This is a genomic window from Streptococcus nakanonensis, assembly GCF_059738785.1.
The window spans coordinates 1-177500 of sequence record NZ_AP027139.1; the positions used below are offsets into that span (position 1 = coordinate 1).

At 40.1% G+C, this 177500-nt stretch carries 161 protein-coding genes, 5 tRNA genes, 5 rRNA genes, 1 other RNA gene and 9 pseudogenes (1 of these 181 running past the window's edge); 153 read left to right on the plus strand and 28 right to left on the minus strand.

Annotation, left to right across the window (positions count from 1 at the left end; translation table 11 throughout):
• The first annotated feature begins 100 nt into the window (after nt 1-100).
• The 20 genes from dnaA to AC6I9F_RS00100 all read left to right on the plus strand — a co-directional run bounded on the left by dnaA (nt 101) and on the right by AC6I9F_RS00100 (nt 20208).
• Entirely contained in the window at nt 101-1462 is a 1362-nt protein-coding gene (gene dnaA / locus AC6I9F_RS00005; RefSeq protein WP_196311826.1) for a chromosomal replication initiator protein DnaA, read from the plus strand.
• Nucleotides 1463-1620: 158 nt separating this feature from the next.
• Nucleotides 1621-2757, plus strand: a complete 1137-nt coding sequence (gene dnaN / locus AC6I9F_RS00010; RefSeq protein ID WP_498022037.1) for a DNA polymerase III subunit beta — start codon at nt 1621-1623, stop codon at nt 2755-2757.
• 64 nt (nt 2758-2821) lie between these two features.
• A complete protein-coding gene (locus tag AC6I9F_RS00015; protein WP_000285186.1) occupies nt 2822-3016 on the plus strand; it encodes a DUF951 domain-containing protein in 195 nt (64 codons plus the stop codon).
• 84 nt (nt 3017-3100) lie between these two features.
• The gene (gene ychF, locus AC6I9F_RS00020) at nt 3101-4216 is read left to right on the plus strand and encodes a redox-regulated ATPase YchF (protein WP_001218712.1); all 1116 of its coding nucleotides are present in this window, start codon (nt 3101-3103) and stop codon (nt 4214-4216) included.
• Nucleotides 4217-4287: 71 nt separating this feature from the next.
• Nucleotides 4288-4857 carry an aminoacyl-tRNA hydrolase gene (gene pth / locus AC6I9F_RS00025; protein WP_498022040.1) on the plus strand — a complete coding sequence of 190 codons (570 nt, stop codon included), beginning with the start codon at nt 4288-4290 and terminating at the stop codon, nt 4855-4857.
• Nucleotides 4858-8367 carry a transcription-repair coupling factor gene (gene mfd, locus AC6I9F_RS00030; RefSeq protein WP_498022042.1) on the plus strand — a complete coding sequence of 1170 codons (3510 nt, stop codon included), beginning with the start codon at nt 4858-4860 and terminating at the stop codon, nt 8365-8367.
• A 57-nt stretch (nt 8368-8424) separates the two neighbouring features.
• On the plus strand, nt 8425-8691 hold the full coding sequence (locus AC6I9F_RS00035) for an RNA-binding S4 domain-containing protein (RefSeq protein ID WP_001234978.1): 267 nt from the start codon (nt 8425-8427) through the stop codon (nt 8689-8691).
• Nucleotides 8684-9052, plus strand: a complete 369-nt coding sequence (locus AC6I9F_RS00040; protein WP_000041903.1) for a septum formation initiator family protein — start codon at nt 8684-8686, stop codon at nt 9050-9052. The genes AC6I9F_RS00035 and AC6I9F_RS00040 overlap by 8 nt, the downstream gene beginning before the upstream one ends.
• A gap of 4 nt (nt 9053-9056) precedes the next feature.
• The gene (locus tag AC6I9F_RS00045; protein ID WP_000429334.1) at nt 9057-9179 is read left to right on the plus strand and encodes an SP_0009 family protein; all 123 of its coding nucleotides are present in this window, start codon (nt 9057-9059) and stop codon (nt 9177-9179) included.
• Complete coding sequence (locus AC6I9F_RS00050) at nt 9172-10440, plus strand: serine hydrolase (RefSeq protein WP_498022066.1); 1269 nt, start codon at nt 9172-9174, stop codon at nt 10438-10440. The genes AC6I9F_RS00045 and AC6I9F_RS00050 overlap by 8 nt, the downstream gene beginning before the upstream one ends.
• Nucleotides 10437-11714, plus strand: coding sequence for a tRNA lysidine(34) synthetase TilS (gene tilS, locus AC6I9F_RS00055; protein ID WP_498022067.1), 1278 nt, complete (start codon nt 10437-10439; stop codon nt 11712-11714). The genes AC6I9F_RS00050 and tilS overlap by 4 nt, the downstream gene beginning before the upstream one ends.
• A 4-nt stretch (nt 11715-11718) precedes the next feature.
• Nucleotides 11719-12261, plus strand: a complete 543-nt coding sequence (hpt, locus tag AC6I9F_RS00060; protein ID WP_000892176.1) for a hypoxanthine phosphoribosyltransferase — start codon at nt 11719-11721, stop codon at nt 12259-12261.
• A gap of 15 nt (nt 12262-12276) precedes the next feature.
• Nucleotides 12277-14235 carry an ATP-dependent zinc metalloprotease FtsH gene (ftsH, locus tag AC6I9F_RS00065; protein ID WP_498022070.1) on the plus strand — a complete coding sequence of 653 codons (1959 nt, stop codon included), beginning with the start codon at nt 12277-12279 and terminating at the stop codon, nt 14233-14235.
• A gap of 120 nt (nt 14236-14355) precedes the next feature.
• Nucleotides 14356-14835 carry a sigma-70 RNA polymerase sigma factor region 4 domain-containing protein gene (locus AC6I9F_RS00070; protein WP_173262303.1) on the plus strand — a complete coding sequence of 160 codons (480 nt, stop codon included), beginning with the start codon at nt 14356-14358 and terminating at the stop codon, nt 14833-14835.
• Nucleotides 14836-14927: 92 nt separating this feature from the next.
• Nucleotides 14928-14999 (plus strand) — tRNA-Glu (locus AC6I9F_RS00075).
• A gap of 242 nt (nt 15000-15241) precedes the next feature.
• A 16S ribosomal RNA gene (locus tag AC6I9F_RS00080) occupies nt 15242-16787 on the plus strand.
• A gap of 51 nt (nt 16788-16838) precedes the next feature.
• A tRNA-Ala gene (locus AC6I9F_RS00085) sits at nt 16839-16911 on the plus strand.
• Nucleotides 16912-17035: 124 nt separating this feature from the next.
• A 23S ribosomal RNA gene (locus tag AC6I9F_RS00090) occupies nt 17036-19937 on the plus strand.
• Between the two features lie 76 nt (nt 19938-20013).
• Nucleotides 20014-20129 (plus strand): 5S ribosomal RNA (gene rrf / locus AC6I9F_RS00095).
• The 16S, 23S and 5S rRNA genes sit together here with 3 tRNA genes alongside, the layout of an rRNA operon.
• 5 nt (nt 20130-20134) lie before the next feature.
• A tRNA-Asn gene (locus AC6I9F_RS00100) sits at nt 20135-20208 on the plus strand.
• Nucleotides 20209-20572: 364 nt separating this feature from the next.
• Here the strand turns inward: AC6I9F_RS00100 and AC6I9F_RS00105 are convergent.
• A pseudogene (locus AC6I9F_RS00105) lies at nt 20573-20805 on the minus strand (transposase); the annotation flags it as partial.
• Between the two features lie 231 nt (nt 20806-21036).
• On the opposite strand from AC6I9F_RS00105, the gene comW reads away from it, so the two are divergent.
• From comW to AC6I9F_RS00175, 14 genes and pseudogenes are all read left to right on the plus strand, one after another.
• The gene (gene comW / locus AC6I9F_RS00110; RefSeq protein WP_498022073.1) at nt 21037-21273 is read left to right on the plus strand and encodes a sigma(X)-activator ComW; all 237 of its coding nucleotides are present in this window, start codon (nt 21037-21039) and stop codon (nt 21271-21273) included.
• 230 nt (nt 21274-21503) lie between these two features.
• Nucleotides 21504-22790 (plus strand): adenylosuccinate synthase, encoded by a 1287-nt coding sequence (locus AC6I9F_RS00115; protein ID WP_001832534.1) that lies wholly within the window; start codon nt 21504-21506, stop codon nt 22788-22790.
• Nucleotides 22791-22989: 199 nt separating this feature from the next.
• Nucleotides 22990-23457: a tRNA adenosine(34) deaminase TadA gene (gene tadA, locus AC6I9F_RS00120; protein WP_498022075.1), complete on the plus strand. Its 468-nt coding sequence runs from the start codon at nt 22990-22992 to the stop codon at nt 23455-23457.
• A 32-nt stretch (nt 23458-23489) separates the two neighbouring features.
• An RNA gene (ffs, locus tag AC6I9F_RS00125) (signal recognition particle sRNA small type) lies at nt 23490-23587 on the plus strand.
• A 56-nt stretch (nt 23588-23643) separates the two neighbouring features.
• Nucleotides 23644-24087 carry a dUTP diphosphatase gene (locus tag AC6I9F_RS00130; protein ID WP_261020497.1) on the plus strand — a complete coding sequence of 148 codons (444 nt, stop codon included), beginning with the start codon at nt 23644-23646 and terminating at the stop codon, nt 24085-24087.
• Complete coding sequence (locus AC6I9F_RS00135) at nt 24038-24604, plus strand: histidine phosphatase family protein (RefSeq protein WP_498022076.1); 567 nt, start codon at nt 24038-24040, stop codon at nt 24602-24604. The genes AC6I9F_RS00130 and AC6I9F_RS00135 overlap by 50 nt, the downstream gene beginning before the upstream one ends.
• 13 nt (nt 24605-24617) lie before the next feature.
• Nucleotides 24618-25979 carry a DNA repair protein RadA gene (radA, locus tag AC6I9F_RS00140; RefSeq protein ID WP_498023154.1) on the plus strand — a complete coding sequence of 454 codons (1362 nt, stop codon included), beginning with the start codon at nt 24618-24620 and terminating at the stop codon, nt 25977-25979.
• A gap of 72 nt (nt 25980-26051) precedes the next feature.
• Nucleotides 26052-26549: a beta-class carbonic anhydrase gene (locus AC6I9F_RS00145; protein ID WP_498022078.1), complete on the plus strand. Its 498-nt coding sequence runs from the start codon at nt 26052-26054 to the stop codon at nt 26547-26549.
• A 24-nt stretch (nt 26550-26573) separates the two neighbouring features.
• Nucleotides 26574-27389, plus strand: coding sequence for a PrsW family intramembrane metalloprotease (locus AC6I9F_RS00150; RefSeq protein ID WP_498022080.1), 816 nt, complete (start codon nt 26574-26576; stop codon nt 27387-27389).
• Nucleotides 27390-27534: 145 nt separating this feature from the next.
• A complete protein-coding gene (locus AC6I9F_RS00155; RefSeq protein ID WP_498022082.1) occupies nt 27535-28503 on the plus strand; it encodes a ribose-phosphate diphosphokinase in 969 nt (322 codons plus the stop codon).
• 117 nt (nt 28504-28620) lie between these two features.
• The gene (locus AC6I9F_RS00160; RefSeq protein ID WP_498022084.1) at nt 28621-29532 is read left to right on the plus strand and encodes an Rpn family recombination-promoting nuclease/putative transposase; all 912 of its coding nucleotides are present in this window, start codon (nt 28621-28623) and stop codon (nt 29530-29532) included.
• Between the two features lie 12 nt (nt 29533-29544).
• Nucleotides 29545-29904, plus strand: a pseudogene (locus AC6I9F_RS00165) (Rpn family recombination-promoting nuclease/putative transposase); the annotation flags it as partial.
• Nucleotides 29905-30270: 366 nt separating this feature from the next.
• The gene (locus AC6I9F_RS00170; RefSeq protein WP_498022086.1) at nt 30271-31659 is read left to right on the plus strand and encodes an N-acetylmuramoyl-L-alanine amidase family protein; all 1389 of its coding nucleotides are present in this window, start codon (nt 30271-30273) and stop codon (nt 31657-31659) included.
• Between the two features lie 59 nt (nt 31660-31718).
• Nucleotides 31719-32450 (plus strand): annotated as a pseudogene (locus AC6I9F_RS00175) (PspC family transcriptional regulator); the annotation flags it as partial.
• Nucleotides 32451-32765: 315 nt separating this feature from the next.
• Here AC6I9F_RS00175 and AC6I9F_RS00180 read toward each other — a convergent pair.
• Nucleotides 32766-33932 carry an IS30 family transposase gene (locus AC6I9F_RS00180; RefSeq protein ID WP_000160552.1) on the minus strand — a complete coding sequence of 389 codons (1167 nt, stop codon included), beginning with the start codon at nt 33930-33932 and terminating at the stop codon, nt 32766-32768.
• Nucleotides 33933-34169: 237 nt separating this feature from the next.
• On the opposite strand from AC6I9F_RS00180, the gene AC6I9F_RS00185 reads away from it, so the two are divergent.
• From AC6I9F_RS00185 to AC6I9F_RS00205, 5 genes and pseudogenes are all read left to right on the plus strand, one after another.
• Nucleotides 34170-34409 (plus strand): hypothetical protein, encoded by a 240-nt coding sequence (locus tag AC6I9F_RS00185; RefSeq protein WP_050253546.1) that lies wholly within the window; start codon nt 34170-34172, stop codon nt 34407-34409.
• Between the two features lie 6 nt (nt 34410-34415).
• Nucleotides 34416-34886, plus strand: a complete 471-nt coding sequence (locus AC6I9F_RS00190) for a hypothetical protein (protein ID WP_164227039.1) — start codon at nt 34416-34418, stop codon at nt 34884-34886.
• Nucleotides 34887-35074: 188 nt separating this feature from the next.
• Nucleotides 35075-35329 carry a hypothetical protein gene (locus tag AC6I9F_RS00195; protein WP_164227038.1) on the plus strand — a complete coding sequence of 85 codons (255 nt, stop codon included), beginning with the start codon at nt 35075-35077 and terminating at the stop codon, nt 35327-35329.
• Nucleotides 35330-35773: 444 nt separating this feature from the next.
• Nucleotides 35774-36397: a hypothetical protein gene (locus AC6I9F_RS00200; RefSeq protein WP_498022088.1), complete on the plus strand. Its 624-nt coding sequence runs from the start codon at nt 35774-35776 to the stop codon at nt 36395-36397.
• A pseudogene (locus tag AC6I9F_RS00205) lies at nt 36316-36773 on the plus strand (hypothetical protein); the annotation flags it as partial. The gene AC6I9F_RS00200 and the pseudogene AC6I9F_RS00205, both read left to right, overlap by 82 nt.
• Before the next feature lie 257 nt (nt 36774-37030).
• On the opposite strand, the gene AC6I9F_RS00210 reads toward AC6I9F_RS00205, so the two are convergent.
• Nucleotides 37031-37930 (minus strand): Rpn family recombination-promoting nuclease/putative transposase, encoded by a 900-nt coding sequence (locus tag AC6I9F_RS00210; RefSeq protein ID WP_498022090.1) that lies wholly within the window; start codon nt 37928-37930, stop codon nt 37031-37033.
• A 147-nt stretch (nt 37931-38077) separates the two neighbouring features.
• On the opposite strand from AC6I9F_RS00210, the gene polA reads away from it, so the two are divergent.
• Together polA and AC6I9F_RS00220 are read left to right on the plus strand one after the other, a co-directional pair.
• The gene (gene polA, locus AC6I9F_RS00215; RefSeq protein WP_164227045.1) at nt 38078-40711 is read left to right on the plus strand and encodes a DNA polymerase I; all 2634 of its coding nucleotides are present in this window, start codon (nt 38078-38080) and stop codon (nt 40709-40711) included.
• Between the two features lie 84 nt (nt 40712-40795).
• Nucleotides 40796-41233, plus strand: coding sequence for a CoA-binding protein (locus AC6I9F_RS00220; protein ID WP_164227044.1), 438 nt, complete (start codon nt 40796-40798; stop codon nt 41231-41233).
• Nucleotides 41234-41452: 219 nt separating this feature from the next.
• Here AC6I9F_RS00220 and AC6I9F_RS00225 read toward each other — a convergent pair whose 3' ends face one another.
• Nucleotides 41453-42463, minus strand: a complete 1011-nt coding sequence (locus AC6I9F_RS00225) for a YeiH family protein (RefSeq protein ID WP_498022093.1) — start codon at nt 42461-42463, stop codon at nt 41453-41455.
• A gap of 380 nt (nt 42464-42843) precedes the next feature.
• Between AC6I9F_RS00225 and AC6I9F_RS00230 the strand changes: the two genes are divergently transcribed.
• The 41 genes and pseudogenes from AC6I9F_RS00230 to purB all read left to right on the plus strand — a co-directional run bounded on the left by AC6I9F_RS00230 (nt 42844) and on the right by purB (nt 78151).
• Nucleotides 42844-44013, plus strand: coding sequence for a pyridoxal phosphate-dependent aminotransferase (locus AC6I9F_RS00230; RefSeq protein ID WP_498022094.1), 1170 nt, complete (start codon nt 42844-42846; stop codon nt 44011-44013).
• The gene (recO, locus tag AC6I9F_RS00235) at nt 44010-44780 is read left to right on the plus strand and encodes a DNA repair protein RecO (RefSeq protein WP_498022096.1); all 771 of its coding nucleotides are present in this window, start codon (nt 44010-44012) and stop codon (nt 44778-44780) included. The genes AC6I9F_RS00230 and recO overlap by 4 nt, the downstream gene beginning before the upstream one ends.
• The gene (plsX, locus tag AC6I9F_RS00240; protein ID WP_020900475.1) at nt 44777-45769 is read left to right on the plus strand and encodes a phosphate acyltransferase PlsX; all 993 of its coding nucleotides are present in this window, start codon (nt 44777-44779) and stop codon (nt 45767-45769) included. The genes recO and plsX overlap by 4 nt, the downstream gene beginning before the upstream one ends.
• Before the next feature lie 5 nt (nt 45770-45774).
• A complete protein-coding gene (locus AC6I9F_RS00245) occupies nt 45775-46008 on the plus strand; it encodes an acyl carrier protein (protein ID WP_000136445.1) in 234 nt (77 codons plus the stop codon).
• Nucleotides 46009-46179: 171 nt separating this feature from the next.
• Nucleotides 46180-47079, plus strand: coding sequence for a C40 family peptidase (locus tag AC6I9F_RS00250; RefSeq protein ID WP_164226458.1), 900 nt, complete (start codon nt 46180-46182; stop codon nt 47077-47079).
• A 112-nt stretch (nt 47080-47191) separates the two neighbouring features.
• A complete protein-coding gene (locus tag AC6I9F_RS00255; RefSeq protein WP_164226453.1) occupies nt 47192-48385 on the plus strand; it encodes an N-acetylmuramoyl-L-alanine amidase family protein in 1194 nt (397 codons plus the stop codon).
• Nucleotides 48386-48537: 152 nt separating this feature from the next.
• Complete coding sequence (locus AC6I9F_RS00260) at nt 48538-48684, plus strand: smi_0057.1 family bacteriocin-like peptide (RefSeq protein ID WP_000425304.1); 147 nt, start codon at nt 48538-48540, stop codon at nt 48682-48684.
• A gap of 564 nt (nt 48685-49248) precedes the next feature.
• The gene (locus AC6I9F_RS00265) at nt 49249-50064 is read left to right on the plus strand and encodes a GHKL domain-containing protein (RefSeq protein ID WP_262082017.1); all 816 of its coding nucleotides are present in this window, start codon (nt 49249-49251) and stop codon (nt 50062-50064) included.
• Nucleotides 50061-50792 carry a response regulator transcription factor gene (locus AC6I9F_RS00270; RefSeq protein ID WP_049512835.1) on the plus strand — a complete coding sequence of 244 codons (732 nt, stop codon included), beginning with the start codon at nt 50061-50063 and terminating at the stop codon, nt 50790-50792. The genes AC6I9F_RS00265 and AC6I9F_RS00270 overlap by 4 nt, the downstream gene beginning before the upstream one ends.
• A 370-nt stretch (nt 50793-51162) precedes the next feature.
• Complete coding sequence (locus AC6I9F_RS00275) at nt 51163-51291, plus strand: smi_0059.1 family bacteriocin-like peptide (RefSeq protein WP_050266023.1); 129 nt, start codon at nt 51163-51165, stop codon at nt 51289-51291.
• An 11-nt stretch (nt 51292-51302) separates the two neighbouring features.
• A complete protein-coding gene (locus AC6I9F_RS00280; RefSeq protein ID WP_001004581.1) occupies nt 51303-51443 on the plus strand; it encodes a hypothetical protein in 141 nt (46 codons plus the stop codon).
• 110 nt (nt 51444-51553) lie between these two features.
• Nucleotides 51554-51736 (plus strand): class IIb bacteriocin, lactobin A/cerein 7B family, encoded by a 183-nt coding sequence (locus AC6I9F_RS00285; protein ID WP_000435077.1) that lies wholly within the window; start codon nt 51554-51556, stop codon nt 51734-51736.
• A gap of 240 nt (nt 51737-51976) precedes the next feature.
• Nucleotides 51977-52177 (plus strand): SPPN_00645 family bacteriocin-like peptide, encoded by a 201-nt coding sequence (locus AC6I9F_RS00290; RefSeq protein WP_049512841.1) that lies wholly within the window; start codon nt 51977-51979, stop codon nt 52175-52177.
• Between the two features lie 193 nt (nt 52178-52370).
• Nucleotides 52371-52601: a bacteriocin-like peptide BlpU gene (gene blpU, locus AC6I9F_RS00295; protein WP_049512844.1), complete on the plus strand. Its 231-nt coding sequence runs from the start codon at nt 52371-52373 to the stop codon at nt 52599-52601.
• A gap of 2 nt (nt 52602-52603) precedes the next feature.
• A complete protein-coding gene (locus AC6I9F_RS00300) occupies nt 52604-52729 on the plus strand; it encodes a PncF family bacteriocin immunity protein (RefSeq protein WP_007284823.1) in 126 nt (41 codons plus the stop codon).
• A 618-nt stretch (nt 52730-53347) separates the two neighbouring features.
• Nucleotides 53348-53935 carry a recombinase family protein gene (locus AC6I9F_RS00305; protein WP_498022103.1) on the plus strand — a complete coding sequence of 196 codons (588 nt, stop codon included), beginning with the start codon at nt 53348-53350 and terminating at the stop codon, nt 53933-53935.
• 198 nt (nt 53936-54133) lie between these two features.
• Nucleotides 54134-55363, plus strand: coding sequence for a CAP domain-containing protein (locus AC6I9F_RS00310; protein WP_498022105.1), 1230 nt, complete (start codon nt 54134-54136; stop codon nt 55361-55363).
• 29 nt (nt 55364-55392) lie between these two features.
• Entirely contained in the window at nt 55393-56439 is a 1047-nt protein-coding gene (locus tag AC6I9F_RS00315; RefSeq protein ID WP_050261356.1) for a DUF6287 domain-containing protein, read from the plus strand.
• Between the two features lie 491 nt (nt 56440-56930).
• On the plus strand, nt 56931-57059 hold the full coding sequence (locus AC6I9F_RS00320; protein ID WP_000658223.1) for a smi_0059.1 family bacteriocin-like peptide: 129 nt from the start codon (nt 56931-56933) through the stop codon (nt 57057-57059).
• Between the two features lie 11 nt (nt 57060-57070).
• Entirely contained in the window at nt 57071-57226 is a 156-nt protein-coding gene (locus tag AC6I9F_RS00325) for a hypothetical protein (protein WP_001004584.1), read from the plus strand.
• A 34-nt stretch (nt 57227-57260) separates the two neighbouring features.
• Complete coding sequence (locus tag AC6I9F_RS00330) at nt 57261-57455, plus strand: class IIb bacteriocin, lactobin A/cerein 7B family (protein ID WP_000180815.1); 195 nt, start codon at nt 57261-57263, stop codon at nt 57453-57455.
• 236 nt (nt 57456-57691) lie between these two features.
• On the plus strand, nt 57692-57859 hold the full coding sequence (locus AC6I9F_RS00335) for a class IIb bacteriocin, lactobin A/cerein 7B family (RefSeq protein WP_173251716.1): 168 nt from the start codon (nt 57692-57694) through the stop codon (nt 57857-57859).
• Between the two features lie 3 nt (nt 57860-57862).
• Nucleotides 57863-58077: pseudogene (locus tag AC6I9F_RS00340) on the plus strand (bacteriocin immunity protein).
• A gap of 80 nt (nt 58078-58157) precedes the next feature.
• The gene (locus tag AC6I9F_RS00345; RefSeq protein WP_240148113.1) at nt 58158-58337 is read left to right on the plus strand and encodes a hypothetical protein; all 180 of its coding nucleotides are present in this window, start codon (nt 58158-58160) and stop codon (nt 58335-58337) included.
• Nucleotides 58338-58414: 77 nt separating this feature from the next.
• Nucleotides 58415-58645, plus strand: a complete 231-nt coding sequence (locus tag AC6I9F_RS00350) for a bacteriocin immunity protein (protein WP_173251719.1) — start codon at nt 58415-58417, stop codon at nt 58643-58645.
• Between the two features lie 471 nt (nt 58646-59116).
• Nucleotides 59117-59305 carry a hypothetical protein gene (locus tag AC6I9F_RS00355; RefSeq protein ID WP_119942193.1) on the plus strand — a complete coding sequence of 63 codons (189 nt, stop codon included), beginning with the start codon at nt 59117-59119 and terminating at the stop codon, nt 59303-59305.
• 309 nt (nt 59306-59614) lie between these two features.
• Nucleotides 59615-61768, plus strand: a complete 2154-nt coding sequence (comA, locus tag AC6I9F_RS00360) for a peptide cleavage/export ABC transporter ComA (RefSeq protein ID WP_498022110.1) — start codon at nt 59615-59617, stop codon at nt 61766-61768.
• Nucleotides 61769-61780: 12 nt separating this feature from the next.
• Complete coding sequence (gene comB / locus AC6I9F_RS00365; RefSeq protein WP_498022112.1) at nt 61781-63130, plus strand: competence pheromone export protein ComB; 1350 nt, start codon at nt 61781-61783, stop codon at nt 63128-63130.
• 170 nt (nt 63131-63300) lie between these two features.
• A complete protein-coding gene (purC, locus tag AC6I9F_RS00370) occupies nt 63301-64008 on the plus strand; it encodes a phosphoribosylaminoimidazolesuccinocarboxamide synthase (RefSeq protein WP_338619440.1) in 708 nt (235 codons plus the stop codon).
• Between the two features lies 1 nt (nt 64009).
• Nucleotides 64010-64153: a phosphoribosylaminoimidazolesuccinocarboxamide synthase gene (locus AC6I9F_RS00375; protein WP_338620379.1), complete on the plus strand. Its 144-nt coding sequence runs from the start codon at nt 64010-64012 to the stop codon at nt 64151-64153.
• A gap of 56 nt (nt 64154-64209) precedes the next feature.
• Nucleotides 64210-67935, plus strand: a complete 3726-nt coding sequence (locus AC6I9F_RS00380; protein ID WP_262082025.1) for a phosphoribosylformylglycinamidine synthase — start codon at nt 64210-64212, stop codon at nt 67933-67935.
• 93 nt (nt 67936-68028) lie between these two features.
• Nucleotides 68029-69471, plus strand: a complete 1443-nt coding sequence (purF, locus tag AC6I9F_RS00385; RefSeq protein WP_498022115.1) for an amidophosphoribosyltransferase — start codon at nt 68029-68031, stop codon at nt 69469-69471.
• Between the two features lie 212 nt (nt 69472-69683).
• On the plus strand, nt 69684-70706 hold the full coding sequence (gene purM / locus AC6I9F_RS00390; RefSeq protein ID WP_498022117.1) for a phosphoribosylformylglycinamidine cyclo-ligase: 1023 nt from the start codon (nt 69684-69686) through the stop codon (nt 70704-70706).
• Nucleotides 70703-71248 (plus strand): phosphoribosylglycinamide formyltransferase, encoded by a 546-nt coding sequence (gene purN, locus AC6I9F_RS00395; RefSeq protein WP_498022119.1) that lies wholly within the window; start codon nt 70703-70705, stop codon nt 71246-71248. Before purM ends, purN begins: the two co-directional genes overlap by 4 nt.
• An 83-nt stretch (nt 71249-71331) precedes the next feature.
• The gene (locus AC6I9F_RS00400) at nt 71332-71841 is read left to right on the plus strand and encodes a VanZ family protein (RefSeq protein ID WP_261063869.1); all 510 of its coding nucleotides are present in this window, start codon (nt 71332-71334) and stop codon (nt 71839-71841) included.
• Between the two features lie 24 nt (nt 71842-71865).
• A complete protein-coding gene (gene purH / locus AC6I9F_RS00405; RefSeq protein WP_498022121.1) occupies nt 71866-73413 on the plus strand; it encodes a bifunctional phosphoribosylaminoimidazolecarboxamide formyltransferase/IMP cyclohydrolase in 1548 nt (515 codons plus the stop codon).
• 121 nt (nt 73414-73534) lie between these two features.
• Nucleotides 73535-74797, plus strand: a complete 1263-nt coding sequence (gene purD / locus AC6I9F_RS00410) for a phosphoribosylamine--glycine ligase (RefSeq protein WP_498022123.1) — start codon at nt 73535-73537, stop codon at nt 74795-74797.
• A 187-nt stretch (nt 74798-74984) separates the two neighbouring features.
• Nucleotides 74985-75476 (plus strand): 5-(carboxyamino)imidazole ribonucleotide mutase, encoded by a 492-nt coding sequence (purE, locus tag AC6I9F_RS00415; RefSeq protein ID WP_498022124.1) that lies wholly within the window; start codon nt 74985-74987, stop codon nt 75474-75476.
• On the plus strand, nt 75463-76554 hold the full coding sequence (purK, locus tag AC6I9F_RS00420) for a 5-(carboxyamino)imidazole ribonucleotide synthase (protein WP_498022126.1): 1092 nt from the start codon (nt 75463-75465) through the stop codon (nt 76552-76554). The genes purE and purK overlap by 14 nt, the downstream gene beginning before the upstream one ends.
• Before the next feature lie 9 nt (nt 76555-76563).
• Nucleotides 76564-76791: a hypothetical protein gene (locus AC6I9F_RS00425; protein ID WP_049512618.1), complete on the plus strand. Its 228-nt coding sequence runs from the start codon at nt 76564-76566 to the stop codon at nt 76789-76791.
• A 64-nt stretch (nt 76792-76855) separates the two neighbouring features.
• Complete coding sequence (purB, locus tag AC6I9F_RS00430; RefSeq protein WP_498022128.1) at nt 76856-78151, plus strand: adenylosuccinate lyase; 1296 nt, start codon at nt 76856-76858, stop codon at nt 78149-78151.
• A 206-nt stretch (nt 78152-78357) separates the two neighbouring features.
• Here purB and AC6I9F_RS00435 read toward each other — a convergent pair whose 3' ends face one another.
• Nucleotides 78358-79074, minus strand: a complete 717-nt coding sequence (locus tag AC6I9F_RS00435) for a GntR family transcriptional regulator (protein WP_173277324.1) — start codon at nt 79072-79074, stop codon at nt 78358-78360.
• Between the two features lie 347 nt (nt 79075-79421).
• On the opposite strand from AC6I9F_RS00435, the gene AC6I9F_RS00440 reads away from it, so the two are divergent.
• The 9 genes from AC6I9F_RS00440 (at nt 79422) to AC6I9F_RS00480 (ending at nt 90102) form a co-directional block, all read left to right on the plus strand.
• Nucleotides 79422-81209, plus strand: coding sequence for a glycoside hydrolase family 35 protein (locus AC6I9F_RS00440; protein ID WP_498022130.1), 1788 nt, complete (start codon nt 79422-79424; stop codon nt 81207-81209).
• On the plus strand, nt 81206-81682 hold the full coding sequence (locus AC6I9F_RS00445) for a PTS sugar transporter subunit IIB (protein WP_049496992.1): 477 nt from the start codon (nt 81206-81208) through the stop codon (nt 81680-81682). The genes AC6I9F_RS00440 and AC6I9F_RS00445 overlap by 4 nt, the downstream gene beginning before the upstream one ends.
• A 27-nt stretch (nt 81683-81709) precedes the next feature.
• A complete protein-coding gene (locus AC6I9F_RS00450; protein ID WP_000616999.1) occupies nt 81710-82615 on the plus strand; it encodes a PTS mannose/fructose/sorbose/N-acetylgalactosamine transporter subunit IIC in 906 nt (301 codons plus the stop codon).
• The gene (locus AC6I9F_RS00455; RefSeq protein WP_016398555.1) at nt 82602-83423 is read left to right on the plus strand and encodes a PTS system mannose/fructose/sorbose family transporter subunit IID; all 822 of its coding nucleotides are present in this window, start codon (nt 82602-82604) and stop codon (nt 83421-83423) included. Before AC6I9F_RS00450 ends, AC6I9F_RS00455 begins: the two co-directional genes overlap by 14 nt.
• A 3-nt stretch (nt 83424-83426) precedes the next feature.
• On the plus strand, nt 83427-83831 hold the full coding sequence (locus AC6I9F_RS00460; protein WP_498022137.1) for a PTS sugar transporter subunit IIA: 405 nt from the start codon (nt 83427-83429) through the stop codon (nt 83829-83831).
• An 86-nt stretch (nt 83832-83917) separates the two neighbouring features.
• Nucleotides 83918-85084 (plus strand): SIS domain-containing protein, encoded by a 1167-nt coding sequence (locus tag AC6I9F_RS00465; RefSeq protein ID WP_498022139.1) that lies wholly within the window; start codon nt 83918-83920, stop codon nt 85082-85084.
• Between the two features lie 116 nt (nt 85085-85200).
• A complete protein-coding gene (locus tag AC6I9F_RS00470; RefSeq protein WP_498022141.1) occupies nt 85201-86238 on the plus strand; it encodes an aldose epimerase family protein in 1038 nt (345 codons plus the stop codon).
• A gap of 128 nt (nt 86239-86366) precedes the next feature.
• Nucleotides 86367-87554 (plus strand): CAP domain-containing protein, encoded by a 1188-nt coding sequence (locus AC6I9F_RS00475; RefSeq protein WP_173213927.1) that lies wholly within the window; start codon nt 86367-86369, stop codon nt 87552-87554.
• A gap of 472 nt (nt 87555-88026) precedes the next feature.
• The gene (locus tag AC6I9F_RS00480; protein WP_498022143.1) at nt 88027-90102 is read left to right on the plus strand and encodes a cell wall-binding repeat-containing protein; all 2076 of its coding nucleotides are present in this window, start codon (nt 88027-88029) and stop codon (nt 90100-90102) included.
• Between the two features lie 226 nt (nt 90103-90328).
• Here AC6I9F_RS00480 and AC6I9F_RS00485 read toward each other — a convergent pair whose 3' ends face one another.
• Both AC6I9F_RS00485 and AC6I9F_RS00490 read right to left on the minus strand, forming a co-directional pair.
• On the minus strand, nt 90329-91012 hold the full coding sequence (locus AC6I9F_RS00485) for a DUF4956 domain-containing protein (RefSeq protein ID WP_498022145.1): 684 nt from the start codon (nt 91010-91012) through the stop codon (nt 90329-90331).
• On the minus strand, nt 91005-91781 hold the full coding sequence (locus AC6I9F_RS00490; protein WP_498022147.1) for a polyphosphate polymerase domain-containing protein: 777 nt from the start codon (nt 91779-91781) through the stop codon (nt 91005-91007). Before AC6I9F_RS00490 ends, AC6I9F_RS00485 begins: the two co-directional genes overlap by 8 nt.
• 229 nt (nt 91782-92010) lie before the next feature.
• Between AC6I9F_RS00490 and AC6I9F_RS00495 the strand changes: the two genes are divergently transcribed.
• The 3 genes from AC6I9F_RS00495 to AC6I9F_RS00505 all read left to right on the plus strand — a co-directional run bounded on the left by AC6I9F_RS00495 (nt 92011) and on the right by AC6I9F_RS00505 (nt 94998).
• Nucleotides 92011-93243, plus strand: coding sequence for a carbohydrate-binding domain-containing protein (locus AC6I9F_RS00495; protein WP_173213921.1), 1233 nt, complete (start codon nt 92011-92013; stop codon nt 93241-93243).
• 240 nt (nt 93244-93483) lie between these two features.
• Nucleotides 93484-94338 carry a VOC family protein gene (locus AC6I9F_RS00500; protein WP_173213919.1) on the plus strand — a complete coding sequence of 285 codons (855 nt, stop codon included), beginning with the start codon at nt 93484-93486 and terminating at the stop codon, nt 94336-94338.
• Between the two features lie 102 nt (nt 94339-94440).
• Nucleotides 94441-94998, plus strand: coding sequence for a sugar O-acetyltransferase (locus AC6I9F_RS00505; protein ID WP_173213917.1), 558 nt, complete (start codon nt 94441-94443; stop codon nt 94996-94998).
• Here the strand turns inward: AC6I9F_RS00505 and AC6I9F_RS00510 are convergent.
• Nucleotides 94976-95191: a hypothetical protein gene (locus AC6I9F_RS00510; protein WP_173229381.1), complete on the minus strand. Its 216-nt coding sequence runs from the start codon at nt 95189-95191 to the stop codon at nt 94976-94978. The genes AC6I9F_RS00505 and AC6I9F_RS00510 overlap by 23 nt on opposite strands.
• A gap of 464 nt (nt 95192-95655) precedes the next feature.
• On the opposite strand from AC6I9F_RS00510, the gene AC6I9F_RS00515 reads away from it, so the two are divergent.
• The 8 genes from AC6I9F_RS00515 (at nt 95656) to rpsD (ending at nt 105324) form a co-directional block, all read left to right on the plus strand.
• Nucleotides 95656-96420 (plus strand): nucleoside phosphorylase, encoded by a 765-nt coding sequence (locus tag AC6I9F_RS00515; RefSeq protein ID WP_173213914.1) that lies wholly within the window; start codon nt 95656-95658, stop codon nt 96418-96420.
• Between the two features lie 33 nt (nt 96421-96453).
• Nucleotides 96454-97833 (plus strand): TrkH family potassium uptake protein, encoded by a 1380-nt coding sequence (locus AC6I9F_RS00520; protein WP_173213912.1) that lies wholly within the window; start codon nt 96454-96456, stop codon nt 97831-97833.
• Nucleotides 97834-97846: 13 nt separating this feature from the next.
• Nucleotides 97847-98512: a potassium channel family protein gene (locus AC6I9F_RS00525; RefSeq protein WP_050082205.1), complete on the plus strand. Its 666-nt coding sequence runs from the start codon at nt 97847-97849 to the stop codon at nt 98510-98512.
• Between the two features lie 271 nt (nt 98513-98783).
• On the plus strand, nt 98784-99800 hold the full coding sequence (locus AC6I9F_RS00530) for a glycosyltransferase family 2 protein (RefSeq protein ID WP_498022149.1): 1017 nt from the start codon (nt 98784-98786) through the stop codon (nt 99798-99800).
• A gap of 115 nt (nt 99801-99915) precedes the next feature.
• Nucleotides 99916-102615 carry a PavB family fibronectin-binding SSURE repeat adhesin gene (locus AC6I9F_RS00535; protein ID WP_498022150.1) on the plus strand — a complete coding sequence of 900 codons (2700 nt, stop codon included), beginning with the start codon at nt 99916-99918 and terminating at the stop codon, nt 102613-102615.
• 166 nt (nt 102616-102781) lie between these two features.
• The gene (locus AC6I9F_RS00540; RefSeq protein WP_000520643.1) at nt 102782-103480 is read left to right on the plus strand and encodes a response regulator transcription factor; all 699 of its coding nucleotides are present in this window, start codon (nt 102782-102784) and stop codon (nt 103478-103480) included.
• Complete coding sequence (locus tag AC6I9F_RS00545; RefSeq protein ID WP_498022152.1) at nt 103477-104511, plus strand: HAMP domain-containing sensor histidine kinase; 1035 nt, start codon at nt 103477-103479, stop codon at nt 104509-104511. Before AC6I9F_RS00540 ends, AC6I9F_RS00545 begins: the two co-directional genes overlap by 4 nt.
• 201 nt (nt 104512-104712) lie before the next feature.
• Nucleotides 104713-105324 (plus strand): 30S ribosomal protein S4, encoded by a 612-nt coding sequence (gene rpsD / locus AC6I9F_RS00550; protein ID WP_000092756.1) that lies wholly within the window; start codon nt 104713-104715, stop codon nt 105322-105324.
• 95 nt (nt 105325-105419) lie between these two features.
• Here rpsD and AC6I9F_RS00555 read toward each other — a convergent pair.
• Nucleotides 105420-105677 (minus strand): annotated as a pseudogene (locus AC6I9F_RS00555) (tyrosine-type recombinase/integrase); the annotation flags it as partial.
• Between the two features lie 388 nt (nt 105678-106065).
• On the opposite strand from AC6I9F_RS00555, the pseudogene AC6I9F_RS00560 reads away from it, so the two are divergent.
• Nucleotides 106066-106938: pseudogene (locus AC6I9F_RS00560) on the plus strand (type I restriction-modification system subunit M); the annotation flags it as partial.
• A 114-nt stretch (nt 106939-107052) separates the two neighbouring features.
• Here the strand turns inward: AC6I9F_RS00560 and AC6I9F_RS00565 are convergent.
• From AC6I9F_RS00565 to AC6I9F_RS00585, 5 genes are all read right to left on the minus strand, one after another.
• Nucleotides 107053-108537: a DUF8451 domain-containing protein gene (locus AC6I9F_RS00565; protein WP_498022160.1), complete on the minus strand. Its 1485-nt coding sequence runs from the start codon at nt 108535-108537 to the stop codon at nt 107053-107055.
• A 441-nt stretch (nt 108538-108978) separates the two neighbouring features.
• Nucleotides 108979-109128 (minus strand): 50S ribosomal protein L33, encoded by a 150-nt coding sequence (rpmG, locus tag AC6I9F_RS00570; RefSeq protein WP_001265622.1) that lies wholly within the window; start codon nt 109126-109128, stop codon nt 108979-108981.
• A gap of 15 nt (nt 109129-109143) precedes the next feature.
• Nucleotides 109144-109326, minus strand: a complete 183-nt coding sequence (gene rpmF / locus AC6I9F_RS00575; protein WP_000290417.1) for a 50S ribosomal protein L32 — start codon at nt 109324-109326, stop codon at nt 109144-109146.
• A 147-nt stretch (nt 109327-109473) separates the two neighbouring features.
• Entirely contained in the window at nt 109474-109650 is a 177-nt protein-coding gene (locus AC6I9F_RS00580; RefSeq protein ID WP_033607100.1) for a type II toxin-antitoxin system antitoxin, read from the minus strand.
• Nucleotides 109651-109675: 25 nt separating this feature from the next.
• The gene (locus tag AC6I9F_RS00585; protein ID WP_001162849.1) at nt 109676-109816 is read right to left on the minus strand and encodes a hypothetical protein; all 141 of its coding nucleotides are present in this window, start codon (nt 109814-109816) and stop codon (nt 109676-109678) included.
• A gap of 190 nt (nt 109817-110006) precedes the next feature.
• Here AC6I9F_RS00585 and AC6I9F_RS00590 point away from each other — a divergent pair.
• The 6 genes and pseudogenes from AC6I9F_RS00590 (at nt 110007) to ilvD (ending at nt 117406) form a co-directional block, all read left to right on the plus strand.
• Nucleotides 110007-112036, plus strand: a pseudogene (locus AC6I9F_RS00590) (BglG family transcription antiterminator).
• Between the two features lie 3 nt (nt 112037-112039).
• Complete coding sequence (locus AC6I9F_RS00595) at nt 112040-112324, plus strand: PTS sugar transporter subunit IIB (protein WP_000912476.1); 285 nt, start codon at nt 112040-112042, stop codon at nt 112322-112324.
• Nucleotides 112325-112336: 12 nt separating this feature from the next.
• Nucleotides 112337-113683, plus strand: coding sequence for a PTS ascorbate transporter subunit IIC (gene ulaA, locus AC6I9F_RS00600; RefSeq protein ID WP_000975300.1), 1347 nt, complete (start codon nt 112337-112339; stop codon nt 113681-113683).
• Between the two features lie 3 nt (nt 113684-113686).
• Complete coding sequence (locus AC6I9F_RS00605) at nt 113687-114544, plus strand: transketolase (protein WP_166732271.1); 858 nt, start codon at nt 113687-113689, stop codon at nt 114542-114544.
• Nucleotides 114541-115472: pseudogene (locus AC6I9F_RS00610) on the plus strand (transketolase family protein). The gene AC6I9F_RS00605 and the pseudogene AC6I9F_RS00610 overlap by 4 nt, the downstream one beginning before the upstream one ends.
• Before the next feature lie 230 nt (nt 115473-115702).
• On the plus strand, nt 115703-117406 hold the full coding sequence (ilvD, locus tag AC6I9F_RS00615) for a dihydroxy-acid dehydratase (RefSeq protein WP_498022173.1): 1704 nt from the start codon (nt 115703-115705) through the stop codon (nt 117404-117406).
• A gap of 258 nt (nt 117407-117664) precedes the next feature.
• On the opposite strand, the gene AC6I9F_RS00620 is transcribed toward ilvD, so the two are convergent.
• A complete protein-coding gene (locus tag AC6I9F_RS00620) occupies nt 117665-118006 on the minus strand; it encodes a metal-sulfur cluster assembly factor (protein ID WP_498022175.1) in 342 nt (113 codons plus the stop codon).
• Between the two features lie 123 nt (nt 118007-118129).
• Here AC6I9F_RS00620 and AC6I9F_RS00625 point away from each other — a divergent pair, with 123 nt between their 5' ends.
• The 14 genes from AC6I9F_RS00625 to AC6I9F_RS00690 all read left to right on the plus strand — a co-directional run bounded on the left by AC6I9F_RS00625 (nt 118130) and on the right by AC6I9F_RS00690 (nt 128947).
• A complete protein-coding gene (locus AC6I9F_RS00625) occupies nt 118130-118981 on the plus strand; it encodes an Rgg/GadR/MutR family transcriptional regulator (RefSeq protein ID WP_498022176.1) in 852 nt (283 codons plus the stop codon).
• 201 nt (nt 118982-119182) lie between these two features.
• Nucleotides 119183-120430, plus strand: a complete 1248-nt coding sequence (locus AC6I9F_RS00630; protein WP_173276590.1) for an MFS transporter — start codon at nt 119183-119185, stop codon at nt 120428-120430.
• Between the two features lie 78 nt (nt 120431-120508).
• Entirely contained in the window at nt 120509-121789 is a 1281-nt protein-coding gene (hisS, locus tag AC6I9F_RS00635) for a histidine--tRNA ligase (RefSeq protein ID WP_173276591.1), read from the plus strand.
• Nucleotides 121790-121933: 144 nt separating this feature from the next.
• Nucleotides 121934-122248: a hypothetical protein gene (locus AC6I9F_RS00640; RefSeq protein ID WP_173253475.1), complete on the plus strand. Its 315-nt coding sequence runs from the start codon at nt 121934-121936 to the stop codon at nt 122246-122248.
• A gap of 9 nt (nt 122249-122257) precedes the next feature.
• Nucleotides 122258-122464 (plus strand): helix-turn-helix transcriptional regulator, encoded by a 207-nt coding sequence (locus AC6I9F_RS00645; protein WP_020900531.1) that lies wholly within the window; start codon nt 122258-122260, stop codon nt 122462-122464.
• Nucleotides 122464-122652 carry a hypothetical protein gene (locus AC6I9F_RS00650; RefSeq protein ID WP_173276592.1) on the plus strand — a complete coding sequence of 63 codons (189 nt, stop codon included), beginning with the start codon at nt 122464-122466 and terminating at the stop codon, nt 122650-122652. Before AC6I9F_RS00645 ends, AC6I9F_RS00650 begins: the two co-directional genes overlap by 1 nt.
• Nucleotides 122639-122836 (plus strand): hypothetical protein, encoded by a 198-nt coding sequence (locus tag AC6I9F_RS00655; RefSeq protein ID WP_050253606.1) that lies wholly within the window; start codon nt 122639-122641, stop codon nt 122834-122836. The genes AC6I9F_RS00650 and AC6I9F_RS00655 overlap by 14 nt, the downstream gene beginning before the upstream one ends.
• Before the next feature lie 2 nt (nt 122837-122838).
• On the plus strand, nt 122839-123579 hold the full coding sequence (locus AC6I9F_RS00660; RefSeq protein ID WP_498022181.1) for a DUF3169 family protein: 741 nt from the start codon (nt 122839-122841) through the stop codon (nt 123577-123579).
• A 10-nt stretch (nt 123580-123589) separates the two neighbouring features.
• Nucleotides 123590-124414, plus strand: coding sequence for an ABC transporter ATP-binding protein (locus AC6I9F_RS00665; protein WP_485707664.1), 825 nt, complete (start codon nt 123590-123592; stop codon nt 124412-124414).
• Nucleotides 124407-125105, plus strand: a complete 699-nt coding sequence (locus AC6I9F_RS00670; protein ID WP_485707665.1) for an ABC transporter permease — start codon at nt 124407-124409, stop codon at nt 125103-125105. Before AC6I9F_RS00665 ends, AC6I9F_RS00670 begins: the two co-directional genes overlap by 8 nt.
• Before the next feature lie 9 nt (nt 125106-125114).
• A complete protein-coding gene (locus AC6I9F_RS00675; protein ID WP_485707666.1) occupies nt 125115-125756 on the plus strand; it encodes a CPBP family intramembrane glutamic endopeptidase in 642 nt (213 codons plus the stop codon).
• 17 nt (nt 125757-125773) lie between these two features.
• The gene (locus AC6I9F_RS00680) at nt 125774-126004 is read left to right on the plus strand and encodes a hypothetical protein (protein ID WP_498022183.1); all 231 of its coding nucleotides are present in this window, start codon (nt 125774-125776) and stop codon (nt 126002-126004) included.
• Between the two features lie 260 nt (nt 126005-126264).
• Nucleotides 126265-128028 carry an aspartate--tRNA ligase gene (gene aspS, locus AC6I9F_RS00685; protein ID WP_498022185.1) on the plus strand — a complete coding sequence of 588 codons (1764 nt, stop codon included), beginning with the start codon at nt 126265-126267 and terminating at the stop codon, nt 128026-128028.
• Nucleotides 128006-128947, plus strand: a complete 942-nt coding sequence (locus AC6I9F_RS00690) for a YitT family protein (protein ID WP_164226272.1) — start codon at nt 128006-128008, stop codon at nt 128945-128947. Before aspS ends, AC6I9F_RS00690 begins: the two co-directional genes overlap by 23 nt.
• Nucleotides 128948-128976: 29 nt before the next feature.
• Here the strand turns inward: AC6I9F_RS00690 and AC6I9F_RS00695 are convergent, their stop codons facing one another.
• The 5 genes from AC6I9F_RS00695 to AC6I9F_RS00715 all read right to left on the minus strand — a co-directional run bounded on the left by AC6I9F_RS00695 (nt 128977) and on the right by AC6I9F_RS00715 (nt 134551).
• The gene (locus tag AC6I9F_RS00695; protein WP_164226273.1) at nt 128977-129963 is read right to left on the minus strand and encodes a LacI family DNA-binding transcriptional regulator; all 987 of its coding nucleotides are present in this window, start codon (nt 129961-129963) and stop codon (nt 128977-128979) included.
• 9 nt (nt 129964-129972) lie between these two features.
• Nucleotides 129973-130773, minus strand: a complete 801-nt coding sequence (locus AC6I9F_RS00700) for a DUF1189 domain-containing protein (RefSeq protein ID WP_498022187.1) — start codon at nt 130771-130773, stop codon at nt 129973-129975.
• A gap of 260 nt (nt 130774-131033) precedes the next feature.
• Entirely contained in the window at nt 131034-131876 is an 843-nt protein-coding gene (locus tag AC6I9F_RS00705; protein ID WP_004236955.1) for a sugar ABC transporter permease, read from the minus strand.
• 1 nt (nt 131877) lies between these two features.
• On the minus strand, nt 131878-133170 hold the full coding sequence (locus AC6I9F_RS00710) for a sugar ABC transporter permease (RefSeq protein WP_000414955.1): 1293 nt from the start codon (nt 133168-133170) through the stop codon (nt 131878-131880).
• Between the two features lie 109 nt (nt 133171-133279).
• Nucleotides 133280-134551, minus strand: a complete 1272-nt coding sequence (locus AC6I9F_RS00715; protein WP_000095466.1) for an extracellular solute-binding protein — start codon at nt 134549-134551, stop codon at nt 133280-133282.
• Nucleotides 134552-135105: 554 nt separating this feature from the next.
• Between AC6I9F_RS00715 and malQ the strand changes: the two genes are divergently transcribed.
• The 3 genes from malQ (at nt 135106) to AC6I9F_RS00730 (ending at nt 139345) form a co-directional block, all read left to right on the plus strand.
• A complete protein-coding gene (gene malQ / locus AC6I9F_RS00720; protein ID WP_173253540.1) occupies nt 135106-136623 on the plus strand; it encodes a 4-alpha-glucanotransferase in 1518 nt (505 codons plus the stop codon).
• A 25-nt stretch (nt 136624-136648) separates the two neighbouring features.
• Nucleotides 136649-138907 carry a glycogen/starch/alpha-glucan family phosphorylase gene (gene glgP / locus AC6I9F_RS00725; protein ID WP_498022190.1) on the plus strand — a complete coding sequence of 753 codons (2259 nt, stop codon included), beginning with the start codon at nt 136649-136651 and terminating at the stop codon, nt 138905-138907.
• 231 nt (nt 138908-139138) lie between these two features.
• On the plus strand, nt 139139-139345 hold the full coding sequence (locus tag AC6I9F_RS00730) for a hypothetical protein (RefSeq protein ID WP_498022192.1): 207 nt from the start codon (nt 139139-139141) through the stop codon (nt 139343-139345).
• Between the two features lie 313 nt (nt 139346-139658).
• Here AC6I9F_RS00730 and AC6I9F_RS00735 read toward each other — a convergent pair.
• Both AC6I9F_RS00735 and AC6I9F_RS00740 read right to left on the minus strand, forming a co-directional pair.
• Nucleotides 139659-141007, minus strand: a protein-coding gene (locus tag AC6I9F_RS00735) for an IS3 family transposase (protein ID WP_498022194.1) whose coding sequence is annotated in 2 segments (ribosomal slippage) — nt 139659-140557 and nt 140557-141007 — 1350 coding nt in all. Because the reading frame shifts where the segments join, the coding sequence is not laid out codon by codon here.
• A gap of 296 nt (nt 141008-141303) precedes the next feature.
• Nucleotides 141304-141945 (minus strand): hypothetical protein, encoded by a 642-nt coding sequence (locus AC6I9F_RS00740; RefSeq protein ID WP_173226915.1) that lies wholly within the window; start codon nt 141943-141945, stop codon nt 141304-141306.
• Between the two features lie 174 nt (nt 141946-142119).
• Here AC6I9F_RS00740 and AC6I9F_RS00745 point away from each other — a divergent pair, with 174 nt between their 5' ends.
• Nucleotides 142120-142335: a hypothetical protein gene (locus tag AC6I9F_RS00745; RefSeq protein WP_049534906.1), complete on the plus strand. Its 216-nt coding sequence runs from the start codon at nt 142120-142122 to the stop codon at nt 142333-142335.
• A 341-nt stretch (nt 142336-142676) separates the two neighbouring features.
• On the opposite strand, the gene AC6I9F_RS00750 is transcribed toward AC6I9F_RS00745, so the two are convergent.
• Nucleotides 142677-143525 (minus strand): methyltransferase domain-containing protein, encoded by an 849-nt coding sequence (locus tag AC6I9F_RS00750; RefSeq protein WP_498022196.1) that lies wholly within the window; start codon nt 143523-143525, stop codon nt 142677-142679.
• Between the two features lie 151 nt (nt 143526-143676).
• On the opposite strand from AC6I9F_RS00750, the gene AC6I9F_RS00755 reads away from it, so the two are divergent.
• The gene (locus AC6I9F_RS00755; RefSeq protein ID WP_000910910.1) at nt 143677-143955 is read left to right on the plus strand and encodes a DUF6110 family protein; all 279 of its coding nucleotides are present in this window, start codon (nt 143677-143679) and stop codon (nt 143953-143955) included.
• 1 nt (nt 143956) lies between these two features.
• A complete protein-coding gene (locus AC6I9F_RS00760) occupies nt 143957-146020 on the plus strand; it encodes a heavy metal translocating P-type ATPase (protein ID WP_498022198.1) in 2064 nt (687 codons plus the stop codon).
• Between the two features lie 77 nt (nt 146021-146097).
• Here the strand turns inward: AC6I9F_RS00760 and tyrS are convergent, their stop codons facing one another.
• A complete protein-coding gene (gene tyrS / locus AC6I9F_RS00765) occupies nt 146098-147354 on the minus strand; it encodes a tyrosine--tRNA ligase (RefSeq protein WP_498022200.1) in 1257 nt (418 codons plus the stop codon).
• 141 nt (nt 147355-147495) lie between these two features.
• Between tyrS and pbp1b the strand changes: the two genes are divergently transcribed.
• The 6 genes from pbp1b to AC6I9F_RS00795 all read left to right on the plus strand — a co-directional run bounded on the left by pbp1b (nt 147496) and on the right by AC6I9F_RS00795 (nt 154298).
• Entirely contained in the window at nt 147496-149970 is a 2475-nt protein-coding gene (pbp1b, locus tag AC6I9F_RS00770; RefSeq protein WP_498022202.1) for a penicillin-binding protein PBP1B, read from the plus strand.
• Between the two features lie 82 nt (nt 149971-150052).
• The gene (locus tag AC6I9F_RS00775) at nt 150053-150964 is read left to right on the plus strand and encodes a DMT family transporter (RefSeq protein WP_498022204.1); all 912 of its coding nucleotides are present in this window, start codon (nt 150053-150055) and stop codon (nt 150962-150964) included.
• A gap of 228 nt (nt 150965-151192) precedes the next feature.
• A complete protein-coding gene (gene dapD / locus AC6I9F_RS00780) occupies nt 151193-151891 on the plus strand; it encodes a 2,3,4,5-tetrahydropyridine-2,6-dicarboxylate N-acetyltransferase (RefSeq protein WP_218764653.1) in 699 nt (232 codons plus the stop codon).
• Nucleotides 151892-151958: 67 nt separating this feature from the next.
• Entirely contained in the window at nt 151959-153089 is a 1131-nt protein-coding gene (locus AC6I9F_RS00785; protein ID WP_498022206.1) for an N-acetyldiaminopimelate deacetylase, read from the plus strand.
• Between the two features lie 11 nt (nt 153090-153100).
• Nucleotides 153101-153640, plus strand: a complete 540-nt coding sequence (locus AC6I9F_RS00790; protein ID WP_498022208.1) for a 5-formyltetrahydrofolate cyclo-ligase — start codon at nt 153101-153103, stop codon at nt 153638-153640.
• Nucleotides 153624-154298 (plus strand): rhomboid family intramembrane serine protease, encoded by a 675-nt coding sequence (locus tag AC6I9F_RS00795; RefSeq protein WP_498022210.1) that lies wholly within the window; start codon nt 153624-153626, stop codon nt 154296-154298. The genes AC6I9F_RS00790 and AC6I9F_RS00795 overlap by 17 nt, the downstream gene beginning before the upstream one ends.
• A gap of 53 nt (nt 154299-154351) precedes the next feature.
• Here AC6I9F_RS00795 and galU read toward each other — a convergent pair whose 3' ends face one another.
• Both galU and AC6I9F_RS00805 read right to left on the minus strand, forming a co-directional pair.
• Nucleotides 154352-155251: a UTP--glucose-1-phosphate uridylyltransferase GalU gene (gene galU / locus AC6I9F_RS00800; RefSeq protein ID WP_498022212.1), complete on the minus strand. Its 900-nt coding sequence runs from the start codon at nt 155249-155251 to the stop codon at nt 154352-154354.
• Nucleotides 155252-155272: 21 nt separating this feature from the next.
• Nucleotides 155273-156289, minus strand: a complete 1017-nt coding sequence (locus AC6I9F_RS00805; protein ID WP_498022214.1) for an NAD(P)H-dependent glycerol-3-phosphate dehydrogenase — start codon at nt 156287-156289, stop codon at nt 155273-155275.
• A 230-nt stretch (nt 156290-156519) separates the two neighbouring features.
• On the opposite strand from AC6I9F_RS00805, the gene AC6I9F_RS00810 reads away from it, so the two are divergent.
• The 6 genes from AC6I9F_RS00810 (at nt 156520) to AC6I9F_RS00835 (ending at nt 161041) form a co-directional block, all read left to right on the plus strand.
• The gene (locus tag AC6I9F_RS00810; RefSeq protein WP_049524741.1) at nt 156520-157440 is read left to right on the plus strand and encodes a helix-turn-helix domain-containing protein; all 921 of its coding nucleotides are present in this window, start codon (nt 156520-156522) and stop codon (nt 157438-157440) included.
• Nucleotides 157441-157790: 350 nt separating this feature from the next.
• Nucleotides 157791-158471 (plus strand): ABC transporter ATP-binding protein, encoded by a 681-nt coding sequence (locus AC6I9F_RS00815; protein WP_498022216.1) that lies wholly within the window; start codon nt 157791-157793, stop codon nt 158469-158471.
• Nucleotides 158461-159615, plus strand: coding sequence for an ABC transporter permease (locus tag AC6I9F_RS00820; protein WP_173275283.1), 1155 nt, complete (start codon nt 158461-158463; stop codon nt 159613-159615). Before AC6I9F_RS00815 ends, AC6I9F_RS00820 begins: the two co-directional genes overlap by 11 nt.
• A gap of 2 nt (nt 159616-159617) precedes the next feature.
• Nucleotides 159618-160232, plus strand: a complete 615-nt coding sequence (locus AC6I9F_RS00825; RefSeq protein ID WP_231075183.1) for a CPBP family intramembrane glutamic endopeptidase — start codon at nt 159618-159620, stop codon at nt 160230-160232.
• A gap of 10 nt (nt 160233-160242) precedes the next feature.
• Nucleotides 160243-160659, plus strand: coding sequence for a hypothetical protein (locus tag AC6I9F_RS00830; protein ID WP_498022218.1), 417 nt, complete (start codon nt 160243-160245; stop codon nt 160657-160659).
• Between the two features lie 73 nt (nt 160660-160732).
• Entirely contained in the window at nt 160733-161041 is a 309-nt protein-coding gene (locus AC6I9F_RS00835) for a hypothetical protein (RefSeq protein ID WP_498022219.1), read from the plus strand.
• Between the two features lie 141 nt (nt 161042-161182).
• Here AC6I9F_RS00835 and AC6I9F_RS00840 read toward each other — a convergent pair whose 3' ends face one another.
• Nucleotides 161183-161428, minus strand: a complete 246-nt coding sequence (locus AC6I9F_RS00840; RefSeq protein WP_000084861.1) for a hypothetical protein — start codon at nt 161426-161428, stop codon at nt 161183-161185.
• Nucleotides 161429-161815: 387 nt separating this feature from the next.
• Nucleotides 161816-163507 (minus strand): arginine--tRNA ligase, encoded by a 1692-nt coding sequence (gene argS, locus AC6I9F_RS00845; RefSeq protein ID WP_498022221.1) that lies wholly within the window; start codon nt 163505-163507, stop codon nt 161816-161818.
• Nucleotides 163508-163641: 134 nt separating this feature from the next.
• Between argS and argR the strand changes: the two genes are divergently transcribed.
• The 12 genes from argR to AC6I9F_RS00905 all read left to right on the plus strand — a co-directional run.
• Entirely contained in the window at nt 163642-164088 is a 447-nt protein-coding gene (argR, locus tag AC6I9F_RS00850; RefSeq protein WP_001231476.1) for an arginine repressor, read from the plus strand.
• A gap of 50 nt (nt 164089-164138) precedes the next feature.
• Complete coding sequence (gene mutS / locus AC6I9F_RS00855; RefSeq protein ID WP_498022224.1) at nt 164139-166673, plus strand: DNA mismatch repair protein MutS; 2535 nt, start codon at nt 164139-164141, stop codon at nt 166671-166673.
• 145 nt (nt 166674-166818) lie between these two features.
• The gene (gene patA / locus AC6I9F_RS00860) at nt 166819-168525 is read left to right on the plus strand and encodes a multidrug efflux ABC transporter subunit PatA (RefSeq protein ID WP_498022226.1); all 1707 of its coding nucleotides are present in this window, start codon (nt 166819-166821) and stop codon (nt 168523-168525) included.
• Nucleotide 168526: 1 nt separating this feature from the next.
• Entirely contained in the window at nt 168527-170293 is a 1767-nt protein-coding gene (gene patB / locus AC6I9F_RS00865; protein ID WP_498022228.1) for a multidrug efflux ABC transporter subunit PatB, read from the plus strand.
• Nucleotides 170294-170430: 137 nt separating this feature from the next.
• On the plus strand, nt 170431-171120 hold the full coding sequence (locus AC6I9F_RS00870) for a gamma-glutamyl-gamma-aminobutyrate hydrolase family protein (RefSeq protein WP_173283543.1): 690 nt from the start codon (nt 170431-170433) through the stop codon (nt 171118-171120).
• A gap of 170 nt (nt 171121-171290) precedes the next feature.
• The gene (locus AC6I9F_RS00875; RefSeq protein WP_000018268.1) at nt 171291-172640 is read left to right on the plus strand and encodes a glucose-6-phosphate isomerase; all 1350 of its coding nucleotides are present in this window, start codon (nt 171291-171293) and stop codon (nt 172638-172640) included.
• Between the two features lie 127 nt (nt 172641-172767).
• Nucleotides 172768-174228 carry a glutamate--tRNA ligase gene (gltX, locus tag AC6I9F_RS00880; RefSeq protein ID WP_498022231.1) on the plus strand — a complete coding sequence of 487 codons (1461 nt, stop codon included), beginning with the start codon at nt 172768-172770 and terminating at the stop codon, nt 174226-174228.
• Between the two features lie 13 nt (nt 174229-174241).
• Nucleotides 174242-174676: a cytidine deaminase family protein gene (locus AC6I9F_RS00885; RefSeq protein ID WP_498022232.1), complete on the plus strand. Its 435-nt coding sequence runs from the start codon at nt 174242-174244 to the stop codon at nt 174674-174676.
• 391 nt (nt 174677-175067) lie between these two features.
• A tRNA-Glu gene (locus AC6I9F_RS00890) sits at nt 175068-175139 on the plus strand.
• A 251-nt stretch (nt 175140-175390) separates the two neighbouring features.
• Nucleotides 175391-176936 (plus strand): 16S ribosomal RNA (locus AC6I9F_RS00895).
• Between the two features lie 51 nt (nt 176937-176987).
• Nucleotides 176988-177060: transfer RNA gene (locus tag AC6I9F_RS00900), tRNA-Ala, on the plus strand.
• Between the two features lie 124 nt (nt 177061-177184).
• Nucleotides 177185-177500, plus strand: a 23S ribosomal RNA gene (locus tag AC6I9F_RS00905); it runs 2586 nt beyond the window's last position.

The window sequence follows — 177500 nt, forward strand, 5'->3', positions numbered from 1 at the left end:
AACATTGTGGATTATTTTTCACAGCTTGTGGAAAATTCTTGTTTTCTATGGTAAAATAGGTCTAGTATTAAACTTTTAAATAGTAAAGGAGGAGAAAGGATTGAAAGAAAAACAATTTTGGAATCGTATCTTAGAATTTGCTCAAGAAAGACTGACTCGATCCATGTATGATTTCTATGCTATTCAAGCTGAACTCATCAAGGTAGAGGAAAATGTTGCCACTATATTTTTACCACGATCTGAAATGGAAATGGTCTGGGAAAAACAACTAAAAGATATTATTGTAGTTGCCGGATTTGAAATTTATGATGCTGAGATAACTCCCCACTATATTTTCACTAAACCTCAAGATACGGCTATCTCACAAGTTGAAGAAGCTACAAATTCAACTCTTTATGACTATAGTCCAAAGTTAGCATCTATTCCTTATTCGGATACTGGGTTAAAAGAAAAGTATACCTTTGATAATTTTATTCAAGGGGATGGAAATGTTTGGGCAGTATCAGCCGCTTTGGCTGTCTCTGAAGATTTGGCTTTGACCTATAACCCTCTTTTTATCTATGGAGGACCTGGGCTTGGTAAGACTCACCTGTTGAACGCTATTGGAAATGAAATTCTAAAAAATATTCCAAATGCGCGTGTTAAATACATTCCTGCTGAAAGCTTTATTAATGACTTTCTTGATCACCTAAGACTTGGGGAAATGGAAAAGTTTAAAAAAAACTATCGTAGTCTTGATCTTTTGTTAATCGATGATATCCAGTCACTCAGCGGAAAAAAAGTCGCAACTCAGGAAGAATTTTTCAATACCTTTAACGCCCTTCATGACAAGCAAAAACAGATTGTCCTAACGAGTGATCGTAGTCCAAAACATCTAGAAGGGCTCGAGGAGAGGCTTGTCACGCGCTTTAGTTGGGGATTGACACAAACTATCACACCCCCTGACTTTGAAACACGTATTGCCATTTTACAAAGTAAAACGGAACATTTAGGCTACAATTTCCAAAGTGATACTCTAGAATACCTAGCTGGGCAATTTGATTCAAATGTTAGAGATCTTGAGGGAGCCATCAACGACATCACTTTAATTGCCAGAGTAAAAAACATCAAGGATATCACTATTGATATTGCTGCAGAAGCTATTAGAGCTCGCAAACAAGATGTTAGCCAAATGCTCGTCATCCCAATTGATAAAATCCAAAATGAAGTTGGTAATTTTTATGGTGTCAGTGTCAAAGAAATGAAGGGAAGCAGACGCCTTCAAAATATTGTTTTAGCCCGTCAAGTAGCCATGTATTTATCTAGAGAACTGACAGATAATAGTCTGCCAAAAATTGGGAAGGAATTTGGAGGAAAAGATCATACAACAGTCATTCATGCCCATGCAAAAATTAAATCTTTGATTGATGAAGACGATAATTTACGTTTAGAAATTGAATCAATCAAAAAGAAAATAAAATAACTTGTGGATAACTTTCGCTTTTTTATCTTTTTTATCCACATTTTTTAAACAAGCTAAAAAACTTGATATAACTTGTTTAAAGTCTGTTTTCCACAGATTTCACAGACTCTATTATTACTATTATCCTTCTAATACTAAAAATAAATAAAGGAGAATCCATGATTCATTTTTCAATTAATAAAAATTTATTTCTACAAGCCTTAAATATTACTAAGAGAGCTATTAGTTCTAAAAATGCCATTCCTATTTTATCAACTGTCAAAATTGACGTGACCAATGAAGGTGTTACTTTAATTGGTTCAAATGGTCAGATTTCAATTGAAAATTTTATTTCTCAAAAAAATGAAGATGCTGGTTTGTTAATTACTTCTTTAGGTTCAATTCTTCTTGAAGCTTCTTTCTTCATCAACGTGGTATCTAGTCTACCTGATGTGACTCTTGATTTTAAAGAAATTGAACAAAATCAAATTGTTTTAACCAGTGGAAAATCAGAAATTACCCTAAAAGGAAAAGATAGCGAACAGTACCCACGAATCCAAGAAATTTCAGCAAGCACTCCTTTGGTTCTTGAAACAAAATTACTCAAGAAAATTATCAATGAAACAGCTTTTGCTGCAAGTACACAAGAGAGTCGTCCAATTTTGACAGGTGTTCATTTTGTATTGAGTCAACACAAGGAGCTCAAAACAGTGGCAACAGACTCTCATCGTCTAAGCCAGAAAAAATTAACGCTTGAGAAAAATAGTGATGATTTTGATGTTGTCATTCCTAGCCGTTCTCTACGTGAATTTTCATCGGTATTTACAGATGATATCGAAACTGTAGAGATTTTCTTTGCCAATAACCAAATCCTCTTTAGAAGCGAAAATATTAGCTTCTATACTCGTCTCCTAGAAGGAAACTATCCTGATACAGATCGCTTGATTCCAACAGACTTTAACACTACTATTACTTTTGATGTTGTAAACTTACGACAGTCAATGGAGCGTGCTCGTCTTTTATCAAGTGCGACTCAAAATGGTACTGTGAAACTTGAAATTAAAGATGGGGTTGTTAGCGCCCATGTTCACTCTCCAGAAGTTGGTAAAGTAAACGAAGAAATAGATACTGATCAGGTTACTGGTGAAGATTTGACCATTAGTTTCAACCCAACTTATTTGATTGATTCTCTTAAAGCTTTAAATAGCGAAAAGGTGACCATTAGCTTTATCTCAGCTGTTCGTCCATTTACTCTTGTGCCAGCAGATACTGACGAAGACTTCATGCAGCTCATTACACCAGTTCGTACAAATTAAGTGAAAGAGGTTGAGCCTAGCTCGCCTCTTTTATGATATAATCGAAAAAGAAAAGGAGAATAGTATGTATCAAGTTGGAAATTTTGTTGAGATGAAAAAACCACACGCTTGCACCATCAAGTCAACAGGAAAAAAAGCTAATCGTTGGGAAATTACACGTGTCGGGGCAGATATCAAAATAAAATGCAGTAATTGTGACCATGTTGTCATGATGGGGCGCTATGATTTTGATAGAAAAATGAATAAAATTATTGACTGAGAACCCTTAGTTAGAGAGTTAGCAAGTTTTCCCTTTTTGTGTTATAATATTAGGGATTGAAATGAAAACGGAGAATGAGAAAATATGGCTTTGACAGCAGGTATCGTTGGTTTGCCAAACGTCGGTAAATCAACACTATTTAATGCAATTACAAAAGCAGGAGCAGAGGCAGCAAACTACCCATTTGCGACGATTGATCCAAACGTTGGAATGGTAGAAGTTCCAGATGAACGTCTACAAAAACTAACTGAAATGATTACTCCTAAAAAGACAGTTCCAACAACTTTTGAATTTACAGATATCGCAGGGATTGTAAAAGGAGCTTCAAAAGGAGAAGGGCTAGGGAATAAATTCTTGGCCAATATTCGTGAAGTAGATGCGATTGTTCACGTAGTTCGTGCTTTTGATGATGAAAATGTCATGCGTGAGCAAGGACGTGAAGACGCCTTTGTAGATCCACTTGCAGATATTGATACAATTAATCTGGAATTGATTCTTGCAGACTTAGAATCAGTCAATAAGCGTTATGCGCGTGTAGAAAAGATGGCACGCACGCAAAAAGATAAAGAATCAGTAGCAGAGTTTAATGTTCTTCAAAAGATTAAACCAGTCCTTGAAGATGGAAAATCAGCTCGAACTATTGAATTTACAGATGAGGAACAAAAGGTTGTCAAAGGTCTCTTCCTGTTAACGACTAAACCAGTGCTCTATGTTGCTAATGTGGACGAGGATGTGGTTTCAGAACCTGACTCTATCGACTATGTTAAACAAATTCGTGAATTTGCAGCGACAGAAAATGCTGAAGTAGTCGTTATTTCTGCGCGTGCTGAGGAAGAAATTTCTGAATTGGACGATGAAGACAAGCAAGAGTTTCTTGAGGCACTTGGGTTGACAGAATCAGGCGTTGATAAGTTGACTCGTGCAGCTTACCATTTGCTTGGACTGGGAACTTACTTCACAGCTGGTGAAAAAGAAGTTCGTGCTTGGACTTTCAAACGTGGTATGAAGGCTCCTCAAGCAGCTGGTATTATCCACTCAGACTTTGAAAAAGGCTTTATTCGTGCAGTAACTATGTCATACGATGATTTGGTGAAATATGGATCTGAGAAGGCCGTAAAAGAAGCTGGACGTTTGCGTGAAGAAGGTAAAGAATATATCGTCCAAGATGGCGATATTATGGAATTCCGCTTTAATGTCTAAAAATTTAATAAATAGTGTCAATTAGGTTGGAAAAAAATTCCAACCCTTTTGGCTTTTGAAAGGAAAAATAAATGACTAAATTACTCGTAGGCTTGGGAAATCCAGGGGATAAATATTTTGAAACAAAACACAATGTTGGATTTATGTTGATTGACCAACTAGCGAAGAAACAGAATGTCACTTTTACATATGATAAGATATTTCAAGCTGACCTAGCATCCTTTTTCCTAAATGGAGAAAAAATTTATCTTGTCAAACCAACGACATTTATGAATGAAAGTGGAAAAGCGGTTCATGCTTTATTGACTTACTATGGTTTGAATATTGAAGATTTACTCATCATTTACGATGATCTTGACATGGAAGTTGGAAAGATTCGTTTAAGAGCAAAGGGCTCTGCAGGTGGTCACAATGGTATTAAGTCTATTATTCAACATATTGCAACTCAGGTCTTTAACCGTGTTAAGATTGGAATCGGACGACCTAAAAATGGTATGTCCGTTGTTCACCATGTTTTGAGTAAGTTTGACAAGGATGATTATATTGATATTTTACAGTCTATTGACAAAGTTGACGATTCTGTAAACTACTATTTACAAGAGAAAAATTTTGAGAAAACAATGCAGAGGTATAACGGATAAATGGTGACCTTATTAGATTTATTCTCAGAAAATGATCAGATACAAAAATGGCATCAAAGTTTAACAGATAAGAAAAGACAACTAATACTTGGTTTATCAACGTCTACTAAGGCTCTTGCAATTGCAAGTAGTCTAGAAAAAGAAGATAAGATTGTGTTACTGACGTCAACTTATGGAGAAGCAGAAGGACTGGTTAGTGATCTTCTATCTATCTTGGGTGAGGAACTTGTTTATCCATTTTTGGTAGATGACTCCCCTATGGTCGAGTTTTTGATGTCTTCACAAGAAAAAATCATTTCACGGGTTGAAGCCTTGCGTTTTTTGACTGATTCATCTAAGAGAGGGATTTTAGTTTGTAATATCGCAGCAAGTCGATTGATTTTACCGTCTCCAGATGTATTCAAAGATAGTATTGTAAAAATCTCAGTTGGTGAAGAATATGATCAACACGCGCTTATCCATCAGTTAAAGGAAATTGGCTATCGAAAAGTTACACAAGTACAAACTCAGGGCGAATTTAGTCTGCGAGGAGATATTTTAGATATTTTTGAAATATCCCAGTTAGAACCTTGCCGAATTGAGTTTTTTGGTGATGAAATTGATGGTATCAGGTCATTTGAAGTAGAAACACAATTATCGAAAGAAAATCAGACAGAACTCACAATCTTTCCAGCTAGCGATATGCTTTTGAGAGAAAAGGATTATCAAAGAGGTCAGTCAGCTTTAGAAAAACAAATTTCAAAGACTTTATCACCTATTTTGAAATCCTACCTAGAAGAAATTCTTTCAAGTTTTCACCAAAAACAAAGCCATGCAGATTCTCGGAAGTTTTTATCTTTGTGCTATGATAAGACATGGACTGTTTTTGATTATATTGAAAAAGATACTCCAATATTCTTTGATGATTATCAAAAATTGATGAATCAGTATGAAGTCTTTGAAAGAGAATTAGCGCAGTACTTTACAGAAGAATTACAGAATAGTAAATCATTTTCTGATATGCAGTATTTTGCTGATATTGAACAAATCTATAAAAAACAAAGTCCGGTGACCTTTTTCTCTAATCTTCAAAAGGGACTAGGAAATCTCAAGTTTGACCAAATTTATCAATTTAATCAATATCCTATGCAGGAGTTTTTCAATCAATTTTCTTTTCTAAAAGAAGAAATTGAGCGATACAAAAAAATGGACTACACTATTATCCTGCAGTCTAGCAATTCAATGGGAAGTAAAACATTGGAGGATGTTTTAGAGGAATACCAGATTAAATTGGATTCTAGAGATAAGTCAAGAATCTGTCAAGAATCTGTAAACTTAATCGAGTGCAATCTCAGACATGGTTTTCATTTTGTAGATGAAAAGGTTTTATTGATAACTGAACATGAGATTTTTCAAAAGAAATTGAAACGTCGTTTTCGAAGACAACATGTTTCAAACGCAGAGAGATTAAAAGATTACAATGAACTTGAAAAAGGAGATTACGTTGTTCACCATATCCATGGAATTGGTCAATATCTAGGGATTGAAACAATTGAAATCAAAGGGATTCACCGTGATTATGTTAGTGTTCAATACCAAAACGGGGATCAAATCTCTATCCCAGTAGAACAGATTCATCTACTGTCTAAATATGTTTCAAGTGATGGGAAAGCTCCAAAACTCAATAAATTAAATGACGGTCATTTTAAAAAAGCCAAGCAAAAAGTTAAGAACCAGGTAGAGGATATAGCAGACGATTTAATCAAACTCTATTCTGAGCGTAGTCAGTTGAAGGGTTTTGCTTTCTCAGCTGATGATGAGGATCAACATGCTTTTGATGATGCCTTCCCTTATGTTGAAACGGATGATCAACTTCGTAGTGTTGAGGAAATCAAGAGGGATATGCAAGATTCTCAGCCAATGGATCGACTTTTAGTTGGGGATGTTGGTTTTGGAAAGACTGAAGTTGCAATGCGTGCAGCCTTTAAGGCTGTCAATGATCACAAACAGGTTGTCGTTCTAGTTCCGACGACGGTTTTAGCGCAACAGCACTATACCAATTTTAAGGAACGATTCCAAAATTTTGCAGTTAATATTGATGTATTGAGTCGTTTTAGAAGTAAAAAAGAGCAGACCGAAACACTTGAAAAATTGAAAAACGATCAAGTTGATATTTTGATTGGAACCCATCGTGTTTTGTCAAAAGATGTTGTGTTTGCTGATTTGGGCTTGATGATTATTGATGAGGAACAGCGATTTGGTGTCAAGCATAAGGAAACCTTGAAAGAACTGAAAAAACAAGTAGATGTCCTGACCTTGACCGCTACGCCAATTCCTCGTACCCTTCACATGTCTATGCTGGGAATCAGAGATTTGTCTGTTATTGAAACTCCGCCGACTAATCGTTATCCAGTGCAAACCTATGTTTTAGAAAAGAATGATAGTGTCATTCGTGATGCTGTCTTACGTGAAATGGAGCGTGGAGGTCAAGTTTACTACCTTTACAACAAAGTTGACACGATTGACCAGAAGGTTTCAGAATTACAGGAGTTGATTCCAGAGGCTTCGATTGGTTATGTTCATGGGCAAATGAGTGAAATTAAGTTAGAAAATACTCTAATGGATTTCATTGAAGGTCAGTATGATATTTTGGTGACAACTACCATTATTGAGACAGGGGTGGACATTCCAAATGCTAATACTTTATTTATTGAAAATGCGGATCATATGGGCTTGTCAACCTTGTATCAGCTAAGAGGAAGAGTTGGTCGTAGTAATCGTATTGCTTATGCCTATCTCATGTATCGTCCAGAAAAATCAATCAGTGAAGTCTCTGAAAAGAGATTAGAAGCGATTAAAGGATTTACAGAATTGGGATCCGGATTTAAGATTGCTATGCGAGATCTTTCGATTCGTGGAGCAGGGAATCTCCTAGGAAAATCCCAGTCTGGTTTCATTGATTCTGTTGGTTTTGAATTGTATTCGCAGTTACTAGAGGAAGCTATTGCTAAACGAAACGGTAATGCTAACGCTAACACAAGAACTAAAGGGAATGCTGAGTTGATTTTGCAAATTGATGCCTATCTTCCTGATACTTATATTTCTGATCAACGACATAAGATTGAAATTTACAAGAAAATTCGTCAAATTGACAATCGTGTCAATTATGAAGAGTTACAAGAGGAGTTGATAGACCGTTTTGGAGAATACCCGGATGTAGTAGCCTATCTTTTAGAGATTGGTTTAGTCAAGTCATATTTGGACAAGATCTTTGTTCAACGTGTGGAAAGAAAAGATAATAAAATTACAGTTCAATTTGAAAAAGTCACTCAACGACTGTTTTTAGCTCAAGATTATTTTAAAGCTTTATCCGCAACGAACTTAAAAGCAGGCATCGCTGAGAATAAGGGATTAATGGAGCTTGTATTTGATGTCCAAAATAAGAAAGATTATGAAATTTTAGAAGGTCTGCTGATTTTTGGAGAAAGTTTATTAGAGATAAAAGAGTCTAAGAAAGAAAATTCCATTTGATATTTTTCTTCTATAAAATAGATAAAAATGGTACAATAATAAGTTGAGGTAATAAGGATGAGATTAGACAAATATTTAAAAGTATCGCGAATTATCAAGCGTCGTACAGTCGCAAAAGAAGTAGCAGATAAAGGCAGAATCAAGGTGAATGGAATCTTGGCCAAAAGTTCAACGGATTTGAAAGTTAATGACCAAGTTGAAATTCGCTTTGGCAATAAGTTGCTACTTGTCAAAGTACTAGAGATGAAAGATAGTACAAAAAAAGAAGATGCAGCAGGCATGTATGAAATTATCAGTGAAACACGGGTAGAAGAAAATGTCTAAAAATATCGTACAATTGAATAATTCTTTTATTCAAAATGAACACCAACGCCGTCGCTACCTGATGAAAGAACGGCAAAAACGGAATCGTTTTATGGGGTGGGTATTGATTTTGATTATGCTATTATTTATCTTGCCAACTTTTAATTTAGCGCAGAGCTATCAACAATTACTCCAAAGACGTCAGCAACTAGCAGACTTGCAAACTCAGTATCAGACTTTGAGTGATGAAAAGGATAAGGAGACAGCATTTGCTACCAAGTTAAAAGACGAGGATTATGCTGCCAAATATACACGAGCGAAGTACTATTATTCTAAGTCGAGGGAAATAGTTTATACGATTCCTGACTTGCTTCAAAGGTGATAAAATGGAAAATTTACTAGACGTAATTGAGCAATTTTTGAGTCTATCGGATGAAAAGCTGGAAGAGTTGGCTGATAAAAATCAATTATTGCGTTTACAAGAAGAAAAGGAAAGGAAGAATGCGTAAATTCTTAATTATTTTGTTGCTACCAAGTTTTTTGACCATTTCAAAAGTTGTTAGTACAGAAAAAGAAGTAGTCTATACTTCAAAAGAAATTTATTACCTTTCACAATCTGACTTTGGTATTTATTTTAGAGAAAAATTAAGTTCTCCCACGGTTTATGGAGAGGTTCCTGTTTATGCAAATGAAGATTTAGTAGTGGAATCTGGAAAATTGACTCCCAAAACAAGTTTTCAAATAACTGAGTGGCGCTTAAATAAACAAGGAATTCCGGTATTTAAGCTATCAAATCATCAATTCATAGCTGCGGACAAACGATTTTTATATGATCAGTCAGAGGTAACTCCAATAATAAAAAAAGTATGGTTAGAATCTGATTTTAAACTGTACAATAGTCCTTATGATTTAAAAGAAGTGAAATCATCCTTATCAGCTTATTCACAAGTATCAATCGACAAGACCATATTTGTAGAAGGAAGAGAATTTCTACATATTGATCAGGTTGGATGGGTAGCTAAAGAATCAACTTCTGAAGAAGATAATCGGATGAGTAAGGTCCAAGAAATGTTATCGGAAAAATATCAGAAGGATTCATTCTCTATTTATGTTAAGCAACTGACTACTGGAAAAGAAGCTGGTATCAATCAAGATGAAAAGATGTATGCAGCTAGTGTTTTGAAACTCCCTTATCTCTATTATGCGCAAGAAAAAATAAATGAGGGTCTTTATCAGTTAGATACGACTGTAAAATACGTATCTGAAGTCAATGATTTTCCAGGTTCTTATAAACCAGAGGGAAGTGGTAGTCTTCCTAAAAAAGAGGATAATAAAGAGTATTCTCTCAAGGACTTAATCACAAAAGTATCAAAAGAATCTGATAATGTAGCTCATAACATATTGGGATATTACATTTCAAACCAATCTGATGCCACATTCAAATCCAAGATGTCTGCCATTATGGGAGATGATTGGGATCCAAAAGAAAAATTGATTTCTTCCAAGATGGCTGGGAAGGTCATGGAAGCTATTTATAATCAAAATGGATTTGTGCTAGAGTCTTTGACTAAAACAGATTTTGATAATCAGCGAATTGCCAAAGGTGTTTCTGTGAAGGTAGCTCATAAAATTGGGGATGCGGACGAATTTGAGCATGATACGGGTGTTGTCTATGCAGATTCTCCATTTATTCTTTCTATTTTCACTAAGAATTCTGATTATGATACAATTTCTCAGATAGCTAAGGATGTTTATGAGGTTCTAAAATGAGGGAACAAGATTTTTTAAATCATTTTCTCAAGAAGGGATATTTCAAAAAGCATACTAAGGTGGTGCTAGCTCTTTCTGGTGGGTTAGATTCTATGTTTCTATTTAAGGTATTATCTACTTATCAAAAAGAGTTAGAAATTGAACTGATTTTAGCTCATGTGAATCATAAGCAGAGAGTAGAATCAGATTGGGAAGAACAGGAATTAAGGAAGTTGGCTGTTGAAGCTGGACTTCCTATTTATGTCAGCAATTTTTTAGGAGAATTTTCAGAAGCGCGTGCTCGACATTTTCGTTATGATTTTTTTCAAGAGGTCATGAAAAAGACAGGTGCGACAGCTTTAGTCACTGCCCACCATGCTGATGACCAGGTGGAAACGATTTTGATGCGTTTGATTCGAGGTACTCGTTTGCGCTATCTATCAGGAATTAAGGAGAAGCAAGTAGTAGGAGAGATAGAAATCATTCGGCCCTTCTTGCATTTTCAGAAAAAAGACTTTCCACCAATTTTTCACTTTGAAGATACATCAAATAAGGAAAATCATTATTTTCGAAATCGTATTCGAAACTCTTATTTACCAGAATTAGAGAAAGAAAATCCTCGATTTAGGGATGCAATCTTAAGTATTGGAAATGAAATTTTAGATTATGACTTAGCTATAGCTGAATTATCTAATAATATTGATGTAGAAAATTTAGATCAGCTATTGTCTTACTCTGAGTCGACACAAAGAGTTTTACTTCAAACTTATCTGAATCGTTTTCCAGATTTGAATCTTACAAAAGCTCAGTTTGATGAAGTTCGGCAGATTTTAAAATCTAAAAGCCAGTATTGTCATCCGCTTAAAAATGGCTATGAATTGATAAAAGAGTATCAACAGTTTCAGATTTGTAAAATCAGTCCGCAGGCTGATGAAAAGGAAGATGAATTTGTGTTACACTATCAAAATCAGGTCTCTTATCAAGGATACACATTTTCCTTTGGACTTCCTTTAGAAGGTGAATCAATTCAACAAATATCTGTTTCACGCGAAACATCCATACACATTCGTCATCGAAAAACAGGAGATGTTTTGATTCAAAATGGGCATAGAAAAAAACTTAGACGTCTATTTATTGATTTGAAAATTCCTATGGAAAACCGAAAATCTGCTCTGATTATTGAGCAATTTGGTGAAATTGTCTCAATTTTGGGAATTGCGACTAGTGATTTGAGTAAAAACACGAAAAATGATATAATGAACACTGTACTTTATATAGAAAAAATAGATAGGTAAAAAAATGTTAGAAAACGATATTAAAAAAATCCTCGTTTCACACGATGAAATTACAGAAGCTGCTAAAAAATTAGGTGCTCAATTAACTAAGGACTATGCAGGAAAAAATCCAATCTTGGTTGGGATTTTAAAAGGATCTATTCCTTTTATGGCTGAATTGGTCAAACATATTGATACACATATTGAAATGGACTTCATGATGGTTTCTAGCTACCATGGTGGAACAGCAAGTAGTGGTGTCATCAATATCAAGCAAGATGTAACTCAAGATATTAAAGGAAGACATGTTCTATTTGTAGAGGATATCATTGATACAGGTCAAACTTTGAAGAATTTGCGAGATATGTTTATTGCAAGAGAAGCAGCTTCTGTTAACATTGCAACCTTGTTGGATAAACCAGAAGGACGTGTTGTAGAAATTGAGGCAGACTATACCTGCTTTACTATCCCAAATGAGTTTGTAGTAGGTTATGGTTTAGACTACAAAGAAAATTATCGTAATCTTCCTTATGTTGGAGTATTGAAAGAAGAAGTGTATTCAAATTAGAAAGAATAATTTTTAATGAAAAAACAAAATAATGGTTTAATTAAAAATCCATTTCTATGGTTATTACTTATTTTTTTCCTAGTTACAGCTTACCAGTATTTTAGTACAGGTAGTGTTGCAGGGAAAAGTGAGCAAATTAATTATACAGAATTGGTAAAAGAAATTACCGATGACAATGTAAAAGAATTAACTTATCAACCAAATGGTAGTGTTATCGAAGTTTCTGGTGTCTATAAAAATCCTAAAACAAGTAAAGAAGAAACAGGCATTCAGTTCTTTTCTCCATCTGTTACAACAGTAGAGAAATTTTCAAGTATTATTCTTCCCTCTGATACCACAGTATCAGAATTGCAAAAGCTTGCTTCTGATCATAAAGCGGAAGTAACTGTTAAGCATGAAAGTTCAAGTGGTATGTGGATTAATCTACTCGTATCCATTGTGCCATTTGGGATTCTTTTCTTCTTCCTATTCTCTATGATGGGAAATATGGGGGGAGGCAATGGTCGTAACCCAATGAGTTTTGGACGTAGTAAGGCTAAAGCTGCAAATAAAGAAGATATTAAAGTAAGATTTTCAGATGTTGCTGGAGCTGAGGAAGAAAAACAAGAACTAGTTGAAGTTGTTGAATTCTTAAAAGATCCAAAACGATTTACAAAACTTGGAGCCCGTATTCCAGCAGGTGTTCTTTTGGAGGGACCTCCGGGAACAGGTAAGACTTTGCTTGCTAAGGCAGTTGCTGGAGAAGCAGGCGTTCCATTCTTTAGTATCTCAGGTTCTGACTTTGTAGAAATGTTTGTCGGAGTTGGAGCGAGTCGTGTTCGTTCTCTTTTTGAAGATGCCAAAAAAGCAGCACCAGCTATCATCTTTATCGATGAAATTGATGCTGTTGGTCGCCAACGTGGTGTCGGCCTCGGTGGAGGAAATGATGAACGTGAGCAAACCTTGAACCAACTCTTGATTGAGATGGATGGTTTTGAGGGAAATGAAGGGATTATCGTCATTGCTGCTACAAACCGTTCAGATGTACTAGACCCTGCCCTTTTACGTCCAGGACGTTTTGATAGGAAAGTATTGGTTGGTCCCCCTGATGTTAAAGGTCGTGAAGCAATCTTGAAAGTTCATGCTAAGAACAAGCCTTTAGCAGAAGATGTTGATTTGAAATTAGTGGCTCAACAAACTCCAGGTTTTGTTGGTGCTGATTTAGAGAATGTCTTGAATGAAGCGGCTTTAGTTGCTGCTCGTCGCAATAAATCGATAATTGATGCCTCAGATATTGATGAAGCAGAAGATAGAGTTATTGCTGGACCTTCTAAGAAAGATAAGACAGTTTCACAAAAAGAACGAGAATTGGTTGCTTACCATGAGGCAGGACATACCATTGTTGGTTTAGTCTTGTCGAATGCCCGCGTTGTCCATAAGGTTACAATTGTACCACGTGGCCGTGCAGGTGGATACATGATTGCACTTCCTAAAGAGGATCAAATGCTTCTATCTAAAGAAGATATGAAAGAGCAATTGGCTGGCTTAATGGGTGGACGTGTAGCTGAAGAAATTATCTTTAATGTCCAAACGACAGGAGCTTCAAATGACTTTGAACAAGCTACACAAATGGCGCGTGCAATGGTTACAGAGTACGGTATGAGTGAAAAACTTGGTCCAGTACAATATGAGGGTAATCATGCTATGTTTGGTGCACAGAGTCCTCAAAAATCAATTTCAGAACAAACAGCTTATGAAATTGACGAAGAGGTTCGTTCATTATTAAATGAAGCACGAAATAAAGCTGCTGAAATTATTCAGTCAAATCGTGAAACTCACAAGTTGATTGCAGAAGCATTATTGAAATACGAAACATTGGATAGTACACAAATTAAATCTCTCTATGAAACAGGAAAGATGCCTGAAGCAGTAGAAGAGGAATCTCATGCATTATCTTATGATGAAGTGAAGTCAAAAATGAATGATGAAAAATAACCCTGAGAGAGGCTTGTCCTCTCTTTTTTGTGCAGTTGAGGAGTTAAAGGGTGCAGAATGGAGGAAATGTGCCAAAAGTGTTTCTGAATCTGTTAGACTGTATCTAGAAAGGGGAAAATTATGCTTAAAAAAATGTATGAAGAAGTCCAAGGAATTGTATACAAGTGTAGAAATGAATATTACCTTCATTTGTGGGAGTTATCGGACTGGGACCAAGAGGGAATGATTTGCTTACATGAATTGATCAGTAGAGAAGAAAGGCTTGTAGAAGATATCCCTCGTTTAAGGAAATATTTCAAAACCAGGTTTCGAAATCGAATTTTAGACTATATCCGTAAACAAGAGAGCCACAAACGAAGATATAATAAAGAACCTTATGAAGAAGTAGGCGAGATCAGTCATCGTATAAGTGAGGGAGGTCTGTGGCTAGATGACTATTATCTCTTTCATGAAACACTAAGAGATTATAGAAACAAACAAAGTAAAGAGAAACGAGAAGAGTTAGAACGCGTCTTAAGAAATGAACGTTTCCGAGGGCGTCAAAGAGTGTTAAGAGACTTACGTATTGTGTTTAAAGAGTTTGACATCCGTGCTCATTAGGAATTCATGCAAAAAAGTAAAAAAATTTTAAAAAAGGTGTTGACAAAGTTTGAAAAGTGGGTATAATAGTAAGAGTTGAAAATAACAACTCTGGTCCGTTGGTCAAGGGGTTAAGACACCGCCTTTTCACGGCGGTAACACGGGTTCGAATCCCGTACGGACTATGGTATATTGCGGATGGAACACTTGATGAAAAAAGTTTAAAAAAGTTTCAAAAAAGTGTTGACAAGCGAAAGCGACTGTGATATACTAATATAGTTGTCGCTTGAGGGAAGCGAGTGACAAAGACCTTTGAAAACTGAACAAGACGAACCAATGTGCAGGGCACTACAACTAAGGTTGTAGTACTGAACAATGAAAAAAACAATAAATCTGTCAGTGGCAGAAATGAGTGAGAACTCAAACTTTTAATGAGAGTTTGATCCTGGCTCAGGACGAACGCTGGCGGCGTGCCTAATACATGCAAGTAGAACGCTGAAGGAGGAGCTTGCTTCTCTGGATGAGTTGCGAACGGGTGAGTAACGCGTAGGTAACCTGCCTGGTAGCGGGGGATAACTATTGGAAACGATAGCTAATACCGCATAAGAGTAGATGTTGCATGACATATGCTTAAAAGGTGCAATTGCATCACTACCAGATGGACCTGCGTTGTATTAGCTAGTTGGTGGGGTAACGGCTCACCAAGGCGACGATACATAGCCGACCTGAGAGGGTGATCGGCCACACTGGGACTGAGACACGGCCCAGACTCCTACGGGAGGCAGCAGTAGGGAATCTTCGGCAATGGACGGAAGTCTGACCGAGCAACGCCGCGTGAGTGAAGAAGGTTTTCGGATCGTAAAGCTCTGTTGTAAGAGAAGAACGAGTGTGAGAGTGGAAAGTTCACACTGTGACGGTATCTTACCAGAAAGGGACGGCTAACTACGTGCCAGCAGCCGCGGTAATACGTAGGTCCCGAGCGTTGTCCGGATTTATTGGGCGTAAAGCGAGCGCAGGCGGTTAGATAAGTCTGAAGTTAAAGGCTGTGGCTTAACCATAGTACGCTTTGGAAACTGTTTAACTTGAGTGCAAGAGGGGAGAGTGGAATTCCATGTGTAGCGGTGAAATGCGTAGATATATGGAGGAACACCGGTGGCGAAAGCGGCTCTCTGGCTTGTAACTGACGCTGAGGCTCGAAAGCGTGGGGAGCAAACAGGATTAGATACCCTGGTAGTCCACGCCGTAAACGATGAGTGCTAGGTGTTAGACCCTTTCCGGGGTTTAGTGCCGTAGCTAACGCATTAAGCACTCCGCCTGGGGAGTACGACCGCAAGGTTGAAACTCAAAGGAATTGACGGGGGCCCGCACAAGCGGTGGAGCATGTGGTTTAATTCGAAGCAACGCGAAGAACCTTACCAGGTCTTGACATCCCTCTGACCGCTCTAGAGATAGAGTTTTCCTTCGGGACAGAGGTGACAGGTGGTGCATGGTTGTCGTCAGCTCGTGTCGTGAGATGTTGGGTTAAGTCCCGCAACGAGCGCAACCCCTATTGTTAGTTGCCATCATTCAGTTGGGCACTCTAGCGAGACTGCCGGTAATAAACCGGAGGAAGGTGGGGATGACGTCAAATCATCATGCCCCTTATGACCTGGGCTACACACGTGCTACAATGGCTGGTACAACGAGTCGCAAGCCGGTGACGGCAAGCTAATCTCTTAAAGCCAGTCTCAGTTCGGATTGTAGGCTGCAACTCGCCTACATGAAGTCGGAATCGCTAGTAATCGCGGATCAGCACGCCGCGGTGAATACGTTCCCGGGCCTTGTACACACCGCCCGTCACACCACGAGAGTTTGTAACACCCGAAGTCGGTGAGGTAACCGTAAGGAGCCAGCCGCCTAAGGTGGGATAGATGATTGGGGTGAAGTCGTAACAAGGTAGCCGTATCGGAAGGTGCGGCTGGATCACCTCCTTTCTAAGGATAAGGAACTGCGCATTGGTCTTGTTTAGTCTTGAGAGGTCTTGTGGGGCCTTAGCTCAGCTGGGAGAGCGCCTGCTTTGCACGCAGGAGGTCAGCGGTTCGATCCCGCTAGGCTCCATTGGTGAGAGATCACCAAGTAATGCACATTGAAAATTGAATATCTATATCAAATAGTAACAAGAAAATAAACCGAAAACGCTGTAGTATTAATAAGAGTTTATGACTGAAAGGTCAAAAAATAAGGTTAAGTTAATAAGGGCGCACGGTGGATGCCTTGGCACTAGGAGCCGAAGAAGGACGTGACAAACGACGATATGCCTTGGGTAGCTGTAAGTAAGCGATGATCCAGGGATTTCCGAATGGGGGAACCCAACAGGTACTACCTGTTACCCGCATCTGTTAAGGATGTGAGGAGGAAGACGCAGTGAACTGAAACATCTAAGTAGCTGCAGGAAGAGAAAGCAAAAGCGATTGCCTTAGTAGCGGCGAGCGAAACGGCAGGAGGGCAAACCGAAGAGTTTACTCTTCGGGGTTGTAGGACTGCAATGTGGACTCAAAGATTATAGAAGAATGATTTGGGAAGATCAGCCAAAGAGAGTAATAGCCTCGTATTTAAAATAGTCTTTGTACCTAGCAGTATCCTGAGTACGGCGGGACACGTGAAATCCCGTCGGAATCTGGGAGGACCATCTCCCAACCCTAAATACTCCCTAGTGACCGATAGTGAACCAGTACCGTGAGGGAAAGGTGAAAAGCACCCCGGGAGGGGAGTGAAATAGAACCTGAAACCGTGTGCCTACAACAAGTTCGAGCCCGTTAATGGGTGAGAGCGTGCCTTTTGTAGAATGAACCGGCGAGTTACGTTATGATGCGAGGTTAAGTTGAAGAGACGGAGCCGTAGGGAAACCGAGTCTGAATAGGGCGCCTTAGTATCGTGACGTAGACCCGAAACCATGTGACCTACCCATGAGCAGGTTGAAGGTGCGGTAAGACGCACTGGAGGACCGAACCAGGGCACGTTGAAAAGTGCTTGGATGACTTGTGGGTAGCGGAGAAATTCCAAACGAACTTGGAGATAGCTGGTTCTCTCCGAAATAGCTTTAGGGCTAGCGTCGACATTAGAGATTCTTGGAGGTAGAGCACTGTTTGGGTGAGGGGTCCATCCCGGATTACCAATCTCAGATAAACTCCGAATGCCAATGAATTATGGTCGGCAGTCAGACTGCGAGTGCTAAGATCCGTAGTCGAAAGGGAAACAGCCCAGACCACCAGCTAAGGTCCCAAAATAATTGTTAAGTGGAAAAGGATGTGGGGTTGCACAGACAACTAGGATGTTAGCTTAGAAGCAGCTATTCATTCAAAGAGTGCGTAATAGCTCACTAGTCGAGTGACCCTGCGCCGAAAATGTACCGGGGCTAAAACAATTTACCGAAGCTGTGGATACCTTTATAGGTATGGTAGGAGAGCGTTCTATGTGTGATGAAGGTATACCGTGAGGAGTGCTGGAACGCATAGAAGTGAGAATGCCGGTATGAGTAGCGAAAGACAGGTGAGAATCCTGTCCACCGTAAGACTAAGGTTTCCAGGGGAAGGCTCGTCCGCCCTGGGTTAGTCGGGACCTAAGGAGAGACCGAAAGGTGTATCCGATGGACAACAGGTTGATATTCCTGTACTAGAGTATGTAGTGATGGAGGGACGCAGTAGGCTAACTAAAGCAGACGATTGGAAGTGTCTGTCTAAGCAGTGAGGTGTGAATTGAGTTAAATGCTTAGTTCTATAACATTGAGCTGTGATGGGGAGCGAAGTTTAGTAGCGAAGTTAGTGACGTCACACTGCCAAGAAAAGCTTCTAGCGTTTAAACATACTCTACCCGTACCGCAAACCGACACAGGTAGTCGAGGCGAGTAGCCTCAGGTGAGCGAGAGAACTCTCGTTAAGGAACTCGGCAAAATGACCCCGTAACTTCGGGAGAAGGGGTGCTGACTTTACGTCAGCCGCAGTGAATAGGCCCAAGCAACTGTTTATCAAAAACACAGCTCTCTGCTAAATCGTAAGATGATGTATAGGGGGTGACGCCTGCCCGGTGCTGGAAGGTTAAGAGGAGTGCTTAGCGCAAGCGAAGGTATGAATTGAAGCCCCAGTAAACGGCGGCCGTAACTATAACGGTCCTAAGGTAGCGAAATTCCTTGTCGGGTAAGTTCCGACCCGCACGAAAGGCGTAATGATTTGGGCACTGTCTCAACGAGAGACTCGGTGAAATTTTAGTACCTGTGAAGATGCAGGTTACCCGCGACAGGACGGAAAGACCCCATGGAGCTTTACTGCAGTTTGATATTGAGTGTCTGTACCACATGTACAGGATAGGTAGGAGTCTACGAGATCGGGACGCCAGTTTCGAAGGAGACGTTGTTGGGATACTACCCTTGTGTTATGGCCACTCTAACCCAGATAGGTGATCCCTATCGGAGACAGTGTCTGACGGGCAGTTTGACTGGGGCGGTCGCCTCCTAAAAGGTAACGGAGGCGCCCAAAGGTTCCCTCAGAATGGTTGGAAATCATTCGCAGAGTGTAAAGGTATAAGGGAGCTTGACTGCGAGAGCTACAACTCGAGCAGGGACGAAAGTCGGGCTTAGTGATCCGGTGGTTCCGTATGGAAGGGCCATCGCTCAACGGATAAAAGCTACCCTGGGGATAACAGGCTTATCTCCCCCAAGAGTTCACATCGACGGGGAGGTTTGGCACCTCGATGTCGGCTCGTCGCATCCTGGGGCTGTAGTCGGTCCCAAGGGTTGGGCTGTTCGCCCATTAAAGCGGCACGCGAGCTGGGTTCAGAACGTCGTGAGACAGTTCGGTCCCTATCCGTCGCGGGCGTAGGAAATTTGAGAGGATCTGCTCCTAGTACGAGAGGACCAGAGTGGACTTACCGCTGGTGTACCAGTTGTCTTGCCAAAGGCATCGCTGGGTAGCTATGTAGGGAAGGGATAAACGCTGAAAGCATCTAAGTGTGAAACCCACCTCAAGATGAGATTTCCCATGATTTTATATCAGTAAGAGCCCTGAGAGATGATCAGGTAGATAGGTTAGAAGTGGAAGTGTGGCGACACATGTAGCGGACTAATACTAATAGCTCGAGGACTTATCCAAAGTAACTGAGAATATGAAAGCGAGAGGTTTTCTTGGTTTGAATAGATATTCAATTTTGAGTAGGTATTACTCAGAGTTAAGTGACGATAGCCTAGGAGATACACCTGTACCCATGCCGAACACAGAAGTTAAGCCCTAGAACGCCGGAAGTAGTTGGGGGTTGCCCCCTGTGAGATATGGAAGTCGCTTAGCTTTATTCCGCCATAGCTCAGTTGGTAGTAGCGCATGACTGTTAATCATGATGTCGTAGGTTCGAGTCCTACTGGCGGAGTAGTTAATTAAAGGAGGTTTCGACCTCTTTTTTTGTTATGTAATTAATAATCTGTCTTGCCTCTAATGACAAGTGATATTTTTCTTGACGATAGAAGTCTCAGCTACCATTATTTTCGAACACTGATAGCACTTAAAAGGAATCTTAGTGTGTACCCCTATTGATAATATCCATAATTTAGAAATTAGGGTCTTTAATGTCTAGTAGTTTTGTGATAAAATGTAATTGTTCCATATGAATCTTTCTAATGATGGTTTGGTCGCTTTTCATTATAGATGATATGGGACTTTTTTTCTACAATAAAATAGGCTCCATAATATCCATAGGGGATTTACCCACTACAAATATTATAGAGCCAGAAAAGCTAATCTCGAGAAAGGGCAAATTTCGTTCTTTCTTTTTTTGATGTTTAGAGCGATGAAAATCCGTTTTTTTGAAGTTTTCAAAGTTCCGAAAACCAGAGGCGTTGCGCTTGATAAGTTTGATGGGATTATTAGTGACTTCTAGTTTGGCGTTAGAATAGGCTAGTTTAAGGACATTGACAATTTTCTCGTTATCTTTGAGAAATGTTTTAAAGATAGTTTGAAAAATTTGATACTATGCGTTTTTCTTATTTTAAGATTTTTACCTCAGTCTCTTTTAGTATTTAACGCAGTTAATAAGGTCTTTACAATAGTTTAATTCAGGTAGTAAATTTGTTTCTATTCTGTCAACTTTTCCTATTTTTTCTCTTGTTGAGGTTGGTATTTTAACAATTCAGGAATTATTAATGATTAATTAAAATTTTTTGTTAGAATAAGATCATAAAAAGTAAAGGAGTGTATGCTTATGCTACAAAATATTTATGATCAGATGACTGATTTCTATGACAGTATCGAAGAAGAGTATGCTACTTTCTTTGATAATAGTTGGGACTGGGAACATTTTCATTTTAAATTTTTGATTTATTATTTAGTTAGATATGGCATTGGGTGTCGTAGGGATTTTATTGTTTACCATTATCGTGTTGCTTATCGTTTGTATCTTGAAAAATTGATTATGAATCAGGGATCTATTTTTTGTTGAGATAGTCTGAGTTAATTTCCGAACAAACTTACTTTTTTATGGCAATATAACAATAAATAGCTGGTAATTTGTCTAAAACATTTTTTAATAGTTGGAAATAGCAAATCTTTCTATTGTTTCTTCTTGATAAAAAGGCGATTTTTTCTTATAATAAATTGTAAGATATAATTGCAGGTGAGATTCCTGCCATGTATGTGAGAAAGGAAGAGCCTGAGGGCTCAGACAAGATTATGACTTCAGTTGTTGTTGTAGGTACCCAGTGGGGTGATGAAGGTAAAGGGAAGATTACAGACTTCCTTTCAGCGAATGCAGAAGTGATTGCACGTTACCAAGGTGGTGATAATGCAGGTCACACGATTGTGATTGATGGTAAGAAGTTTAAATTGCACTTGATTCCATCTGGGATTTTCTTCCCTGAAAAAATCTCTGTTATTGGGAATGGTATGGTTGTAAATCCTAAATCTCTTGTAAAAGAGTTGAGCTATCTTCATGAGGAGGGTGTGACAACTGATAACTTGCGTATTTCTGATCGCGCGCATGTTATTTTACCTTATCATATCGAGTTAGACCGTTTGCAAGAAGAAGCTAAGGGCGACAATAAGATTGGGACTACAATCAAGGGAATTGGTCCAGCTTATATGGACAAGGCTGCTCGTGTTGGGATTCGTATCGCAGATCTTTTGGATAAAGACATTTTCCGTGAGCGTTTAGAACGTAACCTTGCTGAAAAGAATCGTCTTTTTGAAAAATTGTATGACAGTAAAGCTATTGCTTTTGATGATATTTTTGAGGAATATTATGAATATGGTCAACAAATCAAGAAATATGTGACAGACACATCTGTCATTTTGAATGATGCGCTTGATAATGGTAAACGTGTACTTTTTGAAGGTGCACAAGGTGTCATGCTCGATATTGACCAAGGGACCTATCCATTTGTTACGTCATCAAACCCTGTGGCTGGTGGAGTGACAATTGGTTCTGGTGTTGGTCCAAGTAAGATTGATAAGGTTGTAGGTGTATGCAAAGCCTATACGAGTCGTGTAGGAGACGGTCCTTTCCCAACTGAGTTGTTTGATGAAGTGGGAGAACGTATCCGTGAAGTTGGTCATGAATATGGTACAACAACTGGTCGTCCACGTCGTGTGGGTTGGTTTGATTCAGTTGTCATGCGTCATAGCCGTCGCGTTTCTGGTATTACTAACCTTTCTTTGAACTCTATTGATGTTTTGAGCGGTTTGGATACTGTGAAAATCTGTGTGGCCTATGATCTTGATGGTCAACGTATTGACTACTATCCAGCTAGTCTTGAGCAATTGAAACGTTGCAAGCCTATCTATGAAGAGTTGCCAGGTTGGTCAGAAGATATTACTGGAGTTCGTAATTTGGAAGATCTTCCTGAGAATGCGCGTAACTACGTTCGTCGTGTTAGTGAATTGGTTGGCGTTCGTATTTCTACTTTCTCAGTGGGTCCTGGTCGTGAACAAACAAATATTTTAGAAAGTGTTTGGTCCTAAGAGATTTTTAAGATTTGTTTAAGATAGGTCGGGTATACTATAGACAGTTACAAGAAGACCTCCTAACTTGTTGTAACAAATATCCTAAACTTTTCTTTTTCATAATAATCTCCCTATAAAGTCACCGCATTCGGTGGCTTTTTTTGTCTTGGGATTCATGATATAATAATAAAATCGATAAGTAGGAAAAGAGAAACGGATGAATTATACAGTTGAAGAAAAAGAAGTCTTCATGAGAGAGGCCTTGAGAGAGGCTGAGATTGCTCTTGAACACGATGAAATTCCAATTGGTTGTGTGATTGTCAAAGACGGAGAAATCATTGGTCGTGGGCATAATGCGCGTGAGGAACTGCAGCGAGCGGTTATGCATGCGGAAATTATGGCCATAGAGAATGCGAATCTGAGTGAGGAGAGCTGGCGCTTGCTGGATTGCACGCTTTTTGTGACCATTGAGCCTTGTGTCATGTGTAGTGGGGCGATTGGACTCGCCCGTATTCCAAACGTGGTCTATGGGGCTAAAAACCAGAAATTTGGCGCTGCTGGGAGTTTGTACGATATCTTGACAGATGAGCGTCTCAATCATCGTGTGGAGGTTGAAACGGGAATTTTGGAAGATGAATGCGCAACTATTATGCAGGACTTTTTTAGAAATAGACGGAAAAAATAATTTTGCTTTTAAAATGAATAGGAATGTGATATAATAAATAGTGGAGCAACAGTTCTGCGTGAAGCGGGTCAGGGGAGGAATCCAGCAGCCCTAAGCGATTTGAATTGTGTGCTCTTTTTTTCGTGCTTTTTCCGAATAAATAAGATAGAATAATCTAGAATAAATGATAATAGAAAAGAGAAGATGATGAAAATTCGTGGTTTTGAATTGGTTTCGAGTTTTACAGATGAAAATTTATTGCCCAAGCGTGAGACAGCGCATGCGGCTGGTTACGACTTAAAGGTTGCTGTGCGTACGGTTATTGCGCCAGGAGAGATTGTATTGGTTCCGACAGGGGTTAAGGCTTATATGCAACCGACTGAGGTTCTATACCTCTATGATCGTTCTTCAAACCCTCGTAAGAAGGGTTTGGTTTTAATTAATTCAGTTGGGGTCATTGATGGGGATTATTATGGAAATCCTGGGAATGAAGGTCATATTTTTGCTCAGATGAAGAATATCACAGACCAAGAGGTTGTTCTTGAAGTTGGAGAACGTGTTGTCCAGGCTGTCTTTGCTCCTTTCTTAATTGTAGATGGAGATGCGGCAGACGGCGTGCGGACTGGTGGTTTTGGGTCAACTGGACACTAAGATGAAGATTATCTTTGTACGTCACGGGGAGCCAGATTACCGTGAGTTAGAGGAGCGTTCTTATACGGGATTTGGGATAGATTTGGCACCCTTGTCTGAGAAGGGACGGCAACAAGCCCAGAAACTGAGCACCAATCCTTTATTCCCTTCAGCTGAAATAATCATATCTTCTGCAGTCACAAGAGCTTTAGAAACGGCTTCTTATGTGGCTTGTGTTACTGGACTTCCTTTGAGAGTGGAGCCATTATTACATGAATGGCAGGTCTATGAAAGTGGCACAGATAATTTTGAAAAAGCTCGTACTATGTTTCTAGAAAATAAGAGGGAATTACTTCCTAATAGTCCTATTCAATATGAGACAGCTACGGAGATGAAGTCTCGTTTTCTAGAATGCATGGCTAAGTATCGAGATTACCAGACTGTGATAGTGGTAACTCACAACATGCTCATGCGCCAGTTTGTGCCAAATGAGAAGATTGATTTTTGCCAAGTAATTGAGTGTGAATTAGAGATATAGAAAGAGGTTTATCATCGCAAAGAAAAAAGCGACATTTGTATGTCAAAATTGTGGCTATAATTCCCCTAAATATCTGGGACGTTGTCCTAACTGTGGGTCTTGGTCTTCTTTTGTAGAAGAGGTTGAGGTTGCCGAGGTCAAGAATGCGCGTGTGTCCTTGACAGGTGAGAAAACCAAGCCCATGAAACTGGCTGAGGTTACTTCCATCAATGTCAATCGAACCAAGACGGAGATGGAGGAATTCAACCGTGTACTTGGAGGCGGAGTGGTACCGGGAAGTCTTGTCCTCATTGGTGGGGATCCTGGAATCGGGAAATCAACCCTTCTCCTACAAGTCTCAACCCAGTTGTCCCAAGTGGGAACGGTTCTCTACGTCAGTGGGGAGGAGTCTGCCCAGCAGATTAAGCTACGAGCAGAGCGCTTGGGGGATATTGATAGTGAGTTTTATCTCTATGCAGAGACCAATATGCAGAGTGTTCGAGCTGAGGTGGAGCGCATACAACCAGATTTTCTCATTGTCGACTCCATTCAGACCATTATGTCTCCTGAGATTTCAGGAGTGCAGGGGTCTGTTTCTCAAGTGCGTGAGGTGACGGCTGAACTTATGCAACTGGCCAAGACCAATAACATTGCCATCTTTATCGTAGGTCATGTGACCAAGGAAGGAACCTTGGCTGGTCCTCGTATGCTAGAGCATATGGTGGATACGGTGCTTTATTTTGAAGGAGAGCGCCACCATACCTTCCGTATTTTAAGAGCGGTCAAAAACCGTTTTGGCTCCACTAATGAGATTGGGATTTTTGAGATGCAGTCGGGCGGTTTGGTTGAGGTCCTCAATCCGAGTCAAGTTTTCCTAGAAGAGCGTTTGGATGGAGCGACTGGCTCATCAATCGTTGTGACCATGGAAGGGACGCGTCCGATTTTGGCGGAGGTTCAGGCCTTGGTAACACCGACCATGTTTGGAAATGCCAAGCGTACTACGACAGGTCTTGACTTCAATCGCGCTAGCTTGATTATGGCTGTTTTGGAAAAACGGGCAGGTCTTCTCTTACAAAATCAGGATGCCTATCTCAAATCTGCTGGCGGTGTCAAATTGGATGAACCTGCCATTGACTTGGCCGTTGCAGTTGCCATTGCTTCGAGTTATAAAGACAAGCCAACTAATCCTCAGGAATGTTTTGTGGGAGAATTGGGCTTGACTGGAGAAATTCGGCGTGTAAACCGTATCGAGCAACGTATCAATGAAGCTGCTAAACTGGGCTTTACTAAGATTTATGTACCAAAGAATTCCTTGACAGGAATCACCCCGCCCAAGGAAATTCAGGTCATTGGGGTGACAACGATTCAGGAAGTTTTGAAAAAGGTATTTGCATAATCCGTGACAAATCCTCTTAAAAATGATAAGATAGGAGAAATATTTGACTATCAAATTTTCGAGGAGGGAATCGTGTCGTATTTTGAACAGTTTATGCAAGCCAATCAGGCTTATGTTGCCCTACATGGGCAGTTAAATCTGCCACTTAAACCCAAAACTAGAGTAGCCATTGTGACTTGTATGGACTCTCGTTTGCACGTTGCACAAGCTTTAGGTTTGGCACTTGGGGATGCTCATATCTTGCGGAATGCAGGTGGTCGAGTGACAGAAGACATGATTCGTTCGCTGGTTATTTCCCAGCAACAAATGGGGACAAGAGAGATTGTGGTGTTGCACCATACAGACTGTGGTGTTCAGACTTTTGAAAATGGCTCTTTTCAGGAGTATTTGAAGGAAGAATTGGGTGTCGATGTGTCAGACCAGGACTTCTTGCCCTTCCAAAATATAGAGGAGAGTGTGCGCGAGGATATGCAACTCCTTATCGAGTCTCCCCTAATACCAGATGATGTCATTATCTCTGGTGCTATTTACGATGTGGATACAGGAAGTATGACAGTCGTAGAATTATAAATACTTCATTTAGAAAGAAAGTGTATGAAGAAAAACAGCATTTTATTTATTTTTATCTTATTGCTATGTATTGGTTTACAATATGAAACCATCTACTATACGGACGGTTCGATGTCAGGTGCGGAATATGGACTAATGGGAGTTTCTATCTTTCTAGCTCTCTTTTACATGATTCCGGCTCTTTATTTCCTTTTCCGTATTGGGAAAAAATGGGAACTGCCAAAGAAGGCCTTGATCTTGTCTTTATTGGGTGGGATGTTCCTTGCAGGCTGGTTGTCTAGCTTTGCGAATACCTATATCCATGATTTGCTGGGTATTCTTTTCCCAGATAGTGCATTTTTAAATGCCTTTGAAAGTGCTATTGTGGCTCCTTTGGTAGAAGAGCCGTTGAAATTGTTGCCACTTGTCTTTGTTTTAGCTTTGATTCCTGTACGAAAATTAAAATCTTTGTTTTTACTAGGCATTGCTTCTGGTTTGGGATTCCAAATGATTGAGGATATTGGCTATATTCGTACGGATTTGCCAGAGGGATTTGACTTTACCATTTCAAGGATTTTGGAGCGTATCATCTCAGGAATTGCCTCTCACTGGACTCTTTCAGGTCTAGCTGTAGTAGGTGTTTACTTGCTTTACAGAGCCTATAAAGGACAGAAGGTTGGCAAGAAAGAGGGGATTATTTTCCTAGGTTTAGCCTTGGGAACTCACTTCTTGTTTAACTCTCCTTTTGTAGAATTGGAGACAGAGTTGCCTTTAGCGATTCCAGTGGTTACGGCTATTACTCTCTATGGTTTTTATCAGGCTTATCGTTTTGTTGAGAAGCACAATGAGTTGATGAACTAGAATATTTTTTAAAAGAATGATGCAAGGGTACAAATATGGTGCCCTTCTTTTATTTTTGATTGAAAAATAGTGCAAAAAGCGCTACAATGGTAAATGGAAAAATCTTGTGAAAAGCACAAGCGATACATATATACCGGAGGAAATCATGTCTTTTTCTGATTTAAAGCTGTTTGCCCTTTCTTCTAATCAAGAATTGGCAAAACGTGTGGCGCAGGAGATTGGGATAGAGTTGGGGAAATCAAGTGTTCGCCAATTTTCAGATGGAGAGATTCAGGTCAACATCGAAGAATCAATCCGTGGGAAACACGTCTTTATCCTACAATCAACTAGCTCGCCTGTAAATGACAATCTACTTGAAATTTTGATTATGGTAGATGCTTTGAAGCGTGCGAGTGCAGAATCTATCAATGTTGTCATGCCTTACTATGGGTATGCACGTCAGGATAGAAAGGCGAGAGCGCGTGAGCCAATCACTTCAAAACTTGTCGCAAATATGCTTGAAGTAGCTGGGGTAGATCGTTTATTGACAATCGACTTGCATGCTGCGCAGATTCAAGGATTCTTTGATATTCCTGTGGATCATTTGATGGGTGCTCCTCTGATTGCGGATTATTTTGAGCGTCGTGGCATGGTTGGTTCTGACTATGTGGTTGTCAGCCCAGACCATGGAGGGGTGACTCGTGCTCGTAAGTTGGCAGAATTTTTGAAAACATCTATCGCTATTATTGATAAACGTCGTAGCGTTGATAAGATGAATACTAGTGAAGTCATGAACATCATTGGTAAGGTCGAAGGCAAGACTTGTATCTTGATTGATGATATGATTGATACGGCAGGAACCATTTGTCATGCGGCAGATGCCCTTGCAGAGGCTGGTGCTGTTGAAGTCTATGCAAGCTGTACGCACCCAGTTCTTTCTGGTCCTGCTATGGACAATATCCAAAAATCAGCTATTAAGAAATTGGTTGTTTTGGATACCATCTATCTGCCAGAAGAGCGTTTGATTGATAAGATTGAGCAGATTTCGATTGCTCATCTACTAGGAGATGCTATTGTACGTATCCATGAAAAACGCCCACTTTCTCCACTTTTCGGTATTGAGAAAAAAATTTAATGACCAAGCCTGAGATAATTCTCAGGTTTTTTCGTCTCTTTTGCGAATAAATAGATAGAAGCAGTGAATCTAGTAAACCTAGATTTAAAACTGTGGTATAATAAAAGGAGGAAAAGGATGATTCTAAGACATCCGGGCATTAGCCCAACCAATGACTTGGTTGCTAAGAAGATTTTTAGTAATCCAGAGATCACTTGTCAATTTATTCGCGATATGCTGGACTTGCCAGCAAAAAATGTGACGATTTTGGAGGGAAGTAATATTCATGTCTTGCCCTCCCTGCCTTACTCAGCGCAGGATTTTTATACCAGTATAGACGTCTTGGCGGAGTTGGATAATGGAACCCAAGTAATCATTGAAATTCAGGTACATCATCAGAATTTTTTCATCAATCGCCTGTGGGCTTACCTTTGCAGTCAGGTCAATCAAAACCTAGAAAAAATTCGTCAACGTGAAGGTGATACACACCAGAGCTATAAACACATCGCACCTGTTTACGCAATCGCAATTGTAGATAGCAACTACTTCTCGGACGATTTAGCTTTTCACAGCTTTAGTATGCGAGAAGATACGACAGGTGAGGTTTTAACTATCACCAATAACGGACAAGAAAACCATCTGGTCAAGATGGCGTTCTTGGAATTAAAAAAATACAGAGAAACCAGCAAAGACGAGGTTCGCAAACCGTGGTTGGAGTTTTTTGGGAATAAACCCTTTACCCAACAACCCGAGCGAGCCATCAGCCAAGCAGACCAACTGCTGGACTACAAGAGCTGGTCCGAGGAGGACAGGAAAATGTTTAGTCAACTACGTATGCGTGAAGAACAAGCATTATTGGCTCATGATTATGCCTTGGAACAAGCTGAAGAAAAAGGCTTAGAGCGTGGTCGTGCAGAAGGTATTGAACAAGGTTTAGAGCGTGGGAAAATATTTACCTTTCTAGATTTAGTACGCCAACATGTTTTAACTTCCGAATTCGCGAGTGAACAATTGGGTATGTCAGTAGCGGAGTTTGAAGCACTTTTGTAATACCATCACAGTAATAGCGTTCGCAAGCCATGGATGGAGTTTTTCGGTAACAAGCCCTTTACCCAACAACCTGAGCGAGCTATCAGTCAGGCGGACCAACTGCTAGACTATAAGAGCTGGTCCGAGGAGGACAGGAAAATGTTTAGTGAACAACGCAGACGCGAAGAACAAGCCTTGTTAGCACAGGACTATGCCTTGGAAACTGCTAGGGCTGAAGGTCTTGAACAAGGACGAGCAGAAGGCGTTGAACAGGGACTGGAGCGTGGGAAAATATTTACCTTTCTTGATTTAGTACGCCAACATGTTTTAACTTCCGAATTTGCGAGTGAGCAGTTGGGCATGTCAGTAGCTGAATTTGAGTCCTTGCTATGAGGTCATATTTTAAATAGTAGAAAGTTAATGAAATGGCGAGTTATTTCTAAAATACTTGTCATTTTTGCTTGACATTTGGAAGGGGTTATAGGATAATATCATGGAAGTGAGTTCTATCCAACTATCGATATGGATTAGATATGTGAGGTTTGACTCAGGGTTTAAGAAATTTGTGAGATTTTCACTTGGGAGATACTGTATTTGAAGAGTATTTCATCTCACAAAGGTGTTTTTTCACCTTTTTTGAAAAAAATAGGTAAAAAGTTGATGAAAACCCTTGACAAATCCTGCAAATATTTATATACTGTATGGTAGTAAGATAGTCTTACGAAAAAATATTTTAAAGAAAACAAAGGAGATAAAACGATGAAAAAAGTTTTATTGACAAGCGCAGTAGTTCTTGCTACATTTGGTGCTACACAAGCTGTTTCAGCAGATATTGTAGATTTTAATAGCATTTTAAGTGGAATCACTGATACTAATGCTAAAGCTAAAGTTAAAGCAAAAGCTGAAGAACTTAGAGATTTCCAATACAATCTATTGAATAAACAACAATTTGGTGGAAAAACTTTAAGAGAACTTTATATTAATTATGTTGCTAAAGAAGCAGCATATAAAGCACTTCCTGAAACAGTTAAAGCGGCATATGCTAATCTTGAGGCTCTTAGACAAGAACAAATCAAGATTAAAGATATGCAAGGTGATGCTAATGCATTAGCTAGCAAGGTAGCTGAGCTTAATGTAGCGATTACTAATGCTACAAATAAGGTTGGTATTATCGCAGACGAGATTAAAGACATCAAAGCATCATTAGGTGTTGCTAATGATAAAGTCGCTGAATTGCGTGCTAAGAAATTAGATTTAGAACTTCAATATTCTTCAGCAGTTAAAGCAGCTGAAAGTGCAGGAGCAAAAGTTGATGCAGAAATCAACAATGAATTACAAAAAGTAAATAATGACTATGCAGCTGCTGTTAAGAAAGCTAATGAGCTTAATGAGCAACTTTCAGAAAAAGTAGCAGAAGAAAAAGAAAATGCTTTCAATATTGGTCGTTATAATGCCGCTAAAGCAGCAGTTGTTGCTTATATGGCAGGAGATCAATCTAAGATTCTTGAAGCTTCATTTGACTTAGGTAAGAAAGTTAAAGCAGCTGAAGATGCGGTTAGAGCAGCTGAAGCATCTATTGCGACTGCTCGCGCTGAACGTGATGCGGCTAAGAATGCACTTGAAACTGCTGAAACTATGGTTTCAGAAAAATTTGCTGATAAAGGCTTGACTTACAACCGTTCTGTATTTGAAGCTGCTGATACAAACGTAAACAATACTAAAGTTGGTTGGTACAAAAACCATGCAGGTATGTGGGCATACTACTCAACTGCTGGTGATAAAGCTACTGGTTGGAAACAAGTAGATGGTACTTGGTACTACTTTAACGCAGCAGGCGAAATGCAAAAATTCTGGGTTAAAGATGGCAACACTTGGTACTACCTAAACGGTTCAGGTGAACTCGTTACAGGTTGGTTGCAAGACGGTGGTAAATGGTACTTCCTAGATGCTTCAGGTGCTATGAAAGCTAGCCAATGGCTTCAAAACAACGGTAGCTGGTACTACCTTGACGCTACAGGTGCCATGAAAGCTAACGGCTGGTTCCAAGTAGGAGACAAATGGTACTACGCAACTGCTTCAGGTGCTATCGCAGTTAACACTACTGTAGGTGGTTACACTGTAAACGGAAACGGTGAATGGGTTAAATAATCCAGTAAAATAATAAAAAGCAGGAGTATTCTTCTGCTTTTTATTATCCCTTAAAACTTGAAAAAGATGGTGTTAAAAAGCTAGCTTTTGTAAAAGTTGCTGATAAGGTTTACTATTTTGTTGAAAATGGTGAAAAGAAAACTGGGTTTATCAAAATTGATGATAAAACTTACTATCTAAAAGAAGGTATTCGTCTAACAGGGGATATTACAGTAGATGGGAAACATTATTTCTTAGATGAGGAAGGTGTCCTTAAAACAGGTATTGTTTTAATTGATGGTAAAAAATTCTTCATTGATGATGAGGGAAATCGTCATGTTGGATGGAAGAAAATTGGACTGGATTGGTATTATTTCTCTAAAGAAGATGGAATGAAGACTGGTTGGGTCAAAGATGGGTCATGGTATTACTTGGATGAAACTGGTGTGATGAAAACTGGTTGGAAACAAGTTGATGGTAATTGGTACTATCTTAATGGCTCAGGTGCTATGAAAGCTAGCCAATGGTTTGAAGTTGGTGGTAAATGGTACTATGTTGACGGTTCAGGTGCTATGCAGACTGGTTGGAAGCTTTTAGATGGTAACTGGTATTACCTCAATGATTCAGGTGCTATGCAAACAGGTTGGCTCAAGCAAGGTGGTACTTGGTATTATCTTGCTGGCTCAGGTGCTATGAAGACAGGTTGGTACCAAGTTAGCGGTAAATGGTATTACTCATATTCATCAGGTGCATTGGCTGTGAACACAACTATCGATGGTTACACAGTAAATGCCAATGGTGAGTGGGTGTAATGGATATAATAAAGAAATAAGGGGAAATTCCTCTTATTTTTTATCAATAAGGAGGTTATTTTTGGTAAATTCCCAAACTAAGTTCCACCGCTAGTAGAAGTGGAAGTTAATCTGATAAAAATTGTAAAAACCAGTGGAAATCCATGTCAGGGTAAGTTCCACTGGTTTTACTAATGCTTGATTTTATTGCTTTTGTAGCCAAAATGAATCGAAAAAAAGAGCGCACAAAATCCTCTTATCTGAAAGCGTTTCAGATTAAGTTCCGCTATGGTGGAAGTTAGTGTGAGACGTTTGAATAGGGTTTTAGGTTAGTTTTTAGAACTTATGTTGGAGTAATTTAGAAGACTGACAGACGTCTTCTGCAGGTATTTTAGAAATACCGAGAAGCTTAGGAATTTCTTCTCCATAAGTAAAGGCAAAGAGTTCATAAGCTGACTTTCCATTCAAAGCAGCACGTTTGACGCTGTTGACATGAGAGCAGACGAGATTGATGTCCTCTTGAGTTAAATTGTCAAAAGAAGTTCCTTTAGGTAGAATGTCGCGAATCAGCGTGTGATTTTTCTCAATTCTCCCTTTCTGGTCAGAGCGATTAGGGTCACAAAAGAAGAGTTTACTCTCTCCTCGCACATCCATTTCGATGTCATCAACCCTGGCAAACTCTCCACCATTATCGGTAAGAATGACAGGGAAGAGTTGGAAGAAATCTTTGTCCGCTTGGTGAAGAGTGTTCTTGATGTCATAGAGATGTTTGGTAACCTCAAGGGCAGTTTTATTATCCAGAAGTCTAGCGAAGATAAAGTTACAGAAAGATAGATTGAAGGTGAGTAGGACTTTACCTCCCATTCTCCCCATAACTGTGTCCATTTCCAGCCAAGAGTCTAGTTGATTCAGTGCTAAATAGTTTTGGAAATCCTCATAGGAACGGCCTTTTTTAGCTTCTTTAGGGATGGAAGGTAGCTTACTTTTTCGTCTTTCTTTGAATTTAACGGCTCTGGCAAGATCAATCGGAGCGATAGATAGGTACCCTTTTCGGATGTGTCGATAGACAGTTGAGGAGCTGACATCAAGGTTATGAGTTTTGAGAATATGATAGATGTGTTGTCCTTTTTTAACCCCATCAGAAATGACTTTGTCCATGTCCCAGAAGGTCTTGGAATTGAGGGGAGTTCCTTCACGAGCTTCGCCAAGAGTTTGTTCGTATTGTTTTTGAGCTTGCTTAGCGAGGTAGAAGATCTTCTTATAGCCACAATTCTGTCTTCTTTTAGGGCAGCCGTTACAGACAAAGGGAGCTTTGTCGAGTAGAGGGCAAGGAAGGTTATGGCATGTAGACTCTCGGACTTGTCTGTTTCGTTTGACTTCTTTAGAAACAGTAGTCGGGTCTTTTAGAATGGATTGTCCAATAGCTTTGAAGGTTTCACTGCGCTCTAAACCTAATTGGATATCATTACGGTCTGAAAGGGTAAGGTGTTTATGTTTTGTCATAGTAGACCTCGTTTCTAACTCAAACGTCTCACACTTAATTCCACCATAAAAATCCGTTTTAGACTAATTTCCACTTTGGTCAGGCAAGTGGAAGTTACTTTGAGAAGTTACAGGAGGTTATTTTTTGTAAAAAAATTGAAAAAGTGTTGACAAAGGTGTTGACAAAATATCAAAAGATTACTATACTAGTGATGGGGATTATATTTAATCTCATATTTTTTGAATAGGATTAAATAAATGAATATAATTGAGCCATTAAAAGAATTTTTTGGGTATGATGTTCCATTGGGAGTCTGTATCATAGTAGCGTTAGGTGCTTATTATTTTGTTTTTAAATTACAAGAAGAAAGACGGAAAGATTATGAGACGACCTTTAACAGTCAAGCCAAGGTGATTGAAGAGCTCAATAAAATAATTGTTAATAGAGATAAGAGAATTAACGATTTAGAAAAAATGTTTCATAATAAAAGGAGGTAGAATAATATGAGTACAATTTTATTTTTAATTATTGTTGTATTACTTGGTTTCTTTTTCTATCTACAAGATACAAAAAAACATAAGAAAATGTTTGTATATAATCTTCTATACACACTTTTCCAAGAAAAATATATAATAAAAGACATGATTTGTGAATACGAAGACAAATATCCAGCTTTAGCTAAAGTTGTATTGTCTTTTGTAGAGACACAGTCAGATGTTTCAACGATAGTGAAAAATTCGAAAAAAGTTGAGGGTTCTCTGAAGCAACAGTTAGATAAAGAAATAGATGAAATAATTGAATCCCAAAATAATCTTGAATTATTGCGAGTAATTCATTGGTATTTCTTAGCTTGTATGACAATCTCAACTCTTCAAACTCACGATAATATAGACATAATTAAGAAAGATTCTATCGATTTCGAAGAAGGGGCAATATCTAAATCCGACTTAAAAGGTAATTATTGTTTTGCTTAATTACATAGAGGCTGGTCAAAAATTCACTTCTAAATATCAAAAAATAAAGATTGATATAGTAGATTCATCAAATAAAAATAAGGGGAAATTCCTCTTATTTTTTATCATTTTGGAGTGTGATTTCTTGAATTTTTAGGAAAAAAATGGTAAAATAGCACCAAAAAAGTACCAAAGGTGGTCGATATTTTATGGATAAGAAAAAATTTCTAACTGCTAGCTTGGCTAGTGTTGCTGTTTTAGGATCAGCATTTGTTGTATCTCAACCGTCGGTTGTAAAAGCGGAAGGTCAATTTGTAGCTAGTAGTCAACCAGCTGAAAATAAAGAATCAGCACAAAAAGAATTTTTAGCTAATTTTGATAAAGCTGTAGAAGCTACAGTTAAAGAATTAAAAGAATATTTAGACAATGCAAAAGAAGATCCAGAATTACAAAAACAAATTTAAGGGTTTATTGATGAATTTGAAAAACGAACTAAAGACCAGAAGGCTGACTATGAAAAACGCTTCAAAGCAGGTTTAACTGTAGAAGAAGTTGAAAAAGAAGTAGAAGGAATTGCTAAAGAAGAGGAAATTGCAGAGGAAAAAGAAGCTAAGGAAGAGGAAGACGCACAAGCAGCATTTTTAGCTAATTTTGACAAGGCATTAAAGGATACGATTGCAAAATTAGAAGAAGATGCAAAAAATAATCCTGAAATAGAAGAACAAATTCAAGATACGATTGCAAAATTAAAAGCAGAAGCAGATAAAACAAAAGCTAAAATCGTAGAAGGTTTCAAACAAGGCTTAACTGCAGAAGACGCTGAAAAAGCAATCGATGATGCAAATAAAAAGTCAGCAGAAAAAGAGAAAGCAGCTCAGGAAGAATTTTTAGCAAACTATGATGCAGCATTGAAAGCAGCAATCGCAGAATTAGAAAAAGCTGAAACTAATAGTCCAGAAGAAGCAAAAGCAAAAGCTGATACAATTGCAGCATTAAAAGCAGCATCAGATGAAACAAGAAAACAAATTGTAGAAGGCTTCAAAAAAGGCTTAACTGCAAAACAAGCTGAAGGTTTAATTGATGAAGCTAATAAAAAAGCTGCAGAAGAAGATAAAGAGGCTGCAGTAAAAGAGAAAGAAGCTCAGGAAGAATTTTTAGCGAACTATGACGCAGCATTGAAAGCAGCAATCGCAGAATTAGAAAAAGCTGAAACTAATAGTCCAGAAGAAGCAAAAGCAAAAGCTGATACAATTGCAGCATTAAAAGCAGCATCAGATGAAACAAGAAAACAAATTGTAGAAGGCTTCAAAAAAGGCTTAACTGCAAAACAAGCTGAAAAATTTATCGATGAATTAAATAAGAAAGCAGCAGAAGAAGATAAAGCTAAAGAAAAACCGGCAGAGAAACCAGCTGAAGAGCCATCTCAACCAGCGCCGGCTCCAGCTCCAAAACCAGAGCAACCAGCAAACCTTCTGTTCCTGCAAGACCAGCTAATCCTACATATGTTCCATCATACAGCTCATATTCTGTAGTAGAACCAGCTAAACCAGCTTCTCCAAAAACAGGCTGGAAACAAGAAAACGGTATGTGGTATTTCTACAATACTGATGGTTCAATGGCAACAGGTTGGGTTAAAGATAATGGTACATGGTACTATCTAAATGCAAACGGTACGATGGCAACAGGTTGGGTTAAAGATAATGGTACATGGTACTATCTAAATGCAAACGGTGCGATGGCAACAGGTTGGGTTAAAGATAATGGTACATGGTACTATCTAAATGCAAACGGTGCAATGGCAACAGGTTGGGTTAAAGATAATGGTACTATGTTGACGGTTCAGGTACCCTTGCAGTAAATACTACTGTAAATGGTTACACTGTAAACGGAAACGGTGAATGGGTTTAATTTTAGATAGTTGAATCATGACAGGAGAGAAATCTCCTGTTTTTTTGTGGTATATAATCGAGTGAGGGCTTTGTTGGATAGTATATTGGATTGAACTTAGAATAGTACGCTACGGATTCTAAAACATTTCTAGAAATTAATTTGACTTTCCTAATCACTTTATTCATATCTTATTTCAATCTACTATAGAAAATAAAAAGTAAATAGGACCATATTTCATTCCCATTTACTTTTATGTTATTAGTGATTGTATAATCTTATAACAGTGCCTCAAACTTAGCGACGGTCATGCCCAACTGCTGGCTGGCAACCTCGGAAGTCAGGAGACCTTGGCGAACTAGATTTACTAAACCTACTTTTAATCCCTGTTCAAGCCCCTCCGCACGCCCACGCTCTAAGCCTTTTTCCTCCGCTTGTTCCAAGGCATAGTCGTGTGCTAATAATGCCTGTTCTTCACGCATACGTAGTTGACTAAACATCTTCCTGTCCTCCTCGGCCCAGCTCTTGTAGTCCAGCAGTTGGTCTGCTTGGCTGATAGCTCGCTCAGGTTCTTGGGTAAAGGGTTTATTCCCGAAAAACTCCAACCACGGCTTGCGAACCTCGTCTTTGCTGGTTTCTCTATATTTTTTTAATTCCAAGAATGCCATCTTAACCAGATGGTTTTCCTGTCCATTGTTTGTAATTGTTAAAACCTCACCTGTCGTATCCTCGCGCATGCTGAAACTGTGAAAAGCTAAGTCATCTGAAAAGTAATTACTATCGACAATTGCGATAGCGTATACTGGTGCGATGTGTTTGTAACTCTGGTGTGTATCACCTTCTCGTTGGCGAATTTTTTCAAGATTTTGATTAACCTGACTGCACAGATAAGCCCACAAACGATTAATGAAAAAATTCTGATGATGAACTTGGATTTCGATAATAACCTGCGTTCCATTATCCAACTCCGCCAAGACATCAATACTGGTATAGAAGTCTTGGGCCGAGTAAGGCAGGGAAGGTAAGACGTGAATGTTACTTCCCTCTAAAATGGTCACATTTTTGGCTGGTAAATCCAGCATATCGCGAATAAATTGACAAGTGATTTCTGGATTGCTAAAAATCTTCTTAGCAACCAAGTCATTGGTTGGGCTAATGCCCGGATGTCTGAGAATCATCTATTTCCTCCTTTTATTATACCATAGTTTTAAATCTAGGCTCACTAGATTCACTGCTTCTATCTATTTATTCGTAAAAAGTATGAAAAATATTGGGTATGGCTCTTTCCAATGGTATTTTTTGGTGCTTTCCTTTATAATGGGTGTATGGATAAGAAAAAATTATTATTGATTGATGGGTCTTCTGTTGCTTTTCGGGCGTTTTTTGCGCTCTATCAGCAGTTGGACCGTTTTAAGAATGCGGCTGGTTTGCATACCAATGCGATTTATGGCTTTCAGTTGATGTTGAGTCATTTATTGGAGCGGGTTGAGCCAAGTCATATTTTGGTGGCTTTTGATGCGGGAAAGACGACCTTCCGTACAGAGATGTATGCGGACTATAAGGGTGGCCGGGCTAAGACTCCTGATGAGTTTCGTGAGCAATTTCCTTTCATTCGTGAGTTGCTGGATCATATGGGGATTCGTCACTATGAGTTGGCTCAATATGAGGCAGATGACATCATTGGGACGCTGGATAAGCTAGCAGAGCAGGATGGTTTTGATATTACCATTGTCAGTGGGGACAAGGATTTGATTCAGCTGACGGATGAGCATACGGTGGTTGAGATTTCCAAGAAAGGTGTGGCTGAGTTTGAGGCCTTTACGCCAGAATATCTTATGGAAAAGATGGGCATTACACCGACGCAGTTTATCGATCTCAAGGCGCTCATGGGTGATAAGTCGGATAATATCCCTGGGGTGACCAAAATCGGTGAAAAAACGGGTATCAAGCTCTTACTGGAGCATGGTTCGCTTGAGGGAATTTATGAAAATATTGATGGAATGAAGACTTCTAAGATGAAGGAAAATCTTATCAATGATAAGGAACAGGCTTTTTTGTCTAAAACACTGGCGACCATTGATACCAAGGCACCGATTGAGATTGGTTTGAATGATTTGGTCTATAGTGGTCCAGATGTGGAAAATCTTGGGAAATTCTACGATGAGATGGGCTTCAAACAGCTCAAACAGGCTTTAAATGTGTCGTCAGCTGATGTCGCTGAGAGTTTGGACTTTACTATCGTTGACCAAATTAGCCAAGATATGCTGAGTGAAGAGTCTATCTTCCACTTTGAACTCTTTGGTGAGAATTACCATACGGACGATTTGGTTGGATTTGCCTGGTCTTGTGGTGAAAAGCTATATGCTACAGACAAGCTTGAGCTGTTGCAAGAGCCGATTTTCAAGGATTTCTTAGAAAAAACACCTCTGAGAGTTTATGACTTTAAGAAGGCTAAAGTTCTCTTGCATCGTTTGGGTGTGGATTTGCAGGAACCTGCTTTTGATAGCCGATTGGCTAAATACCTCCTTTCGACTGTGGAGGACAATGAAATTGCGACTATTGCTAGTCTTTATGGTCAGACTTATTTGGTTGATGATGAGACTTTCTATGGTAAGGGTGTTAAAAAGGCCATTCCTGAACGCGAGAAATTCTTGGAGCATTTGGCTCGTAAGCTTGCTGTTTTGGTTGAAACAGAGCCTATTTTGCTGGAAAAACTCAGCGAAAATGGGCAATTAGAGCTTCTTTATGAGATGGAGCAACCTCTGGCTTTTGTCCTTGCTAAGATGGAAATTGCTGGGATTACGGTCAAGAAAGAGACCTTGCTTGAGATGCAGGCTGAAAATGAGCTTGTCATTGAAAAATTGACTCAGGAGATTTACGAACTGGCTGGTGAGGAGTTTAATATCAACTCGCCTAAGCAGTTGGGAGTGCTTCTCTTTGAAAAATTGGGTCTTCCTCTGGAATACACTAAGAAAACCAAGACAGGTTATTCGACAGCCGTGGATGTCTTGGAACGCTTGGCTCCTATTGCTCCGATTGTTAAGAAAATTCTCGATTACCGTCAGATTACCAAGATTCAATCCACTTATGTAATTGGCTTGCAGGACTGGATTTTAGCTGATGGCAAGATTCATACGCGCTATGTTCAGGATTTGACCCAGACTGGGCGTCTGTCTAGTGTGGATCCAAACTTGCAAAACATTCCTGTGCGTTTGGAGCAGGGCCGTCTCATTCGTAAGGCTTTTGTGCCTGAGTGGGAGGATAGTGTGCTGCTTAGTTCGGACTACTCACAGATTGAATTGCGCGTTTTGGCGCATATTTCTAAGGATGAGCACTTGATTAGGGCCTTCCAAGAGGGTGCTGACATTCATACTTCGACAGCCATGCGGGTCTTTGGCATTGAACGTCCTGAGGATGTGACTGCAAACGACCGTCGAAATGCCAAGGCGGTCAACTTTGGAGTGGTTTACGGGATTTCAGACTTTGGTTTGTCTAATAATCTGGGCATCAGCCGTAAGGAGGCTAAAGCCTACATTGATACCTACTTTGAACGCTTCCCGGGTATTAAAAACTACATGGATGAAGTGGTGCGTGAGGCGCGTGATAAGGGCTATGTGGAGACACTCTTCAAGCGTCGTCGTGAGTTGCCAGATATCAATTCGCGCAACTTCAATATTCGTGGTTTTGCAGAGCGGACAGCTATCAACTCACCTATCCAGGGTTCGGCAGCAGATATTCTCAAGATTGCCATGATTCAGCTGGATAAAGCCTTGGTTGCAGGTGGTTATCAGACTAAGATGCTTCTGCAAGTGCACGATGAAATCGTCCTTGAAGTTCCTAAATCTGAATTGACAGAGATGAAAAAATTGGTCAAACAAACCATGGAAGAAGCCATTCAACTCAGTGTTCCCCTCATCGCAGATGAGAATGAAGGGGCAACCTGGTACGAGGCTAAATAAAAAGGGGGCTAGTCCTCCTTTTTTGTAGTAGAATTCTGCAAGCCTTTTCAAATTGTGCTATACTGATGAAAAAGGAGGATTTCTATGAGTCAAGAATTTATCAATCCAAGTGATGGCGTGCTTCGTCAGTATCTCGCAACGAGTAAAACCCTTGCTGTAGTGGGGTTATCAGATCGTGAGGAAACAACCAGCAATCGAGTGACCAAGGAAATGCAGGCTCGGGGTTATAAAATCATCCCAGTCAATCCCAAGGCGGCAGGTGGCGAAATCTTGGGTGAAAAGGCTTATGCTAGCCTAGCAGAGATTCCTTTTCCTGTAGATATTGTCAATGTTTACCGGCGCAGTGAGTTTTTGCCAGATGTAGCGCGTGATTTTCTCAAAGCTGATGCCAAGATTTTTTGGGCGCAGCTAGGACTTGAAAGTCTAGAAGCGGAAGAAATCTTGCGTGCTGGTGGATGTGATGACATCGTAATGAATCGTTGCATCAAGAGAGAACATACACGCTTGATTGAGGAAGCATAAGAAAAAGGTAGCTGGTGGGCTACCTTTTGTGTTATACTCAATGAAAATCAAAGAGGAAACTAGCCGCAGGTTACTCAAAACACAGTTTTGAGGTTGCAGATAGAACTGAAGAAGTCAGCTCAAAACACAGTTTTGAGGTTGTAGATAAGACTGACGAAGTCAGTCACATATATACGGCAAGGCGACGTTGACGTGGTTTGAAGAGATTTTCGAAGAGTATTAGAAAATGCCGATAAGGGTCTGCATACCAAGACTAGTGAGGATGATGGCAATCCAGCAGATGGCTCCGAGAACAATGGATTTTCCGCTGGATTTGACCATAGCTACCAGATTGGTTTTGAGCCCGATAGCACTCATGGCCATGACAATAAGGAATTTAGAGAGTTCTTTGAGAGGGGTAAAGAAACTACTGGATACACCTAGAGAGGTGAGTAGTGTAGTGAGGAGAGAGGCAAGGATAAAGTAAAGGATAAAAAGTGGGAAGACTTTTTTCAGTTGTAGGCTTTGCTTGTTTTCTTGTTGGCGACTTTGCCAGTAGGATAGAAAGAGCGTGATAGGGATAATGGCCAAAGTACGTGTGAGTTTAACAATGGTTGCAGACTCGAGGGTATTGCTTTGGTAAAGACTGTCCCAAGCGCTGGCGGCAGCCGTTACAGAGGAAGTGTCGTTGACCGCAGTCCCTGCAAAGAGGGCGAAGCCTTCATTGGATAGATGAAGCCAGGTGCCGAGGGTTGGAAAGATGAGCGCAGCCAAGACATTGAAGAAAAAGATAACGGAAATGGATTGGGCTACTTCCTTTTCCTTAGCATCAATAACGGGCGCTGTCGCAGCAATGGCAGAACCACCACAGATTGAAGAACCTACTCCAACCAAGGTAGCCAGTTTTGTATCCAGTGCAAAGAAGCGCTGGAAGAGGAAGGCAACAATCAAGGCTATTGAAATGGTGGACAGGATGACAGGGAGTGAAGATTGTCCGACTGCGAAGACTTGCGAGATATTGAGACCAAAACCAAGCAAGATAACGGCATACTGGAGCAATTTTTTAGAACTAAAGGTCAATCCCGCATCCAGTTGTTTGTAGGGCGAGAGAAAGGGATGTAGGAGCATGCCTATGAAAATGGCAAAAACGGGCGCGCCAATCACAGGGAAGAATCCGCCCAAGTACCAAGATACGATTGAAATGAGAAGGCAGGCCAAGATGCCTGCTCCATTTTTTGATAGAAATGACATAAAAACCTCCAAATAGAATCTGTTATCATTATAGACCTAAAAATAGGAAAAGTAAAATAGAAAGTGGAGCTAACAATTATTTGACAAGTAGCGCTAATCATGTGATAATAATCTTACAAGAACTGTAACGAAGTCTTGGCAAAAACAAAAATACCAGAGCTCCACCTCTGGTATTTCTTTTTGTCCAGTTACATTAAAACTAAACTCAGGTTATATTTTTGTCGCGCTTATTTAATCCAAACTAAGTCCGTTAGTGGAGTTGCAATAAATTCATTTTAAATACTTCAATTTGTTATGCTAGCGTTATTCTATAATGTATTTTTGCGGTCGGGGGTCTTTTGTAGTATAATAGAGATACGTTTTTACAGTAGGAGGTATCTATGGACTTAACTAAGCGCTTTAATAAACAGTTAGATAAGATTCAAGTTTCGTTGATTCGTCAGTTTGATCAGGCTATTTCGGAGATTCCTGGGGTCTTGCGTTTGACCTTGGGGGAACCTGATTTTACAACGCCAGACCATGTCAAGGAGGCGGCCAAGCGAGCGATTGATCAGAACCAATCCTACTATACAGGGATGAGTGGTCTGCTGACTCTACGTCAGGCGGCCAGTGATTTTGTTAAGGAAAAGTACCAACTGGACTATGCTCCTGAAAATGAAATCTTAGTTACAATTGGGGCGACAGAGGCTTTATCTGCGACTTTGACAGCTATTTTGGAAGAGGGAGACAAGGTGCTCTTGCCAGCTCCTGCCTATCCAGGCTATGAACCGATTGTCAATCTAGTTGGGGCAGAGGTTGTCGAGATTGACACAACTGAAAATGGTTTTGTCTTGACTCCTGAGATGTTGGAAAAGGCTATTTTGGAGCAGGGTGACAAGCTCAAAGCGGTTATTCTCAACTATCCAGCCAATCCTACAGGAATTACCTATAGTCGGGAGCAGTTGGAAGCCTTGGCAGGCGTTTTACGCAAGTACGAAATTTTCGTTGTCTGTGATGAGGTTTACTCAGAATTGACCTACACAGGCGAAGCCCATGTGTCTCTGGGAACCATGTTGAGAGATCAGGCTATTATTATTAATGGCTTGTCTAAATCACATGCTATGACAGGTTGGCGTTTGGGTCTGATTTTCGCTTCTGCGGCCTTTACAGCTCAGTTGATCAAGAGTCACCAGTACTTGGTGACTGCTGCAAATACCATGGCTCAACATGCTGCAGTAGAAGCCTTGACGGCTGGTAAAAACGATGCGGAGCCTATGAAGAAGGAATACATCCAGCGTCGTGATTATATTATTGAGAAAATGACTGCTCTTGGATTTGAGATTATCAAACCAGACGGAGCCTTCTATATCTTTGCTAAGATTCCAGCGGGCTACAATCAAGATTCCTTTGCCTTTTTGAAGGATTTTGCTCAGAAGAAGGCCGTTGCCTTTATCCCTGGAGCTGCCTTTGGGCGTTACGGAGAAGGCTATGTGCGTCTGTCTTATGCAGCCAGCATGGATACGATCAAAGAAGCCATGAAACGACTGGAGGAGTACATAAGAGAAGCATGATTCAGTCTATCACGAGTCAGGGCTTGGTGCTCTACAATCGTAACTTTCGTGAGGATGACAAGCTGGTCAAAATTTTTACCGAGCAGGCGGGCAAGCGCATGTTTTTCGTCAAACACGCTGGCCAGTCCAAACTAGCTCCGGTTATTCAGCCCTTGGTGTTGGCACGATTTCTCTTGCGAATCAATGATGATGGCCTCAGCTACATCGAGGACTATCATGAGGTCATGACTTTTCCCAAGATTAATAGTGACCTCTTTGTCATGGCTTATGCGATCTATGTGGCAGCTCTTGCAGATGCTAGTTTGCAGGACAATCAGCAGGATGCTTTCTTGTTTGCTTTTTTGCAAAAGACTTTGGAATTGATGGAAGCTGGCTTGGATTATCAAGTTTTGACTAATATTTTTGAAATTCAAATCTTGACCCGATTTGGTATTAGCCTCAATTTTAATGAGTGTGTCTTTTGCCATCGGGTAGGTCAGGCTTTTGACTTTTCTTTCAAATATGGAGCCTGCCTCTGTCCAGAGCATTATCATGAGGATGAGAGACGTTGCCATCTCAATCCCAATATCCCTTATCTGCTCAATCAATTTCAAGCCATTGATTTTGAGACCTTGGAGACCATTTCGCTCAAGCCTGAAATCAAGCAAGAGTTACGCCAATTTATGGATCAACTCTACGAAGAGTACGTTGGGATTCACCTAAAATCAAAGAAATTTATTGATTCCCTAGCAGACTGGGGTCAATTACTAAAAGAGGAAAACAAATGAAAAAAATCGCAGTAGATGCTATGGGGGGCGATTATGCACCTCAGGCCATCGTTGAGGGTGTCAATCAAGCCCTGGCTGACTTTTCAGATATTGAGGTTCAACTCTACGGAGATGAAAGCAAAATCAAGCAATATCTGACAGCGACAGAGCGCGTCAGCATTATCCATACGGATGAAAAGATTGATTCAGACGATGAACCTACGAGAGCTATTCGGAAGAAGAAAAATGCCAGTATGGTCTTGGCGGCCAAGGCTGTCAAAGAGGGTGAAGCAGACGCTGTCCTCTCGGCTGGGAATACAGGTGCTTTGTTGGCTGCTGGATTCTTCATCGTGGGTCGTATCAAGAATATCGACCGTCCTGGGCTTATGTCAACCTTGCCGACTGTAGATGGGAAGGGGTTTGATATGCTGGACCTCGGTGCCAATGCGGAAAATACAGCCCAGCACCTCCATCAATACGCGGTTCTAGGTTCCTTTTATGCTAAAAATGTCCGCGGTATTGCGCAACCACGTGTTGGCTTGCTTAACAATGGAACAGAAAGTAGTAAGGGTGACCCACTTCGTAAGGAGACTTATGAATTACTAGCAGCTGATGAAAGTTTAAACTTTATCGGAAATGTGGAAGCGCGTGATTTGATGAATGGCGTTGCGGATGTTGTTGTGGCAGATGGTTTCACGGGAAACGCTGTGCTCAAATCCATTGAAGGGACAGCCATGGGAATTATGGGTTTGCTCAAGACAGCTATTACAGGTGGTGGTCTTCGAGCGAAATTAGGCGCCCTCCTTCTCAAGGATAGCCTCAGAGGTTTGAAAAAACAGCTCAACTATTCAGATGTTGGTGGAGCGGTCTTGTTTGGTGTCAAGGCACCGGTTGTCAAGACTCATGGTTCAAGCGATGCCAAGGCTGTTTATAGTACAATCCGCCAGATTCGTACCATGCTAGAAACAGACGTAGTTGCCCAGACTGCGCGTGAATTTTCAGGAGAATAAAAGAGATGACAGAAAAAGAAATTTTTGACCGTATTGTGACTATTATCCAAGAGCGACAGGGAGAAGACTTTGTTGTGACAGAATCCTTGAGTCTGAAAGACGATTTGGATGCTGACTCAGTCGACTTGATGGAGTTTATCTTGACACTGGAAGATGAATTTAATATCGAAATCAGTGACGAGGAAATTGATCAACTCCAAAGTGTAGGAGATGTGGTTAAGATTATTCAAGCAAAATAGCAATAGGAGTTCCAAGGCATTTGCTTTGGAATTTTTTATTTGCTTTAAATGACCGTTTAGGAACAGATTTAGTCTTTCTAGGGACAGTAGAAATCTGAGGAGAAATAAGGGATATAATAGAGTCAGAAAAAATCAATCTCCAAAAAGGAGAAAAAAGAAAGGATTTTTGTCATGAAAAAATATATTACTTATGCAGCTTTATTACTTACTTCAGGAGCTTTGTTATCAACTACTTATGTAGTTAATGCAGAAACTACAACGTCTACCACTAAAGTGACTACATCACAAACAATTTCACAGTATACAAGCGAGAAAGAAGCAATTGATCAACTTGTTAAAGAAGGTAAAATTAAGGTGGAAGATGCAGAACAAGTTAAGTTGGTAGGATTTTCTCCTAGAGAATTAACTCAAGAAGAAAGTAATCAAGAAAAAATAGCATTTAATCAAAATAGAGATCCGAAAGGAACTTGGATGCAAACAGATGGTCGCTGGTGGTTTAAATATACTTCAGGTGGGTATGCTAAACATTGGGAATTGTTAGATAAGAAATGGTATTATTTTGATGATCAAGGTTGGATGAAATCAAATGAGTGGATTAACCCAGATGGTAATTGGTACTATCTTTCAAATGATGGTTCCATACTAACTGATTACAATAGAGTTAATGGGAAACCTTATTTCTTCAGACCTAACGGTGTTTGCGTAGAAAATCAGGGGCAGGCAATCGCTGAGTGTGCAGAAACCTTTGTAGGTAAAATCCCATATGTTTGGGGTGGGGCAGACTTGGATAAGGGTGTAGATTGCTCAGGATTTACGATGGCTATTCATGCTAAGTTCGATATTTATATTGGTAGAACAACTGGAGAACAAGCTGAAGGAGGGAAATTTATATATAGTGGCTCACAACTTCCTGGAGATTTAATATTGTACAATGGCGACCAAGGTTCAAATCAACATGTGGGTATTTATGTTGGTGGTGGAAATGTAGTTCATGCTCCACGTCCAGGTCAATATGTTTCTTATATGAATCAATATGGAATGGATCAAAATACAATTCGTAGATATTGGTAATATTGTCTAATCTTTCACAATATTATTGACTTTGATTATGAAAAGTATTAGAATATAGCTAAATAAAGAGGGGAAACCCTCCTATAGCTATTCAATAAAGGAGGAAATGGCTATGAAAAAATCTAAACTACTCACTCTTGGTCTGCTTGTAGGTGCTGGTCTGCTTTTGTCTATCAACCAAGCACAGGCTGCAGATACTTGGGTTAAAAATGGTGCTGACTGGAATCTTTCACAAGATGGCAGTCTAGCTAAGGATAAATGGGTACAAAATGCTGGCTCATGGTATCACTTCGACAGCACTGGTAAAATGCAGACAGGCTGGCTCAAAGACGGCAATACTTGGTATTCTCTAGCAGATAGTGGTGCTATGCGTACTGGCTGGTACAAGGAAGGCAATACCTGGTATTCACTAGCAGATAGTGGCGCCATGCGTACAGGTTGGTACAAAGAAGGGTCTACATGGTATTACCTCAAAGATAGTGGCGCTATGGCAACAGGATGGGCAACTGCAAATGGTCAATGGTCTTACTTTGAAAAATCAGGTGCTATGGTCGCAGATAGAGCTGTCCCAGCCAGTGATGGGGAAAGTTATGTTATTGGTAAGGATGGTTATATGTTGACCAAACTCCCTAGTCAGGTTGAACAATCTCAAGCGGATGATACAATTATCACAAATATTGTTACTTTGTCTGATGGGTATGATTATCATCTTATTTATAGAAAAAATGGGGTCGTTGTTGAAAAGAATGCCTGGTATATAAAACCTGAGTTTAAGAAGTTTTCTAATAAATATGGGGATGTGGTTTCAAATACAACCTTAGCTCTAGTGGATAATAAAGAAGAAGGACAAGAAATTGATCCTAAAGCTGTTATTCATAATTTCCAAAATCTACCAGGTCGATATTACTTTGGAGCAGATGGTCGTAGAGTATTACCACTTCCAGAGATGACAACTAGATCAGAAATCAAAAAAGTTGGTAATGATCTTTATCTAGAAGACCCAGGTGCACGACTTCGTCTTGGGGCTACCCACTTTACAATCAATAACAATAAACTATACTATTTAGAAAATGAGCAAGGTAAGCTCAAAACAGGTTACTTTGTATTGATTGATGATGGAGCAACCACTACTCACCATCACATTCTAGCCTATGCGGATCAATCTGGTGAAATTCTTAAGATGAAACGCTTGCCATCAGGAGTTTCAGATTATCTGGATAAAGAAATCGATGGTTTATACGGTGAAAAAATTAAGATTGAATCTCCACACTCAAACGAATATTATAAAGTGGTTGTGGTTAAATAAAAATAACATCTTCACAACTAATCGTTAACGCTCTAACCAATATACCATTTTCAGGAGGCTTTAGATTTCTTGTATTTTAAAAGGAAACTAAAGCCTTTTGTAGATGGAGCAGGGGATAGAGTTATCTATAAAATAATGAAAAGGAGTCTGTCATGGAAATGAAAAACACATTTGTAGAATTGGAACAATTTGAAGAGTTAACCCCAGAGGTTTTGGAGGAAGTGAATGGTGGAGGGATTTTTGAAGATACTGTAAAATGGTGCAATAAATTATTTGGTACGGGTAGACACGTTGCTTAAATTCACAGTATTAGTTAGAGATTAGATTTATTTATGCTTATTTTAGAATTCTTATTTTCTGTGATATATCTACTGTTGGTAGTCGTTTCAACCATAGTTCCTACTATTTATTTGGGCGCTCAAATTTCCCCAGAATTTTATAAAAAACGTTATTGGATACTTATATTTTTAATTAGTTTATCTGCTCGTCAAACATTTGGAGAATTATTTCATATAGGAGTTCTTATCTACTTTTACTGTATTTTTTTATTAGTATTGCACAAGGGAAAAGGGGAATCTCTTTTTCTTTCTCTGTATCTTTTTCTCTTCTTTCAAAGTATTCGTTATTTATTTTTGACAATTTGGATTCGTGTATTATCTGGTGAGCATTGTTGTTTCGTAGATTCGTTTTCTACTTTATATATATCTATATTTGATTTATTATCAATCTTTCTATGTTGTAAAATTATGAAGCGTTGGTCTTTGGATTTGGATTTATTTTTTTCAGATGCTTTCAAAACCGACTATCATAAGAGTTTTTTCATTATCCTACCTCTGACTGTATTTAGAATATTCTCTTCGTTTATGACCAATATAAATAGTTCTTTTTACGTTCGTTTTGACACAACCATTTCTCTCCTGATTTTCATTCTCTTTTTCTCCTGGCTCTTTTATATCAGACACTTAGAGCAGGTTTATCGTGATGAGCAGACCATTCAGAGACAGGAAGAAGAAAATCGTTCCTTGCAAGGGATGGTGGATAAGTTGGGTCATCTCTATGATGAGGTTCGAGGTTTCCGTCATGATTTTGCAGGGATTGTCGCTAGCATGGAGCCTGCCATAGCGAATCAAGATATGGCTGAGGTGTCTACCATTTATCAAGATGTCTTTCTGAAGACCAATGAAAAGCTGAAAAAGGCAGATTACACGGCCTTTAATCTTCATAATATCCATGATATAGCCATTCGTAATACTTTGGCAAAAGCTATGATTGTGGCAGATAATCAGGGAATTCATTTTAGTTTGGAGACGGTGGGGGTTGTCGAAGAGCTGGCATTGCCGATGTTGGAGGCTATCCGTATCCTCTCTATCCTCACGACAAATGCCTTGGAGGCAGCCAGTGAGGCGGAAAATCCGCAGATTGGGGTTGCTTTGTTGGCAGGTGATAGGAGTGTTCGTTTTATCATTGAAAACACTCGTAAGAAAGAAGAACTGAATCCCAGCATTCTCAGTCAAAAGGGTTATTCGACCAAGGGTAACCACAGTGGACTGGGCTTAGCGACCTTGGAGGATATGGTTTTTCATTATGATTTAAACTTAGATACCCAGCTAGGAGAGACGACTTTTAGACAAGATTTAGAATTGCCGTTTAAGGATGAGAAACGAGGGGGAGAGGAATGAGAATTTTAGTTTTGGAAGACGATAGAGTCCAGCAAGGACGGATAGAGCAGACTTTACTAGATATCGGTCGCTCTCGCAATTTGAGATTGGAAATTGATATTGCCAAAAACTATGGAGATGTTGAAAAGTATTCTCAGTATTTTGACCATTACCAGCTCTATTTATTGGATTTAGAGATTGATGGAGAGCGTGAACGGGGCTTTCAGGTTGCTCAACAGGTTCGGGAGCGGGATCCCTTTACAAGTATTGTCTTTGTGTCCACACACTCGGAGGCCTTGCCTCTAGCTTTTCGCTACCACTTGTCTGCCTTGGATTTTATTTCTAAGGATCAGCCAGAGGAAGATTACCGTCATCAGATGGAGCGCTGTCTGGACTATGTACTGGCAGTGGACAAGAGAGAAAATATGCGTCTCTTCACCTATAGTTTTGAGGGAAGACGGGGCTTTACTCTGCCCTACCATGAAATTTTAGCCTTTGAAACCTCAGTGGAATCCCATCGTATCAAGGTCTATTATGCTAATCATTCTATCAAGACCATTTATGGCAGTCTCAAGGATATCGCTGCCAAGGCTGAAAAAGATTACTTTGTCTATGCCAATCGCAATACTTTAGTCAGTTTACAGGCCATTGAAGAGATGACTGCGACAGAAGTGACCTTGTTAGAAGGCTTGCACTTCCCCGTATCACGAACAGCCAGAAGAACCCTTAAAAAACATCTTAATGTCTAATATCTGTTAGATTTGAATGAGTTTATCAATAAGAATATCGGAAAATTTTCTGATATTCTTATTTTTTTGACTTTTTTTCGAATAGATAAGTAAGAGGGAAAAGAAAGGAGACTACGCGATGTATTTACCAATTTTCTATCCATGGTTTACTAAATTATTTTTCAAATAAAATTTGATTTAGTTATACATTTTCGAATTCTTTTTCGAATAGATAAGTAAGAGGAAAACGAAAGGAGTCTGGTTTATGTATCTACCAATCTTGTATCCGTGGTTCATTAAATTATTTTTCAAATAAAATTTAATTTAGTTGTTCATTTTCGAAATTTTTTTCGAATAGATAAGTAAGAGGAAAAAAGAAAGGAATAAAATAATGAAAGAACATTATTATGGATTTGTTGAGCTAACGTCGGAAGAATTGATCGATATTCAAGGTGGAGAAAATTGGACGAAGACCCTTGTAGATTGGTACATTGGATTTCGTAGAGGTTTTGGTTTTTAGGAGGATAAGCGATGAATGAAATGAATGATAAGTATACTATTGAAGTATTAAAGGAAAGCGACTTAGCCTTGCTGGTGGGTGGTAGTGAGGCAAGTTACCAACATGGTTTAATGGTGGGGTTCATTTTACGTCGTGCATTATTTGGATTCTAAGATAATATTTAGAGAGTGAAGCTTACCTACAACAATGAACAGAATATATGAAAAAGGAAATACAAATAACTACCTTTTTCAATTGTTAAGAATCAAAAAAGGAGAATAAGATGGAACAAATTAAAAATATGGAAAATAATTTTCATGTAATGAGTCATGAGGAATTGGCCGATGTAGAAGGAGGCTTGCTATTTGGTCTGGTAGTAGTTGGAGGAGTCGCAATTGCAGGAACATTTTTATTGGGTGCGGTAGATGGTGCTTCAGGAGCACATGCTAAGCGTCGTGGACGTTAACAGGGAAGGATGAGCGCTAATGGAACGCATAATAGAAAGTTGGATTACTAGGGTAGAGAATTTTTACAGTTTGCAGTCAATTCCTGTAAAAGTATTCATTTTCATAGTTGGAGTAGTTGGGGTTTATGCTTTAGGGACCTTACTTTTAGGACCGGTTTATTGGGCGGGACAGAAGTTTGGCGAAATGGTTTATAATTATTTATTTTAATAAAAAATTATAGATAAAGAGGAACAGACATAATGAATATGATAAAAATTGAAGAAAAATTTACAAGTCTTACAGAAAAAGATTTAGCAACAGTAGAGGGCGGTCGAGTGTCATGGAGAGGTAATATTAACATCGATGTCCATAAAGTGATTGATAGTACGGGAAGATTTTTCGGTGGTATCTATAATGCTGGTAGAGCATTTGGGCGAAATGTTTACAATGCATTTTATTAATATAGTTTATTAAAATTGACATCATATATTATATTTTTGAATTCATTTTCGAATAGAGAAATAAGAGGAAAACAGGGAATGATTATTTCAGTAATTCAAGATTTGGATGAAAAAATTTAATAAGCACTGCTATACCAAACTTGTCAAGTTTGCAACAAGACAAGCATTAAAAATAAAAAAGGAGGCATTCGTTATGAATACAAAAACGATGTCACAATTTGAAATTATGGATACTGAGATGCTTGCTTGCCTTGAAGGTGGCGGATGCAATTGGGGAGATTTTGCCAAAGCAGGTGTTGGAGGAGGAGCAGCACGAGGTCTTCAGCTAGGAATTAAAACAGGAACATGGCAAGGTGCAGCAACTGGTGCTGCGGGAGGAGCTATACTTGGAGGTGTGGCATATGCAGCGACATGTTGGTGGTAATTATGGATTTTAAAAGTTTTATTATTGGTTTAGTAGTTGGTATATTTGGTCCCTATATGGATGATTTAATTAGAAAAAAATTTTTAAAGTCTTCGGAGAAGAAAACAGAAAAATTTGTCAAAAAATAATCAAAACGATAAATGATGAATCTGATTCAAAATTATCTTGCACATGTAAAGAGGACCATCTCTCCTCTTATCAGGTAAATAGGAATCTTGCAGTAGCGAATCAAAAAAAGGAGTAACTATGAATCGTAATTTAGAACGGTGTTATCTATTCTGACTAGGAATAGATCATACCAGAGGTGGCTTAGAAATAGCAGGGACATTAAAAATTGAAGTAACTTTAAATAGGATGTCGTAAATGTTACTATCAATGATTTATTTGTTCCAAGCTTGCCTAGGGTATCAGTAAAAAATCATTTTCCTTTCAATAGCATATTTTTAGTAGGTAGGACGTTTGTTCTGCCTATTTTTTATCCAAAAAGTGCAGTTGAGGTGTTTATTTATATCGTTTGGAGTTTATTTGGAGTTTTACATGTATTTTTGAAAAAAAATAGGTATAGAAATTAGGAAAGTTGAAGAAAAGGAATGAAGAAGGTCTTAGTTTGTGATTTTTTACATACTTTTAAGTCTTGATGAAGTAGCTTGAACTAATATATAATTGCTAGAAATTGAATACACTACTCCTTGAGGGCATTTTGCCCTCTTTTATATTTTACAATAAGTGTAAAAAGGATAGTTTTTATGCGTTACGGTTATGTTCGAGTATCTACAAAAGAACAAAATATTGATAGGCAATTTTCAGCCTTAGTAGAAAACAAATTATCAAAAGAGAATATTTTTATTGATTACGTTTCAGGAAAAGATTTTGACAGAATGGAATATCAAAAATTATTAACTACCTTGAAAGAAAATGATGAATTGGTTATTAAATCAATTGATAGGTTGGGAAGAAACTATGATGAAATTTTAGAACAATGGCAAGCAATTACTAAGAAAAAGAAAGTAAATATAACTGTTTTAGATTTCCCTTTATTAAATACAAAGAATAGCAATGATAATATCACAGGAAAACTAATCTCCGATATCGTTTTACAAGTCCTATCTTATGTGGCACAGTTTGAAAGAGAACAAATCAAACAAAGACAAATGGAAGGAATACGGGAAGCACAGAAAAAAGGGAAGAAATTCGGTAGACCAAAATTGGTTGTCCCGAATAATTTCCCTGATGTGATAGCTCAATATAAGAAAAAAGAAATAACCTTACGAGAAGGTGCAGACATCTTAGGAGTATCAAAAAGCGCCTTTCATAATTGGATAAAAAATTCATAGTTCTTGTCAAAAAACCTAGGATTTTTTGGACAGAAAATACAGTCTATTTTAGAAGCGTTTTCGTTAGAAAAAAGGTTCTAAAATCCAGCATTTTGACCAATTATTATTACACTTCCATTTTATCAAGTTTGTCCAAAAAAGTCTAGATTTTAGGACAAACTGATTATTTTACAATAAATAAAAATAGGGGGACACGAAATGGACACCAAAGCTAAAAAGTTCACACTTGCAACGATTTCAGCTCTATCACTTCTTGGGGTAGGAATTGTTACATCACAATCAGTAGCTGCTAATGATAGGCTGGTTTCCACTCAAGAAATCAATGGTCAGTCTTATCATATCTTGAACTCAGAGGTAACTAGTACTTCTGCCGGTACTAGCTTAGTTGGAATTGAAGGAAATTTCTTGACGCCAGATAAACAAGCTATTTTAGACCGTATAAATGCTATCAGAAAAGAAGCTGTTACGGAAGGAATAGTCAGTAGCTACGTTCCCATCAAATGGTCAACTGCACTAGAGAAAACAGCCTTTTCTCGTGCAGCAGAAGCTTCTGTAACTATGAATCATAAACGTTTATCTAATAAAGATATTTGGAGTGCCTGGCCTTCAGGAAATTTTTCACTAGCCGAAAACTTAGCTTGGAACTATGATGGGTTTATGGCAGCTATTGATCAATGGTATGAGGAAAAAGCAGATTACGTCAAATCTCGTAGTGGGGCAAGTGTCTCTGGTCAAACTGGACACTACGAATCCTTAATCAATCCAGAATTAACTTATATGGGACTTGCAGCCTTTGAGAATCCTAAAAATAGTTGGATTACCATTGCACAAAGTTTCGGAACAGCATCTGGTGGCTCTGAAGAATTAGCTGGCGGTTATGGAAAAGCCATTCAATACACAGAAGTCGATTCTTCTCAAATTCAAACATTTGCGACCAAGGCGAATCTTTTTGACAAAGATTTGAAGGCTATCGGAACTCATACCAGTAAGAAAACAAAACAAGGTAAGTCTAACGGGACTAATAAACCAGGTTTCTTTTTTCAAATGCAAGATATTGGTAGGGGTATGGGTTTTTGGCGACAATCGGGCTCTCGTTGGTGGTTTATGCAACTTGATGGGTCTTACCCTTACAATCAGTGGGCAAAATTAGATAATATCTGGTATCACTTCGATAGTTCAGGTTGGATGCAAACTGGCTGGATAAAAGACAACGGCACGTGGTACTATCTCGACGGTTCAGGTGCTATGAAGACTGGTTGGTTCAAAGATAATGGTAGCTGGTATTATCTTGATAGCTCAGGGGCTATGAAAACAGGCTGGATGAAGGTATCTGGTAAATGGTACTATGCCTATAGCTCTGGTGCACTCGCAATCAATACAACTACACCTGACGGTTATCGTGTCAATTACAACGGTGAGTGGGTATAAAAACAATTTCAAATTGTAAGATTAAACATATGAAAAAATTATTTCTATTCAGTATCAGTATTTTAGCTATCTCCATTTTAACAGCTTGCCAACCTCAGAGTAAAAACACTTCCTCAGAAAGTTCTGAAACAACTACTTCTAGTAGCAGTTCGCCTACTTCCACATCAGAAGAGAAGAAAAATGATTACACCCTATATAATCCTGTCCTTAAAGAATATGCCAAAGTATTAGATGATTCATCAGCTTCACCTAAAGAGCTCAATTCAAAAGCAAACTTAAAAAATACTTATCCTAAAGAATACTCTGGACTACAATACAGCTTGTATGATTTAGACCAAAATGGTACGGACGAACTTTTGGTTGCCCTTAAAACGGATTCTAACTATTACGATTTATTAGATATTCGAACTCTTAAAAATGACGAAGTTATTCGACTGACCAATGCAGAAAACAATCTGGACTTTATTGGAGAGCGAGTACATTTTAATCCTTTAGAAAATGGCTATTTCCAATTATCTACCCGAGTATCTATTAATCAAATCCAACTTAAACTATACAAGTTCAATCAGGATGGAACACGATTAGACTTAGTTATCGAATCAGATACAGAAGAGGGACTGGGCACAAAACCACCTTCCCTTGACATAAGATCTTTCTCTTGGAAATCTGTCACAAGTCTCATAAGTGAAGAATCTTCCTTTCCGTCAGAAAGTAAAGGGATGGATATTTCTGCAATTCAAAATGGAGATTTTTCTAGTGTCTCAGGAACTTGGAGGAATCGTTCAGGTATTGAATTTACTTTCGACAAAAATGGTTTAGTAAGTGATAAGTCCAAAATTTCAATTGAACATGCTAAAGAAATTGACCACTATCTTAAGGCAAATTCTGTTTCTAAAGATGGAGGTGCTGGTGCAGCTATTGCCTTTTTACCAGCAGGAATCCCTATAACCATGTCTGTCACCTCTTCTTCAGATAATGGCTATACTGACTCGTCTGATATTACACAAGACCGCTTATGGTTTGGACACCAACTTATCAATGGTAGTACCGAGGGATTTTTTTACAAGGTAGAATAGTTTTAATAGACTTACAAATTTATCAATAAGAATGTCGGAAAATTTTCTGATATTCTTATTTTTTTGACTTCCTTTTCGAATAGATAAGTAAGAGGAAAAGGAAAGGAGCCTAGTTCATGTTTATATCAATGTTCTACCCATGGTTGACTGAGTTATTTTTTAAATAAATTTAATTTAGTTGTACATTTTCGAAAATTTTTTCGAATAGATAAGTAAGAGGAAAAAGAAAGGAGTCTGGTTTATGTATCTACCAATTTTCTATTCATGGTACATTAAATTATTTTTCAAATAAATTTTGATTTAGTTGTTTATTTTCGAATTCTTTTTCGAATAAATAAGTGAGAGGAAAAGGAAAGGAGTTTGCTTCATGTATCTACCAATTTTCTATCCATGGTTTACTAAATTATTTTTCAAATAAATTTAATTAGTTGTACATTTTCGAATTGTTTTTCGAATAGATAAGTAAGAGGAAAAAAGAAAGGAATAAAATAATGAAAGAACATTACTATGGATTTGTTGAGCTAACTTCGGAAGAATTGACCGATATTCAAGGTGGAGAAAATTGGGTGAAGACCCTTGCAGATTGGTACATTGGATTTCGTAGAGGTTTTGGTTTTTAGGAGGATAAGAGATGAATGAAATGAATGATAAGTATACTATTGAAGTATTAAAGGAGAGCGACTTAGCTTTGCTGGTGGGTGGTAGCAAGGAAAGTTATCAACGGGGTCTAATTACAGGTCTATTGTTACGCGGTATATTTATTGGAACCCCATTTTTTAGAAGATAAGATTTAGAAAAAATAGAACAAGAGGAGAAAAAAGATGACAAATTTTGACAAAATGGAACAGAACTTTGTAGCTCTTACAGAAGAAGAGTTGATGGATGTGGATGGGGGAGCATTGCCTCTTGTAATCGCCGGAGTGTCTATCTGGAAGATAGGTGCAGCAGTAGCAGGTGGAGCAGCAGCGCTTTTTGCTGGAGGAGCAGCTTTGGGGTATTATGCGAATAGACCATAATCTGATTGTAGTCAGAGAGGCATTTCTATGTTTTTAAAAAAAGAAGTGATATTATTAGGGGTATTGTTATCGCTACGTATTATTTTTACTGTCGTTCAAATTTTAATTGACTATAAAATATTATCTGGACAGTATAGTATGAATTTTATGGATGTCTCAGAAGTATTTACCTATCCAATACTCATTTTAATCATTTACATAGCAATAAAATATAATACAAAGGGGTAATGACGACTATGAACTTAGAACAATTTTATCAATTATCTAACGATGAATTAGTGGGAACAAAAGGTGGTTTTGGTCTTGCGGAAGCAGTTGGGATTGCAGGAGTACTGAATGCTGCTGTACAAATTTTTAATGCTGGTTACAAATTCGGTTCAGATTTGGCTCGTCGTGGGCGTTAGATAATGAACAGTTGCAACCTTAATCTTAATACATTGTTACCTAAACTAGCCACTATATGTCCTTTGTTGGGAATAACTCTTAATGTCGCGCTTCACGTGATTCGTACAGGTTCGTTAGTATCCTTTAATTGGCAATGGACTTTAGTTGGTTTGCTTTTCGCAGGATATTTTGGTATTTTCGCAAAGATTTGTCAAAAAATAATCAAAACTATAAATGAAGAACATGAATCAAAAGGATTTTGTGTATATGAATGGTAGCGTTTTTCCGCCATTCTTGTCAGGTAAATAGGAGCTTTCTATGAAAACATTTTTATTAGGCTTTACTGAGGGTTATTTTACCGTATCGCTCATAATCTACATCGTAACGTATTTGATTTTGAAAAATCCAATCAATATCCTATTTTATTCAGAAATTTACCCCGTTTTATTTGGGCTCTTTTATCTAGGATATAAGGTCAATAAAAAGCGAGTAGAGTAAACAGTTAAGAATGATTTGTTAGTCTGTGCTAAAATGACTAGGCTAGAATCTCAGAATGCATCACATTGGAGTTTAATATGAAATTTGTTAAATCAATACTGAAAGTTTGGCCTGAAATCATGGTATTACTTAGTTCAATGTCTTATATCATCATCAGATTAGTAGCTGACATAAATAAAGTATCTTTACCTACTTGGCTTGATAGTTTCAATATACCAACGATTGCATTATTTATGATGGTCTTCATTCTTTTATATAGAAGTAAAGAAAAAAGAATAGATAAATTTGAAGCAGTAGACGCTCTATAGGGAATAGGTGTCTTATAGTAACGAATCAACAAAAGGAGTAACTATGAATCGTAATTTAGAACGGTATAATCTATTCTGACTATGAATAGATCATACCATAGGTGGCTTAGAAATAGCAGGGACATTAAAAATTGAAGTAACTTTAAATAGGATGTCGTAAAGGTTACTATCAATGATTTATTTGTCCCAAGCTTGCCTAGGGTGTCAGAAAAAAATCATTTTCCTTTCAATAGCATATTTTTAGTAGGTAGGACGTTTGTTCTGCCTATTTTTTGCCAAAAAAAGTGTAGTTGAGGTGTTTATTTGGAGTTTTATACTCTTCGAAAATCAAATTCAAACCACGTCAGCGTCGCCTTACCGTACTCAAGTACAGCTTGCGGCTAGCTTCCTAGTTTGCTTTTTGATTTTCCTTGAGTATTACATGTATTTTTGATAAAATAGTTATAGAAATTAGGAGAGTTGAAGAAAAAAATGAATAAGATTTTAAAATATTTTTTAGTATTTGTTTTTCTATTTTTGATGAATATTTTCATCTTTAAGATACTAGCAACTCTGGGATTTCATCTGACAATGAGTGAAAAGAGTTATATTGTACCACCGCTGTTTTCGATTATCGTGTTGTATATGATTGACAAAAGAATTAGGAAGAAAAAGAAATAAATATATATTTTAGGCATGACGTTTGTTCTGCCTATTTTTTTATCCTAAAAGTGCATTTGGGAGGTAGATAGGCACATTTGGGAAGGAAGTCCAGTTTTTGTTTGGGGATTAGGGTAAGATAGTTGTTATCAGATGAGTTTATACTCTTCGAAAATCAAATTCAAACCACGTCAACGTCGCCTTGCCGTATATATGTGACTGACTTCGTCAGTCCTATCTACAACCTCAAAACAGTGTTTTGAGCAGCCTGCGGCTAGTTTCCTGGTTTGCTCTTTGATTTTCATTGAGTATTAGGAAAAGGAGATGAATATGAAATTTGGGAAACGTCACTATCGTCCGCAGGTGGATCAGATGGACTGCGGTGTAGCTTCATTAGCCATGGTTTTTGGCTACTATGGTAGTTATTATTCTTTGGCTCACTTGCGAGAATTGGCCAAGACGACCATGGATGGGACGACGGCCTTGGGCTTGGTCAAGGTGGCAGAGGAGATTGGCTTTGAGACGCGAGCCATTAAGGCGGATATGACGCTTTTTGACTTGCCAGATTTGACTTTTCCTTTTGTTACCCATGTGCTTAAGGAAGGAAAATTGCTCCACTACTATGTGGTGACTGGGCAGGATAAGGATAGCATTCATATTGCCGATCCAGATCCTGGGGTGAAATTGACCAAACTGCCACGTGAGCGTTTTGCGGAAGAATGGACAGGAGTGACTCTTTTTATGGCACCTAGTCCAGACTACAAGCCTCATAAGGATCAAAAGAATGGCCTGCTCTCTTTTATCCCTATATTAGTGAAGCAGCGTGGCTTGATTGCCAATATCGTTTTGGCGACACTCTTGGTAACCTTGATTAATATTGTGGGTTCTTATTATCTGCAGTCTATCATTGATACCTATGTGCCAGATCAGATGCGTTCGACGCTTGGGATTATTTCTATTGGGCTGGTTATCGTCTATATTCTCCAGCAGATTTTGTCTTACGCTCAGGAGTATCTCTTACTTGTTTTGGGGCAACGCTTGTCGATTGATGTGATTTTGTCCTATATCAAGCATGTTTTTCACCTGCCTATGTCCTTCTTTGCGACACGCAGGACAGGGGAAATCGTGTCTCGTTTCACAGATGCTAACAGTATCATCGATGCGCTGGCTTCGACCATTCTTTCGATTTTCCTAGATGTGTCAACGGTTGTCATTATTTCTCTTGTTTTATTTTCACAAAATACCAATCTCTTTTTCATGACCTTATTGGCACTTCCTATCTACACAGTGATTATCTTTGCCTTTATGAAGCCGTTTGAAAAGATGAATCGGGATACCATGGAAGCCAATGCGGTTCTGTCTTCTTCTATCATTGAGGACATCAACGGTATTGAGACTATTAAGTCCTTGACCAGTGAAAGTCAGCGTTACCAAAAAATTGACAAGGAATTTGTGGATTATCTGAAAAAATCCTTTACCTATAGTCGGGCAGAGAGTCAGCAAAAGGCTCTGAAAAAAGTTGCCCATCTCTTGCTCAATGTCGGCATTCTCTGGATGGGGGCTGTTTTGGTCATGGATGGCAAGATGAGTTTGGGGCAGTTGATTACCTATAATACCTTGCTCATTTATTTTGCCAATCCTTTGGAAAATATCATCAACCTGCAAACCAAACTTCAGACTGCGCAGGTTGCCAATAACCGTCTAAATGAGGTTTATCTAGTAGCTTCGGAGTTTGAGGAGAAGAAAACGGTTGAGGATTTGAGCTTGATGAAGGGAGATATGGACTTCAAGCAGGTTTACTACAAGTATGGTTATGGTCGAGACGTCTTGTCAGATATCAATTTGACTATTCCCCAAGGTTCTAAAGTAGCTTTTGTGGGGATTTCAGGGTCAGGTAAGACGACCTTGGCCAAGATGATGGTTAATTTTTACGACCCAAGTCAGGGAGAGATTAGTCTGGGTGGTGTCAATCTCAATCAGATTGATAAAAAGGCTCTGCGTCAGTATATCAACTATCTGCCTCAACAGCCCTATGTCTTTAACGGAACGATTTTGGAGAATCTTCTTTTGGGAGCCAAGGAGGGGACGACACAGGAAGATATCTTACGGGCGGTCGAATTGGCAGAGATTCGGGAGGACATTGAGCGCATGCCACTGAATTACCAGACAGAATTGACTTCGGATGGGGCAGGGATTTCAGGTGGTCAACGTCAGAGAATTGCTCTGGCGCGTGCTCTCTTGACAGATGCGCCGGTCTTGATTTTGGACGAGGCGACCAGCAGTTTGGATATTTTGACAGAGAAGCGAATTGTTGATAATCTGATGGCTTTGGACAAGACCTTGATTTTCATCGCCCACCGCTTGACCATTGCTGAGCGGACAGAGAAGGTTGTTGTCTTGGATCAGGGCAAGATTGTCGAAGAAGGAAAGCATGCTGATTTGCTTGCACAGGGTGGATTTTACGCCCATTTGGTCAATAGCTAGAAAGAGGAGAGGATGAAACCAGAATTTTTAGAAAGTGCGGAGTTTTATAATCGTCGTTACCATAATTTTTCCAGTCGGGTGATTGTACCCATGTCCCTTCTGCTTGTGTTTTTACTTGGATTTGCAACTTTGGCAGAGAAGGAGATGAGTTTGTCTACTAGAGCTACTGTCGAGCCTAGTCGTATCCTTGCACATATCCAGTCAACTAGTAACAATCGTATTCTTGTCAATCATTTGGAAGAAAATAAGCTGGTCAAGAAGGGGGAGCTTCTTGTTCAATATCAGGAAGGGGCAGAGGGTGTCCAAGCGGAGTCTTATGCCAGTCAGTTGGACATGCTTAAGGATCAAAAAAAGCAATTGGAGTATTTGCAAAAAAGTCTGCAAGAAGGGGAGAACCACTTTCCAGAGGAGGATAAATTTGGCTACCAAGCCACCTTTCGCGACTACCTCAGCCAAGCAGGCAGTCTTAGGGCTAGTACATCGCAACAAAATGAGACCATCGCGTCCCAGAATGCAGCAGCTAGTCAGACTCAAGCCGAAATCGGCAACCTCATCAGTCAAACAGAGGCTAAAATTCGCGATTACCAGACAGCTAAGTCAGCTATTGAAACAGGTGCTTCCTTGGCCAGTCAGAATCTAGCCTACTCTCTCTACCAGTCCTACAAGTCTCAGGGTGAGGAAAATCCGCAAGCTAAGGCCCAGGCAGTGGCGCAGGTTGAAGCACAGCTTTCTCAGTTAGAATCCAGTCTTGCTACTTACCGTGTCCAGTATGCAGGTTCAGGTACCCAGCAAGCCTACGCGTCAGGCTTAGGCAGTCAATTGGAGTCTCTCAAATCCCAACACTTGGCTAAGGTTGGTCAGGAATTGACCCTTCTAGATCAGAAAATCTTGGAGGCAGAGTCAGGTAAGAAGGTACAGGGAAATCTTTTAGACAAGGGGAAAATTACGGCGAGTGAGGATGGGGTGCTTCACCTTAATCCTGAGACTAGTGATTCTACCATGGTTGCAGAAGGTGCCCTACTAGCCCAACTCTATCCGTCTTTGAAAAAAGAAGGGAAAGCCAAACTCACAGCTTATCTAAGTTCAAAAGATATAGCAAGGATCAAGGTCGGTGATTCTGTTCGTTATACGACGACTCATGATGCCAAGAATCAACTTTTCCTAGATTCTACTATTACAAGTATTGATGCGACAGCTACCAAGACTGAGAAAGGGAATTTCTTTAAAATCGAGGCGGAGACTAATCTAACTTCGGAGCAGGCTGAAAAACTTCGGTACGGGGTGGAAGGTCGCCTACAGATGATTACGGGCAAGAAAAGTTATCTACGTTATTATTTGGATCAATTTTTGAACAAAGAGTAATGTTCGTGTTTTTAGAGTTAAATGATTTTTAAACTGTGAGAAATCTTTTTCTTGCAGTTTTTTTCTTTATGATTTTTGAGGTTACTACGTCATTTATTCGGTTAAATTCTTGTAATTTTGGGTTTTTTATGGTAGAATGTGCTCAAGTAATACGAAAGGCGAACTTTAAAATGTCAAAACAATTGATCTATTCGGGAAAAGCTAAAGATATCTATACAACTGAGGATGAAAATCTTATTATTTCAACTTACAAGGATCAGGCGACTGCTTTCAATGGTGTCAAGAAGGAGCAGATTGCGGGCAAAGGAGTGTTGAATAATCAGATTTCATCTTTTATTTTTGAGAAATTAAATGCGGCTGGTGTGGCGACTCACTTTGTGGAGAAACTTTCAGACACAGAACAACTCAATAAAAAGGTGGAAATCATTCCTTTGGAAGTCGTACTTCGCAACTACACGGCTGGTTCCTTTTCAAAACGTTTTGGTGTGGATGAGGGAATCGCATTTGAGACTCCGATTGTCGAATTTTACTACAAAAATGATGATTTGGATGATCCATTTATCAATGATGAGCATGTGAAATTTCTACAGATTGCGGATGACCAGCAGATTGTCTATTTGAAGGAAGAAACGCGTCGTATCAATGAACTCTTGAAGGCTTGGTTTGCTGAGATTGGGCTTAAGTTGATTGACTTTAAGCTAGAGTTCGGTTTTGACAAGGATGGTAAGATTATCTTAGCAGATGAATTTTCACCAGATAACTGCCGCTTGTGGGATGCGGATGGCAACCATATGGATAAGGATGTTTTCCGTAGAGGATTGGGAGAACTAACCGACGTTTATGAGATCGTCTGGGAGAAGTTGCAAGGTTTGAAATAATCTGTTTGCAACGGAAAACCTTCGTCTCTCAAATAAAAGGACTCAGGCTGAAAAGGTCCCCCAGACCTTTTCACTCCGTAGAGAATTGGGAGAACTAACCGACGTTTACGAAATTGTTTGGGAAAAGTTGCAGGAATTGAAATAACAGTCTCAAGGCTGTTTAGGAACATTGCAAGAGCTGAAATAAAGGAATAAGGATTGATGGATAAACGTATTTTTGTTGAAAAAAAGGCTGATTTTCAGGTCAAGTCAGAGAGTTTGGTAAGAGAGCTCCAGCACAACTTGGGACTTTCAACTTTGAAAAGTATTCGTATTATGCAAGTGTATGATGTCTTTAACTTGGCTGAGGACTTGTTTGTGCCTGCAGAGAAACACATCTTCTCTGAGCAGGTGACAGACCATGTTTTGGACGAAGCAGCTGTGCAGGCGGATCTTGCCAACTATGCTTTCTTTGCGATTGAAAGCCTGCCTGGCCAATTTGACCAGCGTGCAGCATCTTCACAGGAAGCCTTGCTTTTACTAGGAAGTTCGAGTGATGTAACGGTTAATACTGCTCAACTTTACTTAGTCAATAAAGATATTGATGCGACTGAGTTAGAGGCGGTCAAGAACTACTTGCTTAATCCAGTTGATTCTCGTTTCAAGAACATCACAACAGGGATTGTCAAGCAGGAATTTTCAGAGTCAGACAAGACTATTCCTAAATTGGCTTTCTTTGAAAACTATACAGCAGAAGACTTTGCTCGCTACAAGGCCGAGCAAGGGATGGCTATGGAAGTGGATGATTTGCTCTTTATCCAGGACTACTTTAAGTCAATCGGGCGTGTGCCAACTGAGACTGAACTCAAGGTTTTGGACACTTACTGGTCTGACCACTGCCGTCACACGACGTTTGAGACTGAGTTGAAGCAGATTGATTTTTCAGCTTCTAAATTCCCAAAACAATTGCAGTCAACCTATGACAAGTATATTGCCATGCGTGATGAGTTGGGGCGTTCTGAAAAACCGCAAACCTTGATGGATATGGCCACTATTTTCGGTCGTTATGAGCGTGCTAATGGGCGTTTGGACGATATGGAAGTGTCAGACGAAATCAATGCTTGCTCTGTTGAAATTGAAGTGGATGTCAATGGTGTGAAAGAACCTTGGCTCCTCATGTTCAAAAATGAAACCCACAACCACCCAACGGAAATTGAGCCATTTGGTGGGGCTGCTACCTGTATCGGTGGTGCTATTCGTGACCCATTGTCAGGTCGCTCGTATGTTTACCAAGCTATGCGTATCTCAGGTGCTGGAGATATTACCGCACCGATTTCGGAAACTCGCGCTGGGAAATTGCCACAACAGGTCATTTCTAAGACAGCGGCTCATGGTTATTCTTCATACGGTAACCAAATTGGGCTTGCGACGACCTACGTTCGTGAGTATTTCCACCCAGGCTTTGTAGCTAAACGCATGGAGCTTGGTGCTGTTGTCGGAGCGGCTCCTAAGGGCAATGTTGTCCGTGAAAAACCGGAAGCGGGTGATGTCATTATCCTCCTTGGAGGTAAGACTGGACGTGATGGTGTCGGTGGTGCGACGGGCTCTTCTAAGGTTCAAACGGTTGAGTCTGTGGAAACTGCTGGAGCTGAGGTTCAAAAAGGGAATGCCATCGAAGAACGTAAGATTCAGCGCCTCTTCCGTAATGGTGCTGTCACTCGTCTCATCAAGAAATCCAATGACTTTGGTGCTGGTGGTGTCTGTGTGGCTATCGGTGAATTAGCAGACGGTCTTGAAATTGATCTTAACAAGGTGCCTCTTAAATACCAAGGCTTGAACGGTACAGAAATTGCCATCTCTGAATCTCAAGAACGGATGGCGGTCGTGGTTCGTCCTAAGGATGTAGATGCCTTCGTTGCAGAATGTAACAAAGAAAATATTGACGCTGTTGTGGTTGCGACAGTGACTGAAAAACCAAATCTAGTCATGCACTGGAATGGTGAAACCATTGTCGACTTGGAACGTCGTTTCCTAGATACCAACGGTGTGCGTGTCGTTGTTGATGCCAAGGTTGTGGACAAAGATGTCAAGCTTCCAGAAGAACGTCAAACATCTGCTGACACACTTGAAGCAGATACCCTTACGGTTCTATCTGACCTCAACCATGCGAGTCAAAAAGGATTACAGACTATCTTTGACTGCTCTGTTGGACGCTCAACGGTTAATCACCCACTTGGCGGACGCTACCAACTCACACCAACTGAAGCTTCTGTGCAGAAATTGCCAGTTCAACACGGTGTGACTCATACTGCGTCAGTCATGGCTCAAGGTTTCAACCCTTATATTGCAGAATGGTCTCCATACCACGGTGCTGCCTATGCGGTGATCGAAGCAACTGCTCGTTTGGTTGCTGCTGGTGCCAAATGGTCTCAGGCTCGTTTTTCTTACCAAGAGTACTTCGAGCGCATGGACAAACAAGCTGAGCGTTTTGGTCAGCCAGTAGCTGCTCTTCTAGGCTCTATCGAAGCACAAATCCAACTTGGTTTGCCATCTATCGGTGGTAAGGACTCTATGTCTGGTACTTTTGAAGAATTGACAGTACCGCCAACCTTGGTAGCCTTTGGGGTAACGACAGCGGATAGCCGTAAGGTGCTCTCTCCAGAATTTAAAGCTGTTGGGGAAAACATCTACTACATCCCAGGTCAAGCTCTTGCTGCAGAGATTGATTTTGACTTGATTAAGTCAAATTTTGCTCAGTTTGAAGCCCGTCAAAAGGCTCATAAAGTGACATCTGCATCAGCTGTCAAATACGGTGGTGTGGTTGAAAGTTTGGCTCTTGCTACTTTTGGAAATCATATTGGTGCAGAGGTAACCTTGCCTGAACTTGAAAGTTCTTTGACAGCACAATTGGGCGGATTTGTCTTTACCTCTCCTGAAGAAATCACTGGAGTAGAGAAAATCGGTCAAACAAGTGCAGACTTTACACTCCTTGTCAACGGTGTGAAGCTAGATGGACACAAGCTTGACAGTGCCTTCCAAGGAAAACTGGAAAAAGTTTACCCAACAGAGTTTGCCCAAGCCAAAGAGCTGGCTGAAGTACCAGCTGTCGCTACTAACACAGTCATCCAAGCTAAAGAAAAAGTTGAAAAACCGGTGGTCTATATCCCAGTATTCCCGGGAACCAACTCAGAATATGACTCAGCCAAGGCATTTGAAAAAGAAGGCGCAGAGGTTAACTTGGTGCCATTCGTGACACTCAATGAAGAAGCCATTGTCAAGTCAGTTGAAACCATGGTTGACAACATCGGCAAGGCTAACATTCTCTTCTTTGCCGGTGGATTCTCAGCTGCGGACGAGCCAGATGGTTCAGCTAAGTTTATTGTCAACATCCTGCTCAATGAAAAAGTGCGTGCAGCTATTGATAGCTTTATCACTCGTGGCGGTTTAATCATAGGTATCTGTAATGGATTCCAGGCCTTGGTCAAATCAGGTCTTCTTCCATACGGAAACTTCGAGGATGCCAGCAGTACGAGCCCAACCCTCTTCTACAATGATGCCAACCAGCACGTGGCCAAGATGGTGGAAACTCGGATTGCCAATACCAACTCGCCGTGGTTGACTGGGGTGCAAGTGGGCGATATCCACGCTATTCCTGTTTCGCACGGTGAAGGGAAGTTTGTCGTGACGGCTGAGGAATTTGCGGAGCTCCGTGACAATGGTCAAATCTTTAGCCAATACGTTGACTTTGATGGAAAACCAAGTATGGATTCTAAGTACAATCCGAATGGTTCCGTCCATGCCATTGAAGGAATTACCAGCAAGAACGGCCAAATCATCGGTAAGATGGGACACTCAGAACGTTATGAAGACGGTCTTTTCCAAAATATCCCAGGAAATAAAGACCAGCACCTCTTCGCGTCGGCGGTTAAATACTTTACTGGAAAATAAGACTTGCAGATTTTCTAATAGATAGTATCAGTAATGTAAAAGTCATGTAGATTTAGCTCTTGGTGCTACACAAATAAAAATTAGGTATATAAAATGACATACGAAGTAAAATCTCTTAATGAAGAATGTGGTGTTTTCGGTATCTGGGGACATCCAGATGCTGCTAAATTGACCTATTTTGGTCTCCATAGTCTTCAGCACCGTGGTCAGGAGGGGGCAGGAATCCTCTCCAATGACCAAGGGAAACTAAAGCGGCATCGCGATATGGGTCTTCTATCAGAAGTCTTCAGAAATCCTGCTAACTTAGATAAATTGACAGGAACTGGTGCGATTGGGCATGTGCGTTATGCGACTGCTGGCGAAGCTTCTGTAGATAACATCCAGCCCTTCCTCTTCCGTTTTCACGATATGCAGTTTGGCTTGGCTCATAATGGAAATCTGACCAATGCAGCCTCTCTTAAGAAAGAATTGGAAGATAGAGGAGCGATTTTCAGCGCGACTTCGGACTCGGAAATCTTAGCTCACCTCATTCGTCGCAGTCATAATCCTAGCCTGATGGGCAAAATCAAGGAAGCGCTCAGTCTTGTCAAAGGTGGTTTTGCCTATATCTTGCTGTTTGAGGACAAGTTGATTGCGGCTCTTGACCCCAATGGTTTCCGTCCGCTTTCTATTGGGAAAATGGCCAACGGAGCGGTGGTTGTTTCCTCTGAAACCTGTGCTTTTGAGGTTATTGGTGCAGAGTGGATTCGTGATTTGAAGCCAGGTGAGATTGTGATCATTGATGACAAGGGCATTCAGTATGACAGCTATACAGATGATACCCAGTTGGCGATTTGCTCTATGGAGTATATCTACTTTGCTCGCCCTGATTCTAATATCCACGGTGTCAATGTCCATACGGCTCGTAAACGTATGGGGGCTCAATTAGCGCGTGAATTCAAGCATGAGGCGGATATTGTAGTTGGTGTACCCAATTCCTCCCTCAGCGCGGCTATGGGATTTGCGGAAGAGTCCGGGCTACCAAATGAAATGGGTCTCATCAAGAACCAATACACCCAACGTACCTTTATCCAACCGACTCAAGAATTGCGGGAGCAAGGGGTGCGGATGAAACTATCTGCTGTTTCTGGTGTTGTAAAAGGCAAGCGTGTGGTTATGGTGGATGATTCTATCGTTCGCGGAACAACCTCTCGTCGGATCGTTCAACTCTTGAAAGAAGCGGGTGCGACTGAAGTTCACGTTGCCATTGGTAGTCCAGCGCTAGCTTATCCATGTTTCTACGGGATTGATATCCAGACGCGTCAGGAGCTGATTGCTGCCAATCATACGGTTGAAGAAACTCGTCAAATCATTGGAGCAGATAGTCTGACCTATCTTTCGATTGATGGATTGATTAACTCTATTGGGATTGAAACAGATGCGCCAAATGGCGGACTCTGTGTCGCTTACTTTGACGGTGACTACCCAACACCTCTCTACGACTACGAAGAAGATTATCGTCGCAGTTTAGAAGAAAAGACCAGTTTTTACAAATAGACGAAAGATTCTCCATTAAAGGAAAGGAATAAATGACAAAAAATGCTTATTCTTCACGTCTCACTACTGACTAAAAGCTAAAGCATTTGTCAGTAGACGCTTTGCCCTATGGGGCAAAGCTAGAGCCCTGACTAGTATTTTTAGATAAAATAATTGTTTATCTAAAAATACGTCGCAGTCTTTCCCCCCAAAAAAAGAAAAGGAAAAATAAAATGGCAAATAAAAATGCGTACGCTCAATCTGGTGTGGATGTTGAAGCGGGTTATGAAGTTGTTGAACGGATTAAAAAGCACGTGGCTCGTACGGAGCGTGCAGGTGTCATGGGAGCTCTGGGTGGCTTTGGTGGTATGTTTGACCTTTCAAAGACTGGCGTTAAAGAACCCGTCTTGATTTCAGGAACTGATGGTGTCGGAACCAAGCTCATGCTGGCTATCAAGTACGACAAGCACGATACCATCGGTCAGGACTGTGTAGCCATGTGTGTCAATGATATCATCGCTGCAGGTGCGGAGCCTCTCTATTTCCTCGACTATGTGGCGACAGGTAAGAATGAACCAGCTAAGCTAGAACAAGTGGTCGCGGGTGTAGCAGAAGGTTGTGTGCAGGCAGGCGCTGCCCTCATTGGTGGAGAAACGGCTGAAATGCCTGGCATGTACGGCGAAGATGACTATGACTTGGCTGGTTTTGCGGTCGGTGTGGCTGAAAAATCTCAAATCATTGACGGTTCAAAGGTGGCAGAAGGAGATGTTCTTCTCGGACTTGCTTCAAGTGGGATTCATTCCAATGGTTACTCTCTCGTCCGTCGTGTCTTTGCGGATTACACAGGTGAGGAAATCTTGCCAGAATTGGAAGGTAAGCAACTCAAGGAAGTTTTGCTTGAGCCAACTCGTATCTATGTCAAGACTGTTTTGCCACTCATCAAAGAAGGCTTGGTAAATGGTATTGCCCACATCACAGGTGGTGGCTTTATTGAGAATATCCCTCGCATGTTTGCAGCTGACTTGGCTGCTGAGATTGAGGAAGACAAGGTTCCAGTTTTACCGATTTTCAAAGCCCTTGAAAAATACGGTCAGATCAAACATGAAGAAATGTTTGAAATCTTCAATATGGGTGTGGGACTTATGCTAGCAGTTAGCCCTGAAAATGTAAGTCGTGTCAAGGAATTGTTGGATGAACCAGTCTATGAAATTGGTCGTATCGTCAAGAAAGAAAACGAAAGTGTCATCATCAAATGAAAAAAATAGCGGTTTTTGCCTCTGGTAATGGCTCAAATTTTCAGGTGATAGCGGAACAATTTCCAGTAGAGTTTGTCTTTTCAGACCATCGTGACGCCTATGTGCTCGAACGTGCAGACAAGCTCGGCGTTCTGTCCTATGCTTTTGAACTCAAGGAGTTTGAGAGCAAGGCAGACTACGAAGCGGCCCTTGTCGAACTCTTGGAAGAGCACCAGATTGACTTGGTTTGTCTAGCAGGCTACATGAAAATCGTTGGGCCAACCTTATTGGCGGCTTATGAAGGTCGGATTGTCAATATTCATCCAGCATACTTGCCAGAATTTCCAGGAGCTCATGGGATTGAGGACGCTTGGAATGCTGACGTGGATCAGTCTGGTGTGACCATTCACTGGGTAGATTCTGGTGTGGACACTGGTAAGATCATCAAACAAGTACGTGTACCAAGGTTAGCTGATGATACCATTGATAGTTTTGAAGAACGTATTCATGAAGCAGAGTATAAGTTGTATCCGGAGGTAGTGAAGGCTCTATTTACAGATTGACTTTTTGATGATTCATATGATATCTTTGATTTAAAATTGGAGTCAGTGCTTGTTGAAGACGGCTTCAAACGGAGGTATTTGTGATGTTAGAATCTAAAAAAACAACTCGATATGTATTTTATGTCTATCTGATGTTATTAACTTGGGGAATCTTATTTAAGTTTGAAACAAATCCTGAATTTATAGCATTTTTCTTAGCTCCAAGGTACATCAATTGGATTCCATTTTCAGAACCACTAATAGTAGATGGAAAAATTGTTTTTGCTGAAATGTTATTTAATCTGATTTCCTTTATTCCATTAGGTGTTTGTTTCCCTCTGATAAAAACTAATTTATCTAGTTTAAGAATAGTCGGGACAGGTTTCTTGATTAGTTTATTGTTTGAGTGCTTACAGTATATTTTAGCAATAGGTATAACAGATATAACGGATTTGGCTTTAAATACGCTAGGTGTTTGTGTAGGCTTACTGATTTATCAAATTTTTATAAGAGTGTTCAAATCACAGACTAGAAAATGGGTCAATATCTTAGGTATGCTTAGCCTTGGTTTTGCTTATTTTGTTTTACTGTTACTGCATTTAATTGGTGTTTAACTAATGATTAAAAAGGAGAATATAATGACTAAACGCGCCTTAATCAGCGTCTCAGACAAAGCGGGCATTGTTGAATTTGCCCAAGAACTTAAAAAACTTGGTTGGGATATTATCTCGACAGGTGGGACAAAGGTTGCCCTTGACAATGCTGGGGTGGAGACCATTGCGATCGATGATGTGACGGGCTTCCCAGAGATGATGGACGGTCGTGTCAAGACCCTTCATCCAAATATCCACGGTGGGCTCCTTGCTCGTCGTGACTTGGATAGCCACTTGGAAGCGGCTAAGGACAACAAGATTGAGCTCATTGACCTTGTGGTGGTCAATCTCTATCCATTCAAGGAAACGATTCTCAAACCAGACGTGACGTACGCTGATGCAGTTGAAAACATCGATATCGGCGGGCCATCTATGCTTCGTTCAGCAGCGAAGAACCATGCCAGCGTAACAGTTGTTGTAGATCCATCTGACTACGCTGTGGTTCTTGACGAATTGTCAGCAAACGGTGAAACAACTTACGAAACTCGACAACGTTTGGCAGCCAAGGTTTTCCGTCACACAGCGGCTTATGATGCCTTGATTGCAGAGTATTTCACAGCTCAAGTGGGTGAAGAAAAACCTGAAAAACTGACCTTGACCTATGACCTCAAACAAGCCATGCGTTACGGTGAAAATTCTCAGCAGGATGCGGACTTTTACCAAAAAGCCTTGCCGACAGATTACTCCATTGCTTCAGCCAAACAGCTCAACGGTAAAGAATTGTCCTTCAACAATATCCGTGATGCGGATGCTGCCATTCGTATTATTCGTGATTTCAAAGACCGTCCAACCGTTGTGGCTCTCAAACATATGAATCCATGCGGTATCGGTCAGGCTGATGACATTGAGACTGCTTGGGACTACGCTTATGAGTCTGACCCAGTGTCTATCTTTGGTGGTATCGTTGTTCTTAACCGTGAGGTGGATGTTGCGACAGCTGAGAAGATGCACGGTATTTTCCTTGAAATCATCATCGCACCAAGCTATACGGATGAAGCGCTAGCTATTTTGACTAATAAAAAGAAAAACTTGCGTATCCTTGCCTTGCCATTTGATGCTCAAGAAGCTAGCGAAGTGGAAGCAGAATACACAGGTGTTGTCGGTGGACTTCTGGTGCAAAACCAAGACGTGGTCAAAGAAAGCCCAGCTGACTGGCAAGTGGTGACCAAACGCCAACCAACTGAGACAGAATCGACAGCTCTTGAGTTCGCTTGGAAGGCTATTAAATACGTCAAATCAAACGGAATCATCGTAACCAACGACCACATGACACTTGGTGTTGGTCCAGGTCAAACTAACCGTGTTGCCTCTGTTCGTATCGCTATTGACCAAGCTAAAGACCGCCTTGATGGTGCTGTTCTCGCATCGGATGCCTTCTTCCCATTTGCGGATAACGTGGAAGAAATTGCCAAAGCAGGTATCAAAGCTATCATTCAGCCGGGAGGATCCGTCCGTGACCAAGAATCTATCGAAGCAGCTGACAAATATGGCTTGACCATGGTCTTCACAGGAGTGAGACATTTTAGACATTAAGAACACTAAAGGGAAGAAAACAGTTTCTTTCCTTTTTTGCGTAAAAATGCGGAGTGAAACAAGATTAAAACGAACGTTTGTGATATAATATTGGTAAATAATTCGCAAAAGAGGTTGTGAGATGAAACTACTTGTTGTCGGTTCGGGTGGTCGTGAACATGCGATTGCTAAGAAGTTGCTTGAGTCAAAAGAGGTAGAAAAGGTTTTTGTTGCTCCTGGGAATGATGGGATGACTCTGGATGGTTTGGAATTGGTAAATATCTCTATTTCCGAACATTATGAATTGATTGAGTTTGTAAAAGCCAACGATATTGCTTGGTCATTTATCGGGCCAGATGACGCCCTTGCGGCTGGTATCGTGGATGATTTCAATGCGGCAGGACTCAAAGCTTTTGGTCCGACTAAGGCTGCGGCTGAACTTGAGTGGTCTAAGGATTTTGCCAAGGAAATCATGGTCAAATATGGCGTTCCGACAGCAACCTATGGCACATTCTCGGACTTTGAGGAAGCCAAGGCCTATATCGAAAAGCAGGGGGCTCCTATCGTTGTCAAGGCGGATGGCTTGGCACTTGGGAAGGGTGTCGTCGTTGCTGAGACGGTTGAGCAAGCGGTCGAAGCCACTCATGAGATGCTATTGGACAATAAATTCGGTAATTCAGGTGCGCGTGTGGTCATCGAGGAATTCCTAGACGGAGAAGAATTCTCTCTCTTTGCCTTTGTCAATGGGGACAAGTTCTACGTTATGCCAACGGCTCAGGATCACAAACGTGCCTATGATGGTGACAAGGGACCTAACACAGGCGGTATGGGAGCTTATGCGCCAGTTCCTCACTTGCCACAGAGCGTAGTTGCCACAGCGGTTGACACTATTGTCAGGCCAGTCCTCGAAGGGATGATTAAAGAAGGTCGCCCTTATCTGGGTGTTCTTTACGCAGGGCTTATCTTGACAGCTGATGGACCTATGGTTATAGAGTTTAATGCTCGCTTCGGAGATCCAGAAACTCAGATTATCTTGCCTCGTCTGACCTCTGATTTTGCACAAAATATCACAGACATCCTTGATGGTAAGGAGCCAAACATTACCTGGACGGACAAGGGTGTGACTCTGGGTGTGGTTGTCGCATCCAACGGTTACCCGCTAGACTATGAAAAAGGTGTCAAGTTGCCAGCCAAGACAGAAGGAAACATCATCACCTACTATGCAGGTGCTAAGTTTGCGGAAAATAGCAGAGCACTGCTCTCAAACGGTGGCCGTGTTTATATGCTCGTCACCACAGCAGAAACCGTCAAAGAAGCCCAAGACACCATCTACAAGGAACTCGTCCAACAACAAACAGAAGGGCTCTTCTACCGAACAGATATCGGAAGCAAGGCAATTAGATAAAGATGTAAGAAAAAGCGACGTAGTCGCTAAGTACGATAATGGTCGCCGTGGTGAAAAGACCAGAACAGTATCTGTTCTGGTCGGGGAAAATTTGAGAACTTAGGCTCAAATTGTAGAAATGAAACCGAAGGTTTGCTTCCGTCCCCACCACCTAAGATCATTATCAAAAAAGAAGAAAAGGAAAATTATGACCAAGCCAATTATTTCCATCATCATGGGCTCAAAATCCGACTGGGCAACCATGCAAAAAACAGCAGAAGTCCTAGACCGCTTCGGTGTAGCCTACGAGAAGAAGGTTGTCTCTGCCCATCGCACACCTGATCTCATGTTCAAGCATGCCGAAGAAGCGCGTAGTCGTGGTATCAAGGTCATCATCGCAGGTGCTGGAGGCGCAGCCCACTTGCCAGGAATGGTAGCTGCCAAAACAACCCTTCCTGTCATAGGGGTACCTGTCAAGTCTCGTGCTCTTAGCGGTGTGGACTCGCTCTATTCTATCGTTCAGATGCCGGGTGGGGTGCCTGTTGCGACAATGGCTATCGGTGAAGCAGGAGCGACAAACGCTGCTCTCTTTGCCCTTCGTCTCCTTTCAGTAGAAGAACAGGCTATCGCTACAGCATTGGCAGATTTCGCAGAAGAACAAGGAAAAATCGCAGAGGAGTCGACAAATGAGCTCATCTAAAACAATCGGAATTATCGGTGGTGGTCAACTGGGTCAGATGATGGCCATTTCTGCTATCTACATGGGGCACAAGGTTATCGCGCTGGATCCTGCGGCGGATTGCCCGGCCTCTCGTGTGGCGGAAATCATCGTGGCGCCTTATGACGATATGGACGCCCTCCGTCAGTTGGCTGAGCGATGTGATGTTCTCACTTATGAGTTTGAAAATGTGGATGCCGACAGTTTGGATGCCGTTATCAAGGATGGACAGCTCCCTCAAGGAACAGACCTACTTCGCATTTCCCAAAACCGGATTTTTGAGAAGGACTTTCTTTCCAACAAGGCTCAAGTCACTGTGGCCCCATACAAGGTCGTGACTTCAAGCCAAGACTTGGCAGATATTGACCTATCGAAAAACTATGTTCTCAAGACTGCGACTGGTGGCTATGATGGGCATGGACAAAAGGTCATTCGCTCAGCAGAAGATTTGGAAGAAGCCTATGCATTAGCAGATTCAGCAGACTGTGTCTTGGAAGAATTTGTCAACTTTGACCTTGAAATTTCTGTCATTGTTTCTGGAAATGGCAAGGACGTGACGGTTTTCCCAGTTCAGGAAAATATCCACCGCAATAACATTCTTTCAAAAACCATCGTTCCTGCACGCATTTCAGAAAGTCTAGCTGAGAAATCTAAAACTATGGCAGTACGAATCGCAGAACAACTTAATCTGTCTGGAACCCTTTGCGTGGAAATGTTTGCAACAGCTGATGACATCATTGTCAATGAGATTGCCCCCCGCCCACATAACTCTGGGCACTACTCCATTGAAGCTTGCGACTTTTCACAATTTGACACGCATATTTTGGGTGTTCTAGGAGCACCATTGCCAGCCATAAAACTACATGAGCCTGCCGTCATGCTCAACGTTCTCGGCCAACACGTCGAGGTCGCTGAAAAATATGTCACAGAAAATATAAGCGCCCACCTGCACATGTATGGTAAAATAGAAGCGAAGCACAACCGCAAGATGGGACATGTGACTTTGTTTAGTGATGTGCCAGATGAGGTTGAGGAGTTTGGGAAAGGAATTGATTGGTAGGTGAAGACTATGATTCAAATCATTGTTAATGCTTTTGTTGAAAAGGATAAGACCGGAGCAGTTGTTGAAGTCTTGTTTGCTAGTAGCAATTACGCAAAAGTGAAGGCCAAATATGAAGAGTTAGTTGTTCAATACCCTGAAAACTATTTAGCAATTTATGATTTACCATTGGATACTGATCTCAATGAATTACCACACTATCCATCTGTGTTTATTGGAAAAGAGGAGTTTGAGTAGAAATCTTGGTTTACCTAGATAGCTTATTCCCAACAGCTTTAGAAGAAAGGAAAAATTAATAACAATGATCAACCGTTACTCTCGTCCTGAGATGGCGAACATTTGGAGTGAAGAAAATAAATACCGTGCTTGGCTTGAGGTGGAAATCTTGGCTGACGAGGCATGGGCTGAGTTGGGGGAAATCCCTAAGGAAGATGTGGCTTTGATTCGCGAGAAGGCGGACTTTGACATCGACCGTATTTTGGAGATTGAGCAGGAGACGCGCCACGATGTGGTGGCTTTCACACGTGCGGTTTCTGAGACTCTTGGCGAAGAGCGCAAGTGGGTCCATTACGGTTTGACATCAACTGACGTGGTGGATACGGCTTACGGTTACCTCTACAAGCAGGCTAACGATATCATCCGTCGTGACCTTGAAAATTTCACCAACATCATCGCTGACAAAGCGAAAGAACACAAGTTCACCATCATGATGGGGCGTACCCACGGTGTGCACGCTGAGCCTACAACTTTTGGTCTTAAATTGGCGACTTGGTACAGCGAAATGAAGCGCAATATCGAGCGTTTTGAGCATGCGGCTGCTGGTGTGGAAGCTGGTAAAATTTCTGGTGCGGTTGGAAACTTTGCCAATATCCCACCATTCGTTGAGCAATACGTCTGCGACAAGCTGGGCATCCGTGCTCAAGAAATCTCTACACAGGTCCTTCCTCGTGACCTTCACGCTGAGTACTTTGCGGTTCTTGCCAGCATCGCGACTTCAATCGAACGTATGGCGACTGAGATTCGTGGTTTACAAAAATCAGAGCAACGCGAAGTGGAAGAATTCTTTGCCAAAGGTCAAAAAGGGTCTTCAGCAATGCCTCACAAACGCAACCCTATCGGTTCTGAAAATATGACTGGGCTTGCGCGTGTTATCCGTGGTCATATGATTACAGCTTATGAAAACGTGGCTCTCTGGCACGAACGTGACATCTCTCACTCATCAGCTGAGCGTATCATCGCACCAGATACGACCATTTTGATTGATTACATGCTTAACCGTTTTGGAAATATTGTCAAAGACTTGACAGTCTTCCCAGAAAATATGATCCGCAACATGAACTCGACATTTGGTTTGATTTTCAGCCAACGGGCTATGTTGACTTTGATTGAAAAAGGCATGACCCGTGAGCAAGCCTATGACTTGGTACAACCAAAAACAGCCTATTCTTGGGACAATCAAGTAGACTTCAAACCATTGCTAGAAGCAGATCCAGAGGTGACATCACGCCTCACACAAGAGGAAATCGATGAGATTTTTAACCCTCTTTACTATACCAAACGGGTGGATGATATTTTTGAACGTCTTGGATTAGGATAATTAGAATAAAAATCGAATTTCTATTACTCCATTTATAGGAGTAGCAGAACTTCGATTTTTATTTTGTCTTAAAGTGTTTTTTGATAAAAAGATCCCTAATATTTTAGTAAAATTTAAACAAATTTGATTTACATATATAAAATAGCGTTTTAATGGGATATAATAAGCATAGAAAAAGCCCAAGCGATTAGGCTCAGGCTTTCTTCTTAGTGATCACGGTCACATGAGATGAATTTAATCTTGTAATAATCAGATCGTTTGTAAGTTTCACTGTATCCTAAAACTTGACCAGTTGATTCGAGTTTGGTGATTTTAGTTTGTAGAACAGTAGGGAATTGTTCATCGACTCCGAGGACTGAAGCCGCATGTTCTGGAGTTGGAAAGACTATTTCGTTGATTTCTTCAAAGTGTTCATCATTCATGTGAATGTGGTAGTCTAACTTGAAACGGTTATAGATAGAACTATAGTATTCAAGGTTTGGATAATTTGCGTTGATATATTGTTCTGGGATGTAGGATGTATGGTAGATATAAACGACACCGTTTGATTCGCGGACACGTTCAATCTTGTAGTAGAATTGATCGCCGCGTAGACCCAATTTTTCCAAGTAAGCGAGTTTGTTTCCGCGTTCAATTGAAAGAACAGTTACCTTATCATCTTTAGCATTAAAGAGTTCAATATCTGAAAACTCTACAAGCTTGTGTTTGCGTGCACGTGAAACGAAGGTTCCTTTTCCTTGTTGGCGGACAATATAGCCATCTTTAGCAAGGTCGTTTAAGGCGCGGACAACTGTGATAGAACTGACATCGTACATTGAAATGAGCTCTGCTTCAGTGTAAAATTTATCTCCACTGCTAAACTGCCCAGAGATGATTTTATTTTTTAATTCGTCTTTTATGTATTGATATTTGGGAATTGCCATATTTTTACCTCTATTTTCCTTCTCCACAGAAAATTTTACCATAAAAGCGAAAAAAATAGTAGTCTTTTGAATAAAAAATTAGAAAAATAGTTTGAAAAATTAAGCTACATAGGCATTGCACGTATTTTATAAATGTATTTTATACAAAATTATTTTAGGTTATCTATTCCGAATTGAAAGAGCGTTTGAAATGGGTCTGAAAATGTTTGAAACTAATTGAACGTGTGTATAATAGTAAAATTCTAGCAAATATTCCGACAATTTCTATTGACAATTCAAACAGATTGGTTTATAATTACTATAACAACAAATGAAAGCGTAAACTTTCGCGGTCAGAAGGTAGTTTTATGACACGATTTGAGATACGAGATGATTTCTATCTTGATGGAAAATCATTTAAGATTTTATCTGGCGCCATTCATTATTTTAGGGTTCCTCCAGAAGATTGGTATCATTCGCTCTATAACTTGAAGGCTCTTGGCTTTAATACGGTAGAGACTTATGTGGCTTGGAATTTACACGAGCCTCGTGAGGGCGAGTTTCACTTTGAAGGGGCTCTGGATTTAGAGCGATTTCTCCAGACGGCACAGGATTTAGGTCTCTACGCTATCGTTCGTCCGTCACCCTTCATCTGTGCGGAATGGGAATTCGGTGGTTTACCAGCTTGGCTCTTAACCAAAGATATGAGGATTCGTTCATCAGATCCAGCCTATATTGAGGCTGTCGGTCGCTACTATGACCAGCTCTTACCACGATTGGTTCCACATCTGTTGGACAATGGTGGCAATATCCTCATGATGCAGGTTGAAAATGAGTATGGTTCTTACGGAGAAGATAAGGATTATCTGAGAGCAGTTCGACAGCTAATGGAAGAGCGTGGCGTAACCTGTCCCCTCTTTACGTCAGATGGTCCATGGAGAGCTACTCTAAAAGCTGGAACCTTAATCGAAGATGACCTCTTTGTAACAGGAAACTTTGGTTCTAAGGCACCTTACAACTTTTCACAGATGCAGGAATTCTTTGATGAGCATGGTAAGAAATGGCCGCTCATGTGTATGGAGTTCTGGGATGGCTGGTTCAATCGTTGGAAAGAACCGATTATCACACGGGATCCAAAAGAATTGGCAGATGCAGTTCGAGAGGTTTTGGAACAAGGCTCTATCAATCTCTACATGTTCCACGGTGGTACAAACTTTGGTTTCATGAATGGTTGTTCGGCTCGAGGAACTTTGGACTTGCCACAAGTTACATCTTATGATTACGATGCGCTTCTGGATGAAGAAGGAAATCCAACTGCCAAATACTTGGCAGTCAAGAAGATGATGGCAACACATTTTCCAGAGTACCCGCAGTTGGAACCCCTCTACAAAGAGAGTATGGAGTTGGATGCTATTCCACTAGTTGAAAAAGTTTCCTTGTTTGAAACCTTGGATAGCTTGTCAAGTCCAGTAGAAAGCCTCTATCCTAAAAAGATGGAGGAGTTGGGACAAAGTTATGGCTACCTACTCTATCGAACAGAAACAAACTGGGATGCAGAAGAAGAAAGACTTCGTATCATTGACGGTCGAGATAGGGCCCAGCTGTATGTCGATGGTCAGTGGATTAAAACCCAATATCAGACAGAGATTGGGGAAGATATTTTTTATCAAGGCGAAAAGAAAGCGTTATCTAGGATTGACATATTGATAGAAAATATGGGGCGTGTCAACTATGGGCATAAATTCTTAGCGGATACGCAACGTAAGGGAATTCGGACAGGGGTTTGTAAGGATTTGCACTTCTTACTAAACTGGAAACACTATCCACTCCCACTAGACAATCCTGAGAAAATTGATTTTTCAAAAGGATGGACTCAAGGACAACCAGCCTTTTACGCTTATGACTTTACAGTCCAAGAGCCAAAAGATACTTACCTAGACTTGTCTGAGTTTGGTAAGGGAGTTGCCTTTGTCAATGGGCAGAATCTAGGACGTTTTTGGAACGTCGGCCCGACCCTCTCACTTTATATCCCTCATAGCTATCTCAAGGAAGGTGCCAACCGCATCATTATCTTTGAAACAGAGGGCCAATATAAAGAAGAGATTCATTTAACTCGTAAACCTACACTAAAACACATAAAGGGGGAAAACTTATGACAATTGTAGGATGCCGTATTGATGGACGTTTGATCCACGGACAAGTAGCCAATCTATGGGCTGGAAAACTAAATGTTTCACGTATTATGGTTGTAGATGACGAAGTTGTCAACAACGACGTTGAAAAGAGTGGTTTGAAACTTGCGACACCACCAGGTGTAAAATTGAGTATTTTGCCAATTGAAAAAGCGGCAGCCAATATTCTTGCTGGTAAGTACGATAGCCAACGTCTCTTTATCGTGGCTCGTAAACCAGACCGTTTCCTTGGCTTGGTCGAAGCAGGTGTACCACTTGAAACCCTCAATGTTGGGAATATGTCTCAAACACCAGAAACTCGTGCCATCACACGTTCTATCAACGTAGTGGACAAGGATGTGGAAGACTTCCGCAAACTAGCAGAAAAAGGTGTTAAACTTACTGCTCAAATGGTTCCAAATGATCCAATTTCAGACTTTTTGAGCTTATTAAAATAGGAAAAAATTTTTTAGGAGGTCATTGTTATGATACAATGGTGGCAAATTTTACTTCTCACTTTGTACTCAGCTTATCAAATCTGTGATGAGTTGACGATCGTTTCATCTGCAGGTTCCCCTGTATTTGCTGGTTTCATTACTGGTTTAATCATGGGAGATGTGACTACTGGTTTGCTTATCGGTGGTAACTTGCAACTGTTCGTTCTTGGGGTTGGTACCTTCGGTGGTGCTTCTCGTATCGACGCAACTTCTGGTGCGGTTCTTGCGACAGCCTTCTCTGTTTCACAAGGAATTGATGCACCGCTTGCAATTACTACAATCGCTGTACCAGTAGCAGCTCTCTTGACTTACTTCGACGTTCTTGGACGTATGACTACTACCTTCTTCGCTCACCGTGTGGATGCTGCCATCGAACGCTTTGACTATAAAGGTATTGAACGCAACTACCTACTTGGTGCGATTCCTTGGGCTCTATCTCGTGCCCTTCCAGTCTTCTTTGCCCTTGCTTTTGGTGGTGCCTTTGTACAATCAGTAGTAGACTTCGTTGAAGCCTACAAATGGGTTGCAGATGGCTTGACACTCGCAGGACGTATGCTTCCAGGTCTTGGATTTGCAATCTTGCTTCGTTACCTTCCAGTTAAACGTAACCTTCACTATCTTGCTATGGGATTTGGTTTGACAGCTATGTTGACTGTTCTTTACTCATATGTAACAGGTCTTGGTGGCGCTGTTGCTGGTATCGTAGGTACTCTTCCTGCTGAAGTTGCTGAAAAAATTGGTTTCGTGAACAACTTCAAAGGTTTGTCTATGATTGGTATTTCTATCGTAGGTATTTTCCTTGCAGTGCTTCACTTCAAAAATAGCCAAAAAGTAGCTGTAGCAGCACCTTCTACACCATCAGAAAGTGGGGAAATCGAAGATGACGAATTCTAATTACAAACTTACAAAAGAAGATTTTAATCAAATCAACAAACGTAGCTTGTTTACTTTCCAATTAGGTTGGAACTACGAACGTATGCAAGCTTCTGGTTACCTTTACATGATCTTGCCTCAATTGCGTAAAATGTATGGGGATGGAACTCCTGAATTGAAAGAAATGATGAAAGTTCATACTCAATTCTTCAATACTTCACCATTCTTCCATACCATTATCGCTGGTTTTGACCTTGCCATGGAAGAAAAAGATGGTGTAGGTTCAAAAGATGCCGTTAACGGTATCAAGACAGGTTTGATGGGACCATTTGCTCCTCTTGGAGATACAATCTTTGGTTCACTTGTACCTGCTATCATGGGGTCAGTCGCAGCAACTATGGCTATCGCTGGCCAACCTTGGGGTATCTTCCTTTGGATTGCAGTTGCAGTAGCCTATGACATCTTCCGTTGGAAACAGTTGGAATTTGCCTACAAAGAAGGGGTTAACCTTATCAACAACATGCAAAGTACCTTGACAGCTTTGATTGACGCTGCATCTGTACTTGGTGTCTTCATGATGGGTGCTCTTGTAGCAACAGTGATTAACTTTGAAATTTCTTACAAATGGGCAATCGGTGAGAAGATGATTGACTTCCAAGACATCTTGAACCAAATCTTCCCACGCTTGCTTCCAGCAATCTTTACTGCCTTTATCTTCTGGTTGCTTGGTAAGAAAGGTATGAACTCTACTAAAGCTATCGGTATTATTATCGTACTTGCTTTGGCTCTTTCTGCCTTTGGTAAATTTGTACTTGGAATGGGCGCATAATTTATGACGCAATCATTAATTTTGGTGAGCCATGGTCGTTTCTGTGAAGAACTTAAAGGTAGCACAGAAATGATTATGGGCCCACAAGGCAATATTTACACAGTAGCTCTTCTTCCAGAAGATGGACCAGAAGACTTTACTGCTAAATTTGAAGCTGCTATTGAAGGATTGGATGATTTCCTAGTCTTTGCGGATCTTCTCGGTGGGACACCTTGTAACGTGGTCAGTCGTTTGATCATGGAAGGTCGTGACATCGAACTTTATGCAGGGATGAATCTTCCAATGGTGATTGAATTTATCAATGCGAGCCTGACAGGCGCAGATGCGGACTACAAGAGCCGTGCTGCAGAAAGCATTGTGAAAGTCAATGATTTATTAGCGGGCTTCAATGATGATGAAGATGAATAAGATGTGACTTAGAGCATTTTATATAGAATATACATGGGAATGGGGCTTACTCCCATTCCCATCTTTAATAGAAAAAGAGGAATTCAATGCTACATTATACAAAAGAAGACTTGCTCGAATTGGGTGCAGAAATCACTACACGTGAAATCTACCAACAACCAGATGTATGGAAAGAAGCTTTTGAATCTTATCAAGCAAAACGTGAAGAAATTGCAGCCTTTCTACAAGGGATTGCGGATAAACATGACTATATCAAGGTTATCTTGACAGGTGCTGGGACTTCTGCTTATGTGGGAGATACCTTGGTGCCTTACTTTAAGGAAGTCTATGACGAACGCAAATGGAACTTCAATGCCATTGCGACAACAGATATTGTTGCCAATCCAGAAATTTATTTGAAAAAAGATGTGGCAACTGTCCTTGTATCTTTTGCTCGTAGTGGGAACTCGCCTGAAAGTGTGGCGACTGTTGATTTGGCCAAGGCCTTGGTGGATGAGCTTTACCAAGTGACGATTACTTGTGCAGCGGACGGTAAATTGGCTCTTCAAGCTCATGGAGATGACCGCAATTTCTTGCTTTTGCAACCAGCTGCTTCTAATGACGCTGGCTTTGCCATGACTTCTAGCTTTACGTCTATGATGTTAACAGCTCTCTTGCTCTTTGATCCTACAGAATTTGCTGTTAAGTCTGAACGTTTTGAAGTTGTGTCTAGTCTTGCCCGTAAAGTTTTAGATAATGCAGAAGATGTCAAAGAGCTTGTTGATTTAGACTTTAACCGTGTCATCTATCTAGGAGCTGGTCCTTTCTTTGGTCTTGCTCATGAAGCTCAGCTCAAGATTTTGGAATTGACAGCTGGTCAAGTGGCGACTATGTATGAAAGTCCAGTTGGCTTCCGTCACGGTCCAAAATCTCTTATCAACGAAGATACAGTTGTCTTAGTCTTTGGTACAACAACAGACTACACTCGGAAGTACGACTTAGACTTGGTTCGTGAAGTTGCTGGTGATCAGATTGCTCGTCGGGTTGTGCTTTTGAGTGATCAAGCCTTTGGCCTTGAAAATGTCAAAGAAGTGGCCCTTGGTTGTGGCGGTGTCTTGAATGATATTTACCGTGTCTTCCCTTACATCGTTTATGCTCAACTCTTTGCCCTATTGACTTCACTCAAGGTAGAAAATAAACCAGATACACCGTCTCCTACAGGTACCGTAAACCGTGTGGTACAAGGTGTTATCATCCACGAATATCAAAAGTAATACTGCGTTTATAGATTCTTGATAAAGGAGTTTGTAAATCATACAAGTAAACCATAGATTGTCAGTAGGCTTTCTATGGTTTGTTTGCTTGAGAGAAATAGTAAAAGGAGAAGAGAATGAAAGCATACACAGAGCGTGTATTTGGAAATGTTGAGGGCAAGGATGTCTTGGCCTATCGATTTGAGACGGACGGTGGCTACCAGCTTGAAGTCATGACTTATGGTGCGACTATCTTGCGTTATGTCACACCTGACAAGGCTGGAAATTTTGCCAATGTTATCTTGGGATTTGATGACTTTGCTAGCTATGTAGGCAATAGTCCTAAGCATGGAGCTAGCGTAGGTCCTGTGGCGGGCCGTATTGCAGGTGCGACATTTGAGCTTAATGGCAAGACTTATGACCTTGAAGTCAACAATGCTAGCAACTGTAACCATAGTGGCTCAACAGGTTGGGATTCGAGCTTGTTTGAATTGGTCGAGGTGAGTGACCATGGCTTGACCCTCTACACAGAGCGTACAGATGGGACAGGAGGATTTCCTGGAGATCTCAAGATTTGGATTAGTTATCACTTGGAAGAAACTGGTGCCTACGAAATTAGCTACAAGGTAACAACCGATCAGGATACGCTGGTCAATCCAACCAACCACAGCTATTTCAATTTGTCTGGTGATTTCATGCAGACCATTGATCGCCATGTCTTCCAACTAAACACAGAGGGTATTTACCCAATCGCTCCCGACGGTGTTCCTGCCAAAACTCCAGATGCAAATCGTGATGTGGTCAAACACATCTACAATGGTGCCTTGTTGAAGGATATCTTTGCAGAGGAAGATGAGCAAATCCAGTTGGTATCTGGCTTAGATCATCCATTTGCCCTTCCTGCAGGCCATGATAATGCTGGTTTCCTTTATGACCAAAATTCAGGTCGCTTCCTGCTCTTCAAGACAGAGGCTCCTTGCTTTGTGGTCTACACAGCAAACTTTGTAGATGAGAGTGTCATCATAGGAGGTCAGCCAATGGTACAGCACAATGGGATTGCCCTTGAAGCGCAAGCTTTACCAGATGCCATCCACAGTGACCTCAAAGACCAAGTCATTCTTAAAGCAGGTCAAACCTTCACCAGTAAGACACGTTATGAACTTGTTGTGAAGTGAAGAATTATTGCGCCTACTTTTGGGATTTAGGAATAGGTAAGCAAAGACAAATAGTAGGAAAATATGATATAATTAGGTGTTAAAAAGTATTTATCAAGATACGATTCAAAAGATATAAGGAGTAAACAATGAAGAAAATTGTATTTGCTAGTGCCTTGGCTTTGACCTTGGCAGGAGCAGTTTTGACAAATGATGTTTTTGCGAATGACAGATTGGTGGCAACGCAATCTGCTGATGGTAATGTATTGACCTCAGAGGTGCTAAAACCTTCTAGTGGCAATGTTTTGGTTGGAATCAAGGGAGAATTTTTGCCTCCTCATCAACAATCTATTTTAGATGCTATCAATAAAATTCGTAAAGAAGCAGCCGACGAAGGTTTGGTAGATAAGTATGTTCCTGTCAAATGGTCAGTTGACCATGAAAAAACGGCTTTTGTACGCGCTGCTGAGGTATCTGTTGCGCTGAAGGCTGAACGTCTTTCCAGCAAAAACAACTGGACTGCCTTTCCATCTGGTAATAGCCTAAGTGGAGAAGCTTTAGATTTGAATCCTGATGGATTTCTAAAAGCAATTGAAAACTGGCATGCTGAAAAGGCGCAATATGTGGCGAAAAAGAAAGATAAAACATCAAAAGAATTTTCATCTTATTATGAGAACTTGATTAACCCTAAATTTACCCATGTGGGTCTTGCTGCTTTTAAAAATGCAGCTAGTCCTCAGAAGGCAGCAACGGTTGCTCTGGCTTTAGGAACTACGACTTCTTCAGAGGAATTAGCTGGTGGATATGGTTCTGCTGTTCAGTACACAGAAGTGACTGCCTCAAACCTTTCAACAGTTAAAAGTAAAGCAATGGTTGTAGAAACACCGCTGAAAGATTTCAGAAAATCTACGTCTGATCAGTCTGGCTGGGTGCAGTCTAATGGCAAGTGGTATTTTTATGAGTCTGGTGATGTGAAGACAGGCTGGTTGAAAACAGGTGGTCAATGGTACTACTTGAATGACCTAGGTGTCATGCAGACTGGATTTGTAGAAGTTGATGGATCGGTGTATTATCTAAGTAACTCAGGCGCTATGTTTACAGGCTGGGGAACAGATGGTAGCAGATGGTTCTACTTTGATAGCTCAGGAGCTATGAAAACAGGCTGGTACAAGGAAAATGGTACCTGGTATTACCTTGATGAAGAAGGGATCATGAAGACGGGTTGGTTTAAAGTAGGTCAACACTGGTACTATGCAAATGGTTCAGGCGCTTTGGCTGTTAGCACAACAACACCAGATGGTTACCGTGTAAATGGTAATGGTGAATGGGTAAACTAGAATGAAGATAGTAAGTCATAGGTAAAGTATTCATCTTACTTAGTAAAAAGAATGAACGATAAGAAAGAGGTTGATGGCGAACATTGACCTCTTTTTTGGAGTGTCTCGAGTCAGTTGCTACTTACTGAAAATAAGAACGAGTCATCATCCGTCGCAAATATGCAAGACTATTCCTAATTCAGAAATCAACCTTTTGATATATGGGAATGTGAGTTTTATCTGCAATCGAAAAGCAAATACACACCTTGTCTTTGAAGTCAAGTGAGTATAAAAGAGAGACTCTATGAAAGAGAATGTAAAGAAATAGTAAATTTTTCAAAACGATTTTCATAAAAACTTTGATAAAACAAATAAAATCCCGAACAAAAATGTAACACAATTGTAACATAAAACACTTGACAAGTATTTACGGGGGGGGTATACTTAATACAGTATAGTCTGAAAATGATTATCAGAAAAGAGGTAAATTTAGATGAATAAGAAAAAAATGATTTTAACAAGTCTAGCCAGTGTCGCTATCTTAGGGGCTGGTTTTGTTGCGTCTCAACCTACTTTTGTAAGAGCAGAAGACGCTACCGTAGCTAACCAGTCTCAAGCTGAGAAAGACTATGATGCAGCAATGAAAAAATCTGACGCTGCTAAGAAGAATTACGACGAAGCTAAAAAGAAAGCAGCAGAAGCTCAGAAGAAATATGAAGACGATCAAAAGAAAACAGTAGAAAAAGCAGAGAAAGAAAAAGCAGCTTCTGAAAAGATAGCTAAGGCAACAGAGGAAGTTCAAAAAGCGGTCCTAGACTATCTAAATGCTGTCAGAAATCACAACGAAACTGGGAAAAAATCCGCAGAAGAAGCTGAGAAAAAAGCTAAGGAACGCGAAACTGCTGCGAAGGAGGAATTTAATACTATTCGAACAACAATAGTAGTTCCTGAACCAGAACAGTTAGCTGAGACTAAGAAAACAGCAGAAGAAGCTAAAAAAGCAGAAGAAGTAGCTAAGAAAAAATCTGATGAGGCAGCTCAAGAAGAAGAAGTAGCGAAGAAAAAAGTAGAGGCAGAGAAGAAAGAAGCCGAAGCCAAAGAAGAATTAAAAAACTTTTTGAATAAAGTAGAAGAAGCTACTATAGCGGAAATCAATAATAGTGATAAAATCAAGCCTGAAGATAAGCCTAAAGCTATTGAAAAAGCAAAAGAAGCTATTGGGAAAGAATATGTTTTAAAGGCTATTGAGAATGGCGAATTATCAGCTACTGATCTTTTGGCTGATGTTAATAAAGCTGCTGAAGCGCCGGTATTAACGGAAGAAGAAGAGAAGAAAGACGATATTCCTAATAGTACAAAGCAAGATAGTAAATCTCTAACAGACTTACCTAAAGATATTCAAGATGGAATTAAAAAAGGGGAAGAAAATGATGCTGCACGTCCAGCGTCAGAAAAAGCACAAGATCGTGCTGATGATTTAGGTGATGCTGTAGCTAAACAACAAAAGGAAGTTGATGCTTTAAATAAAGAGACAGCAAGTAAACAACAAATTGCTGTAGCAGTAAAAGCTGCTCTTGAAAAAGCGAAGGAGACTTTGAAAGCTGCTGAAGAAGCTAATGCAGATTCCGCTATCATTGAGGGAGCTAAAGCTGCTGTTGAAAAACTATCTCAAGCTGAGATGAAAGCAAATTCTGATTTTCAAGAAGCTGGTAGGAGTTTGGAGCAAGAGGTGTCAATTTTGAACGAATTGATAGACTTGTACAATAAAGCTCTTGAAGAGGTTAAAGAAGAAAAAGCAAAAGAAAAAACAGATGATCAAAGAGCTGAAGAAGACTACGCTCGTAAATCAGAAGAAGCATATAACCGCTTGACTCAACAGCAACCTCCAAAAACTGAAAAACCAGCTGAAATTCCAGCAAAACCAGAGAAACCAGCTGAACCAGCTCCAGCTCCATCCTCAGATCAACCAGCACAACCTTCTGTTCCTGCAAGACCATCTAATCCGACATATGTCCCTTCATACTCTTCATATGTTCCATCATACAGCTCATATTCTGTAGTGGCACCAGCTAAACCAGCCGCTCCAAAAACAGGTTGGAAACAAGAAAACGGTATGTGGTACTTCTACAATACTGATGGTTCAATGGCGACAGGATGGCTACAAGACAACGGTTCATGGTACTACCTCAACGCTAGTGGTGCTATGGTAACAGGTTGGCTCCAAAACAATGGCTCATGGTACTACCTCAACGCTAATGGAGCTATGGTAACAGGTTGGCTACAATACAATGGTTCATGGTACTACCTCAACGCTAGTGGCGCTATGGCGACAGGTTGGGCTAAAGTCAACGGCTCATGGTACTACCTAAATGCTAACGGTTCAATGGCAACAGGTTGGGTTAAAGATGGAGATACATGGTACTATCTTGAAGTATCAGGTGCTATGAAAGCAAGCCAATGGTTCAAAGTATCAGACAAATGGTACTATGTTGACGGTTCAGGTGCCCTTGCAGTCAATACAACTGTAGATGGCTATAGAGTCAATGCCAATGGTGAATGGGTTAACTAAACCTAATGTAACTAGTTAATACTAACTTCCTGTAAGAATCCTTTAAAGTATTCCCTACAAATACCATATCCTTTCAGTAGATACTATACCCTTGTAGGAAGTTTAGATTAAAAAATAACTCTGTAATCTCTAGCCGGATTTATGGTGTCAGAGACTACGGAGTTTTTTTGATTGGTAAAGAATGGTGGTACTCAATAGATTCTTAGTTTGCTATTTGATTTGAAAATTACAAATTCTTTCTCTTCTTGGCATTTTTGGTCAGGGAAACCTGATAAGTATCTTGTTCTTTAGTGAGGTAATGGATGATTTGAAAATCATCGGTTTGAGCCTTGAAATCCACTTCGTAGACAGTGGTGACTTGTTCTCCATCATTGCTAGTATCAATCGAGATGAGGTCTAACTCAGTACAGAATTGTGATAGCCCAGATTGGATAGTTTGAAGTTGCTTATCCTGGTTCGCAATTGTGATGGTCAATAGTCTGCGACGTTGGTGATTGCTCTTGCTTTGTTGCTTTTCTAAAAGAAGCCATACTGCTAAGATAAAGACAGTGAAGAGAATCGCTAGAGCTAGATAGCCTGTCCCTGCTGCCAGCCCGATAATCATGGCAAGGAAGATTGCAATTAGTTCCCGTGAACCACTGGTAGCTGAACGGAAACGAATGAGGCTAAAGGTTCCTGCAACGGCGATAGAGGTTCCTAGGCTGCCATTTACCAGAAAGATGACCAAGGTCATCAAGCAGGGGAGTAGGGTCAAACTAACCGCAAATTCCCGTGTATAGAGGGTACGGTGTTTGTAGGCCCAGGTCAGCGCCAAACCTAAAATCAGGCTGACCAAGAGAGCCAGAAAGAGCTGGATAGGATTGGCAGTGGCAGTTGTGTCGTTGAAGATAGAGTTGAAAAGATTAGACATAAGTAGTACCTACACTTTCTGTGCTTGGTCGTGGGCTATAGTCCAGCCCCTGAGACTTGTGGTAGGCGCAGCTGTATTTTGAAAATTTCTGCTCTACCAGTCCATATTGGTCGAGAATATCTTGTAGCCATTGGGGTTTTCTACCTGGAGCTTTAATTTCCATGATGACAATGTCCTCGTTTAGTAGAGGGAAACCGTCCTTTCCTGAAAATAAACTGACATTCTCATCACGATAGGTTAGATTTTGGTCAATGGTGACACGAATTTTATTGTAGGGAAATCCGCTAATTTCTTTCTTTTCCTTGAGAGAAAAGCGGTCGTAGTAGATATACATACGAGGGATGATGGCTTGTTGATATTCCTCTTGGAGTTGCTGAATTTTTTCAATCATTATTTGGTCCTTGATGCTGCTATCCAGGTGTCCTTTGGTCATAAACTGGGTGATAGACTGGGGAGTCGACAAGAGACGATATTTTCGCCCGACACCAGTCCTGTCCTTGAATTTGATTTCTAAAAATACCTGACTATCTGGCTGGATTTGACTGAGATAGGTTCGCATCCGAATCTTTTCTTTACGCTTAGTACCTTGGCTATCATCCTGAATCATATCAAATTGCTCTGTATCAAAGTAGATGTTGGAAATGGTCGAAGTTGGATAATCATCCTCGACGAGATATATTTTTAAGTCCTCTATTAAATTAGCCAAGTCAGCTTTGGTAACGACATATTTGGTTTCAATTCGTTTAAAGCTTGTTTCAATTGGCTTCATAAATCTTGTCTCCTTTATCAAACTATTTCAGTACACTATCTTATTAGCAGATAGGTGTGTCTGGGCAAGTTGAACTTGCTTGTAATTAGTCTATGGAATTTTCCTAAAACTTTTGTTAAAGATAACTTAACTGAAACTGAACTTAAGAAAACTTTCAGAAAAAGTTTAGATTTTTTTCAGACTTACCCTGTAAACTAAGGTCAAGCTAAATGAAGGCGAGGAAAAAAGTATGAAATCAAAAAAATGGACTCTAATCTTAACCAGTTTAACAGCTTTGACCTTGATGACAGCTTGTGGGCAGTCAACGACCAAGTCAAGTACAACTGCAGCGGCAGATACCACTGCTATCACAACTTCAGCTAAAAACAGTCAATCTTCTTATTTTACAGAAAAGGACTACGACACTTCTTATGATGAAAGCACTGCTTCTAAGATTGAATTGTCTGGTTCATCTGCAAACGTCTCTGGAGATGGTGTGACAGTTTCTGGCTCAACGGTGACCATCTCAAAAGCAGGTACTTATGTCATTTCTGGTCAGTCTGACGGAGTGCAAATTAAAATCGCAGCTGATAAGTCTGATGATGTGAAACTTGTCCTAAAAGGCGCGACCATGACCAATACAGATGCGGCTATTTCGGCTACAAGCGCAGGTCATGTCTACCTCACTCTAGCAGAGGGAACCACCAACAGTCTCTCTGACTCAAGCTCTAACAGTGATGAAAAGGCAAATACCGCTCTCTTTTCTAAGGTTGATTTGACCATCAATGGTTCAGGGACTCTTACTGTAGATGGCAAGAAAAGCAATGCTATCAAGGCAAATGATACGCTTCACATCACTGGTGGAACCTTTAACATCACATCAGTAGGAGATGCCTTTAATGTCAATGATGAACTCAACATCACTGGTACGACCATGACGATCGATGCCAAGGAAGATGGTGTTAAAGTTGATAATGATGACGATATGACTGTCGGAAATATGTATTTGGCGAACAATACCATAACAGTCACAGCAGGCGATGACGGCATTCACGCTTCTGGCAACCTAGTGATTGATAGTGGTACTTACACCGTCAAGAATTCCACAGAAGGAATTGAAGGGAAAGCCATTACGATCAATGGTGGAGATATCAATGTCTACTCGACAGATGATGGGGTCAATGCAGCCAATAAAAATGCCCAGCAAAGCGACATTTACTTTACCATGACAGGTGGAAATCTAACTGTAGAAGTTGGTCAAGGGGACACAGATCCAATTGACTCAAACGGGAATATCACGGTCACAGGCGGAACCATTAAATTGATAGGACAATCAGGCTTTGACTTTGATGGAACAGCAACCTACACAGGTGGGGATATCTACATCAACGGCGAAAAACAAACAGATATTGTCAATTCTATGCCTGGAGGCGGAGGTCCGAATGGAGGTCCTGGCGGTCCAGCCCCTGGCGGACGAGGATAAACACAAACGATGCTGGGCAAGAAGTCTTTGAAATCAGAAAAACGCATAGTATCAGGTCAGAGAAACCTTGGTACTATGCGTTTTATTGTGGGGAGATTTACTTCATTTTCTCCTGAAGTCGACTTTTTGCCCAACCTCGTTTGGTCCTGCTATTTGAGTTGTTCTACTTGACTCCAAGTAAAAAAGGAGTATAATGTTGTAATGAATAAAGTTACAATAAAAAGAGCAAAGGAGAAATAGGTGACCTACGCATACAATAGTAAGATTTATTTGGCAGAGGCAGTTTTAAATGTAAAGGATGTGGTGAGTCAGACTGCCTTCTATCATCAGATTCTAGGCTTGGAGATCCTTTCTCAGACAGAATCTGAAAGTATTTTAGGAGCTGGTGGAAAGGCTTTGGTTCATTTACTGAAAACAGACAGGCTAGAGGAGGTGCAAGATCACTATGGTCTCTATCATCTAGCTATCCTTTTACCAAGTCGTGAGGATTTGGCAAATCTGTTTAAGCATATAGCAGAGCTGCAAATTCAGCTAGTCGGTGGGGCGGATCATGGCTACAGTGAAGCAATCTATCTGGAAGATTTAGAAGGGAACGGGATTGAAATTTATCGTGATAAGCCTATAGAGGACTGGGATATTCGTGAGGATGGGCGCATTGTCGGAGTAACCGAAGCCTTATCTGCTCAAGAAATATATGAGATGGGACGTAAAGTAGAACCTTTTGAGATAGTCTCTACTACGCGCATGGGGCATATCCATCTTTCTGTCAAGGATAGTCAAGTAGCAAGCCGGTTTTATCAAAAGGTTTTAGGACTAGAGGATAAATTTAGTCTACCTAGCGCTAGTTGGATTGCGTCTGGGGATTATCATCATCATTTAGCGGTCAACGAGTGGGGAAGAAAAAGGCTAGCCAGACGTGAACAAGGTTTACCCGGCTTGGCCTACTATGTCATTGAAGTCGCAAGCAAAGAAGAATTTCTAGCAATTGCCGAAAGAGGACAGGAAGTTGAAGCGTCTATCAAGTGGCTGACATCAACTCAGTTGGAAGTGACAGACCCAGACGGAATCGTGACGCGTATCCGCTTAGCTAGATAGGATGTGATAAAGACCAGAGCATAGATTGTATAAAATGCTCCTTATCCTAGTCAGATATGTAGAAAATTTGATATGATAGTAGGGAATAAGGAGAAGAACACAATGACTAGTGAATACCAGAAAATGATTGCAGGAGAGGTTTACCGTCCATCGGACCCAGAATTGCGGGCCTTGGCTCAGGCTTCTCGCCAAAAGCAGGCTGCTTTTAATAAGGAAGAAGATCCCTTGAAGGGAGCTGAAATCATTAAGGCTTGGTTTGGCTCAACTGGGCAAAATCTTTATATCAATACTCGCTTGATGGTGGACTACGGTGTCAATATCCATCTAGGGGAAAATTTTTATTCTAACTGGAACTTGACCATGCTGGATGTCTGCCCTATTCGTATCGGGGACAATGCCATGATTGGTCCCAACTGTCAGTTCCTGACTCCACTTCATCCGCTGGATCCACATGAGCGTAATTCAGGTATTGAGTACGGTAAGCCTATCACAATCGGAGACAATTTCTGGGCTGGTGGTGGCGTCATTGTCCTGCCTGGAGTCACACTTGGAAATAATGTCGTCGCAGGAGCAGGGGCAGTGATTACCAAGTCCTTTGGGGACAATGTTGTATTAGCTGGCAACCCTGCGCGCGTGATTAAGGAGATATCTGTGGAATAGAAGTAAAAAGGAACAGCGGGTGTTGTTTTTTTCTATCATTCTCTTGTTCTTCAATAATGGAGAAAAAGGGAGTGGAGATAAAAACTTCTTCTACATTTTTACCCGGTTCACATTCACCTACTCTATATCTTAGCAAGTCTGCTTCATTAAGCAATTGCAAAGCATCTTGTAATTGGGATGCTTTTTGATACAAGAAGTATTAGTGTAGGAGAGAGTTTTTGTGGATGACTAGATGATATCAATGATTTTTCTATTTATTTTCAGTCAAAGATGATACAATAGTAAGGTCGCAAACACTAGACTGCGCAGGCAGGAGGTGATCTTATGTGCGTTTTCATCGAACTTGTCTTGCTACCTATTCTTGCTGGTACACTAGCGAATGTCTTATCGGAGTGGCTTATCCGATTTGTAGCAAGCAAATGCGACAAGAAAAAGAAATAGCCTGAGCGCCTTGAGCAAGCGCAAAAAAACACCACTGGCGGCAACCGGTGGTGTTTTCTTATATGCTTATTTCATCGAACTTTTAAGCAAGTCCATTGTACCATTAAAAAGAGTCTCTGTCAAAAATATTGTTATTGTATTGTTTTTATTCTCAGCCTCCTCCTTGACATTCGGTCAGCTTTTGATACAATAGTACAAAATTAGAGGAGGTAGACTATGATTCAGAAGCATGCGATTCCTATTTTAGAGTTTGATGACAATCCTCAGGCGGTTATCATGCCCAATCACGAGAGATTGGATTTGCAGTTGCCCAAGAAGTGTGTTTATGCTTTTTTAGGTGAGGAGATTGACCGCTATGCGAGGGAAGTAGGGGCGGACAGTGTTGGTGAGTTCGTTTCTGCCACCAAGACCTATCCAGTCTACGTCATCAACTACAAAGGCGAGGAGATTTGTCTGGCTCAGGCTCCTGTCGGTTCAGCTCCAGCAGCCCAGTTTATGGATTGGTTGATTGGCTATGGTGTGGAGCAGATTATTTCCACAGGTACCTGTGGTGTGCTAGCCGATATAGAGGAAAATGCCTTTCTAGTCCCTGTTCGCGCTCTGCGAGATGAAGGAGCCAGTTACCACTATGTGGCACCTTCTCGTTATATGGAAATGCAGCCAGAGGCTATTGCTGCCATTGAGCGAGTTTTGGAAGTCAGAGGGATTCCCTATGAAGAAGTTATGACCTGGACGACAGATGGTTTTTACCGAGAAACGGCTGAAAAGGTGGCTTATCGTAAGGAAGAAAGCTGTGCTGTTGTGGAGATGGAGTGTGCTGCGCTTGCGGCAGTAGCTCAATTGCGTGGGGTTCTCTGGGGTGAATTGTTGTTCACAGCAGATTCCCTAGCTGACTTGGACCAGTACGATAGTCGTGACTGGGGCTCGGAAGCTTTTGATAAGGCCTTGGAACTCTGCCTTGAGATATCCTTTCAGATATAGCTACTCTCCTACTTTTTATGGTACAATGGATGTATGTTATTTAAATTATCTAAGGAAAAAATAAAGCTAGGCTTATCTCGTTTGTCGCCTGCTCGTCGTATTTTTTTGAGTTTCGCCTTGGTTATTTTACTAGGCTCTCTTCTTTTGAGCTTGCCTTTTGTGCAAGTGCCTAGCTCTCGAGCGACTTATTTTGACCATCTCTTTACAACTGTATCCATGGTCTGTGTGACAGGTCTTTTTACCCAGCCTGTCGCTGATACCTACAATATTTGGGGTCAGCTCATTTGTATGTTCTTGATTCAGATTGGTGGTCTGGGGCTCATGACCTTTATTGGGGTTTTCTATATCCAGAGCAAGCAAAAGCTTAGTCTTCGTAGCCGTACAACTATTCAGGATAGTTTTAGTTATGGAGAGACTCGATCTTTGAGAAAGTTTGTCTATTCTATTTTTCTCACGACTTTTTTGGTTGAGGGTTTGGGAGCTCTATTCCTCAGTTTTCGTTTTGTTCCTCAACTTGGCTGGGGGCGCGGTCTCTTTAGTGCTATTTTTCTAGCTATATCCGCCTTCTGTAATGCCGGTTTTGATAATTTTGGAAGTACGAGCTTGATTGCTTTTCAGACTGATCCCTTGGTCAATCTGGTCATCGCAGGCTTGATTATCACAGGTGGTCTTGGATTTATGGTCTGGTTTGACCTTGCTACGCATATAGGGAAAAAGAAAAAAGGGCGCCTGCATTTTCACACCAAACTGGTTTTATTACTGACGGTGGGGCTACTAGCTTTTGGGACGGTGAGCAGTCTCGTTCTTGAATGGAACAATGCAGGGACGATTGGCAATCTCCCTGTTGCAGATAAGGTCTTGGTCAGCTTTTTCCAAACTGTCAGCATGAGAACGGCTGGTTTTGGGACAATTGATTACAGCATGGCTCGTCCTGTTACCTTATTGATTTATATCTTGCAGATGTTTCTAGGTGGGGCTCCAGGAGGAACAGCTGGGGGGCTCAAGATTACCACATTTTTTGTCCTCTTGGTCTTTGCACGAAGTGAGCTTCTAGGCTTACCTCATGCCAATATCGCTCGACGGACGATTGCGCCGCGAACGGTTCAAAAATCCTTTAGTGTCTTTATTATCTTTTTGATGACCTTCTTGCTGGGCTTGATTTTACTAGGGATGACAGCCAAGGGAAATCCTCCCTTTATCCACCTCATATTTGAAACCATTTCTGCTCTTGGGACAGTCGGAGTGACGGCAAATTTAACTCCAGATTTAGGGAAATTAGCTCTAAGTGTGATTATGGTTCTCATGTTTATCGGACGAATTGGTCCCTTGACTCTGCTGGTCAGCCTAGCAGATTACCATCCAGAAAAGAAAGATATGATTCACTATATGAAAGCAGATATTAGTATTGGTTAAGAAAGGAAAGAGCATGTCAGATCGTACGATTGGAATTTTAGGCTTGGGAATTTTTGGAAGTAGTGTCCTAGCTGCCCTAGCCAAGCAGGATATGAATATTATCGCTATTGATGACCACGCAGAGCGCATCAATCAGTTTGAGCCAGTTTTGGCGCGTGGAGTGATTGGTGACATCACAGATGAAGAATTATTGAGATCAGCAGGGATTGATACCTGCGATACCGTTGTAGTCGCGACAGGTGAAAATCTGGAGTCGAGTGTGCTTGCGGTTATGCACTGTAAGAGTTTGGGGGTACCGACTGTTATTGCTAAGGTCAAAAGTCAGACTGCTAAGAAAGTGCTGGAAAAGATTGGAGCTGACTCGGTTATCTCGCCAGAGTATGAAATGGGGCAGTCCCTAGCACAGACCATTCTTTTCCATAATAGTGTTGATGTCTTTCAGTTGGATAAAAATGTCTCTATTGTGGAGATGAAAATTCCTCAGTCTTGGGCAGGTCAAAGTCTGAGTAAATTAGACCTTCGTGGCAAATACAATCTGAATATTTTGGGCTTCCGAGAGCAGGAAAATTCCCCATTGGATGTTGAATTTGGACCAGATGACCTTTTGAAGGCAGATACCTATATTTTGGCGGTCATCAACAACCAGTATTTGGATACCCTAGCAGCATTGAATTCGTAAAAGAGGAAGCTCTCCTCTTTTTTGATGCCCAAGATAGCAAAGAGAGACAGAAGCCTTGTATTCTAGTAAAAGTTCTTCAAAGGCTGAACTTTATGGTAAAATAGAAAGAAGTGACAAGAGAGAGTAATACTCAATGAAAATCAAAGATCAAACTAGGAAACTAGCCGCAGGTTGCTCAAAACAGTGTTTTGAGGTTGCAGATAGGGTTGACGCGGTTTGAAGAGATTTTCGAAGAGTATAAGAAAAAATCAGTCCCCTAAAGGAGCAGATTATGAAGTTATTGTCTATCGCCATTCCTAGCTATAATGCAGCAGTCTATCTTCATTACTGTGTGGAGTCGTTAGTGATTGGTGGTGAGCAAGTTGAGATTTTGATTATCAATGACGGGTCTCAGGACCAGACTCAGGAAATCGCTGAGCGTTTAGCCAGAAAGTATCCTAGCATCGTTAGAGCCATTTATCAGGAAAATAAAGGCCATGGCGGTGCGGTCAATCGTGGCTTGGCAGAGGCTTCTGGGCGTTATTTTAAAGTAGTTGACAGTGATGACTGGGTGGATCCTCGTGCTTACCTGAAAATTCTTGAAACCTTGCAGGAACTTGAGAGCAAGGGTCAAGAGGTTGACGCCTTTGTGACTAATTTTGTCTATGAAAAGGAAGGTCAGTCTCGTAAGAAGAGTATGAGTTACGAGTCAGTCTTGCCTGTCCAGCAGATTTTTGGCTGGGATCAGGTCGGAAATTTCTCAAAAGGCCAGTATATCATGATGCACTCGCTGATTTACCGGACAGATTTGTTGCGAGCGAGCCAGTTCCAATTGCCTGAGCATACTTTTTATGTCGATAATCTTTTTGTCTTTACACCCCTTCAGCAGGTCAAAACCATGTACTATCTACCTGTCGATTTCTATCGTTATTTGATTGGGCGTGAGGACCAGTCTGTCAATGAGCAAGTGATGATTAAGCGCATTGATCAGCAACTGAAAGTCAATCGACTCTTGGTAGACCAGCTTGATTTATCCCAAGTGAGTCACCCCAAAATGCGAGAATATTTGCTGAATCATATTGAGATTACGACGGTGATTTCCAGTGCCCTGCTCAACCGAGCAGGCACAGCAGAGCATCTTGCCAAAAAACGGGAGCTGTGGACCTATATTCAGCAGGAAAATCCAGAGGTCTTTCAAGCTATTCGTAAGACCATGCTCAGCCGTTTGACCAAACATTCTGTCTTGCCAGCTCGCAAACTGTCCAATGTTGTCTATCAAATCACCAAATCTGTTTATGGATTTAATTGATATAAGTATTTTATAAGAGGGATTTAAGAAAAATTTTAACTTTTTCTTAGTCCTTTTTAATTTTAGGAGATTATACTAGAGTCATCAAATAAAGAAAAACTCTAAGGAGAATCCTATGAAATTCAATCCAAATCAAAGATATACTCGTTGGTCTATTCGCCGTCTTAGTGTCGGTGTTGCCTCAGTTGTTGTGGCTAGTGGCTTCTTTGTCCTAGTTGGTCAGCCAAGTTCTGTACGTGCCGATGGGCTCAATCCGACCCCTGCTCAAGTCTTACCTGAAGGGGAATCGGTAACGAAAGAGGGTGACTTAGCAGAAACTCAGGGAGACACCGTTCTTGCTGAAGCGAAACCTGAGGTCGTTGCTGGAAATACGAATTCACTTCCGACACCTACAGAAGGAACTGAAGTGAGCGAGGAAACAAGCCCTTCTCGTCTGGATACACTTTTTGAAAAAGGTGAAGAAGCTCAAGAAAATCCAGAGCTAACAGATGTCTTAAAAGGAGCTGTAGATACAGCTGATGCGGATGGGACACAAGCAACTCCAGCAGATATTGAAAAAGCTGTCGATGAGGATGTTAAAGACAGTATTGATGTCCCAGCGGGCTACCTAGAACAAGCCAAAGTTCCCGGTCCTTTCTTGGCTGGTGTAAACAAACCGCTTAAATATGAACTTTTCGCAGGCGATGGTATGTTGACTCGTCTCTTGCTCAAAGCATCTGACAAGGCTCCATGGTCAGATAATGGTAAGGATAAAAATGAAAAAATTCCACCAGTGAAAAATTTACCTGATGGCAAGTATTACTATCAAGTATCTTTGAATGGTAACACTACAGGTAAGCAAGATCAGGATTTATTAGATACACTTCGTACTAATGGTACAAATACCTATGAAGCTACCCTGACTGTCTATGAAGCAGCCGGTGATAAACCAAATTTGAATAAGGTTGTCAAGGAACGTAAAGTCAATATTACCTTGAACGGTCTTGTAACAAGAAGCGATGTTAACTCTGCAGTTGAAAACAACGTTAAAGACAGTATCGATGTTCCAGCAGCTTATCTTGAAAAAGCTGAAGGAAAAGGTCCTTTCACTGCCGGTGTAAACCAAGTAATTCCTTATGAACTCTTCGCTGGTGATGGTATGTTGACTCGTCTATTACTAAAAGCTTCTGATAAGGCTCCTTGGTCTGATAATGGTGCAGCTAAAAATCCTGCTTTATCTCCACTGGGCGAAAATGTGAAAACAAAAGGTCAATACTTCTATGAAGTAGACTTAAATGGCAATACTGTTGGTAAACAAGGTCAAGCTTTAATCGATCAGCTTCGTGCTAATGGTACTCAAACTTATAAAGCTACTGTTAAAGTTTACGGAAATAAAGACGGTAAAGCTGACTTGACTAATCTAGTTGCTACTAAAGATGTAGACATCAACATCAATGGATTAGTTGCTAAAGAAACTGTCGAAAAAGCTGTTAAAGATAACGTTAAAGACAGTATCGATGTTCCAGCAGCCTACCTAGAACAAGCCAAGGGTGAAGGTCCATTCACAGCCGGTGTCAACCAAGTAATTCCTTATGAACTATTCGCAGGTGATGGTATGTTGACTCGTCTCTTGCTAAAAGCTTCGGATAAGGCTCCATGGTCTGATAATGGTGTAGCTAAAAATCCTGCTTTATCTCCATTAGGAGAAAATGTGAAAACAAAAGGTCAATATTTCTATGAAGTAGACTTAAATGGCAATACTGTTGGTAAACAAGGTCAAGCTTTAATCGATCAGCTTCGTGCTAATGGTACTCAGACTTACAATGCTACTGTTAAAGTTTACGGAAATAAAGACGGTAAAGCTGACTTGACTAATCTAGTTGCTACTAAAAATGTAGACATCAACATCAATGGATTAGTTGCTAAAGAAACTGTCGAAAAAGCTGTTAAAGATAACGTTAAAGACAGTATTGATGTTCCAGCAGCCTACCTAGAAAAAGCCAAGGGCGAAGGTCCATTCACAGCCGGTGTTAACCATGTGATTCCATATGAACTCTTCGCAGGTGATGGTATGTTGACTCGTCTCTTGCTCAAAGCATCTGACAAGGCTCCATGGTCAGATAATGGCGACGCTAAAAATCCTGCTTTATCTCCATTAGGTGAAAACGTGAAGACCAAAGGTCAATACTTCTACCAAGTAGCCTTGGACGGAAACGTGGCTGGCAAAGAAAAACAAGAACTCATCGACCAGTTCCGAGCAAACGGTACTCAAACTTACAGCGCTACAGTCAATGTCTATGGCAACAAAGATGGTAAAGCAGATTTGACAAACATCGTAGCAACTAAACAAGTTACTATTAAGATAAATGTTAAAGAAACATCAGACACAGCGAATGGTTCTTTCTCACCTTCTAACTCTGGCTCTGGCGTGACTCCGATGAATCACAGTCATGCTACAGGTGCGACTCATCAAACAGCTACTGACCATAAGGACATGATGGCACCAGCCAAAGAGACTGATAAAGCAATGCCAGCAAATGACCAAATGGAAAAATCAGGTATAAAGACTGAGACTCCAGCTCCAGGTACTACAGATAGCATGCCTGCTGACACTATGACAAGCTCTACCAATACGATGGCAGGTGAAAACATGGCTGCTTCTGCTAACAAGATGTCTGATACGATGATGTCAGACAAGATGATGTCAGATGATAAAGCTATGCTACCAAATACTGGTGAAGCTCAAACATCAATGGCAAGTATTGGTTTCCTTGGGCTTGCACTTGCAGGTTTACTCGGTGGTCTAGGTTTGAAAAACAAAAAAGAAGAAAACTAATCAGCTAAGGAAATAAATGAGGGATAGTAGGCTGACTAAGGCTAGTTTACCAACTCAATCAGCAATCAGGACTTTCTTTCAATAGCAGATTAAAATCATCGTAAAACAATAAAAATAGTGTTATACTTAAAGCAGTATAGCACTGTTTTTATCAAAGGAGAGACAGATGGGAAAGACAATTTTACTCGTTGACGACGAGGTAGAAATCACAGATATTCATCAGAGATACTTAATTCAGGCAGGTTATCAGGTCTTGGTAGCCCATGATGGACTGGAAGCGCTAGAGCTGTTCAAGAAAAAACCGATTGATTTGATTATCACAGATGTCATGATGCCTCGGATGGATGGTTATGATTTAATCAGTGAGGTTCAATACTTATCACCAGAGCAGCCTTTCCTATTTATTACTGCTAAGACCAGTGAACAGGACAAGATTTACGGTCTGAGCTTGGGAGCAGATGATTTTATTGCTAAGCCCTTTAGCCCTCGTGAGCTGGTTTTGCGAGTCCACAATATTTTGCGCCGCCTTCATCGTGGGGGCGAAACAGAGCTGATTTCCCTTGGCAATCTGAAAATGAATCATAGTAGTCATGAAGTTCAAATAGGAGAAGAAATGCTGGATTTGACTGTTAAATCATTTGAATTGCTGTGGATTTTAGCTAGCAATCCAGAGCGAGTTTTCTCCAAGACAGACCTCTATGAAAAGGTCTGGCAAGAAGACTATGTGGATGATACCAATACCTTGAATGTGCATATCCATGCTCTTCGACAGGAGTTGGCAAAATATAGTAGTGATCAAACGCCCACTATTAAGACAGTTTGGGGGTTGGGATATAAGATAGAGAAACCGAGAGGACAAACATGAAACTAAAAAGTTATATTTTGGTTGGATATATTATTTCAACCCTCTTAACCATTTTGGTTGTTTTTTGGGCTGTTCAAAAAATGCTGATTGAGAAAAGCGAGATTTACTTTTTGCTTGGAATGACCATCGTTGCCAGCCTTGTCGGTGCTGGGATTAGTCTCTTTCTCCTATCGCCGGTCTTTACGTCGTTGGGCAAACTCAAGGAGCATGCCAAGCGGGTAGCGGACAAGGATTTTCCTTCAAATCTGGAGGTTCAAGGCCCTTTAGAATTTCAACAATTAGGGCAAGCTTTTAATGAAATGTCCCATGATTTGCAGGCAAGCTTTGATTCCTTGGAAGAAAGCGAACGAGAAAAGGGCTTGATGATTGCCCAGTTGTCGCATGATATTAAGACTCCTATCACTTCGATCCAAGCGACGGTAGAAGGGATTTTGGATGGGGTTATCAAGGAGTCGGAGCAAGCTCATTATCTAGCAACCATTGGACGCCAGACGGAAAGGCTCAATAAACTGGTTGAGGAGTTGAATTTTTTGACCCTAAACACAGCCAGAAATCAGGCGGATATGACTAGTAAAGACAGCATTTTTCTGGACCAGCTCTTGATTGAGTGCATGAGTGAATTTCAGTTCTTGATTGAGCAGGAGAGAAGAGATGTCCACTTGCAGGTAATCCCAGAGTCTGCCCGGATTGAGGGAGATTATGCAAAGCTTTCTCGTATCTTGGTGAATCTGGTCAATAACGCTTTTAAATACTCTGCTCCAGGAACCAAGTTGGAAGTGGTAGCTAAGCTGGAAAATAATCAGCTTTCAATCAGTGTGACCGATGAGGGACAGGGCATTGCCCCAGAGGATTTGGAGAATATTTTCAAACGCCTTTATCGTGTCGAAACTTCGCGTAACATGAAAACAGGTGGGCATGGTCTTGGTCTTGCGATTGCGCGTGAATTGGCCCATCAATTGGGTGGAGAAATCACAGTCAGCAGCCAGTACGGCCTCGGAAGCACCTTTACCCTTGTTCTTAACTTAAAATAAAGTCTAAACCCCCTTTACAAATCTAGCTATTCATGGTAGAATGGATTTTGTGTGAAATATCAGCAGGAAAGCATGAAGCTCGTCAACAGGTGTCTTATGATAAGTAACCTTGGCTGTTTAGGCGAAGGGCATCTGCACGAATCAGGGCTTTCTAAGTGACTATTTCCACCGAAATATTATTTATATCAGGAGGACATTCACATGTCACGTTATACAGGACCATCTTGGAAACAAGCTCGTCGCCTTGGCCTTTCACTTACAGGTACAGGTAAAGAATTGGCACGTCGTAACTACGTACCAGGACAACACGGACCAAACAACCGTTCTAAATTGTCAGAATACGGTTTGCAATTGGCTGAAAAACAAAAACTTCGTTTCACTTACGGTGTAGGTGAAAAACAATTCCGTAACTTGTTCGTACAAGCTACAAAAATCAAAGGCGGAATCCTAGGTTTCAACTTCATGCTTCTTTTGGAACGTCGTTTGGATAACGTTGTTTACCGTCTTGGTCTTGCGACTACTCGTCGTCAAGCTCGTCAATTCGTAAACCACGGTCACATCCTTGTTGACGGAAAACGCGTTGATATCCCATCATACCGCGTAACTCCAGGTCAAGTGATCTCAGTTCGTGAAAAATCATTGAAAGTTCCAGCAATCCTTGAAGCAGTAGAAGCTACTCTTGGACGTCCAGCATTCGTATCATTCGACGCTGAAAAATTGGAAGGTTCATTGACTCGCTTGCCAGAACGCGACGAAATCAACCCAGAAATCAACGAAGCACTTGTCGTTGAATTCTACAACAAAATGCTTTAAGATAAGACTTTATATTGTAAGAAGCCTACAACAGTGGGCTTTTTGCTTTGTCTTAAAACGTTGATTTCTGGGTTTATCATCATTTTTGTCATCACTTATAACGAACTAACAGCTTTCTCATAAAATGAGACGGCTGTTTTTGCTTTTTCTTTGGAGAGATGACTGTAAGTGTCCATTGTCATAGCTAGTGTAGAATGACCTAGACGGTGTTGTAACTCTTTATATGGTATTCCAGAGTTTAGCAAAAGACTAGCGTGAGTATGGCGAAAACCATGAAAACCAATGTTAGGTACACCAGCATGTTTGAAACGTGTGTTTAAACGAGTTGCTAGTGTTTTATTGTTTGGGTATTGAGGAAATTAGAGAAGTTTAAAAGTCTATCATTTTAAATTTGATGTTTACAAAATGATAAGCAGATAAGCAAAGTAATAACTTGCCTTAGTTGTTCGCAGAATGACAAGGAGATAGGAGAGATAAAAATGTCTCTTAATTCCTTACCAAATGGTATGGAGAATGGACTTGAACCAAGAGGGAACGCCGAGAAAATGCAAAAAAAGCACTTAGAAAAATCTAAGCGCTCAAGAGTAGTGGACGGTGTGCCTGTCCCGTCATCTCATACTATGAAGTTGCGTAGCGACACTATCATTTCTACCTCACTTCTCTTTAAACTAATTATATCATAAAGGAGTAGCAGCTTGACCACTGATGAAGTAGAAAGGAAGCTAAAAAGCTATTGTAAAGGAAGCTTCGACGATTTCTTACTACGGTCAAGAATTGATTACTTCGACCTTCAACCTTGCTCGTATGAATATGATGCTTCATGGAGTTGCGATTGAGAACTATCACCTCAGCAATCACGACACCCTAGACGAAGATTGGCCGACTACGGAGCCGACAGACTTTGATGGGGTTTTGATGAACCCACCCTATTCGCTGAAGTGGTCAGCAGATAGTGGATTCTTGCAAGATCCTCGCTTTTCAAGTTATGGAGTTCTGGCACCTAAGTCCAAAGCAGATTTTGCCTTCCTCCTTCACGGTTTTTACCATCTCAAGCATAATGGAGTTATGGCCATCGTCCTTCCTCACGGAGTCCTTTTCCGAGGAGCAGCCGAGCAGAAGATTCGCCAGCACCTGCTAGAAGAAGGCGCTATTGATACAGTTATCGGCTTACCGGCAAATATCTTCTATAATACCTCTATCCCGACAACCATTATTATCCTTAAAAAGAATCGCACCAATAAGGATGTCTTCTTTATCGATGCCTCCAAAGAGTTTGAAAAAGGGAAAAATCAAAACAATATGACCGAAGACCATATTGCCAAGATTTTGGAGACTTATCAAAAACGTGAGAATGTCGAGAAGTTCGCCCATCTAGTCAGCTTTGAAGAGATTGTCGAAAATGACTATAACCTCAACATTCCACGCTATGTCGATACCTTTGAGGAAGAACCCGTAGTTCCCCTAGCCGATCTAGCCGACCAGCTAGCAGAGATTGATAAAGAGATTGGAGAGGTAGAAGCCAGACTCGCACACATGCGCAGCCAACTAGTAGGCACAACACCAGAAGCCCAAGCAGAATTAACCGCCTATCTCGAAAAATTGAAAGAGATTTAGAGAGTAGGCTAAGAATGAAAAAACGCAGGACGGTCTGAGCCTGCGTTTTGGTTTCCTCAAATTTGGGAAAAGACCATATTATTTCAAAAATTTTTAGGAATGAAAATAAAATATTTAATATTTAGTCATGAAATCTCCAAGATTTTTGATTTGTTGTTTAATGATGTGGTATTGTTCAGTTGAGCTTTTAGGGAGAACATATCTTGTAGATCGTCCCTTACCTTCTATCTCAATATACTTTTTATTTTGTAGAGATTTCAAATTTTCTCTAAATTTATACTCAGTCATGAGAGAATTTTCGAGGACATCATTTTTAGTAATGCTACCATTTTTAATGATATATTCAAGTATTATCTTTTCATTATCTGATGTATCCGCATAAGAAGACAATAAGTCTACTTTCCAGATTGTAACAACAGTACTATCAAAGGTAGTGCTTACCTCAGGGATTTTTAGTTTATATTTTTTGGAAATATCAAAAATTTTTGGTCCACCTGATCCAGCTTTTTCGGACATCCCAATTCTACGGAATAATGAAGAGATTGTACTATTTCGCGTTTTGGAAGTTCCGCCATGTATAAATTCGGGAATAGAAATTTTCATCTTACCTGGATTTTTAAATTCATAGAAGTCTTGATAAGCTGTAATAACTATAGGAGAATCAAAGTCATAGTAAGCATGCATTAAGCAGTTTACTAAAGCTTCACGTATAGATTCAGATAGGTCTTTCTTGAATGGTAAACGGTGGGCAGATTCGTTATTAAACTCAAATCTATCATTTGTTGTAGTAGTTAATTTTTTATATGCTAAATTGAAAAAATCAAACATGTTTAAATCAGGGTACATCATATCCCCTGTTGAAATTCTATCGTTCCACCTAGTTGAAAGGGAGGTATCTTTTTCAAAATAGTCTAATTGAAATTTGGGATAACGAGAAATGATAGAATTGTACTTTCCAAAAAATATTAGTCCTCCTGCGGTTAATTTATATGTATTATCAATCCTGTCTTTTTTAAATACACCAATTTCGATTAGAAAATTTCTCAACGAAATGCTATTATATTTTATATTACCAGTAAGTTCAATTAATAATTGCTTGTAATGTTCTATTGTATCTAAATTTAAATCATTTTCGTCAAAATTATTAAGTAACTCACTATCAATATCATCATGAGAACTAGTCATCAGATATTTAAGTTCTTCTTTATCAAGTCGAACATCGCCTTCACCTAATCTTTTATATGACTCACGATAATCATTTTTTAGATGGACGGGTTTTTGGTGAGGATTCGCTTCTCTTACAGTGACTACCATGAGTTGTTTATTTTTGCCTGGAATGTCAATGTATTCAATATCATTATCGGTAAGTAAGTTACAGCTAACTTTTTGTTTGTTTGCGACTAAAGCGAATAAATTGTCTCGTATTTTTTGAGGATTATTGACTCCTTGGTAGGGGTCAATATTTTTTTCGTCTATCCCGAGAATTATTTTCCCGCCATTTGTATTTGCAAATGCTGAGTAGGTTTCCCAGAAAGATTCTGGAAGATCGTTTTTAGCTTTTTTGTATTCTAAATCAACCCCTTCAAATTTTAAGTCCATATTTTCCCTTCCTAAAATATAATGTTGCTTAAATTTATTTTTTTAAATGATTGTCACGCGAAAAAGTAAATTTGATAGATAATTAAAATCTTTGATTTCATCGTATTTCTAAGATATATTTTAAAATATTCACGCGAAAATCACGCGAAAATCGCGCGAATATTTGTAATCAAAATTCAATTGAAAAATGTAGAATTTTCAATAATAAAATAGATGGATTTAAAATCTATTTTATTATAACACAGAGATAAGAAAAAATAGATAGTGAGACGAGTTTAAATAGGATTACTCGTTATGAAATGTTAATTACTTTTGATGGCTTAACAAATATTATCAATAATGTAGTCATTCGAATGATTCTCATTGCAATGTACTGAAATTAACAAAAAGAAAAAACGCTTGAATCAGCGTTTTTCTTCTGTATTGATTCGTATTGAATGCTTACTTCACTTCTGTAAACACAACGTGTTTGCGAAGTTTTGGTGAGTATTTCTTCAATTGAAGACGGTCTGGAGTGTTACGTTTGTTTTTAGAAGTAAGGTACAAGCGTTCACCAGATTCTTTGTGTTCAAGTGTAATATTTACGCGCATGGTATCTCCCTTCTATTATTCAGCTGATGCAGCTTTAGCGATTTTACGTCCTTTGTAGTATCCTTTAAGTGATACACGGTGAGAACGTGAGTAATCTCCAGTAGTTTCGTCAAAGTTTACAGATGGAGCTGTTACTTTGTAGTGTGTACGACGTTTGTTTTTCTTCGCTTTTGAAGTGCGACGTGCAGGTACTGCCATTTTAATTTCTCCTTTTAAGATATAATTCAGTTAGGTTTGATTTTCATCAACTTTAATAGTATATCAAAACTTTTTTGTAAAGTAAAGTTACTTGACAAAAAAAGATGAAAAAATTCTCCTATTCGGCACGGCAGACAGGAGAAGGTGTTAAATATCAATCTCAAATGGTTCGTCAATGGTTTCTGATACGTATTTTCCGTCTTTCTTCCGTTGTTTGACACATTCTGTGAGGAGATATTCGATTTGGCCATTGACTGAACGAAAGTCATCTTCTGCCCATGATGTGAGTGCAGCGTATAACTTTGTTGAGAGTCGAAGGGGGATCTGCTTTTTTTAGCTTCAACCATCTTTAGTAAAGACTTCCTGTGTTGACAATTGGTTGTGCATCATGATTGCCACAAAGAACGACAAGGAGATTTGAAACCATGGCAGCTTTTCGCTCTTTGTCAAGCTCTACCAATTCCCCTTCATTGAGCCGTTCTAGTGCCATTTCAACCATTCCTATTAATTGTTATCTAAATGATATCGCTTTAATTTATAACGTCAAGAAAAAGTAGAAAAATAATTACTAAAAACTTTCAGCCCAATAATTTCTTTTAAAAGGTGAGATTATATTGTGCTCAAATACTCTTTTATTCTTATAACTTTTACACTATAATTGTAGTTAGAAAGGAAGAGAAATGTTTGATTATAGAGCACTAGTTATTTTGATGACTTTGATGGATCATGTGAGCTATCATTATATGAATTATCTGTTAAGGTGAGCTTACCTATAAAGGAAGTCAAAGAAGGAATAGATTATTTAGTGCCTTATCTAGCTAATAAAGGGATAGTGCTGGATAAAAAGCAAGGTCGCTATAGTTTATCAAATCGTACGAAGCAGTCTTTGACAGATATTATTAAGTCGGATGAATTGGTTTTACCAAAGTCGACTCGCTTAGCTTTGATCTATCTTTACACTTTTTGCCGATTAGATTTTATATCGAATAATCATTACCAAGACTTTTTGAAAGTAAGTAAGAATACAACCTTATCTGATATTCAATCATTAAGAAAGATTATGTTAGATAATGATTTGGAGCTAGGGTACAGTAGAGCAAAAGGTTATACTTTACACGGTTCAGAGTGGAATAAGCACCGTTTAGCTTTTCAAATGGTTAGTGAGTTGCTGGAATCCTCCATAGGAATTTGGGGTTTGGATTATGTTTTATCCAGTTGGGGGTATTCATTAACTTATGATTTGATAAATCAGGTAGTTAAAGATTATTATGAGAAGCTACAGCTAGTACCTATTGTTAATCAATTAAAAGTTTGCCTTTTCGGTTTAGTATTCATTCTGTGTAGGTATCAAAGGGATGTTGAAAGAGTAGGTCTTTCAGAGACATTAGTATCTCCTGTTATTCAAGATATAACCACTATTTTATTGGATACAGTGGTTGATTTGGGAATTATAGATACGGTGTTTTCTGAGGATGATTATCGCTATATCACCGTTTTATTATCAAGTTGCTTTGAAGGTGAAGTAGATGTTGCTCCGGTTTACTTTAATCAATTAACAGAGGCTATTATAAGTAGAATGGAAGATATTTCTTTGTTACATTTTAAACAAAGGGAAGGATTGAGAGAAAATCTTCGTCGCCATCTTATACCGGCTTACTATAGATTAAAGTTCGGTCTACCTAGTTCAAATGAATATGTGTTGCATGTTAAAGAACATTATCCTGATTTATTTGAACTAGTAAAAGATTCTTTGACTCCCTTGATGGACGCTATTGACAAGCCCATACCTGATAGTGAAACAGCATATTTTGTTATCCATTTCGGAGGTTATTTAAAGAAAGCAGATACTTTGCCTCAAAAATGGTATAAAGCAGCAATCATTTGTCCTAATGGTGTTAGTTCTTCATTGATGTTAAAAGAGAATCTATTAGCATTATTTCCTCAAATTGAGTTCATAGGAACCTCAAAGATTGATGATTTACAGGCGAAAACTAGTAGTGACTATGATATGGTTTTTTCTACCATAAAGGTGGAGACAGAAAAGCCAAATTATCTAGTTTCGGTTATGATGACTGAAGAGCAAGCAATACAACTAGTAGAACTAGTGTTAAAAGATTTTCCGAATTTAGAGTATGGGGATTTTGAGATTGAACAAATCCTGAATATTGTCAAAAGATATGGAATTATTACACAAGAATTGGAATTAAGATTGGCGTTAAAGAATTATCTTTATCAAAAAAATGATAGAAAGGAAATTGTACCAGTGCTAGAACAACTTATTACCAAAGAAACCTATCAGGTGAGTTCGCAAAAATTAGGATGGAAGGAGGCGATTCGTTTAGCAGCTAAACCGCTTTTGGATCAAGATAAGATAACTGAGAACTACCCTGAGGCAATGATTCAAAAAGTAGAAGAGTTTGGACCTTTTATTAATTTAGGGAAGGGAGTAGCAATTCCTCACGCTCGGCCAGATGAAGGTGTGAATGAAATAGGAATGTCAATGTTAGTTTTGGAAGAACCGATTTATTTATTGGATAATCCAGAACAAGAGGTAAGATTGTTGATTTGTATTGCAGCCATTGATAATGAAAGTCATTTAAAGGCTTTGTCACATTTAACAACAATTTTAAGAGATAAAAATCATGTTCAAACTTTAATATCATCAAAAAACTATGATGACATTGAAATGATAATTAAACAGGAGGATTAAATAATGTTAAAAATTGGTACAGCTTGTGGTTCAGGATTAGGTTCAAGTTTTATGGTACAGATGAATATTGAATCTGTATTGAGTGATTTGAATGTTTCAGATGTAGAAGTTGAACACTATGATTTAGGTGGAGCAGATCCAAATGCTGCTGATATTTGGATTGTTGGTCGTGATCTAGCTGATTCAGCTAGTCATCTTGGAGATGTTCGTATCTTAAATAGTATTATTGATATGGATGAACTACGAGAATTAATTACTAAACTTTGTGAAGAAAAAGGACTTATATAGGAGGCTAGCGTCATGATGAAGTTCATATTGGATATTGTTAGTACACCAGCTATTTTAGTAGCTTTAATTGCAATCTTAGGATTAGTTCTTCAGAAGAAGAAATTACCTGATATTATTAAAGGTGGAATTAAGACCTTTGTTGGTTTCTTAGTTGTATCTGGTGGTGCAGGAATTGTACAAAATTCTTTAAATCCATTTGGTACCATGTTTGAGCATGCTTTTCATTTATCTGGCGTTGTGCCGAATAATGAAGCAATTGTAGCTGTAGCTTTAACAACATATGGCTCAGCTACTGCAATGATTATGTTTGCAGGTATGGTATTCAATATCTTAATTGCTCGTTTTACTCGATTCAAATATATCTTTTTAACAGGGCACCACACTCTATATATGGCGTGTATGATTGCAGTCATTTTATCAGTTGCTGGCTTTACAAGTTTGCCTCTTATCTTACTAGGAGGATTAGCACTCGGTATTATTATGAGTATTTCCCCAGCATTTGTGCAAAAATATATGGTTCAATTAACTGGAAATGACAAGGTGGCTTTAGGTCATTTCAGTTCTTTGGGATATTGGTTGAGTGGTTTTACTGGTAGCCTTATCGGTGACAAATCAAAATCAACAGAGGACATTAAATTTCCAAAGAGTCTAGCTTTTTTACGTGATAGTACTGTTAGTATTACTTTATCCATGGCAGTTATTTATATTATTGTAGCTATCTTTGCAGGGTCAGAATATATAGAAAAAGAAATCAGTAGTGGTACAAGTGGTCTAGTTTATGCTTTACAATTAGCAGGTCAATTTGCAGCAGGTGTATTTGTTATTTTAGCAGGTGTTCGCCTTATTTTGGGTGAAATTGTTCCAGCCTTTAAAGGTATTTCAGAGCGTCTTGTACCTAATTCAAAACCTGCTTTGGATTGTCCGATTGTTTATACTTATGCACCCAATGCAGTTCTAATTGGATTTATCTCTAGTTTTGTTGGTGGTTTAGTAAGTATGGCAATTATGATTGCTTCAGGAACGGTTGTTATATTACCAGGCGTTGTGCCTCATTTCTTCTGTGGAGCGACTGCAGGTGTTATTGGGAATGCATCTGGTGGTGTTCGTGGAGCCACTATTGGAGCATTTTTACAAGGTATTTTAATCAGTTTTCTTCCAGTCTTTTTAATGCCAGTTTTGGGAGGACTTGGTTTCCAAGGATCAACTTTCTCAGATGCAGATTTTGGTCTATCAGGAATTATTTTAGGAATGTTAAATCAATTTGGCTCACAAGCAGGCATTGTGATTGGTCTTGTTCTTATTTTAGCAGTTATGTTTGGAGTATCCTTTATTAAAAAGCCATCTGTAAAGGAGGAATAAGGGATGATTTTAAGTAAAAATAGAGAAGATGAGTTAAGAAAATTTGCGACTAACATCCGATTAAATACTCTTGAAACCTTGAATCATCTTGGATTTGGTCATTATGGAGGGAGCCTGTCTATCGTAGAAGTTCTAGCAGTGCTTTATGGTGAAATAATGCCAATGACTCCAGAAATATTTGCATCGCGAGATAGAGATTATTTCATATTATCAAAAGGTCACGGAGGACCAGCTCTATACAGTACACTCTATTTGAATGGTTTCTTTGACAAAGAATTCTTATATTCTTTAAATACAAATGGAACCAAATTACCGTCTCATCCTGATAGAAATCTAACGCCAGGCATAGATATGACAACGGGCTCTTTAGGACAAGGAATTAGTGTTGCAACCGGACTTGCATATGGTCAGAGAATAAGAAAAAGTCCCTTTTATACCTATGCTATTGTTGGAGATGGTGAGTTAAATGAGGGACAATGTTGGGAGGCTATACAGTTTGCTTCTCATCAACAGTTATCTAATTTAATTGTATTTGTAGACGATAACAAAAAACAATTAGATGGTTTTACAAAGGATATTTGTAATCCAGGTGATTTTGTAGAAAAATTCTCATCATTTGGATTTGAATCCATTAGGGTCAATGGTTCAGATATTAGAGAAATTTATGAAGGGATTATCCAATTAAAACAGTCAAATAATTCATCCCCTAAGTGTATTGTATTAGACACTATTAAAGGTCAAGGAGTTCGAGAGCTGGAAGAAATGAAATCCAATCATCATCTTCGCCCTACTGTAGAGGAGAGACAAATGTTAACTTCAGTTGTAGAAAGATTAAGTCAGGAATTGGAGGAAACAGAATGATGAGAAGTACGAAAGAATTACGACATGTGTATAGAGATTTCCTTCTAGAGGCTAACCAAAGTTATTCTGATATAGTAGTTTTAGAAGCAGACTTGTCAAGTTCTATGGCTACTAATAATCTTGAAAAGGACTTTGGAGACCGTTATGTGAATGTTGGAATAATGGAAGCAGAAATGGTCGGGCTTGCAGCAGGTTTATCTATTCAGGGGTTTAGACCTTATCTTCATACATTTGGCCCTTTTGCTTCAAGAAGAGTATTTGATCAATTATTTATTTCTCTTGGGTACGCACAATTGGATGCCACTGTGATTGGCTCAGATGCAGGAGTAACGGCAGAGATGAATGGTGGAACACATATGCCATTTGAAGAAATTGGATTGTTACGTTTAATTCCTAAATCAATCATTTTTGAAGCAACTGATGATATCCAATTTCATGAAATCTTGAACCAGACATTATACTTAAAAGGACTAAAATATATTCGAACAATTAGAAAAGCTCCAGAGGCTGTATATCAAGGTGGAGAAGACTTTTCTAAAGGCTACATTGAGTTAAGACACGGTGAAGATGTTGTAATAGTTGCTTCTGGCATAATGGTTGCTCCAAGTATTCGAGTTGCGGATGAACTGTCTAAATTAGGTTATTCAGAGGTGTGATAGATTTATTTAGAATTAAACCGATACCAGAACAGATAAAAACAATGTTAAGTGGAAAAACTATATTTACTGTAGAAAACCACAATCAGATAGGTGGAATTGGCAGTGCTTTATGTGAATTATTCTCTGATGATGGAATAACAAAAATTCATCGGATGGGTGTTCAAGAAAGATTCGGTCAAGTTGGGAAAATGGATTATCTTCTTAATGAGTATGGTTTGAGTGAATCGAATATAAAAGAGAAAGTTCTAGAGTTTTATAATGCAAGATAGATGTTAAATACACTTATCTGAAAGAACTTCTGTAAAAATTACATTACGTTATTTAAAGCAAGCGGATTAAAAGCATATTCTGGTCATCAGAAAGTGCCCTGATCCGCTTTGTTGTTTTTAATTTAAAATGTTTATATGTATATAGAATTTTCTGAAAATTCAAGAATTTTCTTCTGTTCATTGCTTTTAAAATGTGCTATAATAGTAAAAACTGAAATGGGAGGGATAAGATGACTGAATTAGATAAACGTCACCGCAGTAGCATTTATGACAGTATGGTAAAATCGCCAAACCGTGCCATGCTTCGTGCGACTGGTATGACAGATAAGGACTTTGAAACACCGATTGTTGGGGTTATTTCGACTTGGGCGGAAAATACGCCATGTAACATCCACTTGCATGATTTTGGGAAATTAGCCAAAGAAGGTGTAAAATCGGCAGGTGCTTGGCCTGTGCAGTTTGGGACTATTACCGTAGCGGACGGGATTGCCATGGGAACGCCTGGTATGCGTTTCTCTTTGACATCTCGTGATATCATTGCAGACTCAATCGAGGCGGCTATGGGTGGCCACAATGTCGATGCTTTTGTTGCTATCGGTGGCTGTGATAAGAACATGCCTGGTTCTATGATTGCTATTGCCAATATGGATATTCCAGCAATTTTCGCCTATGGTGGAACTATTGCACCGGGAAATCTTGATGGCAAAGACATCGACTTGGTTTCTGTCTTTGAGGGTATCGGAAAATGGAACCACGGTGATATGACAGCTGAGGACGTGAAACGTCTTGAATGTAATGCCTGCCCTGGCCCTGGTGGTTGTGGTGGTATGTATACAGCTAATACCATGGCGACTGCTATCGAAGTTCTCGGTATGAGTTTGCCAGGGTCTTCCTCTCACCCAGCTGAATCAGCTGATAAGAAAGAAGACATCGAAGCAGCAGGACGTGCTGTTGTTAAGATGTTGGAGCTCGGTCTCAAACCGTCAGATATCTTGACTCGTGAAGCCTTTGAAGACGCCATTACTGTAACTATGGCTCTCGGTGGTTCTACAAACGCCACTCTTCACTTGCTTGCCATTGCCCATGCTGCCAATGTTGACTTGTCACTTGAGGACTTCAATACAATCCAAGAACGTGTGCCTCACTTGGCCGACTTGAAACCATCTGGTCAGTATGTCTTCCAAGACCTCTACAAAGTCGGTGGTGTGCCTGCGGTTATGAAGTACTTGTTGGCGAATGGTTTCCTTCATGGCGACCGCATCACATGTACTGGTAAGACAGTTGCTGAGAACTTGGCTGATTTTGCAGACTTAACCCCAGGTCAAAAAGTCATCATGCCACTGGAAAATCCAAAACGTGCGGACGGTCCGCTTATCATCTTGAACGGGAACCTTGCTCCTGATGGTGCGGTTGCCAAGGTATCAGGTGTTAAAGTGCGTCGTCACGTTGGACCAGCTAAGGTCTTTGACTCAGAAGAAGATGCGATTCAGGCCGTTCTGACAGATGAAATCGTTGATGGCGATGTAGTCGTTGTTCGTTTTGTTGGACCTAAGGGTGGTCCTGGTATGCCTGAGATGCTCTCGCTTTCATCAATGATTGTTGGTAAAGGTCAGGGAGATAAGGTTGCCCTCTTGACGGATGGTCGTTTCTCTGGTGGTACTTATGGTCTGGTTGTTGGACATATCGCTCCTGAAGCTCAGGATGGTGGACCGATTGCCTACCTTCGTACAGGCGATATTGTTACGGTTGACCAAGATACTAAAGAAATTTCCATGGCCGTATCCGAAGAAGAACTTGAAAAACGCAAGGCAGAAACAACCTTGCCACCACTTTACAGTCGTGGTGTCCTCGGTAAATATGCCCATATCGTATCATCCGCTTCACGCGGAGCCGTGACAGACTTCTGGAATATGGACAAGTCAGGTAAAAAATAAACTTAAAAAGCAAGCCAACTTCGGCTTGCTTCTTTTCATCTTCAAAAGTGATTTAGCTGCTTATACTCAATAAAAATCAAAGAGCAAACTAGGAAGTTAGCCGCAGGTTGCTCAAAACACTGTTTTGAGGTTGCAGATAGAACTGACGAAGTCAGCTCAAAACACTGTTTTGAGGTTGTGGATAGAACTGACGAAGTCAGTAACATATACCTACGACAAGCCGACGCTGACGTGGTTTGAAGAGATTTTTGAAGAGTATTAACGAGGTGGCAGTCCAAGGGCAATACGGCCGTAGCGACTGATTCGTGTGATTTTCCAAGCAGGTGACCAGGTAACTTCAACCTTGACATCTTCGATACCCTCGATTTGTTTCAGACTTGCTACGATTTCGATAGGCAGGCTTTCGGCACAATCGCAGGCAGTGTCGGTGAAGGTCATGACAATCTTGCAGAGACCTGTTTCGTCCAGATTGATTTCATAGATCAGCCCTAGATTGTAAACATCCAATTCCACATCTGTATCAAAAACCTTCTCTAGTTTTTCGATAATTTGGTCTTGCAAGGCCAAAGCGCGGTCATTGATTTTGATATCCTCTCTCATTACAGTCCCTCCACGTGATAAATATCCTCTATTTTCTCATAATTCTGACAATTTGGCAAGTTTTTGATGAATTTTCTGAAAAATATGATAAAATGAAGAAAATACTGAGTCAAGGGGAAGCCTATGGAGCAGATTGGAAAAGTCTTTAGACAATTACGAGAGTCAAGAAATATCTCGCTGAGACAAGCAACTGGGGGACAATTTTCGCCGTCTATGTTATCTCGATTTGAAACAGGTCAGAGTGAGCTTTCGGTGGAAAAGTTTCTATTTGCCCTAGAAACTATATCTGCCAGTGTAGAGGAAATCCTCTTTCTGGCGAGAGGGTTTCAGTATGATACAGATTCTGAGTTGAGAAAAGAAATCATAGATGTCTTGGATCCAAAGAACATAGCACCTCTTGAGGACTTGTATCGCAGGGAGTATCAAAAGCATATCCATTCTCACAACAAACAGAAACATATTCTAAATGCCATTATGATCAAGTCTTATATGAAGGGCATGGATGAAAGGGTAGAGTTAACAGCAGAGGAAGGAAAAGTCCTTCATGATTATTTGTTTTCTACCGAGATCTGGGGAATCTATGAACTCAATTTATTTTCAGTCAGTTCTCCATTTTTATCTGTTTCTCTTTTTACTAGATATGTACGAGAAATGGTCCGCAAATCTGATTTTCTAATGGGAATGTCTGGCAATCGAAACCTTTTTCACACTATACTATTGAATGGCTTTTTAGCCAGCATTGAGTGTGAAGAATTTACCAATGCCTCTTATTTTAAACGTGTTATCGAAGAGCATTTCTACAATGAAAATGAAACCTATTTCCGAATTGTCTATTTGTGGGCGGAAGGTCTCCTTGATAGCAAGCAAGGCAGAGTCAAAGAAGGCCAGAAAAAGATGGAGGATGCTGTCCGTATTTTTGAGATGCTTGGTTGTAATAAATCTGCCGAATACTATAGAAAAACTCTCGATTCTTGAATATCTGCAAACTAAGAAAATCATTTGAAATTTTAAGCGATAGAACTGATGGGCTCTCTCGTGTCACTGGAGAAATTCTATCGTTTCTTTTTGCTCATTTCATTTGTTGCATATATTCAAAAGTTTTTTCTCTCAAATTTCCAAGTGCTATACTATAGTCATACTTTACATAAGAACTTCGAACAAGAAGGGAGATTACCTATGAAACTATTGTTCAGAAATCAAGCTTATCGTCTCTTGACTTTGTCACGCTTCTTCAATGCTTTTGGTGCTTCGATTTTCAATCTGGTCTTTATCGTCTATGCATCGACCTTGCAACAAGCCTCTTTTGCGGTTGCCATGGCGAATATTGTCATGATTCTTCCGACTCTCTTTACAGTTTTTGTAGGGATTCGGGCAGATTACACGAGGGACAAGGTCAAATGGATGGTTTATAGTGGTTTGTTTCAGGCGGTTTTATTTTTTCTGGCAGCCCTAGTTGTCCAGCAAGCTAGTCTCTTTGCCTTTTCTAGCCTGTGTTTAATCAATGTCATTAGTGATGTCATCAGTGATTTTGCAGGTGGTTTGCGCATGCCTCTCATTAAAGAAAAAGTAGCTGAAGATGATCTGATGGAGGCTTATTCTTTTTCCCAGTTCATCACCTATATTTCAGCTATTGGTGGTCAAGCTTTTGGAGTCTGGCTCTTAGGTCTATCGGTCAACAATTTTTCTCTCGTTGCGGGAATCAATGCCTGTTTTTTCCTCGTATCAGCTTCTGTTCTCTTTTTAGGAAGAAGCAAATTGAGCCTGTCAATTTCATCTCCTGATGGTGAATCACTAAAAAATGAGAAGCTTCCTATCAAAGACCAGTTCCTAACGATTTATCGAAATTTACGTCTCGTTTTTCTTAAAAGTGGACAGAAAAACTTTGGTTTTATGCTCTTTGCTGTCTTGCTTATCAATGCCTTGGGTGGCGCTTTGGGTGGAATTTATAATATCTTCTTTTTGAGCCATTCTCTCTTGAATTTTTCTTACACAGAGACACTATTTATCAATCAAGTCTGTGTTTTGTTAGCAATCATCATTAGTAGCCTTACGGGCAATGATTATTTTGGGAAGCAGTCTTTGCCTAGATTGATGATGTGGGCTACCGTAGGACTTAGTCTAATTGGTCTGGCTAACGTATTCAATCAAGTCGTACTTGGTTTGCTATTTCTCTTTTTAACTCTGTATGTGTCTGGTAAAGTTCAACCAAAGATTAGTGCCATGCTCATGAAAAATCTAGCTCCAGAGGTTCTAGCTCGTACCAGTAATTTTTTAGGTTTATTGTTTACCTTATCCATACCTGTGGGAACAGCCTGTTTTTCACTTGTAGCTGTATGGAATATACAGTTGACTTGGATGCTATTTGTTGGTCTTTCCTTGCTAGCTATTCTTTTGACAGGTCTTAATCTCAAAAATGATATTTGAATCCTAATTTTTTCTCTCACTGTTTTAATCACTCTATTTATGGTAAAATAAGACTATTAAGTTTAAAGAGGATTCCCTATGAAATTACAAAAACCAAAAGGAACGCAGGATATTTTACCTGCTGAATCTGCCAAATGGCAGTACGTTGAGGGCTTTGCCCGTGAGATTTTCAAGCGCTATAACTATGCAGAAGTGCGCACGCCTATTTTTGAGCATTACGAGGTTATCAGCCGCTCTGTCGGAGATACGACTGATATCGTAACCAAGGAAATGTACGACTTCTATGACAAGGGTGACCGTCATATCACCCTCCGTCCAGAAGGCACAGCGCCCGTTGTCCGTTCCTATGTGGAAAATAAACTCTTCGCCCCAGAAGTGCAAAAGCCAAGTAAGTTCTACTACATGGGACCAATGTTCCGTTATGAGCGTCCACAGGCAGGGCGTTTGCGCCAGTTCCACCAGATTGGTGTTGAGTGTTTTGGATCTAGCAATCCAGCCACCGATGTGGAAACCATCGCGATGGCGGCCCATTTCTTGAAAGAAATCGGCATCCAAGGTGTCAAATTGCACCTCAACACTCTTGGAAATCCTGAGAGCCGTGCGGCCTACCGTCAAGCCTTGATTGACTATTTGACACCGCTCAAGGAGACCTTGTCTAAGGATAGCCAACGTCGCTTGGAGGAAAATCCTCTCCGTGTCTTAGACTCTAAGGAAAAAGAAGACAAGGTGGCTGTAGAGAATGCACCGTCTATCTTGGATTTTCTTGATGAAGAAAGCCAAGCTCACTTTGATGCTGTGCGTCAGATGTTGGAAAATCTGGGAGTAGACTATATCATCGATACCAATATGGTGCGTGGTCTGGACTACTACAACCACACCATTTTCGAGTTCATCACTGAGATTGAGGGCAATGATCTGACAGTCTGTGCGGGTGGTCGCTACGATGGTTTGGTTGCTTACTTTGGAGGCCCTGAAACTGCTGGATTTGGTTTTGGACTTGGTGTAGAGCGTCTGCTTCTCATTCTTGAAAAGCAAGGTGTGGCCCTCCCTATCGAAAACGCCCTAGATGTCTATATCGCAGTCTTGGGTCAAGGAGCAAATGCCAAGGCTTTGGAATTGGTGCAAGCCCTTCGCCAACAAGGATTCAAAGCAGAGCGTGATTACCTCAATCGTAAACTAAAAGCTCAGTTCAAGTCAGCCGATGTCTTTGCGGCTAAGACCCTCATCACCTTAGGAGAGAGTGAAGTCGAAAGCGGACAAGTAACGGTCAAGAATAATCAAACCCGAGAAGAAGTGCAAGTGTCACTTGAGACAATCAACCAAAGCTTCTCAGAAATCTTTGAAAAACTAGGATTTTAATGATAGATAAACCGGTCAGGAACCTATTCCTGACCTTTTTCTTTTGCAAAATGACAAAAATCATAAACTTTTTGACAAATATGATTGTCAAAAAGAAAAAGATGTGTTACAATATAAGCAAGTTAAGAAATAGGAGGGAGCCACATGTGGGTATGGATTTTGTTTCCTTTTCTCGTCTTGATTTATATGAGTCAATCTAAGAAAATCAAGCGGTTAGAGAAGAGGTTAAAGGTAATCGAAAGAAAAGAGAAAGGAAACGCAGAAATGTCGAGATTATTGCAAGAAATGATTGGAAAGAAACCAACAATCATTGGAGAACTATTTGGAACAAATTTTTGGGAAGTTGTGGATGTTGATGAGGAATGGGTCAAGCTACGATATGTAGACAAGACGGGAAAAGAAAAAATCAAGTTGCAACGTATTGAGGATATCCAAACAGTTGAATTTGACGGAGAGTAGGTGTGTAACATGCAACTAAAAAATCGTCTAAAAGAGCTTCGAGCTCGCGATGGCCTCAATCAAACCGAACTAGCCAAGCTAGCAGAGGTTTCCAGACAGACCATTAGCCTACTAGAACGGGATGAGTACACCCCATCCATTATCATTGCCCTGAAAATATCTCAAATTTTCAATGAAACAGTCGAATCGGTATTTCGCTTGGAGGAGGACGAGTGATGAACAAGTTTAAAGTGATTTATTACATGAGTGTTCTTGCTCTTATTGTGAATGCCTTTGCTATGATTGGAACATTACTGGGGTGGTTCTATTTTGTTGAAAGTAAGTATTTGTTTTGGATTAACTTAGTCCTCTTGTCTATTTTCAATCGGTTGAAGAAAAAGGAGAAAAATGATGAACAAGTATAAAGTGATTTATTATGTAGTTGCCATAGCTCTATTAGTCAGCCTGTGTCTACTAATTGGAACAAATCTAGGATGGTTTGATCTCTATTACAGCGACCAATTTATTTGGGCCTACTTTGCTCTTATCCCAGTCGTTGACTGGATTGAAAAGAAATCCAAAAATCTAGCAAGTGAAAAAGGAGAATGAATATGAAAAAGAAAAAGAAACGTGGATTGTTGTTTTTAATGGTTGTTGTCTTGGGATTTTTCTTGGGCATTTTTGTAGGGATGTTTAAGGCTGTTGCCGAATCCCACGGAATTATGTTAGATGTAAAAATCTTGATACCCTGGATATCAGCTATTTGTTTAGTGTTAGGTTTCATTAGCATTCTTTTGACATTCAATTTCTTAAAGAAAAGCAGAAAATTTCATTCCTTGTATCAAGAGGAAATGGATGATGATCTGAATGAAACTTATTATGTGCAAATGTATCGGAATCTCGAGTTTGGAACCATTGCTTTTAATATTGCAAGTGTAGCGATTTTATTGGCTCTTTTCATCTCAGGTAGTGAAGTGATTGTACCAAATAGAAGCAATCTAACCTTATCTCTTTCTTTTTTGGGATTAGTGCTGATTCTCAGTGTTCAAAAATATCTTTTTAAGACCATTGCGATTGTTCGTCAGTTTGATTTGGCATTTTTCTCAACACCAAAGGATGTCTTAGAGTATGTAAATTCTTATGATGAAGGGGAGCGTCAGGCTAATTTGGAACAGAGTTTTCGGATTTTATTCCAATTAAATCAGTATGTCTTACCAGTCTTATATGTTTTTCTTTTTATCATTTCTTTCTTGACAGGAGAGATTCAGTTACTAGCCTTCTTGCTTGTAGGAGCTATCCATATTTATATCAATGTGATGCAGTTGCCTATGGTGAAACGTTATTTTAAATAAAGGAGTTTCTATGATTCGTGTTGAAAATGTAAGCAAAAGTTTTGGGAGCAAAAAAGCTCTTCATCAGATTTCTTTTGAGATTAAGGAGGGTGAAATCTTTGGTTTTCTTGGCCCTTCTGGCTCAGGTAAAACAACCATGATAAACGTCTTGACAGGTCAGTTGGCTGCAGATCAAGGTAAAACAGTTTTGTTAGGCAAGAATTCTCAAGATTTAACCTCAAATGATTTGGAACAAATTGGTATTGTTAGTGATGGCAGTGGTTTTTATGAAAAGATGAGTCTTTATAAAAATCTTCTCATCTATGCTAAGTTATATGGTCTCAAGTCAGAAAGAGTAAATCAGGTGCTCCAACAGGTTGGATTGGCAGATGCTAAAGATATTATCGCAGAAAAACTATCTACAGGAATGAAACAACGAATGTTCTTGGCTCGTGCCCTTCTGAATGCTCCTAAGATTCTCTTTCTAGATGAGCCAACCAGTGGCTTAGACCCTACAACATCTAAGATGATTCATACCCTACTTCAAGAATTAAAGCAGGCGGGGACAACTATCTTTCTGACCACGCATGATATGAATGAAGCAACTCTGCTTTGTGATCGCTTATCTCTTTTGAATAAGGGGAACTTAATAGAGTATGGAAGTCCACAAGATATTATCCAGAAGTATCATGTGGATAAGAAAGTACATGTGGTTTATAACGATGGACGAGAACAGATAGTTCCATTTGAAGAATTGCCACATTTAGACACGACAGATTTGATGGTGGTTCACTCTTGTGAGCCGACACTAGAAGAAATCTTTATCAGATTGACAGGAGAAAAGTTAGATGTTTAGAAAATTAAATGCCCTACTATGGTTAAGAGTGCAAGTTCTTATCAGCAATTCAACTTTATTGGCGAGTCTATTGATGCCTTTTGGTACTGCTGTTCTATATAATGAATTTTCAAATAAGGATGGACAATTGAGCCTATTTTTACTATCTGCTAGCTTGACGATGGTCTTGAGCATGGGAAGTGGTTATATGGTATCGATTATGATGGCAGAAGATAAGGAAAAGCGCAATCTTAAATCACTCATCCTAAGTGGTGTGACAGCAACAGAATATACTATTAGTATGCTCGTTCTTCCTATGTTGATTATGTTGCTTGGAATGATTTTACTACCAATCTATCTTAAAGTAGATGTATCAGGTTACCTATTTGCCTATGTTATCTATTTGGTCTTAGCAACTATTAGTGTTATTTTTCTCAACCTTCTAATCGGTGCGGTGTCAGATACTCAATCTAAAGCGCAAGTTTATAGTATCTTCCCTATGTTAATTGTCTCTTTTTTACCTATGATTGCTCTTCAAAATGATACGATTCAGAAAGTGTTGGATTACTCGTTCGTTGGTCCTATTGTAAATCTTTTAAATAAAAAAGGTGGGGAAATATCTTTTTCTAATATCGGTATGTTACTTGCCTGGGTACTTGTGTTAGGAATAGCGAACCTCTTTGTATTGAAAAACAGCTATAAAGCAAGATAGGAGACCTTTATGAAACTACTTAAAAACCTTGGCTGGTTTCTTCTAGCTGTTCTATCCTTTTTATTCATCTATGGCTTCATTCAGGTGCTCGCGACTACGTCGCTTGCCTTAGGCGCTTCACCCTATGCTGTTACCCTACTCTATGTGGCCTTGGCTGGAGTTTATGTGTACGGTATTTACAAATGGTATCAGAAAGCTCCTGTTCGTATTGAGAAGAGTGGCTTCAACCGATTTATTTGGCTTCCTGCCTTGGTTTGGTTCTTATCTCTGGTTGTCCAGTTTTTCTTGCCAAATGATCCTTCAGTAAATCAGCAAATAGCGATAGACTTGACCTTGTCTCAACCACTTTTCTCATTCTTTGCGGTCGTTATTTTTGCTCCTTTGACGGAAGAACTTATCTTTAGAGGGATGTTAGCACGCTACCTCTTTCCTAAGCAGGACAATAGTAAACAAACTCTGATTTTTCTTCTGGTATCCAGTGTTCTGTTTACCTTGATTCATTTCCCAGGTGATGTGCAACAATTTTTTGTCTATTTTAGCCTTGGTTTTAGTTTGGGATTGGCCTATATTAGCAGAAAAGGTCTGGTCTACAGTATTTCTCTCCACGCTTTGAATAATTTAGTCGGCTTTTTGATGATTCTCATGCTATAATAGAGTCAGGAGGTCACATGAAACGAGTAATTTTATTAGCAGTGATTCAGGCAGTCGTTCTATTTTTCATCATTGGGGGACTAGCTTATGCCTTCAAAGGTGATTTCTTCTATAGCCATCTCGCAGTGGTCTTTGCCCCTATTGCCGGTATCTGGCGTTTTGGGACAGCTTATACGACGGAAATCGTCTTGCCTCGAAAGGCAGCCGAAATCGCTGAAAAGCGTAAAATAGGCAAAGATTCAAAATAAAAGAGTCCGGTGAACTTCATCGGATTTTTGTATTGGTGTTAATTTTTAGGGTCTTCACTTTATACTCTTCGAAAATCAAATTCAAACCACGTCAGCTTCGCCTTACCGTACTCAAGTACAGCCTGCGGCTAGCTTCCTAGTTTGCTCTTTGATTTTCATTGAGTATTATTTTTAAAGACTGGCAAACTTTTCTGCTGATTTTCATGAAGAGCCTGCGCTTTTATGGTAAAATAGTAACAGAATAAAAGAGGAGAGAAACAATGAAACGTAGTATGTATGCTGGTCGTGTTCGTGAGGAACACATCGGACAAGAAATGACCTTGAAAGGATGGGTTGGCCGTCGTCGTGACCTTGGTGGTTTGATCTTTATCGACCTTCGTGACCGTGAAGGAATCATGCAGTTGGTTATCAACCCTGAAAAAGTATCTGCAGAGGTTATGGCAACGGCTGAAAGCCTTCGTAGCGAATTTGTTATCGAGGTGACTGGACAGGTCGCTGCGCGTGAGCAAGCCAATGATAAGTTACCAACTGGTGCAGTTGAGTTAAACGTGACAGCTCTGACAGTGCTTAATACAGCTAAGACAACCCCATTTGAGATTAAGGATGGCATTGAGGCCAATGACGATACACGTTTGCGTTACCGTTACCTTGACCTTCGTCGTCCAGAAATGTTGGAAAATCTTAAACTTCGTGCCAAGGTGACCCACTCTATACGCAACTACTTGGATGAGTTGGAGTTTATCGACGTGGAGACACCATTCCTTTCTAAGTCAACGCCTGAAGGGGCGCGTGATTATTTGGTGCCATCTCGTGTTAATAAGGGGCATTTCTATGCTCTTCCTCAAAGTCCACAAATCACTAAGCAATTGTTGATGAATGCTGGTTTTGACCGTTACTACCAAATCGTCAAATGTTTCCGTGACGAGGACTTGCGTGGTGACCGCCAGCCTGAGTTCACTCAGGTCGACTTGGAAACGTCTTTCCTTACTGAGCAAGAAATCCAAGATATCACAGAAGGCTTGATTGCACGCGTGATGAAAGAAACTAAAGGCATCGAAGTCACTCTGCCTTTCCCGCGTATGAAGTATGATGACGCTATGGCTCGTTACGGTTCTGATAAGCCAGATACTCGTTTTGACATGTTGCTTCAGGACTTGACAGAAGTGGTCAAAGGTGTAGATTTTAAAGTCTTTTCAGAAGCACCTGCTGTAAAAGCAATTGTGGTCAAAGGCGCTGCGGACAACTATTCACGTAAAGACATCGACAAGATGACGGAAGTAGCCAAACAATATGGTGCCAAAGGTCTTGCTTGGGTCAAGGTGGTTGATGGAGAATTAAACGGACCAGTTGCCAAGTTCTTGACTGGTATCCAAGAAGAATTGACAGCAGCGCTTGCTCTTGAAGACAAGGACTTGGTTCTCTTTGTGGCGGATACGCTTGAAGTGGCCAATGCAACTCTCGGTGCCCTTCGTGGACGTATTGCCAAAGAGCTTGGCTTGATTGATAATGATAAGTTCAACTTCCTTTGGGTGGTTGACTGGCCGATGTTTGAATGGTCTGAAGAAGAAGGCCGCTACATGAGCGCCCACCATCCATTCACACTTCCACAGGAAGAGACTGCTCACGAATTAGAAGGTGATTTGGCTAAGGTTCGTGCCATTGCTTACGATATTGTCTTGAACGGTTATGAGCTTGGTGGTGGTAGTCTTCGTATCAACCAAAAAGACCTTCAAGAACGCATGTTCAAGGCTCTTGGTTTCTCAGCTGAAGAAGCAAATGACCAGTTTGGTTTCCTTCTTGAAGCCATGGACTATGGTTTCCCACCACACGGTGGTTTGGCTATAGGGCTTGATCGTTTTGTCATGCTCTTAGCAGGAGAAGAAAATATCCGTGAAGTCATTGCCTTTCCTAAGAACAACAAGGCAAGTGACCCAATGACACAAGCTCCTTCAACAGTCGCTCTCAAACAACTAGAGGAACTCAGCTTACAAGTAGAAGAAGATGAAACAAGCAAAACGAATTAAGCGGTGGCGCTATTATCTGCGCCGCTTTGCTTATCAGATAAAAATTTTACGTGTCTTACAAAGCATCTCTCGGGAAAAATATGATGAGAAGATTTCAGCTTCTCTGGTCTATGGTTTTTTATCAGCAGTGGCAGTCAATTTCTTTTTCCAACCAGGGCATGTGTATTCGAGTGGTGCGACAGGTCTGGCACAGATTATCTCTGCCTTGAGTAATCACTGGTTTGGTTTTCATATTCCGATTTCGCTAACCTTTTACGCTATTAACTTCCCTTTGATGGTCTTGGCTTGGTATCAGATTGGCCATAAGTTCACCGTCTTTACCTTTATCACGGTATCCATGAGTTCCTTCTTTATCCAGTTTGTCCCTGTGGCAACCTTGACGGAGGATCCCATTATCAATGCCCTTTTTGGGGGCGTTGTCATGGGCTTGGGGATTGGTTTTGCTCTTCGCAACAATATCTCTAGTGGTGGGACGGATATTGTCAGTTTGACTATTCGCAAGAAAACAGGTAAGAATGTCGGTAGTATTTCTTTCTTAGTAAATGGGACTATCATGCTGATAGCAGGCTTGACCTTTGGTTGGAAATACGCTCTCTACTCTATGATTACCATCTTTGTCTCTAGCCGTGTCACAGACGCTGTCTTTACTAAGCAAAAACGCATGCAGGCTATGATTGTGACCAATCATCCAGATAAAGTAATTGAGAAAATCCATAAAAAATTGCACCGCGGAGCAACCATGATCCACGATGCAGAAGGAACCTACAATCACGAGAGAAAGGCAGTTTTAATCACTGTTATTACACGTGCAGAGTTTAATGAATTTAAACAGATTATGAAACAGGTGGACTCAGGAGCCTTTGTCTCTGTATCGGAGAATGTTCATATTCTGGGACGATTCGTTGAAACAGAAAATTAGTGACCAAAAAAACCAGCGCGAGCTGGTTTTTATTTTTCGATAATTTTGTGGGCGATTAACTGACGGTAACAAATTTGTTTATTGCTTTTAGCATCGTTGATAATCTGAAGAATTGTTTCAAATGATGTTCGACCAAGTTCTAGGCTATTAATATCGACATAGGCTGCCAAGTTGAGCTTGGGATTGACTGAGTCGAAGCTGAGGACAGGGACATCCAGTTGGTGTTTTGCGATGTAATCACAGACCCCTGCAGCAAGGAGACTATCAATGGTAATAATAGCGTCAATATTTGGATCGTGTTTGAAGAGAAGTCTACTAAAGCGATAACCATTATCTTCAAGAAATTCAGTAGCAAAGTAAGTCAGATTAGTATCGAGAGGAAGTTGGTATTGTTTTAGAGCTAGCTCGTAACCTGTCAGACGGTCTTGTGTTACGAAGAGTCGCTTAGTACCTCCGATAAAGGCAATTCGCTTGCATCCTTTTTTGATGAAATACTCTGTCGCATCAAAACCAGCTTGGACATTGTCATTATCGACAAGTGGAATGAAAGGAGATAGAGATTTACCTAAGATAAGGAAAGGAAATTGCTCGTCTGCTACTAACTTAACCAAAGGGTCCTCTTCTTGGGCATAGAGGAAAATCAAACCATCTACACGCTTACCATAGACCATCTGAGAAATAGCTTTAAGACGCTCTTTGGCATCTTTACCTGTCGCAATCTGAATGGCGTAGTGATTTTCAGAAGCGACTTGGGCAATGCCACGGAGAACAGATGGGAAGAAAGGATTTTGATAGAAGGCATCTGAGTCGTCAGGAAGCACCAAGCCAATAACTTGGGTATAACTGCTTACCAAGCTACGAGCATTGAGGTTGGGGTGGTAGTTGAGTTCCTTCATAGCCTTGCGAACGCGTTTTTTTGTTTCGTCGCTAATGGTTGATTTATTTTGAATAACACGGGTTACGGTTGAAGGCGAAACACCAGCAGCCTTGGCCACGTCTTTAATCGTAACGGGCATAAAAATCTCCTATTTATGGTAATCTGGATCACGGAAATGTGTTTTATAAAAGATAGTGACCAGATACAGAACAAAAAGAATGTTTTGTATAGTGATGAGGTTTGACATATTTTGGCCAAATAATCCCAAAATAAGCGTAATCAGAGTTGGCAATCCTAAACAGTTCAAGATAAAATGATAGCACTCTTTAAAGGTTCTAAATGAAAAGAGGCGTGATTTCTTAGTGATATAAAGGAGAAGACTAGCTCCTAGAGAGACAATAAAGAAATTCAAACCAAAGAGGAAGCTGGCACCGAGAACTAGGAAGAGACTGATATAGACACGATTCTGTTGGTACCAGTCTTTAGAAATCGCTTGGGTTAAGCTGTCTTTGCTTTTGAAACTCTCAGTATCAATCACTCGGTAAGAGACTCGGGTCAGTTCCTTATTTTCCTTGCTGATGACGAGCTCATTCGTATCGAAATGCAGTTGCAAGTCCTTAGGTAACTCCTTACTTTGACTTGGACCGATCACAACAGAAGGCGCTTGATTAGTTGTTCCTGTATAAGTTAATGTGCCATCAACAATTCTAGCATGTTCAGAGAGATCCTGGACAACCTCATCTGTCAATGGTTCATAGACATTATCGATGAAGGTTTCTAGCGGATAAGTCTCCTGGGAGCTGTTTTGAATGGCAATGGGTACCATAGACAAGCTGATAAGGAAGACACTGGTAAAGAGAAGTTGGAACCAGTTGAGTCCGAAACGTTTGGACAGGGGCTTACGAAATCCCCAAATACTTGAAAAATAAGAAAATGGATATGGAAGCATAGGTATCTTTCTAAAAGGTGTTTTCTATATGAGTATTATTATATAGAGAAATGTGCTTTATTTCAAGTCTAGGAGAAAAATTGCTTGTTGTAAGATATTACTCACAGTAACAATCGCTAATACTCAATGAAAATCAAAGAGCAAACTAGGAAGCTAGCCGCAGGTTGCTCAAAACACTGTTTTGAGGTTGCAGATGGAAGCTGACGTGGTTTGAAGAGATTTTCGAAGAGTATAAAATGAAAAAGGGTGGCGGGGATATATTATCCCTTGTCGCCACCACTTGTAAGTCCTGAAACAAAGTTCTTTTGTAGGAAGAAGAAGAGAATACAGATTGGAAGGGCGATGAGGATAGCACCTGCTGAGAAGTAGGCAATCTTCATGTTTTTCACATTGCTAACGAAGGTTTGGAGACCTACGGCAACAGTAAAGTATTCTTTCTCACGAAGCAAGAAACTAGAGAGGATGTAGTCCCCGAAAGGTCCCATGAAGGCCCAGAGAGCTTGTACGGCAACCATTGGGCGAACAAGTGGAAGAACAATTTGCCAGAAGCGGCGGAAGTGTCCTGCACCGTCTAGTTTTGCAGATTCGTCTAAAGACATTGGTACTGTATCGAAGTAGCCTTTCATGAGCCAAGCATTCATCGGGATACCACCACCAACGTAGAGGAAGATGAGGAACCAGCTGTGGTTAAGGGCGTTCAACATAAGCGCCATAACGAAGAAGGCTGTCAAAGCGGCCATGGTTGGCACCATTTGGATAATCAAGAAGAAGACCAAACTTTGTTTACGAGCCAAGAAGTTGTAACGGCTGTAAGCATAACCAGCAAGTACGATAATACTTGTTTGAACAGCCATGGTAATCAAGGCGATAATCAAAGTGTTGAGGTACCAAGTACCGTACAAGGTTTCAGTGAAGAGGCCTTTAAAGTTATCAAAATTGAGGTCGATGTTAGTATCTAGTTTAAAGGCTGAGACGTTACCTGCTTTAAAGGCTGACATGATGGTAATCAAAAGTGGATAGATAATGACAATTGATAGACCAATCAGGTAAAGGTAAGTAAGGGTTTGAGTCAGTCTACGTTTGAGTTTAATTGAGTTATTCATCTTAGACGTCCTCCATATCAAATGCGTGTAGTTTCTTGAATGCGATCATAGAGATTGAGATGACAATGATAGAGATAATCAAGGTAACAGCTGCCGCCATTGAGTATTGAGGAGATGTACCTGTTGTCAAACGGTAGATCCATGAGATCAAGATATCTGTTGAACCAGCTCCTCCACCGACACTACCAGGTCCTCCACCATTGAAGAGGTACATGATAGAGAAGTTGTTAAAGTTGAAGGTGTATTGGCTAATCAAAGTAGGTGCTGCAACAGCCAAGATCATTGGGAAAGTGATGTTGCGGAATTTTTGCCAAGCATTGGCACCGTCAATATAAGCTGCTTCGTAAAGGTCGTTAGGAATAGATTGTAAGATACCTAAAGTCAAAACGTAGATGTATGGGAATCCAAGCCAACCTTGCATCATAATCAAGGCAACCTTTGTCCAAGTAGGGTCTGTTTTCCAAGGGATAAGAGCCCCATCAAGGAATGGAAGGAATTTAGCAAAGATCGGCAAGACTTGAGTGTTGATAGCACCGACACTATCATTAAACATATTTGAGAATGTCAAGATAGTGATGAAGGCTGGGACAGCCCAAGGAAGAAGGAAAATAACACCGAAGATACGTTTTCCTTTGATAAATGGTTGGTTAGCAATGATAGCTGTGAAGATACCAATCACGATCTGCAAAGTTGAGGCAGATAAAGCCCAAATGATAGTCCAAGAAAGAACAGAACCGAAGGCAGAACGGAAGGTACTCAAGCTCCAAATGTTTGTAAAGTTGGTCAAACCAACCCAGTCCAACAATTTGTTTGGTGGCAAGTGTTGGAAGTCGTAGTTGGTAAAGGCGATCATCAAGGTTACGATAACTGGGAAGATAATCGCAAAAGTCATTGCAATATAAGATGGAATGATCAAGAGGTAAGGGAAGCCATTTTCATAGATTCCTTTGACCATTTCTTTAAAGGTAAGTGCTACTGGAATACCATTATTAATGTGTTTGGCAGTTGTATGAGCATCTTTGATATTTGCGAAATAAAAGAGTACATAAACAACTACAAAGATTAAATGGAAGGCACCACGAATCAGCATAAAGAGGGAATTGTCACGACCTGGCTTGTCACCAAGAGTGATGAGATTGCTCAATTCAGGGGCTGCAAGTGCTAGGAAGTAGAGGACAAATACGATGGTTACACCAAGGAAGATAAAACCTTTGGCTTTTTGTTTATTGTAAATCTGTCCTAACCCAGGAATGATAGACAGCAGGGCTGCTTTACTAGGTTGTTGCTTTTCCATAATAACTCCTTTCATAGGATACTGGTTTCTACATAAAACCTAAACTATTTGTGTTTTTGTTGATAAATTCAAAGGGGGATTTGATTTCCACCCCCCTTGAACAAATTTTTTATTCACCAAATTTTTGTTTGATTGTTTCTTTGATCAATGTTACAGCATCGTTAGCTGCTGTTTTAGCATCTTTCTTACCGCTTACAGCTTCAAACAACATTGTTTTAGCTGGGTCCCAAACTGCTGACATTTGAGAGATGTTTGGCATTGGTTGAGCGTTCTTGAATTGTTTGATAACAGCTGTTGTCAACTCATCGTTTTTACCTTCAGCGTATGAACGAGCTTCAGTGTTAGCTGGGATTTCGTTAGTCTTATCGTAGAAGGCTTTTTGTTGTTCAGTTGAAACAAGGAAGTCTACAAATTTTTGAGCAGCTTCAAGGTTCTTAGTGCTTGATGGGATGATCCAAGCTTTACCACCACCAAATGCTGCGTAGTCTTTTCCGTTTGGAAGAGTTGGGATAGTTGCAACACCGTAGTTTACTTTAGCGTCTTTGAAGGCTTGAGCTTTCCAAGGTCCATCGATGATAGCAGCTGTTTTACCTTCTTGGAATTGAGTTTGGATTAGGTTTCCAGCTCCTTCCGTATCTTGCATACCTTTAGGCCATTTTTCATACCAAGTTTTAGCGTATTCTACACCTTTGATAGCGCCGTCGTTTGCAAGACCGATGTCTTTAGCGTCTTTACCGTTTTGTCCGAATACGTAACCGCCGTTACCAGCAAGAAGTCCGTATGCAAAGTAGAAGTTTGTCCAGTCAGCTAGGAAAGCAGAAGTTTTTCCATCTTCTCCAGCGAATGCGTATTTGCTATCTTTAGCAAGGTTTTCCAAGTCAGCAAATGTTTTTGGAGCTTCTTTTACCAAGTCTTTGTTGTAGTACATAACAAGTGACTCGATAACGGCAGGAGCACCGTAAACTTTACCGTCAGCAGCTGTTACAAGAGATTTAGTTTTATCATCTGTTTTAGCACCGTCGCTCAATTTCACTTCTGAAAGTTGTCCGTCAGTACCAAGGCTACCTACACGGTCGTATGGAGCCATCATAACGTCAGGAGCTTGACCTGATTGGTTGTCAAGAGAAAGTTTGTCAAGCCCACCCATTTGGTCACCAGATTTGATGTTAACTGTTGTTCCTGATTGTTCTTTATAAGCTTTAGCTACTGTTTCAGCATAAGCTTTGTATTGGTCCTCAACGTAAAGAGTGATTTCTTTCGCTTCAGATGAACCAGAATCAGCAGGTTTATCAGCAGTTTTGCTTCCGCAAGCTACCAAAAGCAAGCTAGCAAGTGTAGCAGTTCCAAGCACAGCAGCGCTCTTCATGAATTTAGATGACATAGTGTATTCCTCCTAAAGAATAACAAGTTTTATTGACAAGAAAAACGCAAACGTTTTCCTTTATGAGCTTAGTATAGCACAAATAGAAAACGGTTGCAAGTGTTTTTGTTAAAAATTTTAAAAAAATTTTAAGCTTGATTTGATAGCATGATTTTACTTTTTATATAGAAGAAAAGTGTGAAATAGATAAGAATACAGTATTTTTAATAAAAAATAGATGGAATCTGTCTAAAGAGGGAAATCAGGAGGGGCTATTTCCTTGTTTCTAATCCCTATCTATTTTCTATAGACCTTTGTGCCTCCTACATATAAATTAAAGTTTTTTTAAGGAGGTTTTGCACTTTGTAGACTGTTTCATGAGAGTCAAACTTTAGGATTAGATAGTTTCAAGTTATCTTTGCTAAAATGAGTTAGTCTCCTTAAAAATAATCAAAAAAGTTTTTTTAAAAACGCTTGCAATTATGCTTGAAAAGGAGTATACTTATAAGTAGCGCAAACGTTTGCGTCTGTTAAAATACGCAACGTTCCATTATTTTAACACATGAGGTGCTATTATGAAAAAACGTCAAAGTGGTGTGTTGATGCACATCTCTTCTCTCCCAGGAGCTTACGGAATCGGATCATTTGGTCAAAGTGCTTACGACTTCGTTGATTTCTTGGTTCGTACAAAACAACGTTACTGGCAAATCCTTCCATTAGGAACAACTAGTTACGGGGATTCTCCTTACCAATCTTTCTCAGCCTTCGCAGGAAACACTCATTTTATCGATTTAGATATCTTGGTGGAGCAAGGTTTGTTGGAAGTAAGTGACCTTGAAGGAGTTGACTTTGGTAGCGATGCGTCTGAAGTTGACTATGCTAAGATTTACTATGCACGTCGTCCTCTTTTAGAAAAAGCGGTGAAACGTTTCTTTGAAGTCGGAGATGTTAAAGATTTTGAGAAATTTGCTCAAGACAACCAATCATGGCTTGAGCTCTTTGCTGAGTATATGGCTATCAAAGAGCATTTTGACAATCTTGCTTGGACAGAATGGCCAGATGCAGATGCTCGTGCTCGTAAAGCTTCAGCACTTGAAAGCTACCGTGAGCAATTAGCAGACAAGTTGGTTTACCACCGTGTGACGCAATACTTCTTCTTCCAACAATGGTTGAAATTGAAAGCTTACGCAAACGACAACCACATCGAAATCGTTGGGGACATGCCAATCTACGTAGCGGAAGATTCAAGCGATATGTGGGCAAATCCACATCTCTTCAAGACAGATGTCAATGGTAAGGCTACTTGCATCGCCGGATGCCCACCAGATGAATTTTCTGCAACTGGTCAGCTTTGGGGTAACCCAATCTATGACTGGGAAGCAATGGACAAAGACGGCTACAAATGGTGGATTGAACGCTTGCGTGAAAGCTTCAAAATCTACGACATCGTTCGTATCGACCACTTCCGTGGTTTCGAATCTTACTGGGAAATCCCTGCTGGTTCTGATACAGCAGCACCTGGTGAGTGGGTGAAAGGTCCTGGCTACAAGCTTTTTGCAGCCGTTAAGGAAGAACTTGGTGAGCTAAACATCATTGCAGAAGACCTTGGTTTCATGACAGACGAAGTTATCGAATTACGTGAACGTACTGGCTTCCCAGGAATGAAGATTCTTCAATTTGCCTTCAACCCAGAAGACGAAAGCATCGATAGCCCACACTTGGCACCTGCTAACTCTGTTATGTACACAGGAACACACGATAACAATACGGTCCTTGGTTGGTACCGTAATGAGATCGACGATCCAACTCGTGAATACATGGCTCGCTACACGAACCGTAAAGAGTATGAAACAGTTCCACACGCTATGCTTCGCACAGTCTTTTCATCAGTTAGCTTCATGGCAATTGCAACTATGCAAGATTTGCTAGAATTGGATGAGACAGCTCGTATGAACTTCCCATCTACCCTTGGTGGAAACTGGTCTTGGCGTATGACTGAGGAACAATTGACACCAGCTGTCGAGGAAGGTTTGCTTGACTTGACAACAATCTATCGCCGAATCAATGAAAATTTGGTAGAATTAAAGAAATAATACAATATCAGGAGACACCTTAAACATGTTATCACTACAAGAATTTGTACAAAATCGTTACAATAAAACCATTGCAGAATGTAGCAATGAAGAGCTTTACCTTGCTCTTCTTAACTACAGCAAGCTTGCAAGTAGCCAAAAACCAGTTAACACTGGTAAAAAGAAAGTTTACTATATCTCAGCTGAGTTCTTGATTGGTAAACTCTTGTCAAACAACTTGATCAACCTTGGTCTTTACGACGATGTCAAAAAAGAACTTGCTGCTGCAGGTAAAGACTTGATCGAAGTTGAAGAAGTTGAATTAGAACCATCTCTTGGTAATGGTGGTTTGGGACGTTTGGCTGCCTGCTTTATCGACTCAATTGCGACTCTTGGTTTGAATGGTGACGGTGTTGGTCTTAACTACCACTTTGGTCTTTTCCAACAAGTTCTTAAAAACAACCAACAAGAAACAATTCCAAATGCATGGTTGACAGAGCAAAACTGGTTGGTTCGCTCAAGCCGTAGCTACCAAGTACCATTTGCAGACTTTACTTTGACATCAACTCTTTATGATATTGATGTTCCTGGTTACAAGACAGAAACGAAGAACCGCTTGCGTTTGTTTGACTTGGATTCAGTTGATTCTTCTATTATTAAAGACGGTATCAGCTTTGACAAGACAGATATCGCTCGCAACTTGACTCTCTTCCTTTACCCAGATGATAGTGACCGTCAAGGTGAATTGCTCCGTATCTTCCAACAATACTTCATGGTTTCAAACGGTGCGCAATTGATCATCGACGAAGCAATCGAAAAAGGAAGCAACTTGCATGACCTTGCTGACTACGCAGTTGTGCAAATCAACGATACTCACCCATCAATGGTGATTCCTGAATTGATCCGTCTTTTGACTGCACGTGGTATCGAGCTTGACGAAGCAATCTCAATCGTTCGTAGTATGACTGCTTATACTAACCACACAATTCTTGCAGAAGCCCTTGAAAAATGGCCTCTTGAATTCTTGCAAGAAGTGGTTCCTCACTTGGTACCAATCATCGAAGAATTGGACCGTCGCGTGAAAGCAGAATACAAAGATCCAGCTGTTCAAATTATCGATGAGAGCGAACGTGTTCACATGGCTCATATGGATATCCACTACGGATACAGCGTTAACGGGGTTGCGGCACTTCACACTGAAATCTTGAAGAACTCTGAGTTGAAAGCTTTCTACGACCTTTACCCAGAAAAATTCAACAATAAAACAAACGGTATCACTTTCCGTCGTTGGCTCATGCATGCTAACCCAAGATTGTCTCACTACTTGGATGAGATTCTTGGAGACGGTTGGCACCATGAAGCAGATGAGCTTGAAAAACTTTTGTCTTATGAAGACAAAGCAGCTGTCAAAGAAAAATTGGAAAGCATCAAGGCTCACAACAAACGTAAATTGGCTCGTCACTTGAAAGAACACCAAGGTGTGGAAATCAATCCAAACTCTATCTTTGATATCCAAATCAAACGTCTTCACGAGTACAAACGCCAACAAATGAACGCTTTGTACGTCATCCACAAATACCTTGACATCAAAGCTGGTAACATCCCTGCTCGCCCAATCACAATCTTCTTTGGTGGTAAAGCAGCTCCAGCCTACACAATCGCTCAAGACATCATCCACTTGATTCTTTGCATGTCAGAAGTTATTGCTAACGATCCAGCAGTAGCTCCACACTTGCAAGTAGTTATGGTTGAAAACTACAACGTTACTGCAGCAAGCTTCCTTATCCCAGCATGTGACATCTCAGAACAAATCTCACTTGCTTCTAAAGAAGCTTCAGGTACTGGTAACATGAAATTCATGTTGAACGGAGCTTTGACTCTTGGTACTATGGACGGAGCTAACGTGGAAATCGCTGAGTTGGTTGGTGATGAAAACATCTACATCTTTGGTGAAGATTCAGAAACTGTTATCGACCTTTACGCAAAAGCAGCTTACAAATCAAGTGAATTCTACGCTCGTAAAGCTATCAAACCATTGGTTGACTTCATCGTTAGCGATGCAGTTCTTGCAGCTGGAAACAAAGAGCGTTTGGAACGTCTTTACAATGAATTGATCAACAAAGACTGGTTCATGACTCTTCTTGACTTGGAAGACTACATCAAGGTTAAAGAGCAAATGTTGGCTGACTACGAAGACCGTGACGCATGGTTGGATAAAGTTATCGTTAACATTTCTAAAGCAGGATTCTTCTCATCTGACCGTACAATCGCTCAGTACAACGAAGACATCTGGCACTTGAACTAAGATACAAATTTATACTAATACATTTTGTAAAAAAGCGAGTTTCGATTGAAATTCGCTTTTTTAATGATGTAGATTTGAGTCAATCTTGTCTTAAAAAAATAGAAATCCTAGATATAGTGAAGGCTTTAAATGCTGGTTTTTACTGTCTTCAACCTCAGTTGTTTACCTCATATTTCTTGTATTCGCTTACATAAAGTGTTATAATATGATTATAGGAAGGAAGGTGTTTTTATGTGGAAAAAATATTTTTCAAAATATAAATGGACTGATTTATTTTGGATTGTATTTGTTATTTTGACCTGCCTCTATATTGGTAACCATGATTTGTTTCCTCTCAATCATCAAGAATTCTCTTTTCGTGGTAGCGTTTGGGGTCTGGTACTGGCCTTATATCACTTATTGTTCATTGATAAGTTTGTAATTTCGAATCGAAAATAAAGATTAGAACTATGCTTGACCGCCTACTTTTATGATTGATTTTGGAGGAAGATTTTGTCTCTATTATTTATTATTTTAAATTTGTTTATCTTGTACAAGATCTATTATTTGAGGCGGGAAAAATCGAAATACTTGATTTATACGGACTATATCATATTTGGGGTAAATGTACTATATGGTATTCAATGGTTATTAAAAGAACTGGTTTCAAAGATTTCCACTTAATGTGTATAGAAACTCCAGTGATTTTTGCATAACAAAACGCATAAGATTAAGGTTTTTGAGTACTGACCCCAAAAAGTTGGACAAATAATTATTGCAAGGATTTAGTTCTGTATTGCACAGGACTGAGTCCTTTTAGTTTTACTTTAATTCGTTTGTTATTGTAATAATCAATATAGTTTACAATAGCTTGTTCCAATTGCTTAAGCGACTGAAATGACTTCTCATAACTGTAAAACATTTCCGATTTCAGAATCCCAAAGAAGGACTCCATCATGCCGTTGTCTGGGCTGTTACCTTTACGTGACATGGATGCTTGAATTCCCTTACTCTCTAGGAACCAATGATAAGAATCATGTTGGTATTGCCAGCCTTGGTCACTGTGGAGAATCGTATTCTCGTAGTGCTTCTCTGTGAAAGCCTGTTCCAACATCGTTTTTACTTGTTCTAAATTAGGCGAACAAGAAAGATTAAAAGCAATAATTTCGCTGTTAAAGCCATCTAAAACTGGTGATAAGTAAAGCTTTTGAGTACTTGCTGGAATGGCAAATTCTGTCACATCTGTGTAGCACTTTTCCATTGTTTTAGAGCCTTCAAATTGACGTTGAATGAGATTCTCTGCCTTCTTGCTAACGTCTCCTTTATGAGAAGAATATTTTCGTTTCTGTCGCATTTTAGCTTGTAAATTGAGTACTTTCATCAAGCGTTGAACTCTTTTATGATTTACCAGATAACCACGATTTCTTAGTTCTAAATGAATTCGACGATAATCATAATTTCCCTTATGTTCGATAAAAATGGGTTGAATTTCAGCTTTAAGCTCTTGGTCCTTATCTGGTTTGTCTAGCTGTTTCAAGTGATAGTAGTAGGTCGAACGAGCTAGTTTAATGGCTTTTAGAAGAATATCTAACGAAAAATCAGTCATTAGTTCTTGAACAATTTCTGTCTTTCTTCTTTCTCTTTTTCCTCCTTCAATCGGAGTTCTCTTAACTTTTTTAGGATGGCATTCTCCACTCTCAGGTACTCATTTTCTGCTTGAAGGCGTTCTAACTCTGTCATCTCTTCGGGTTTCTTCTTTGGTTTACGTCCCATTTTAGATGGTCTCCCTTTTGTTTTCTCAACAATAGTATACCCGTTTTTCTTGTATTGCGCTAGCCAATTAAGAAGTATCGTACGACTTGGGAGGCCGTATTCAAGAGAAACTCTATCTTTAGTCCAGCCTTCATGTAAGACTTTATGAATCATTTCTTGTTTTAAATCAGGAGAATAGTAACGATTTTTTCCTTTTTTGACGAACTCTATTCCATAACGATCAATCAATTTAATCATGTACCTAATATTAGAATTGTTTATCCCAAATTTATTTGAAAGCTTCTCTAAGCTATATCCTTGTTTTCTAAGTTCATAGAATAAGTTAATTTCATAATAAAAATACCCCAAAAGTTAGATTTTTTCTGTCTAACTTTTGGGGTGCAGTTCAAAATTACCGTTTTTTGTTTGAATTCTATTACTATTAACTACCTATTATTACTAATATTATTACCAACAGTACTAATATTAGTACTAATTACCCTGAGGCCATCGTTTGTAAATTGACCCAAAACGTCAAATCCGTCATAAATTCCTTTATAAATAAAGAGTCCTAAAATTATAGATGAAATAATAATACTTGCACAAATAAAATATGTATGTTTTTTTTCATTCATAATATCGATTATCTCCTAAGTTAGTATAGACTAATAGTTGTATAGACTAATAGTTCCGTTTTGATTAAATGGGACTCTATAATAAGATTTGCCTGATATAGTACCTCCAAATGTAAATCCAGCTCCTAACAACTCTGCTTTAACTGAAGCTGAACCACTACTTTCTATAACTGCTGTTAAAGTGCCATTATAAGCATACTTTATTTTTGTTGTAGGGAATCCATTTGTAGACCAAACATCAATAGTTTTGTCTTCAATAGATGTGTTTGTAATAGAATTTGTTATTCCTAAGTAATAACCGTGAATTGAGTTAATCTGACGGAAAGAACCCTCATTATATAGCTCAATATTTACGCTTAATTGAACTGTAGTTCTAGCAAATGTTGCACTTCTTTTTAATGTGTGTGAAGTAACTGTAGATCGAGAGAGATCTGGAATAAATTCAATAGTTTCAACAACCTTTCCAGTATCACTATCAATAACAGTTGCAACTTCGTTGAATCCTGATTTCGAATATACTACTTCTGGATTAGGGATATTATAATCCTCAACAGTAAATTGCAGTTCGTTGAATTTTATAACAAGGTCATTAGTGGTATCGGCGTTTACAGAAATAGGCAAATAAAACAATGCTAAACAACTAAATAATAGAGTAATTAGTATTTTTTTCATGATAATGATCACCTACCATTCTTTCATAACTAAGTTGGATATTAAGGGTTGATAATTATAGTTTGTACATTGGAATCATCTGCTTTCTTATAGGAATATTAATTGAATAAGGCAATTTCTTTTTATTTGTATTCGCTTACATTTTATCATATAATGTTATTGTAGTCAAGAAAAATGTGCTATTATGTTAAAAAATATTTTTCAAAATATAAATGGACTGATTTATTTTGGATACTATTTGTTATTTTGACATGCCTCTTGACGGGTAATAATACTCTTTTCCCCCTTACCCATCAAGAAATCTCTTATCATGGGTGCTTATTGGGAATTACACTTGCCTTATATCACTTGCTATTTATTGATAAGTTTGTTATCTCGAATCGAAAATAAAGATTAGGGCTATGCTTAACTGTGTACTTTTAGAATTTATTTTGGAGGGAAGATTTTGTCTCTATTATTTATTATTTTAAATTTGTTTATCTTGTACAAGATCTATTCTTTGAGGCGGGAGAAATCGAAATACTTGATTTATACGGTCTATATCATATTTGGGATAAATGTACTATATGGTATTCAATGGTTATTAAAAGAATTGGTTTCAACTATTTCCCCTTAATGTGTATGGAAACTATAACAAAACGCATAAGATTAAGGTTTTTGAGTACCTGTTCTTATGCGTTTTTGTAATATTGAAGATTTTCGGTAAGTTTTATACCTTTGGGAAGTCTAGTTTAGAATGCTCTCCCAACCAAAATCTCTGCTTCAATGGTAATCTCTGTCAGTTGGCTCCAGTCAATCTTGCTCTGGTCAACGTGAAAGAGGAGAGGGGTCATGCTGAGTAGGGCTTGAAGTTGCTCTGTTGTGATAGTCTTAGTCAGAGAGGCCGTTTGGTTAGATAGGATGGTAAAGTTTTCTTGGAAATGTTCCTTAATGTCTTGATTAGAATAATCCTTGTTTGTCAGCTGGTCCTGTACTCTTTGACGGATTTCTTTGAGGTGATTTTCAGTTGGAATAACCTTTATCAAGATACCGTCTTTGGATAAAACGCGACGAAATTCTTCATAGTTGGCAGGTGAGAAGATATCAAGCAGGATATCCATGCTAGCGTCTTTTATAGGAAGTCGTGCCAAGTCACCAACGAACCAGTTGACTGCCCAGTTTGGTTCACTCTTGGCAGCGATTTGGACGGAATCTTTGGAAATATCAAAGGCATAGAAGGTTTTGTCAGGATGACTTTCTTGGAGTTTTCGAGAGTAGAAACCTTCGCCACAACCAATATCCAAGATTGTTGTGGCAGTTTTTGAGCTTGCAAGCAAGTCAGATACAGCCTCTAAGATAGCTTGGTAAAAGCCGGCTTCTAGGATTTGTTGCCGGTTTTGAAAGTTTTCCTTGTCGTAGTTGGCAGATTGCTTGATTTGAGGTGCCAGATTGACATAGCCAAATTTAGCCAAGTCAAAAGAATGGCAGTTGTAGCACTTGAAACTAGTCTCTAGCAGAGTCAGATTTTCTTGACAGATAGGACAGGCAAAGGCAGTCGCAGAAGCAAAACGCTGAAGTTTGGGTTTGAGATTTGTATTCATAGTTTAAGTGTATCAAAAGAGGCAAATGAAAGCAACTTTAGGAATAAGTAGATGGGAGATTCAGTAGAAATAAAACTAATTCTCCAATTTATAGAATAAAATTGCTTTTATATCTAAATTGCTATATAATAATATCTAGGAGGAAATAAGTATGTTAAAAGAAGTATTAACCGTTGCAAAAGTTGCGAAAAAATCATCACTCTTTTTGGGTGGTGTCGCATTTGGTACCCTTGGTTTGAAAATCTTGGCAAGTAAGGAAGCTAAAAAAGGTTATTCTAAAGCTTTGGCTAAGGCTTACAAGTTGAAAGACGGGCTAGATGCATCTGTTTCTGTTGTGAAGCAACATGGAGACGATGTCTTGCAAGATGCCAAATATTTGTATGAGCAAGAGAAAAAAGAAGAGCAATTAGATAGCCTTATAGGAGAATAATATGTCTTTTAAAGTGCTACATAGAGGATACCAACATATCCGACTATCATCTTCTTTTTCACTCACCTTGGATATTCAAGACTATCTTCGTTCCTTGGCGAGAGATGAAAAGGGGATTGAGTCTATCCAGTTTTACATGGATCAACAGCACTTTACTCTACGTATAAAAGAAGGCTTTTCTGTATTAGATAATGCAGAAGCCTTTTTAAAAAGAATTGATAAAGGGAATGTTTCTGAGTTGATGACTCTTCCCATTCGTAGAGAAGAGAGTGCTTATTCTATAGTTTCAGGTGCAGCGATTAAGCGTATACTTTTTCGTAGTTTTGTGCCGTATCCTATTCGCTATATATGGACTTGTTATCAGGCTTTTGGTTATATTAGAGAAGCCTATCAAACACTAGCGCGTAAGGAACTAACGATGGAGGTTTTGGACTGTTCGGCGATTTTATTGTCCTTATTTATGAACCAATCCAAGACAGCTAGCAATATCATGTTTATGCTTGATTTGGGGAATCATTTAGATCAGTGGTCCTTGAAAAAAACGGCAACAGATTTAGAACAAAGCCTTCTTGCAAAAGAGAGCGATGTATTTCTAGTACAGGGGGATACGGTCGTTAGTATCAAGAGTTCCGATGTTCAAATAGGAGATGTCTTGGTCCTATCTCAAGGAAATGAAATTCTGTTTGATGGACAAGTAGTTTCAGGTTTAGGTATGGTCAACGAAAGCTCCTTGACGGGAGAGAGTTTTCCAGTTGAAAAAAGAGAGTCTGATTTGGTTTGTGCAAATACAGTATTAGAAACTGGAGAATTGCGCATTCGTGTAACCGATAATCAGATGAACAGCCGGATTTTACAGCTGATTGAGTTGATGAAGAAATCTGAAGAAAACAAGAAAACGAAACAACGCTATTTCATCAAGATGGCGGACAAGGTCGTCAAATATAATTTCTTGGGGGCTGGGCTGACTTACCTATTAACAGGTTCTTTTTCGAAGGCTATTTCTTTCCTATTGGTCGATTTCTCCTGCGCTTTGAAAATCTCTACTCCTGTAGCTTATTTGACAGCTATCAAGGAGGGATTGAACCGTGAAATGGTGATTAAGGATGGGGATGTTCTGGAGAAATATCTGGAAGTTGATACTTTCTTGTTTGATAAGACGGGAACAATCACAACTAGCTATCCGATAGTTGAAAAGGTGTTACCTTTTGGGGACTATAGTGAGGAAGATATTCTCAGAATCAGTGCCTGTCTTGAGGAACACATTTATCATCCTATTGCTAATGCCATCGTCAAGCAAGCCGAGATAGAGGGAATTGAACATGAGGAAATGCATGGGAAACTCCAATATATTGCAAGTAAGGGAATTAAGTCCCATATCGATGGTCAACCAGTTCTTATTGGGAATTATGTCTTGATGCAGGATGAGCAGATTCATATCAGTTCAGAACAAAATGCTTTAATTGAAGAGTATAAGAGTCACTACAATCTCTTATTCTTGGCTTATCAGAATGAATTGATTGGAATGTTCTGTATTCATACTCCTTTGAGAAAAGAAGCAAAAGCGGCCTTGGAGAAACTTAAGGCACAAGGGAAAAAATTGATTCTGGCAACAGGGGACACCTTGGTTAGAACAAAGGAATTAGTCAAAGATTTGCCCTTTGATCAGGTCTATACAGACTTGAAACCTGATGGGAAATTTGAGTTAGTAGAGGAACTGCAGAAAGCAGGTCACACTATTTTGATGGTTGGGGATGGCTTGAATGACTCAGCTGCTCTAACCCTATCAGATATCGGTGTGGTGATGAATGAGAGTGCAGATATTTCTAAGCAGATGAGCGATATCTTATTGTTAGATAATCGCTTGGATTTCTTCCAAGAGTTGGATTCGCTATCATCATCTTTGCAAACACTCATCAAGAAGAATATTCAAGATACCGTTGTCGTAAATAGTAGTTTGATTGGCTTTGGCTTGTTTAATTGGCTCAGTCCTTCAAATCTCTCTATCTTACATAATCTAACAACCTTACGTATTGTACTGCGTAGCCTGTCTATTAAAAATAGATAGATGAGAGTTATTAACAACAAAAAGGAGTTACCTTTCTTGAGGTTAACTCCTTTATTTATAGATCAATATTGAACAGTTTAGTAAGTCAATACAAAGTATTTTTTCTTCCCACGACGGATAACAGTCAGTTCGTTCTCTAACTTATCTGCGTCACTCAAGACATAGTCAAGGTCTTGGATGCGGTCGCCGTTGACGTAGATAGCTCCGTTTTGGACGTCTTCACGGGCTTGGCGTTTTGAGTTAACCACACCAGATGCCACGAGGAGTTCCACGATATTGTGGTTTTCATCTGCTTGTACTTGGTAGTTTGGTACACCCCGAAGTCCTTGTTTGAGCTCTTTGACAGAAAGGTTTTTGATGTTTCCTGCAAAGAGTTGCTCAGTGATGTTGAGGGCTTCTTTGTAAGCTTCTTCTCCGTGAACAAGTGTGACGACTTCACGAGCCAATACTTTTTGAGCCAAGCGTTCGTGTGGAGCTGCTTCAAATTGTTTACGAATGTCTTCAATCTCATCAAGTGACAAGAAAGTAAAGATTTTCAAAAAGCGAACAGCGTCTGCGTCCATAACGTTCATCCAGAATTGGTACATTTCGTATGGAGAAGTCTTTTCAGGATTGAGCCAGACTGCGTTTCCTTCTGATTTACCAAATTTCTTACCAGTTGCATCTGTGATCAGTGGAACAGTTATAACGTGGCCAGTCTTGTCAGCTTTACGACGAAGCAATTCAGTACCAGCTGTCATATTTCCCCACTGGTCAGAACCACCAATTTGAAGCGTTACGTTGTGGTCTTGGTTAAGAACGAAGAAGTCGTAACCTTGCATGATTTGGTAAGCAAACTCAGTGTATGAAATCCCTGTTTCAATCCGTTTTTTAACAGACTCCTTGCTCATCATGTAGTTGACAGTGAAGTATTTTCCAATATCACGGAGGAAGTCAATGAAGCTGATGCTGCCAAACCAGTCGTAGTTGTTGACCATGACAGCTTTATTTTCGCCATTTTCAAAGTCAAGAAAACGAGAAAGTTGTCCTTGGATAGACTTGACCCAGCCCTCTACTGTGTCTTTTGTTTGGAGACTACGTTCAGTATCTTTGAAGGACGGATCTCCGATGAGACCTGTAGCACCGCCAACGAGCGCATAAGGTTTGTGACCTGCTAGCTGCAAGCGACGACTTGTCAAGATTGCGACAAGGTGGCCTAGGTGAAGGCTGTCAGCAGTTGGATCGTAGCCAGTATAATAAGAAACTTGACCTTCTTCTAGGGCTTTACGCAAAGCTTCTTCATCAGTCGTTTGAAAAATCAAACCACGCTCTTTTAGCTCATCAAAAATGTGCATGTGTCTTTTCTCCTTTTTAAAAATATTGTTTCTACCTATTGTATCACAAACTTGGGCAATAGCCTAGCAGAATAGGGAAGAAAGTGGCTATTTTATTGAAAGTTTCCCTTTTGTGGTATAATAAATAGAGTGAGGAAATCCATGCAAAATCAATTAAATGAATTAAAACGAAAAATGCTGGAATTTTTCCAGCAAAAACCAAAAAATAAAAAATCAGCTAGGCCAGGCAAGAAAGGTTCAAGTGCCGAAAAATCCAAATCTTTAGATAGGCCAGCCATTTTTCCAGCTATTTTACTGAGTATAAAGGCTATTTTTAATCTACTCTTTATTCTTGGTTTTCTAGGAGGAATGTTGGGAGCTGGGATTGCTTTGGGGTACGGAGTAGCCTTGTTTGACAAGGTTCGGGTGCCTCAAACAGAAGAATTGGTACATCAGGTCAAAGACATCTCTTCTATTTCAGAGATTACCTATGCGGATGGGACGGTGATTGCTTCCATAGAGAGTGATTTGTTGCGTACTTCTATCTCATCTGAGCAAATTTCGGAAAATCTGAAGAAGGCTATTATTGCGACGGAAGACGAACACTTTAAAGAACATAAGGGTGTAGTGCCCAAGGCGGTGATTCGTGCGACCTTGGGGAAATTTGTAGGTTTGGGTTCCTCTAGTGGGGGTTCAACCTTGACCCAGCAACTGATTAAACAGCAGGTGGTTGGAGATGCGCCTACCTTGGCTCGTAAGGCGACAGAGATTGTGGATGCTCTTGCCTTGGAACGCGCCATGAATAAAGATGAGATTTTAACGACCTATCTCAATGTGGCTCCCTTTGGCCGAAATAATAAGGGACAGAATATTGCAGGGGCTCAGCAGGCAGCTGAGGGGATTTTCGGTGTAGATGCAAGTCAGTTGACGGTTCCTCAAGCAGCATTTTTAGCAGGACTTCCACAGAGTCCCATTACCTATTCTCCTTATGAAAATACTGGAGAGTTGAAGAGTGATGAAGACTTAGAAATAGGCTTGAGACGGGCTAAGGCAGTTCTTTACAGTATGTATCGTACAGGTGCCTTAAGCAAAGACGAGTATTCTCAATATAAGGATTACAATCTTAAACAGGACTTTCTCCCTTCAGCTACAGTCATAGGTGTGTCACGAGGCTATTTATACTTTACAGCCTTGGCAGAAGCTCAAGAACGTATGTATGACTATCTAACTCAGAGAGACAATGTCTCCGCTAAGGAGTTGAAAAATGAGGCAACTCAGAAGTTTTATCGCGATTTGGCATCCAAGGAAATTGAAAATGGTGGTTATAAAATTACTACTACCATAGACCAGAAAATTCATTCTGCTATGCAAAGTGCGGTTGCTGACTATGGCTATCTTTTAGACGATGGAACAGGTCGTGTAGAAGTAGGGAATGTCCTGATGGACAACCAAACAGGTGCTATTCTAGGCTTTGTAGGTGGTCGTAATTATCAAGAAAATCAAAACAATCATGCCTTTGATACCAAGCGCTCACCAGCTTCTACTACCAAGCCTTTGCTGGCCTACGGTATTGCTATTGACCAGGGCTTGATGGGAAGCGAAACGATTCTATCTAACTATCCAACAAACTTTGCCAATGGCAATCCGATTATGTATGCTAATAGCAAGGGAACAGGAATGATGACCTTGGGAGAAGCTCTGAACTATTCATGGAATATCCCTGCTTACTGGACCTATCGTATGCTTCGTGAAAAGGGTGTTGATGTCAAAGGTTATATGGAAAAGATGGGTTACGAGATTCCTGAGTACGGTATTGAGAGCCTGCCAATGGGTGGTGGTATTGAAGTCACAGTTGCCCAGCATACCAATGGCTATCAGACCCTAGCTAATAACGGGGTTTATCATCAGAAGCATGTGATTTCAAAGATTGAAGCAGCAGATGGTAGAGTGGTGTATGAGTATCAGGATAAACCGGTTCAAGTCTATTCAAAAGCTACTGCGACAATTATGCAGGGCTTGCTGCGAGAAGTTCTATCCTCTCGTGTGACAACAACCTTCAAGACGAATCTGACTGCTTTAAATCCTAATCTGGCTAATGCAGATTGGATTGGGAAGACTGGTACAACCAACCAAGACGAAAATATGTGGCTCATGCTTTCGACACCTAGATTAACTCTGGGTGGCTGGATTGGGCATGATGATAATCATTCACTGTCACGTAGAGCAGGTTATTCCAATAACTCTAATTACATGGCTCATCTGGTAAATGCGATTCAGCAAGCCTCCCCAAGCATTTGGGGGAACGAGCGCTTCGCCTTAGATCCTAGTGTCGTAAAATCCGAAGTCTTGAAATCAACAGGTCAAAAACCAGGGAAGGTTTCTGTTGAAGGAAAAGAGGTAGATGTTACAGGTTCGACTGTTACCAGCTATTGGGCTAATAAGGCAGGAGCTCCTACGACCAGTTATCGCTTTGCTATTGGCGGAAGTGATGCGGATTATCAGAATGCTTGGTCTAGTATTGTGGGGAGTCTACCAACTCCATCAAGCTCCAGCAGTTCAAGTAGTTCAAGTAGTAGTTCTAGCGATAGCAGTAACTCAAGTGCTACACGACCTTCTTCTTCAAGGACGAGACGATAAGTTCTATAAACTGTGCTAAATGAAGTGGCTAATCAATGGATTGCCACTTTTTTCTTTTTCCCTTTCGTGTTACAATAAAGGTATGAATCAGTATCAGAAAAAGATTGTTAAAGGGACCATTTATTCGCTTCTATCCGGCTTAATCTGGGGAATCTGTGGAATTTTAGGAGAGTATTTCTTTACTCATTATCAGGTGTCTTCGGGCTGGATTACCTCTATGCGTTTAACACTGGCAGGGAGTCTGGTGCTCATTTGGTCTGCGATGCAATTAAAATCGCAAGTGTTTGATATTTGGCGAGATAAGAAAAATTACCTGCCCTTTTTGGCCTATGCTATTTTGGGGATTTTTTCAGTCCAGTATTTTTTCTACCTCTGCGTAGAATACTCAAATGCAGCGACAGCGACTATTTTACAGTTTATAAGTCCTGTCTTTATCCTCTTTTACAATCGCTTGGTTTATCAAAAACGAGCGTCAAAAAGTGCTATTTTCTATGTTTTGATTGCCATGTTGGGTGTTTGCCTGATGGCGACAAAGGGCGATCTCTCTCAATTATCCATGACACCACTAGCCCTTGTGACGGGTTTGCTGAGTGCCATGGGTGTTATGTTTAATGTTATCTTACCCCAACCTTTCGCGAAGCGTTATGGTTTTGTACCCACGGTTGGGTGGGGGATGATTTTGGCAGGTTTGTTTAGCAATGTCCTTTCGCCGGTTTACCAGCTTTCCTTTACTCTGGATATTTGGAGTATCTTGATTTGCCTCATTATCGCTTTTTTCGGGACGGCTTTTGCCTTTTTCATTTCCATGAAGGCAGTGTCCTTGGTTTCTCCTTTGGTGGTTTCTGTTATCAGTGCCAGTGAACCTCTCTCTTCTGCTCTCTTGAGTGTTTTGTTCTTAGGATTGGTAGTGGATTGGTCCCTTCTTCTAGCGATGGCCTTGATTATTTTACCCATGATATTTTTGTCTATAGAAGAAGCGAAAGAAAGTAGATAAAAGTCTTTTCTTAATTCTAAAAGTGTGCTATACTAGAATAGTCAATAAAACACGGGGAGATAGTTGTGAAGAGTGTTTTTAGGTTGTATCGGTAGGGGCTTGCTTTTACCGACAGCACGTTTTATCTCACATCCCTAAAAAATCATACCTAAAAACAGACAAAAAGGCTTCAAATTTGAGGCCTTTTTTGGTAGAATAGTTATCATTATAAAGAATGAGAGGCCTTTTATGACTGCTACAAAAATGAATGCTCAAGAAATTATTCAATTTATCGCCAATGCTGAAAAGAAAACCAGTGTGAAAGTAACCTTTGAAGGACAACTCGCAACTGCTGTACCTGGATCTATTGTTAAACTAGGAAATGTCCTATTTGGAGACTGGAAGGACGTTGCTCCGCTTCTCGAAGGTTTGGTAGAAAATCAAGACTATGTTGTTGAGCAAGATGCTCGTAATTCAGCAGTTCCTCTGCTAGATAAACGTGCTATCAACGCTCGTATCGAGCCAGGTGCTATTATCCGTGATCAGGTTGAAATTGGTGACAATGCTGTTATCATGATGGGAGCCGTTATCAATATCGGTGCTGAAATCGGTGCAGGAACCATGATTGACATGGGGGCTATCCTTGGTGGCCGTGCTATCGTTGGGAAAAACAGTCACGTTGGTGCAGGTGCCGTTCTTGCAGGTGTGATTGAGCCAGCTAGCGCTGAACCAGTCCGTGTTGGAGACAATGTTCTTATCGGCGCTAATGCAGTGGTTATCGAAGGAGTCCAAATTGGTAGTGGTTCAGTTGTGGCAGCGGGAGCTATTGTTACCCAAGATGTCCCAGAAAACGTGGTGGTAGCAGGTGTTCCAGCTCGCATTATCAAAGAGATTGATGCCCAAACCCAACAAAAAACAGCGCTAGAGGATGCGCTTCGTACCTTATAATTGTAAAAGTAATAAAGAGGCGGAACCCTTTTTCCAGCCTCTTTCTGCTATATAGGAGGACAGATAGATGTTAGATTTGATTCAGACTAGACGAGATTTGCACCAGATTCCAGAGATTGGCTTGGAGGAGTTCAAGACTCAGGATTATTTGCTGGATGTGATTGAGAAATTGACTGCGGGCAAGGATTTTGTCCAAGTTCGAACTTGGCGGACAGGTATTTTGGTTTATTTGCAGGGAAGTCAGCCAGAGCGTACTATTGGTTGGAGAACAGATATTGATGGTCTGCCTATCGTTGAACAAACAGGCCTTCCTTTCGCTTCCCAGCACCAAGGTCGTATGCATGCTTGTGGACATGATTTCCACATGACCATTGCCTTGGGCTGTTTAGAGCGCGCCCTTGAGGAGCAACCAAAGAACAATCTGCTCTTTCTGTTTCAGCCTGCTGAAGAAAATGAAGCTGGTGGCATGCTCATGTATGAGGATGGCGCTTTTGGAGACTGGTTGCCAGATCAGTTTTATGGCCTCCATGTTCGACCAGATTTGAAGGTTGGTCAGATTGCGACCAATACACACACTCTCTTTGCAGGGACTTGTGAGGTGAAAATCCGTTTCAAAGGCAAAGGGGGACACGCAGCCTTTCCGCATGAAGCCAATGACGCTTTGGTGGCGGCTAGTTACTTTGTGACTCAGGTGCAGTCAGTTGTCAGCCGCAATGTCAACCCAATCGAGGGAGCAGTGGTGACCTTTGGTCTTTTCCAAGCCGGAACCACCAACAATGTTATCACAGACACAGCCTTTTTGCATGGAACTATTCGGGCCTTGACTCAGGACATGAGTCTCTTGGTACAAAAGAGGGTCAAAACAGTTGCAGAAGGGGTTGCAGCTGCCTTTGATATGGAAGTCGAAGTGGAACTCAAACAAGGTGGATACCTACCTGTTGAGAACCATCCAGCCTTGGCGCGTGAACTAATGGACTTTTTTGAAGAGAAAGACGGAATCGAGTTGATTGATATCGAGCCTGCTATGACAGGTGAAGACTTTGGTTATCTCCTTTCAAAAGTTGATGGCGTTATGTTCTGGCTAGGTATTGATAGTCCCTACGCCCTTCATCATCCTCAGATGAGTCCTAAGGAAGAAGCATTAGCCATTGGGGTAGATGCGGTCTCTAGTTTCCTGAAAAAGAAGGCAGCAGAGTAGAGGAATTGTCTATGAAAGCAGAATTACGCAAGCAAGTCTTGCAAGAAATGAAGGCTATATCTCAAGAGCAAAAACAGTTTATAGATAAAACTTTAACCGAGCGACTTTTACAGCACCCCTTTTACCAAGAAGCCAAGGTCATCGCAACCTACCTCTCTTTTCCTCATGAGTTTCAAACGCAGGAACTGATTGAGCAGGCGCTGAAGGATGGCAAGAAGGTTCTGATACCCAAAACCTATCCCAAGGGGCGCATGGACTTTGTGGTCTATGATCCGCAACAATTGGTAAAAACTTCCTTTGGCTTACTGGAACCACAGGGAGATTTGGAAGTAGTGGATGCCTCTCAGATTGATTTGATTCATGTTCCGGGCTTGGTTTTTACGACGGAAGGATATCGGATTGGATACGGTGGAGGTTATTATGATCGCTATCTGAAACATTTTTCTGGTCATACTTTTAGTACGATCTATCCTTGTCAAATTCAGGACTTTATCCCTGAAAAGCATGATATTCCTGTTGAGGAGGTACTGATTGATGAAAGAAATCTTTGATAGACGTTACCCTGTGACGAGTTTCTTCCTCTTAGTGACGGCCTTGGTGTTTCTACTAATGTTGGTGACTACAGGTGGAAACTTTGACAGGGCGGATACATTATTTCGATTTGGAGCTATGTATGGGCCTGCTATTCGGCTCTTTCCCGAGCAGATTTGGCGACTCTTTTCGGCTATTTTTGTTCATATTGGTTGGGAGCATTTCATTGTTAATATGCTTTCACTCTATTATCTTGGTAGGCAAGTAGAGGAAATTTTCGGATCCAAGAAGTTTTTCTTCCTCTATCTTTTATCAGGAATGATGGGCAATCTCTTTGTTTTTGTATTTAGTCCCAAATCCTTAGCAGCAGGAGCCTCGACTTCTCTCTATGGGCTATTTGCTGCGATTATTGTTCTTCGCTATGCAACGCGTAATCCTTATATCCAGCAGTTGGGCCAATCCTATCTGACACTTTTTATGGTTAACATTATTGGAAGTGTTCTGATTCCAGGAATCAGTCTAGCAGGTCATATCGGTGGTGCAGTTGGTGGCGCATTTCTAGCAGTTATCTTTCCAGTTCGAGGCGAAAGACGGATGTATAGCGCTAGTCAGAGACTGGTAGCGGTAGTCTTGTTCGTAGGACTCGCAGTCTTGCTTCTCTACAGGGGAATGGGATGAAAATTTATGTAATGAAAAAAGATAAGGCATTTTTTGAACCTTATCTTTTTATGTTATTCCTTCTCAGCCAATTCTTTTCCAAGTTGGATGAGGTAATTTTTCAAGGCATCTTTGACTTGTGGGTGCTTGAGGGCGTAGTCAATAGATGTTTTCATAAATCCAAACTTATCCCCAACGTCGTAACGAGCTCCTGTAAATTCACGGGCAAAAACACGCTGTGTTTTATTGAGCGTATCTATAGCATCGGTAAGCTGGATTTCATTTCCAGCACCAGGAGCTTGCTTTTCGAGGATATCAAAAATTTCTGGTGTCAGAAGATAGCGACCGATAATTGCTAAATCACTTGGTGCATCTTCGGGAGCTGGTTTTTCAACGAAAGTTTCAACGCTATAGAGACCATTAATCCCTTCACCTTGAGGAGCGATAACTCCATATGATGAAACGTCTTCGTGTGGTACGGGCATGACAGCAATGGTTGATGCGTGTGTCTTTTCGTAATCATTCATCAGTTGTTTTGTCAAAGGAACGGCATTCTCATTTGTGATGTCCATAAGGTCATCACCCAGCATAACAACGAAAGGCTCATTCCCTACAAAAGCTTTGGCTTGTAGGACAGCGTCTCCAAGACCACGAGGGTGAGTTTGGCGAATGAAATGGAGGCGCATACCAGTTGCTTCATCTACCAATTTTAACAAATCTGTTTTGCCTTTTTCCTTAAGATTGTATTCAAGCTCAAAGTTCGAGTCAAAGTGGTCCTCAATAGAACGTTTTGATTTACCAGTGACAACCAGAATATCTTCAATACCTGATTTGAGAGCCTCTTCCACGATGAACTGGATAGTTGGTTTGTCCACAATTGGCAACATTTCTTTAGCAAGTGCTTTGGTTGCTGGTAAAAATCGAGTTCCTAGTCCAGCGGCAGGAATGACTGCTTTTCTAACTTTCAGTGCCATAAGAATCCTTTCTCTAGAGGGTTAAGACCACTCATTTTCTGCTTTAAATTCATTGTTCATGATGTCATAAATGGCATCTTTGATATTGGTTCCGTGGTAAATAACTTGGTAAATGGCTTGTGTAATCGGCATATAGACTCCAAGTTCTTGCGCTAGTTCATAGGCTGCTCGGGTCGTCGAAATTCCTTCAATTACCATGCCCATATTGGCTTCGATATCAGCTAGAGATTCTCCACGACCAAGAGCATCTCCGGCTCTCCAGTTACGAGAGTGGATGGAGGTTCCCGTTACGATCAAGTCTCCTACACCGGATAAGCCACTATAGGTCAATGGACTGGCCCCAAGTGCTACTCCTAGGCGGGTAATTTCTGCCAAGCCTCGAGCGATGATGGCTGCCTTGGCATTGTCACCAAATCCTAAACCATGTAAGGCTCCAGCACCGACAGCGATAATGTTTTTAAGAGCACCAGCGGTTTCGACCCCGATAACATCCGTATTGGTATAAAGTCGGAAGTAGTGATTACTAAATAGCTCCTGAACGTATTGAGCTGTTTGTAAATCTTTAGAAGCAGCAGTGATTAAAGTCAGGTCACGCACAATGGTTTCTTCCGCATGACTAGGCCCTGAGACAACGACGATATCACTGCGGAGCTGTTCAGGAATCTCTTCTTCAAGGATGGTTGATAATCGTTTATGACTATCAGGTTCTAATCCCTTTGATGCGTGCATGATGATAGCCTTATGGTCTAAGGTTTGTGCAACTTGCTGGGCAACAAGTCGTGTCACTTTTGTTGGGACAACAAACAAAATCGCATCTACATCTTTCAAGGCCTCTGCTAAGTCGGTGTAGGCAATGATATTTTCGTCTAGGATGACATCTTTAAAGTAGTGCTTATTAGTATGGTGTGTATTAATTTCATTGATTTGCTCGGGAAGATTTCCCCAAATACGTACCTCGTGTCCATTGTCATTTAAGACTTGTGAAAGGGCAGTTCCCCAAGAACCAGGCCCCAAGACGGCGACGGTTTGTTTTTCCATGATTTCCTCCTTGATAGAGTTCTTTCTCTTATTCTATCATATTCTAGGGGATTTTGCACTTGCATTGCTGGGGGAGTGGTGGCTTTGTTGCTTGAAAAATATATAAAAACCGAGACGAAGTGATAAACTCTTAGTCTTTAGTCTTTAGTTAAAGTGAGAAGAAATCTGATAGATAGTTTGATTCAGTATATGCTATAATAGAGGTAAACAACTCAGGAGGTTCTTGTAGGTTGCGAGAGTTTGGCGAAAAAATTAAAAGATTACGTTTGGCTAAAAAAATCAGTCGTTCAGAATTTTGTGGTGATGAGTCTGAATTAAGTATCCGTCAATTAATTAGAATTGAAAATGGAGAATCCAGACCAACACTAACAAAGTTAAAATATATCGCTGAGCGTTTGGGAGTTGAAGATTACAAGTTGATGCCAAGTTATATAGAGTTGGATAAGGAATACCTAGAATTGAAGTATTTCTTGATGAGGACTCCTACATACGAAGATGAAACTATCGCCCAAAAGAAAGAGAGTGTTTTTGATAAGATTTTTGAAGAGTATTATGATAGGCTACCTGAGGAAGAAAGATTTATCATAGATGTTTTACAAGCATATGATGACTTTGGTTGGTGGAATGATGATAGCAATTTAGGAATGATTTTACAAGAGTATTTCGATCACATTTTGTTGAAATCAAAATATGAAGTTAACGATATTTTAATCATAAAGCTATTTTTGGTAAGATTAGTACACCAAGATACGATAATAGATGAGATTGAAGTGAATACCTTCTTAGTAATAGCTGATAAAATTTTACAACAAGTTGAGATGTTTGATATTGAATATTCATTTCTAATCAGAGATTCATTACTTTTGTTGTTAGGAATATTTGAAAAAATTGCTAATTACAGTCAATTTGAAGATATTCTCTATAAATTAAATGAAATTACCTCAAAGTCATACGACTATCAGAAAAAACCAATTATTCGACTATGGGAGTGGCGCTATGCATTATTTGTAAAAAAAGATTATCCAGTAGCTGAAAATTATTTTCAAGAAGCAAAAGTATTTGCTAGAATGATTGATAATAGTCATTTGATAGAACAGCTAGAAAAACAATGGCAACATGACCTCCAAGATTTTTTTAAAAATAAACATTAGAAAATAAAAAAAGTGACAAAAATGTCATTAGTTAAAAAGACCGCGAGAAAGTTTTCGAAATCATAAAAACGCATGATATCAGGTGTTTAAAAACTTGATATTATGCGTTTTATCGTTTAAAGAGTTATTATGTTTTTCCCTTAGATTGAGTTCGTATCTAGTTTCTTTTTATACTAATTGAGTACTCATTAGTAGATAAGTTGTTAAAATTAGTGACATTTATGACCTTGGCGAATGTGTAACATAGAAGTATAATAATCCTGTAGAAAAAATAAGGAGAGAAAATATGTTAGTGCTAGTTGTTGCCATTTTTTGGATTTATAAATAATAAAGATAGAATAGGAAGGTCTATGTTAGAACTAAAAAATATTAGTAAAAGTTACGGACAAGGGACGCTAAAAAATAATGTCTTAAGAGAAATAAATTTTAAGGTAGTTGAAGGAGAATTTGTATCGATAATGGGACCATCAGGTTCGGGCAAATCGACATTTATCAATATTTTGGGACTGATTGATTCTGAATTTGAAGGAGAATATATATTAGACGGAAAAAGTATTGAGAAGTTAAATGAAAATCAACAAGCAAGTTACCGTAATCGTGATATTGGATTTGTTTTTCAACAATTTCATCTTATTGATGAATATACTGTTAAAGAAAATATTTTATTATCATTCCTATATTCTGACCAACAGCCAGATATAGAATACATTGATAGTTTATTACAAGACTTAGGGCTTATAGATAAGGTGAATGAGTACCCAAGTCATTTATCAGGCGGACAGAAGCAACGAGTTGCTTTAATTAGAGCTCTTGCTCATAAACCTAGATTTCTTATAGCGGATGAACCTACAGGTGCATTAGATGAGAAAAATAGGAATGAGATATTGCAAATTCTACAAAATTTGAATCATTCTGGAATGACAATTATTGTAGTAACTCACGATGAGTTTGTTGCCAGTCATTGTAGAACAAGGTATCGAATGAAAAATGGGTATCTAACATCTGAAGGAGAAGGATTACATGAAGTTTAAAAAGCTGTTAATAGATACTCTAAAGCTGTTAAAGAGGAATAAAAGACAAAGTATTCTGACATCCTTAGCCATCACAGTGGCAACATTTGTTTTATTAGTAATACTATCAAGTTCTTCATATACAACTTCTACATTAGGTAATGATTTAAAGATAGAAGAAGACACAGCAACAATGACTTATACTCCTCAGAATATGTTGGATATTAGAGGGTTTACACAGGAAGATAAACAATTGGTTGAGCAAACTATTGGAAAACATGCAAGACTTTCTTCCAGCTCTTATGCTTTGTATGCTGAAACGTATTTTAATGATTCTAAGCAGAATCTTAGTTTTCGAACATTGGGCGATTTGAATAAGAATGGTTTAGTTATGCCTGCTTTATTAAAAGGAAGAGCCTTAGAGGAACTAGATGGCGGTGTAGCTATTAGCGATAAGGCTCTCATGTCATTGACTCGAAAGGAAAATATTGAAACTTTTTTAGGAGAGACTATCAATATATCTGGGAAAGAATATCCAATTCAGGCAATATATTATGGATCAGCTGTTAATGAAAGATTACCTTCTTTATTGGTTACTAATGAAATCAAAGAGTTACTTTTAGGAAAAAGGGAATATTTTGATGAGTTAGTGGTAGAAACTAATCAGTTGGAGAATATAAATAAGGCTTTATCTGCTTTAGATACTTATGGAACATTCCGAAAGGAAGGAACCTATGCATATATAGATAATAGAAGGGTATATGAGGAAACAAAGGCTCAAGCTACTACAATATTAAATTTCATTGCACTTTTATCAAGCATTTCAATTTTTGTAGCTGGTTTTGGGGTTATGAATGCTATGTTGTCTTCTGTTAGCGAACGTAGCAAGGAGATAGCGATTCGTCGAGCTTTGGGAGCTAAAAAATCTGATATTTATCAATCATATATGATGGAGGGGACTCTTTTATCGATTATGGGAGCTATAGCTGGTATTGGAGTAGCGACATTATTTGTTATTTTAATGAATATGAGTGGTTTTGTTACGACATTAACTCTGGATCATATTTTGATTACTCTATTCACAACGGGTGTATTTGGAATTGTATTTAGTATTATGCCTGCAATGGTTGCAGCAAATAAAAATGTTATTGAAGGTCTAAGGTAATGATGGATAGTAATCTAAGAAAATTTGAAATTATTATTGTACTCATATCTGTAGCATTTTTTCCACTATTATCAATTATGCTGGGAGATGCTATTATAGCTCTTTTACTAGACAGAGCAGGCATGTTAAAAATGATGCTAGGAGAAAGAATCTTATTTGCGGGAACATCACTATTATTATGGTGGATATTGGAGAAAGGAAAGTTAATAAATATAAGGGTTAAACAATTTATATCCTACAAACAAGTTGGCCTTTATATTCTTCAGATTACTTTAATAACAATATTTGTATTTCTATATACAACAGACTATAATTCAATCATTTACATATTGTTTTTTATTCTAGTAAATTTTATAATCGCTTGGGAGGAAGAGTTTGTATATCGCTTGTTAGTCCCTGAAATACTAAAGAAATTATGCAGTAATTTTTTTATAATATGTTTAATTCAGAGCTTGATATTTAGTTATTTAGGGCATATGGATGGAATTATTTTAGAAAATTTAATTTATAGAGTTCCTATTTCAATCGTATTGTATGGGATTAGAAGTAAAACAGACAGTATCTTTTTGCCGACAACTATCCATGCGTTATGGAATATTATGTTAGATTTTATATAAGGGAGATAAAATGAGACTGACAAAAATAGATAAAATATTTTCTTGTTTATTAATTGTAGAATTTTCAACATGTTTTATAGTATTAGAGAATCTTAACATTTTTCAATTTATGCTATTTGTACAAATTATACCGTCAATATTGTTAGCTTTGTTATCGGGAAGTATTTCTTCTAGAAGTAAGCACAGCTGGGTGTTATTAATTATTTTTGGAATAATCTATACCTTAATGATGTTTGGAATTTTCAGAGTTACTCCTATGACGCTTATAGAACAAAATACGATTCAATCTGAAACTTCCGTATTTACATTCAATAGAAATTTACAGTTAGGAACTTATCTTGGATTTTTCTTGCAGGAATTTTTACTAGGAGCTTTTATTTGCACTATTTCAAAATGTTTTGGGAGAATTAAACAAGGGAAATTTTAATGAGGCCTGCATTAAAAAGAAGAATTGCTTCTGCAGTTATTTAGAAAATGATATGATTGAAATGGTGTAACATTTGGAGAAAATTATTTTTGAACGAAAAAGATTTGAGTATATCGGTTCTAAGAGAAAGCAAGTAAAGGACTTTATGATTCTAAAAAGTTTCATGTCTAAGACAATTCAAGTTGAAATCAGAGTGGAGGACTACTTGTTAGACCTTCTTATTTTAAAAGAGATGAGTACAGAATTTTATAATTTAGATTTTCTTTCTTTGCCCTATGATGTCAATATAGATGTGAAAGAAGTTGTAGAGGATGTTGATTTAACAGTCTATAAGAATAGTAAATATAGGGAGTTTAATTTCTTTAAAAATATTTGTAAATGATATTTTTGAAAGTCTATCCATCCCTATATTAGAATTGCTACAACAAGTTTTCAACACTTGTTTCAATTGAACATACTAAAACCGAGACGAAGGGATAAACTCTTAGTCTCGGTTTTGATATTTCTTAAAGAATAGCTAGGTTTATTTCAACTGATCTGTAATGTCTTTTGATAGCAACATTCCCAGATGGTAAGTTTTATTGATATATGCAATGACATCATTGATGTTTTCAGTCGTTTGAATTTTCTCTTTGATGTCAGCCCTAAATGTTTCATCCTTCAAAAGTTGTTCTTGGTAGAGCCTTTGAAGCCGTTCCTTCTCGTACTTATTGAGCAGAAAAAGGAAAACCAAGCTAATCACAACGAGGATATAAGCATATTGGCTCATAGGATATCTCCCTGTATGATAAAGAAGTAGTAGTGAGTAAATCGATTTAGTGGACCTAAAGTAGCAGAGCAAGTTAGCAAAACTTGATAAGATTTTTGATAGACCTCTAAACCAAAGTCCGTATAGGCTTTAGTGTAAGTTACTTAGATTATTTTGCAATCAAGTAACTTGAAGATTATGACTAGTGAAGCAGTTAGCTAGTCCGCATATAAGCGGCTAGCGTCTAACAATTAGGAACTTTAGTTCCAATAGCTTTAAGATTACGACGTTCTGGAACATAAATCGATAATATTTATGTTCCAGAACTAGTGAAGCGTTTAGGCAATTCGCCATATAGCGATTGCCGTCAAGAGACTAGGAACTTTAGTTCCAGTCTCTTGTAACGATTTACATCTTCTCTGGCGCTTCTACTCCAAGCAAGCGAAGGGCTTCTTTGAGAACGACTGCGGTTGCGTAGCTGAGGGCTAGACGGCTGTCGCGTTCTGGACTTTCATCCAAGATGCGAGTGTGTGCATAATATTTGTTAAAGGCTTGAGCCAGGCTAATTGCAAATTTAGCAATGATAGAAGGTTCAAAGTTATCCGCCGCACGGTTGATAATACGTGGGAAGTCTTGGATGAGTTTGATGATTTCCCAGCTTTCAGTATCATTCAAGCTATAGTTGCCAGCTGTTTCTGGTTTGAAATCCGCTTTACGTAAGATCGATTGGATACGAGCGTAGGCATATTGAACGTAAGGCCCAGTTTCACCCTCGAAGGATACCATAGCTTCTAGGTCGAAGTCGTATCCATTTGTACGGTCGGTTTTGAGGTCATAGAATTTAATGGCTCCAACCCCAACAGCATGCGCTACTTGGTCTTTATTTTCAAGTTCAGGATTTTTAGCTTCGATTTGGGTTTTGGCACGACTAACGGCCTCTGCAACTGTAGGCTCTAGCAAGATGACATTCCCTTTACGAGTAGAGAGTTTTTTCCCTTCTTTGGTAACCAAACCAAAAGGAACGTGAGTAATGTCGTCACTCCAGTCGTAGCCCATTTCTTGCAAGACAGCTTTGAGCTGTTTAAAGTGGGCAGATTGTTCTTGACCAACTACGTAGATAGATTTGGCAAATTGGTATTCGTTTTTACGGTAAAGAGCTGCAGCCAAGTCACGAGTGATATAGAGAGTTGCACCATCAGATTTCTTGATAAGGGCTGGATGTTCAATTCCGTATTTCTCAAGGTTGACAACTTGGGCACCCTCTGATTCAACAAGAAGGCCTTTTTCAGAAAGAATGTCTACAACTGCATCCATCTTATCGTTGTAGAAGGCTTCTCCGTTGTAGCTGTCAAATTCGACTTGCAATTCATTGTAAAGGCGGTTAAATTCCACTAAACTTTCATCACGGAACCATTGCCAAAGAGCGAGAGCTTCCTCGTCGCCATTTTCAAGCTTACGGAACCATTCGCGTGCTTCTTCATCCAAGCTAGGGTCATTTTCAGCCTCAGCATTGATGCGGACATAGAGTTTAAGAAGTTCATCAATTGGATGAGCTTTTACAGCTTCTTCGTCGCCCCATTTTTTGTAGGCAACAATCAACATCCCAAACTGTTTACCCCAGTCTCCCAAATGGTTGACCTTGACTGTTTGATAACCGATTTTTTGGAAGATATGTGACAAGCTATCTCCGATAACAGTTGAGCGCAGGTGACCAATAGAGAATGGTTTAGCGATATTGGGACTAGACATATCGATAACAACATTTTCTTGTTTGCCAATAGTTTGATCAGCATAGTGTTCTTTTTCAGTGATAACAGCTTGCAATACTTGAGCAGAAATGGCAGATTTATCAAGGAAAAAGTTAACGTAAGGTCCCGTTGCGACAACCTTCTCAAAGGCTTGGCTGTTAATTTTTTCAGCCAGTTCAGCCGCAATCATTTGAGGTGCTTTACGTTCGACTTTTGCAAGAGAAAAAGCAGGGAAAGCAATGTCTCCCATTTCTGAGTTTTTAGGGGTTTCCAGTAAATTTAAAATAGCCTCTTGGTTCAGGCTATCAATGACGCTAGCCAATTCGCTAGCAATCAATTCTTTTGTATTCATTATGAGCTCCTTTTGGACTTTTCTACTATTTTATCACATTTTTAAAGAAAGAAGAAAAAATTTTTGAAATCTCCTATTTTTTTGGTATAATATAGTTATAAAAATAGTTATAAATATTCACATAAGAGGATTTTATGAGAAAAAGAGATCGTCATCAGTTAATAAAAAAAATGATTACTGAGGAGAAATTAAGTACACAAAAAGAAATTCAAGATCGGTTGGAGGCACACAATGTTTTTGTGACACAGACAACCTTGTCTCGTGATTTGCGCGAAATCGGCTTGACCAAGGTCAAGAAAAATGATATGGTGTATTATGTACTAGCAAATGAGACAGAAAAGATTGATTTGGTGGAATTTTTGTCTCATCATTTAGAAGGTGTTGCAAGAGCAGAGTTTACTTTGGTGCTTCATACCAAACTGGGAGAAGCCTCTGTTTTGGCAAATATTGTAGATGCAAACAAGGATGAATGGATTTTAGGAACAGTTGCTGGTGCCAATACCTTATTGGTTATTTGTCGAGACCAGCACGTTGCCAAACTCATGGAAGATCGTTTGCTAGATTTGATGAAAGATAAGTAAGGTCTTGGGAGTTGCTCTCAAGACTTATTTTTGACAAGGAGAGACGGAAAATGGCGACAGAAAAGCTATCACCCGGCATGCAACAGTATGTGGATATTAAAAAGCAATATCCAGATGCTTTTTTGCTCTTTCGGATGGGTGATTTTTATGAATTATTTTATGAGGATGCGGTCAATGCTGCGCAGATTCTGGAAATTTCCTTAACGAGTCGCAACAAGAATGCCGACAATCCGATTCCTATGGCGGGTGTTCCCTATCATTCTGCCCAACAGTACATTGATGTCTTGATTGAGCAGGGTTATAAGGTGGCTATCGCAGAGCAGATGGAAGATCCTAAACAAGCAGTTGGGGTTGTGAAACGAGAGGTTGTTCAGGTCATTACGCCAGGGACAGTGGTCGATAGCAGTAAGCCGGACAGCCAGAATAATTTTTTGGTTGCCATAGATCGAGATGGCAATCAATTTGGCTTAGCTTATATGGACCTGGTGACGGGTGACTTTTATGTGACAGGTCTTTTGGATTTCACGCTGGTTTGTGGGGAAATACGCAATCTCAAGGCGCGCGAAGTAGTGTTGGGTTATGACTTGTCTGAGGAGGAAGAACAAATCCTCAGTCGCCAGATGAATCTGGTGCTCTCTTATGAGAAAGAAGGCTTTGAGGACCTTCATTTACTGGATTTACGATTGGCAGCTGTGGAGCAAGCGGCATCTAGTAAGTTGCTCCAGTATGTTCATCGGACTCAGATGAGGGAATTGAACCACCTCAAACCTGTTATCCGCTATGAAATCAAGGATTTCTTGCAGATGGATTATGCGACCAAGGCTAGTCTGGATTTGGTTGAGAATGCCCGTTCAGGCAAGAAGCAAGGCAGTCTTTTTTGGCTTTTGGATGAAACCAAAACGGCTATGGGAATGCGTCTCTTGCGGTCTTGGATTCATCGTCCTTTGATTGATAAGGAGCGAATCATCCAACGTCAAGAAGTGGTGCAGGTCTTCCTCGACCATTTCTTTGAGCGCAGTGATTTGACAGACAGTCTCAAGGGTGTTTATGACATTGAACGCTTGGCTAGTCGGGTTTCTTTTGGCAAAACTAATCCCAAGGATCTCTTGCAGTTGGCGACTACCTTATCCAGTGTGCCACGGATTCGTGCGATTTTAGAAGGGATGGAGCAACCTGCTCTAGCCTATCTCATCGCACAACTGGATGGAATCCCTGAGTTGGAGAGTTTGATTAGCGCAGCGATTGCTCCTGAAGCTCCTCATGTGATTACAGAAGGTGGCATTATCCGGACGGGATTTGATGAGACTTTGGATAAATATCGCCGAGTTCTCAGAGAAGGGACTAGCTGGATTGCTGAGATTGAGGCCAAGGAGCGAGAAAACTCTGGTATCAGTACGCTCAAGATTGATTATAATAAAAAGGATGGCTACTATTTCCATGTGACCAATTCTCAACTGGGAAATGTACCTGCCCACTTTTTCCGCAAGGCGACGCTGAAAAACTCAGAACGCTTTGGAACTGAGGAATTAGCCCGTATCGAGGGAGATATGCTGGAGGCGCGTGAGAAGTCAGCCAACCTAGAGTACGAAATCTTTATGCGTATTCGTGAAGAGGTCAACAAGTACATCCAGCGTTTGCAGGTTCTAGCTCAAGGCATTGCGACAGTTGATGTCTTACAGAGTCTAGCAGTTGTGGCTGAAACCCAGCATTTGATTCGACCTGAATTCGGAGATGATTCGCGAATTGATATCCAGAAAGGGCGTCATGCTGTCGTTGAAAAGGTTATGGGGGCTCAGACCTATATTCCCAATACGATTCAGATGGCAGAAGATACCAGTATTCAACTGATTACAGGGCCAAACATGAGCGGAAAGTCAACCTATATGCGTCAGTTAGCCATGACGGCGGTTATGGCTCAGTTGGGTTCTTATGTGCCAGCAGAAAGCGCCTATTTACCGATTTTTGATGCCATCTTTACCCGTATCGGAGCAGCAGATGACTTGGTTTCAGGTCAATCAACCTTTATGGTAGAGATGATGGAGGCCAACAATGCCATTTCGCATGCAACCAAGGACTCTCTCATTCTCTTTGATGAGTTGGGACGGGGAACTGCAACTTATGATGGGATGGCTCTTGCCCAGTCCATCATCGAATACATTCACGAACATATCGGAGCCAAGACCCTCTTTGCGACCCACTACCATGAGTTGACTGGTCTGGAGTCTAGTTTACAACACTTGGTCAATGTCCACGTGGCAACCTTGGAGCAGGATGGGCAGGTCACCTTCCTTCATAAGATTGAACCAGGGCCAGCTGATAAATCCTACGGTATCCATGTTGCCAAGATTGCTGGTTTGCCAGCAGACCTTTTAGCAAGGGCGGATAAGATTTTGACTCAGTTAGAAAATCAAGGGACAGAAAGTCCTACTCCTATGAAACAAACAAGTACTGTCTCAGAACAGATTTCACTCTTTGATACGGCAGAAGAGCATCCTATCCTAGCAGAATTAGCTAAACTGGATGTTTACAATATGACACCTATGCAGGCTATGAATGTCTTGGTCGAGTTAAAACAAAAATTATAAAGAATGAATTACTTGTCATTCTAGCTATATCAAGGAGCCTTCTTTGACAAGTTCCCATTTTTTTGCTAGAATAACATCACACAAACAGAATGAAAAGGAGCTGACGCATTGTCGCTCCCTTTTGTCTATTTTTTAAGGAGAAAGTATGCTGATTCAGAAAATAAAAACCTACAAGTGGCAGGCCTTAGCTTCGCTCCTGATGACGGGCTTGATGGTTGCCAGTTCACTTTTGCAACCGCGTTACCTGCAGGAAGTGTTAGACGCCCTCCTTGCTGGAAAATATGAAGCTATTTATAGTATCGGGGCTTGGTTGATTGGTGTGGCCTTGGTCGGTTTGGTTGCTGGTGGGCTTAATGTTATCCTTGCAGCCTATATTGCCCAAGGAGTTTCATCCGACCTTCGAGAGGATGCCTTCCGTAAAATCCAAACCTTTTCTTATGCCAATATTGAACAATTTAATGCGGGAAATCTAGTTGTTCGCATGACAAATGATATCAACCAGATTCAGAACGTCGTCATGATGACCTTCCAAATTCTTTTCAGACTTCCCCTCTTGTTCATCGGTTCGTTTATCTTGGCGGTTCAAACCTTACCTTCTCTGTGGTGGGTGATTGTTCTCATGGTAGTCTTGATTTTTGGTTTGACTGCTGTCATGATGGGAATGATGGGACCTCGTTTTGCCAAGTTTCAAACCCTTCTTGAACGCATCAATGCCATTGCCAAGGAAAATTTGCGTGGCGTTCGTGTGGTCAAGTCCTTTGTCCAAGAAAAAGAGCAATTTGCTAAGTTTACGGAGGTTTCAGACGAACTTCTCGGTCAAAACCTTTACATTGGTTATGCCTTTTCAGTAGTGGAACCCTTTATGATGTTGGTCGGCTACGGGGCGGTTTTCCTTTCTATTTGGCTGGTCGCGGGAATGGTTCAGTCGGATCCGTCAGTTGTTGGCTCCATTGCTTCCTTTGTCAATTACCTAAGCCAGATTATCTTTACCATTGTTATGGTTGGATTTTTGGGAAATTCTGTCAGTCGTGCTATGATTTCCATGCGTCGTATTCGAGAAATTCTTGATGCAGAGCCAGCCATGACCTTCAAGGATGTACCAGATGAAGAGTTGGTCGGAAGTCTTAGCTTTGAAAATGTGACCTTTACCTATCCAATGGACAAGGAACCGATGCTGAAAGATGTGAGCTTTACTATTGAACCTGGTCAAATGGTTGGTGTAGTTGGAGCGACTGGTGCAGGAAAATCAACCTTGGCTCAATTGATTCCACGTCTCTTTGACCCACAGGAAGGGGCTATCAAAATCGGAGGCAAGGATATTCGCGAAGTGAGTGAAGGAACCCTGCGTAAAACAGTTTCTATCGTTCTTCAACGTGCCATTCTCTTCAGTGGAACGATTGCAGACAACTTGAGACAGGGTAAGGGAGATGCTACTCTATTTGAAATGGAGCGTGCAGCCAATATTGCCCAAGCCAGTGAATTCATTCATCGTATGGAGAAAACCTTTGAAAGTCCAGTTGAGGAACGGGGAACCAATTTCTCAGGTGGGCAAAAACAAAGGATGTCGATTGCTCGTGGAATTGTCAGCAATCCACGTATTCTGATTTTTGACGATTCGACCTCGGCCTTGGATGCCAAGTCAGAGCGCCTAGTGCAAGAAGCCTTGAATAAGGACTTGAAGGGAACAACAACCATTATCATTGCGCAAAAGATTAGCTCGGTTGTCCATGCAGACAAGATCTTGGTACTGGATCAAGGACGATTGATTGGTCAAGGCACGCATGCAGACTTGGTTGCCAACAATGCCGTTTACCGTGAAATCTATGAAACACAGAAAGGAAAGGAGGAGTAAAATGAAGACAGTTCAGTTCTTTTGGCATTATTTTAAAGTCTATAAGCTATCATTTGTAGTTGTCATCTTGATGATTGTTCTGGCAACTCTTGCCCAAGCACTCTTTCCGGTCTTTTCTGGACAAGCAGTGACGCAGCTAGCCAATTTAGTTCAAGCTTATCAAGATGGCAATCCAGAACTTGTTTGGCAAAGCCTATCAGGAATCATGGTCAATCTTGGCCTGCTGGTTTTGGTTCTATTTATCTCCAGTGTCATATACATGTGTCTCATGACGCGCGTGATTGCAGAGTCGACCAACGAGATGCGCAAAGGTCTCTTTGGTAAGCTTGCTCGGTTAGCGGTTTCTTTCTTTGACCGCCGGCAAGATGGCGATATCCTGTCTCGTTTTACCAGTGATTTGGATAATATCCTCCAAGCCTTTAATGAAAGTCTGGTTCAGGTCATGAGCAATGTTGTTTTATACATTGGTCTGATTCTTGTCATGTTTTCGAGAAATGTGACGCTGGCCCTCATCACCATTGCCAGCACACCAGTGGCCTTCCTTATGCTGATTTTTATTGTAAAAATGGCCCGCAAATACACCAATCTCCAACAAAAAGAGGTAGGGAAACTCAACGCCTATATGGATGAGAGTATCTCAGGTCAAAAAGCTGTCATTGTTCAAGGGATTCAAGAGGATATGATGGCAGGATTTCTTGAACAAAATGAGCGCGTGCGCAAGGCGACCTTTAAAGGAAGAATGTTCTCAGGAATTCTTTTCCCTGTCATGAATGGGATGAGCCTGGTTAATACAGCCATCGTCATCTTTGCGGGTTCAGCTGTACTTTTAAATGATAAGACTATTGAAACAAGTACAGCTCTAGGTTTGATTGTTATGTTTGCCCAATTTTCTCAGCAGTACTACCAGCCTATTATTCAGGTTGCAGCTAGTTGGGGAAGTCTTCAGTTGGCATTTACAGGTGCTGAACGGATTCAGGAAATGTTTGACTCAGAGGAAGAAATCCGACCTGAAAAGGCTCCAATCTTCACTCAGTTGCAAGAAGGTGTCGAAATCAGTCATATTGATTTTTCATACTTGCCTAATAAACCTATTTTGAAAGATGTTAGCATTTCTGCCCCTAAAGGCCAGATGACAGCGGTTGTTGGTCCGACAGGGTCAGGGAAAACGACTATTATGAACCTCATCAATCGCTTTTATGATGTTGATGCTGGTGGTATTTATTTTGATGGGAAAGATATTCGTGACTATGATTTAGATAGTCTCAGAAGTAAGGTGGGAATTGTTTTGCAGGATTCGGTCTTGTTTAGCGGAACGATTCGAGACAATATCCGTTTTGGTGTGCCAGATGCTAGTCAGGAAATGGTTGAGGCAGCAGCCAAGGCAACCCATATTCATGACTATATCGAAAGCTTACCTGACAAATACGATACCCTTATCGATGATGACCAGAGCATCTTCTCAACAGGGCAGAAGCAATTGATTTCCATTGCTCGAACCCTGATGACAGATCCAGAAGTTCTCATTCTCGATGAAGCCACTTCAAACGTAGATACGGTGACAGAAAGCAAGATTCAGCATGCCATGGAGGCGGTTGTAGCGGGTAGAACCAGTTTTGTCATTGCCCATCGTTTGAAGACCATCCTCAATGCAGACCAGATTATTGTCCTTAAAGATGGAGAAGTCATTGAACGTGGTAATCACCATGAACTCTTAAAACTAGGTGGATTCTACTCAGAACTCTATCACAATCAATTTGTTTTTGAATAAGAAAGAAGTTGTCCTATGGGGCAGCTTTTTCTTGTCCATAAAAAATTTTTATCACGACCTTTAAAAAAACATATTAGACGAAAGACGTTTTGAGTGATAAGATAGGACTATCGTTAATATTCGAAAGGAGAGACATCATGGCTAGAACGGTTGTAGGAGTTGCTGCAAATCTATGTCCCGTAGACGCAGAAGGTAAAAACATTCATTCATCTGTATCTTGTAGATTCGCAGAGAGCATTCGTCAAGTCGGTGGTCTCCCTTTAGTCATTCCTGTTGGTGATGAGTCAGTTGTACGCGATTATGTAGAAATGATAGATAAATTGATTTTGACAGGCGGTCAAAATGTCCATCCTCAGTTTTATGGAGAGAAAAAGACCATCGAGAGTGATGATTACAATCTAGTGCGTGATGAATTTGAATTGGCTCTCTTGAAAGAAGCGCTTCGTCAGAATAAACCAATTATGGCAATCTGTCGCGGTGTTCAACTTGTCAATGTTGCCTTTGGTGGAACCCTCAATCAAGAAATCGAAGGTCACTGGCAAGGACTACCTTTCGGAACATCTCACTCTATTGAGACAGTAGAAGGAAGTGTGGTGGCCAAGCTATTTGGGAAAGACAGTCAGGTCAATTCGGTCCATCGTCAGAGTATTAAAGAATTGGCACCTAATTTCCGTGTAACTGCTATTGATCCGAGAGATCAAACCATCGAAGCGATTGAGTCTATCGATGAGCACCGCATTATTGGTTTGCAGTGGCATCCAGAGTTTCTGGTCAATGAAGAAGATGGCAATTTAGAATTATTTGAGTATTTATTGAATGAACTGTAACGACTGGAACATCTAGTCGTTCTTTCTTTTATTTTTTCAAAATTTTTGGAATGTGGGATTTTTACGCAAACGTTTGAATTCTGATAAAAATTGGAGAAATTCGACAAAAAAACTTGAAAAAAACGAAGGTAAGCGTTATGATAGAAAAGAAGAAATATTGGAGGAATAACATGTCACATATTAAATTTGATTATTCAAAAGTTTTAGACAAATTTGTTGCACCACATGAAGTGGAATACATGCAATCACAAGTAACAGCAGCAGATGAATTGATCCGTAAAGGAACTGGTGCTGGTAGCGACTTCTTGGGATGGTTGGACCTTCCTGAAAACTATGACCGCGAAGAATTTGACCGCATCTTGAAAGCTGCTGAGCAAATTAAGTCAGACAGCGATGTTTTGGTTGTTATCGGTATCGGTGGATCTTACCTTGGTGCCAAAGCAGCAATCGACTTCTTGAACCACCACTTTGCAAACTTGCAAACAAAAGAAGAACGTAAAGCTCCACAAATCCTTTACGCTGGGAACTCAATCTCATCTACTTACCTTGCTGACTTGGTAGAGTACGTAGCTGACAAAGACTTCTCAGTAAACGTGATTTCTAAATCAGGTACAACAACTGAACCAGCGATTGCTTTTCGTGTCTTCAAAGAACTCTTGGTTAAGAAGTACGGTCAAGAAGAAGCAAACAAACGTATCTATGCAACAACTGACCGCCAAAAAGGTGCTGTTAAAGTTGAAGCAGATGCTAACGGCTGGGAAACATTTGTTGTTCCAGATGACATCGGTGGACGCTTCTCAGTATTGACAGCAGTTGGTTTGCTTCCAATCGCAGCATCAGGAGCTGACATCAAAGCCCTTATGGAAGGTGCGAACGCAGCTCGCAAAGACTACACTTCAGACAAAATCTCTGAAAACGAAGCTTACCAATACGCAGCAGTTCGTAACATCCTTTACCGTAAAGGCTATGCAACTGAGATCTTGGTAAACTACGAGCCATCACTTCAATACTTCTCAGAATGGTGGAAACAATTGGCTGGAGAATCAGAAGGAAAAGACCAAAAAGGTATCTACCCAACTTCAGCCAACTTCTCAACTGACTTGCACTCACTTGGTCAATTTATCCAAGAAGGAACTCGTATCATGTTTGAAACAGTTGTCCGTGTTGACAAACCTCGTAAAAACGTGATTATCCCTAGCTTGGAAGAAGACCTTGACGGACTTGGTTACCTTCAAGGAAAAGACGTTGACTTTGTAAACAAAAAAGCGACTGATGGTGTTCTTCTTGCCCACACAGATGGTGATGTACCAAACATGTACGTGACTCTTCCAGAGCAAGACGCTTTCACTCTTGGTTACACAATCTACTTCTTCGAATTGGCTATCGCTCTTTCAGGTTATTTGAATGCTATCAACCCATTTGACCAACCAGGTGTTGAAGCTTACAAACGTAACATGTTTGCCCTTCTTGGAAAACCAGGATTTGAAGAATTGAGCAAAGAACTTAACGCACGTCTATAATAGAAGAAAAGAGTGGTTTGTCCACTCTTTTTACTCTCTTTATCCATAGAAATTGGACTCAGCCAAGACTTGTGATATAATATAGAGAGCAAAAAGGCAGACGCCTAGAGACTTTATAGGAGAAACTATGTCAAAAGATATCCGCGTACGTTACGCACCAAGTCCAACAGGACTACTACACATCGGAAATGCCCGTACAGCATTGTTCAACTACCTTTATGCACGTCATCACGGTGGAACTTTTATAATCCGTATCGAAGATACTGACCGTAAACGCCATGTCGAAGATGGGGAACGTTCACAGCTTGAAAACCTTCGTTGGTTAGGCATGGATTGGGATGAAAGCCCAGAAACACATGAAAATTACCGCCAGTCTGAGCGTTTGGACTTGTATCAAAAATACATCGACCAATTGCTAGCTGAAGGAAAAGCCTACAAATCTTATGTTACAGAAGAAGAGTTGGCAGCTGAACGCGAACGCCAAGAAGCAGCTGGCGAAACACCACGCTACATCAATGAATACCTTGGTATGAGTGAAGAAGAAAAAGCAGCTTACATCGCAGAACGTGAAGCAGCAGGGATCATCCCAACGGTTCGTTTGGCTGTCAATGAGTCAGGTATCTACAAGTGGCATGATATGGTCAAAGGTGATATCGAATTTGAAGGTGGCAATATCGGTGGTGACTGGGTTATCCAAAAGAAAGACGGTTACCCAACTTACAACTTTGCTGTTGTTATCGATGACCACGATATGCAAATCTCTCACGTAATCCGTGGAGATGACCATATTGCTAATACACCAAAACAGCTCATGGTTTATGAAGCACTTGGTTGGGAAGCTCCAGAGTTCGGTCACATGACCTTGATTATCAACTCTGAGACTGGTAAGAAGTTATCTAAACGTGATACTAATACACTTCAATTTATCGAAGATTATCGAAAGAAAGGTTACCTTCCAGAAGCAGTCTTTAACTTTATCGCCCTTCTTGGTTGGAACCCAGGTGGCGAAGATGAGATTTTCTCTCGTAAAGAATTGATTAAACTTTTCGATGAAAACCGCCTGAGCAAGTCTCCAGCAGCCTTTGATCAGAAGAAACTAGACTGGATGAGCAATGATTATATCAAGAATGCAGACCTTGAAACCATCTTTGAAATGGCAAAACCATTCTTAGAGGAAGCAGGCCGTTTAACTGACAAGGCTGAAAAACTAGTTGAACTATATAAACCACAAATGAAATCAGTTGATGAAATTATTCCATTGACAGATCTGTTCTTCTCAGATTTCCCAGAATTGACCGAAGCAGAGCGCGAAGTCATGGCAGGTGAAACAGTCCCAACAGTTCTTGAAGCCTTCAAAGCAAAACTTGAAGCGATGACAGACGATGAATTTGTAACAGAAAATATTTTCCCACAAATTAAGGCAGTTCAAAAAGAAACTGGTATTAAAGGGAAAAATCTTTTCATGCCTATTCGTATCGCTGTTTCAGGTGAAATGCATGGTCCAGAGTTGCCAGATACGATCTTCTTGTTAGGTCGAGAAAAATCAATCCAGCATATCGAAAATATGTTGAAGGAAATCTCTAAGTAAAAAGGGTACAATAATGGACATCTGGGAAAAGATGTACGAAGAAGCACAGAAACTATACAATCCACATGAAGTATCTGATTTTGTTTATGCTAATCATGTCGTTGCCGCAGTAGAAGCAGAAGATGGACAAATATTTACAGGTTTCTGTATGGAGGGAACCTGTGGTGTTTTCCATCTTTGCGCAGAGCGGGCAGCTCTCTTCAATATGTACCAATTTTCAGGACAAACTAAGGTTAAAAAAGTATTAGCCTTTCGAGACAAACCACCTTATGGTGGAAGTTCAGGAATGCCCTGTGGCGCATGCAGAGAGTTCCTCTTAGAGTTGAACGCTGAAAATAAGGATGCAGAATTCATGATGGACTACAATAGAAGAAAGACAGTGAAAGTCGCAGAACTAATGCCCTATTGGTGGGGAGAAGAACGTGCTTCTAAGTTTAATAATCAATAGGAGAGTCAGTATAATTCTGGCTCTTTTTACTATAATTTAAAAAACTGTACTTGAAAAGAATTGAAAAATTGGTAAATTCCCAAACTAAGTTCCATCGCTAATCCAAGTGGAAGTTAGTCTGATAAAAATTATAAAAACCAGTGGAAATCCGTGTCAGGGTAAGTTCTACTGGTTTTAATCATGCTTGATTTCATCGCTTTTGTAGCCAAAATGAATCGAAAAAAAGAGCGCACAAAATCCCCTCATCTGAAAGCGTTTCAGATTAAGTTCCGCTATGGTGGAAGTTACTTTGAGAAGTTACCATAGAAAAAATTAATAAAAAAATTTTAAAAAAGGTGTTGACAAAGTTTGAAAAGACTGTATAATAGTAAGAGTTGAAAATAACAACTCAGGTCCGTTGGTCAAGGGGTTAAGACACCGCCTTTTCACGGCGGTAACACGGGTTCGAATCCCGTACGGACTATGGTATGTTGCGTCAGGACCACTTGATGAAAAAAAGTTTAAAAAAGCTTAAAAATCTTCAAAAAAGTGTTGACAAGTGAAAGTGGCTGTGATATACTAATATAGTTGTCGCTTGAGAGAAGCAAGTGACAAAGACCTTTGAAAACTGAACAAGACGAACCAATGTGCAGGGCGCTACAACATAAGTTGTAGTACTGAACAATGAAAAAACAATAAATCTGTCAGTGACAGAAATGAGTGAGAACTCAAACTTTTAATGAGAGTTTGATCCTGGCTCAGGACGAACGCTGGCGGCGTGCCTAATACATGCAAGTAGAACGCTGAAGGAGGAGCTTGCTTCTCTGGATGAGTTGCGAACGGGTGAGTAACGCGTAGGTAACCTGCCTGGTAGCGGGGGATAACTATTGGAAACGATAGCTAATACCGCATAAGAGTGGATGTTGCATGACATTTGCTTAAAAGGTGCACTTGCATCACTACCAGATGGACCTGCGTTGTATTAGCTAGTTGGTGGGGTAACGGCTCACCAAGGCGACGATACATAGCCGACCTGAGAGGGTGATCGGCCACACTGGGACTGAGACACGGCCCAGACTCCTACGGGAGGCAGCAGTAGGGAATCTTCGGCAATGGACGGAAGTCTGACCGAGCAACGCCGCGTGAGTGAAGAAGGTTTTCGGATCGTAAAGCTCTGTTGTAAGAGAAGAACGAGTGTGAGAGTGGAAAGTTCACACTGTGACGGTATCTTACCAGAAAGGGACGGCTAACTACGTGCCAGCAGCCGCGGTAATACGTAGGTCCCGAGCGTTGTCCGGATTTATTGGGCGTAAAGCGAGCGCAGGCGGTTAGATAAGTCTGAAGTTAAAGGCTGTGGCTTAACCATAGTACGCTTTGGAAACTGTTTAACTTGAGTGCAAGAGGGGAGAGTGGAATTCCATGTGTAGCGGTGAAATGCGTAGATATATGGAGGAACACCGGTGGCGAAAGCGGCTCTCTGGCTTGTAACTGACGCTGAGGCTCGAAAGCGTGGGGAGCAAACAGGATTAGATACCCTGGTAGTCCACGCCGTAAACGATGAGTGCTAGGTGTTAGACCCTTTCCGGGGTTTAGTGCCGTAGCTAACGCATTAAGCACTCCGCCTGGGGAGTACGACCGCAAGGTTGAAACTCAAAGGAATTGACGGGGGCCCGCACAAGCGGTGGAGCATGTGGTTTAATTCGAAGCAACGCGAAGAACCTTACCAGGTCTTGACATCCCTCTGACCGCTCTAGAGATAGAGTTTTCCTTCGGGACAGAGGTGACAGGTGGTGCATGGTTGTCGTCAGCTCGTGTCGTGAGATGTTGGGTTAAGTCCCGCAACGAGCGCAACCCCTATTGTTAGTTGCCATCATTCAGTTGGGCACTCTAGCGAGACTGCCGGTAATAAACCGGAGGAAGGTGGGGATGACGTCAAATCATCATGCCCCTTATGACCTGGGCTACACACGTGCTACAATGGCTGGTACAACGAGTCGCAAGCCGGTGACGGCAAGCTAATCTCTTAAAGCCAGTCTCAGTTCGGATTGTAGGCTGCAACTCGCCTACATGAAGTCGGAATCGCTAGTAATCGCGGATCAGCACGCCGCGGTGAATACGTTCCCGGGCCTTGTACACACCGCCCGTCACACCACGAGAGTTTGTAACACCCGAAGTCGGTGAGGTAACCGTAAGGAGCCAGCCGCCTAAGGTGGGATAGATGATTGGGGTGAAGTCGTAACAAGGTAGCCGTATCGGAAGGTGCGGCTGGATCACCTCCTTTCTAAGGATAAGGAACTGCGCATTGGTCTTGTTTAGTCTTGAGAGGTCTTGTGGGGCCTTAGCTCAGCTGGGAGAGCGCCTGCTTTGCACGCAGGAGGTCAGCGGTTCGATCCCGCTAGGCTCCATTGGTGAGAGATCACCAAGTAATGCACATTGAAAATTGAATATCTATATCAAATAGTAACAAGAAAATAAACCGAAAACGCTGTAGTATTAATAAGAGTTTATGACTGAAAGGTCAAAAAATAAGGTTAAGTTAATAAGGGCGCACGGTGGATGCCTTGGCACTAGGAGCCGAAGAAGGACGTGACAAACGACGATATGCCTTGGGTAGCTGTAAGTAAGCGATGATCCAGGGATTTCCGAATGGGGGAACCCAACAGGTACTACCTGTTACCCGCATCTGTTAAGGATGTGAGGAGGAAGACGCAGTGAACTGAAACATCTAAGTAGCTGCAGGAAGAGAAAGCAAAAGCGATTGCCTTAGTAGCGGCGAGCGAAACGGCAGGAGGGCAAACCGAAGAGTTTACTCTTCGGGGTTGTAGGACTGCAATGTGGACTCAAA

What these genes read in the sequence shown, in the direction of transcription:
- AC6I9F_RS00640 (WP_173253475.1), top strand. Translation starts at nt 121,934, where the DNA reads ATGTGGGTATGGATTTTGTTTCCTTTTCTCGTCTTGATTTATATGAGT.
- rpsD (WP_000092756.1), top strand. Translation starts at nt 104,713, where the DNA reads ATGTCACGTTATACAGGACCATCTTGGAAACAAGCTCGTCGCCTTGGC.
- comB (WP_498022112.1), top strand. Translation starts at nt 61,781, where the DNA reads ATGAAACCAGAATTTTTAGAAAGTGCGGAGTTTTATAATCGTCGTTAC.
- AC6I9F_RS00015 (WP_000285186.1), top strand. Translation starts at nt 2,822, where the DNA reads ATGTATCAAGTTGGAAATTTTGTTGAGATGAAAAAACCACACGCTTGC.
- galU (WP_498022212.1), bottom strand. Translation starts at nt 155,251, where the DNA reads ATGGCACTGAAAGTTAGAAAAGCAGTCATTCCTGCCGCTGGACTAGGA.
- AC6I9F_RS00190 (WP_164227039.1), top strand. Translation starts at nt 34,416, where the DNA reads ATGAGTACAATTTTATTTTTAATTATTGTTGTATTACTTGGTTTCTTT.
- AC6I9F_RS00820 (WP_173275283.1), top strand. Translation starts at nt 158,461, where the DNA reads ATGAAGTTTAAAAAGCTGTTAATAGATACTCTAAAGCTGTTAAAGAGG.
- dnaN (WP_498022037.1), top strand. Translation starts at nt 1,621, where the DNA reads ATGATTCATTTTTCAATTAATAAAAATTTATTTCTACAAGCCTTAAAT.
- AC6I9F_RS00045 (WP_000429334.1), top strand. Translation starts at nt 9,057, where the DNA reads ATGGAAAATTTACTAGACGTAATTGAGCAATTTTTGAGTCTATCGGAT.
- AC6I9F_RS00380 (WP_262082025.1), top strand. Translation starts at nt 64,210, where the DNA reads ATGGATAAACGTATTTTTGTTGAAAAAAAGGCTGATTTTCAGGTCAAG.
- AC6I9F_RS00230 (WP_498022094.1), top strand. Translation starts at nt 42,844, where the DNA reads ATGGACTTAACTAAGCGCTTTAATAAACAGTTAGATAAGATTCAAGTT.
- AC6I9F_RS00750 (WP_498022196.1), bottom strand. Translation starts at nt 143,525, where the DNA reads ATGAATACAAATCTCAAACCCAAACTTCAGCGTTTTGCTTCTGCGACT.
- AC6I9F_RS00815 (WP_498022216.1), top strand. Translation starts at nt 157,791, where the DNA reads ATGTTAGAACTAAAAAATATTAGTAAAAGTTACGGACAAGGGACGCTA.
- blpU (WP_049512844.1), top strand. Translation starts at nt 52,371, where the DNA reads ATGAATACAAAAACGATGTCACAATTTGAAATTATGGATACTGAGATG.
- AC6I9F_RS00775 (WP_498022204.1), top strand. Translation starts at nt 150,053, where the DNA reads ATGAATCAGTATCAGAAAAAGATTGTTAAAGGGACCATTTATTCGCTT.
- AC6I9F_RS00675 (WP_485707666.1), top strand. Translation starts at nt 125,115, where the DNA reads ATGAAACTACTTAAAAACCTTGGCTGGTTTCTTCTAGCTGTTCTATCC.
- pth (WP_498022040.1), top strand. Translation starts at nt 4,288, where the DNA reads ATGACTAAATTACTCGTAGGCTTGGGAAATCCAGGGGATAAATATTTT.
- purC (WP_338619440.1), top strand. Translation starts at nt 63,301, where the DNA reads ATGTCAAAACAATTGATCTATTCGGGAAAAGCTAAAGATATCTATACA.
- tyrS (WP_498022200.1), bottom strand. Translation starts at nt 147,354, where the DNA reads ATGCACATTTTTGATGAGCTAAAAGAGCGTGGTTTGATTTTTCAAACG.
- AC6I9F_RS00505 (WP_173213917.1), top strand. Translation starts at nt 94,441, where the DNA reads ATGACTAGTGAATACCAGAAAATGATTGCAGGAGAGGTTTACCGTCCA.
- purH (WP_498022121.1), top strand. Translation starts at nt 71,866, where the DNA reads ATGACTAAACGCGCCTTAATCAGCGTCTCAGACAAAGCGGGCATTGTT.
- purN (WP_498022119.1), top strand. Translation starts at nt 70,703, where the DNA reads ATGAAAAAAATAGCGGTTTTTGCCTCTGGTAATGGCTCAAATTTTCAG.
- dapD (WP_218764653.1), top strand. Translation starts at nt 151,193, where the DNA reads ATGACTGCTACAAAAATGAATGCTCAAGAAATTATTCAATTTATCGCC.
- purK (WP_498022126.1), top strand. Translation starts at nt 75,463, where the DNA reads ATGAGCTCATCTAAAACAATCGGAATTATCGGTGGTGGTCAACTGGGT.
- argR (WP_001231476.1), top strand. Translation starts at nt 163,642, where the DNA reads ATGAGAAAAAGAGATCGTCATCAGTTAATAAAAAAAATGATTACTGAG.
- AC6I9F_RS00070 (WP_173262303.1), top strand. Translation starts at nt 14,356, where the DNA reads ATGCTTAAAAAAATGTATGAAGAAGTCCAAGGAATTGTATACAAGTGT.
- AC6I9F_RS00870 (WP_173283543.1), top strand. Translation starts at nt 170,431, where the DNA reads ATGGCTAGAACGGTTGTAGGAGTTGCTGCAAATCTATGTCCCGTAGAC.
- AC6I9F_RS00760 (WP_498022198.1), top strand. Translation starts at nt 143,957, where the DNA reads ATGTCTTTTAAAGTGCTACATAGAGGATACCAACATATCCGACTATCA.
- AC6I9F_RS00160 (WP_498022084.1), top strand. Translation starts at nt 28,621, where the DNA reads ATGATTCTAAGACATCCGGGCATTAGCCCAACCAATGACTTGGTTGCT.
- AC6I9F_RS00515 (WP_173213914.1), top strand. Translation starts at nt 95,656, where the DNA reads ATGATTCAGAAGCATGCGATTCCTATTTTAGAGTTTGATGACAATCCT.
- AC6I9F_RS00330 (WP_000180815.1), top strand. Translation starts at nt 57,261, where the DNA reads ATGACAAATTTTGACAAAATGGAACAGAACTTTGTAGCTCTTACAGAA.
- purF (WP_498022115.1), top strand. Translation starts at nt 68,029, where the DNA reads ATGACATACGAAGTAAAATCTCTTAATGAAGAATGTGGTGTTTTCGGT.
- AC6I9F_RS00335 (WP_173251716.1), top strand. Translation starts at nt 57,692, where the DNA reads ATGAACTTAGAACAATTTTATCAATTATCTAACGATGAATTAGTGGGA.
- AC6I9F_RS00250 (WP_164226458.1), top strand. Translation starts at nt 46,180, where the DNA reads ATGAAAAAATATATTACTTATGCAGCTTTATTACTTACTTCAGGAGCT.
- AC6I9F_RS00485 (WP_498022145.1), bottom strand. Translation starts at nt 91,012, where the DNA reads ATGTCTAATCTTTTCAACTCTATCTTCAACGACACAACTGCCACTGCC.
- AC6I9F_RS00285 (WP_000435077.1), top strand. Translation starts at nt 51,554, where the DNA reads ATGGAACAAATTAAAAATATGGAAAATAATTTTCATGTAATGAGTCAT.
- AC6I9F_RS00475 (WP_173213927.1), top strand. Translation starts at nt 86,367, where the DNA reads ATGAAGAAAATTGTATTTGCTAGTGCCTTGGCTTTGACCTTGGCAGGA.
- purD (WP_498022123.1), top strand. Translation starts at nt 73,535, where the DNA reads ATGAAACTACTTGTTGTCGGTTCGGGTGGTCGTGAACATGCGATTGCT.
- AC6I9F_RS00305 (WP_498022103.1), top strand. Translation starts at nt 53,348, where the DNA reads ATGCGTTACGGTTATGTTCGAGTATCTACAAAAGAACAAAATATTGAT.
- AC6I9F_RS00670 (WP_485707665.1), top strand. Translation starts at nt 124,407, where the DNA reads ATGTTTAGAAAATTAAATGCCCTACTATGGTTAAGAGTGCAAGTTCTT.
- AC6I9F_RS00185 (WP_050253546.1), top strand. Translation starts at nt 34,170, where the DNA reads ATGAATATAATTGAGCCATTAAAAGAATTTTTTGGGTATGATGTTCCA.
- AC6I9F_RS00450 (WP_000616999.1), top strand. Translation starts at nt 81,710, where the DNA reads ATGATACAATGGTGGCAAATTTTACTTCTCACTTTGTACTCAGCTTAT.
- AC6I9F_RS00540 (WP_000520643.1), top strand. Translation starts at nt 102,782, where the DNA reads ATGGGAAAGACAATTTTACTCGTTGACGACGAGGTAGAAATCACAGAT.
- AC6I9F_RS00805 (WP_498022214.1), bottom strand. Translation starts at nt 156,289, where the DNA reads ATGGAAAAACAAACCGTCGCCGTCTTGGGGCCTGGTTCTTGGGGAACT.
- AC6I9F_RS00300 (WP_007284823.1), top strand. Translation starts at nt 52,604, where the DNA reads ATGGATTTTAAAAGTTTTATTATTGGTTTAGTAGTTGGTATATTTGGT.
- patB (WP_498022228.1), top strand. Translation starts at nt 168,527, where the DNA reads ATGAAGACAGTTCAGTTCTTTTGGCATTATTTTAAAGTCTATAAGCTA.
- AC6I9F_RS00195 (WP_164227038.1), top strand. Translation starts at nt 35,075, where the DNA reads ATGGATAAGAAAAAATTTCTAACTGCTAGCTTGGCTAGTGTTGCTGTT.
- AC6I9F_RS00265 (WP_262082017.1), top strand. Translation starts at nt 49,249, where the DNA reads ATGACCAATATAAATAGTTCTTTTTACGTTCGTTTTGACACAACCATT.
- AC6I9F_RS00625 (WP_498022176.1), top strand. Translation starts at nt 118,130, where the DNA reads ATGGAGCAGATTGGAAAAGTCTTTAGACAATTACGAGAGTCAAGAAAT.
- malQ (WP_173253540.1), top strand. Translation starts at nt 135,106, where the DNA reads ATGAAAAAACGTCAAAGTGGTGTGTTGATGCACATCTCTTCTCTCCCA.
- AC6I9F_RS00350 (WP_173251719.1), top strand. Translation starts at nt 58,415, where the DNA reads ATGAAATTTGTTAAATCAATACTGAAAGTTTGGCCTGAAATCATGGTA.
- comA (WP_498022110.1), top strand. Translation starts at nt 59,615, where the DNA reads ATGAAATTTGGGAAACGTCACTATCGTCCGCAGGTGGATCAGATGGAC.
- aspS (WP_498022185.1), top strand. Translation starts at nt 126,265, where the DNA reads ATGAAACGTAGTATGTATGCTGGTCGTGTTCGTGAGGAACACATCGGA.
- AC6I9F_RS00180 (WP_000160552.1), bottom strand. Translation starts at nt 33,932, where the DNA reads ATGACAAAACATAAACACCTTACCCTTTCAGACCGTAATGATATCCAA.
- comW (WP_498022073.1), top strand. Translation starts at nt 21,037, where the DNA reads ATGCTACAAAATATTTATGATCAGATGACTGATTTCTATGACAGTATC.
- AC6I9F_RS00425 (WP_049512618.1), top strand. Translation starts at nt 76,564, where the DNA reads ATGATTCAAATCATTGTTAATGCTTTTGTTGAAAAGGATAAGACCGGA.
- polA (WP_164227045.1), top strand. Translation starts at nt 38,078, where the DNA reads ATGGATAAGAAAAAATTATTATTGATTGATGGGTCTTCTGTTGCTTTT.
- AC6I9F_RS00605 (WP_166732271.1), top strand. Translation starts at nt 113,687, where the DNA reads ATGATTTTAAGTAAAAATAGAGAAGATGAGTTAAGAAAATTTGCGACT.
- purB (WP_498022128.1), top strand. Translation starts at nt 76,856, where the DNA reads ATGATCAACCGTTACTCTCGTCCTGAGATGGCGAACATTTGGAGTGAA.
- AC6I9F_RS00270 (WP_049512835.1), top strand. Translation starts at nt 50,061, where the DNA reads ATGAGAATTTTAGTTTTGGAAGACGATAGAGTCCAGCAAGGACGGATA.
- AC6I9F_RS00695 (WP_164226273.1), bottom strand. Translation starts at nt 129,963, where the DNA reads ATGCCCGTTACGATTAAAGACGTGGCCAAGGCTGCTGGTGTTTCGCCT.
- AC6I9F_RS00445 (WP_049496992.1), top strand. Translation starts at nt 81,206, where the DNA reads ATGACAATTGTAGGATGCCGTATTGATGGACGTTTGATCCACGGACAA.
- AC6I9F_RS00470 (WP_498022141.1), top strand. Translation starts at nt 85,201, where the DNA reads ATGAAAGCATACACAGAGCGTGTATTTGGAAATGTTGAGGGCAAGGAT.
- ychF (WP_001218712.1), top strand. Translation starts at nt 3,101, where the DNA reads ATGGCTTTGACAGCAGGTATCGTTGGTTTGCCAAACGTCGGTAAATCA.
- AC6I9F_RS00745 (WP_049534906.1), top strand. Translation starts at nt 142,120, where the DNA reads ATGTGCTATTATGTTAAAAAATATTTTTCAAAATATAAATGGACTGAT.
- AC6I9F_RS00665 (WP_485707664.1), top strand. Translation starts at nt 123,590, where the DNA reads ATGATTCGTGTTGAAAATGTAAGCAAAAGTTTTGGGAGCAAAAAAGCT.
- AC6I9F_RS00630 (WP_173276590.1), top strand. Translation starts at nt 119,183, where the DNA reads ATGAAACTATTGTTCAGAAATCAAGCTTATCGTCTCTTGACTTTGTCA.
- AC6I9F_RS00490 (WP_498022147.1), bottom strand. Translation starts at nt 91,781, where the DNA reads ATGAAGCCAATTGAAACAAGCTTTAAACGAATTGAAACCAAATATGTC.
- ftsH (WP_498022070.1), top strand. Translation starts at nt 12,277, where the DNA reads ATGAAAAAACAAAATAATGGTTTAATTAAAAATCCATTTCTATGGTTA.
- AC6I9F_RS00645 (WP_020900531.1), top strand. Translation starts at nt 122,258, where the DNA reads ATGCAACTAAAAAATCGTCTAAAAGAGCTTCGAGCTCGCGATGGCCTC.
- AC6I9F_RS00115 (WP_001832534.1), top strand. Translation starts at nt 21,504, where the DNA reads ATGACTTCAGTTGTTGTTGTAGGTACCCAGTGGGGTGATGAAGGTAAA.
- gltX (WP_498022231.1), top strand. Translation starts at nt 172,768, where the DNA reads ATGTCAAAAGATATCCGCGTACGTTACGCACCAAGTCCAACAGGACTA.
- AC6I9F_RS00660 (WP_498022181.1), top strand. Translation starts at nt 122,839, where the DNA reads ATGAAAAAGAAAAAGAAACGTGGATTGTTGTTTTTAATGGTTGTTGTC.
- AC6I9F_RS00035 (WP_001234978.1), top strand. Translation starts at nt 8,425, where the DNA reads ATGAGATTAGACAAATATTTAAAAGTATCGCGAATTATCAAGCGTCGT.
- AC6I9F_RS00155 (WP_498022082.1), top strand. Translation starts at nt 27,535, where the DNA reads ATGTCTTTTTCTGATTTAAAGCTGTTTGCCCTTTCTTCTAATCAAGAA.
- AC6I9F_RS00585 (WP_001162849.1), bottom strand. Translation starts at nt 109,816, where the DNA reads ATGGCACTAGAACGGCTCAATGAAGGGGAATTGGTAGAGCTTGACAAA.
- glgP (WP_498022190.1), top strand. Translation starts at nt 136,649, where the DNA reads ATGTTATCACTACAAGAATTTGTACAAAATCGTTACAATAAAACCATT.
- AC6I9F_RS00220 (WP_164227044.1), top strand. Translation starts at nt 40,796, where the DNA reads ATGAGTCAAGAATTTATCAATCCAAGTGATGGCGTGCTTCGTCAGTAT.
- AC6I9F_RS00355 (WP_119942193.1), top strand. Translation starts at nt 59,117, where the DNA reads ATGAATAAGATTTTAAAATATTTTTTAGTATTTGTTTTTCTATTTTTG.
- pbp1b (WP_498022202.1), top strand. Translation starts at nt 147,496, where the DNA reads ATGCAAAATCAATTAAATGAATTAAAACGAAAAATGCTGGAATTTTTC.
- AC6I9F_RS00530 (WP_498022149.1), top strand. Translation starts at nt 98,784, where the DNA reads ATGAAGTTATTGTCTATCGCCATTCCTAGCTATAATGCAGCAGTCTAT.
- AC6I9F_RS00275 (WP_050266023.1), top strand. Translation starts at nt 51,163, where the DNA reads ATGAAAGAACATTATTATGGATTTGTTGAGCTAACGTCGGAAGAATTG.
- AC6I9F_RS00210 (WP_498022090.1), bottom strand. Translation starts at nt 37,930, where the DNA reads ATGATTCTCAGACATCCGGGCATTAGCCCAACCAATGACTTGGTTGCT.
- AC6I9F_RS00525 (WP_050082205.1), top strand. Translation starts at nt 97,847, where the DNA reads ATGTCAGATCGTACGATTGGAATTTTAGGCTTGGGAATTTTTGGAAGT.
- AC6I9F_RS00755 (WP_000910910.1), top strand. Translation starts at nt 143,677, where the DNA reads ATGTTAAAAGAAGTATTAACCGTTGCAAAAGTTGCGAAAAAATCATCA.
- AC6I9F_RS00730 (WP_498022192.1), top strand. Translation starts at nt 139,139, where the DNA reads ATGTGGAAAAAATATTTTTCAAAATATAAATGGACTGATTTATTTTGG.
- AC6I9F_RS00655 (WP_050253606.1), top strand. Translation starts at nt 122,639, where the DNA reads ATGAACAAGTATAAAGTGATTTATTATGTAGTTGCCATAGCTCTATTA.
- AC6I9F_RS00225 (WP_498022093.1), bottom strand. Translation starts at nt 42,463, where the DNA reads ATGTCATTTCTATCAAAAAATGGAGCAGGCATCTTGGCCTGCCTTCTC.
- AC6I9F_RS00320 (WP_000658223.1), top strand. Translation starts at nt 56,931, where the DNA reads ATGAAAGAACATTACTATGGATTTGTTGAGCTAACTTCGGAAGAATTG.
- rpmF (WP_000290417.1), bottom strand. Translation starts at nt 109,326, where the DNA reads ATGGCAGTACCTGCACGTCGCACTTCAAAAGCGAAGAAAAACAAACGT.
- patA (WP_498022226.1), top strand. Translation starts at nt 166,819, where the DNA reads ATGCTGATTCAGAAAATAAAAACCTACAAGTGGCAGGCCTTAGCTTCG.
- AC6I9F_RS00455 (WP_016398555.1), top strand. Translation starts at nt 82,602, where the DNA reads ATGACGAATTCTAATTACAAACTTACAAAAGAAGATTTTAATCAAATC.
- ilvD (WP_498022173.1), top strand. Translation starts at nt 115,703, where the DNA reads ATGACTGAATTAGATAAACGTCACCGCAGTAGCATTTATGACAGTATG.
- AC6I9F_RS00885 (WP_498022232.1), top strand. Translation starts at nt 174,242, where the DNA reads ATGGACATCTGGGAAAAGATGTACGAAGAAGCACAGAAACTATACAAT.
- AC6I9F_RS00875 (WP_000018268.1), top strand. Translation starts at nt 171,291, where the DNA reads ATGTCACATATTAAATTTGATTATTCAAAAGTTTTAGACAAATTTGTT.
- AC6I9F_RS00650 (WP_173276592.1), top strand. Translation starts at nt 122,464, where the DNA reads ATGAACAAGTTTAAAGTGATTTATTACATGAGTGTTCTTGCTCTTATT.
- hpt (WP_000892176.1), top strand. Translation starts at nt 11,719, where the DNA reads ATGTTAGAAAACGATATTAAAAAAATCCTCGTTTCACACGATGAAATT.
- AC6I9F_RS00565 (WP_498022160.1), bottom strand. Translation starts at nt 108,537, where the DNA reads ATGGACTTAAAATTTGAAGGGGTTGATTTAGAATACAAAAAAGCTAAA.
- AC6I9F_RS00040 (WP_000041903.1), top strand. Translation starts at nt 8,684, where the DNA reads ATGTCTAAAAATATCGTACAATTGAATAATTCTTTTATTCAAAATGAA.
- AC6I9F_RS00440 (WP_498022130.1), top strand. Translation starts at nt 79,422, where the DNA reads ATGACACGATTTGAGATACGAGATGATTTCTATCTTGATGGAAAATCA.
- plsX (WP_020900475.1), top strand. Translation starts at nt 44,777, where the DNA reads ATGAAAAAAATCGCAGTAGATGCTATGGGGGGCGATTATGCACCTCAG.
- rpmG (WP_001265622.1), bottom strand. Translation starts at nt 109,128, where the DNA reads ATGCGCGTAAATATTACACTTGAACACAAAGAATCTGGTGAACGCTTG.
- ulaA (WP_000975300.1), top strand. Translation starts at nt 112,337, where the DNA reads ATGATGAAGTTCATATTGGATATTGTTAGTACACCAGCTATTTTAGTA.
- purM (WP_498022117.1), top strand. Translation starts at nt 69,684, where the DNA reads ATGGCAAATAAAAATGCGTACGCTCAATCTGGTGTGGATGTTGAAGCG.
- AC6I9F_RS00130 (WP_261020497.1), top strand. Translation starts at nt 23,644, where the DNA reads ATGAAAATTCGTGGTTTTGAATTGGTTTCGAGTTTTACAGATGAAAAT.
- AC6I9F_RS00245 (WP_000136445.1), top strand. Translation starts at nt 45,775, where the DNA reads ATGACAGAAAAAGAAATTTTTGACCGTATTGTGACTATTATCCAAGAG.
- AC6I9F_RS00280 (WP_001004581.1), top strand. Translation starts at nt 51,303, where the DNA reads ATGAATGAAATGAATGATAAGTATACTATTGAAGTATTAAAGGAAAGC.
- AC6I9F_RS00520 (WP_173213912.1), top strand. Translation starts at nt 96,454, where the DNA reads ATGTTATTTAAATTATCTAAGGAAAAAATAAAGCTAGGCTTATCTCGT.
- AC6I9F_RS00465 (WP_498022139.1), top strand. Translation starts at nt 83,918, where the DNA reads ATGCTACATTATACAAAAGAAGACTTGCTCGAATTGGGTGCAGAAATC.
- mutS (WP_498022224.1), top strand. Translation starts at nt 164,139, where the DNA reads ATGGCGACAGAAAAGCTATCACCCGGCATGCAACAGTATGTGGATATT.
- AC6I9F_RS00535 (WP_498022150.1), top strand. Translation starts at nt 99,916, where the DNA reads ATGAAATTCAATCCAAATCAAAGATATACTCGTTGGTCTATTCGCCGT.
- AC6I9F_RS00255 (WP_164226453.1), top strand. Translation starts at nt 47,192, where the DNA reads ATGAAAAAATCTAAACTACTCACTCTTGGTCTGCTTGTAGGTGCTGGT.
- AC6I9F_RS00740 (WP_173226915.1), bottom strand. Translation starts at nt 141,945, where the DNA reads ATGAAAAAAATACTAATTACTCTATTATTTAGTTGTTTAGCATTGTTT.
- AC6I9F_RS00795 (WP_498022210.1), top strand. Translation starts at nt 153,624, where the DNA reads ATGAAAGAAATCTTTGATAGACGTTACCCTGTGACGAGTTTCTTCCTC.
- AC6I9F_RS00700 (WP_498022187.1), bottom strand. Translation starts at nt 130,773, where the DNA reads ATGCTTCCATATCCATTTTCTTATTTTTCAAGTATTTGGGGATTTCGT.
- AC6I9F_RS00170 (WP_498022086.1), top strand. Translation starts at nt 30,271, where the DNA reads ATGAAAAAAGTTTTATTGACAAGCGCAGTAGTTCTTGCTACATTTGGT.
- AC6I9F_RS00260 (WP_000425304.1), top strand. Translation starts at nt 48,538, where the DNA reads ATGGAAATGAAAAACACATTTGTAGAATTGGAACAATTTGAAGAGTTA.
- AC6I9F_RS00840 (WP_000084861.1), bottom strand. Translation starts at nt 161,428, where the DNA reads ATGAGCCAATATGCTTATATCCTCGTTGTGATTAGCTTGGTTTTCCTT.
- AC6I9F_RS00290 (WP_049512841.1), top strand. Translation starts at nt 51,977, where the DNA reads ATGAATATGATAAAAATTGAAGAAAAATTTACAAGTCTTACAGAAAAA.
- AC6I9F_RS00545 (WP_498022152.1), top strand. Translation starts at nt 103,477, where the DNA reads ATGAAACTAAAAAGTTATATTTTGGTTGGATATATTATTTCAACCCTC.
- AC6I9F_RS00620 (WP_498022175.1), bottom strand. Translation starts at nt 118,006, where the DNA reads ATGAGAGAGGATATCAAAATCAATGACCGCGCTTTGGCCTTGCAAGAC.
- AC6I9F_RS00690 (WP_164226272.1), top strand. Translation starts at nt 128,006, where the DNA reads ATGAAACAAGCAAAACGAATTAAGCGGTGGCGCTATTATCTGCGCCGC.
- AC6I9F_RS00135 (WP_498022076.1), top strand. Translation starts at nt 24,038, where the DNA reads ATGCGGCAGACGGCGTGCGGACTGGTGGTTTTGGGTCAACTGGACACT.
- mfd (WP_498022042.1), top strand. Translation starts at nt 4,858, where the DNA reads ATGGTGACCTTATTAGATTTATTCTCAGAAAATGATCAGATACAAAAA.
- AC6I9F_RS00400 (WP_261063869.1), top strand. Translation starts at nt 71,332, where the DNA reads ATGTTAGAATCTAAAAAAACAACTCGATATGTATTTTATGTCTATCTG.
- AC6I9F_RS00790 (WP_498022208.1), top strand. Translation starts at nt 153,101, where the DNA reads ATGAAAGCAGAATTACGCAAGCAAGTCTTGCAAGAAATGAAGGCTATA.
- AC6I9F_RS00715 (WP_000095466.1), bottom strand. Translation starts at nt 134,551, where the DNA reads ATGTCATCTAAATTCATGAAGAGCGCTGCTGTGCTTGGAACTGCTACA.
- AC6I9F_RS00710 (WP_000414955.1), bottom strand. Translation starts at nt 133,170, where the DNA reads ATGGAAAAGCAACAACCTAGTAAAGCAGCCCTGCTGTCTATCATTCCT.
- tilS (WP_498022067.1), top strand. Translation starts at nt 10,437, where the DNA reads ATGAGGGAACAAGATTTTTTAAATCATTTTCTCAAGAAGGGATATTTC.
- AC6I9F_RS00460 (WP_498022137.1), top strand. Translation starts at nt 83,427, where the DNA reads ATGACGCAATCATTAATTTTGGTGAGCCATGGTCGTTTCTGTGAAGAA.
- argS (WP_498022221.1), bottom strand. Translation starts at nt 163,507, where the DNA reads ATGAATACAAAAGAATTGATTGCTAGCGAATTGGCTAGCGTCATTGAT.
- recO (WP_498022096.1), top strand. Translation starts at nt 44,010, where the DNA reads ATGATTCAGTCTATCACGAGTCAGGGCTTGGTGCTCTACAATCGTAAC.
- AC6I9F_RS00050 (WP_498022066.1), top strand. Translation starts at nt 9,172, where the DNA reads ATGCGTAAATTCTTAATTATTTTGTTGCTACCAAGTTTTTTGACCATT.
- tadA (WP_498022075.1), top strand. Translation starts at nt 22,990, where the DNA reads ATGAATTATACAGTTGAAGAAAAAGAAGTCTTCATGAGAGAGGCCTTG.
- AC6I9F_RS00435 (WP_173277324.1), bottom strand. Translation starts at nt 79,074, where the DNA reads ATGGCAATTCCCAAATATCAATACATAAAAGACGAATTAAAAAATAAA.
- AC6I9F_RS00310 (WP_498022105.1), top strand. Translation starts at nt 54,134, where the DNA reads ATGGACACCAAAGCTAAAAAGTTCACACTTGCAACGATTTCAGCTCTA.
- AC6I9F_RS00315 (WP_050261356.1), top strand. Translation starts at nt 55,393, where the DNA reads ATGAAAAAATTATTTCTATTCAGTATCAGTATTTTAGCTATCTCCATT.
- AC6I9F_RS00480 (WP_498022143.1), top strand. Translation starts at nt 88,027, where the DNA reads ATGAATAAGAAAAAAATGATTTTAACAAGTCTAGCCAGTGTCGCTATC.
- purE (WP_498022124.1), top strand. Translation starts at nt 74,985, where the DNA reads ATGACCAAGCCAATTATTTCCATCATCATGGGCTCAAAATCCGACTGG.
- hisS (WP_173276591.1), top strand. Translation starts at nt 120,509, where the DNA reads ATGAAATTACAAAAACCAAAAGGAACGCAGGATATTTTACCTGCTGAA.
- AC6I9F_RS00345 (WP_240148113.1), top strand. Translation starts at nt 58,158, where the DNA reads ATGAAAACATTTTTATTAGGCTTTACTGAGGGTTATTTTACCGTATCG.
- AC6I9F_RS00785 (WP_498022206.1), top strand. Translation starts at nt 151,959, where the DNA reads ATGTTAGATTTGATTCAGACTAGACGAGATTTGCACCAGATTCCAGAG.
- AC6I9F_RS00150 (WP_498022080.1), top strand. Translation starts at nt 26,574, where the DNA reads ATGAAGAAAAACAGCATTTTATTTATTTTTATCTTATTGCTATGTATT.
- AC6I9F_RS00705 (WP_004236955.1), bottom strand. Translation starts at nt 131,876, where the DNA reads ATGAATAACTCAATTAAACTCAAACGTAGACTGACTCAAACCCTTACT.
- AC6I9F_RS00825 (WP_231075183.1), top strand. Translation starts at nt 159,618, where the DNA reads ATGGATAGTAATCTAAGAAAATTTGAAATTATTATTGTACTCATATCT.
- AC6I9F_RS00595 (WP_000912476.1), top strand. Translation starts at nt 112,040, where the DNA reads ATGTTAAAAATTGGTACAGCTTGTGGTTCAGGATTAGGTTCAAGTTTT.
- AC6I9F_RS00680 (WP_498022183.1), top strand. Translation starts at nt 125,774, where the DNA reads ATGAAACGAGTAATTTTATTAGCAGTGATTCAGGCAGTCGTTCTATTT.
- AC6I9F_RS00495 (WP_173213921.1), top strand. Translation starts at nt 92,011, where the DNA reads ATGAAATCAAAAAAATGGACTCTAATCTTAACCAGTTTAACAGCTTTG.
- AC6I9F_RS00325 (WP_001004584.1), top strand. Translation starts at nt 57,071, where the DNA reads ATGAATGAAATGAATGATAAGTATACTATTGAAGTATTAAAGGAGAGC.
- AC6I9F_RS00830 (WP_498022218.1), top strand. Translation starts at nt 160,243, where the DNA reads ATGAGACTGACAAAAATAGATAAAATATTTTCTTGTTTATTAATTGTA.